The sequence below is a fragment of the Pseudomonas sp. G.S.17 genome, assembly GCF_038096165.1.
Lineage (GTDB): Bacteria > Pseudomonadota > Gammaproteobacteria > Pseudomonadales > Pseudomonadaceae > Aquipseudomonas.
The window spans coordinates 3,699,509-3,930,194 of record NZ_CP151076.1 but is presented as its reverse complement, the minus strand read 5'-3'; the positions used below and the strand labels follow the sequence as shown (position 1 = coordinate 3,930,194).

The window sequence follows — 230,686 nt, the reverse complement described above, 5'->3', positions numbered from 1 at the left end:
GCAAAAGATATTTGTCCTCAATGAGATCAAAAGTTCAGAAGCGCAGTACCTGAACCCTGCCAATGTCCAGATCCGCACCCAGTCTGTTGCTCTGGGGGCTGGCGACGACATGGATGATGGTTCAGGCGTAATCCTGCTGTTTATTACCATGAAGGGCGAGGATCCCGGCACGTTTCCGGCAACAGACGCCGACTTGGCTTATTTGATTCCCGATGACGCTGCAACTCCCTGTACGACCGCGATTCTGCTGGACAACGCATTCTTCATGCGCAAGTTCGTGGAAGAAGGCTTTCGGCTGATGACGCAATCGACGGCGCCCTGCGAAATCGAAACCACCTACACAGACCCCGACGCAGGGTTTGTTGCGAGCATGAGCCTCGTGAAGGGGACCCGCGAAGGGCCTGGAGTAACCTTTGAGCTCCCCCATATTCCCTATCTCCGTCTGCGTGGACTTGATACACCGATGGCCGAGCAAGACACCGGTGGGCAACTGGCGGGCAGCGCCAGTTTTACCCTGACCTTTGAGGGTGATGCGTTCACCATGGAGTGGACGGGGCAAAAGCCCCAGGACATCACTCTCACTACAGCAGGCGGCGTCACGCATACCTTTCCGTTGCCCGCGTTCTGGATGTGGCGCAGACGCTACGTCTTCCACATTGATGAGGCTTCCAATGACATGACATGGGTCCCCGCGTCCGAGGGTGATCAGACCTACTACAAGGTAACCCCGGGTGACTATGCAGGGATTGTGGGTGTGTCCGAACATTTTGCGGAAATCAGCAGCTATGTCGAGAATCTGTTGTGCGAGCAACTGCAAAGCTGCGTGGACGACTTTGTCTCGCCATTGAAAAATGTGGACGTGTTCCGGCTGAACAGCATCTTGTTCAGGGACCATCATTTCATGCGCTCGGTGAGCGCCTATTTGCCCGGTGACGTCATTATTTTCGGTACCACCGGCGCCGACGTCTCGGCGTTCACGCTCAGCCCTGTTGAACCGCTTTCAGGGCCGGGCGAAGGCGTGCAGTTTGCCGTTTCGCCTCCGACCACCGGCCTCGAATGGGATGTCGCGCTTGTTCCCGGCAGTGCGGGAAAACCTGGCATTTTCGACGCCAAGACGCTGATCTACACCGCACCGCAAGCCGCTGACATCGAGGGTTTCTTCAGTCGCGTGAAGGTCACTGCCAGGAAGGGCGGGTATTCGAGTTCCGCGTTGGTGACCGTGGTGGTTCGGGATATTTCCTTCAATCCGTTGGTAGTGGAGTGCGGGGCCGGGGAAAGGCGTGAGATGTCGGCTCGGAGCAGGACGCCTGGAGCGCTTGAATGGTCAATCGCCGGGCCTGAAACGGGATCGGATATTGTGCCGAGCAGCCTCCCGGAAGGCGATCACACCTACATTGCTCCTCCCAAGGTGGAGAAGCCTGCTTCTCTCTTTACGGTGGAAGAAGTGCAAGTGAAACAAGGCGCAATGATCTATTCGTCTTACGTACTGGTCATTCACCGGCTTGCCACCGGTTTTATTACTATCAAGGAAGATGCGGAGCTGGAAGAAGGGCAACTGCAACTACAGGTAGATATAGGCAACGGGCCTGTTGTGGACCTCAACTGTACATGGACGCTCAAAGGCAGCGGGAACATCGATGCTACAACCGGTCTTTATAGCGCTGATCCTGCAAGTCCACATCGCTTTTCGTTGATCACTGTGGAAGTTGAACCGCCGCCGGGTTTCCCCAGTGCCGGAGCATTCATCATTTTGCCCGTGCCCTACGTTGACTGGAAAACTATCAAGGAATTGCCCGATAACTAACCGGCTCGTGCTCACTATTAACAGGAGTGTCAATGATGCTTTCCAATTCATTAGTCAACGTGCTCGCCAGGCTTGAACAAGGAAATGTAATGTCCGGATGGGGAGCCATTCTGGCATTCAGTCGGACGGAGTTGAATCGTCTCATTAAAGAGCAATATATTCGGGGCTTTGAGGGCTTGCGGTTTTTGCTGCCCTTCAGCGAAGCGTTCCCGGTGGGTAATATTGGAGACAATAGTGAGCATGTCGAACTTCGCGGTATTGTCCTGGGTGTGCCGACACTTTCCTTTGAGTCAGCGTCGCTGAACGAAGCCGTATTAACAGTGACCATGAATATTGTCGGTGGCACGTTTACGAGCTTCAGACACCCAGCAGGCGTACCGCCAAGCGTAATGAGTTCGTTCACTATCAGCGAAGTGATGGGTTTCAATGTCAGTATGCAAGCCAGTGTCAACAGCATAGCTGGCGAAGTTGACAGCAGTGGCATCGTTACGCTGGATTTAACCCTGGGTAGCAAAGTGACTTGTAATCTGGGCAGTGTTAAGAACGTCCAGGAGCAGATCGGTGAGTATTTTCAGCGCTATTTCGCCGGCCAGCAAAACTCGCAGCGCCGCTTTGTGCTCGGGATGCTGAAACTTGATAAATACAACCCGTTGAGCCCGACAAGGTTTGCGATCCGGGTGCAACGCGCTCCCGGTGCCGATAACCGTCTGGCCGCTAACTTTGGCGACGGGGCCGTGGTCGTGTTTATCAGGCTGAAGGTACAGGATGGCGAATCCATGCCGGGTACGCCGATCGAAGGTTCCGGTTTTCCCTATCTGGTTCCCGATGACCAAGCCGGTGGCTTGCCTCAGTATTCGGCCGCCCTGATGGTTGATCAGCGACTGCGACCTCTGGTCGATGAGGAGCAGCTGGATCTTCTCAAAAGCCTGATTTTCCCCAATCAGAACAGGTTCGATGAGATCACTCGGCATGAGCCTCATGACCTTGCGATCTTTGGCAACATCAGAGAATCGCCAACCTCAGTGAACATTCAGCCTTCCACTGTGATGCTCGGCGCTGAGCAGGAGCAGGCATTCGTTGCCCGGCGTAACGACGGCTCGGTAGTTGCCAATGTGCAGTGGGCTGCAAGAAGCCCGGATTTCCCCGGTTCGCCGGGACGGATAACTTCAAGCGGGGGGGTGTACACGGCCAATGCCCAATCAACCATGTACAGCAATCGCCTGCCCATGGTGGTGACGGCAAGCTATTACGAGGATGGCGAAGTACAGAAGGCTTCGGCTTTGGTCCACGAGCGTTTCGAGAGCATGTCTGTCGCACCGCTGGTGCAGATCAGGAGTGGCACAGATCAGACCGCCATCGCCATTCGTGCAAGCACTCCGGGATCAGGACCGTTGCAATTCAGAATTCTTGAACCCGCCGCAGGCGCTCGACTGGAGCCTGTAGACGCCAATCAACAAAACTATTTCCCACCGCCAGTGGTGCAGCCCGAAGCCATTCTGGTGCAAAAAATCCAGATCAGCGCTCCGGGCGGTGAGCTGGCGATAGCGACCATCGTGTTGCTGAACAAGCCAAACTATCTGGAACTTGAGCCTTATTATGTGAGAGGACTGCGTCCACGGGAAACCATAGAGTTCAAGCAGCTGAATGACCAGATCGATCCGGCCTTGCTTGGCTGGCGCGTTCTGGGCGAGGGCGAAGTGGAGAGTGGTATTTTCACGGCGCCCGCAACCCCTACATCGATGATCAGCGTGGTGGTATGCGAATTGCCCTCGCCCGGCCCGGAATGGCCAGCTCAATATGGCTACAGCATCGTCAATCTGCAGCCGCTTGAGACCGAATACATTCCCCCCGCGCTGGCAAGATCTCCAGGAGTTCTCCATCAGCGCGCCCAATAGCCCACCAGGTGTATTGGCCCAGGGCTATGCCAACGGTTTTCAGCAGATTCCCATCGTCATTACCCTGGAAACCAAGACCATCGAAGTCGACGGCCAGCAGCTGCACGTACCGGTCAGCGATGTTGAGTTGTCAACCTTGCGCCTGGTGGAAAAGTTCAGCGATGGCCATGTCAGGTTTATCGATGATCTTCAGGAGGGAATCGAGTATGGCAGCGATTTGCCTTATGCCGCGCACACCCGCCCCAATCGATTCAGTTTGTACTCGGCAACGCTGGCAGGAAAAAATGCCCGACATGCGTTACCTGCCCCTAAAAACAACGGCACCCGCTACCGTGAACTGTATGTCCATATGGCGGTTGAGGGGAGCAAGACCTTCTATGCGGAATTTCAGGCCGATGACGGGACAACCTGGCGTTCCAATGGCGCAAACATAGGGGGGGAAGGCGAACTCACGGTGCACGGGGTTAAACCTCCGGTTCTGAATGCTGCTCACTATGAACTGGTCCGTGACCGTGCCTTCAATGGGGTGGGTAATGATGGTCCCCCTGAAAACCCGGATCCTTTCAGTTTTTACCTGGACTCGATTGATTACTGGCATTTGAGCTATATGCGTTTGGGTACTTATCCCGTGTTGTTCGCAACGTTGAAGATAGAGAGCAATACTTCCACTGTTCAGTGGGAGAGTGAGTACTGTGAAGAAACGTTTTTTAGTTATACCGGCTATGCATTTTACCCCGCCCCGTTTAGAGCCAATAACGCGCCTCCCGATGGATTATCGTTCGATATTTATTATCGGGCGCTGTTGGGCGTTTTATCTCTCGATGACGTTGATCGAGACTTTGTACTGAATAAAGAACCTTCACCGGGGCAACTGATTGTCAGTCTGCATCGGGCGCCGGATATGACGTATTGGCATGATGGAATGGCGGGAGGCGATGAGCAGAAGATGTTCAGACGTATCCTGGATCGCCCGGTTATTTTTGTCCTGCTTGATGAAGAGGGTAACCGTCACCGTGTGCAAATTGGATTTGATGCACCAACGATTGACGATAGTCGTAATCGGCTGATGCTCAATCTGCAATAGCTCAACGGAGCCAATGATGACTACTTCAAGCGTTATTCATTCCAATGCGTTCAATTTCATGAGTTTCATGATGGTCGGGGTCGATCCGCGCACGGGCCAATACACCGTGTCCGTGGACATGCCGGAACTCAAGAGCAACCGGCTCTGCGGTCCGGCCGTGCCGCTGCAGTTGCAGTTCAACCCGCTGAACGTGATCGATTCCGGCTTCGGCATGGGCTGGAACCTGAACCTGTCGCAGTTTACGCCAGAGGACCAGATGCTGGCCCTGAGCAGCGGCGAGAATTTCAAGGTCACCGGCAGCGGAGGCCAACCGGACATCAAGGAGAAAAAACTCGACACGTTCCATTTCCATGACGAGGGCAACGAGACTTACCGCGTGGTGCACAAGTCCGGGCTGGTAGAGATCCTGGTCACTGGCGGCAGCAGCAAGCAACGGGTCGCCTTGCCCCGTACGATCGGCTCGCCTTCGGGCCATGCCGTCAGCCTGACGTATGTCCCGTTCAACGGCGGCCAGTTGTTGAGTACTGTCAGCGATGCCTTCACCACGCTGCTGCGCGTTGAGCGCGATCCCGGCGGTTCGTTCGTCAAGCTGCACCTGCATCCGGACAGCGGGCCCAACGGCGGGCCGCTGGCCACTTTCGAGATGAAGCTCAATGGCGACGGCGAAGTCACCGCCATCATCCTGCCAACGCCGGAGAAAGCTTCCTGGCGTTTCAGCTACAAGCAGGTGTTTGGCCGCACCTGCCTGGTTGAAGTCCAGACCCCGGTGGGTGGGCGGGAAACCATCGAGTATTTCGATCAGGGCCACGTCTTTCCCGGCGCGCCGCGTGATCCATTGCCCCGGGTCAATCGCCACCGCAGCTACCCCGGTTTTGGGCAACCTATGATCGAGGTGAACTACAGCTACACCGACAATAACTTCCTTGGCCACAACGCCCTGCAATACTGGGACGACAATGGCGAGGACAACCTCTATAACGTCGACCATAACTATGACTATGGCTCGGTCGCCACCTTGCAAGACGGCAGCAACACCTTGCGCACGGTGACCCGCACGTTCAACCGGTTCCACCTGCTCACTGAAGAAGTCACGACGCAGCAGCACTGCGTCAAACGGGTGCTGACCGATTACCACGCCGAAGACACCAATTTCGACAACCAACCACCGCAGTTCCAGCTGCCGAAAACCGTCACCACCCGCTGGGAACTGGACAACGATGCCAACCGGTTGCGCATCGAGGTTGAAAGCACTGAGTACGATGAGTCCGGCAACCTGACCAGACAGGTCCAGGCCAATGGCATCTGCGAAACCTTCAGCTATTACCCCAAAGACGGCGCCGAGGGTTGTCCGCCGGACCCGGAGGAGTTTGTACGCAACCAGCACGAACACACGACGTATCCGGCAACATCGGACTACGGACACGCCGCCACTTTGCGCAACACCTTCACCTACCAGCTGCTGCCCCCGCTGGAGAATGCCACTGGCGTCGGCAATTGGCTGGTGCTGGCCGAAGAAACCCTGACCAGCAGCGATGACAACCATGTCGCTGCGCTGCAATACACCCAGCGCGACTATTACGACGCACCGCAAGATCCGGCGCTGCATGGTCGGCCGAAAAGCCTCAGCGAAACCCTCAACGGCAAAACCTCGATCATCGGGTTCAGCTACAGCACGCCCCTGAGCGCTTTGGCCGGGGAAACCGTGGATCAAGTTGTTGAAACTTTGACCGCGTTTGATGGCGCGGCTAAAACACGGACCCGACAACATTCGTTGCTCAACGGCGAAGTGCTGCTGGACTATGAAAACGACACCGATGTTCAGATCAGTTACGTCTATGACGTCCTGGGCCGGGTCATCGAGGAAACCGTCGCGCCCGACACCGAGTTCGCCGCGTCACGTCAATACGCCTACACCTTGACCTCGCTGGATGGGCAGCAGGCAATCCAGGAAAGGGTGGACGTCAAGGGCGTAAGGGTGCGCACCAAAGTGGATGGCCTGAACCGCGCCATTCTTGAAGAGCGTCAGGATCGGGATGGCGAAAAGCCTGAGGTCTATCGCCGCACCTACCTCGCGGGCCACGACATCTTCGGCAATATCGTCGTAGAGACCGACTGCGACTGGCTGGGCACGGAGGAATTGGCGCTGCGGCGTCTGTTCGAATTTGACGACTGGGGGCAGCAGCTGAGTGTGAGAGGGCCGGACGACGTCGTGGAGTATACGCAGACGGACCCGATCGGAACCCTGGCATCCAAAGGGCCGATCACCCGCAGTTGGCGCCAGGAACCTGAGGACCCAGAGGCGGAATACGCAATAGGCGGGGTCACCGAAACCGGGCAAACCCTGTTCGAGAAACCCGGTCGGGTTGAACGCTTCGATACACAGGGGAAAAGCCTGAGCGTGCATCAGTATTTTTATGACGGCCTGGGTCGGACCGCCAGGGAAGTCGATGCGCGCACCAACACAACGCTCTTTGCTTATGACGCCTTTGACCGGCTGATCGAAAGTACCTTGCCCGGCGGTGCCGTGGTCAAGCGCACCTATGCCGAGCACAGTGAGGATGATCTGCCGACCAGCATCAGCGTCAACGATATCGAGCTGGGCACTCAGTTATTTGACGGGGTGGGGCGTAAAACTGAATCGGTAGTCGGCGGGCGCAAGCAGGTGTTCAGCTACGACCCTGGACAGACGCAGCCCAGCAGCGTTACCACACCCAGCGACCAGCTAATCACTTACGATTACTTGCCCTCGCTGGGTGATGAGCCGTTGCACCGCTATCTCCCTGATAGCCTCACTGCGCAGTATGACTACGACAAAAAAGACGCACGACTGCTCAGTTGCGAGGAATCAGGTCAGGGTCTGGAGCGCAGCTATTTCAGCACTGGCGAACTCAAAAGCGAGACATGTCGGCAGTCCGGCGGCGATACGCGGAGCATGCACTATGTCTACAGCCTCAACGGCCGGCTGCTGCAATACACGGACGTACTGGGTCAGATCCAGAATTATCGTTACGACCGGGCCGGACGACTTGAGGGCACCGATCTGGGAGCGCTGATCTCGACGTTAAGCTATGACGCTTTGGGACGGTTAAAAGAAATCAATACCAGGGAGGGCGATCGCAGCCTGGCGACAACGCTGCACTACGATGCGCTCGGCCGCGAGATCCGGCGGGAGTTCGACCTCAATGGTATTAGCCAGAGCCTGGAGCAGGAGTACAACTCAGTCGATGCGGTGATCCAGCGCACACTGAAAGAAGGTGACACGCTGCTGCGCAACGAAACCTACGGCTATGATCCGCGCGGCCGACTGGAGCTCTATACCTGCGCTGGCAGCCAACTGCCAGTCGATCCTTACGGCCAGGCCATTACCGGGCAGGTGTTCCAGTTTGACGCACTGGACAATCTGACGTTGGTGCGCACCAACTCGGTCAATGGCAACAACCTTGCCAGCTATAGCTATGACACCCTGGACCCGACCCAGCTGCGGCGAATTACCAACAGTGACAGCGCGCGTTACCCGGCTGAAATCCTGCTGGATTATGACGCCGATGGAAACCTTATCCTCGACGAGCAACAGCGCACGCTGACGTACGACGCGCTGGGGCGGCTGATGACAGTCAGCGCACCAGATGACGGTGCCCAGAGCGATTATCACTATGACCCGTTGGACCGGGTCGCCAGAGGCGGGGCCAACGATACCGATCAGCAACGTTTTTACCGTGAGGGTGAACTTGCCAACCAGGTCGATGGGGATCTTGCCCGCACGTTCATGCGCGGCGCGGATCAGTTGTTGGCCGAGCGACACGGCGACGGCGCGGTATTGCTGGGTACCAGCCTGCAACAAACCGTCCTGAGCGAGATCTCGCCGGGGGCGCCTGCCAACGATATTGTCTACAGCGCTTATGGCCACGGCACTGGCGAAAGCCCGATTTCCACGGCCTTGGGGTTCAATGGCGAGCTCAGTGAAGGCGACACCGGATGGCAATTGCTGGGCAACGGCTACCGGGCATTCAATCCGGCCCTGATGCGCTTTCACTCCCCCGACAGTTTGAGTCCATTCGGCGAGGGCGGTTTGAACGGCTATATGTATTGCAAGGGAGATCCGGTGAACCATAGCGATCCGACGGGGCACTTCGGCCTTGGCATCCTTTCTTTGGTGTTAGCTGTAGCCGGAGCAGGCGCAATCGTTGCTGGTACGCAGGTTGAAGACCAGACTACCAAAAGTGCGTTGTATATCGTGGGCGGGATCGCGTTGTTTGGGGCCGCTGTTCTGGGGGTTGGGAGGGGAGCGACGCAGATGTTTGGGGGGCGGAAGAATCAGTACTCTGCAAAGCCTGGTTGGATGCAGCAGCAAAAATCATCCAGCGAGGGTTCTGCTGGCGGGAGTTCGGTTAATACAACAACTCTGCCACGCAAGCTTCAAACTACGACACCACCCGGGGCTAATCAGAAGCGTGTGCATTGGGGACCTGTTCCTGGCAAACCAGAATTTGTCATGCTAAAAAAAATCCCTGAAGATATTCGATCAGTTAAAAACTCTGGAAGAAAATGAGCCAGAAATTAAATAACGAAACCTCAATATAGCAACTCGAAATAACCATAATTCCAGATTGAAGTAGATGATGCGTGATCATGCCGGCTATAAAGCGGTCGGCATACTCACGCCCTGAATACCCGCAAAACCTAGTAGTTCTACTAGTGTGCCGTCTCTGAAATAAGTTTCTAACCTGAGCTATGCTTCTGTGGTCAGTCAGTGCTTGGAGTGATCACATGAACTCTCAGGACATCGTGCTCAGTGAAGACGAACAAATTGAACTGAGTCGGCGCATAAGATCAGCCACGATCAGTCAGCGCGACGGTCGTCGGGCACGGGTGATTTTGCTAGCCGCTCGAGGTTGTTCTCGTAACGAGATTGCCCAGTTGACAGGTCTCTCCGTTGTTTCAGTCACCCGCTGGTGCAAGCGCTTTCAAGAGCTGCGTCTACAAGGCCTAGTGGATCTGCCCGGACGAGGTCGCAAGCCATCCCTATCGGCCGAAGCGTTGAAACGAACACTTGAGCAGGTCACTCAGCCGCGTATCGGTCAGCCTCGCTGGAGCTGTCGAAGCATGGCGCGAGTCGCCGGCATTTCACCGGCCAGCGTCCAGCGCATATGGGCCGCCAACGATATAAAACCGCACCTGACACGTACCTTCAAACTGTCCAAAGATCCAAACTTCGAAGAGAAGTTCTGGGACGTCATCGGGCTGTATCTGGATCCGCCGGATAAGGCATTGGTGCTTTGTTGCGATGAAAAAAGCCAGGTTCAGGCTCTGGAGCGTACCCAGCCTGGACTGCCTTTGGGGATCGGTCATATCCGTACGCAATCGCACGATTATGTCCGCCATGGCACCGTCACCTTGTTCACTGCGCTGGATTATCTTCAGGGGCGCTTGATCAGTTCCATAGAGCGCCAACACCGGCATCAGGAATGGCTGGAGTTTCTCAAGAAGATCAATCGAGAAACGCCCAAACAGCTCCAATTGCATCTGATCGTGGACAACTACGCCACGCATAAACACCCGAAAGTGAAGGCATGGCTTGAGAAGCACAAGCGCTTCCACATGCACTTCACCCCGACCTCCAGCTCGTGGATGAACATGGTTGAGCGCTTCTTTCGCGATATCACGGTGTACCTGCGTGACGGCAGTTTCAGCTCGGTTCGCGAACTGGAAAGCTCGATCACCACGTTCCTAGCACTGCGAAATGCGCAGCCGACTCGCTATGTCTGGAACGCCAAGGGGGAAGATATTTTGAACAAGATACAGCGAGCCCGTGAGGCAATGGCCTCACAGGCATGAGGAGCTTTATTTTTGAGACAGCACACTAGTATCGCAGCCGCGGTTTTAGTAGTTAACTGGTCTTCAACTTACCGCTGTCGACAGGATCGAGCGGCATAAGTGTTGACCGTCACTCATGTAAGGAGAACATGACATGGCTTTCTCGGAAGCAAGACGCAGGGCGCAACAAGTGCGTGATGACTACCGCAACGCACGGGTTAAACGATTGATTGAGTCGGGCCCACTGGAAGTTCTGGCTCCGCCAGGTTTACCAGCCGGTGCGATCATTGATCCAGCGGATGGTACGTTGAACAAGGATGTTCTAACGGCTGATCTTGCCATAGACATGGCGGCATGGAGCGATTTGCCCCCGGAGGGTCGGACGTCGGTCGTCGAGGTTCAATGGGCAAGGGCTGATGACGCCAGCCTTCCCGATGATAGCTGGTACGAGGTAGTCGACACTCAGAATGTTGTTGGACCTGCCCCGGTGTTCCCACTGGCGTTGAAGGTTCCCAGCACCAGCTTGGCTCCGGACGGCAAGTATTACTTGAGGCTGGCAATGTTGCCTTACAACCTGGGGCCTACGCTTTTTTCCGATCCTGTACCGCTTATTTGCGACAGCGAAGGACCTTATCGTCACGAGACGCCGGCGGCGATGATATTGCCGGATCCTCCGGAAATAACCGATGCCTATCTGGCTGCCAACGGTGACAAGGTGATCGGTGGTATTCCTCAATATCCTGATTATCAACTTGGGGACAAGGTGGCATTTTACTGGGGCGCGTTGCCGCCCCCTGATAAGCCTGAGGATGAGGTGCCCATTGATGTGATCGCTGTTGACGGCGTCACCTGGCCGTATCCAGTGGAATTCCCCGGGGACACGATTCGCGCGGCCGGGGACGGGCCTTGTTATGCGTTGTATGTGCTGGTCGATAAAGCCACCAATGCGAGCAAGTTATCGGCTTACGCCCCGCTCAGGGTGGCCTTGGGTCCTTTACCGAGTGGTCTTCAACTTCCCAGAGTACCGCTGGCGGACGACGGTCTGGTCAGTCTGAAGGACGCCATTGCCGGGGTCGACGTAGTGATTGAAAGCTTCGTTGACTACAAAAGCAGCGATACGATTGATGTCACCTGGGGGACGACGGTTTTACCCGGCGTTCCGGTAGGCGGAGGCAGTTTTCCGATGGCGGTCAGAGTGCCGTCTGATGTCCTCAAGAATACCTTCGGCGCCGGAACTGGCCCGACAGCTACAGCCGTCAGTTATGTGGTGACTCGTGGTGGACTTGCTTCCGAAATCAAGGCGATAACCGTCCAGGTAGACTTTTCCGTCATTGGTCCGGACCCCGACCCCGATCCTTGGCCAGATCCAGTCAATGACAAGTTGCCGCTCGCGGAGGTTTACGGAGCGGTGTCAAACACACTCAATGAGCTCACCCGGGCGGATGAGGGCGAAGACGCAACGCTCAGGTTGAAACTCTATACGCCCCTGGCTGCAGAGCAGGTCATCAGTTTCTACTGGAGCGGTGTGGAAGTTCCGGAAGCGCAATACACGGTACTTGCCACCGACGTGCCTGGAGACGAAATCTCAGTGACCATTCTCTGGCCTTACATTGAGCAAGCCTTCAATCACCCTCAATTGCCCGTCCATTACCGAATCAGGGCCAACGCTGATTCTGAAAACGAGCAGCACTCCAAAGACACCTTGGTCAAGGCGGACGCCGTGACCCTCAAGGCGCCTGCAGCAGCGTATGAAGGCATCGTAACCGGCCCGGGTGGGGATAAATTCCTGAACTGCGAGTCCTTGTATGCCAACCCCGATGATCCCGTTGATGAGCCAGCGATTCGAGTCAAGGTCCCCGATTTGACTCAGCCTCCATTCAGCCTGACAGCTGGCGCCGTTATCAGCATGACGTGGCGGGTGGTAGAAGGTTATACGGGGGAAGTCCCCATAACCGAAGTTGATTTTGATGAAAACATAACGCTGGGCACCGAGTACCCTGCTACAGGTTTCACCTGGAGGATTGAGCCTTATGCCGATTACATTCTTCCTATCTACGCCGCCTCGCAGGACGGTCGGGGACGGGTAACTTACTCGTTTAATCTCAATACTGAGACAGTGACTTCCACACAGATTGAAGCATTCGTCGCGATGCATACCGGAGTGGGGCCATGCCCTATATCACCACCGCCGCGCAAAGTTTGATTCTGGACGTTGTAGCGCAGTGGATGAACTGACCGATGCTGATCCATGACAATAGCGACGGTTTGCTGCCAGGTTAATCGGCATGCCTGTTTAATGGCTTATGGATCGGTTCGAAATAAATAGCGGTTAATTTATTTCGAATTCAGGTCGTGGCAGGGTATTAGCTGTTCAAATCCTTTTTCAGTTGTGGTATTGGGGCGGTGACTGGCTGCAACTGTAGGAAAATTCAGCTAGCATTTGAGGAAATGTCCTACATTGATTTGAGAAGTTGAAGCGTAGGCTTTCGATGCTTGCAATCAGGGCTGCCCCCGCAGTGCAGCCCTTTGCTGGGTTTTTGCAAATCTCGTTCACTGAAATCAATTAAAGGTATTCGCTAATGTCAGTCATTGGGTCAATTTCCATGACGCCTCTAGCAAGAGGACTCAAACTAAGCATTTTAAGCTCGGCACTGTTAGTTGCTGATCCCGTATGGGCGCTCTTTGTTGATCGACCACTTACTATTAACGAGAACACGGTCTTGCAGGACTATCAATTGACCCGCAACGGCCAATTGACTTCCAACGGCGCCACGACTGACAAAATAACCATGGTGACGGGTGCCACGTTGGTACTCAACGGAACTACCGTGTCCAGCGATTCGATAGCGATCCGGATGAGCGGCGGTGACAGCACCATCACCGGCAGCAACATCAGCAGCTTGATTCAGGGCATGTCGGTCGGCCAGGGGAACGCGGGCGACGGCGCAATAGCTCGAGTCTACGGCAGTCAGATTTCGGGGGTGGCACGTGGGGTCGTTATCGGTCCCAAGTCAACGCTCTATCTGGAAAACAGCAATGTTTCCGGAACCGGTCCTGACGGATTCGGCATTGACCTGTTTGAAGGCAATCTCCAGGCGGTCGGATCAACCATCAGCGGCACCCGGGACGGTGTGACCTTCCTCAGCATTGCCGGTTCTGGCGCAAGCGCAAGCATGGACCTGAACGGCTCGCATGTGACAGGTCAGACCGGCTCGGCCATTGTCCTGCGCGACTCGGCCACAGCACAGATCAACGTCGCCAACGGCTCAACGCTGACGGCTGGCAACGGTACCCTGCTGGAAGTCACCAGCGGTTCCGCTGCCAACATGACGGTCGACAACAGCATGCTGACGGGTAACGTCGTGGTGGAGGGTGGCGGCACGGCCAACCTGACCCTGCAGAATCACGCCAGCCTGACAGGGCGGCTGGATAACGTTGCCAGCCTTGCGGTCAACAGCCAGGCCCAGTGGGTCATGGTCGGTGACGGCGAAGTCGGCCAGTTGGCGCTGGACGGCGGCACCATAAAATTCGGAGACCCAACGGCGTTCTACCAGCTGTCGGTGGGTTCCCTGTCGGGTAACGGCACATTTGTGATGGATGCCGATTTTGTCACCGGCCAGCATGACTTCCTCAACGTCACCGGCGCAGCCTCCGGCACCCATACGCTGTTGATCGGCAGCAGCGGCGCGGACCCGGTAGCCGAAAGCGAAATGCATGTCGTCCACATCGACAGTGGCGATGCGCAGTTCTCGCTGTTGAACGGTCCGGTTGATCTCGGCGCGTTCTCGTATGACCTGGCCCAGCGCGGCAATGACTGGTATCTGGACACCGCCACCAAAGTCATCAGCCCAGGCACTCGTTCGGTGCTGGCGCTGTTCAACACAGCCCCGACCGTCTGGTATGGCGAACTGAGCACCTTGCGCAGCCGTATGGGCGAACTGCGCATGAACGGGGGCAAGGCAGGCGGCTGGATCCGCACTTACGGCAATAAATACAACGTATCGGCGGCGTCCGGCGTGGGATACAAACAGACTCAGCAAGGTATTTCCTTTGGTGCCGATGCGCCTCTGCCAATTGGCGACGGGCAATGGCTGATCGGTTTGCTGGGCGGCTACAGCAAGTCGGATCTGGATTTGCAGCGAGGCACATCGGGGGACGTCGACAGTTACTACGTCGGTGCCTACACGACCTGGCTGGATGCTGACAGCGGCTATTACGTCGATGCCGTGCTCAAGTTCAACCGCTTCCAGAACGAATCCAAGGTTCAGCTCAGCGACGGGACTCGTACCAAAGGTGATTACAAAAACAGCGGCGTCGGCGCTTCGGTCGAAGCAGGACGGCATATCAAGCTGGACGACGGTTACTTCGTCGAACCTTACACCCAGCTTTCCGGCGTGGTGATTCAAGGCAAGGATTACGACCTGGATAACGGTCTTTCCGCCGAGGGTGACCGTACCCGTTCGTTACTGGGCAAGGTCGGCGCGACGGTAGGCCGCAATTTCGACATGGGCGACGGCAAGACCATCCAACCCTATGTGCGTGCTGCGTATGCTCACGAGTTCGCGAAGAACAACGAAGTGCAGGTCAATGACAACGTGTTCAACAACGACTTGTCCGGCTCGCGGGGCGAATTGGGTGCCGGGGTTGCCATTCAACTGGCCGAGCGGTTGCAGGCGCATGTCGATCTGGACTACAGCAACGGCGACAATATCGAGCAACCCTGGGGTGCGAATTTCGGCGTTCGTTATAGCTGGTAACCAAGGAGTGACAAGGGGCCGCGCTGGCCCTTTGTCTTGCAATGGAGACAAGCGATGTCCATTCCCTACGACCAGGACCCTGACGCGGACTTGCATAAGCCGCCAAAAGTCGAGGTTGCGCTTCCGGATATTGAGGGCGGGGAGGAAAACCTGTTACCCGTCAGCGCCACCCAGGCGGATTTGAAAGTCACGTTTGAACCGTGGCCTATCCAGAATCCCACGCCGAACCCCGAGAAAGTGGAATTGTTCTGGAACGACGCCTGGCTGACAGAAGGCCAGTGGTACTCGCCCATCAATCCTGATGATCTATTCCTGATGGTCCCGCAAAACCGGCTTGGCGAAGGATCTCATGTCATTTATTACAAGGTCACAGCTTATAACGGCGCCGTTCTTGCCTCCGAGCCGCTGACCATCACCATCGACAAGACGGCGCCGATCCTGAGCCAGACAGATGAGCGTTTGATATTCCCACGCGAGGTAGTGGACGACGGCGTAACTGCTTATTACCTGTCGATAAACGAAGACAAGGTTCTGGCTGAGGTACCCGCCTATGACAAGATAAAACCCGGCGATATCCTGACCTGGTTCTGGGATCGGGCTCCCTTCAGTCCTGAAGAAGTTGATTCAATAGAGCTGAGCCTTGATGACGTCAGCAAGCCGCTGATAATTGCCTTCGAAGGCGACATGATCCGGACTCGTGGTGACGGGGAACGCTACGCGTATTACCGAGTGCAGGATCGGGCGGGCAACACGAGCGACGATGCGCGTCCAGTGACTTTAACTGCAGCGGCAAAGCCTGTGCCGCGTGATCTTCCCTGGCCTGATGTGGACAAGGCTGTTGGTTCGGGCGAGGTCGTCAGTCTGGTGCCGGAGAATGTGACCTCGGGTGCCACGGTGATTGTCCCTGATACCTTCGTCTTGAATCCGGACGAAGTCATCTGGGTGCAATGGGCCGAGCCCGGCGCGCTGGGCGCCTTTCGAACCTCAACCCCCGCGCCTGCAAACTCCCGCCGCTACGCCGTGCCCAAGGAGCACGTGGCGCCGCATGTAGGCAAGCGACTGCCCGTTAAATACGAGGTGGTCGGCCCGAAAGGGACAGAGCCTTCGGCCGTTCGCCAGCTCGAGTTGCAAAAACTGAATATCGACAGATTGCCGATGATCCAGTGTGAAGACCGCACTGGCGGCACCTTGAGCCTGGCTTTGATTCCCGCCAGCGGTGCGCGGTTCAAGCTGGGCACCTGGACACTGATGGCGACAACCCAGCACATCACCATCGAAGTGACCGGAACGAGTGTGACGGGACAGCCGATCAAACATACCGTGTTGGACAGCCACGCAGTGACCAGTGCAGAACTGATCAGCGGGATTGGAGCGGGGAACAACGTCACTGCTCCTAAAGCATTTATGAGCCAGCTCCAGCGTGGTGCCAGATTCTCGGTCAAGGTCTATGTCAGTTTTGATCAGGGCCTAACATGGCCGACGCCCGGCGTCCCCAATTTCCCTATCAGCGATGACATCACTCTGGTGGAATGACTGGCCGTCAATCCCAGGTCAAACACGTTCGTTATCGAGTGTTTAAAGCATTCCCTCAACGTGCCCAAACAATTCCTGCACAAACCTGACCCGCGCCTCCGGCGTCTCAACCGTGCCCTCCAGCGCCAACTGCTCCAGCCGCGCTTCCACCGCTTGGGTGCGATGAGTCAGTCCGCAGTCGTTGGCGATCTGGATATTCAGGCCGGGGCGGGCGTTGAGTTCGAGGATCAGCGGGCCTTTTTCCTGATCCAGGACCATGTCCACGCCGATGTAACCCAGGCCGCACAGCTCATAGCATTCGGCGGCGAGTTTCATGAAGCCGTCCCAGTTGGGCAGCTGCACGCCGTCCACCGCATTGGTGGTATCCGGGTGTTTGGTGATGATGCTGTTCAGCCAGGTGCCTTTGAGGGTAATCCCGGTGGCGAGGTCAACACCGACGCCAATGGCGCCCTGATGCAGATTGGCCTTGCCGCCGGACTGCCGCGTCGGCAGGCGCAGCATGGCCATCACCGGATAGCCCATCAGCACGATGATGCGAATGTCCGGCACGCCTTCGTAACTGATGCTTTTGAAGATCTGGTCCGGGGTGACGCGATATTCGATCAGCGCGCGGTCCCGATGTCCGCCCAGTGAATACAGGCCGGTGAGGATGCTGGAGATCTGATGCTCGATCTCCGAATGGCTGATGATCCGCCCGGAAATTGTCCGGTAACGGTCTTCGAAACGGTCGGCAATCACCAGAATGCCATCGCCGCCCGCGCCCTGAGCCGGCTTGATCACGAAGTCGCTGCGCCCGCCGATGATCTCATCGAGCTTGTCGATTTCTTTCTCGGTGGAAATCACCCCGTACATTTCCGGCACATGAATGCCGGCCTGAATCGCCCGTTGCTTGGTGATGATCTTGTCATCGACGATGGGGTACAGGCTGCGCTTGTTGTACTTGAGCACGTAGTCGGCGTTACGCCGGTTGATGCCCATGATTCCCTTGGCTTCCAGCGCCTTCCAGGTTTTCCACCAGCCGATCATTTTTGCTCTTCCTTGAGGAAGGCCTTGAAGCGGATCAGCTCGGTCAGGCGGTAACCGCGATAGCGACCCATGGCCAGCATGAAGCCCACCAGAATCAACAGCACCGCCGGGAAGGTGAACACGAAGTAGATCAGCTCCGGCACGCTCATGATGATGTGCGCCAACGATGCTGCGAACAGCGTACCGATGGCAACTTTCATGGCATGGCCGCCGCCGCGTTCTTCCCAGGTAATCGACAGGCGTTCAATAGTCATGGTCAGAATCACCATCGGGAACAGCGCCACCGAAAGCCCGCGCTCAAGGCCCAGCTTGTGGCTGAACAGGCTGATGGCCGCGATCAGCACCACGACGAAGGTCAGCACCACGGAAAGTCGCGGCAGCATTTGCAGCTTCAGGTGTTCCAGATACGAGCGCAGCGACAGGCCCAGCGCGGTAATGATGGTGAACAGTACGATGCCAAAGCCCAGCTGGGTTTCCCGGAAGGCGAGGGCGATCAGCACCGGCGTGAAGGTGCCCAGGGTTTGCAGGCCGATCAGGTTGCGCAGGATCAGGATCACCAGCACGCCAATCGGGATCATCACCATGATCATGAAGGTCTGCTGGGTTTGCAGCGGCAAGCCGTACAGGGAATATTCGAGGAAGTCCGCGTCAGTGTTGGCATCGGTCAGCTTGGCCAGGCGGATGGCGTTCATTTCACTATTATTGAGGCTGAAGCTGACCGAGGCTTTCTTGCCGCCATCGACGGTGATCAGATTCTCGTCACCGGTCCACCACAGCAGGCGGTCCTCCGGCAAACCTTGCTCGCCGGTATCCGGGCTGAAATACAGCCAGCTCTTGCCATTGAAGCTGCGCAGCCACAGTTCCGGGCTCTGCGGCTGATCGGCCACCAACCGGATGGTGTGGACCTTTTCCAGCGGCACGTGGGCGATGGACAGCAACAGCTCGGTGACCCGCGCCTTGTTGGAACTCGATGTATCGCCCGCCAGCAGCAATTTAACGTTGTCGTCGGCGAGGTTGTTGACCCGCTTGATGGCTTCGGTGATGAACGTCTCGACGTCCGCCGAGTGCTGGCGAATCGGCGCGAGCAAGGCTTCAGCGGCGATTTTTTCCGGGCCTTCGACGACGATGCTGTCGCGGAAGATCGGACCTTTGATCTTGGCTTTCTCACCGCTGTAACGCTTGGTCAGCACCAGCCGGTAATACAGCGTCTGGTTGCCGGACACGCGCCGGGCCGACCACGTCACCTTGCGATTGCCATCGACGCGGTTGACGCTCACCCCGTAATTGTTGGAGATAAAGCTTTCATTGAGGCTGATGTAATCCCGGGCCAGCGGCGGCACGAACATCTGGATCTTGACCGGGTCTTTCGGGCTGGCGACGAACTCGACCTTGGCGTCGATGTTCCACAAGTCGTCAGTTTCGTCCTCGGTCACCGGAATGCCCAGCGCCAGAATCTGATACGCCGTGATCGCGATGCCCAGAGTCACCAGCACAGCGATCAGGATTTTCAGATGGAGTGTGAGAGAGCGCATCTATTTACTCGGTGATTTGAGCGGTGATTGCACAAGCGGGTTTGCCCGCTGCGTATTTAAGACTGGGATCGACCAGCGCATCAAAGCGTTTCAACGCCTCGGAGCCGATCAAAAGCGGATATTGGAAAGCACTTCGGTCGGTCAAGTTCACTTCGATGGTGCGTAAAGCGCCACCCATGCACACATCAAGGCTGATCACCGGGCGCGCGGTGTATTTTTTCTCGTCATCGGCATCACGGTCATCAGCGCGACGCTTGATCTTGCTGAGCCTGGCCAGCGGCTTTTCGATGGGGTGCGCATGGGCGTCATCGATGGCCAGATAAAAGCGCACCCAGCTTTCGCCATCGCGCTTGAAATGCTTGATGTCCCGAGCGCTCAGCGACGCCGTCTTGGCCCCGGTGTCCAGCTTGGCGGCCACTTGCAGGTCGATATCAGTCAGCTCGGCGTATTCGTTCAGGCCATAGACGGTTTTGTCGCCAGCGACGACGACACCTGGAAGCAAGCACAGGCAAAGGGTAAAAAGGGGCTTGAGATTCATAAATCCTGGTGCGTTGAGAACGATCCTCGGAGCCGTGCGTGCAGCGATAGTGCAGGCATGATCGTCAATCTGGAGAGGAAAATCCGCTGGCATGAGGCCACTAACAGCGGTCACGCGCGGGCGGCATTCTAGCATGAAGGGTTTTAGCCTTACTGCCCGGATTGGAAGGCAATTGCGTTGGAGGCTTGCCCGCGAGCCGGCCGTAGGAGCGACTTTAGTCGCGAAGGCGTCAATTGCCCTCCCGGCTAAAGCCGGTCCTACGCGCTTTCGCGGGCAAGCCTCGCACATAGGATCGCGCCGATTCTGAAATTGTGGGAGCGAACTTGTTCGCGAAGAGGCCGGGACAGGCTTCGAATGCCTCGCTGACTGAACCGACGTCCTCCCGGATAAATCCGGTCCTACAGGCTTTTGTGGGAGAGGAATGTCGCATCGCGGGCAAGCCTCGCTCCAACGGGAAGTCATTCTGATACACACGCATTATTAGACGATTGTCGACAATCAACTGATTTCATTTGACCGATACCTCGGATATGGCTAGTTTTAGCGCCATTGATCCATAAGGTGTCGACACTATGCTGGATACGCTTGAAATCATTGCCCCTGCGGCGGACGATTCGGAGACGCTGTCCGAGAACGTTTTTCGACGTATTCAGGCGGCTATCGTCAAGGGTGAGATCGCCCCCGGCAGCAAGATTTCCGAGCCGGAGCTGGCGCGTACGTATGGCATCAGCCGGGGTCCGCTGCGTGAGGCGATTCATCGGCTGGAAGGGCAGCGGCTATTGGTGCGCGTTCCGCATGTCGGGGCGCGGGTGGTTTCCCTTAGTCACGCCGAGCTGATCGAGCTGTACGAAATTCGCGAGTCACTTGAAGGCATGGCCTGTCGCATGGCGGCCGAGCGCATGACCAGCGAAGAAATCGATGAGCTGCGCCGGGTGCTGGATACCCATGAGCGCGATGCGGCGTTTCAGGCTGGCGTTGGCTATTACCAGCAAGAAGGCGACTTCGATTTTCATTACCGGATCATTCAGGGCAGCGGCAATCGCACCCTGACTCAGATGCTCTGCGGCGACCTCTATCAGCTGGTGCGTATGTACCGCATTCAGTTTTCCGCGACGCCCAATCGACCGCGTCAGGCGTTTGCCGAGCATCACCGCATTCTCGACGCCATCGCCGAGCGTGACGGTGAGCTGGCCGAGCTGTTGATGCGCCGGCACATCGCGGCGTCCAAACGCAATATCGAGCGCCATATGCTCGAACAAGGCGCCCAAGTGCCGGGCACCGTCCAATCCCCTATCCGAGGTGAAAAATGAATTCCAACAAAAGCACTCCCGGTCAGCGTTTTCGTGATGCCGTCGCCAGTGAAAGCCCTCTGCAGGTCGTGGGTGCGATCAACGCCAACCATGCCTTGCTGGCCAAGCGCGCCGGTTTCAAGGCGATTTACCTGTCGGGTGGCGGCGTCGCAGCGGGTTCGCTGGGCGTGCCGGACCTGGGTATTACCGGGCTGGATGATGTCTTGACCGACGTGCGGCGTATCACCGACGTCTGCGATCTGCCGTTGCTGGTGGACGTGGATACCGGCTTTGGCTCGTCGGCCTTTAATGTGGCGCGCACCGTGCGTTCGATGATCAAGTTCGGCGCGGCGGCGATTCATATCGAGGACCAGGTGGGCGCCAAGCGCTGCGGCCATCGTCCGAATAAGGAAATTGTTTCCCAGCAGGAAATGGTCGACCGCATCAAGGCGGCTGTCGATGCCCGCACCGATGACAGCTTCGTGATCATGGCGCGTACCGATGCGCTGGCGGTGGAAGGCCTGGAGTCTGCGCTGGAGCGGGCTGCCGCATGTATTGAAGCCGGCGCCGACATGGTGTTTCCGGAAGCGATTACCGAATTGGAGATGTACAAGCTGTTCGCCGCGCGGGTCAAGGCGCCGATCCTGGCCAACATCACCGAGTTCGGCGCCACGCCGCTGTTTACCGTGGACGAGCTGCGCGGCGCCGATGTGTCGCTGGTGCTCTATCCTTTGTCGGCGTTCCGCGCCATGAACAAGGCGGCTGAAAACGTTTACGGCGCGATTCGCCGCGACGGCACCCAGCAAAACGTGATCGACACCATGCAGACCCGCATGGAGCTGTATGACGCAATTGATTACCACGTCTTCGAGCAGAAGCTGGATGCGTTGTTTGCGCAGAAGAAGGGTTGATGAAATCCGTGGGAGCGAACTTGGTGGGAGCGAGCTTGCTCGCGAATGTGTCTGGGGGGATGGCCTCTTCGCGAGCAAGCTCGCTCCCACGAGTAGAGCATCCACAGTTTAAAAATTGCCAATTCCCTAACAAATTCAAAATTGGAGAGAGCAATGGCTGAAGCAAAAGTATTGAGCGGCGCTGGCCTGCGTGGTCAGGTTGCCGGACAAACTGCCTTGTCGACCGTGGGCCAGGCTGGCGCCGGTCTGACCTATCGCGGTTACGACGTACGCGAGCTGGCCGCCGAGGCGCGCTTTGAGGAAGTCGCTTACTTGTTGCTGTACGGCGAACTGCCGACTCAGGCCCAGCTGGACGAGTATCTGGCCAAGCTGCAAAAGCTGCGTGACCTGCCGCAAGCCTTGAAGGAAGTACTGGAACGGATTCCCGCCGACACCCATCCGATGGATGTGATGCGCACCGGCGCGTCGATGCTCGGCACGCTGGAACCTGAACTGAGCTTCGATCAGCAACGCGACGCCACGGATCGGCTGCTGGCCGCGTTCCCGGCGATCATGTGCTACTGGTATCGCTTCAGCCACGATGGCGAGCGTATCGACTGCGTGACCGACGAAACCTCCATCGGCGGCCACTTCCTGCATTTGCTGTTGGGCAAAACGCCCAGCGAGCTGCACGTCAAGGTGATGGACGTTTCGCTGATTCTCTACGCCGAGCACGAATTCAACGCGTCGACCTTCACCGCACGGGTCTGCGCTTCGACCTTGTCCGACCTGTATTCCTGCGTCACAGCGGCCATCGGCACCTTGCGCGGGCCTTTGCATGGCGGCGCCAATGAAGCGGCCATGGCCATGATCGAGCGTTTCAGCTCAGCTGAGGAAGCAGTCAAAGGCACCCTGGCGATGCTCGAGCGCAAAGACAAGATCATGGGTTTCGGCCACGCCATCTATAAAGAGTCGGATCCGCGGAACGAAGTGATCAAGGGCTGGGCGAAAAAACTCGCCGATGAAGCAGGGGACACGGTGCTGTATCCGGTTTCCGAAGCCATCGACAAGACCATGTGGGAACAGAAAAAGCTCTTCCCTAATGCCGACTTCTACCACGCCTCGGCGTATCACTTCATGGGCATTCCGACCAAGCTGTTCACGCCGATCTTCGTCTGCTCACGCCTGACCGGCTGGGCCGCCCACGTCTTTGAGCAACGCTCCAACAACCGCATCATCCGTCCGAGCGCCGAATACGTCGGCGTCGAACAGCGTGCGTTCATCGCTATCGATAAGCGCTGAACGTATAGCTGACTGGACTGCATTGACCGAGACAGGGGAGCCGCCGATGAGCTCCCCGTCCATCCACCGAATTTCGTGATGAGTCCCCGCGCATGAACACTGAACATCGCAAACCGCTGCCCGGCACCCGCCTGGATTACTTCGACGCCCGTGCGGCGGTCGACGCGATCGAGCCCGGCGCTTACGACACGCTGCCGTATACCTCTCGGGTGTTCGCCGAAAACCTCGTGCGTCGCTGCGATCCAGCAACGCTGGTGGCGTCCCTGACCCAGCTGATCGAACGCCGCCGCGACCTGGATTTTCCGTGGTTCCCGGCGCGGGTAGTCTGCCATGACATCCTTGGCCAGACCGCGCTGGTGGACCTGGCCGGTTTGCGCGATGCGATTGCCTTGCAAGGTGGCGATCCGGCGCTGGTCAACCCGGTGGTGCCGACCCAGCTGATCGTCGATCACTCGCTGGCGGTGGAGCACGGCGGCTTTGAGAAGGATGCCTTCGAGCGCAATCGCGCCATTGAAGACCGGCGCAACGAAGACCGTTTTCACTTCATCAACTGGACCAAAAAAGCCTTCAAGAACGTCGATGTGATCCCGCCCGGCAACGGCATCATGCACCAGATCAATCTGGAGCGAATGTCGCCGGTGGTGCATGCACTGGACGGCGTGGCGTTCCCGGATACGCTGGTCGGCACCGACAGCCATACGCCGCATGTCGACGCGCTGGGTGTGATCGCCATTGGCGTCGGCGGGCTGGAAGCCGAGAGCGTGATGCTCGGTCGCGCCTCCTGGATGCGCCTGCCGGACATCATTGGTGTCGAGCTTGTGGGCAAGCGCCAACCGGGTATTACCGCGACCGACATCGTGCTGGCGGTGACTGAATTCCTGCGCGGCGAGAAAGTGGTGTCGTCTTATCTGGAGTTCTTCGGCGACGGCGCCAACGCGCTGACCCTCGGCGACCGCGCGACCATTTCCAACATGACCCCGGAGTTTGGTGCGACGGCGGCAATGTTCTACATCGACCAGCAAACCCTGGATTACCTGACCCTGACCGGCCGCGAGCCCGAGCAGGTCAAGCTGGTGGAAACCTACGCCAGACAAACCGGTCTGTGGGCCGACAGCCTGAAAACCGCCGTCTACGAGCGCGTGCTCAAGTTCGACCTGTCCAGCGTGGTGCGCAACATCGCCGGGCCATCCAATCCCCATCGCCGGGTGCCGACTTCGGAGCTGGCGGCGCGAGGGATTTCCGGCGTGGTCGAAAACGAACCGGGCCTGATGCCGGACGGTGCGGTGATCATCGCCGCGATCACCAGTTGCACCAATACCAGCAACCCGCGCAACGTGATTGCCGCAGCCTTGCTGGCGCGCAACGCCAACGCCGCTGGCCTGAGCCGCAAGCCGTGGGTCAAGACTTCACTGGCGCCGGGTTCCAAGGCGGTTCAGTTGTATCTGGAAGAAGCCAATCTGTTGCCGGAGCTGGAAAAGCTTGGCTTTGGCATCGTCGGCTTTGCCTGCACCACCTGCAACGGCATGAGCGGCGCGCTGGACCCGAAAATCCAGCAGGAAGTCATTGATCGTGATCTGTACGCGACGGCTGTGTTATCCGGCAACCGCAACTTCGACGGACGCATTCACCCTTACGCCAAACAGGCGTTTCTGGCCTCGCCGCCACTGGTGGTCGCTTACGCCATTGCCGGCACCATCCGTTTCGATATCGAGAAGGACGTACTGGGCACCGATCTGAACGGCAAGCCGCTGACCTTGAAAGACATCTGGCCCAGCGACGAAGAAATCGACGCGGTGGTCAAAGCCAGCGTCAAGCCGGATCAGTTCCGGCAGGTCTATATCCCGATGTTCGAGATCAAGGCTGACGACGGCGAGAAAGTCGCGCCGCTGTACGATTGGCGCGCGCAAAGCACCTATATTCGTCGTCCGCCGTACTGGGAAGGCGCGCTCGCCGGGGCGCGACCGCTCAAGGGTATGCGCCCGCTGGCGGTGCTGGGTGACAACATCACCACCGATCACTTGTCGCCGTCCAACGCCATCATGCTCGACAGCGCCGCCGGTGAATACCTGGCGAAAATGGGCCTGCCGGAAGAAGACTTCAACTCTTACGCCACCCATCGCGGTGATCACCTGACCGCACAGCGAGCGACTTTCGCCAACCCGAAACTGCTCAACGAAATGGTGCAGGTCGACGGCAAGGTCAAGCAGGGTTCACTGGCGCGGGTCGAGCCGGAAGGTCAGGTCACGCGCATGTGGGAAGCCATAGAAATTTACATGGAGCGCAAGCAGCCGCTGATTATCATTGCCGGCGCCGACTACGGTCAGGGTTCGTCCCGTGACTGGGCGGCCAAAGGCGTGCGTCTGGCGGGTGTCGAGGCAATTGCCGCTGAGGGTTTCGAGCGCATTCACCGCACCAATCTGGTGGGTATGGGTGTGTTGCCGCTGGAGTTCAAGCCCGGGGTTGATCGGCATACCTTGAGCATCGACGGCAGCGAAACCTTCGACGTACTCGGCGAGCGCATTCCGCTGAGCACTATGACCCTGGTGATCAATCGCAAGAACGGCGAGCGCGTCGAGGTGCCGGTGACCTGTCGCCTGGACACCGCTGAAGAAGTCTCGATCTATGAGGCGGGCGGCGTGTTGCAGCGCTTTGCCCAGGATTTCCTGGAGTCTGCGTTGGCATGACTGTTCGCGAGCAAGCTCGCTCCCACGGGATACGGTTGAAACAGTGGGAGCGAGCTTGCTCGCGAAAGCAATGCCTGAAGCTCGCCTAATCTAAGAGGACACGTTCCATGGCTCACCCAGTGCAAATCAAAATCCCCGCCACTTATATGCGCGGCGGCACCAGCAAGGGCGTATTTTTCAAACTGCAGGATTTGCCCCTCGACGCGCAGGTCCCCGGCGCGGCCCGTGACACCTTGCTGTTGCGGGTGATTGGCAGCCCCGATCCCTATGAAAAGCAGATCGACGGCATGGGCGGCGCGACGTCCAGCACCAGCAAGACGGTGATCGTGTCGAAAAGCAGCAGGCCCGAGCACGACGTGGATTACCTGTTCGGTCAGGTTTCCATCGACAAGCCTTTCGTCGACTGGAGCGGCAATTGCGGCAATCTGTCAGCAGCGGTCGGCCCGTTTGCCATCAGCAATGGTTTACTGCAAGCCAGTCGTGTCCCGCAAAACGGTGTCGCGGTGGTGCGTATCTGGCAGGCCAATATCGGCAAGACGATCATTGCGCATGTGCCGATCACTGACGGCGCGGTGCAGGAAACCGGTGATTTCGAACTGGACGGGGTGACGTTTCCTGCCGCCGAGGTGCAGTTGGAGTTCATGGACCCGGCAGCAGACGAAGAGGGCGCGGGCGGCTCGATGTTTCCTACCGGCAATCTGGTGGATGACCTTGAGGTGCCGGGTGTCGGCACGTTCAAGGCGACCATGATCAATGCCGGGATTCCGACGATTTTCATCAATGCCAGGGATATCGGCTACACCGGCAGCGAATTGCAGGGCGATATCAACGGCGATCCCAAGGCGCTGGCGATGTTCGAGACCATCCGCGCTTACGGCGCGCTGCGCATGGGCCTGATCGAGCATCTGGATCAAGCGGCCAAGCGCCAGCACACGCCCAAGGTGGCCTTTGTTGCGGGGCCAGCGGCTTACGTGGCTTCCAGTGGCAAACCGGTGGCAGCCGAGAGCGTCGATCTGCTGGTGCGCGCCATGTCCATGGGCAAGCTGCACCACGCCATGATGGGCACGGCCGCTGTCGCCATCGGCACCGCTGCGGCGGTTCCCGGCACGTTGGTCAACCTGGCGGCTGGCGGCGTCAAGCGTGAAGCAGTGCGTTTCGGCCATCCATCCGGCACCTTGCGGGTCGGTGCTGAAGCCGTGCAAAGCAATGGCGAATGGAAGGTCACCAAGGCCATCATGAGTCGTAGTGCCCGGGTGTTGATGGAAGGCTGGGTGAGGGTGCCTGGGGTTTGAGCCACAGATGATGCACGGCCAAACTGTAGGACCGGATTGATCCGGGAAAGCATCAGTTCTGCCAGCGAAAATCCTTCGGACAAAGAGGAATTGAAATGAGCAGCAACGTTGATCTGAACAACCGCCCGGACTATGACCAGGTTCTGCAGGACATCGCCGATTATGTGCTGACCTACCGGATCGAGTCCCCGCTGGCTCTGGACACCGCGCGCAATTGCCTCATGGATACGTTGGGTTGCGGCCTGCTGGCCTTGCGTTTCCCGGAATGCACCAAGCATCTGGGCCCCATCGTCGAAGGCACCGTCGTGCCTTTTGGGGCTCGGGTTCCGGGTACGAACTTGCGCCTCGACCCGGTCAAGGCCGCCTGGGATATCGGCTGCACGATTCGCTGGCTGGATTACAACGACACCTGGCTCGCAGCGGAATGGGGGCATCCGTCGGACAACCTCGGCGCGATTCTCGCCGTGGCCGACCATCTGTCCCAGAAGCGTGTGGCAGATGGCGAAGCGCCGCTGAGCATGCGGACGGTGCTCGAGGCGATGATCATGGCCCACGAGATTCAGGGTGTGATCGCCCTGGAAAACTCCTTTAACCGCGTCGGACTGGACCACGTATTGCTGGTGAAAGTGGCGTCCACTGCCGTCGCCGCGAAACTGATGGGCGCCAGTCGCGAGCAGATGCTGGCGGCGCTGTCCCACGCTTTTGTCGATGGTCAGGCATTGCGGACTTATCGCCACGCGCCCAATGCCGGTTCGCGAAAATCCTGGGCGGCGGGCGATGCCACCAGTCGCGCAGTGCGTCTGGCGGACATCGCCATGCGCGGAGAAATGGGCATTCCGGGCGTGCTGACCGCGCCGCAGTGGGGCTTTTACGACGTGCTGTTCAGTCACACCAACAAAGACCTGGCGCTCAAGGCCGGGGATCAACGTGCCTTCAGCCTGTCCCGGCCCTACGGCACTTATGTGATGGAAAATGTGCTGTTCAAGATCAGCTTCCCCGCCGAATTCCATGCGCAAACGGCCTGTGAGGCGGCAGTCACGTTGCACCCGCTGGTACGCAATCGAATCTCCGAAATCGACCGGATTGTCGTGACCACCCATGAATCGGCGATTCGCATCATTTCCAAGGTCGGGCCGCTGGCCAACGCCGCTGATCGCGATCACTGTCTGCAGTACATGATCGCGGTCCCGCTGGTGTTTGGCACGCTGATCGCCGAGCACTATGAGGACGAATTTCATACGGCCCATCCGGTCATCGATCAACTGCGGGACAAGATGGAAATCGTCGAAGATCCACGCTACAGCCGCGAGTATCTGGAAGCGGACAAGCGCTCTATTGCCAATGCAATTCAAGTGTTTTTCAAGGACGGTTCCAGCACTGACAAGATTGAAGTCGAATACCCCATCGGCCACCGCCGACGTCGCGCCGACGGCATCCCGCTGCTGGAAGAGAAGTTCAAAAGCAACCTGGCCACCCGTTTCGCCCCACAACGCTGCGAGCAGATCCTCGCCGTGTGCAAGGATCAGGCAGGCCTGGAAGCGCTGCCGGTGCATCGGTTTGTGGATTTGTGGGTGAATCTATAGGGGCAAAGATACATAGGAGCGAGGCTTGCCCGCGAAGAGGTCGTTACATCCGACACAAGGCGGTGCCTGAAATACCGCCTTCCCGGACAAGTCCGGTCCTACCGAACCATACCCGGTCCGGCAGGAGGGGACTTGTCCCCGAAGAGGTCGGGGGTAGTTCAAGGCTTGTTATTTGAAGCGCCGCTCCACGCCTTTCTCGACCAGCACCTTGGCCGAGATTTCTTCTACCGAGAAATGCGTGGAATTGATGTTCGGGATGTTCTCGCGGCGGAACAGGTTTTCCACCTCGCGGACTTCAAACTCGCACTGGGCGTAGCTGGCGTAGCGGCTGTTGGGTTTACGTTCGTGGCGAATCGCCGTTAACCGATCTGGATCAATGGTCAGACCGAATAATTTGTTACGGTGCTCCTTGAGCGCGTTGGGCAGTTGCAGGCGCTCCATGTCGTCTTCGGTGAGCGGATAGTTGGCCGCGCGGATGCCGAATTGCATGGCCATGTACAGACAAGTCGGGGTTTTGCCGCACCGCGAGACGCCCACCAGAATGATGTCCGCCTTGTCGTAATAATGGGTGCGTGCGCCGTCGTCATTGTCCAGGGCGAAGTTCACCGCCTCGATCCGCTCCATGTAGTTGGAGTTGTGACCGATGGAGTGCGATTTGCCCACCGAGTAGGAAGAGTGTGAACTAAGCTCCTGCTCCAGCGGCGCGAGAAAGGTCGAGAAAATGTCGATCATGAAGCCGTTGGACGTCGCGAGGATTTCGCGGATGTCCTGATTGACGATGGTGTCGAAAATGATCGGGCGCACGTCGTCCTTTGCAGCGGCGGCGTTGATTTGTTGTACCATCGCCCGCGCTTTCTCGACGCTGTCGATGTAGGGCCTCGTGAACTTGTTGAACGTAATGTTCTCAAATTGCGCTAACAGGCTCTGGCCTAGAGTTTCGGCCGTGATGCCGGTGCCGTCGGAGATAAAGAAAGCGGATCGTTTCATTTGCGCCTTGGGCCTTAAGCTGGTGACGATTCTTGGATATCATAGGCGCGCATGCGGGCCTGGGTGGTCCGCATTCTCACTTATTTTCATGGCCCAGGCCACAAACGCCCGGAAGCGCAGTACACGTTACGGGTGCATGAGCTTTTCCCAACAACAAACATAGTTAGTGGAGAGATCACCTTGGTAGAGTACGTAGTTTCCCTCGAAAAGCTCGGCGTCCATGATGTGGAGCATGTGGGAGGCAAGAACGCATCCCTCGGCGAAATGATCAGCAACCTCGCAGGTGCTGGCGTTTCGGTGCCTGGTGGCTTTGCCACTACGGCTCAGGCCTACCGTGATTTCCTTGAGCTGAGTGGTCTGAACGATCAGATTCACGCAGCCCTGGATGCTCTTGATGTCGACGATGTCAACGCGTTGGCCAAGACCGGCGCGCAGATTCGTCAGTGGATCATGGACGCCGAGTTTCCCGAGAAGCTCAACGCCGAAATTCGCACTGCCTTCGCCACATTGTCGGCAGGCAATCCGAATCTGGCCGTTGCCGTGCGCTCTTCCGCCACCGCCGAAGACCTTCCCGACGCTTCGTTCGCCGGTCAGCAAGAAACCTTCCTGAATATCCGTGGCGTCGAGAACGTGATCCGCGCGGCCAAGGAAGTGTTCGCCTCGTTGTTCAACGACCGCGCCATTTCCTACCGCGTGCATCAGGGTTTTGACCACAAACTGGTGGCATTGTCCGCTGGCGTGCAGCGCATGGTCCGCTCCGAGACCGGCACCGCAGGCGTGATGTTCACCCTGGACACTGAATCGGGCTTCCGCGACGTGGTGTTCATCACCGGCGCTTACGGCCTGGGCGAGACCGTGGTGCAAGGCGCGGTCAATCCGGACGAATTCTACGTGCACAAAGGTACGCTTGAAGCCGGTCGTCCTGCGATCCTGCGCCGCAACCTGGGCAGCAAGGCAATCAAGATGATCTACGGCGAAGAAGCCTCGGCCGGCAAGTCGGTCAAGGTCATCGACGTGGATGCTGCAGACCGCGCACGTTTCTGCCTGAGCGACGAGGAAGTTTCCGAACTGGCCAAACAGGCGATGATCATCGAGAAGCACTACAAGTGCCCGATGGACATCGAATGGGCCAAGGACGGTGACGACGGCAAGCTCTACATCGTTCAGGCGCGTCCTGAAACCGTGAAGAGCCGCTCCCAGGCCAACGTCATGGAACGTTACCTGCTCAAGGAAACCGGCACCGTATTGGTAGAAGGCCGTGCCATCGGCCAGCGCATCGGTGCCGGCAAGGTCCGCATCATCAAGGACGTGTCCGAGATGGACAAGGTCCAGCCGGGCGACGTACTGGTCTCGGACATGACTGACCCGGATTGGGAACCGGTCATGAAACGCGCCAGCGCCATCGTCACCAACCGGGGCGGTCGTACCTGCCACGCGGCGATCATCGCCCGTGAACTGGGTATTCCGGCCGTGGTCGGTTGCGGCAATGCCACCCAAGTGCTGGTGGATGGCCAGGGCGTGACGGTTTCCTGCGCCGAAGGCGACACCGGTTACATCTTCGAAGGCGAGCTGGGTTTTGACATCAAGACCAACTCGGTCGATGCCATGCCGGATCTGCCGTTCAAGATCATGATGAACGTCGGCAACCCGGATCGCGCGTTCGACTTCGCCCAGCTGCCCAACGCCGGTGTCGGCCTGGCGCGTCTGGAATTCATCATCAACCGTATGATCGGCGTGCACCCCAAGGCGCTGCTCAACTACGACGGTCTGCCCCAAGACATCAAGGACAGCGTCGACAAGCGCATCGCCGGTTACAACGATCCGGTCGGCTTCTACGTCGAAAAACTGGTCGAAGGCATCAGTACCCTGGCGGCGGCGTTCACCCCGAAAAAGGTCATCGTGCGCCTCTCGGACTTCAAGTCCAACGAGTACGCGAACCTGATCGGCGGCAAATTGTACGAGCCGGAAGAGGAAAACCCGATGCTGGGTTTCCGTGGCGCCTCGCGTTACATCAGCGAGAATTTCCGCGACTGCTTCGAACTCGAATGCCGCGCGCTCAAGCGTGTCCGCGAAGAGATGGGCCTGACCAACGTGGAAATCATGGTGCCGTTCGTGCGTACCCTGGGCGAAGCGAGCCAGGTGATCGACCTGCTGGCGGAAAACGGTCTGAAACGCGGCGAAAATGGCCTGCGCATCATCATGATGTGTGAACTGCCGTCCAACGCGATTCTGGCTGAAGAGTTCCTCGAATACTTCGACGGCTTCTCCATCGGCTCCAACGACCTGACTCAGCTGACGCTGGGCCTGGACCGCGATTCCGGCGTCATTGCGCATCTGTTCGATGAACGTAATCCAGCGGTCAAGAAACTGCTGTCCAACGCAATCCAGGCCTGTAACAAGGCCGGCAAATACATCGGCATTTGCGGCCAGGGGCCGTCGGACCATCCGGATCTGGCGCGCTGGTTGATGGATCAAGGTATCGAAAGCGTCTCGTTGAACCCCGATTCCGTGCTGGAAACCTGGTTCTTCCTGGCAGAGGCTCAGGCTCCGGTCTGATCTCACTGAGTCAAGCCCCGACCTGCTGACGTGGGTCGGGGCTTTTTTATGTTCAATCAGGGCGGCAATCCAGCCGGCCTTTTAGTACCCGAGCAAAATGCAAAGCAGCAGCAGCCTTTTTCCTGTGGCCTTGATCAGCGCCGAACGACGTGGCGATCTGATCGAGGACGTTTATCGCCTGAAACCCGCCAACAGTCCTGATGCCAGCGTCGAAATCGCCTTGACCCGTCTGGGACTGGTTGCGCAACCCGATGCGCGCGGCGTGCCGGTGATCCTGTTGCACGGCAGTTTTTCCAATCGACGGTTCTGGTATTCGCCCAAAGGCATTGGCCTGGGTGCGTATCTGGCCCGCGCCGGCTTTGATGTGTGGATTCCGGAAATGCGCGGGCATGGCTTGTCCGCGCGCAATCAGGCTTATCGCTACAACCGGGTTGCCGACTATGCGCGTTACGACCTGCCGGCCATCGCTGCGTTCGTGACCGAACAGAGCGGGCAAGTCGCCCACTGGATCGGCCATTCGCTGGGCGGCACAACCCTGGCTGCGGCGTTGGGCGGTCAGTATCTCGGGCCGCACAGCGCGGCTTCGGTGGCGCTGTTCGGCAGTCAGATCAGCCGCACCTACTGGCCGCTGAAATTTCCCCCGCTGCAATGGTCCAGCCGCTTGCTGCTCAAACCCTTCGAGCACATTTCCGGTCCGCGCTTCAAACGTGGCCCGGAAGACGAGCCGATTGGCCTGGCGCTGGAAAGCTTGCGCTGGCATGGCTTGTTCGGTCGGTTCGGCGACAAGTACAGCGACTGGTGGGCGGGTCTGGCCGAAGTGGCCGTGCCTTTATTGGTGGTCGCGGCGGCGGGCGATCATCAGGACCCGGTGTGGGCCTGTCGCAAGCTTTACGAGCAGATCGGCTCGCAGCAGCGCACGTTCATCTGCCTGGGGCGTGAACAGGGTTTCTCCGAGGATTTTGGCCACGTGCAGATGCTGGTCAGCAAAGCTGCGCAGCGCGAGGTCTGGCCGCTGGTCAAGGGCTGGCTGGACGAGCGCAGCATGCCTGTACCGGAGCTGTCGCAGCAGCCGATCGCTGCAATGCATTGACCTGGATCGTTTCGCTGTCGCCTGGTTACGGCTAAGCTACGACGCAGTAGATGGATTTGCCCCTTGATGAACCTTCACTGATAGGAGTTACGTCATGCATTACCTCACTCCCGATTTGTGCGATGCCTACCCGGAACTGGTGCAGGTCGTTGAGCCGATGTTCAGCAATTTTGGCGGCCGTGATTCCTTCGGTGGCGAAATCGTCACCATCAAGTGCTTTGAAGACAATTCCCTGGTACGCGAACAGGTCGAGCAGGACGGCAAGGGCAAGGTGTTGGTCATCGATGGTGGCGGATCGCTGCGTTGCGCCTTGCTGGGCGACATGCTGGCCGAGAAGGCCGCTCGAAGCGGCTGGGAAGGCATGGTTATCTACGGCTGCATCCGCGACGTGGATGTGATCGCGCAGACCGACCTCGGCGTTCAGGCGCTGGCCAGTCACCCGAAAAAGACCGACAAGCGCGGCATCGGCGATCTCAATGTCCCGGTCACTTTTGCCGGCGTGACCTTTCGTCCGGGCGAATACGTGTACGCCGACAATAACGGCGTGATCATTTCGCCTTCTCCTCTGAAAATGCCGGAATAAGCGAAGTACGAATGTTTGACGAGCAAAACGCGCAGTGGGGGCTGGTACATGCTCTCGTATTGGATGGTAGTGGCGGGGCGCGTTTCATCGCTCGGACCGAACTGGATTGCCTACAGTTGCAGCCGCACGAGAGTGTCTGGCTGCACTGGGACCGTGGCCATCCGCAAACCCATACCTGGTTGCGCACCGCGAGCGGCTTGAGCGAGTTCGCCTGCGACCTGCTGCTCGAAGAAAACACCCGGCCACGTTTGCTGCCGCTGCCGGACGACAACCTGTTGCTGTTCCTGCGTGGGGTCAATCTCAATCCGGGGGCCGAGCCTGAAGACATGGTCTCGGTGCGGATCTTCGCCGCCGCCCAGCAGGTCATTTCCCTGCGCCTGCGTCCGCTGCGCGCCACCGACGAACTGATCGAGCAGCTGAACGAAGGCAAGGGGCCGAAAACCGCCTCCGAACTCATCCTTTATCTGGCCCAATATCTCACCGACAAAGTGCAGGCATTGGTCGGCGACCTGACTGAATCGGTCGATATAGAAGAAGAAAAGATAGATGCCGACGAGCGGTATACGCCCGATCACGGAACGTTGCTGCATATCCGTCGCCGAGCCGCTGGCTTGCGGCGTTTTCTCGCTCCGCAACGGGACATATACGCGCAACTGACCCGCAGTAAGTTCCCTTGGTTTGTCGACGACGATGCCGACTACTGGAATGAGCTCAACAACAGCCTGACCCGTTACCTCGAAGAACTGGAATTGACCCGTGAACGCGTGGGTTTGGTGCTCGAATCCGAAGATCGGCGCCTGCGCGAACGGATGAATAAAACCATGTATCGCTTCGGGATCATCACCGGTATTTTCCTGCCGATGAGCTTTCTGACCGGCTTGCTGGGGATCAACGTCGGAGGCATACCGGGGTCCGCCAGTCCTTACGGTTTTCTGGTGGCCTGTGCGTTGATAATCGCGGTCGCGTTGGGCCAATGGTGGCTGTATAGACGCCTGCGCTGGGTGTAAAAACGCAGATATTTGTCCAGGCCTGACCAAAGGCGTGTGACTCATGCAAATTTGGTCGCGTCTTTTAGTGACGTTACGTGAGGTGCCTGATGCACGATCCGTTTGAAGAATCTTTGCGCGACATGCTTAATTCGTCTTCCTCCAGCCGGGATGACGATGCGTGCCTGGGGCGAGTGTTGAAGACCGCCAACCGTCAGGTCGGCGCGGGCGTACTGTTCGGCCTTCTGGGTCGTTGGTCGCAGGCCATGATGATTGCCCTGAACAATGGTTCGGCCCACGTTTCGCCGGTGTCACGCCGCAATACACTTAAAGTAAACGCTCGCTCTGTCGATAAGGCTGATTGAACATGGAATTGGATCTCTGGACCCAGAGCCTGGTTGCTGCAATGACTGCATTGTGGACCAAAGTTGCAAATTTCATCCCGAACCTGTTTGGTGCCCTTGTTGTCGTTTTGCTGGGCTTTGTTGTTGCCAAGTTGCTTGATACCTTGCTGTCCAAGTTACTGGCCAAGCTGGGCCTGGATCGCCTGATGGGCGGCACCGGCTTGACCAAGCTGATCAGTCGCGCTGGCGTTCAAGTGCCGATCTCGACGCTGATTGGCAAGATTGTTTACTGGTTTGTATTATTGATTTTCCTGGTGTCGGCGGCCGAGTCGCTGGGTCTGGAACGGGTTTCCGCAACGCTGGATATGCTGGCGTTGTACTTGCCGAAAGTGTTCGGTGCGGCTTTGGTGTTGCTCGTGGGAGTGCTGTTGGCGCAATTGGTCAACGGCCTGGTGCGCGGAGCCGCTGAAGGTGTAGGGCTGGATTACTCGGCCGGGCTGGGAAGAGTTGCCCAGGGCCTGGTCATTATCATCAGTATTTCGGTGGCGATCAGCCAGTTGGAGGTCAAGACCGACCTCCTTAACCATGTGATCGTGATTGGTTTGATTACCGTTGGTCTGGCAGTTGCGCTGGCCATGGGCCTCGGAAGTCGCGAAATTGCAGGCCAGATACTGGCGGGAATTTATGTGCGGGAGTTGTATCAGGTAGGGCAACAAGTGCGTGTTGGCGAGGTCGAAGGCCAGATCGAAGAAATTGGCACGGTGAAAACCACCCTGCTGACCGATGAGGGAGAGTTGGTTTCATTGTCCAACCGGATCCTCCTCGAACAGCGAGTGAGCAGCCGATAGGCGGCTAACCTGCTAATGTATGCCGCCACGAATCGCCGGAATCCGGACAGTGGCGGACATTGACCCGACTGTCGGCACGACTTGTTTTGAATAAACCCCAACCGCTATCGATGCGCTACGACCCCCGCGAGCTCTCTGACGAGGAGTTGGTCGCGCGCGCGCACGTTGAGCTGTTTCACGTGACGCGGGCCTACGAAGAGTTGATGCGTCGCTATCAACGGACACTTTTTAACGTTTGTGCACGTTATTTAGGGAACGATCGCGATGCAGATGATGTCTGTCAGGAAGTGATGCTTAAGGTGTTGTATGGCTTGAAGAATTTCGAGGGCAAATCGAAATTCAAAACCTGGCTCTACAGCATCACTTACAACGAATGCATTACGCAGTACAGAAAGGAACGGCGTAAGCGTCGCTTGATGGACGCTTTGAGTCTGGATCCACTTGAGGAAGCGTCTGAAGACAAGACGCCTAAACCTGAAGAGCGGGGTGGACTCGATCGCTGGCTGGTGCATGTGAACCCGATCGATCGGGAGATTCTGGTGCTGCGATTTGTCGCAGAGTTGGAATTTCAGGAGATCGCAGACATCATGCACATGGGCTTGAGCGCAACGAAAATGCGCTACAAGCGGGCTCTTGATAAATTACGTGAGAAATTTGCGGGCGTTACCGAAACTTAACTCGGTGCAAATACCTCTAACAATCGGGCAAGTTCTGATAGACTTGCCCACGAGTTGTCCCTTATATGTGGGACTGCTTTACAATCACCAGATGGGGATTTAACGGATGAAACTGAAAAACACCTTGGGCTTGGCCATTGGTACTATTGTTGCCGCTGCATCGTTCGGCGCTCTGGCACAAGGCCAAGGCGCAGTCGAAATCGAAGGCTTCGCCAAGAAAGAAATGTACGACAGCGCCCGTGACTTCAAAAACAACGGCAACCTGTTCGGCGGCTCTGTTGGCTACTTCCTGACTGACGATGTTGAATTGCGTCTGGGCTACGACGAAGTGCACAACGTTCGTAGCGACTCGGGCAAGAACATCAAGGGTTCCGATACCGCTCTTGACGCTCTGTACCACTTCAACAATCCGGGCGACATGCTGCGCCCTTACGTCTCGGCTGGTTTCTCCGATCAGAGCATCGGTCAAGACGGCCGCGGTGGTCGTAACGGCTCCACTTTCGCCAACATCGGCGGCGGTGCCAAGCTTTACTTCACCGAAAACTTCTATGCCCGTGCAGGCGTTGAAGCTCAGTACAACATCGACCAAGGCGACACCGAGTGGGCTCCAAGCGTCGGTATCGGCGTAAACTTCGGTGGCGGTTCGAAGAAAGTTGAAGCAGCACCAGCTCCAGTAGCTGAAGTGTGCTCCGACAGCGACAACGACGGCGTGTGCGACAACGTCGACAAGTGCCCGGACACCCCAGCCAACGTAACTGTTGACGCTGATGGCTGCCCAGCAGTTGCCGAAGTGGTTCGTGTTGAGCTGGACGTGAAGTTCGATTTCGACAAATCCGTAGTCAAGCCTAACAGCTACGGCGATATCAAGAACCTCGCTGACTTCATGCAACAGTACCCATCGACTACCACCACTGTTGAAGGTCACACTGACTCCGTCGGTCCTGACGCTTACAACCAAAAACTGTCCGAGCGTCGTGCAAACGCCGTTAAACAGGTTCTGGTTAACCAGTACGGTGTTGGCGCTAGCCGCGTAAACTCGGTTGGTTATGGCGAATCCCGTCCAGTTGCTGATAACGCAACTGACGCTGGCCGCGCTGTTAACCGTCGCGTAGAAGCTGAAGTTGAAGCCCAAGCTAAGTAATTAGCCCGCTTTAAATCGCTTCAATAGAAAAGCCCGGCTTATGCCGGGCTTTTCTTTGCCCGGGATTTGACCTTCGGGCTTGAATCCTGCCAACGCCGCAGGCCGGATTTGGAGGAATAGGCAATATCCCCGTAGCAAACAGTCATCGAATTCAAGGCCGGCAGTCGTAGCATGGCCCTCTCAACCATTGATCGAGGACCTGACATGACTGCTGCAAAAACGATTTTCATCACTGGCGTCAGTAGCGGCTTCGGCCAGGCTCTGGCCACCGAAGCATTGGCTGCGGGACACCGCGTCATCGGCACGCTGCGCAACGCCGAGGCGCTGGCATCGTTCGAAGCCAGCGCCCCGGATCTGGCGCATGGCGTGCTGCTGGACGTCACCGATTTTGCCGCCATCGACGCTGCGGCCGCCAAAGCCGAAGCCGACTTTGGCCCGGTGGATGTGCTGGTCAACAACGCCGGTTATGGCCACGAAGGCATCTTCGAGGAATCGCCCATCGAAGAAATGCGCAAGCAACTGGACGTCAACGTGTTCGGTGCAGTGGCAATCACCAAGGCTTTCGTGCCTTATTTCCGGCAGCGGCGGGCCGGCCACATCATCAACATCACCTCCATGGGCGGGTTTATCACCATGCCGGGGATCTCTTACTACTGCGCGAGCAAATTCGCCGTTGAGGGCATTTCCGACGCGCTGAGTAAGGAACTCAAGCCCTTCAATGTTTTCGTCACCGCCGTCGCGCCGGGCTCGTTTCGTACCGACTGGGCGGGGCGGTCAATGCTCAGAAGCCCCCGGGCAATCGCCGATTATGATGCGTCGTTTGATCCGATTCGAAAGGCACGCGAAGATAGAAGCGGCAAGCAATTGGGCGATCCACGCAAAGGGGCGCTGGCCATTCTGCAACTGATCGCCAGCCCGACACCGCCTGCGCACCTGTTGCTCGGCAGCGATGCGCTGGAATTGGTCAGGAGCGAATTGCAGCGCAGGCTGGAGCAGATCGACGCTTGGGAATCGCTGACCCGGTCCACCGACGGCTGAATGAGGTAGTGATGAGTCAAGAGCACGATACGAAAGCGCGCATGATTCAGTTGATGGAGCGGCTGGCGCCTGATGAAGGCTACAACCTGTCGGCGCTGGATGATGTGCGCTTTTTGCGCTCCAATCGGCCTTTGACGCGCACCCCGGTGCTTTATGAACCGGGGATCGTGATTCTTTGTCAGGGTCGCAAGCGCGGCTATCTCGGCGATGAGATTTATCTTTACGATGCCCAGCATTACCTGGTGGTCTCGGTGCCGGTGCCGTTCACCATGGAAACCGACGCCAGCGCTGAAGAGCCGATGCTGGCGGTGTATCTGCGTCTGGATTTCAATCTTGCAGCGCAATTGGTGCTGCAAGTCGATGAGGGCAAAGGTGCCACTCAGGCGCAGCCCAAAGGCATGTACTCCTCGCCCATGGAGGATTCGCTCAGGCACTCCACGTTGAGCTTTCTCGAAGCCATGAGTGATCCGACCGATACGCGGATTCTGGGGGCTTCGCTGCTGCGGGAGATTTACTACCGAATCATCTGCGGCGAGCAGGGCGGCTCGTTGCGCGCGGCACTGAACAGCCCGGGACAATTCGGCAAGATCACCAAGGCGATCCAGAGGATTCATGCGTGTTATCAGGAGCCGCTGGATGTGGACAGCCTGGCGAAAGAGGCGGGCATGAGTTCGTCCAGCTTCCATTCGCACTTTCGCGCGGTCACTGATACTTCACCGATGCAGTACCTGAAATCTACGCGCCTGCATCAGGCACGGCTGTTGATGCTGCGCAGCGACATGACGGCGGCAATCGCCGGTTTCAGTGTCGGCTATGAAAGCCCGTCGCAGTTCAGCCGCGAATTCAAACGCTTCTTCGGCCTCACGCCGCACAGCGAAGTGGCGCGCATCCGGCGTAGTTACGCCTTGCCCGCACCCACATCACCGTCGATTTACGTGTCTTCACACTGACAACCGAATCAACCGGCGCTGGCCTGGGTTTGCAGCCAGTCCGTCATTTCTGCCTGATCGACAGCAGCCACCGCGCCGATCACCAGGATCGCCGGGCTTTTCAGCTGGAAGGTTGCTGCGTCGAGCTGCATGTCGGCCAGGGAGCTGTGGCATTCGCGCTGCTGCGGCAAGGAAGCATTTTCGATCATTGCCACCGGCGTTTGCGCGGCGAGGCCGCCGGCCAGCAGGCTGTCACGGATTTCCGCCAGTTTCGCCACGCCCATGTACACCACCAAGGTGGTGCCGGTCTGCGCCAGCGCCTGCCAATTCAGACTGCTGTCGTCCTGGGTATGCGCGGTGACCAGCGTCACGCCGCGACTGATGCCGCGCAACGTCAGCGAGATGCCGCACTGAGTCGCGCCGGCCAGGCCTGCAGTAATGCCATTGACCAGTTCAACCTCGACATCCCGCGCGCGCAACCAATCGGCTTCTTCGCCGCCGCGCCCGAAAATGCACGGATCGCCGCCCTTGAGGCGCACCACGCATTTGCCCTGACGCACGTAACGCAGCATCAGACGATGGATGAATGCTTGCGGAGTCGAGCGACAGCCGCCGCGTTTGCCGACCGGGATAACCCGCGCGTTCGGGCAATGTTCAAGCACGGCGGTGTTGACCAGATCGTCGATCAGCACCACATCGGCTTCCCGCAACGCCCGCACGGCCTTGAGAGTGAGTAACTCCGGATCACCGGGACCTGCGCCCACCAGCCAGACTTTTGCACTCATGCTGTTCACCCCTTAATTGATCGCGACGGCTGTCAGCAGCCGTTTGATTTCTGGCACGCAGGAGCCGCACATGCTGCCGCAGCCCAGTTGTGTCTTCAATTGACCCAAGTCCAGGCCTTGAGCGATACCGGCAACGATTGCCCCTTCACTGACGTTCATGCAGTTGCACAAAATCTTGCCGCCGCGCGTTGGCGTCGAGCCCGCGCCCGGCGGCGTGCTGAGCGGTGCCAGCAGCCAACGGCGCAAGTTGTCGTTGAGGCTGCCTTCGAGCCATTGGCTTTGCAGCCAGTGACGAGCCAGGGTTTCACCCGCCAGTCGCACGGCAGTAATCCGCCCGTTTTCGAGACGTACACGCTTGCCGATGGAGCGTTTCGGGTCGTCATAGGCCATGACCGGCCCTTCATTCAGGCCAAGAATCCGGTCGATTTCCTGCAACAGCTCGGGTTCCGGTGCGGCGGCGTTGGCCGCGTTGATCACCAACCCCGGACGTTCCCGACCGGCCAGGCCTAGGCTGACGTAATCGAAGGCTTCGCACAGTGGGCGTATTGCTGTGAGCAACGTTTGCATATCGCCTTCGATCAGGACGAAGAGCTTCCAGGGCAGGTCGATCTTGTCGATGCGGACCCCCGAATGCTTCAGCTCGGGCTGCTTGGACAGCGGATCGAATGCCGGTTGGGTCAGCAGGTTGACCCCGCCCTTGAGGAAGCGATCGCCCCAATGCATGGGCAAAAATGCCTGCCCCGAGCGCAGGCTGTCGTCGCTGCCAACCGGCACCACGATGCTGCCGCGTCGACTGGTCAGGCTCACCAGATCGCCGGGCTGCAGGCGGTGGCGATTCAGTTCGTCAGCATTGAGGCCCAGAACCGCTTCGCTGACATGGCCAAACAGACGCGCAGCCGTACCTGTGCGGCTCATGCCATGCCATTGGTCACGCAGGCGGCCCGTGTTGAGGGTCAGCGGATAGCGCGCGTCACGCAGCTCGCTGGGCGCGCGATACACGTCGGCAATAAATCTGGCGCGGCCGGACGGCGTAGGGAAAATCCCGTCCGCGTACAATCGTGGCGTGCCAAGTGTGGCGCCCTCCGGGAACGGCCATTGCTGCGGGCCGCTCTGGTCGAGGATCGCGTAGCTGATGCCGGACAGGTCCAGATCGCGGCCCCGAGTCAGGACTTTGTATTCATCGAACAGCGCTTGTGGCCGGGCAAACTCGAACAGCGCAGGCGCGTCGGGTTGCAGCCGGGCTTGCAGGCGTCGGGCGAAATCCACGGTGATCGCCCAATCCGGCCGCGCTGCGCCAGGTGCCGGAATCGCCCGGCGCACATGGGAAATACGTCGCTCGGAATTGGTCACCGTGCCTTCTTTTTCGCCCCAGCTGGCGGCGGGCAGCAGCAGGTCGGCGAAGCGCGCTGTTTCGGTGGTGCGAAAGGCTTCTTGCAGGACCACGAACGGGCAGGTGGTCAGGGCTTGCTGGACTTTATGTTGATCAGGCAAGGATTGCGCGGGGTTGGTGCAGGCGATCCACAAGGCTTTGATCTTGCCGGCCTGCACCTGCTCGAACAGTTCGATGGCGGACAGCCCCGGTGTTTCCGGCAGGCTGTCGATCCCCCAGTACTCGGCAACTTCGGCGCGATGCTCAGAGTTGGCGGCTTCCCGGTGGCCGGGCAACAGGTTGGACAGACTGCCGGTTTCCCGGCCGCCCATGGCGTTGGGCTGGCCGGTCAGGGAGAAAGGTCCGGCACCGGGCCGGCCAATTTGCCCGGTCGCCAGATGCAGATTGATCAGTGCGCTGTTTTTCGCGCTGCCGGACGTGGACTGATTCAGACCCATGCACCACAGCGACAGGAAGCTCGGCGCCTGCCCGACCCAGCGCGCGCAGGTCTGCAATTGCTCGACAGACACGCCGCACAGATCTGCCACCCGCTGCGGTGGGTAGTCGTGAACCAGCGCTTTGAGCTCGGCATAGCCTTCGGTGTGCGTGTCGATGAAGTCGCGGTCGATCCAGCCTTCCCAGAGCAGCAGATGCAGGATGCCGTGAAACAGGGCGACATCGGTTCCCGGTTGAATCGCCAGGTGCAGATCGGCCAGCTCGCAGGTGTCGGTGCGGCGGGGGTCGATGACGATGATTTTCATCTCCGGGCGGCTGCTTTTGGCGGCTTCAAGGCGCCGAAACAGGATCGGATGCGCGTAGGCCATGTTGCTGCCGACGATCAGCACGCAATCGCTGAGTTCGATGTCCTCGTAACTGCACGGCGGCGCATCCGCACCCAAGCTGCGTTTGTAGCCCACCACGGCGGAAGACATGCACAGGCGCGAATTGCTGTCGATATTGTTGGTGCCAACCAGGGCCCGAGCCAGCTTGTTGAACGCGTAATAGTCTTCAGTCAGCAGTTGACCGGAAATGTAGAAAGCCACGCTGTCCGGGCCGTGTTCGGCGATGGTTTGGGCGAACACCTCGGCGGCGTGATCCAGTGCCGTGTCCCAGTCGGTCACGCTGCGGGCCAGGGATTTGCCCAGGCGCAGTTCCGGATACAAGGCTCGGGCACTGAGATCACCGGTCAGATGCAGGCTTGAACCTTTGCTGCACAGTTTGCCGAAGTTGGCCGGATGCTGTGGATCGCCGCTGACGCCGAGGATTTTATCTTCGTCATGTTCGATCAATACACCGCAGCCCACGCCGCAATAGCAGCAGGTCGATGCGGTGATCTGAGTCAGAGATGGGGTCTGGACCTCGGTCTCGGTCAGGCGCATAACGCAACACCGCTATTTACACCGGTGGCAGCGCCCAGACTGTTTTCGCCGAACATCAAGTGATCGCGGCTGTTACCAATGCAGCGTGCTTCGCGAATCTGCCGCAGGTACCAGCCGCCATCCGCAGTGTCGCCGTACAGGCACGCGCCCACCAGCAGGTCATTCTTGATCACCAGTTTCTTGTAGCTGCCGCTGATGGGGTCGCGAAGGGTGATGCTTTCGGTGCCGTCGCCACCCATGAAGTCGCCGGCGGAAAACAGGTCGATGCCGGTGACTTTCAGTTTGGTCGAGGTCACCGAACCCTTGTAGCTGGCGAAGCCCAGTTGCGCGAGATGGTTGGCGCAGACCTTGGCTTGTTCGAACAGCGGCGCGACCAGGCCGTAGGCCGTTCCCCGGTGGCTGGCGCATTCGCCGATGGCGTAGATGCGTGGATCGAAGGTCTGCAAGGTGTCGCTGACCAGAATGCCTCGGTCACACGGGATGCCCGCCTGTTCGGCCAGCTCGATGGCAGGGCGCACGCCCGCGGCCATCACCACCAGGTCCGCAGGCACAACATCGCCGTTGGAGAACTGCACGGCCTTGACCCGACCTTCGCCATCGTCGAGCAGCGCCTTGGTTTGCTCGCCAAGACGGAATCTCAGGCCGCGCTCTTCAAGGGCGTGCTGCAGCAACTGCGCCGAGGTCTGGTCCAGCTGGCGCTCCAGCAGCCATTTGCCGATGTGTACCACCGTGACGTCCATGCCGCGTAGCTTCAGGCCGTTGGCGGCTTCAAGCCCTAACAGACCGCCGCCGATGACTACGGCATGTTTATGGGTGCGCGCGGTGTGAATCATCTGCTGCGTGTCGGCAATGTCCCGATAACCGATGACGCCATCCAGAGTGTTGCCGGGAATCGGCGGAATGAACGGTTTGGAGCCGGTGGCGATCAGCAGGCGGTCGTAATGGGCCTGAGTGCCATCGTCGGCGGTGACGATTCGTTTCGTGCGATCGATCTTCACCACGCTGCGGTTGAGCAGCAGTTTGATGTTGTTGCTCAGGTACCAGTCCAGATCGTTGAGCACGATGTCATCGAATTTCTGCTCGCCGGCCAGCACGGGCGACAGCAGGATGCGATTGTAATTGGGGTGCGGCTCGGCGCCGAACACGGTGATGTCGTACAGGTCATTGCTCAGCTTGAGCAGCTCTTCCAGAGTTCGCACCCCGGCCATGCCATTGCCGATCATCACCAGTTTGAGTTTTTTCATGTTGCCTCCGAGATCCACCATGGGCGCGCTCGACAAAATCCGTGCAAACAAAAAAGGCGTCCCGCTAGTTACCTAGCGAGGACGCCTTTGTCCGATCCCGTTATCTCGGGAAGCCCAGGCCTTCGTCGTTGAAGGTCAGGGCTAAATGTGAGTTGCTTGAGATGGGATATGCATGGGTTGTGCCAGAGTGGATTCAGACTCCGTTGGAGCGAGGCTTGACCGCGAATCGGTGTCTCTGTTGCCACTATCGTCGCCTGAATGGACGCCTTCGCGGGCAAGTCTCGCTCCAACGGGATGGCGGAGGTTCCCGCTTTGGTGCGCTTTGCACCGAAGCGGGGCGCAATGCTCAGTGGCGCAACAGCCAGATGATCAGGATCAGGTTCACCAGCAACGACACCAGCGCCAGGCTGCGCCATACCTTGAGCGGCTCGCGTTCCAGCAGTGGCCGATGCTGGACCACCGGCCGGTGTTCGGCCTGTTCCAGTTGCAGCAGCCACTGTTCCGCCGTTTCATAGCGTGAATCCGGCTCGGCGTGCAGTGCCTGTTGCAGGCTGTGATCCAGCCAGTCCGGTACATCCGGCCGATAGCGGCTGGCGGGAACCGGGGTGCCGAACCGCCGATGTTGAAACGCCTCTATTTCGCCGTACGGATAATGGCCGGTCAGGAGGTAATAGAGCGTGACGCCGACGGCGTACAAGTCCTGCTGAGGGCCGGGTTCTGCACCATTGAAAGCCTCTGGCGCAATAAAACTCGGGGTGCCGGGCAGTTCGTCAGCCGGTGCCGACAGACCGGGGCAATACGCCAGCCCGAAATCCAGCAGGCGCAATTCGCCGTCGTCATCAAGCAGCAGGTTTTCCGGCTTGATGTCGCGATGAATGATATTGCGCCGATGCAGCAAACCCACGGCGCGCAGCAGGCGTGTCGCCAGATCCTGCCAATGCGCAACGGAAACAGGACCGCTGAGCGCAAACAGCTCGGCCAGCGTGCGGCCACCGTGTTCGCGCATCAGGTAGTACAGATGCTGACGATCCGGGGCAGGATGCAGTTCGGGAAAGTAACGCCCGGCTACCCGACGCAGAAACCACTCTTCCAGCAACAGGCTTTGCCCTGCGTTGGTTTCGTCATGCCGATTGGCTGGCAGGGTTTTCAGGAGCCACCGCTGGCCGAGCGGGTCGCAGACCCGATAAAGCAATGACTGCCGCGATTCCGCCAGCAGGCTGACCACTTCGAAACCCTCGAAGCGCTGACCGGCTTTCAGCGCTGGCGGCAACGGCCATTGCTGAAGCTGGACCAGCGTATCGCCGAGATCGTCCTGGCCCAGCTTATCGATGTGGATCAGCAGGGCGCTGGCATTATCCTGACTGCCTGCCAGATGCGCGGCATTGACCAGGGTCTGCACCGCGGTGTCGAGATCGTCCTGTTCGGTGAGAATCGAGCGGATGCTGGCATCCCCCAGCGTAGCCCAGACTCCGTCACTGACCAGCAGCAACCGCTCACCTTCGCGCAGTTCGCCGTCCAGGTAATCCATGACCACGTACTGATCCAGCCCGAGTGCGCGCTTGAGCACATGCTGCATGTCTGGTTGTTCCCAGACGTGGTCGTCGCTGATGCGCTGCAATTCACCTCGGTGCCAGCGATAGGCCCGACAATCGCCGACATGGGCCAGGGTGAATCGCCGGCCGCGCAGCACCAGTGCGCTCAGCGTGGTCAGTAAGCCATTGGCCAACAACCAGCGATTCTGCGCCAGCAGCAGGCGATCCAGCGACTGGGCGATGCCCCAGGTTTCCGGCGTGGAGTAATAGTCCAGCGCCAGGGCCTGCAAGGTGGATTGCGCCGCCAGTGCGCCATCGACGCACTGGCTGACACCATCGGCAACCGCGAACAGATAACCCTTGCTGGCGGCGAGCGCCGGGACCGGCGTCACCAGGCGCAGGGCGTCCTGGTTTTCCGGTCGCGGACCGCTGGCGCTGCACTGGGCGAAACTCAGTTGCAGGCTCATTGCCTACCTCAGACGCGGGCGGCGGTAACTGCTGCCGAACCCCAAGTGGTTCTCCAGCGGCGCTTGACGTTGAGCAGGCCGAACCAGGCCAGGACGCCAAGGAGGGCGAACAACCACAGGCCGAGCTGGTAGTCGCCGGTGTTTTGCTTGATTGCACCCAGACCGGCTGCCAGCAGGAAGCCACCAATGCCGCCGGCCATGCCTATCAGGCCGGTCATGACGCCGATTTCCTTGCGGAAACGCTGTGGGACCAGCTGGAATACTGCGCCGTTACCCGCGCCCAGACCGAGCATGGCTGCGACAAACAGCGCCAGTGCCGCCCACGAGCTGGGCAGGTTGAAGCCTACGGCAGCGATGCAGATGGCGGCTACGGCGTACATGCCGGACAAGGTGCGAATCCCGCCGAACCGATCAGCAAGCGCGCCACCCAATGGACGCATCAGACTGCCACCGAAGACGCAGGCTGCGGTGTAGTAACCGGCGGTGACCGGGCTCAGGCCGTATTGATCGTTGAAATAGCCGGGCAGGGCGCTGGCCAGACCGATGAAACCGCCGAAGGTGACGCTGTAGAAGAACATGAACCACCAGCTGTCACGATCACCCAATGCCTTGAGATAGTCCGCCATGGACTTGGGTTTGGAGCGTTCTGGTGCATTGCGTGCCATCAGGCAAAAGGCAATCAGCGTCAACACCAATGGGATGACGGCAAAACCGAACACGTTACTCCAGCCGAATGCCATGGCCAGCACGGGTGCAATCAACGCGGCCAGAACCGTACCGGAATTGCCCGCACCGGCGATGCCCATGGCCTTGCCCTGATGCTCGGCCGGGTACCATTGCGAGGCCAGCGGCAGGGCGACAGCGAACGAAGCGCCCGCCATACCGAGGAACAGACCTAGAATCAGCGCCTGTTCATAACTGTGAATGCCCAGTTTCCAGGCACCGAACAGGGCGCAAATGACGATGACCTGGCCGATGATGCCAGCGGTTTTCGGCGACAGTTGATCAGCCAGCAAACCCATCACGAAGCGCAGCACTGCGCCAGCCAGAATCGGCGTTGCCACCATCAGGCCGCGTTGCTGTGTGGTCAGGTGCAAGTCGGCGGCGATCTGTACGGCCAAGGGGCCAAGCAGGTACCAGACCATGAAGCTCAGGTCGAAATACAGAAAGGCAGCGAACAGAGTCGGTTTGTGGCCGGCTTTCCAGAAACTTGTATTCATTGAACACCTCATCTGCATAAAGGAAGTCTGTCGGTTCGTGAACCGCAGCGGGCGAAGACCTGCAGGTGGAGCATCCATAACCTCGGTGGCTCCACCGGCCCCAATCACTGGGGCCAAAACGCAAAAAACGCCGCAACCCGATTCGCGTTGGCGAAAGAGGTGTGCGACGTCTTTGTCGTAAGTGGGGCAACCGCCGTTGGCTACCTGTGTGATTAGCTAAGCAAAAGCTGGGCCATCGTCAGAATCGGGTGTTAACTGACACAACAATCTGGCGCATTCAGGCGCGCTCCGTAGGAGCGAACTTGTTAGCGAGGCGATAGCTCTGCCAACACAGGGCCATTGTCTCGCCAACCAGTTGTCTCCTACAGAAAATCCATCTAAGTCAGTTAGTTATGGGGAATAAGGTGAGGCAGGAAATCACCCCAGCAGCTCGCTCATGGCGATGATCTGTTCGGCCACCTGGATCAGTTTCTGCTGCCTGCTCATGGCCTGGCGGCGCATCAGGGTGTAGGCCTCTTCCTCCTTGCAATCCTTCATTTTCATCAGCAGGCCCTTGGCCAGTTCGATGCGTTTGCGTTCGGCCAACTGCTGATCGCGTGCCTGAAGTTGGGCACGCAAGGCTTGATCGCTCTCAAATCGTGCCATGGCGACATCGAGGATAGGCTGCAGGCGCTGGGCAAGAATGCCTTCGACGATGTAAGCGCTGACCCCGGACTTGATCGCCTGGCGCATCACGTCCGGGTCGTGCTCGTCGGTGAACATCACGATAGGGCGCGGCTGGTCACGACTGACCAGCACCACCTGCTCCATGACGTCGCGGCCCGGGGATTCGGTGTCAATGAGGATTACGTCCGGGCGTACCGCTTCAACCCGCGCGGGCAAGTCGATGATCAGTCCGGACTCGTCGATGACTTCAAATCCCGCTTCGGAGAGCGCTGCTTTGAGGCGTCCGACTTTTTTTGGCGTGTCGTTGATCAACAGGATACGTAGCATGATTGCGGCCCTCAGCGACTGACAACGGCGGGGGCGGTATCGGCCAGCGCATGCAGCTTGAAGCTGCGCGCGTAGCCCGCCGGATCGCTGCCGTCCCAGACCTTGCCGTCGATCAACTGGCTGCTGCGCATGGTCGAAGCGGCGACTTCAACGCCCACTTCACCCGCCGCCTGGCGATACAACTCCAGTTGGTGAACGCTGGTGGCGACCGACAGATAGTCCGGGTCTTCGCGCAGCAGGCCCCAGCGGCGGAATTGGGTCATGAACCATATGCCATCGGATAGATAAGGCAGGTTCACTTCGCCGCCGCCATGAAAGCGCAGGGCATGGTTATCTTGCCATTGGTTGCCCAGCCCATCGCTGTATTCCCCGAGCAAACGCGGCTCGATGCAGCTGGCGGGAGCATCCAGGTAGTCTTTGCCACTGAGCAGCTGCGCGGTGCTGCGGCGGTTTTCCTGATTTTCTTCGATGAAACGGCTGGCCTCCAGAACCGCCTTGACCAGCGCGCGCGCGGTGTTGGGGTTCTGTTCGACAAACTCGCGGGTGCAACCCAGGACTTTTTCCGGGTGGTCCGGCCAGATCGCCTGGCTGGTGGCGAAGGTGAAACCCAGCTGCTGCTGCACGGCACTGGCCCCCCAGGGTTCGCCGACGCAGAAGCCGTCGATCCGCCCGGCCTGCAGGTGCGCAACCATTTGCGGCGGTGGCACGACCACGCTGGTCACGTCGTGAAGCGGATGAATGCCTTGGCTGGCCAGCCAGTAATACAACCACATCGCATGATTGCCAGTGGGGAAGGTTTGGGCGAAGGTCAGCTTTGGGCCGCTTTGGTGCGCGCGCCGGTCCAGTGCCTCAGGAGTGATCACGCCGGCATCTTGCAGCGGGCGCGACAGGTTGATGCTCTGGCCGTTCTGGTTCAGGCCCATCAACACCGCCATGTCCGTCGCGGCACCGCCGCCGATACCCAGTTGCACGGCATAGATCAGGCCGTAAAGACTGTGGGCCGCATGCAGTTCGCCGCTGACCAGTTTGTCACGCAGGCTGGCCCAGGAAGCCTGGCGTTTGAGATTGAGGGTCAGGCCATAAGGCTGGGCGAACCCCTGAGTGGCGGCCACCACCAACGATGCACTGTCGGACAACGCCATGAAGCCCAGGTCAAGGCTGTTCATCTCTGGCGCATCGCTGCCATTCACCCAGGCGAGCGGGTCGTTCGTGGAGGTATTCATAAGCGTGTCTTCCTTTCCGGAAAAGCCTGTCTCGGGAGCGTTTGTGCCTGGCCCGATGACGGGATCTTCCATAAAAAAAGCGTCGTTCAAGCCGTTGCATAAAGCAAGGACGAAAACGACGCCATTGTCTGTGCCGCGCTCCACCGTTGGAACGCGTGCTGATGACTGTTCCAAGCAAGCGATATGCCAGCCCGGGCGAGCGCTGCGACGTCATGCTGTTAAAAGCTGATCGCATGCCTCGCGCGCGCGCGCCCAGACGTCTATAATCGCCGCCCTGAATTCAGCTTCGACGAGTCGCGCCCGCCCATGTATAACCTGGCCCGCCAGTTACTGTTCAAACTTTCCCCGGAAGCCTCCCATGACCTGTCGCTGGACCTGATTGGTGCTGGCGGACGCCTGGGGCTCAACCGCTTGCTGAGCAAGACGCCTGCGCGCCTGCCGGTGACTGTCATGGGCCTGGAATTTCCCAATCCGGTCGGGCTGGCGGCAGGGCTGGACAAGAACGGCGCGGCCATCGACGGTTTCGCCCAGCTGGGTTTCGGCTTTGTCGAGATCGGCACAGTCACGCCGCGTCCGCAGCCGGGCAATCCGAAACCACGGATTTTCCGCCTGCCGCACGCCGAGGCGATCATCAATCGCATGGGCTTCAACAATCTGGGCGTCGATCATCTGATCAGCCGGGTTCAGGCGGCGAAATACACCGGTATCCTGGGCATCAATATCGGCAAGAATTTCGATACGCCGGTCGAGCGCGCCGTGGATGACTATCTGATTTGCCTGGACAAGGTCTATGCCCACGCCAGTTACGTCACGGTCAATGTCAGCTCGCCCAACACGCCGGGGCTGCGCAGCCTGCAGTTCGGCGATTCGCTCAAGCAACTGCTGGAAGCCTTGAGCATCCGTCAGCAGGCGCTGACCCAGTTGCATGGCAAGCGCGTGCCGTTGGCGATCAAGATCGCTCCGGACATGACCGATGAAGAAACCGTGCTGGTTGCCGCCGCGCTGATCGAATCCGGCATGGACGCCGTCATCGCCACCAACACCACACTCAGCCGCCAGGGCGTTGAAGGCTTGCCTCATGGCGACGAAGCGGGCGGGTTGTCAGGTGCGCCGGTACGCGAGAAGAGCACGCATACGGTGAAGATCCTCGCTGGCGAACTGGCCGGGCGTCTGCCGATCATCGCTGCGGGCGGCATCACCGAAGGCAGGCACGCGGCTGAGAAAATCGCCGCCGGTGCCAGTCTGGTGCAGATCTACTCCGGCTTTATCTATAAAGGCCCGGCGCTGATTCGCCAATCGGTGGACGCCATCGCGGCAATGCCCAAACGTCAGGCATAAAAAAAGGGGCTCCTGAGGAGCCCCTGGGCTTTCGCCCCGCGCCCGGATGGGACGCGCCTGGTTAGGTCATTTTTTCAGAGATTTGCTGGACTGGTCGGAAGTTACCTGATTACCCGACCGCGTGAAGTTCGTTGAGTCTGTGGATTCCCGCAGTGCCGGTCATACCGTCCCAGTTGTCGCCGCGTCCTTCTCGCCAACCATTTATCCACGCTTGGCGTACTGACGGTAGAGTAAAAGGGCAAAGCTCACGGGATTTTCCATGAACGCCATATTGGTATCCGCGTAAAAATGCTCTTTCCAACGGATCACGCTTAAGTCTTCTCATAGGGTGTTGCCCTCGTTTGTTGACTGTAATGTCCCTGGGACCTCGTGCTGAGGTCGGGCAGAAAATTTCTGCCGTTGGTGCCCGCTGCCGGCGTCGCGGGCTTGGTGTCGTTACCATTGCAGTAACAACCTGAGATGAGTTCTAACCAATGGATTGGGCGCTGTGAATGATCGTTTTGTCATAAGCACGTAACATTTGTGACCTCAGAGACATAAGCCCTCAGGTGTTTCAAACTTGATATTTTCTACAAGCCCGCAATGTCGAGGGTTTCGGCGCAAGCTGAGACAGGTTCTCAAGTGCGGGTGATGGCTGAATGCATTCAAAGGCTTTTCGACGAAGGGTCACGATGTGACTTTTTATTACGGCAGCTGTCATGCTGAATGGGTGCATTTGAGCCCAGTGTCTTTTGGCCATTGCGGGCTGAAGGCAGACAAACTGAATTCAAGGTAAAACTGCCGCACTGACGTCATAACCTCATGCGGTGGACCGGCACAATGTGTGTGCCACGCAGGCGTTCTCCAAGAAAGACGCTTGTTTTAAATCTGGTAGGGCAATGCGTTGCCCGCCGCTTATGGCTACGGCCCTGGAATATTCATGTCCGAACGTTACGAACTTTTCCTCACGTGCCCAAAAGGCCTCGAAGGCCTGCTGTCTGAGGAAGCCACTGCGCTTGGCCTTGAGGAGACCCGGGAACACACCTCGGCCATCCGTGGCGTCGCTACCATGGAAACCGCCTACCGGTTATGCCTGTGGTCGCGCCTGGCCAACCGTGTGCTGCTGGTGCTCAAGCGCTTCCCGATGAAAGACGCCGAAGACCTGTATCACGGCGTGCTGGATATCGACTGGCAGGACCACCTTGAAGCCGATGGTTCGCTGGCGGTGGAGTTCAGCGGTAACGGTTCGGGCATTGATAACACCCACTTTGGCGCCCTGAAGGTCAAGGACGCCATCGTCGACAAATTGCGTACGCCGGATGGCCTGCGGCCTTCGGTCGACAAGCTCAATCCCGATCTGCGCGTGCATTTGCGCCTGGATCGCGGCGAAGCCATCCTGTCCCTGGACTTGTCTGGTCACAGCCTGCACCAGCGTGGCTATCGCTTGCAGCAAGGCGCCGCCCCCCTCAAGGAAAACCTTGCAGCAGCAATCCTGATCCGTGCCGGCTGGCCGCGCATTGCCGCTGAAGGTGGCGCGCTGGCTGACCCAATGTGCGGCGTGGGCACCTTCCTGGTGGAAGCGGCCATGATGGCTGCCGACATTGCGCCCAACCTCAAGCGCGAGCGTTGGGGTTTTTCGGCATGGCTGGGGCACGTCCCGGCGCTGTGGACCAAGTTGCATGATGATGCAGTGGCTCGGGCACAGGCCGGTCTGGCCAAGCCGCCGCTGTGGATTCGCGGCTATGAAGCTGACCCGCGCCTGATCCAGCCGGGGCGTAACAACATCGAACGCGCTGGCCTGAGTGACTGGATCAAGGTCTATCAGGGCGAAGTCGCCACCTTCGAGCCGCGCCCGGACCAGAACCAGAAAGGCCTGGTGATCTGCAACCCTCCATACGGCGAGCGTCTGGGTGATGAGGCAAGCCTGCTTTATCTTTACCAGAACCTCGGTGAACGTCTGCGTCAGGCTTGCCTGAACTGGGAGGCCGCGGTATTTACCGGCGCTCCGGATCTGGGCAAACGCATGGGCATTCGCAGCCACAAGCAATACGCCTTCTGGAACGGCGCCTTGCCGTGCAAGCTGCTGTTGATCAAAGTGCTTCCTGACCAGTTTGTCACCGGCGAGCGGCGCACGGCCGAACAGCGCCAGATCGAGCGTGAACAGGTCGAGCCCGAGGACACCAGCGCGCTGGAAGCGCCGGGCAAATACGAGAAGTACAACAAGAACGGCAACCCGATCAAACCGGTTCCAGTGGTGGTCGAGCAGCCGCGCTTGAGCGAAGGCGGGCAGATGTTCGCCAACCGCTTGCAGAAGAACCTCAAGCTGTTGGGCAAATGGGTTCGTCGCGAAGGGATCGATTGCTATCGCGTCTACGATGCCGACATGCCGGAATACTCGCTGGCCATCGACCTGTACCACGACTGGGTTCACGTGCAGGAATACGCCGCGCCCAAGTCCATCGACCCGGAGAAAGCCTCGGCGCGCCTGTTCGATGCGCTGGCGGCCATTCCCCAGGCGCTGAATATCGACAAGAGCCGCGTGGTGATCAAGCGTCGCGAACGCCAGAGCGGCACCAAGCAGTACGAGCGGCAAAGTGCCCAGGGCCAGTTCCGGGAAGTCAGCGAAGGTGGCGTCAAGTTGCTGGTGAACCTCACGGATTACCTGGACACCGGCCTGTTCCTCGACCACCGCCCGATGCGTATGCGTATCCAGCGTGAAGCGGCGGGCAAGCGTTTCCTCAATCTGTATGCCTACACCGCAACGGCCAGCGTGCATGCGGCCAAGGGCGGCGCGCGCAGCACCACCAGCGTTGACCTGTCCAAGACGTATCTGGACTGGGCGCGTCGCAATCTGTCGCTGAATGGCTTCTCTGACAAGAACCGTCTGGAACAGGGTGATGTGATGGCGTGGCTGGAAGCGTGCCGTGAGGAATACGACCTGATCTTCATTGATCCGCCGACGTTCTCCAACTCCAAGCGCATGGAAGGGATCTTCGACGTGCAACGTGATCAGGTGCAGTTGCTCGATCTGGCTATGGCGCGTCTTGCACCCGGCGGCGTGCTGTATTTCTCCAACAACTTCCGCAAGTTCGTGCTCGATGAAAACCTCGGCGAGCGTTATGCCGTGGAAGAAATCACCGCCCAGACCGTGGACCCGGACTTCGCTCGCAACAGCAAGATCCACCGCGCCTGGAAAATCATGGCTCGCTAAGCGCGAGCAATGTGCATTGCGTACCCATCCATCGTACGCAATGCGATTTCAGACTAGGCAAATTAGTGGCGAATAGCTATAACAGAACCACGATCAGCATGATCCCTCACTGTGCTGGCGCCGCGAGTTTTGCGTATGCCGTCCAATCCTGTACGCCGGAAGATTCTTGGCTTTATCAGCGAGCAGGCCTCACCTTGGGTCGTTGCACTAACGGCCCTGGTTTTGGGGGCGGTGTTGACGATCATCCTCGCCCTCGCCAATTATGAACTCTACAAGCGCCAGCTGATCCAGCGCTTCGGCCTGTTGGCCAATGAGCATTTCAGTCGCATTCAGGAACGCCTGGACGGCCAGGCTTATCGCCTGGACAGCCTGCGGCGTTTCTTTGTCTTTTCCGATCAGATCAGCCGTGCCGAATTTAACGGTTTTGCTGCGCCATTGCTGACCGGCACCCAGGCCTACTCGTGGGCGCCGAGGGTCGTCGAGTCCGAGCGCGAGCCTTTCGAGCGTCAGGCGGTGACCGAAGGCTTGAACGGTTTCAGCGTGCGGGAGCTGGACGCTGCGGGCGGGCTGCAGAAAGCTGCGCAAAGGGCGGAATATTTCCCGGTACTCTTCACTCAGTCACGCAGCACATTGCCATTGCCGCTGGGTTTCGACATTGCCTCCGAACAGGTGCGCCACCAGGCGCTGGAGCGGGGACGTCAGCTGGGCACCATGGTCGCGACTCCCCGCCTGCACCTGGTGGGTCTGGAGCCCATCAACGCCACCGGGATTCTGTTGCTGTCTCCGGTGCTGGTGGGAGACGCGAGATTTTCGGCCCGGGCAGAGGATGTAACCGGCTTTGTCATGGCCGTGATCAGCCTGAGCGCCCTGATGACCGACGGCTTGCCGACCCAGGAAAACCTCGCCGTGACCCTGCGCGACCTGGCCGCGCCCGACCCGTCGGAGCCGTTGTATCAGTCGCCCACGGCGGCCGCCGAGTCTGATTTGCGGGTCAGCACGTTGTTGACTCTGGCCGATCGCAACTACCTGCTGGAGATCCGTCCAACCGCGATTTTCCTTAACAGTAATCCATCGCAGAGGGTCAACGTGATCCTGTTGGGCGGTTTGCTGAGCGTGATGCTCAGCGCGTTGCTTTACAGCCTCGTCGGCCAGCGGCAACGCGCGCTGCGTCTGGTGGACCAGCGGACCTCGGAGCTGCGCCAGCGCGAGCAGCAATTGCGCGGCACCCACGGCCAGCTGCGCAATGTGCTCAACGCCGCAACCGAGGTGGCAATCATTGCCACCGACCTGAATGGTGTGATCAGTACCTTTAATGTCGGCGCTCAGAAAATGCTCGGTTACACCCATGACGAGGTGGTGGGGCGCTTCACGCTGAGGGATTTACAGGTGACGGCGGAGCTTGAAGCGCATGCCCAGCGCCTGAGTGTCGGGTATGGCACGCAGGTTTCAGCGGGCGAAGCGCTCTTTGTCGAAGCCAGCCAGGAGAGCATCCATCAGTCTCGGGAATGGACCTTCGTGCGGCGCGACAGCAGCACATTGTCAGTCAATATGCTGGTCACGGCTGTGCGGGACGAGCAAGGTCAGTGGGTCGGCTATCTGGCGGTCTGTATTGATATCACCGAGCGCAAGCGGGTCGAGGAAGAGTTGCGCAGGTTGGCGGTAACGGATTCGCTGACCGGAGCCTTTAACCGTCGCTATTTCCAGGAACGCTTCGCGGTCGAGCTAGGCCGGGTCCAGGGTAATGGCGGAGAACTGTCGGTGATCATGCTGGATGTCGATCATTTCAAAAGGATCAATGACCAGCTTGGGCATGCCATGGGCGATTGGGCGTTGCAGGCCATTTCACAGCGCATCAGTCTGCGGCTGCGTAGCAATGATGTGTTCTGCCGGTTGGGTGGGGAAGAGTTCATGGTGCTCTGTCCTGGCACCGATGCCGTTCAGGCTTACCAACTGGCGCTCGATCTGTGGCGTGAGCTGCGCAGTCAGCCGGTCGATGGTGTTGGTGTCATTACCGCGAGTTTCGGCGTTGCTGGCTGGCGCGAAGGGGAAGGCGACGATGCGTTGTTGCTGCGCGTGGATTCGCGGGTCTACGCAGCCAAGCAGGCGGGGCGGGATCGGGTCGAGCCGGACCTGCTTTAAGACGTCAGCAAAGGGGCCTGTCTTGCGACAAGCCCCTGTTGCTTACTGCTGCTGAATCGAAACGGTGGTGTTGGCCAGCTTCGGCTGGCGGTACAACTCGACCAGCACTTCATCAAGCACTGACGATGCGCCCCATGGGCGCGGATCATTGAGGATGGCTACCACCGCCCAGGTATTGCCGTTGCTGTCGCGGCTGAAGCCGGCAATGGCGCGAACCGTGTTCAACGTACCGGTCTTGATATGCGCCTCGCCCAGCAGCGGCGTACGCTTGAGACGCTTGCGCATGGTGCCATCCATACCGGCCAGCGGCATCGAACTCATGAACTCGGCGGCATACGGGCTGCGCCATGCGGCTTGCAAAATGATCGCCATTTCACGCGCGCTGACGCGTTCTGCACGGGACAGGCCCGAACCGTTTTCCATGACCAGGTGTGGCGCGGTGATGCCTTTTTTTGCCAGCCACTGGCGGATCACCCGTTGCGCGGCCTTGGCGTCATCGCCATCGGCTTCGTTGCGATATTCTGAACCCAGGCTCAGGAACAACTGCTGCGCCATGGTGTTGTTACTGAATTTATTGATGTCGCGAATGATTTCCGTGAGGTCTGGCGAGAATGCCTTGGCCAGCAGTTTTGCGCTGCCCGGTACCACATCGACGCGGTCCTTGCCGAGGATGCTGCCGCCCAGTTCCTGCCAGATCGCGCGTACAGCGCCTGCTGCGTAGGTCGGGTGGTCGAGCAGTGACAGATAGGTCTGGGAGTTGCAGCCATCGCCCAGTTGCCCGCTGACGGTGACCACGACCGTTCCGTCCGCCTGCGGGATCGGGCTGTAACGCACTTCGCCGGCGCATTGCTTGGAGGCTACGGCCTTGACCTGATTTTCCACGCGGATGCTGGCGATTGGCGGTTCGACCGACACGAGAATCTTGCCGCCGTCGTTGCGGGTGATGAAGCGCAGGGCCTTGAGGTTGATCATCAACGAGTCGGGTTTGACAAGGAACGGCTTGTTCTTGTCGTTGCCATCATCGTCGAACACCGGCAGCTGTGGCTGCACGAAATGGCTGCGGTCCAGAACCAGATCACCGGTCACCTGCTGGACGCCATTGGCGCGCAGATCGCGCATCAGCAGCCAGAGCTTTTCCATGTTGAGCTTGGGGTCGCCGCCGCCCTTAAGGTAAAGGTTGCCGTGCAGCACACCGTTGGTCAGGGTGCCGTCGGTGAAGAACTCGGTCCTCCATTGATGGGTCGGGCCGAGCATTTCCAGCGCGGCATAGGTGGTGATCAACTTCATGGTCGACGCCGGGTTGACCGATACGTCGGCGTTGAAAACCGTCGGATTGCCGGGGCCGTTAAGCGGCAACATCACCAGTGACAAGGCATCGTCGCCCAGCTTGCTGGCTTTCAGGGCTTGCTGAACCTTGGGCGGCAGCGTGGTGTTGATCACCGCAGCCTGAGCAGGCAGTTCCAGTGGCAGCAAAAGGGCGAAAAAAAACAGAGGACGCAAAGACTTGATCATTCAATAAGACCCTACTGCAAAGAGGGGGAGAAATAAGAGGGCATGGATGGATTCCCTCGACAAAATAAAAAACAAGTAGCTGGCGCAGGCGGTTGGCGGAAAAAGTCCGTCTGGCGATCGAATAGACGGCATTATGCCCCAACCAGCGGTGACTTGTGCTCCGGCGCGAGCGTCTCGGCCGCTATTTTTTATCAGCGGCTTACCGAGGTCCCAAGGCGGCTTATCGGCAATAATGCAGTCGAGGCGCGTTAGGCGGGCAATTGGCCGCTCAAACTGCTAAAGTGCCGCCCGATATTACTTATGAGGATTGTTCAATGGCCACTAACCGTTCCCGCCGTCTGCGCAAAAAACTGTGCGTAGATGAATTCCAGGAGCTGGGTTTTGAGCTGAACCTGGACTTCAAGGAAGATCTGGACGACGAGGCGATCGATGCATTCCTCGACGCTTTCCTGACTGAAGCCATGGACGCTAATGGCCTGGACTATGTTGGCGGTGATGACTTCGGTCTGGTTTGCCTGGCCAACCGTGGCTCGGTCACCGAAGAGCAGCGTGCTGTTGTTGAAGCATGGCTGAAAGCTCGCAGCGAATTGACGGCCGTCACTGTCAGCCCGCTGATCGACGCTTGGCATCCGGAAACGCCGATCAACCCGGTAGCCTGATGTTTCGAGGAGGCAGGCCACGCGCCTGCCTCCTTGTTCTACTGCGTTTCCCTTCCGGTTGTAGATCCCCGTCTAGTTGTAAATCCCCTCGTTACCCCCATTGCGGTTGCCCGACTCCTCTGTCTGATGGAGCGCGTTGCGCAAGGCTGTCTCCAGAACACTCATCGCCGCGACCAAGGCTGCCTGGCACGCCTCAATAACCTCTATGGGTTCGACTTCGCCACAGGCATCTTCCAGCGCTTCACATCTGTCGATGACCTGAGCAGCCCGGATGATCCGCGCCGCGCCCTTGATCTTGTGTGCCATCTGACGAATATCGGCCTGATTCGCCGCTGCCTTCAGACCGGTGAGTTCCTCGCGGTCCTGTTCGCAGCTGAGCAGCAGTTGCGCCAATAGCCGCTGAACGCTATCGGGACGATCACCGGTCAACAGGCTGACGCTACCCATATCGAACACTTCGGGAGCTGATATCTCGGGGCGCTGCCGCGCGCGAGGCTGGAGCTTGTCCAGTCGCTCGTTGAGCGCCTTGAGGCTGATGGGCTTGAACAGGCAGTCGTCCATGCCCGCATCCCGACAGCGCTGCTTCTCTTCCGGTTGAGCATTTGCGGTAAAGCCCCATATCGTGCAGCGCTGGCGCCCTTCATCCTGTTCATGGTTACGGATGGCGCGAGTCAGGTCGTAGCCATTCATCACCGGCATGTTGCAGTCAGCGATCACCAGATCGAACTGTCCGGGCAACCAAAGCTCAAGGCCCTGGGCACCGTGTTCGGCAGTCGAGCAGTGATGACCGAGAAATTCGAGCTGCTGACACAGGAGCATGCAGTTGGCTGGATGATCGTCAACGATGAGAATATCCAGCGCAGTCGTTTCCCGAGGTGGTGCTTCCTTTGCCGGCGCAGCGATTTCCAGCGGCTCCAGAGTCGTCAGATCAAAAGTCATGTGGATTTGCGTGCCGCAGCCGGGCGCGCTGTTGAGGGTCAAGGTGCCGCCCATCATTTCGCACAGGTGCCGGCAGATCACCAGCCCCAGTCCGGCGCCGGTGCGTGCCTGCTGACCGGTGTTTTCCGCCTGGGCGAAAGGCTCGAACAGCCGCTGCTGATCCTCTGCACTGATGCCGATGCCGCTGTCCTGGATCAGCACATGCAGCCGCAGTTGTTGCGGGTCCGGGCTGATATCGGTCTGCAGGCTGATTTTCACCTGACCCTGCTCGGTGAATTTGATCGCGTTGCTGATGAGATTGGACAGAATCTGTTTGAAGCGCAGCGGATCGATCAGGACATCGGTGTTGATGCCGGGGTCCAGATCAAGCAACAGGCCCAGGCTCTTTTGCCGGGCAAGGCCATCGAAGACGCGAAACACCGATTCGACCAGCTGACGCAGATTTGCCCGCTCCGGACTCAGGGTCAGGCGTCCGGACTCGATGCGCGCGATATCCAGGATGTCACCGATAAGCTCCAGCAGATCCTTGGCCGAGCCGTAGGCCACCTCGATGGCCGGCCGATCCAGCTGACCCTGGTCGGCTCGACGCAGGGCCAGTTCGAGCATGCCGATCACGGCGTTCATTGGGGTGCGTATTTCATGGCTCATGGTCGCCAGAAAGGTGCTCTTGGCGCGGTTGGCGTCATCGGCCTGATCCTTGGCGGTGCGAAGCTCCTCGATCAACTGACGGCGCTCGCTGATGTCGATCCAGCCACCGATGACGCCCTGGACTTCACCCAGCGAATCACGAAACGGAAGGATCCAGTGATAGATCGTCAGGTGTCGGTCGCCGATATGCAGCGTGCGGTCGAGGATCAGTGGCGTGCTGCTGGCCATCACCCGTTTGTAGTCGGCGGCATATTCGTGGGCTTCGTCGACATCACTGAGAATGCCCTCGGTGACGGTTTTGTTGAGGATGTCCTCGCGCCGCGCCGAAAACGCTTCCAGATAGCTGTCGTTGCACATGCGCAGCAGTCCTTCGCGGTCGCGCACATAGATGGGATTCGGAGTGCCGTTGACCAGGGCGCTCATGAACTCAAATTGATCGCTGAGCGCACGCTCGGCCCGTTCGCGCTGTTTGATCTGGCGCCGCATGTAGGCATTCCAGGCCAGTGAGCCGAGCAACAACAGTCCGGCCCCGATTAGGATCTGATAGATCTGGCGCTGATAGTCGTGCCAGTTGCCTCCGGCCGGCGTATATGAGCGCCAGCGGTTGTTGATCACCGCCAGATCCTGCGGGGCGATGCTCGACAGCGCCTTGTCGAGAATGGCGCTCAGTTCAGTAGCCTTGCGCGAGGTGGCCATTGAGATCAGCGCCGGCTCATTGCCGACGGTCGCCGTCATTTGCAGGCGGTCCTCGAATACGCCGGAAGAAAGAAAATAATTGGCGATCAGCAACGAGGTGATCGCGCCTTCGACTCGACCCTGGGCAAGCATGTCCAGTGCCTGGAAAGGATTGTCCACTTCGATGGGCACGATCTCCGGGTAATTGTCCCGCAGGTAAGCCGTAAGCGGGCTGCCCACGTTGATCGCCACTCGTTTGCCGTTGAGTTGCTCAAGTCGGGGCGGATTGTCTGGCCATTTGCGCGTCACCAGAACAAATGAGTTATCGACGTAAGGACGACTGAAGCTGAACTGGTCTTCGCGCTCTTCACTGGGGATCAGCGCACCGATCATGTCGGCCTGACCCTGGCTGACCCGGTTGAGCATGTCCGACAAGCTTTGCGACCGGCTGACTTCGAAGCGCAGCCCGGTGCGCAGGCGCACCAGTTCCAGCAGGTCAGCGGTGATGCCTCGGAAGTTGCCGTTGGCATCGAAGAACGTCAGCGGTGCGTAGGATTCATTGATCACAAGGCGCACGGTGGGGTGTTGTGCGATCCAGCGCTCCTCACGCTGGGTCAACTGCAGTTTCTGATCGGTCAACATCAGATCGTCTGCCCCCCAGCGCCGGGAAATGGCGATGCGCTCATCGACACTGATGGACTTGAGGGTCTGATTGATTACGTGCAACAACGGCGTACCGTCGTTGCGTACTGCAAAGCTGAAACATTGGCTTCATGCTTGCCGAAATTGGCCATCTGCACGTTATTCAGATAGCCCTTGTTGATCAGATACTGGGTGGAAATGGTATCGCCGAGAAAGACGTCGGCCTGATTGAACGCAACGGCGTTGATTGCGCTCTGAAACGACGGGTAGGTCGTCAATGTGGCCCCCGGGTAGAGGGCCGTGACGCTGGGTTCCGGCAGATAGTGATAGACCATGCTCAGGCGCATGCCCTCAAGGCCCTGGTTCAGTGCGCGTGTCTCGCCGACGCGCGTCACCAGAACCGGCTGATCCACTGCATAAGGTGTCGAAAGCTTGAGACTGCCGTCGATTGCTTCGAAGCCGTTTGCGCTGCCGAGCAGATCGATCCTGCCTTCCTTCAGGGCAGTGATGGCCGAAGCTCTGGAATCAAAGCGCTGGACCTTGAAGGGCAGGTCCAGCGCTACGGAGATGATGCCGGCGTAGTCGGCGGTGAAGCCCTCGTACTCTCGACCTGACTGGGTCAGATCGAAAGGCGGGTAGTCAGGGGCAGAAGTGCCGAGGATCAACTCGCGCTTTTCGTGTACCCACTGCCACTGCGCCTTGTCCAGCTTGACGTCCATGTGTCCGGGACTGGAGCGACTCAGCAGGCGATAGGATTCGCCGTCAGCCGGAATCGCCTGGGCGCTCCAACTAACGCAGACACAGGTGACCAGTATCAAATAATGTTTAATGCGCGTGGACATCCGGTCCCTCACACGAGCGCGTTGCGTTTTGCCATCTCGATAAGTTCTACCAAGGTTTTAACCCTGAGCTTTTGCATCAGGCGTGTTTTGTAAGTGCTTACGGTCTTATTGCTGAGAAACATTCCCTTGGCGATTTCTTTATTTGTGCGCCCCTGAGCGAACAGCTGCAATACCATCAATTCGCGATCATTGACCAACTTGAACAGTTCGATTTCGCTGGGCTGGCCATTTTCGCCAGTCGCTTTGGTCAGCGCCTGGCTCGGGAAGTAATTGTAGCCGGATAAAACCGCTTTCACCGAGCTGAGCAGTTCACTGAGGTCTTCCTGTTTGCAGACATTGCCTGCGGCACCCGATTGCATGCACCGGATGGCGAACAGGCTGGGGGTCTGCGAAGTCAGGACCAGAATCTTCGAATGCAGACCCATGGCATTGAACCGGGCCAGCACTTCCAGGCCGTCGAGCTTGGGGATGCTGATGTCGAGGATGATCAGATCCGGCATGCATTCGCGGACCATCTGCATGGCATCCACACCGTTATCGGTTTCACCCACCACTTGGTAATTTTCGTTTTCCAGGAGCATTCGAACGGCGAGGCGAATAACCGGGTGATCGTCGATGATAAATACTGAGTTCATGATTCAATCCATACAAGCTGCGAAGAAAGCGCGCACCTTAGCTCAGATGTTCAAGCAGGCCCATGAACAGACTGCGCTGCAGGGTATATATAGGAAATGTCCTACAACAATTAAAGTATCGGAGTACGAGAACGCCCATTTTTCGTGGTGTTAGTGTTTAAATTATCAACGGCATATTGTGAGAATTCAGTTATAAAAAAGCGCGTTGTTTATTTCGGTTAGGAAATTTCCTGCAAACTAAAGGCTGTTTACCTACATCATTCATTGGTTGATTTCATCGCTATTTAGTTATCTCTCCGCTGCTGTCTCATTCGGCGCCTGGCTCGATCATGCGTCGGGGATGGGGACATCAAGCATGCGGCACAGATCCGGGCCGTGCAGGGGTTTGCTCAGGCAGCCCAATAGTGGAAGGCCGCGCTCATGTGCCATCTGTTCGAGTGTGTGCAACTGGCTGTCGCCCAGTCCGCTGAGGAGTATCGCGCGGCGGACGAAGCCTCGTTTGTGGGCCCGTTCAATCAGGTCGAACCCCTGGAAGTCCGGCAGACCCTGGTCGCAAAGCAGCAGGTCGTAGGGTTTGGGAGTGCGCGTCATGGCGTCCAGTGCCTCGGTGGCTGTCAGGACCGGGGTCAGCAGGAAATACCCCTGATTGTTGAGCAGGATCTGCGTGGCGATCAGTTGAAATGGATGATCCTCCACCAGCAGGATGCGCAAGTTGTGTTTAAACATGGGAGGAGCTTCCGGCAACGTGCTGGCGCAACGCGGATGCGGATCGAGGCGGACCGGCAGCCTTCGAACGGCATCGGCGGTGGCTATTGGACTAATGGGTGATGTGCCAGTAGTGGCAATCAAAGTGGCGGGATTATTGGGCAGTGCCAGCACCCAAGCGATAGGACCTTTCTGATATGTGCGTAGGGCATTTCCGAAGTTTCGATACGCATCCCGCGCGCTCTGGTGCGGAAATGCTGCGAGTGGATGCCATCCCGGCGTTTGGCAACGCGTGGGACGGCATCCCTTCGGTGCCTTACATGGGGCTCGAACGCCCGGTCATCTCCCTGGCCATTTCACTGGCGTAGCTGTCGGTCATCCCGGCGATGAAGTCGATCATGCGCAGGAATGATGCGTGCAGTGGCGCATGTGGGTCGGGGGCGCTGTTGCCCATCAGGTCGAGAATGCGACGATGCTTGAACGACGGCGTGCGCCCGCCGAACTGTTCCACTGCTGCGCCGCAAAACGCGTTGAGGAGAATCTCGAGGGTGGTGTAGGCGCCGATCTCGTGCAGGGTCTTGCGCTTGTCCTGGAAGATCTTCTTGCGCGCCATGTCCTTGGCATCGAGCACACAGCGCTTTGCCGGGCCATGCATGTGTTCGACCAGATCGCCACTAAGCGTGCCGGCCAGCAGCGCGTCCTGTTGCTCGACGAATGCCCGCGCGGCAGCGTTGGTCAGGTGTTCGATGGCCTTGCCGCGCAGAATGGCCAGTTTGCGCCGCCGCGAGTCGTCCGGGCCGAGCTGACGATAGGTGTCCGGCAAATCATCGCCCACCAGGCTCAGCAGCAGACCCTCGACTTCGGCATAGTCCAGCAGGTCCATCTCCAGCCCGTCTTCCAGATCGATCAGGGCATAGCAGATGTCATCGGCGGCTTCCATCAGGTACACCAACGGATGGCGCGCCCAGCGTTGTTCCTCAAGTTGCGGCAAGCCCAGTTTGTGGGCGATCTGTTCGAGGATCGGCAGCTCGCTCTGATAGCAGCCGAACTTGTGTTTTTTGTAGCCGAGGGAGTCGGCATGTCGCGCGGTCCAGGGGTATTTCAGGTACGTGCCCAGCGTTGCGTAGGTCAGGCGTGTGCCACCGTCAAACTGGTGATATTCCAGTTGGGTCAGGACCCGAAAACCCTGGGCATTGCCCTCAAAGTTGAGAAAGTCATCGCGCTCGACTGCGCTCATTGCATCCAGCCAGCCGCGCCCGGCTGCCTGATTGAACCAGTTGCGAATCGCATCCTCGCCAGAGTGGCCAAACGGCGGATTGCCGATATCGTGGGCCAGGCAGGCCGACTGGATGACCATGCCCAGGTCACCTGGGTCACACCAGTCGGGAAGGGCGCTACGCAAGGTTTCACCGACACGCATGCCCAGCGAGCGACCGACGCAGCTGACTTCCAGCGAATGGGTCAGGCGGGTATGGATATGGTCGTTGCTCGATACCGGATGCACCTGTGTCTTGCGTCCGAGGCGGCGAAACGCGCCGGAGAAGATGATCCGGTCGTGATCCTTGTGAAAAGGACTGCGCCCCAACTCTTCGGGGCTGTGCAGGGTTTTGCCAAGACGTTCGCGGTTGAGCAGGGTTTGCCAGTCCAAGGCTCGCACTCCATAGATTAAGTGCGCCTAGCTTCCCGTTTCACGACGCTGACAGCAAGCGGCTGGTGGTATTGGTTTACATTCCTGCCGCATCCACATCAATGAGCAGCAGGCGCTGACCATTATCGAAGAACTGGCCCGCAGTCAGGCAATACTGATTGCTGGTAGCGTCGCGGTAAGTGTTCGACAGGCTCAGGCGTCGTTCATGCCATCCTTCAGCCAGCAAGTGGTAGAAGTAGGGGCGCCATGACCAGTTATGCCCCAGGTATCTGGCGTCCGAGTGCCAGGCCCCGTTGCGCCATTCGAGGTTCGGCGTGAGTTGCGTTCCGTGGCGGTCACATTGATAGAAACGCAGCAGCCAGGGGTAGTCGAGCAGTTTTGGCAACTCGCTGACCGGGCTCTGGTTTTCCTCCCAGCGCTGCAGGATCGACATCAAGGTGGTCAGTTGCTGGCGCAGGCTCATCAGCCTGGCGCGCTCGGCCACTTTACGCAGCACATAACGATCCCGTAATTCGGCGAATTGCGCGACAAATGCATCCGCCCGGAAGAACTCCAGCTCGCCCTGGGCGAAGAGAAAGCCCTGCACGTAGCGCGAGCCGCACTCCAGGGCAAAATGCAGTTCCGCCTCGGTTTCAACACCTTCGGCGATGATCCAGCAGCCGGTTTTCTCGGCCATCTGCGCCAGGGCTTTGACCACGTCACTGCTCGGCCCTCCGCGCGCGGCAGCCTGGAACAGGCGCATGTCGAGCTTGAGGATGTCCGGCTGCAAGGCCAGCACGCGGTCCAGTTGCGAATAGCCTGCACCGAAATCATCAATGGCGATCCTCGCACCCGCTTCACGGTAACGGCTGACAACCTCAGCAAGGCGTTGACTATTGCCGCCCAGCTCGGTGATTTCGAACACGATTCTTTCCGGCGCAATGCCGTGCTTTTTCAGTTGTTTGAGGCTGGGCAGCGCCTGATCGGGTCTTAGGCGACTGATCCATCGGGGGGAAATGTTCAGGCTCAGGAACCAGTCATCCGGCGCTTCATGGAGCCGACTCAGCGCGTTGTCGCGGATGATTCGGTCCAGGCGCCGCAACTCGGTGCCGGGCATTCTCGGATCGGCGAACAGCGGGCCGACTGACGTCAGTCGATTATCGCTCTGACGCAAGCGGCCCAAGGCTTCAACACCAGCAATACGGCCAGTAGCGGTATCGATGAACGGCTGAAAGCAGGCAAGTGGTTGCCCATCGATCACATGGCCTCCTTAGTAGAGTTGAACGCTGGAAAAAGTTTTTGTCGCACAAACAAAAAGCGTCCACCCAAGGCAGAGCCTTGAATGGACGCTTCAGTACCTGTTGCAAGCCTGTTGCAAGAATGCAGCCAAACAGGTGCAGTCCGGGGTCAAGATGCCATCAGTGCTTGCGCGGTGGTCCCTGTAGAGCGAGGCGGATGACGGGCAGCAGGCTGACGCCCAGCTTCACGATCCGACTGAAGCCACCGCTACGACCGCTTTTGGCGCCTTTGCCGCTGAGGAAACCCAGCAGCGTCACAACACCCATACCCCAGAGCGGCGCATGCTTGATGCCCAGCGTGCCCTGCCAGTTGTGCGTCATGCCACGCATTCGCCGTAGCGGCTGCATCAGCTGAGTGGATTCCTGGCGGATCTCCTGGCGATGCATTTCCATGCGCAGGCGTATCAGGGCTTTTTGCAGTTCACGGCGAGTATGCTTTTGATGGGATTCTGGCACGCTCATGGCATCAATCGCTCACGGTCATTGGCCAACTCTTCGAGGGTCGCGTTGAATGGCGAGGACTCGTCGAATATGGCGGCTTTTAAACGCATCGCACAAAATAGCGCGGCCAGGGTGTAGAACACGCAGAGGCCGATGATGCCGGCCAGCCTATAGCTGTCCCACAGCACAATCAGCAACAAGGCCGAGAGCCCGGTCAATAACAGCAGTGCGAAAACCAGCGCAAGGCCGGCAAACAGCAGGAGGCTCAAGGTGCGAGCTTTCTGTTCCTGTAGTTCTATGCCGAACAGCTCGACGTGGCTGTGCAGCAAGCCCAGGAATGCCGCGCCCAATCGCCGTGGCGATGAGGTTTGGTCCTGTTCAGGACCGGATTCCGTTCCCAAAGCCATAGCCGTTAGCGCCTTGTCGCCAGCAGACCGATCAGGAAACCAACGCCGGCAGCGATGCCGACCGATTGCCATGGATTGGTCTGGACATAATCTTCGGTGGCCACGACTGCAGCCTGACCGCGCGCGCGCAGCGACTCTTCAGTAACTTTGAGAGTCTCACGCGCTTTCAACAAACTTTCCTGAATCTGCCCACGCAATTCGTCTGCCTGTTCGCCTGCCAGTGAGGCGGTATGGCTAAGCAGCTTTTCCGTGTCTGCGACCAGGATTTGGAAGTCGTTCAGCAAAATTTCCTGGGCATTCTGTGCTGTTTGGCGGGACATAGTGTTCTCCGTTCAGTGGCGTATGGATGTTTCGAGTCCGACGAATTGCGGAAGGTTCATTTCAATTGCAAGGTGATCCGCATGTGGCGATTGGTACAGCTTTTGCTTCTTGCTGGTGCGCCATCCGCACCATTGCGCCGACTAAGAGCACAAGGGCAGCGGAAGTGGCTAAAACCGGTATTTTCTTCCTAAAAACTCCCTGGGAAATCCTGAACCGCGCGTCAGGCATATCGATGACGCGCCAAAGCAGGTCGCGAGACTTGCGGCGGTACAGAGCTGCTGAACCACTTCAGTGCGTCATCTGATATATCGCGCTGTTTTGGTGCCTTTCCGGCTTGCAGGCCTGCCTTGATGGATAACTTACAAAGCGCCGTTGACACATTGGTCCACAGCTCCAATACCCTGTTTCTGCTGCTGGGTGCGGTCATGGTACTGGCCATGCACGCCGGTTTTGCATTCCTGGAAGTCGGCACTGTCCGACACAAAAACCAGGTCAATGCGCTGGCGAAAATCCTCAGTGACTTCGCGGTCTCGACCCTTGCCTATTTCTTTATAGGCTACTGGATCTCCTACGGCGTGAGCTTTCTGCAGCCGGCGGCAGTGCTCAGTGCCGACCACGGCTATGTGCTGGTGAAATTCTTCTTTCTGTTGACGTTCGCTGCGGCTATTCCGGCGATCATTTCCGGAGGCATCGCCGAGCGTGCACGGTTTGCGCCGCAGCTGTGTGCCACGGTGCTGATCGTGGCGTTCATCTATCCGTTCTTTGAAGGAATGGTCTGGAACGGTAATTTCGGCCTGCAACGTTGGCTGGCCTCGTCCTTTGGCGCGAGTTTCCATGATTTCGCCGGTTCTGTCGTGGTTCATGCCATGGGCGGCTGGTTGGCGCTGGCTGCGGTGTTGCTGCTCGGGCCGCGTAACGGGCGTTATCGGGAAGGGCGTCTGGTGGCTTATCCACCTTCGAGCATCCCGTTTCTGGCGCTTGGGTCGTGGATTCTGATTGTCGGCTGGTTCGGTTTCAACGTCATGAGCGCCCAGACCTTGCAAGGCGTCAGCGGGCTGGTGGCGGTCAATTCACTGATGGCCATGGTCGGCGGCACGGTCGCGGCATTGATTGTCGGGCGTAACGACCCAGGCTTTTTGCATAACGGCCCCTTGGCCGGGTTGGTGGCAATCTGCGCGGGTTCGGACCTGATGCACCCGGTGGGCGCATTGATCACCGGCGTTATCGCTGGCGCATTGTTCGTCTGGTGTTTCACCGCAGCACAGGTGCGCTGGAAAATCGACGACGTGTTGGGCGTGTGGCCGTTGCATGGTCTGTGCGGCGTCTGGGGCGGTATCGCCTGTGGCATCTTCGGCCAGACAGCATTCGGCGGGTTGGGCGGCGTGAGCTTGATCAGCCAGTTGATCGGTACCGGGCTCGGTGTGCTGGTGGCGCTGCTCGGTGGCTTCGCCGTGTACGGCGCGATCAAGCTGATCATTGGTCTGCGGCTGACCCAGGAACAGGAGTATTACGGTGCCGACCTGTCGATCCACAAGATCGGCGCAGTGAGTCAGGACTGAGACCCCATCGTCGGGAGCGAGAGCGCACACTGCCAGTGTGAAAATCTGCTGGCAGGACAGGCGGGCGTTCTGCTCTTATAGGCGTCCATGCACGCCACTGCGGGGAACACTTCACGATGAATCTCCATACCCTTACACCCTACGGTGGCATCACCGTCATGCTGCCTGCCGTATTGGTGATTACCGCGTGGCTCTGGACGACACGTTCGCACCGCTCGGCGATGTTGTGGGTCGCAACGGTGGTGGTGGCGTATTCAATTGTGATTACCAGCAAGATCCTGTTCAAGGGCTGGGGTGTGGCCATCGAAAGCCTGGGTATTTACGTATTCAGCGGCCATGCGATGAATACCTGCCTGGTGCTCATTGTTGGCTTGAGTCTGTTGGCTCGGCAGGTGCACCAGGCTTTGCGCTGGCCGGCAGCGGCGCTGGGATTGGCCTTGGGCTGGGCATTCAGCATTTTTTGTGTGGCGTCTTTCATCCATCCATTGCCGGAAGCGATTGCCGGCGCCCTGGTGGGTTCGCTCGCGGCCTTGGTGTTTCTGCTCGGGCTGGAAAATATCCGCCCCGGGCGAATCCCGTCCTCCGCACTGGTGGCCGGATTGCTCTTGATTGCCTTCAGTTCGACCACGACCAAATACACCGCCGAGTCGCTGCTGGATCGTATTTCGATGAAAATGTCCGGCGCCGACGCGGCATTCCGGGCACCGGACTGGCGTACTCCGGCCGTACCTTTGTAAACGAGCTGATTCAGCTTTTGATAGTGATGTTCACAGCTCGACGCCTATGGCTCGCGAGCCTAAAATAATCGCCCGTTTCCCCGCTTGAGGGCCTTGCCATGCCTCCGGAATGCCAGCTATTCGGTACCTTGGGTTGCCACCTATGCGAAGTCGCTGAAGCCGAGTTGTTGCCGCTGGTCGAGCATGGTTTGCTGGTTGAGCTGGTGGACATCGGCGAACACGCAAGGCTGATCGACGATTACGCTCTGCGCATTCCCGTCCTGCGGCGCGTGGATACCGGCGCAGAGCTGGACTGGCCGTTCGATGCCGAGCAGATCGTGACGTTTTTGCGCAAGTGAGCGCTGAAAGGGCAGCATGATCCGTAGGACCGGCTTTAGCCGGGAGGGCGCTCTCCCGGCTAAAGCCAGTCCTACAAGGGATTGTTGGCTTGCTTTAGTGTTGCAAGACATGAAATCGGACGACCAGACTTTGACCTGGCGGGCCAGGTTCCCTAGGCTTCGAAAACCTTTGACGGGTGAGAGCAGGAAAAAACGCAGTACACCTTTCATCTGCGCAGCGAAACGCCTGGCGTTTTTTCCTGCCATCCCCACGTCTCGAACGAACTGGAGAACTGATGAAATCTTATCTATGGCTTGGCTTGATGGGCGCGGTATCCCTTAACAGTGCTTTCGCCGAAACCCGCTCGGTACCCATGAACCTGGTCAGCGCGACCGACGCGCCTCAGCCGATCGGCGAGGTCTTCATCAGCGAAACGCCCTACGGCCTGTTATTCACGCCCAATCTGAAATCACTGCCCGCCGGAGTGCATGGCTTTCATGTGCATGCCAACGCCAGTTGCGAAGCTGCCATGAAGGACGGGGTCAAGGTTGCCGCCGAGGCTGCGGGCGGCCACTTCGATCCGGGCAAGACCGGCAAGCACCTGGGGCCTTACGCCGAAGGGCATCTGGGCGATCTTCCGGCAATCTACGTCAGCGCAGACGGCATGGCGACATACCCGGTTCTGGCGCCTCGCTTGAAAAAACTCTCCCAGGTCAAGGATCACGCACTGATGATCCATGCCGGTGCCGATAACCATGCGGATGTGCCCAAGCCTTTGGGCGGCGGGGGCGAGCGCATGGCCTGCGGGGTGATCTGATCCACGCGTCGGCACGCTGGGTTCTACGCCTGGCTTGAGCGATAATGCCGCGCCAGTCAACCAAGAGGCCGCGCATGTCCGATCCCGTTTTTTCTGCCGCCGACAGTCAGGCCAGCACGCTCTATCTGCCTCCGGGCTCATGGACAACGGTGCTGGATTGTCTGTGTGCACACTTCAAGGCCATCAGCCGCGAGCAATGGCTGGATCGCATGGCGCGCGGCCGGGTGCTGGATGCTCAGGGCGCGCCGATTGCGCCCGCTCTGGCGTACCGTGAAGGCTTGCGGATTCACTATTTTCGCGAAGTGCCCAACGAAACGCCGATCCCGGTTGTGGAGTCGATTCTGTACGCCGACGAGCATCTGGTGGTGGCGGACAAACCGCACTTTTTACCGGTGACGCCGGCCGGTGAATACGTCGAGCAAACGCTGTTGCGCCGCCTGATCCGGCGTCTGGACAATCCGGATCTGGTGCCGCTGCATCGTATTGATCGGCACACCGCAGGCCTGGTGCTGTTTTCCACCAACAAGCAGACGCGCTCGGCTTATCAGTCGCTGTTTCCCACGCGCAAGATCGACAAACGCTACGAAGCTATCGCCGCGGCCTTGCCTGGCGTGGATTTCCCCCTGCTGCACAAGACTCGACTCATCGAGGGCGAACCGTTCTTCCGCATGCAGGAAGGCCCGGGTGCCAGCAATACCGAAACCCGGATTGAAGTCTGCGAACAAAATGGTGATCTGTGGCGCTATGGGCTTTATCCGGTGACGGGCAAGAAGCATCAGTTGCGGGTGCACATGGCGGCGCTGGGGGCCGGGATCTGCAACGATCCGTTTTATCCCGAGGTCATCAAGGATGCCGTGGACGATTACACGCGACCGCTGAAACTTCTGGCGCAAGGCCTGCGTTTCATTGATCCACTGAGCGGCGAACCGCGATCGTTCGAAAGTCAGATCAAGCTGGGCTGGTAGTCAAACTGCAGGCGCAAAAAACCCGCACCAGGCGGGTTTTTCAGCATCTGGGTCACGTCGTCATCAAAGGTCTTTGACGGTACGCACTTGATCCTTGTTGACGCGGGTTTCTTTGCCGTCGAGTTGCTTGAATTCGTAGAAACCCGACTCTTCATCGTATTTAGGGGTATCGACAGCCTGGATTTCGCGGCCGTCAGTCAAGGTGATCACAGTGGGCGAGGCGCAGCCAGCGAGGGAGGCGAGGCTCAATGCGAGCAGAAAGGCAGCGGGAAGGGTCCGTTGTTTCATTACTGTGTCTCCAGAGGATTCTTTTGATTAACTGACGTTAAGACGTATGCGCCGCCAGCAAGTTCCATGAATAGTAACCCTTGCGGGCTGCACGACGTTAAACGGTGATCCGCGTCAACAGATCCGGGGTGTTGAAGTTCGCCAGACGAGGGTCGCCTGCCGCGCACTGCACGGCAACCGGTTGAAACTGCTCCATGGCCCGGCGCGGGCTTCGTTCCCCGGCCTGCCAGGCCGCTTCGAAAGCGGCGGCATGCCGGGTGGGAATCATACACAGCAACGGCTGCCAGTGTTCACCATCACGAATCATTACCGGTTGATCAGGGTGCGCAAACGCCGTTTCACGGAGCGCTTGCAGCAACTCCCCATCAATCAGCGGTACATCGCACGGCAGCACCAGCAGAAAGTCATGACGTGCCACGCTCAGCGCGGCGCGAATGCCCGCGAATGGCCCGTTAAAATCAGCGTTATTGTCCTGCACTAATTGATCAGCATAGCGTGCGTACTGTTCGATGTTGCGATTGCAGGAAATGATCAGATCGTCGGTCAATGGTCGGGTCAGGCGCTGAAGGTGCTGGATCAGCGGTTCGCCGCGCCATTCGATCAGGCCTTTGTCGCGCCCCCCCATGCGCTGGCCCTGGCCACCGGCCAGCAGCAGGATCGAGCAGGGTGGAAGAACAGCGGGACCGGACATGGCAGACTTAACCGAGGCAGTGAAAAGGAGTGCTGTGATATAACACCGGCCTGTTTCCTCGACAACTGGATTGAGCCTATGAAAGCCAAGGCTGACACACCTTTCGTGCCCTTGAACATCGCTGTGCTGACCGTCAGCGACACCCGCTCCCGCGAAACCGATACCTCCGGCCAAATGTTTGTCGACCGTCTGACCGAGGCCGGCCATAGCCTGATCGAGCGCGTCCTGCTCAAGGATGACCTGTACAAAATCCGCGCCCAGGTTGCGACGTGGATCGCCGATGATGAGGTGCAGGTCGTATTGATTACTGGCGGCACCGGCTTCACTGGCCGTGACAGCACGCCAGAAGCCGTGGGTTGCCTGCTGGACAAGCAAGTCGATGGATTTGGCGAGCTGTTCCGGCAGATTTCCGTGCCCGATATCGGCACTTCGACTATCCAGTCCCGTGCCCTGGCAGGCCTGGCCAATGGCACCCTGGTGTGCTGCCTGCCGGGCTCGACCAACGCGGTGCGCACCGGTTGGGACGGGATTCTCGCCCAGCAGCTGGATTCGCGTTTCCGCCCGTGCAACTTCGTGCCGCACCTCAAGCAGGCCGAACCCTGCGCAACGCGTGGGTAGCCGTCCATGAGCAAGCCTTTGATGCCGGTCGAAGACGCTCTCGCGCGTCTGCTGGAAATGGCCGCCGCCACGCCGATTACCGAACGTGAACGGGTGCCATTGGCCAACGCGCAGGGTCGTGTATTGGCCGTGGATCTGATCTCCACGCTGGATCTGCCGCCCTGGCCCAACAGCGCCATGGACGGTTACGCGCTGCGTCTCGCTGACTGGACGGGCGAGCCGCTGACCGTCAGTCAATGGATTTTCGCCGGCCAGGCTCCCGAACCCCTGACTCCCGGCACCTGTGCGCGGATCTTCACCGGCGCTCCGGTTCCGCAAGGTGCCGATTGTGTCGAGATGCAGGAAAACGCTGTGGTGCAGGCCGACGAGCGGGTTGCGTTTCTCGAACCGTTGCTCGACGGGCAGAACATCCGTCCTCAAGGTCAGGAAACCCGAGTTGGCGACAAGGTGCTGGCCGTCGGAACCCGTCTCGGTCCTATCGAACTGGGACTGACGGCGTCCCTCGGGCTGGCCGAAGTCGACGTGATACGTCGGGTGCGCGTGGCCGTGTTGTCCACCGGCGACGAGTTGATCGAACCGGGCCAGCCATTGGGGCCGGGGCAAATCTACAACAGCAATCGCGTGCTGTTGTGCAGCTGGCTCAAGCGTCTGGAATGTGAAGTCATCGATGCAGGGATTCTTCCGGATGACCTGGAGAAAACCCGCACGGCCCTGGCTGCGCTCAATGATGTGGACCTGATTCTTTCCACCGGTGGCGTTTCCGTCGGTGAGGCTGATTTTCTCGGCCATGCACTGCGCGAGGAGGGCGAATTGTCGCTCTGGAAACTGGCGATCAAACCCGGAAAACCGCTGACATTCGGCCATTTTCGCGGCGTACCGGTGATCGGTCTGCCGGGCAACCCCGCTTCGACCCTGGTCACCTTTGCCCTGTTGGCGCGGCCTTATCTGCTGCGTCGCCAGGGCGTGCAAGACGTCACTCCACTGCAATTCCCCGTGCCTGCGGGCTTCGCCTGGACGCGGCCGGGCCACCGTCGTGAATATTTGCGCGGGCGTCTTGAGCAAGGCCGTGCGGTGTTTTACCGCAACCAGAGTTCAGGGGTTTTGCGCAGCGCCGCCTGGGCTGATGGGTTGATCGAAGTGCTGGAAGACCGCACCTTTGCCGAAGGCGAGTGGGTCAACTTCATTCCATTGAGTGAAGTCCTGGGCTGAGATGCTGATCGCCGCTGTTCTCTGCGGAAGAAACCTCCCCAGAGAACTGCGGCGAGAGCGAGCTTGTATCAATCCTTGACCGACTCTTCCTCGCGTCGATCCGCATCAAACAATTGTTCCAGTTCCTTGCGCGCTTCCCGCGCCGTCTGCAGCACTTTGGTTGCGTCGTCATAAACCAGATGCTGTGCGGCGAGCACCTGTTCGTCATGCCGTTTGAAGCGATTGATGCGCGCGTCGGCCTGGGCCTGACTCAAGCCCAGACCGAGCAAGGTCTGGCGGCTCATTTCCAGACTGGAATAAAAGGTTTCCCGAACGGCCTGGGCGCCCACGTCGATAAGCCGATGCACATGCTGGCGGTTACGGGCCCTGGCGATGATTTTCATATTGGGGTACAGCTTGCGCACCAGTTCGGCGGTCTTGATGTTGGTGTCCGGATCGTCGGTGGCGATGACGAAAAACTCAGCCTGATCGACCTTGGCGGCACGCAGGATTTCCGGGCGCAGCGGGTCGCCATAAAACACCGGTACATTGCCGAAACTGCGGGAAAACTCGATCGATTCCACGGCGGTATCCAGCGCCACGAACGGGATATTCTGCGCTCGCAGGATACGCGCCACGATCTGGCCCATGCGGCCCATGCCGGCAATCACCACCCTAGGCGAATCGGTGTTGATGTCCCGGTACTCATCCGGCACTTCGACAGCCACGGTCTTGGGCTTGAGCCATCGGGCGATGGCCAGCAGCAACAAGGGCGTCATGGCCATCGACAAGGTGATGGTCAGTACGAGAATGTCGTAAAGCCGGGCATCAAACAGGCCTTGATCGCTGCCGATCTTGAACACCACGAAGGCGAATTCACCGCCCGCAGCAAGCACGATGCCCAGGCGCAGGGCGCTCTGTCTGCCCAAACCGCCCGCCAGGCGGCCGACCAGAAACAGCAGCGGCAGCTTGATGCACACCAGCAACAGCGTCAGCCCCAGAACGATGGCGGGTTCGCTGAGCAACAGGCTGAGGTTGGCGCCCATGCCGACGCTCATGAAAAACAGCCCCAGCAGCAAGCCCTTGAAGGGCTCGATCTGGGACTCAAGTTCGTGACGGTATTCCGAGTCGGCGAGCAGCAACCCGGCGAGGAATGCGCCCAGGGCCATGGACACTCCGACTTGATCCATCAGCCAGGCGGTGCCGATGACCACCAGCAAGGCGGTCGCCGTGGACACTTCCTGGATTTTGGTCTTGGCGACAACGCGAAATACCGGGCGCAGCAGATAGCGGCCGCCGACCACGACAATCGCGATACTGCCCAATACACGCAGGCCGTGATTCAGGCCTTCGCTGGCGCTGAGGTTGTGATCGGAGCCGGCGAGGAACGGCACCATGGCGATCAAGGGGATTGCAGCAATGTCCTGAAACAGCAGGATGGCGAAGGCCAGTCGGCCATGAGGCGCGTTGAGTTCCTTGCGTTCAGCCAGACTCTGCAAGCAAAACGCCGTCGATGACAGCGCCAGGCCAAGGCCCAGCACCACGGCGGTATTCAGCGGTTGGTCGAAAACCAGCAAGGCAATCGCGCCAATGACCACCCCGGTCAGCAACACTTGGGCCAGGCCTACGCCGAAAACCGATTTGCGCATCACCCATAAACGTTTTGGCGAAAGCTCAAGGCCGATGATGAACAGCAGCAGCACCACGCCGAGCTCGGAAATATGGCTGACGCTTTCCGGGTTGCCGATCAGCCCCAGCACTGACGGGCCGATGATGACGCCGGCGAACAGATAGCCGAGCACTGCGCCCAGTTGCAGCCGTTTGGCCAATGGAACGGTCAAAACTGCGGCGAGCAAAAACACGACTGCGGCCTGTAACAGGCTGCCTTCATGGGGCATGGTGAACTCCTTGGCATCTAGCGAAAGGTCAGCTGATCGACCTTGAATAGACCGCCATTAAACCATGTGCAGGCTACGGTTCGTTGTCTGGATGTGCTGTGACATCCGTCAAGGGAAATGGCTGGGCGATGTAACGCGACGCTCATGGGCGTAATATGGGCGCGCATTTGGCGACGAATGCCGTCCATGAAGAATTCAGGAAACTTGCAATGACCAATAAACAGCGTTTGATGTATTCCATTCTGATCGCTTTAAGCGTGCTGGCGATCATGCTGGGTCTGTCGCATTTGCAGACCATCGGTGTGATCACCGAAAAGACCTTTCAGTACATTGCAATCTTCGTCGCCATTATGGTGGTAGTCCTCAATGGCTTCATGCGGCGCAAGGTCAAACGCTAAAGGCGTGTGGGGCGGGCGCACCGATCATTCGGCTGGCTTGCCCGGCTCGTTCAGCCATTGCCAGGCGCGCGGATGCAGGCTGTAGCTTTTGTCGGCGTTGAGGTGAATGACGCCTTCGTCGCACAAGCGCTTGAGCACTTCGCGCACGCTTAGAAACGACAGCGGGATATCCAGCTTCAGTAGCTGGTTGTGAACGCCGCGCACACCCAATGCGTGCCCTTCGCCAGTGGCGGTCAGCAAGGCGTCCAGGACTTTCAGGCGGACCAGACTGGTGCGCAGGCCGAAACTTTTAAGCAGCTGTCGAATGGGCTCGTTGCCCGGACGCTCCGCATCCGCCGCAGCGGCAGGTGTCTGTGCTGCGACGGCTGATTGGCGAAGCATCGTTCGAGTAGTGGTTGCGTGACGATTAAACATGCGCAAATTCCTTTTCAGGCCCTTCTTGTGATCTATCTCCTTAATAAGACGAATGAGCGCGAGAAATCCTCAACCTGAAATGCAAAAAACTTCCTGAATGCAGATGACGTGACGCTTTGCCCCAGGCATGTCCGGCTAAATTTTCCAGGCCGGCTTCGTTTAATGGGGGCGACAAGCGGCGGCGAGCTCGCGCCTGCCGGTCAGCCAAGCCATCAGGAGTCAGAGTGATCATTTCCAAGCGGATGCCGACGATTTGCGTTTCAGGGCTGTTGTTCTGCCTGAGCTTTAATGTGCACGCCCTGGCGCCCGCCGGGCATGCCAGCGCCGAGATACGCCGCACAGCATTTGGTGTGCCGCACATACGCGCCAACGACGAGCGAGGCCTGGGCTTCGGTATCGGTTACGCCTATGCCGAGGACAATCTGTGTCTGCTGGCCAATGAAGTGGTGACGGTCAACGGCGAGCGCTCGCGCTTTTTCGGTCCGGACAAGCAGACTCTCGAACAGCGCAATAACCTGACCAGCGATGTGTTTTTCCAGGGCTTGAACAGCCCGCAGGCGGACGGCGCTTTCTGGCAGGCGCAGACGCCGCAGGTGCGTCAGTTGGTCGAGGGTTACGTCGCAGGCTACAACCGCTATCTGGCTGAAGTGCGTGACAAAAATGTCCAGGGCCAATGCCTGCAGGCGGACTGGTTGAGGCCCATCACGCCTGAGGACCTGGTCAAGCTGACCCGTCGTCTGCTGGTTGAAGGTGGCCTTGGGCAATTTGCCGAAGCAGTGGCTGGCGCGGTTCCGCCCAGTGTGGCGAAACAGGCAAGCATTGCCGGCAAGGAATTCGAGGTCGCTGAAGCCAATATGCAGAGCTTTGCCTTCGAGCGCGGCAGCAATGCGGTTGCCATCGGCAGCGAGCGTTCCGCCAACGGTCGCGGCATGCTGTTGGCCAACCCGCACTTTCCCTGGGTGGGCGGCATGCGTTTCTATCAGATGCACCTGACCATTCCCGGCAAACTTGACGTCATGGGCGCCTCGTTGCCCGGCCTGCCGCTGATCAATATCGGCTTCAGTCAACACCTGGCCTGGACCCACACGGTGGATGCGTCGAAGCATTTCACTTTGTATCGCCTCAAGCTGGACCCCAAGGATCCGACTCGTTATCTGGTGGATGGCCAATCCCGGGCCATGCTCAAGACTACAGTGAAGGTGGCGGCGACTGACAAGGACGGCAAACCTGCGCAGCAATCCCGAGATCAGTATCGTTCGGAGTTCGGCCCCATCGTGCAGTGGCCGGGCAAGCTGGACTGGAATCGCGAATATGCCTACAGCCTGCGTGATGCAAACCAGACCAATGATCGGGTATTGCAGCAGTGGTATTCGATGAATCAGGCGACCAGTCTTGCCGCCTTGCAAGCTTCGTTGCAGAAAATCCAGGGCATCCCGTGGGTCAATACGATGGCGGTGGATGATCGCGGGCAGGCGCTGTACATGAATTACGCGGTGGTGCCCAATGTCAGCGCGCAGAAGCTGGCGCAATGCAGCGACCCGGCTGCCGGGCAGGACATGATCGTGCTCGACGGTTCGCGCAGCGTGTGCGCCTGGGACAACGCGAAAGATGCCGCGCAAGCTGGCATTTTCCCGGCCTCGGCGCTGCCCAGCCTTGCGCGCAACGATTACCTGCAAAATTCCAATGACTCGGCCTGGATGACCAATCCGGCGCAGCCGTTGACCGGCTTTTCGCCACTGATCAGCCGTGATGCTGTGCCGCTTGGCATGCGTGCGCGGTTTGCCGTGGAGCGTCTGCGTGACGTACAGCAGGCGGGCAAGATCGGAATCGCCGATTTGCAGGCGATGGTCATGGATAACCGCGTCTACATGGCCGAGGCCGAGGGCGGCGCCTTGCTCGATGACGTATTGCAATTCTGCACCGGCTATTCAGGGGCGGATATGGCGACGATCAAGGCAGTCTGCACCAGCCTCGCCCAATGGGATCGCAGCGCGAACCTGGAAGCGGGCATCGGCTTCGTGCATTTCCAGAATCTCGCTAAGGCATTGCAGAAGGTGCCGAACGCTTGGCGCATTGCATTCGATCCTGCCAATCCGCTGCATACCCCGCGAGGTCTGGACATCAGCCAGCCAGCGGTAAGTGAAACGCTGCATGCTGCGCTACTGGCCTCGGCCGAGCAGCTGGAAAAGGCCGGATTGGGCAGCGACAGTCATTGGCGCGATGTTCAGGTCTCGACCGTGGGCACGCAGCAAACACCGATACATGGCGGACCGTCAGTGTTGGGCATCTACAACGCGATGACCGCGATACCGCGCAACGATGGCAAGCGCGAAGTGGTCAGCGGCAGCAGTTATCTGCAGGTTGTGACGTTTGACGAACACGGCCCTAAAGCCTTGGGGCTTTTGGCGTCATCGCAGTCCAGCAATCCTGATTCGCCCCACAGCAACGACCAGACCCGGGCATTTTCCGATAAGCGTTGGGGTGTATTGCCGTTCACCGAGCAGCAGATCGAGAAGGATCCGGAGTATCACGTGCAAGTCATCAAGGAAGGGCAGCGGTAAGGCGGGTTGGCGTCAAGCGCCTAGCCTTTGGGCATCCCGGCGGGTCGTTTGTTGATGACCGGGTTGCCTTGGGAATTGTGGGTCAGAAACACCGGCAAGACCTTGGGCAGGGACGCCAGCAGACCGGCCATGTCGTCAGTGTTGTAACTGCCGCCGAGGCGGATTGCACCCGTGGCGCTGTCCGCCAGCAGGATAGGCTGGGGCAGGTAGCGATTGATCAGCGGCAGCGCCTGATACAATGGCAGGTTGTTGAACACCAGCTTGCCACTGCGCCAGGCCAGGCTGGTGTCGTTGGCATAGGTTTCGCTGATCTGCGGCTGGAAGTCGCCGGTTTTGTAGCTGGCCTGCATACCGGGATCCAGGTGCATGCCGATACCTGGTTGTGAGGCATTGCTGGTGACCTGGACCGAGCCGTCAACCAGCATCACTTTGACCTGATCCTGATACATCCAGACATTGAAACGGGTGCCGGTCACGGTAACGCTGCCTGTGCCTGCCTTCACCACAAACGGATGCTGGCGGTCGTGGCTGACCTCAAAAAACGCTTCGCCCTTGTTCAGCGTCACGCTGCGGTGGTCTTTGTAATTGGCATAGGTCAGCTCGGTGCCCAGATTCAATTCCACGCGACTGCCATCGGCCAGGGTAATCAAACGAGTCGTGCCGTTCGCCTGGTAAGAGTCGTATGCATTGGGCAGCCACCCCTGGCTCCAACCGATATAGCCCGCCGTTGGCAACGCCAGCAGCGCAACGGCTGCCGCTGCGGCATACGCGCGCCAGCGAGGGCAGGTGCGCATCCGGGCGACATCAAGCATCGCTACGTTGCCCGATACCGGCGCAGGATTGACCGGCGTGATCTGTTCGGAGACATCCCAGATTTCCAGCACCGCCTCGTATTCGACGGCATGCAGCGGATGCGCGTGCAGCCACTGCTCGAACGCCTGGCGTTCCTGGGCGGTGCAGTCGCTGGCGTGCAGACGCATGCACCAATGCGCAGCGGCATCGGTGATGGCATCGTATTCGGCTTCGCTAAAAATGGGATCGCTCATTGGCACTCCGGTAATGCCTGCATTGTACCTCTGCGCAGGAGTCGACGAGAACAGGCATGGCGTTTGAATATCAATGTCCTACAGCTTTTTCCCGTAACAGAGCACGATTCCCATTCCCGCATAGTCCGGCGAGGCTATTTACTCGGACTGCCGAGCCGCCTAGGCTGCCTGTCGTCATCATTTTTGAAGGAGCAACGAGTGAGCCTGAGTATCGAAACGACCTTGAACCCCACAGAACAGGAATGCCTGGCGATCCTCACGCCGCTGCGTGCCTATAACGTTTCCCAGGCCGGAGATGCCGGCGCGGAAAAATTCGCGCTGCTGGTGCGCGACGAGAGCAGCAATGAAGTGCTCGGCGGGCTGTCCGGCAAATTGCTCTATCGGTGGATGTTCATCGAACTGCTGGCGGTGCCGGAACAGGCGCGCGGGCAGGGACTCGGGTCGCGCTTGATGAAAATGGCCGAGGAGCTGGCGCTGGAAAAAAATTGCGTCGGGATCTGGCTCGACACCTTCGACTTCCAGGCCCCGGAGTTCTACCGCCGTCTTGGTTTTACCGAGTTCGGAACACTGGTTGATTATCCGCCGGGTCATCAGCGATTCTTCTTCCAGAAACGTCTGGATCTCGCCGGAGCGTCCGGTTTACCTGCCTGAAGATGAGCAGTAATCTCGACGTTGGCCCTATCAATCCTGCTCTTCCAATAACGACACCGGAGCTTCAGATGTCTGCACCTCGCGACAGTCTCGACCTGCATCACGTCACGTTTACCGAACTGGCGGAGGTGTTGCGCCAGATATTCCTGCGCCACGGTACTTCGCCTGAAGTTGCCCAGGTCTTGTCGCACAACTGCGCCAGCGCCCAGCGCGATGGATCACACAGCCACGGGATATTCCGTATTCCTGGCTATCTGTCGTCACTGGCCAGCGGTTGGGTGGATGGCAAGGCGGTGCCCGTGGTCGAGGATGTAGGTGCCGCGTTCATCCGCGTTGATGCGGCCAACGGTTTTGCCCAGCCGGCCCTGGCCGCTGCACAGCCGTTGTTGATCGAGAAAGCCCGTCATGCTGGCATTGCCATTCTGGCGATCCGCAGCTCGCACCACTTCGCGGCGTTGTGGCCGGATGTCGAACCGTTTGCCACTCAAGGTCTGGTGGCCTTGAGCGTGGTGAACAGCATGACCTGCGTCGTACCGCATGGCGCACAGAAACCGTTATTCGGCACCAACCCGATAGCTTTTGCGGCGCCACGCGCTGGCGGTGATCCGCTTGTTTTCGACCTGGCCACCAGCGCCATTGCCAATGGCGATGTGCAGATCGCCGCAAGGGAAGGGCGCCAATTGCCAACCGGCATGGGCGTTGATCGAGCCGGTCAGCCGACGCAAGATCCCAAGGCGATCCTCGACGGTGGCGCGCTGCTGCCATTCGGTGGCTACAAAGGCTCGGCGTTGTCGATGATGGTTGAGCTGCTAGCCGCTGCCCTGACCGGGGGAAATTTTTCCTTCGAATTCGACTGGTCGAAACACCCTGGCGCCCAGACACCCTGGACGGGCCAGTTGTTTATCGTCATCGATCCAGACAAGGGCAGCGGGCAACATTTCGCCGAGCGCAGTGAAGAGCTGGTCAGGCAGATGCACGGCGTCGGCCAGGAACGCATGCCCGGCGACCGTCGTTATGCGGAGCGGGCCAAATCCCTGACCCAAGGCATCGCAATCTCCCGCGCTGAATGGGCGGGGCTTGAGCAACAGGCGGCCGTCTAGATCGCTGGCAACAGTCTGACGGTTCGCGCCTGGGCAACATTCAGGCGCACTAACTGGCTGTTACTCGGCATCACTTCCTCGGCCTGGCGATTTTGCCCACAAGGCATCGCCAGGGCGCTGGCACTCACCGCGGCGACCAGCAGTGCGGCAAAAAAAGTCAATGTGGTTTTCATGGGTGATGCTCCAGGGTGGCTCTTAAGCAGGAGTCCAGCTTAAGAGTCGCCGCGCCTGAGCGTTAGCCGATTGCTGCCTGGTTATTGCCTGATGCTGTAGGCCGCACGCTTGTTGGTTCTTTTGCGTTGTATCCACTATTTAATACCACCCCTAAAATAGCTTGGGATTCTATAGACAGCCTGAGCGTCCAGCACAGCGGTGAACGTGATTGGCTATCGCCGTCGGTTGGGGAGGGGATGTCTTGCAAGGTCATCTGTTGAAGCGACCGCTCGTCGTACACCTGCTTGCGTTCCGCTCGCGAGACAACTACTGTATATTCAAACAGTATATCGAGAAGAGGGGTTCGCCATGTCCTTGGAGCAATTTGAAAACGTCACCGCCGATCACTCAGTCGCAATGAGCGGTATCCATGAAATGCAGCGCGAGGATTTTCTCGCCCTGGCTAGCGCATTGCGTCAATTCAATGCTTGCCAGTCGCCGGTCTCGATGGTCATTGCCAACGCTCAGTATGGCGGCGAGCGCTATGCGAGACTGGCCAGCGAATAGTCAGCGAGGAAATCCGGTGGTGGACTTCGTTGCAGGTGAACGGGATTCGGCCTGCACATCTGTGTCGCCTCGGCGTTCCCGGTGGCTTCTTTTGCCACTGCGGATCAGCTGAAGCGCCAGCAAGGTGCCAAGAATAGAGAACACACACCAGCCCAGCAGGAAGGTCACCACTATTAGAGTCTCCGACTACTTCTGTACTTTTGCGACAAGTTGCGCATTGTACGCCGTCCTGAGAATACGTCGATCAGGTCTGTAGCGTTATATCGTCAAACACCGTATTCCCCTCGTGCTAGACCGAGATAGTGGGACTTAACCCTCTATTAAGGCAACGACCCACGCAAATGGAGAGTATGGTAATGGATGACATTTAGCTTCAGGTAAACCCTAATGAATAACCTCGGCGCACGATTGAAAGAAGAGCGGAAGTCTCTGGGGCTTTCGCAGCAGCAGTTTGCAGCCATCGGTGGCGTAGAGGCAAACGCTCAAGGGAAGTATGAAAGTGGCGAGCGAACGCCGCGTTCGGACTACCTTGCCGCGCTGGGTGTCAAGGGTGTGGACATCCTCTACCTGCTTTCCGGCCAACGTACGCCGTTGAGCGCTGAAGCACTGAATGATGCCGAACGCGAGGTCATCGTTCATTACCGCAACCTGACCCTCGTCGATCAGGACGCCATTGGTCAATTGGCGCAGTCCCTCTCTGAATGCCTGCCCGTCGTTGAGTAACCCCCGCAGCAGCCGCCCACGTGTTGCCTTTGGATATACGAAACATATATGATTCGTATATTACATTTGAGGTGAATCATGGGTCTCGTCAAAATTTCCGAGCAGATGCATGCCAATATCCGGTTGGCCAGCGCCGCACTGAGTCGTTCCATCAACGCCCAGGCCGAACACTGGATGCGCATCGGTATGCTGGCCGAATTGCACCCAACTCTGGATTACAGCCAGATCTGCCAGATGCTCATTCGTGCCGAGCACGCAGGCGGCACTGTGCTCAGCGCGCAAACCTGCGATATTTCCGATATTACCGAGCACGCAAAGGTGGCCTCGCGATGAGTGGCGCAGTCAGCATCAAGACCGAAGAAGACCTGGTTCAACTGCGTATCGCCGGAAGGCTCGCTGCCGATGTGCTTGCGATGATCGGTCCTTACGTCAAGGCGGGTGTCAGCACCGAGGCACTGGATGACATCTGCAATGAGTACATTGTCAAAGAGCTGAAGGTGATCCCGGCCAATGTCGGTTATCACGGTTTCACCAAGACAACCTGCATTTCGCCCAACGCAGTGGTCTGCCATGGGATCCCGTCAGCGTCGGATATCCTCAAGGACGGCGACATCATTAATATCGATGTTGCGGTCATCAAGGACGGATGGTTCGGCGATACCAGCCGGATGTATTTCGTGGGCGAAGTCAGCCCCCTGGCAAAGCGACTGGTGCAAACCACCTACGAAGCGACGCGGGCGGGTATTCATGCTGTCCGCCCAGGTGCCACCCTGGGCGACATTGGCAATGCCATTCAAACGGTCGCGCACCGTGAAGGCTTCAGTGTCGTCCGGGAGTATTGCGGTCACGGCATCGGCCGTAACTACCACGAAGACCCGCAGGTCCTCCATTACGGTGCGCAGGGCAAAGGCATGAAGCTCAAGCCGGGCATGGTCTTCACCATCGAGCCGATGATCAATGCCGGCAAACCGGGCACCAAGGTGCTTGCTGATGGCTGGACCGTGCTGACCCGGGATCTATCGCTCTCCGCGCAGTGGGAGCACATGGTTGCTGTGACTGACACCGGGTTTGAATTACTGACCCCATGGCCTGATGGCACCGGCGAATATCCCGCCATTTAAGCCCGCAGACAAAAAGACCCGGCCTGGCAACAGGTCGGGTCTTTTAACAAGCTGGGTCAGGCTTCGAGACTTTTCGCGGTGTTCACACCTGAAGAGCTGAGCTTGATCGGGTAATTGAGGTTGCGTCCGGATTTGCCTGCGGCATCCACGCTGCCGTCATGAATCAAACCGTTTTGCTGGAGATACTCAAGGGTATCGGCAACTGCGTGCTCCCCCCTGTAGTTGTCCAGGATTTCCTTGCCCAAGCCATTTGGATGAGCGTGGAGGAGGCGGGTCAGTACTTCTTTTTCCAGAGCTTTGTCGATTGTCATGCTTACCTCGCGTTGCTGGTTAATGAGCGCTGCTTGGTATTGGGACAGTAGCGATTCCATTTTGTTTAGATCTGCGTGCCCGGGAACGTTTTTTTCCAGTGAACGGCCGTCACACCCACGCCTTCGGCCTGAAGAATGGCGAGCCTGATCGGGCCTGCGGCGATGTTCTCGCTGACGCTCCAGACGCCGGCGTGCAGGGTTGCGAAATGCAAGGCATCGCTCTCGCACAAATGCCATGCCTGATGGTTGAAGTGGCGCGGCTCGCCGCGAAACTGGTAATGAATCTCGAAATCCGTTTGGTCAGTCATCAACGTTTCCGCCTGTGGAGGTAAGGGCTACATAATCTTAAAAAAATGGGTACTTCCGTTGTACTTGCCACAGTGAGCTGCCATTGCCCTCTGGATGTGACCATTTCATTTCAAGATCGATACAGGCGTGCAAAAAACTCCAAGCGGCCATGAATCGTACTGCGGGTCAGGTCTCCAAACGTAGTTCGTTTTTAAAATCCCAGGAGGAAAAATTACACTGATTTGTATTGATTTGAGCCTTGCTCCGATCAGCGGCCACAGGCCAGTTTTGCCTTCGATACGCTTGGATGGAAGAAATTAACTTAAGCGTTTCAGCGTCTATCCGTTTGGGTTGGCCGAAGATCTGCGTGGCCTCGAGTGATACAGTGCCGCTTCAAAATCAAACGAGGGCCTACACATGTCATTGCTGGATGATGAACAGGATATCTGGGATATGTTTGCCGCTTCGGCGCTGACCGGGCTGATCACTCGTGGTGCTATCGAGCCCGCCGATGCGGCGCAATTGGCCGCTGACTATGCGTCCCAGTTAATGATCCAACGGGCGTCGCGTATCCAGTCGGAAGAGGATGCCGCAGACAACGCCTGACCGGCGTTCCTGCACAAGCAAGAGGGCCCGACGCTGCACAGCGTCGGGCCCTTTTGTGTTTTTCAGCGCAGGTTCATGCAAGGTTCAGCCGCAGCGCTTGAGATCCACGGCGCCGACGAACTCATTGCCGTGGCCCATGACGCAGGCGACGCGCTGGTTGCGCTGCTGCTCCCAGCCCTCGACCGGGTAGGTCTTGTTCCAGGCCTGATAAAGCTGCTGGTCCTGACGCGAGAGGCGCAGGTTGTACTGCTTGCTCATGTAGAAGTAAGTCCGGGCGATCATTCCGCGTATCGACGGGCGTGGCATGACTTTCTTCGCCTTGAAATCCACTTGCGTCAGGCAGGAGCCGTACTGCCCGGTTTTGACCGGCAACCAGCCGAAGCTGAAGTTATTCCGGTCACCGTTTACCTCGCCGATGCTGGGCACCAGATTGTGCAGGTCGGCTTCGGCTTGCTGGTAGATATCATCGTTTTTCGTGCAGTTCTTGCGTCCGCCATTTTGCCAGCATTGACGCAAGTGCCCGATCTGCCACGCCGGGACAATGTGTTCCCACTCGATGCGCTTGGCGCGCGTGGCGTTCTTGCGCGGGACGTAACCGCAGCCGGCAATATCCACTGTGTTGCCGCTGTATTTGCAGCCGCAATAGAACTCGGTCGACTGGGGCGCATAAAGCCCCCAGGCGATCTTCTTGGCCTGGCTGAACGTGTGGGGCGCATCGGCGTAAGTGTTGACGGGAGCAGTGAGAAGCAGGGTGGTACACAGCAGAGTAAACAGTCGAACCCTCATGCCGTCAGTCTTCCTTCGGCACGGTCCAGAATATCTGCACGCCGCCGTCGTCCCGCCAGGCGAAGGTCACGTTGTCGTTCTCGGCGATTTCTTCGAGCATCTGATTCCACTCGTCCTCGACTTCATCCGGCAGACGAAACACCAGGGCGGCCTTGGCTTTTTGGGCGGTAGGCGAATTGATTATTTTCTGCACCCGAACACCAAGGCGTTCGTAGGAGCTGGGAGTCGCCGGAGTTGCTGAAGATTGTTTTGCCACAATAGAATTCCTGATTTGCTGTACGTGCATACAGTATTTCAGTGCGCGCTGTTTCGCAACTCTCTTGTAGGATCAAGCGGGTGATGGTGCTGACCTGGCGATATTTCCCATGGATTACCCGCAGATTCGAACCAATGCCCGTTGGATTAATCTGATTAGTTCAGCAGGCAGGTTTGCCTCGCCTGGTCGCAAACGAATCAAGGAGGGAACATGAATATCAGACATTGGGTTTTGCCTGCGGTAATAGCCGGCTGCTTCGTGCTGACCGGTTGTTCTTCGCCGACAGTCGTCACGTTGCAGAATGGCACTCAATACATCACCAAGGACGCGCCGAAGACCAAGACCAAGGATGGTTTTTATGAGTTCGAGGACATCTCTGGAAAGATGATCAAGGTGCGCGCCGATGAAGTCGCCACGGTCAAGCCGGAGGATTGAGGAGTCGCGCGTGACGGGTTGAATCAGGACCCGACACGCGATTGGTTCTATCGAGTCCTGGTGGGGTAAAGACTTTGAAGTTGCGGCCGATGTAGCTGGCAGTACTCACCCACCAGGAATCAACATGTCACTCTCGATCGGATTTCCAGCGTCTTCTCTGTTGATCAATGGTCAGACCGCCGCGGCAGCCACTACAGCCTCCCAAACCCTCATCGCGCAGACGGCTACTCAAGCTGCTGCCGATGATAAAGAGGGCGATGAAAAGGGCGATGTCAACGTCGACATGAACGAAATTGGTGCCTCCGGCAGCAGCGGCTCGGGGGGCGTCAGCGTAGCGACCGCCAATCTGCTCAAGCGTCTGGCTGAGTTGCAGCAGCAACTGGAGAAAGTCCAGCAGCAAATGCAGGCCGCCGAGAACGCCAGCTATCCGACACCTGAAGCCAAGACCACCGTCGTGATGGGCTTTCAGAGCCAGGTATCTTCCATCACCGGTGCTATCCAGCAGGTTTCTGCTCAGCTGGTAAAGGAAATGTCCAAGTCTGGCGGCATCAGCACTACCGCATAAAACCGCTGCACCGTTCTTCTGCATTCCCCGGCCGCTGCGGTATGAGCGGCCGTTTTCAGGGTTGACAAAATTTAGGCCGGTTCTCATAGTTCGTTTCTCGCAAACGTTTGCGCAGTGATGCACCCATTACTTCGTAACCTTGCCCGACACAATAATCATAAGATCGGAGTGAACCCATGAAGCTGCCCTTTGCTGGACGTCTCCTCGCTGTTGCAATGCTGACCGCCGTCACCGCTGTCATGCCCCTCACTGCTCAAATTGCCCAGGCCGCTGATAAACCAAAAGTCGCGCTGGTAATGAAATCCCTCGCCAACGAATTCTTCCTGACCATGGAAGATGGCGCCAAGGCTTATCAGAAAGAGCACTCCGGTGATTTCGACCTGATTTCCAACGGCATCAAGGATGAGTCGGACACTGCCAGTCAGATCCGTATTGTCGAGCAGATGATCAGTTCCAAGGTCAATGCGCTGGTCATTGCTCCGGCCGATTCCAAAGCGCTGGTCGCGGTGATCAAGAAGGCGCAGGACGCCGGGATCACGGTCGTCAACATCGATAACCAGCTCGACCCGGACGTGCTGAAAAGCAAAGGCATCACGGTGCCGTTTGTCGGTCCAGACAACCGCAAGGGCTCACGTCTGGTGGGCGAGTACCTGGCCAAACAGCTGACCGCTGGCGATGAGGTCGGCATTATCGAAGGTGTGTCGACCACCACTAACGCCCAGCAGCGCACAGCAGGCTTCAAGGATGCGATGGAAGCTGCGCAGATGAAGGTGGTTTCCACGCAGTCCGGCAACTGGGAAATCGGCGGGGGCAACAAGATCGCCGCAGCGATGCTCACTGAATACCCGAATTTGAAAGCGTTGCTGGCAGGTAACGACAGCATGGCGCTGGGCGTTGTTGCAGCGGTTCGTGCCGCTGGCAAGGCAGGCAAGGTCCAGGTGGTGGGCTATGACAATATCAACGCCATCAAGCCCATGCTCAAGGATGGTCGCGTACTGGCGACTGCCGATCAGTTTGCCGCCAAACAGGCTATCTTCGGCATCCAGACGGCTTTGAAGATGATCAAGGGTGAGAAAGTCGACAGCGCCAATGGCGTGATCGAGACGCCGGTTGAACTGGTCACCAAGCCGTAATCCTTGCCGAACAACTGCATCTGCCCGACCAGGGCAGGTGCATGGAGAGCTTTATGTCGGCATCCCCTCAAGCCGCTGTTCTATCCGTTACAGGCATCGGAAAAACCTACGCTCAGCCTGTGCTGGGCGACATTGATCTGACGCTGATGCGCGGCGAAGTGCTGGCCCTGACCGGTGAAAATGGCGCGGGTAAAAGCACGCTGTCGAAAATCATCGGCGGCCTGGAGGCTGCCACTACCGGGACGATGCAGTTTCAGGGCCAGGCCTATCAGCCGCAAAGTCGTACCCAGGCTGAAAAACTTGGCATCCGCATGGTGATGCAGGAACTGAATCTGCTGCCGACCCTGTCGGTGGCAGAGAATCTGTTTCTGGATAATCTGCCGCGCCGCGCGGGCTGGATCAATCGCAAGCGCCTGCGCGAAGACGCACTCAAGGCCATGGCTCAGGTGGGTCTCGAAGCCATTGATCCGGATACGCTGGTCAGTGAGCTGGGCATCGGCCATCAGCAAATGGTGGAGATCGCGCGCAACCTGATTGGCGACTGCCATGTGCTGATCCTCGATGAGCCGACAGCGATGCTCACTGCCCGCGAAGTCGAGATGTTGTTCGAGCAGATCACTCGCTTGCAGGCGCGGGGCGTGTCGATCATCTACATCTCCCATCGTCTGGAAGAGCTGGCCAGAGTCGCGCAACGCATCGCGGTTTTGCGTGACGGCAAGCTGGTCTGTGTCGAGCCGATATCGAGTTACAGCAGCGAACAGCTGGTGACCTTGATGGTGGGTCGCGAGCTGGGCGAACAGATTGATCTGGGGCCACGAAAGATTGGCGAAGTCGCGTTGACGGTCAATGGCCTGAGCCGTGCCGGCAAGGTGCGGGACGTTTCGTTCCAGGTGCGCAGCGGCGAAATTTTTGGTATCTCCGGGCTGATTGGCGCCGGTCGTACCGAGTTGTTGCGCCTGATCTACGGCGCCGATCCGGCTGACAGCGGCAGCATTGAGCTGGGCAGTCCGCCACGGGCCGTTACCATTCGCTCCCCGGTCGATGCGGTCCGGCAAGGCATCGCGCTGATTACCGAAGACCGCAAAGGCGAAGGACTGCTGCTTTCGCAATCCATTAGCGCCAACATTGCGCTGGGCAACATGGACGCCATCTCACACGGCGGGCTGGTCAACGGACGTGACGAAATGGCCCTGGCCCAACGCCAGATCGACGCCATGCGAATCCGCAGTTCAAGCCCGACTCAGTTGGTTTCGCAGCTGTCTGGCGGCAACCAGCAAAAGGTGGTTATCGGCCGTTGGCTGGAGCGCGATTGCAGCGTCATGCTGTTTGACGAGCCGACCCGGGGCATTGATGTCGGTGCCAAATTCGATATCTACGCACTGCTGGGCGAATTGACCCGACAGGGCAGGGCGCTGGTGGTGGTGTCCAGCGATTTGCGCGAGCTGATGCTGATCTGTGATCGCATCGGCGTGCTGTCTGCCGGACGTTTGATCGACACCTTCGAGCGCGATTCCTGGACCCAGGATGAACTGCTTGCCGCCGCCTTTGCCGGTTACCAGAAACGTGATGCGCTGCTCACCGAAGCCGCGCCCAGGAACGACTCATGAAAACCTCCACCACTTCCCAGGCCTTGCCGTCGCCGGGCAAGCGCAGCGGTAACTTTTTCGGCCTGGGCACCTACCTGGGCCTGGCTGGCGCTTTGCTGGCGATGATTGTCTTGTTTTCCTTGCTTAGCGATCACTTTCTGTCCTATGAGACCTTCAGCACGCTGGCCAACCAGATTCCGGACCTGATGGTGCTGGCGGTCGGCATGACATTTGTGTTGATCATCGGCGGCATCGACTTGTCGGTGGGTTCGGTGTTGGCACTGGCTGCATCGGCGGTCAGCGTGGCGATATTGGGCTGGGGCTGGAGTGTGTTTCCAGCGGCCTTGCTCGGCATGGCTTGCGCAACGCTGGCGGGGACGATCACCGGCTCGATCACGGTCGCTTGGCGCATCCCTTCCTTTATCGTATCGCTGGGCGTGCTGGAGATGGCCCGGGGCGTTGCGTATCAGATGACCAATTCGCGCACGGCCTACATTGGCGATTCGTACGCGTGGCTGTCCAACCCCATTGCGTTTGGCATTTCGCCATCGTTCATCATTGCCCTGTTGGTGATCTTCGTCGCTCAGGCCGTACTGACGCGTACCGTGTTTGGCCGTTATCTGATCGGCATCGGCACCAATGAAGAGGCGGTGCGTCTGGCGGGGATCAATCCCAAGCCGTACAAGATTCTGGTGTTTTCCCTGATGGGTCTGTTGGCCGGGGTCGCAGCGTTGTTCCAGATCTCCCGGCTTGAAGCGGCTGATCCCAACGCAGGTTCCGGCCTGGAGCTGCAAGTCATCGCTGCGGTGGTGATCGGCGGTACCAGCCTCATGGGTGGTCGCGGTTCGGTGATCAGTACGTTCTTCGGGGTGTTGATTATTTCGGTGCTGGCTGCCGGCCTGGCTCAGATCGGCGCGACTGAACCTACCAAACGCATCATTACCGGCGCGGTAATCGTAGTCGCGGTGGTGCTGGACACTTATCGCAGCAACCGCGCCCGGCGGCAGATCTGACATGGCAACCATCAAGGATGTAGCGGCGCTGGCAGGGATTTCCTACACCACGGTTTCCCATGTGCTGAACAAAACCCGACCGGTCAGCGAGCAGGTGCGGATCAAGGTGGAGGCGGCGATTGCGCAGCTGGATTACGTGCCCAGCGCCGTCGCCCGCTCGCTCAAGGCAAAAACCACGTCCACCATCGGCTTGTTGATTCCCAACGGTATCAATCCGTACTTCGCCGAACTGGCCCGGGGCATTGAGGATTACTGCGAGCGCAATGGTTTCTGCGTGATCCTGTGCAACTCCGACGACAACCCGGAAAAACAGCGGGGTTACCTTCGGGTCCTGCTGGAGAAGCGTGTCGATGGCTTGATCGTCTCCTCAGTGGGCGGCGACACCTGGCTGGCGGGCGGCCTCGCCGGTGTGCGTACGCCACTGGTGATTGTCGACCGCGAGCTGGACGGCGTCGCCGCTGACCTGGTGCGTATCGATCATGAGCTGGGCGGCTACCTGGCAACGCGGCATTTGCTCGACCTTGGTCACCGGCATATCGCCTGTATCCGAGGGCCGGCACAAACCAGCGTGGCTCAGCTGCGACTGGCCGGTTATCAGCGCGCGATGCAGGAAGCCGGGATCGAAACAGCCGGGCATTGGGTGGTGGAAAGCGACTACACCAGCCCTGGGGGTTATCAGGCTGCCGTGACTTTGCTGGAACGCGATCCACCCAGCGCCATCTTTGCCGGTAACGACATGATTGGTATCGGCGTGCTGCGCGCTGCCGCCGAGCGCAATATTCGCGTACCACGGGATCTGTCCGTGGTGGGCTTCGATGATATCCAGATGAGCCAGTTCGTGTACCCGGCGCTGACCACCGTGGGGCAGTCGATCCGGCAACTGGGCGAGACTGCGGCGCAATTGTTGTTGCGGCGCATCACCGAACCTTGCGGCGGAGACGTGCAGCAGGTGATCGTGGCGCCGAGCATTGTGGTGCGTGAATCCACCGCGCCACCCACCAACGTATTCAATGAATTACGCTGATTCGGCGTAATGACCGGGAAAAGAGTGCAGACGTCATGTCAGGAAAAGTAGTGGTAGTGGGCAGCTTGAACATGGATCTGGTGACCCGCGCTCGCCGTTTGCCCAAGGCCGGTGAAACCCTGGCGGGTGAGTCGTTCGCAACAGTGCCGGGCGGCAAGGGCGCCAACCAGGCGGTGGCCGCAGCCCGTCTCGGCGCCCGCGTCGCAATGATCGGTTGCGTGGGCGACGATGCCTACGGTGAGCAACTGCGTGCGGCGCTGCTTGCAGAGCAGATTGATTGCCAGGCGGTGACAACGATAGCTGACGTGTCGACAGGAATCGCCGCGATCGTGGTCGACGCCAGCAGCCAGAACGCAATCATCATCGTGGCAGGCGGCAATGGGCTGTTGACGCCCAAGGTCGTGACGCGCTTCGATGCGTTATTGGCAGATGCTGATGTGGTCGTCTGCCAACTCGAAGTGCCCATGGAAACCGTCTGCCATACGCTGATGCGCGCCCGGGAGCTGGGCAAGACGGTCATCCTCAATCCTGCACCGGCTGCGGCGCCGCTACCGCCGCAATGGTTTCCACTGATTGATTACCTGATTCCCAACGAAAGCGAGGCGGCGATCCTCACCGGCATAACCGTGGATTCCCTGAGTTCCGCAGAAACGGCTGCCAAGGCGTTGCTCGCGGCGGGTGCGGCCAAGGTCATCATTACCCTGGGTGAGCAGGGCTCGCTGTTCGCCAGTGCCCAAGGTGTTCGGCATTATCCGGCACCTGCAGTCGTTGCCGTGGACACCACCGCTGCCGGCGATACCTTCGTGGGCGGTTTCGCCGCTGCGTTGGCACAGGGCAGCAATGAGGACGACGCCATACGATTTGGCCAGACCGCGGCCGCGCTTTCCGTAACCCGCGCCGGGGCGCAGCCATCGATTCCAACATCCCGCGAAGTTCAGGGGTTCAAGCCCGCATGAAAAAGACACCTTTACTCAATATCGCATTGTCCCGGGCCATCGCTTCCCTGGGGCACGGCGACATCCTGATGATTGTCGACGCCGGCATGCCGGTTCCCGCAGGTGTGGAGCTGATTGACCTGGCCCTGACCCGGGGCGTGCCTGACTTCGTCAGCGTGCTCGATACCGTGCTCTCGGAAATGCAGGTTGAAAGCCATGTGCTGGCTGAAGAAATGCTCCGCGTGCAACCTCCGGCGCTGAGTGTGATTGAAGGCTTGAGCCTGGATGGGGAGCTGGGCGAGCAGCGCCTGATGAGTCATGAGGCGCTGAAGGAATTGAGTCGTACTGCCCGGGCCATCGTGCGCACGGGAGAATGTCAGCCATACAGCAATATCGCTTTGGTCGCCGGCGTGGTCTTTTGACCGGCGGCTTTTTTTGGAAAACACTAAACCGGAAACAGGGAGTTTCTCATGCAGTATCTGTATCTCATCAAACAGCTGGTTCGGAGTCTATTGCTTGTGTCTTTTCTTAGCGCAACCGCCGTTCATGCAGCCGAAAAACGTAATCTGATCATCGACACCGATCCTGGCGCCGATGATGTTGTGGCGTTACTGCTGGCGTTGGCATCTCCCGAAGAATTGAACGTGCTGGCGATAACCACGGTGGCGGGCAACGTTCGCATCGACAAGACCTCACGCAACGCCCGGCTGGCTCGGGAGTGGGCAGGGCGTGAAGAGGTGCCGGTGTATGCCGGGGCCTCCAAACCTATGGTGCGCACGCCGATCTACGCCGAGAACATCCACGGGCAGGAAGGCTTGCCCGGCGTCGCGGTGCATGAGCCCAAGCAAGGCCTGGCTCAGGGCAACGCCGTCGAGTACCTGATCGAGACCTTGACCAAGGCCAAACCCCACAGCATTACCGTGGCGATGCTCGGTCCGCAGACCAATCTGGCCCTGGCGCTGGTTCAGTCGCCTGAAATTACTCAGGGCATCAAGGAAGTCGTGGTCATGGGCGGGGCGCATTTCAACGGCGGTAACATCACACCGGTCGCGGAATTCAATCTGTTCGCCGATCCGCATGCGGCGCAGGTCGTGCTCGCCAGTGGCGTAAAGCTGACCTATCTACCGCTGGACGTCACCCACAGGATTCTCACCAGCGAACCGCGTCTGGCGCAGATCGCTGCCTTGAATAATCAGGCCGGGAAACTGGTGGGCGACATTCTCAATGAGTACGTCAAGGCGGACATGATCCATTACGGTTTGCCGGGCGGGCCGGTGCATGATGCCAGTGTGATCGCATGGTTGCTCAAGCCGGAGCTGTTCACCGGCAAACAGATCAACGTTGCGGTCGACAGCCGTGAAGGCATCGGTTTTGGTCAGACGGTGGCCGACTGGTATGACACTCTCGGACATGACAAGAATGTGTTCTGGATCGAAAACGGCGATGCGCAGGGTTTTTTCGATCTGCTGACCAGCCGGCTTGCCCGATTGAAATAAGCGCTGTATGACCAGAACGCTTGTTGGCAGGTTATGGCTGAACCGGGTAGCGGCCCAGCACCTGACCTATGAAAGCCTGGGCGCCCTCGGTGCCCAGTTCCTTGACCAGCAAATCAATGGCAATGATCGCCAGTTCTTCCGGGCTGCCCGGGCTGTGTGAACATTGTCCTTGCGGCCATTTGGCCTTGATATCCGCATCGATGGAAACGACTGCCATTACTGTCTCGTCTTCTTTGAAATTCAGAGCCGGAGCGCCGTCACTTGCTTGTGGGACGGACAACCGTGCGCGCAGTTAAACATTTTCGGCGTTTTTTGGCACTGCTACTTAGGCATGAGGTCGGGTCCGTGGCAAACTCCCGGCAAATTTACAAGGACATATACCGTGCAAATCAACCTCAACGATCCCGCCAGCCTCACCCTTGATGCGGTACGTCAGATGATCGCTTCAGGCGATGACAATGTGCACAACCAGTTGCGCGTCAGCAAAAACGGCATGGCCTGGCTTTCCACCGATTCGGTAGGCGGCGCAAATATCGAAGCATTGTTATTTCGCCTGGAAACCTGGTCTGCAGGCTCAGGCTGTGTCGGGCCTGTCGCGGCCAGTGATGCCGTGTGGGTCATGCAGATCTACACCGCCCTGAAGGATAACTGGGCCGATCCGCGCCTGGATTACGTAGACGTCTACTAATATTTAGTGACGATTTGCCTGCGCCTGTTTGAAAACCCTCGGGCACACTTCGCCTCTTTGAAGTCCTGGAACCTGCGAATCGCTTGACCTGCATAATGCAACCATCGTGTAGCCATGCTGTCGCAAGGGTTCTGGTTACGTTTATTGTCAAAGGAGGCTGTATGCCGTGGAAGTCCGCATCACTGGGTTTGGTTGTCGCTGCATCGTTGCTGGCAGGTTGCAGCAGCAATCCTGAATCAAACTCGTCCGAATCAAGTCCATCCGCGCCGGTTGCCGCAGCGGCTGGTACTCGCTGTGATGCCGCCGCTGCCCAGTTCGCCATTGGCCAGCAGGCCTCTGCCGCGTTGTTGGCTCAAGCCAAGAGCAAGGCCGGTGCGCAAGACGCGCGGTTCATTGGCCCTAACGACATGGTCACCCTGGAATACCGCTCTGACCGCGTCAATCTCAACACCGAAGCGGGCGGCAAGGTCGCTCGGGTCAACTGCGGCTGATTTCGCAGGAATTGCGCCCATAAAAAAACCCGTCTAACGAGACGGGTTTTTTTGATCGCGTGGATTACTCCGCGCGAACCTGAGCTGCTTGCATGCCCTTTTGGCCTTTCTCTGCCACGAACGAAACGGTCTGGCCTTCTTTCAGGCTTTTGAAACCGTCGCTTTCGATAGCTTTGAAGTGTACGAACAGGTCGTCACCGCCACCCTGTGGAGTGATAAAGCCGAAGCCTTTTTCATCGTTGAACCATTTGACGGTGCCGGTTTGGCGATTAGACATGGTGTATCTCCAAGAACATAATTTTTCAGTAGTACGTGCTGCTCAGGCCAACTGGGCACACCGGGCTATCATAGTCCAATTGTGGGAATATGGAGTCATTTCGGTAAGAAGATTGAGTACTAGTCGCAAATATGAACGGCATTAGGCGTTTGTAGCGTCCTGAAAACGAGGCTTGCAAGGTGCCTGGATTGCTCTCTGGCTACCCATGCACGCCACGTTCTACGCGGGGTTCAGCTGATTCGCCCGGTGTTGAACCCCTGCGCCATTGCATACTCGCCACATCGACAAAATAATTTTATTTTTTTGTCTGAACGCAGTTTTTCGCGATGACGCTCTGCAGCTTGGCAGTCAATCCCGGATCCGGCGCCTTGGTGGTGTCCTTGAGTTGAGCGATCTGCTTGTCATTGAAATTCTTGTCGACCTGGTCGGCGCCGCATTTGCAATGTGTGGCGGCCGACTTGGCATCCAGCTTCTCTCTGGCAGTCGCTTCGCATTGGGTGGTGAACGTGCTTCGGGTTTCCTTATCCATCGCCGCGTGGGCACTCATTGGAAAGGCCAGGGCAACAGGGGCGAGCAGGGCCAGAATTCGTAACAGCTTCATGACGTTCTCCTTTATAGGGACAATAGAGACTCGTGCGGGCTCTCCGATCATCTGACGGCGATCAGGGGCGCCAGTTCAGCGCGAGATGCAAATCCATTGACGCAGGCGCCTCCATGGAATTCATTTCTGCGCCCGTGCATGTCATTTCGCCCAGCTGTGTTAGGATGCGCGTCCTGTAGATTCGCTGGTCGGTGACAATTGAATGATTGTCCGACCTGAACAGGTTCATTTTTCAAGTCCAATCCAGTCATCTGGTTCGGTTCAAGGTCGCCCGAAACGGCTCCTGCCACTGTGAGGCAGGCACACCACCGGATCAATTACTGGCTCATCCCAACCCACGTGACCTTTGGTAGGGGTCACCACTAGGAGAGGAGGCGCCATGCCCACCATTACTCTTCCCGATGGCAGTCAACGTTCTTTCGATCACCCGGTTTCCGTAGCTGAGGTTGCTCTGTCAATTGGAGCAGGTCTTGCCAAGGCCACCATTGCCGGCAAGGTTGACGGTCAGCTGGTCGATGCCAGTGATCTGATCGAAAACGACGCAACGCTGCAAATCATCACGCCCAAGGATCAGGAAGGCCTGGAGATCATCCGCCATTCCTGCGCTCACCTTGTCGGCCACGCAGTCAAGCAGCTGTATCCGACCGCCAGAATGGTGATCGGCCCGGTCATCGATGACGGCTTCTATTACGATATTGCCTATGAGCGCCCGTTCACGCCTGATGACATGGCGGCGATCGAGCAGCGCATGCAGCAATTGATCGAAAAAGACTACGACGTCATCAAGAAGGTCACGCCGCGTGCCGAAGTGATCGAGGTGTTCACCGCCCGTCACGAAGACTACAAGCTGCGACTGGTCGAAGACATGCCCGAGCAACAGACCATGGGCCTGTATTACCACGAAGAATACGTCGACATGTGCCGCGGTCCGCACGTGCCGAATACTCGTTTCCTCAAATCGTTCAAGCTGACCAAGCTGTCCGGCGCCTACTGGCGCGGCGATGCGAAAAACGAGCAACTGCAACGTGTCTACGGCACTGCGTGGGCTGACAAGAAACAACTGGCTGCTTATATCCAGCGGATCGAAGAAGCCGAAAAACGCGATCACCGTAAGATCGGCAAACGCCTGGGCCTGTTTCACACCCAGGAAGAAGCGCCGGGCATGGTCTTTTGGCACCCTCAGGGCTGGACTCTGTATCAAGTGCTCGAGCAGTACATGCGCAAAGTGCAGCGCGAGAATGGCTACCTGGAGATCAAGACCCCGCAGGTGGTTGATCGCTCCCTGTGGGAGAAATCCGGGCACTGGGCCAACTACGCCGAGAACATGTTCACCACTGAGTCCGAAAACCGCGACTACGCCATTAAGCCGATGAACTGCCCATGCCACGTGCAGGTGTTCAATCAGGGCCTGAAGAGCTACCGTGAGTTGCCGCTGCGTCTGGCCGAGTTTGGTGCCTGCCACCGTAACGAGCCGTCCGGCGCGCTGCACGGCATCATGCGCGTGCGCGCCTTCACCCAGGACGATGCCCACATCTTCTGTACCGAAGAGCAGATGCAGGCAGAATCGGCAGCGTTCATCAAGCTGACCCTGGACGTGTATGCGGACTTCGGCTTCAAGGACATCGAGCTCAAGCTCTCGACTCGCCCTGAAAAGCGTGTCGGTTCCGACGATTTGTGGGATCGCGCCGAGAGCGCATTGGCCGCAGCACTGGACAGTGCGGGCCTGCCTTACGACCTGCAACCGGGTGAAGGCGCGTTCTACGGTCCGAAAATCGAATTTTCGTTGAAAGATTGTCTCGGTCGTGTGTGGCAATGCGGTACATTGCAGCTCGATTTCAACCTGCCTATCCGGTTGGGTGCCGAGTACGTCTCGGAAAACAACGATCGCAAGCATCCGGTCATGTTGCACCGTGCAATTCTCGGATCCTTCGAGCGTTTCATCGGGATTTTGATCGAGCATTACGAAGGTGCATTTCCAGCCTGGCTGGCTCCTACTCAAGCAGTGATCATGAATATCACTGACAAACAGGCAGATTTTGCCCTTGAAGTAGAAAAAACTCTGTCTGAAAGCGGGTTTCGTGCCAAGTCCGACTTGAGAAATGAAAAGATCGGCTTTAAAATCCGCGAGCATACTTTGCTCAAGGTTCCTTATCTTTTGGTTATCGGAGATCGGGAAGTCGAAATGCAAACTGTCGCTGTGCGTACACGTGAAGGTGCTGACCTTGGCTCGATGCCGGTCGCCCAATTCGCTGAGTTCCTCGCACAAGCGGTTTCCCGGCGTGGTCGCCATGATTCGGAGTAATTACTATTAAGCGTGAAATGAGACAAGATAAACGAGCTGCACCGAAGGCCCCGATCAACGAGAATATCTCGGCACGTGAGGTTCGTTTAATTGGGGCTGAGGGTGAACAGCTTGGGATTGTGTCAATTGAAGACGCGCTTCTTAAGGCTGAAGAGGCCAAACTGGATCTGGTGGAAATTTCCGCCGATGCAGTACCACCTGTCTGCAAGCTGATGGACTACGGCAAATCGATCTTCGAGAAGAAGAAACAGGTTGCCGCTGCCAAGAAAAACCAGAAGCAGATCCAGGTTAAAGAAATCAAGTTTCGTCCAGGGACGGAGGAAGGGGATTACCAGGTAAAACTGCGCAACCTGGTACGTTTCCTGAGTGATGGGGACAGGGCCAAGGTATCCTTGCGATTCCGCGGCCGTGAGATGGCCCACCAGGAGCTGGGCATGGAGCTGTTGAAGCGGGTTGAAGCTGACCTTCTCGAATACGGCGCCGTGGAGCAGCATCCTAAGATGGAAGGACGCCAGCTTATTATGGTCATCGCCCCGAAAAAGAAGAAATAACCACCAGGGCACGGCAGGCCTTGCGGTTATGTTTATCAACTGAATGCGGAGTATCCGAACATGCCAAAGATGAAGACTAAAAGTGGTGCAGCTAAGCGGTTTTTGAAAACTGCTAACGGCATCAAGCACAAACACGCTTTCAAGAGCCACATTCTGACCAAAATGTCGACTAAGCGTAAGCGTCAACTGCGCGGTAGCAGCTTGCTGCATCCGTCTGACGTTGCAAAAGTCAAGCGCATGCTGCGCCTTTGCTGATTTTTTGATCAAGAATAGAGGAAGTAACTCATGGCTCGTGTAAAGCGTGGCGTCATTGCCCGTAAGCGTCACAAAAAAATTCTGAAACTTGCTAAAGGCTACTACGGCGCGCGTTCACGCGTATTCCGTGTTGCCAAGCAAGCGGTAATCAAGGCAGGCCAATACGCCTACCGTGACCGTCGTCAGAAAAAACGTCAGTTCCGCGCTCTGTGGATCGCTCGTATCAACGCTGGTGCACGTATCAACGGTCTGTCCTACAGCCGTTTCATTGCCGGCCTGAAAAAAGCGTCCATCGAGATCGACCGTAAGGTTCTGGCTGATCTGGCAGTGAACGAAAAAGCGGCGTTTGCTGCGATTGTCGAGAAAGCTAAAGCCACCTTGGCCTAAGTCCCCGACAATCACCGGGCCCCAGCTTCTGGGGTTCGGTGTTAAACGTCATAAATAGGGGAAGAGCCTTTTAAGCTCTTCCCCTATTTCGTATCTGGAGTCTGTACATGGAAAACCTGGACGCGCTGGTCTCTCAAGCACTTGAGGCTGTGCATAGCGCCGAAGATATCAATGCCCTGGAGCAAATCCGGGTCCACTACCTTGGCAAAAAAGGTGAATTGACTCAGGTGATGAAGACCCTGGGAAGTTTGCCGGCAGAAGAGCGTCCGCAAGTCGGTGCGTTGATCAACGTTGCCAAGGAGCGTGTCACAGAGGTTCTCAATGCCCGCAAGGCGTCGTTCGAGGAGGCGGATCTTGCTGCCAGACTCGCCGCCGAGTCCATTGACGTGACCCTGCCTGGCCGCGGACAGACCTCCGGTGGTCTGCATCCCGTTACCCGTACTCTGGAACGCATCGAACAATTCTTCACCCACATTGGCTATGGCATCGCCGAAGGCCCTGAGGTGGAAGACGATTATCACAACTTCGAAGCGCTCAACATCCCAGGCCATCACCCGGCCCGTTCGATGCACGACACCTTCTATTTCAACGCAAACATGCTGTTGCGCACCCATACCTCGCCGGTTCAGGTCCGCACCATGGAAGCGCAGAAGCCGCCGATCCGCATCGTCTGCCCTGGCCGTGTGTACCGTAGCGACTCTGATATTACCCATTCGCCGATGTTCCATCAGGTCGAAGGCCTGTTGGTCGATCGCGACATCAACTTCGCTGACCTCAAAGGCACCATCGAAGAGTTCCTGCGCGTGTTCTTCGAAAAAGAGCTGGCGGTGCGTTTCCGCCCTTCGTACTTCCCGTTCACCGAGCCATCCGCTGAAGTCGATATGGAATGCGTGATGTGCAGCGGTAAAGGCTGCCGTGTCTGCAAACAGACTGGCTGGCTGGAAGTCATGGGCTGCGGCATGGTTCATCCGAACGTGCTGCGCATGTCCGGCATTGACCCGGAAGAGTTCTCGGGCTTTGCCTTCGGCATGGGCGTTGAGCGTCTGGCCATGCTGCGTTACGGCGTGAACGACTTGCGTCTGTTCTTCGATAACGACTTGCGGTTCCTTGCGCAATTTCGCTAGTCGTAACGAATCTTTAGGAGAGCAGGATGAAATTCAGTGAACAATGGTTGCGCGGCTGGGTAAGCCCGCAAGTTTCCCGCGACGAGCTGGTTGCTCGTCTGTCGATGGCTGGCCTCGAAGTCGATAGCGTCACTCAGGCTGCTGGTGAATTCAGCGGCGTGATCGTCGGCGAGGTGCTGAGCACCGAACAACACCCCGATGCTGACAAACTGCGTGTTTGCCAGGTCAGCAATGGTTCGGAAACCTTTCAGGTGGTCTGCGGCGCGCCCAACGTGCGTCCGGGCCTGAAGATTCCGTTCGCCATGATCGGCGCCGAATTGCCCGGCGACTTCAAGATCAAGAAAGCCAAGCTGCGTGGCGTTGAGTCCAACGGCATGTTGTGCTCCCAGTCCGAGTTGCAAGTGGGCGAGGGCAATGATGGCCTGATGGAGTTGCCTGCTGACGCGCCGGTTGGTGAGGATTTCCGTGTCTACCTCGAACTGGACGATGCCAGTATCGAAGTCGACCTGACCCCCAACCGTGGCGATTGCCTGTCCGTGGCCGGTCTGGCTCGTGAAGTCGGTGCGCTATACGCCGCCGAAGTCACCGTGCCGCAGGTTGTTGCTGTTGCTGTGGCTCATGATGAAGTGCGCCCGGTAGAAGTGCTGGCACCGACCGCTTGCCCGCGTTACCTGGGCCGGGTGATTCGTAACGTCGATCTGTCACGTCCGACTCCGTTGTGGATGGTTGAGCGCTTGCGTCGTTCAGACGTGCGCAGCATCGACGCGGCCGTCGATATTACCAACTACGTCATGCTCGAACTGGGTCAACCGCTGCACGCGTTCGACCTGGCTGAAATAAACGGCGGCATTCGCGTGCGCATGGCGGAAGAGGGCGAGAAGCTCGTTCTGCTGGATGGCCAGGAAGTCAGCCTGCGTGCCGACACCCTGGTCATCGCTGACCATCAGCGTGCATTGGCCATTGCTGGCGTGATGGGTGGCGAGCACAGCGGTGTTTCCGCCAAGACTCGCGACATCTTCCTTGAAAGCGCATTTTTCGATCAGATCGCAGTCGCTGGCAAAGCCCGCTCCTATGGCCTGCACACTGATGCTTCGCACCGCTACGAGCGTGGCGTGGACTGGCAGTTGGCGCGCAAGGCCATGGAACGCGCAACCGGCCTGCTGCTGGAAATCACCGGCGGTGAAGCCGGGCCGGTAATCGAAGCGGTCAGCGAGAAAGACCTGCCATCGATTGCCCCGGTAACATTGCGTGCCGACCGTATTGAACAAATGCTTGGCATGCCAATGGACTCGGCAGAAGTCGAGCGCCTGCTGACAGGATTGGGCCTGGAAATTTCATCAGAAGTCGGTGGGCAATGGCAGGTCGAAGTACCAAGCCATCGCTTCGATATCTCGCTTGAAGTCGACCTGATCGAAGAGCTGGCGCGTCTTTACGGCTACAACCGCCTGCCGGTTCGCTACCCGCAAGCGCGTCTGGCGCCGCAAGCCAAGGCCGAAGCCCGCAGCAATCTGCCTGAACTGCGTCGCCTGCTGGTGGCTCGTGGTTATCAGGAAGCAATCACTTACAGCTTCATCGATCCGAAACAATTCGAGCTGTTCAGCCCAGGCGTCGAGCCACTGTTGCTGGCCAATCCGATCTCCAACGACATGGCGGCGATGCGTGCTTCGCTGTGGCCGGGTCTGGTCAAGTCCTTGCAACATAACCTCAATCGCCAACAGGATCGGGTTCGTTTGTTCGAAAGCGGTCTGCGTTTTGTCGGTCAGCTGCAAGGTCTGAAACAAGAGCCGATGCTCGCCGGTGTGGTCTGCGGCAGCCGTCTGCCGGAAGGCTGGGCGCAGGGTCGCGACGTGGTCGACTTCTTCGACGTCAAGGCAGACGTTGAAGCGGTGCTCGGTTTTGCCGGTGCATTGGATTCGTTCACCTTCGTGCCGGGTAAACACCCAGCGTTGCACCCTGGGCAGACTGCGCGCATCGAGCGTGATGGTCGTGAAGTGGGCTATGTCGGCGCCATCCATCCTGAATTGTCGAAAACCCTCGGCCTTGATCGTCCGGTCTTTGTTTTCGAGCTGGTTCTGGCTGAAGTGGCACTCGGAAAAATGCCTAAATTCCAGGAGTTATCGCGCTTTCCTGAAGTGCGTCGTGACCTGGCATTGCTGGCAGACGAAGGCGTTGCAGCCAGCGCAGTTCTGGAGGTTATTCGTGAAAATGCAGGCGAATGGCTCACAGACCTCAGGTTATTTGACGTTTACCAAGGTAAAGGCATTGATCCGCATAGAAAAAGCCTTGCAGTCGGCTTGACCTGGCAGCATCCATCGCGCACTCTTAATGACGATGAGGTAAATGCGGCGACGCACAAAATCCTCACCTCTCTCGAGGAACGGTTAAACGCCACGTTAAGGAAGTAGCGTATGGGGGCTCTGACGAAAGCTGAGATGGCCGAACGTCTGTACGAAGAGCTGGGCCTGAATAAACGAGAAGCCAAGGAATTGGTTGAGCTGTTCTTTGAGGAAATCAGGCACGCTCTGGAAGATAACGAGCAGGTGAAATTGTCCGGATTCGGCAATTTCGACCTGCGCGATAAACGCCAGCGGCCTGGTCGAAATCCAAAGACCGGGGAAGAAATTCCGATTACGGCTCGCCGTGTGGTTACTTTCCGTCCGGGGCAGAAGTTGAAGGCCCGAGTTGAGGCTTATGCTGGAACCAAGTCATAACGACGAGCTACCGCCCATTCCAGGCAAACGTTACTTCACTATTGGTGAGGTCAGCGAGCTCTGCGCGGTAAAACCGCACGTTTTGCGCTATTGGGAGCAGGAGTTTCCTCAGCTAAACCCGGTCAAGCGCCGCGGAAACCGCAGGTATTATCAACGCGAAGACGTGCTGATGATCCGGCAGATTCGCGGTTTGCTCTATGAGCAAGGCTTTACCATCGGTGGCGCTCGCTTGCGGATGACCAACGGTGACACTGAAGACGACACCCAGCAGTACAAGCAATTGTTGCGGCAGATGATTGTCGAACTGGAAGATGTTCTGGTGGTGCTGGCTAACTAGCCATTTCCCGGATACTTCCATAATTCAAAAGCTTAGGGTATATTCCTCGAAGTTTTCGCACACAGCGAAGCTGATACACGCCTAGTCGGGGCGTAGCGCAGCCCGGTAGCGCACTTGCATGGGGTGCAAGGGGTCGAGTGTTCGAATCACTCCGTCCCGACCATATCTTTCAATGACTTAGCCCAATCTGAAAAGGTTGGGCTTTTTCATGTCTGAAAAAAAACTCCCACATTTATGTGTAAGTTGTAGTGGTCTAATGAAACCGGACTGGGGTGGTGCGTTGATGGTGGTCCTGGTACTGGTGGGTATTCTGGGCCGCGTCGAAAACATGAACCTTGAAAATCCGGTGCCGCTGCGCTGGAGCGATGCGTTTTTCTCTGGGAACAACCAGATTGCAGCGCTGGGTCTGAATCCGGTGATTTTCCTCTACGACACGGTCAAGGTCGGCCAGGCTCGTTACGACGAAGCGCAGGTGCGCGAACATTACCCGGGGATGGCCAACTATCTGGGCGTCGACAAGCCGGATGTGCAGACGCTCGACTTCGTACGGCATCAGGCGCCGCAGCCCTACAAAGTAGCGGGCGGCCGGCCACCGAGTGTGATGTTTGTCATGCTTGAGTCCCTGGGCACGAGTGCGGTCGGCGCTTACGGCAATCCGATCAACCCGACGCCGAACATTGACCGCCTCGCCAGCCAAAGCTGGTTCTTCGAACACTTTTACGTGCCAGTGACAGGCACCGCGAAAGTCGTCTGGGCGAGCATTTTCGGTGTGCCGGACGTCACCCGCCAGGAGACGGCCACGCGCAACCCGCTCATTACCCGCCAGCACACGCTGATCAATGCGTTCAGCGGCTACGAGAAGATCTACACCATTGGCGGCAATTCCGGCTGGGCGAATATGAATGCCCTGATCCGGCAAAGCATCGATGGTGTGCGTCTGTTTGAGGAGCGCGACTGGAAATCCCCGGTGGTGGATGTCTGGGGTATTTCAGATCTGGACCTGTTCAAGGAAACCGACCAGATTCTGCAAGCGCTGCCCAAGGACAAGCCGTTCTTTGCTTATGTGCCACCGTCCGTTCACGATTCCCAAAACCAACGACGGGTTTGAGGTCAAGCATCCGACCCTGGCTGAGATGCAGGCGGCGGGCTCTCGTGTCGAGCAGTACAACGCTGTGCGCCTGCTGGATTTCAACATCGGGCGCTTGACGGAGATCGTCAAAAAGGGCGGCTACTACGAGAACACCATCTTCGTTTTGTTTGGCGACCACAACACGCGTATCGCCCAAATCCCGTTCCTGGCGCCGGCTTACGAGCAACTGGGCCTGGAAAGCAACGCGGTGCCGATGGTCATCCATGCGCCCGCTTTGCTTGGGGTGCGCAATGTCAAGGAAACGGTCGGTCTGGTGGACTTGCTGCCTACGGTTGCGGGCATGGCTGGCCTTGAGTTCCGCAACAGCGGGCTTGGCCGCGACATTCAGCAGCCCGCGCCGGAAGGTGAACGTGTGGTGCCGCTGGTCTTGCGCGAAGGTACCTTCCCGCTGATCGCCGGGGTCACGCAACACTACATGGTGCAAATGCAGCATGACGGCAGTTCGCCAACGCTGCACGATCTGGCGTCACCGACGCCGCTGGATGACGTCTCCGCGCAAAACCCGAGGGAGTTCAAGCGCCTGTCCGAGCTGACGCGCGGCATGCACGAAACCTCTCGGCTGATGCTGTATCAGAACGTGCGCAAGTGAGCTTTGGAGCTTGGTGGGCCTGAGGTGGCAGGCAAGCGCTTGCAGGCTCATCCCAGTGCTCACCCTCGGCGGGGTCAGGAAATGACTTCGTCTTGACTGGGCTCATCCGCCAGTTTCAACCGATCAGCTTTACTGACGTATTTAGACTTGCCTGCCGGTGCCAGTTTGGCACTGGCCTTTTTGGCATGCGCCTTCAATAGCTGCTGGATCTTTTTGCGACGGTTCATATCTTCAGCCCGGCTTGTAAGTGCGTGAATGATGCCAGCTTATCGATAGCGAACCAAACCCCTGATGGCGCGCTCCCGACAATCGCAGCCGGGAGATCCTTCTATCTCAGCGTCTCAGAGGTCGTGGCCATCGGGCAGGTTTCCGAAGTGCTGTTCATGCTTCTTCTGCCGCTGTTCATTCAACGTTTCGGCATCAAGATCGCGCTGCTGGTGGGGATGCTGGCGTGGGCCTTGCGCTACCTGTTGTTCGCCTACGGCAACAATGCTGATCTGGTGTTCATGCTGTTCACCGGCATCGCGCTGCACGGCATTTGCTACGACTTCTTCTTCGTTTCAGGCCAGATCTACACGGATGCCAAAGCCACGGAGTGCTTCAGAAGTTCGGCTCAGGGCCTGATCACGCTGGCTACTTACGGCTTGGGCATGTTGATTGGTTTCTGGGTGGCGGGGCAGGTGACCGATCACTACGCCTTGGCGCCAGGCCACGACTGGAAAAGCATCTGGTTGTTTCTGGCAGCGTTTGCCCTGGCGATCTTTTTCTGTTTTTCGCTGGCGTTCCAGGGCCGGCAGCCGGTCGCGCAATCGACTCACTGACCCGCTACCGGGTGAGCACATCCCTGCAAGACGCCCGATACGTGATAATGCACAGTCGTTCTCATTACGTCTCGAATTCGGACCCTTCTATGGATAAGTTGCTGGCGCTGAAAATGTTCGTCGAAACCGTACGCTGTGGTGGTTATTCGTCAGCGGCGCGCAAGCTCGGCATCTCCACTTCTTCAGTGACGCGGCAGGTGGCGGCGCTGGAAAACGAGTTGGGCGCGAGCCTGCTCAACCGCACCACACGCACTACGAGCGTCACGGTAGCGGGGCAGAACTATTTCGAAAAAGCAGTGGCGATCCTCGACGCCATCGATGAAGCCGATGCTGTGGTTACCGACCGTGGCAGCGCAGTCCAGGGGCGTTTGCGGGTTAGCGTTCCGGTGGAATTCGGCCGGCGAATCATCGCTCCCCATTTGGGTAGATTGCTTGATCGTCATCCTGGCCTGGAGATCAGCCTCGCTCTGAGCGACGAGGTCACTGACCTGCTCAGCGAGCAAATCGATGTGTCAGTACGTCTCGGCTCAGCGGTCGTCAGTGATGACATCGTCGCCAAGCGGTTGGGTGATTTCCAGCGTTGGCTGGTGGCGAGTCCCGAATACCTGACGCGTGCCGGACTGCCGCGACACCCGCGTGATCTGTCGGAGCATCAGTGCCTGCGTATGGATTACCGCAGCGGACACCCCAACTGGACGTTCCAGGGCGATGAGCAAGTCATTCGCGTGAAGGTGCAGGGGCGGCTGCAAAGCAATAATGCCGACATTCTGCGCGAGGCGGCGCTGGCTGGCGGCGGCGTGGCGCTGTTGGCTGATTGGCTGGTGTGTGACGACGTTGGTGAAGGTCGACTGACCCGCGTGCTGGAGCAATACGAGGTTAACCCTGGCACTGCAAGTACCTGCATCAACGCGCTGTATCTACCCAATCATCGCGGTTCCAGTCGGATCAATGTGTTCATAGAATTTCTCAAGGAAATACTCGCTCCCTGAGCACGTATGGCGCATCCGCGTGACAGCGTTGGGCGCCGCGCGACTTGGCAGCCGTCATATTTTCGTCGGCGCATCACCTTGATTTGATCTGAAGTTAGTTGTGCAATACAACTAAATATACGTATCGTCGGAGGTGTTGCCCGTGATCCATTCCCAATCAGGCCTGATCGACCAAGTCCGTTCGGCCTCTCGTCTCATGGTGCGAGAGCTGGGCTTCATGCGCGCCACGCTGGCTGCGACGGGTTATCCGCCGTCGTCGGTACACACCATAGTGGAGATAGGGAGTCGGGAAACGCTGACTTCGAGCGAACTTGTTGAGCTTCTGGGGCTGGAAAAATCCAGCGTCAGCCGGATGGTCCGCAAGCTCATCGAAGCTGGCGAGATCGAAGAAATCCCCCACGAGGATGATGCGCGCTCCAAGAAACTACGGCTCACAGCGCAGGGCAAAAAGACCTTGCGAGCCATTGATGCGTTCGCTACCAAACAGGTAGACGCGGCCATGTCTCACCTGACGGGTGAGCAGCGGCAGACAGTGAGTGAGGGCATCGGCAACTATGCGGCTGCCTTGCAAGCGCATCGGTGCGGTACCGAGCTGGCCTCGACGCCGTTGAGCATTGCCCGAGGTTACCGTCCTGGCGTCATCGGTCGCATCGTGCAAATGCATGCCGACTACTACGCAAGCCATTCCGGTTTTGGCCAGCCGTTTGAAAGTCTGATCGCAGCGAATATGGCTGAACTGATGGGGCGTTTGCACAATCCACGCAACGAGGTTTGGGTCGCTCTGGATGGCCAGCGAATTGTCGGTTCTATCGCTATCGACGGCGAAGGAGAGGGCGGCGAAGCGATTCTGCGCTGCTTCATTCTTGATGATTCAGCGCGAGGCAAAGGCGCAGGCAAACGCTTGCTGGCCGAAGCGCTGAAGTTCTGTGACGAGCATGGCTTTTGTGCAACCAGGCTCTGGACGTTCCGGGGCCTTGATGCCGCTCGTAAACTCTATGAGGACTTCGGTTTCAAGTTAGTGCAGGAGCAAGAAGGGCATCAATGGGGCGCGCGGGTCACGGAGCAGTGTTTTGTACGATCCGGTCCTGCGTCCTGACCTTTATCTTGATTGGCGTCAAACGCCTGGAGCGCCGTGCTCTGTATCCTGCAGAGGAACTCAGGCGGCCAGGCGCACGCCGAGTGGATTGCTCGCTGTGAGTGAATCCGATTGCTGTATCGAGAGCGAAAATCCCATGCTCTATCCGCTGTTTCTCACCTTGCATCTGTTCGCCGCACTGATTTTCATTGGCACGGTGTTTTTCGAAGTCCTGTTCCTGGAAAGCATTCGCAAACAGCTGCCGGTCAAGGTCATGCTGCTGGTCGAACAGGGCATCGGTCGACGCGCCCGCGCCCTGATTCCATGGGTTCTGCTGGTGTTGTTCGGGGCCGGTCTGGGGATGGTCTGGTTGCGTTACTTGCCTGTCCTCGCCACACCAATGGCCTCATCGTTTGGCACATTGCTGATGCTGAAAATCGTCGTCGCGGTCAGCGTACTGTTGCATTTCCTGGTCGCCATGGCGCTGTTCAAAACTGGCCGGATGAAGGCTCGATTCCTGCATTTCATCCATGGCAGCCTGTTCTGCCACATGATCGTCATCGTCCTGCTGGCCAAGGGCATGTTTTATCTGACGTGGTGAGCCGATTTGCCCGCAGGTCCGTTGCGCAATCAGCACTTTACTCAGGCTTGATACAAGTCAAGGAGCATGGGCCGGCAAACCCCGACACTGGTGGTCCGCAGCCTGTCTCGGAGACCCGTCATGCTCAATTTATTTCACGATCCCGGCGCGCTTGACGCTCGGTGTGAGCAACGCGTGCTCGATCCCAACGGCCCTGTCGACGCTGAAAAATTCCACGCAGGTATCGGCTCGCTGGATTTGCTGCGCGCCTTGCGCGTCAGCCGCAAAAGGGGCCGCCCGCTGTCACTGAATGTGCAGCTGCCTGCCAGCTTGAAGTCTTCCTCTGGTTCTTCGCGCGACAGCTCCGGCGAGCAAGGTGGTATCGAACGCTATCTGCAATGTCTGGAACATGAAATCAACCTCGTCAGTTGTCACCTCGGGTCGGAACAGCAGGTCGAGGAGTTTCATCTGGGAGGCGGCACGCCGGCCGTTGCCCACTTGCGGCGGCTGATGAGCCACCTTCGTCGTCGCTTCAACTTTCTCGGCCATGAATGTGGTGACAACAGCATTGAGGTGGACGTGCACCATACCGATTGGTCGACCATGGGTGTGCTGCGTGACCTGGGGTTCAACCAGGTCAGCATCGGCGTTCCGGACATCGGTGTCGACCGTGAGATGTCAGGGGCTTGCTACCAGAATCCGGCGCCGATCCATTCGTTGGTCGATGCCGCTCGGACCTTTGGCTATCGCTCCATCAATGTCGATCTGGGCTATGGCAACGCCTGGCAAACACCCGAAAGTTTTGCGCTGAAACTGGCAACCATCATTGAACTGGAGCCGGATCGGCTGCTGGTCTTTGACTATGCCCGGCCACCTCAACGCTATCGGCTAAGGGCCGCAGACCAAACCAGGGCCGCTTGCAGCCAGGAAGACAAAGGCGCCATGCGCCGCATCTGTTTTACCCAGTTGATGGGTGCTGGTTATCACTACATCGGCCTGGGGCAGTTTGTCCGGCACGATGACGATCTGGCGATTGCTCAGGAGCGGGGCCGATTGCGACGCAATTGTGAGGGATTTACCCGACACGGGTATTGCGACCATATCGGCTTGGGTTTGGGCGCTATCAGCCAGATCGACAATTTATATACGCAAAATACCGACGATCTGCAGCGCTATCAGCAACAACTGGACAGGGATCAATTGCCAACCAGTCGTGGCTGGCGCTGTGAGGCATGAACCCCAATGCAAGTGGATTGATCATGACAAGTTCTTTTAATTTCAATCGTGCCCTGGTCGAAAAGTATGACCGTCCGGGGCCGCGCTATACCTCTTACCCGACTGCGCCGCAGTTTCATCAGGCTTTTGCCGTCGATGACTATCAACGTGCCGCCTCCGACAGCAACCTGGCGGCGGTGCCCAAGTCCCTGTCGGTCTATATCCACATACCGTTCTGCAAGAGCCTTTGTTATTACTGCGCCTGCAACAAGATCATCACCCAGAAAACCCACCGCGCCGTCGAATACCTGACCTACCTCAAGCGGGAAATCGTCATGCAGGCCGCCCTGTTCGACAGCTCGCGCAAACTCACGCAGCTGCACCTGGGCGGTGGCACGCCGACCTATCTGACCAGCGAACAGCTGGCTGACCTGATGGACTGCCTGCACCAGGCATTTGACATGGATGACAGCGACGACCATGAGTTTTCCATCGAAGTCGACCCTCGCACCATCAGCACCGAGCAGATTCAGTCATTGCGCCAGTTGGGGTTCAATCGCCTGAGCTTCGGCGTGCAGGACTTTGACCCGGATGTGCAGGCCGCGGTCAATCGCCAGCAAAGCGAAGAGCAGATTTACGCGCTGGTCGCTGCGGCGCGCCAGGCGCGATTCAAGTCGATCAGCGTCGATCTTATCTACGGTCTGCCGTTGCAGACCGTGAACAGTTTCGATGTCACCCTCGGCAAGATTATCGCGTTGCGTCCGGACCGGATTGCGGCCTACAGCTACGCCCATTTGCCGGAACTGGTACGCGCACAACGGCTGATTCGTCCGGCCGACATGCCGCCGGCGGAGCGCAAGCTGGAGTTGCTTGAGCTGACCATCCGCCGTCTGACCGAGGCCGGTTACGTCTACATCGGCATGGACCACTTCGCCTTGCCCGACGACGAGCTGGCGTTGGCCCGGGCCAATGGCACCTTGCAGCGCAATTTCCAGGGTTATTCAACCCACGCCGATTGCGATCTGATCGGCCTTGGCGTGTCTTCAATCGGCAAGGTCGGCGACAGCTACAGCCAGAGCGTCAAGGAGCTTTCACAGTATTACGCCCGGCTCGATCAAGGCTTGCTGCCGGTGCATCGGGGTTATCGATTGAGCGCCGATGATCAGCTGCGCCGCGAAGTGATCAGCGATCTGATGTGCCATGGCCGGATCGACTTCGGCAAATTTGAAGCGCTGCATGACTTCTGCTTTACCGAGTACTTTGCCGATGCTCTGGCGCAACTGGACGAGCATGTCCGCGATGGCTTGCTGCAGATTCACGACGATTCGCTGGTGCTGTTGCCCCACGGGAATCTGATGATGCGCAGCGCGGCGATGGCCTTTGACGCCTATCTTGGCGGCGAGCAGAAAGGCCGGTTTTCACGCACTGTGTGAACGCCTTCAATGCTCGCTTGACGGCGATCAAGTTTGCCGTTCACGTCACTTGCCGGGTTGTCGCAGGGGGCCGTAGCGTGTGCCTCGAACCCGCTTTTGAAACAGGAAAACCATGGACCGTAGCCAGTCTTGCGCACACAAGGTCGAACCCTTCTACCAACCGCTGAACAATGAGGAGGTGCTGTTCGAGCAAGCCTGGCGCCACGGCATGCCGGTATTGATCAAGGGTCCGACCGGATGCGGCAAGACCCGTTTCGTCCAGCACATGGCCCATCGGCTGAAACTGCCGTTGTACACCGTGGCTTGCCACGATGATCTGAGTGCTGCCGACCTGATCGGCCGCCACCTGATTGGAACCCAGGGCACCTGGTGGCAGGACGGACCGCTGACCCGCGCGGTGCGCGAGGGCGGGATTTGCTACCTCGACGAAGTGGTGGAAGCGCGCCAGGACACGGTCGTGGTGCTGCATCCATTGGCTGATGATCGTCGCGAGCTGTTTCTGGAACGCACCGGCGAAGTGCTGCAGGCGCCGCCTTCGTTCATGCTGGTGGTGTCTTACAACCCCGGTTACCAGAACCTGCTCAAAGGCATGAAACCCAGCACCCGACAACGTTTTGTGGCGATGCGTTTCGGCTATCCGCCAGCGCCCGATGAAGAGCGCATCGTCGCTCGGGAGGCTCAGGTCGACAGCGCGCTGGCGGCGCAAGTGGTCAGGCTGGGTCAGGCCCTGCGGCGGCTCGATCAGCATGATCTGGAGGAAGTTGCCTCCACGCGGTTACTGATTTTCACGGCGCGCATGATCCGCTCCGGCATGAGCCCGCGCGAGGCGTGCATGGCGTGCCTGGCCGAGCCCTTGAGCGATGATCCGCTGACTGTCGCGGCGCTGATGGATGTGGTTGATGTCCACTTCGGCTGAAACCGGCGGCGCTTCCCGTGGCCACCTGCCGGGCGACCTGGCGATGTGGTTTTTCATTCTGGCCGAGCTTTCGGTGTTCGCGATCCTGATTCTGGCGTTCGCGGTGACTCAGGTGCTCAAGCCGCAGATGTTCAGCGAGAGTCGTCTGTTGCTGAACACCTCCACCGGTCTGGCGATGACCTTGAGCCTGATCACGGCGGGGTTGTTCGCCGCGCTGGCTCAGGAACAGGTCAGACGCTCACAACCTCGCCATGGCGCGGCCTTCCTGTTGGTCGCATTGCTCGCCGCCAGCCTGTACGTGGTGCTGAAAGTCACGGAGTACCGGCACTTGCTGGCCTCGGGGCTGGGCATGGAGCACAACACCTTTTTCACCCTTTACTGGATCCTCACCGGTTTCCATTTTCTTCATGTGCTGCTCGGCATGTTCATCCTCGGCTGGCTGGCCGAACGTTGTCGTCGTGGCTTGTATGGCGCCGACAATCACAGCGGCTTCGAATCCGGCGTGCTGTATTGGCACATGGTCGATCTGATCTGGGTCGTGCTTTTTCCGCTGGTCTACGTTCTGAATTGACGGAGGTGACATGTCAGCTTCCAGGCTGTTGGTCGCCTGCTGGGCGGCGTTGGCCGCGTTGAGCGTTAGCACGGTGCTGCTGGCACAGGTGGGCGCGACGTGGCTGCTGTCGCTCGCCATCCTGTCGGTGGCGGTGGGCAAGGCCTGGCTGATCACCGAGGGCTTCATGGAACTGCGCCGCGCGCCGCGCCTCTGGCGGCGGTTGATGCTGAGCTGGGCGCTGGTGTTGGCGGTGCTTGTGGGGCTCAGTCTGTTGTAGATGCCGTCTTGGTCCTCATCGCACAACCCGTACAGACTGTGTGAAAACTACTGCAGGCTGGGCGACCTTCGGCGCTACGCACACAATACTGCGTTAAAAGCAGGCGAAAAATGCTCATTTAGAACACCTGGACTCCGCTTTTTCGCCTGTTTTTGCCTTGTCTTGTCATCGCTCGTGACGTTTTCACACAGTCTGCGTAGGACCGGCTTTAGCCGGGAGGAGGCCGGTACATTCGCAGCGGTTGCGTCGTCAGAGCTTCCGCTCTCCCGGCTAAAGCCGGTCCTACGGATCCTGTGTGCTGCCTGGCCTCAGTGGCGGCGGTCCTGCAAGGGCAATACCCGATCAAAACCATCTGACTTTCTTGATCGCCATCAAGCAGATTTCAACCCCTCGCTTCCTATCATGGACGGGTCAAGCAAAGAGGAAGCGACCATGTCAGAGACCTTCACAAAAGGCATGGCCAGGAATATCTATTTTGGGGGAAGCATCTTCTTCTTCCTGATATTCCTGGCCTTGACCTACCACACGGAACAAACCTTTCCGGAACGCAGTAATGAGGCGCTTTTAACCGAATCAGTGATACGCGGCAAAACGGTCTGGGAGCAGAACAACTGCATCGGTTGCCACACGCTGCTGGGCGAGGGCGCCTACTTCGCGCCAGAGCTGGGCAACGTATACCAGCGTCGCGGTGGGGAGGAAGGTTTCAAACCCTTCCTGCATGCCTGGATGAAAATGCAGCCGCTGGGCGTACCAGGGCGGCGGGCGATGCCGCAATTCAATTTGAGTGAGCAGGAGGTGAATGACATCGCCGAGTTCCTCAAATGGAGTTCGAAAATCAATACCAATGGCTGGCCGCCAAACAAGGAGGGCTGAGTGATGAGCATGGCTAATCCGCATCTGAAATTCGCCTCGCAAGCCGTAGCCAAACCTTACTTCGTGTTTGCCCTGATCCTGTTTCTCGGTCAGGTGCTGTTCGGTTTGATCATGGGACTGCAGTACGTGATCGGTGACTTTCTGTTCCCGATCATTCCTTTCAACGTGGCGCGGATGGTGCACACCAACCTGCTGATCGTCTGGCTGCTGTTCGGCTTCATGGGCGCCGCCTACTACCTGATTCCGGAAGAGGCGGATCGCGAGCTGCACAGTCCGCGGCTGGCGATCATTCTGTTTTGGGTATTCGCCGCCGCCGGCGTGCTGACCATCCTCGGCTATCTGCTGGTGCCGTATGCCGGGCTGGCCAGGCTGACCCACAACGAGTTGCTGCCGACCATGGGCCGGGAGTTCCTGGAGCAGCCGACGATTACCAAGATGGGCATTGTCGTGGTGTGCCTGGGCTTTCTCTACAACATCGGCATGACCCTGCTCAAAGGGCGCAAGACCACGGTCAGCATGGTGATGATGACCGGGCTGATCGGGCTGGCAGTGTTCTTCCTGTTCTCCTTCTACAACCCCGGCAACCTGGCCCGCGACAAGTTCTACTGGTGGTGGGTGGTGCATCTTTGGGTGGAAGGCGTGTGGGAGCTGATCATGGGCGCGATGCTGGCTTTCGTGCTGATCAAGATCACCGGTGTAGACCGGGAAGTCGTGGAGAAATGGCTGTACGTGATTATCGCCATGGCGCTGATCACCGGGATCATCGGCACCGGTCACCACTTCTTCTGGATTGGTGCGCCCGAGGTCTGGTTATGGGTCGGTTCGATCTTCTCCGCCATGGAACCGTTGCCCTTCTTGGCGATGGTGATATTTGCCTTCAGCACCGTGAAGAACCGGCGGCGGCAGCACCCGAATCGTGCGGCAACGCTATGGGCCAAGGGCACCACGGTGACGGCCTTCTTCGGCGCGGGCGTCTGGGGTTTTTTGCACACCCTTGCTCCCGTCAACTTCTACACCCACGGCTCGCAACTGACTGCCGCCCACGGACACCTGGCGTTCTATGGGGCTTACGCGATGATCGTCATGACCCTGATCAGCTACGCCATGCCGCGCTTGCGTGGATTGGGTGAAGCCGGCGACGAGCGCTCGCAGACGCTGGAGATCCGTGGCTTCTGGTTGATGACCCTGTCGATGGTGATGATCACGCTGTTCCTGACCGCTGCCGGTGTCGTGCAGGTCTACCTGCAACGCTGGCAGGTCGACGGGACCGCCTTGCCGTTCATGGCCACGGTCGAACACTTGCAGGTGTTGTTCTGGGCGCGTCTGGTCGCGGGCATCGGCTTCCTCGCCGGGCTGCTCTGCTACTTGTTCAGCTTCAGGCAGCGGGGTCGCGCAGCGTTGCGCGCCCCAGCGCAGGTGGTGCCTTCATGAGCCGGGATAACGGCTAGAAAAGGTCGGTCCGGCTGATACAGCGGGCCTTTTTTTTATTTCAGGAAGGACATGGAGCATGGCCTTTACCGTCGAACTGGAAGAGTGGGTGGGCAGCGTCTGGCATCGCTTCATCACCCGGCGCGCCAGCCCGGATTTCCCCGACGCACGCGTCGAGCTGGTCAATCAGCAACGTCCGCTGGCGCTGTTGTTCCGCGCCATGGGCGGTGCCAATGGCATCGGTGTCGAAGCCGCCAGCGACCGCGATCTGCTGTTGCGGCGCAACGTGCTGCAGCAGATCGCCGGCACCTGCAAACAAGTGCCTCTGGCGTGGTGTGACGAGAACAACCTGCGGCTGCCGTCGAGCCTTGCGGTGTTTCCTGAAGCTGCACTGAATGAAGAACTCTATCGCTGGCTCGCCTTGCTGGCGGCGCAGGCTGGACCGATGCGCCACTGGGGGCGGGATAACCAACGCTGGACCCAGATGCTGTTGCGGCGTTATCCGGCGTTGCGTGCTCGCTATACACGATTGGTCGATGCCCACCTGCAATTACGCCCGGCCCCGGCAACCCTGAACCGCAGTGAAGCGGCACTGGAACGCGCGTTATGTCAGGCCTTGCGCGAGCCCGGCAGCGTCGAGCATTTTCCGCGCAGTGAACGGGCCGCCTGGCCGCTGCCGTTGTGGTTGTACCCAGCGCAGCATCTCGCCAGCCCGCTGGCCGCCGATCTGGGCTATGAATCCGAAGAATTTCTGACGACCCCTCCCGGCGAGCAGCAAGGCGGGCGCAAACGCGCCAAGCGCATTGATGACAGCTCTCGGGACGGCGGCCTGTTGGTGATACGGCTGGAGAGCCTGTTCAGCTGGACCGAGCACGTGGACCTGGATCGCTGGTCGGACGACAGCGAAGATCCGGACGCCGCCAGGGTCGCCGACGACCTGGATGAACTGACCCTGTCGCGCACGCGCCTGCGCAAGGGCGGCGGCCTGAAGCTGCACCTGGATCTGCCGCCCGCCGATGTCGACGATATTCCCTTGGGCGAAGGCATCAAGTTGCCGGAGTGGGACTATCGCAAACAGCAGATGCAGGACGCCTTCGTCAATCTGCAAATGATGGTGCCCCGTGACTGTGAGGCGCAGCCGCTGCCGTCACGGTTGAAGGCCTCGGCTCACCGCCTGCGGCGTCAGTTCGAGCACTTGCGCAATGACCGCCAGTGGTTACGCCAGCAACCCCAGGGCGCGGAACTGGACATGCAGGCCTGGCTGGATTTTCACGTGGAGCGCGAGCATGGGCAGTGCGCCGAGCGCGGTCTGTTCATGGAGCAACGCCAGACCCGCCGCGACCTGGCGTGTCTGTTGCTGGCCGATGTGTCGATGTCCACCGATGCGCACCTCAACGATGAGCATCGCGTCATCGACGTCATCCGCGACAGCCTGCTGCTGTTTGGCGAAACCCTGTCGGGGCTGGGCGATGACTTCGCCCTGTACGGGTTTTCCTCGCTGCGACGCCAGCAGGTCCGTATGCAGGAACTCAAGTCATTCACCCAGCGTTATGACGACAACACCCGGGGTCGTATTCAAGGGCTCAAGCCGGGTTATTACACGCGCATGGGCGCTGCGATCCGCCAGGCCACGCAGTTGCTGGGCAGCAGCAAGCGGCGCAGCAAACTGTTGTTGCTGCTGACCGATGGCAAACCCAATGACCTGGATTTGTATGAGGGACGCTACGGGGTTGAAGACACTCGCGAAGCAGTGCTGGAGGCGCGGCGCCAAGGGCTGACGCCATTCTGTATCACCATCGATCGTGAGGCGGGGGACTATCTGCCGTACATGTTTGGTGCCAATGGCTACATCTTGATCAGCCAGCCTGAGCAATTGCCGCTGCGCCTGCCGCAGTTGTATCGCCAGCTGACCCAGCCGTGAGTCTGGGTTTGCCAGCGCAGTATCAACTGATGCCGCGCGGCAGCCAGAAAAACATCACCACGCAAAAGATCGTCAAACCGATGCAGAACCACTTGAACCGGCGCAGTCGACGCTCTGCGGCATGCTCGGCCATCACAGGCAGCGGCATGCCGCATTGGCAGCACTCGGTGTGCCGGGGTGGATTGGCGCGTTGGCAGTACAGGCAGACAGGCATGGTATTCACTCGAACTGTTCCAGGCGCAGACGATCAAGAATGGCGATCTGGCGACCGTCCTGAGTAATGATCTTTTCATCGATCAGGCGCCGAATGATCCGCGAAAACGTTTCCGGCTGGATCGACAGGTGCCCGGCAATCAGTTGCTTGGCCATCGGCAGCTCGAATTGGCTCTGAACCGGTTGCGCGCGCACCAGTTGCGTCAGCAGGTATCGCACGACCCGGTGGGTGGCGTTTTTCAACGACAGAGTTTCGATCTCATTGACCCGCTGGTGCAAACGAACGCAGAGCTTGCCGAGCAGCGCAAAGGTCAGCCGACTGTTGCTTTGAAGCAGGCGCATGTAAGTGCTGTTGGATAACCGGTAGAGCTGAGTGGGACAGACCGCCTCTGCCGAGGCCACATAGTTGGGGGTGTCCATCAACATCATGGCTTCGGCGAAGGTGTGCCGTTCGCCGATGACTTCAAACACCTTTTCCTGTCCATCGGGGGTCAGGCGGTAGATTTTCACCGCCCCGGCAATCACGAAGTAAAACGAGTCGGCCGGCTCGCCCTGACGAAACAGCGGTTCGCCTTTATCGATGCTCAGCAATTGGCTGGCACTCATCAATTCATCCAGCTGTTCTTCGTTCAACGGCTCAAACAAATGATGACTGCGCAGAATCTGGTGGTGGACGCGATGTAACACCATGGAAACTCATCCTGAAGGTTGAGAAAAGGGCGGCTATCCAGTCAGACGAGGCCCAGAGAAAGCCTGCTGGCCAGGGCCAGGACTGAGGTCAGCACCACAAACCAGGCCAGAGGCTGGATGACTTTTTTCATGACGACTCCGGGTAATCGAGAAGGATCAAGGTTTCAAAAGGTTGCCCATGCTCAGCAAGACGCGGGCCATGCGCCAAAGGCCTTGTTCAGGGGAGGGCGTAGAGGTGTGATGTCAAAATGACCATAGCTTAAGGGTCTTTATGACCATCGAAGAGTCATAAAGACCGTGGTCGGGCAGCCGCGCCGAGCCGGGAAGCCCACGCTGGCGCGGATTCGCTTCGGGGGCACGGCCCTTGCACTCTTGATTTGTGACAACGACGTTTGATCCGCGATACCCGATGATCGAACTGCGTATTTTCCTCGACGCTTGCAGCTAAGTGTCAGGTAGGCAACGAGGTAGAGGAGTGGCTTTATGCAAGTGCTTGAGCGCCGTAAAGCGATGGCGATTCCGCCGCTGTTACGGCTGGCCTTCCGGCCATTTTTCCTCGCGGGCTGCCTGTTGGCGGTGCTGGCCATACCGCTATGGCTGGTGGCGTTCGGCGGTGCGATTTCCGACTGGCAACCCTCAGGCGGCTGGCTGGGCTGGCATCGGCATGAATTGTTGTTCGGTTTTGGTCTGGCGATCATCGCCGGTTTCCTGCTGACCGCCGTGCAGACCTGGACCGGGCGTCCGGGTATCAGCGGGACACCGTTGGCGGCGCTGGCGTTGCTGTGGCTGTGCGCGCGAGTGGCCTGGCTGGTCAATGCGCCATGGCCGTTGCTCGCGCTGCTGGAATTGTCGTTCCCGCTGGCGGTGGCGTTGCTCATGGGCTTCACCCTGTGGAAGGTGCGGCAGAAGCGTAACTACCCGATTGTGATGGTGTTGCTGCTGTTGGCAGCGGCTGACGGACTGTCCCTGTACGGGCTGCTCGAAGGTCATGAAGGCTGGCAGCGCCAGGGCGTACTGACCGGGATCTGGCTGGTGGCGGCGATGATGGGGCTGATCGGCGGGCGGGTCATTCCGTTCTTCACCCAGCGCGGCCTCGGCCGAGTCGAGGGCGTCGCCGCGTGGCCGTGGCTGGATCGGCTGCTCTTGGCGGGCTCTGCGCTGCTGGCGCTGTCATATGCCGCAGGACCTGCCTTGTATCCGAATATCTGGGTGGGCCTGTTGTTCACGGTGTTAGCGGCAGGGCATCTGGTGCGCCTGGTTCGCTGGCATGATCGGGCACTTTGGCGCGTGCCATTATTGTGGTCGTTGCACCTGGCTTATGGCTGGTTGGCTGCGGCTTGCCTGGGCATGGCGTTGTGGCATTTTGGGCTGCCGATCAATCCGAGTCTGGCGGTGCATTGCCTGACGATCGGTGCGATGGGCGGCCTGGTGTTGGCGATGATCGCGCGGGTCACTTTAGGTCATACCGGCCGCGCACTGGAGCCACCGTCCGGGATGACCCTGGCGTTCATCCTGCTCAACCTGGCGTGTCTGAGCCGGGTCGTGTTGATCCTGTTCTTCCCCTTGCCGGCGCTATGGTTGGCGGGTCTGTGCTGGGCGCTGGCGTTTGCCCTGTACGCCTGGCGTTACGGGCCGATGCTGCTGCGAACCCGCGTTGACGGTCATCCGGGATGAGTCAGTGAACCTGAGGAGGTTGCAGTGATGTATCCCTTTTTATTGGTGACGCACTTGCTGGCAGCGATTGCCTTCATCGGCACGCTGTTTTTCGAGGTGGTGATCTGGCACCGGGCCCGCCAGCAACTGATGGACACGGCACAGACCACGGCGGATCAGGCGATTGCAGTGCGCTCGCGCAAGGTCCTGCATGGCGTGGTGTTGCTGTTGTATGGCGCTGGTCTCGGCCTGGCGTGGCAGTACCGGGGTGCATTAAGTCAGCCACTGGCCAGCAGTTTCGGCACCTTGCTGAGCCTGAAGATCCTGTTGGCCTTGAGCATCATTGGTCACTACTTGTTGCTGGCCTATTGGTTGACCCACGCGCGACTCACCATTACCCGCGCCAGCTGGATTCGCCGCAGCATCCTCGGGCACATGGTGCTGATCGTGATTCTCGCCAAGGCCATGTTCTATTGGCACCCTTGAACTGCAAAACCGGCCCGGCGGCTGCGGCTCAAGTAACAACGCGCGCGTCGCTTGAATGCCAAGTGTTGATGGTGATCAAGGTGGTAACGCGCAGGGCTTTGCACACTGCATGAAACCTTCTGGAGATCACCGTCATGCCCCTTTCCCTGGCTGAGATGCGCCGCAGTTATACCCTTAATGGTCTGCAGGACGACGCTGTGCTGGACGATCCGCTGACGCTGTTCCGGCAATGGATGCAGCAGGCGCGCGACACCGAGTGCGCGCCGATCGAGGCCAACAGCATGATGTTGGCGACGGTTGACAGCGAGGGCAATCCGCATTGCCGGGTCCTGCTGCTCAAGGGCTTGAGCGACGAAGGCTTTACGTTTTTCGGCAATTACCAGAGCGACAAGGGCCGGCAACTGGCGGGTAACCCGAATGCCGCCATGACGTTTTTCTGGCCGGGGCTGGAGCGTCAGGTTCGTATCGAAGGCCAGGTGTCCAAACTCCAGGCGCAGCTCTCGGATGCGTACTTCGAGTCGCGCTCGGAGGCCAGCCGGCTGGGTGCCTGGGCTTCACCGCAGAGCCAGCCGCTTGCCAATCGGGCAGCGCTTGAGTCGCTGATGGCAGCCACCATTACGCGTTTCGTTGACCAGCCTGTGCCGCGACCCGAGCATTGGGGCGGCTATTGCCTGCACCCACAGCGCCTGGAGTTCTGGCAGGGGCGTGCCGACCGCTTGCATGACCGCATCGATTATCGCTTGCAGAACGGTGTGTGGTTTCGCAACCGCCTGGCGCCTTGAGCCCGGTCGAGGTACCTCCATGGAGGAATAGGCCACACCGCGATTCCGGTTCAGGCTTGAGCCTATGCTCATCTACGGGAGGCTTTGAAATGGCCCATCTGGCGCAACGCACGTTTGAACCCCTGAACATCGCCGTGTTGACGATCAGCGATACGCGCATCTTCGAGACCGACACCTCGGGACAGACACTCACCGATCTGCTGCAAACGGCCGGGCATGTCTTGATTGATCGTGACCTGGTCACAGATGACATCTATCAGATTCGCGCAACCGTTTCCCGGTGGATCGCCGATCCCAAAGTGCAGGTCGTACTGATGACCGGCGGCACCGGTTTCACCGCCCGCGATAACACGCCGCAAGCGGTCCTGCCGTTGCTGGATAAACACGTGGAAGGCTTTGGCGAGCTGTTCCGTCAGGTCTCCCTGGCGGAAATCGGCATGTCCAGCTTGCAGTCGCGGGCATTGGCCGGGATGAGCAATGGCGTCCTGGTGTGCTGCGTCCCGGGTTCACCGGGGGCCTGCCGGACAGCCTGGAACATGATCCTCCTGGAACAACTGGACAGCCGCACCGGCCCATGCAATTTCGCCCCGCATTTGAAAGCGCAAACCGAACGGGGCATCGACGCCTGTGAGACACGTTCATGACCGGCCCGGTGTGTGACTGGGGTCACTTGATGCCGGTGGACGAGGCCATTGACCGTCTGCTGGATCAGGCGCCGCCACCGCCTTTGTCGCACAGGATTCCTCTGGATCAAGCCATGGGCCGGGTTCTGGCGGCGGACATTCATTGCCCGGTGAACCTGCCGGCCTGGGACAACAGTGCCATGGATGGTTATGCCCTCAGGGCGGCTGACCTGCCAGCGGAGGGTGGTTATTTGCCGATTGGCGGGCGAATTGCGGCGGGGGATCCGGCCGATTCGCCCTTACTGGCGCAGCAGGCGGTGCAGATATTCACCGGTGCGCCATTGCCGCCGGGCGCCGACACCGTCGTTCCGCAGGAACGCTGTCGGGTCGAGGGTGCGCGGGTCTGGTTCCCGTCCGTGAAGGCTGGCGATCATGTGCGCAACAAGGGCGAGGAAGTTCGTCGAGGCGACCTGTTACTCAACACCGGGAAGCGTCTGCGCGCACAGGAACTGGGGTTGCTGGCTGGCGCCGGCGTGGCGCGAGTCGAGGTTTATCGACCGTTGCAGGTGTGCTTGCTCAGCAGCGGCAATGAGCTGCGTGAGCCGGGCGATCATCTGGCTCCGGGGCAGATTTACAACAGCAATCGCTACTGCCTGGCTGCGTTGTTGCGCGGCTGGGGCGTCGAGGTACACGACTATGGCGTCATGGCCGATGAGTTGGCGGCCAGCCGCCATGCCCTGACGCTGGCGTCTTCGGAATGCGACGTGCTGCTGAGTTCCGGTGGCGTATCGGTCGGCGAGGAAGATCATCTCAAGCAGGCAATTGAAGAACTGGGCAGCGTGGATTTCTGGCGCCTGGCCATTCAGCCCGGCAAACCACTGGCCTTTGGCAAAGTGATCGGCAAACCCTGGATCGGCATGCCGGGAAATCCATCGGCGGCGCTGATTACCGCGTTGGTCGTCGTGCGTCCATTCCTGCTCAGGGCCCAGGGCGTGACTGACGTGCTGCCGAGGCCATTGGCTGTGCCAGCCGGTTTCGATTGGTTGCAACGTAACAAGCGTCGGCAGTACTTGCGGGCCAGATTGACGCCCGGCGCTGACGGTCGGTTGAGCGTGGAGCTGCACCCTCAGCAAAGCTCGGCGATGTTGACGGCGGCCTGCTGGGCCGACGGGTTGGCGGTCATCGAGTGCGAGCAGCAAGTGCTCAAGCACGACAACGTGATGTTCCTGTCCTTCGCCGACCTGATGCAGTAACGGCAATTGATTACCGTCAAGGTCGTGGCTGCCGGTCTGGCTAGACTGGCAGCGCCTTTTCGAACGATGCATTACGGCATCGGGCGATGGTCGAGACGCGTTTTTTCATGAGGATTACCCATGCAACTGGTCTGCCCGGCAGGGAGCCTGCCTGCGCTTAAAGCGGCGGTGCGCCAAGGTGCCGATGCCGTTTACGTCGGCTTTCGCGATGACACCAACGCCCGGCATTTTGCGGGGCTGAACATGGACGACAAACAGTTCGACGCCGCCGTCGCTCACATCCGCCAGCATCAACGCAAACTCTACGTCGCCGTCAACACTTACCCGCAACCCAAGGGCTGGGAGCGCTGGCAGCGGGCGGTCGATCGTGCCGCCGATTTTGGCGTGGATGCACTGATCGCCGCAGATCCCGGAGTACTCAACTACGCCAGTCAACGTCATCCGCAACTGGCGTTGCACCTCTCGGTTCAGGGCTCGGCGACGCACGCCGCTGCATTAGAGTTCTATGCGCAGCGCTACGGCATTCGTCGCGCGGTGCTGCCGCGGGTGCTGTCATTGGCGCAGGTCCGTCAGGTTGCCGCCAGCAGCCCGGTACCCATCGAAGTGTTCGGTTTTGGCAGTCTGTGCATCATGGCTGAAGGGCGTTGCCACCTGTCCTCCTACATTACCGGCGAGTCGCCGAACCTGTGCGGTGTCTGTTCGCCCGCCAAGGCGGTGCGCTGGAGCGAGGACGCCCAAGGTTTGAGCGCGCGCCTGAGCGAAGTGCTGATCGATCGCTACACCCCTGACGAACCGGCCGGTTACCCGACCTTGTGCAAAGGCCGCTTCCTGGTCGACGGCAAGCGCTTTCATGCGCTGGAGGAACCCACCAGCCTCGACACCCTGGACTTGCTGCCGGAGTTAGCGGCCATCGGTGTCGAAGCGGTAAAAATCGAGGGTCGCCAACGCAGTCCGGCCTATGTCGAACAAGTCACCCGCGTCTGGCGGGCGGCACTGGATGCCCATCGCGGTGCGCCGGGCAATTTTCGGGTCAAGGAAGAATGGCGTCAGGTGCTGGCCGGCTTGTCCGAAGGCAGCCAGACCACCCTGGGTGCTTATCATCGATCATGGCAATGAGGGACGGAACATGAAGCTCAGCCTTGGACCGGTCCTGTTTTACTGGGACAAAGAACAACTCAGCCACTTTTACGCCGAGATGTCGGCGTTGCCCCTGGATGTGATTTATCTGGGGGAAACCGTGTGTTCGAAACGCCGGGCGTTTTCCCTGGATCAATGGCTCGGACTGGGACGCGAGTTGCAGGCATGCAGCCAGGCGCAGTTGGTGATTTCCAGCCTGACGCTGATCGAAGCAGCTTCCGAGCTTTCCAGCCTGCGTCGGCTCTGCGACAACGGCCAGTTGCTGGTCGAGGCCAACGACATGGGCGCGGTGCAGTTCCTGGCCGAGCGCAAGTTGCCGTTCGTGGGCGGTCCGGCTCTGAATTTGTACAACGGTCACGCGCTGGTGCAACTGCTGGACAGCGGCATGACTCGTTGGGTGCCGCCCGTGGAGTGTTCGGCGGCGCTGATTGCTGACGTGCTCGATCAGGTTCGCGAACTGGGCCGTGAGGTGCCGGAGGTGGAAATCTTCGCCTATGGGCATTTGCCGCTGGCGTATTCCGCACGCTGCTTCACTGCCCGGGCGGAAAACCGACCCAAGGATGATTGCCAGTTTTGCTGCATCAACTACCCCGACGGCCTGGCATTGACCAGTCAGGAAGGGCAATCGTTGTTCACCCTCAACGGTATTCAAACGATGTCGGCCGAGGTGGCCAATCTTCTGGCTGACTATTCCGGGCTCGTGGCCTGCGGGGCCGACATGTTGCGTTTGAGCCCGCGTGCCCAGGGCATGGCCGAGGTCATCGGCGCCTATCAGCGGGTCCGCTCGGGCGAGACACCTCCGCTGTTCGTCGAAGGGTGCAATGGTTACTGGCATGGCCAGGCCGGCATGCTGCGCGTCGAGGAGGTCGGCCTGTGCTGAACCGAAAAAAATGGCTGTTGAAGGGTGCCGACCGCTTGCTGCCGCTGGTGCGTCGCGTGCCGTTTGCCATGCAGCGCCTGGCGTTGCAACAGGCATTGAATCGCTGTCTCGCCGAGCCGTTGCGCGATGGGGAGTTCGAAGTGTTGCGTGGGCGTTGGCTGTGCCTGCGAATTCCGGATCTGGGGTTGTCCTGGTACCTGACCCTGAGCCGCGAGGGCCTGCGGATCGCCGAGCACGCCCCGGCAGACGTGACCATCAGCGGCAACTGGCGCGAGTTTTTGCTTTTGGCCAGCCGTCAGGAAGATCCGGATACGCTGTTCTTTCGCAGACGGTTGGTCATCGAGGGGGATACCGAGTTGGGGCTGACGTTGAAGAATCTGATCGATAGTCTTGATCCTGATGTGTTGCCGGTGTGGCTGTGGCGCAATCTGGAGCGGGCGGGGAAGGGGTTGGCGGCCTGATGGTTGGCTTTTATTTTTGGTCGGGGACATATCCGTTGCTGCGGTGATGGCGGCTTGGGGTTTTGATCAATTGCCGAAGCGGCGTTGATCCTGTGCGGACCATATTCCACCTGTGGGAGCGAGCTTGCTCGCGAAAAACGAATGGACACCGGGTTTACCCAGACAGCACGCGTCATCGTTGACGTCCTTCGCGAGCAAGCTCGCTCCCACAAGGAGGCCAGCGATCACGGCGTAGATCTGTGTCGCCGCCACGAACGCCTCGCGAATAAATTCGCTCCTACAGTTGAGATACCGTCCACACAGATTCAACGCCGCTTTTGCTCTGTTTTTGATCTTGATCTTGAGCGCCCCGTCAAACCACGCTGGCCGGAATTCGATGTTGATGTGGAGGGTAAACCGGCAGGACGCCGGTTTAGCCGCACTGGGCCAGGGATGGCCCTTTGCGGCGACCCTCCGAATCAATGTCGGATTACGGGCATGCCGAGCCAAAGCGCCGGCACGTGGCCGCCGACGCCTGCGATGCAGGACATTTCCGCAAGACCGCTGCGGTCCAGGCGCACGGCCAGGTTGTTGGCCAATTGAGCAACGTTGGAGCAGCCGGAGCAGGAGTAAACCAAAGGCAGGGTTGAAGGGGGCATTGACGCTCTCCATTGTTGGGCTCTACCAGTGTGCAAGGCCGTTGACATTGCGCATTGATTGCCGTCAATTCCGCTTACTGGAACGCCGCCAGCTCCTGTTCTTCTGCGAGGATGCTGATATTGCGGCGCTCCATCGCAATCAGGCCGCACTCCACCAGACGATGCAAGATCCGCGAAAAGGTTTCCGGTTGAATGCCCAGCTTCGACGCCACCAGGCGTTTGGACACCTGCAAGACAATCAGGCCGGTGACCGGGTGGCGCTCCTGGAGCAGATAATTGATGACCCGCCGGCTCGCACTGGTCATGGTCAGGGTGTCGATATCCCGCAGGCGCAGATGCAAGTGAATGCTCATGCTTGCCAGGATGGACAGGCAGACTTTCGGCTGATCCTCCAGGGCGTTGCGGTAATGGTGACCGTCGATGCTGACCAGTACGCTGTCCTTCAACGCCGTGGCGCTGACCGGGTAAAGCCGGGCCTGGCTGAACAGCAAGGCTTCGGCAAAGGTCTGGCCGGGCTGGATGATCTCCACCAGGTTCTCCTGGCCTTCGCCGGTGAGCCGATACAACTTGATCTGACCGCTGACCAGCAGGAAGAAACGCTTGGCCGGATCGCCCTGGCGCATGAGTGTGCTGTGACAACTCAGGCGCTTGAGCATCGCCAGGCTGCAAACTTCCTCGAAGACTTTGTCCGGCAATTGGCTGAACAAGTGGTGACTGCGCAACGTTGAAATGATGGAAGGGTGGGTCAGCATGGGATACCTCCGCTGACAGTCATAGTAGAGGCCGCGGGCTGGATGACCTATGCCTCCGCAGACCTACCTCCAAGGAGGGATATCCGTCAGCCGGCGCTGCGCAGATGCTCCATGGCCCACACCGCCGCCTCGACCCGCGAGCGCAAGCCGAGTTTGTGCAGCAGGTTCTTGACGTGAACCTTGACCGTTCCTTCGGTGATGCCCAGCTTGTGTCCGATGACCTTGTTGCTGAAACCGCTGGCGATGGTTTTCAACACTTGCCGCTCGCGCTCGGTCAGTTCCACCACGGCCTGGCGTGGCGGTGAGCGCAGCGCCTGGGCCATGACTCGGGTCAGGCCGGGGCTGATGACGAGGGCGCCGTTCAGGGCATCGCGGATGTACGGGATCAACAGTTCCGGTTCCATGTCCTTGAGCAGATAGCCGTCGGCATCCAGGCGCAGGGCGTCGCGAATATCGTCTTCGGCGTCCGACACCGTGAACAGCAATACCTTGCCGGTGTAGGACATGGCCCGTAACCGGCGCAGGGTTTCAATGCCATTCATCTGCGGCATGTTGTTATCGAGCAGGACCAGATCCGGTTGCAGCGGCTCGATCAGGCTCAGTGCCTCTTCGCCGTTGCCAGCTTCGCCGACGATCTTGAAATCATCTTCGAGTTCGAGCATCTGGCGGATGCCGTGACGCATCATCGGATGATCGTCTACCAGCAGGATGGTGTGTTGTCGGGGTGAGGTCATGTGACGCTACCTTCTGTGTGCTGTCCGAGAAACTCCGGGTGGAATTCCAGCTGGACGCAGGTGCCTTGCGGCGTCCTGGAAACTATCTGCAGCTGGCCGCGCAGGCTGCGAGCCCGTTCATCCATGATGTTCAGGCCGTGATGTTCGCGCTGGTCAACGTTGCCGCTGAAGCCTCGTCCGTCGTCTTCGATGGAGAGCCTGACGGTTTCGCCGACCTGGCGCAGTTGCAGCCAGGCGTTTTGTGCATGGGCGTGGCGCAGGCAGTTTGAAAGCGCCTCGCGGGTGATCTGCAAGATGTGGATCTGTTCGCTGGCCGAGAGCTGGAAGGCCAGCGCGTCGACGTGCAGGTGCACCTGAAATTCGCCGCGCCGGGAGAACTCTTCGGCGGTGTCCTTGAGCTCTTGCACCAGCCCGGCGTCGTTGATCTGCAAGCGGAAGGTGGTCAGCAGTTCGCGCAACTGGCGGTAGGCATTGTTCAGGCCCTCGCGCAATTCGGCAGTGACGGTTGCCAGGGTTTCCACCGGTTCGCCACGGCGTATCAGGGTCTGCATGCGGCTGACTTGCAGCTTCATGTAGGACAGGGCCTGGGCCAGTGAATCGTGGAGCTCGCGGGCAATGATCGTGCGTTCGTCGAGCAACAGCAGACGATGATCCTGTTCCCGTTGGCGTTTGAGCGAAAGTGAGGTGCCGATGAGATTGGCCAGGGCCTGGATCAGTTGGGTTTCCCAGGCTTTTGTGGGGTGGCCATCGACAAAGTGGGCCTTGAGCTCGCCCAGTTCGCTGCCCTGATTGCTGATGCTGAAGGTTTGCGGCTTCGCTTCGTGGTGTTTCTGGCACGTGGCGCAATCGGTGCTGGCGCAGACTTCGCGGATGTTCGCGCCGTGCAGGGCGAGCAACTGCTTGGCAGGTGCCTGCGACTGGCCTTGCAGGCACAGTGACAGGCGCAAGCCGGGCAGGCGTTGCTGAAAGCGCCGGATCAGGTCATCCAGCCCTTCGGCATTGGCCAGGCGGGTGGCCAGGTTGCGGCTGCTTTGATACAGCAACTCCAGGGCGGCATTGGCCTGTTGCAGGTTCACGGTCTTTTGCTGGACCTGGCTCTCCAGGGTGCGATGGGATTCTTCGATGGTCCCGGCCATGGCATTGAAACTCATGGCCAACTGGCCCAGTTCGTCCTGGGACTGATGGTTGACCCGTACCTGAAAGTCGCCGCGACGAAAGCGCTGAGTGGCATCCACCAATTCCTTGAGTGGGGTGACCACGCCGTACTGCAATTCGTAGAGTCCGAGCAGCAGGACAATCAGGGTGGTGAACAAGGCCAGGCCTTGAATGACCTGTTGCCAGCTTTGTTTTTCTTCGCTTTGGCGCTGCAACAGGCTGACGAACTGGTTCAGTTGTTCAACGAACGGCGGGGCAATGGCCTGAAAAGAGCTTGCATCGCCACGTTCAAGGGCCGGGCGAAGATCCTCGTTCCAGCGTTGCTGGATTTGCCCGTAACTGATTTGCAGATCGGTGCTCGGGCCATCTTCCAGAACAGCCTTGAGGGACTGGCTGTAGAGGCGGGTTTGCAGGCTGTCGGTGATGGCAGCGATTTCTGCCGGGGCTACACCCGCGGCCAGCTTCCAGGTCAGGTGGTAAGTCTCCATGCGCACCGAGCCTGCGGTGTTGATCGCCGCCGCGTCGCCCTGGCTGAACCAGGCGATCAGTCCGGCGCTCAACGAACTGGCGAGGGCGAGCACGGCGATCAGGATTACCGCCAGCCCGGCGCGAGCCGGCAGGGAGCTGCGCAACCAGCGCATCATCAGCGCCGATCCGGCAAGAAATCAGAAAAACAGAGCATGTGCAGCACCAGAGTGGGGGTTTGCCGCCGATCCCGGGCGCGCTACCTCTAAAGAGTTGTCGACTGATCCTTGTCAGCTAAAACCTTGGAAGAAACCCCTGGAACGGTGATAAACCGCCGGTTTCAGGGTTCTCCGGAACTACCTCCTTAGAGGTAGACCGCGCAAGCATAGGCTTAAGGCCGCTTTGGCTTCGTTGACATGGATCATGTTTTTGCGGGGTTGCTCTCTCTAGTCTGCCGCCATGGCTAACTGACTGGAGAGCATTGTGAACCCACCGCGTGTAAGACAAGGCTTGGTGCTGGGCATGAGCACACTGGCCTTCACTGTGTGTTTTATGGTCTGGATGATGTTCGCGGTGCTCGGGGTACCGATCAAGGAACTGCTCCAGCTTAACGAAACCCAATTTGGCCTACTGGCTGCGACCCCGGTGCTGACCGGCTCCCTGGTGCGTCTGCCGCTGGGTCTGCTGACCGACCGTTTTGGCGGGCGCAGCGTGTTCTTCCTGTTGATGCTGTCCTGCGTCGCGCCGCTGTACCTGATCAGCTACGCCACCGCCTACTGGCAATTCCTGGTGCTGGGCTTGTTCGTCGGCCTGGCCGGTGGTTCGTTTTCGGTGGGGATCGCCTACGTCGCCAAATGGTTCGACAAGGAGAATCAGGGCTTCGCTATGGGCATCTTCGGCGCGGGCAACGCGGGCGCTGCGGTGACCAAATTTCTCGCCCCGGCATTGATTGCTGGCGGCAGCTGGCAGCTGGTGCCGAAAGTCTTCAGCGCAATCCTGTTCATTACCGCGCTGCTGTTCTGGTTTCTCAGCGCTGAAAACAAGGACCACCGCATTGCTTGCGGCGCCAGCTTGCGCGAGCAATTGAGTTCGCTGAAAGATCCGGCGGTGTGGCGCTACTGCCAGTACTACTCGATCGTCTTCGGCGGTTACGTCGCCCTCGCGTTGTGGATGACCAAGTACTACGTGCAGGAATACGGTTTCAGTCTGCAAAGCGCGGCGCTGCTGGCGGCCTGTTTTTCCCTGCCCGGTGGTGTGCTGCGCGCCGTTGGCGGCTGGATGTCGGATCGCTGGGGCGCGCAAAGCGTGACCTGGTGGGTGTTGTGGGTCAGCTGGATCTGCCTGTTCCTGCTTTCCTACCCGCAGACTCAATTGCAAGTGCAGACCATCAACGGCCCGATTGATTTCCACATCGGCCTCACTCCGGCGCTGTTCACCATGCTGCTGTTCGTCATGGGCATCGCCTTCGCGTTCGGCAAGGCTTCGGTCTTCAAATACATCGCCAACGACTACCCGAAAAACATGGGCGCCGTGTCCGGCATCGTCGGCCTCGCGGGTGGCCTGGGCGGTTTCGTCCTGCCGATCCTGTTCGGCGCCCTGGTGGACCTCACCGGCGTGCGCTCTTCCTGCTTCATGTTGATGTACGGCGTGGTCTGGGTCTCCCTCACCTGGATGTACTTCAGCGAAATACGCAAGCGTCCGCTGCTCGGCAAACAGCCGCCAGTGACCTCGTCCCCGTTTTCCAGCATTGCCCAAGGAGAAGAACATGTCCGTTCTGCAAAAGCCTGACAAAGGCCCGGTCATTCATGACTGGCGCCCCGAGGACCCTGCGTTCTGGGGAAGTAGCGGCAAACAGACTGCCACCCGCAACCTGTGGATTTCCATCCCTGCGCTGTTGCTGGCCTTTGCCGTGTGGATGGTCTGGAGCACGGTGATCGTGCGCTTGAACGCCATCGGCTTCAGCTTCACCACCGATCAACTGTTCTGGCTCGCGGCGTTGCCGGGTTTGTCCGGTGCGACCTTGCGCGTCTTCTATTCGTTCATGGTGCCGATCTTCGGTGGTCGGCGCTGGACCGCCGTGAGCACTGCGTCGCTGCTGTTGCCGTCGATCTGGATGGGCTTCGCGGTGCAGGATCCAAGCACCTCGTACAGCGTGTTCGTCCTGATTGCCTTGCTCTGCGGTTTCGGCGGCGGCAATTTCGCTTCGAGCATGTCCAACATCAGCTTCTTTTATCCCAAGTCCCAGCAGGGCACAGCGCTAGGCCTCAACGCCGGGCTGGGCAACCTGGGCGTCTCGGTGATGCAGTTCTGTGTGCCGCTGGTGATTACCTTCGGCGTGTTCGGCTTCATGGGCGGCAATGCTCAAGTGCTGCCGGACGGCAGCCAGTTGTGGCTGCAGAACGCCGGGTTCATCTGGGTGCCATTCATTGTTCTGGTGACCGTGCTGGCCTGGTTCGGCATGAATGACCTGTCCAGCGCCCGCGCTTCATTCAGCGAGCAGGCGGTGATCTTCAAGCGCAAGCACAACTGGTTGATGTGCTGGCTGTACCTGGCGACCTTCGGCTCGTTCATCGGCTTTTCCGCAGCGTTTCCATTGCTGATCAAAACCTCGTTCCCGGATGTCATTGCCTTGAAATTCGCTTTCCTCGGCCCGTTGGTTGGCGCGCTGGTGCGTCCGTTGGGCGGCTGGCTGGCGGACAAGCTCGGCGGCGCGAAAGTGACCTTGTGGAACTTCGTCGCGATGATCGCGATGGTCTTCGGCGTCATGCACTTCCTGCCGCAGAACGGCGCGGGCGGCAGCTTCTACGGCTTCCTTGGCATGTTCATGCTGCTGTTCATCACCACCGGCATCGGCAACGGCTCCACCTTCCGCATGATCCCGGTGATCTTCCGCACCCAGCATGAAAAAGCCGCTGCCGGAAAATCGCCCGCCGTGCGCGAACAGGCACTCAAGGATGCCGGCAAAGAGTCGGCAGCGGTCCTGGGCTTCAGTTCGGCCATGGGCGCCTTCGGTGCGTTCTTCATCCCCAAATCCTTTGGCACCTCCATGGCCCAGACCGGCGGCCCGGAGATGGCCTTCTACATGTTTGTCGGCTTCTACCTGAGCTGCATCGTCGTGACCTGGTGGTGGTACGCCCGCAAAGGCGCGGCGACACCCTGCTGAGACGACCCGAAATCCAACCATTGCGTGGGCGGGGCACAGAACCCCGCAGCAAGCCTGAGAGGACTACACCGTGAGTCATTTACTCGATCAACTGCGGTTTTTCAATCGCAAGCAAAACGAATTTTCCGACGGTCATGGAGAGACCCGCAAAGAGTCTCGTGACTGGGAGAACGTCTACCGTTCCCGCTGGCAGTACGACAAGATCGTGCGTTCCACCCACGGGGTGAACTGCACCGGATCCTGCTCGTGGAAAATCTACGTCAAGAACGGCCTGATTACCTGGGAAACCCAGCAGACCGACTACCCGCGCACCCGCAACGATCTGCCCAACCATGAACCCCGTGGCTGCCCGCGTGGCGCCAGTTACAGCTGGTACATCTATAGCGCCAACCGCCTCAAGTACCCGAAAATCCGCAAGCCGTTGCTCAAACTGTGGCGCGACGCCCGCCAGACCATGGCGCCGGTTGAAGCCTGGGCCAGCATCGTCGAGGACAAGGTCAAGGCCGACTCCTATAAAAGCAAGCGCGGCATGGGTGGTTTCATTCGCTCCAACTGGGAGGAAGTCAACGAGATCATTGCCGCAGCCAACGTCTACACCATCAAGCAATACGGCCCGGACCGGATCGTCGGTTTCTCGCCGATCCCGGCCATGTCGATGGTCAGCTACGCGGCGGGTTCGCGTTACCTGTCGCTGATCGGCGGCGCATGCCTGAGCTTCTACGACTGGTACTGCGACTTGCCACCGGCCTCGCCGATGGTCTGGGGCGAGCAGACCGACGTGCCGGAATCGGCCGACTGGTACAACTCCAACTACATCATTGCCTGGGGTTCCAATGTTCCGCAGACCCGCACCCCGGATGCACACTTCTTTACCGAAGTCCGCTACAAGGGGACCAAGACGGTGGCGATCACTCCGGACTATTCGGAAGTCGCCAAGCTCACCGACCTGTGGCTGAACCCTAAGCAAGGCACCGATGCGGCGCTGGCCCAGGCGTTCAACCATGTGATCTTCAAAGAATTCCACCTGGACAAACCGAGCGTCTATTTCACTGACTACGCCAAGCGCTTCACCGATTTGCCGGTGCTGGTGCTGCTCAAGCAGATGGTCGACAAGGCGCCGGGCGCCGGGTATCAGCCGGACCGCTTCCTGCGCGCCAGTGACCTGACCGACAACCTCGGCCAGGAAAACAACCCGGAATGGAAAACCATTGCCCTGGATGTCAGCGGTGAACTGGTTTCTCCTCAAGGTTCCATCGGCTATCGCTGGGGCGAGAAGGGCAAGTGGAACATCCTCCCGCGTGAAGGCGGCGAAGGCCGTGAGATCGACCTGAAGCTTAGCCTGATCGGCGATGACGTTGCCGAAGTAGCGTTCCCGTATTTCGCTGGTGAGTCCCACGAGCACTTCCAGCACGTGGCGGGCGATGCCGTGCAATACCGCCGCGTGCCGGTGCATAACGTGGTGCTGGCCGACGGCAGCGTGGCCAAGGTCGCCACGGTGTTCGACTTGTCTGCGGCCAACCTGGCGATCGATCGTGGCCTGGGCGGCGACAACGTTGCCAAGGATTACAACGACGCCTCGGTGCCTGGCACCCCGGCGTGGCAGGAACAGATCACTGGCGTGAGCCGTGAGAAAGCCATCCAGATTGCCCGTGAGTTTGCCGATAACGCCGACAAGACCAAGGGTCGCTCGATGATCATCGTCGGCGCGGCGATGAACCACTGGTACCACATGGACATGAACTACCGCGGGCTGATCAATATGCTCATGCTCTGCGGGTGTGTTGGCCAGACCGGTGGCGGTTGGGCGCATTACGTCGGCCAGGAAAAACTCCGTCCGCAATGCGGCTGGCTGCCTTTGGCCTTCGGCCTGGACTGGAACCGTCCGCCGCGCCAGATGAACGGCACCAGCTTCTTCTACGCCCACAGCTCGCAGTGGCGTCACGAGAAGATGAGCATGCACGATGTACTCTCGCCATTGGCTGATAAGTCGCAGTTCCCGGAACATGCCCTGGATTACAACATCCGCGCCGAACGCGCCGGTTGGTTGCCCAGCGCGCCGCAACTCAACACCAACCCGCTGCATATATGCCGCGACGCTGCCGCCGCCGGCATGGACCCCAAGGACTACGTGGTCAAGTCGCTGCAGGATGGTTCGCTGCGCTTCGCCTGCGAACAGCCGGACAGCCCGGTGAACTTCCCGCGCAACATGTTCATCTGGCGCTCCAACTTGCTGGGCTCCTCGGGCAAGGGCCACGAGTACATGCTCAAGTACCTGCTCGGCACCAAGAACGGAGTGATGAACGAAGACATCGGCCAGGTCGGCGATTGCAAGCCCGAAGAAGCGGAATGGGTGGACGAGGGCGCCATCGGCAAGCTCGATCTGGTCACCACGCTGGACTTCCGCATGTCCTCGACCTGCGTCTATTCCGACATCGTCTTGCCGACTGCGACCTGGTACGAAAAAGACGACATGAACACCTCGGACATGCACCCCTTCATTCACCCGTTGTCGGCTGCCATCGACCCGGCATGGGAATCGCGTTCCGACTGGGAAATCTACAAAGGCATCGCCAAGGCGTTTTCCAGCATGTCCGAAGGGCATCTTGGGGTCGAAAAGGATCTGGTGACCATTCCACTGATGCACGACAGCGTTGGCGAACTGGCCCAACCCTTTGGCGGTACCGACTGGAAAAGTGCCGGTGTGGCACCGGAGCCGGGCAAGAACGCGCCGAACCTGCATGTGGTCGAGCGTGATTATCCAAACATCTACAAACAGTTCACCTCGCTGGGCCCGATGCTGGAAAAACATGGCAACGGCGGCAAGGGCATCAACTGGAACACCGAAGATGAAGTGAAATTCCTCGGTGAGCTCAATCACCACGAAGGCGATGCCGGTATCAGCCACGGTCGGCCGAAAATCGACACAGCCATCGATGCGGCGGAAGTGATTCTGTCCCTGGCACCGGAAACCAATGGTCAGGTTGCCGTGAAGGCCTGGGCTGCGCTGTCGGAATTCACCGGCATCGACCACAGCCACCTGGCGCTGTCCAAGGCCCACGAGGCGATTCGTTTCCGCGATATTCAGGCTCAGCCGCGCAAGATCATCTCCAGCCCGACCTGGTCGGGGCTCGAGGACGATCACGTCAGCTACAACGCCGGCTACACCAACGTTCACGAAGGGATCCCGTGGCGCACCATCACCGGTCGCCAGCAGTTCTACCAGGATCACCCGTGGATGCAGGCGTTTGGCGAGCAGTTGATGAGTTATCGCCCGCCCGTCAACACCCGCACCATTGAAGGGGTGAAAGGCAAGCGCAGCAACGGCGAGATCGAAATCGTCCTGAACTGGATCACCCCGCACCAGAAATGGGGCATCCACAGCACCTACAGCGACAACTTGCTGATGCTGACCCTCAGCCGTGGCGGACCGATTGTCTGGCTCTCGGAAAACGACGCAAAACGCGCCGGTATCGAGGACAACGACTGGATCGAGTGCTTCAACATCAACGGTGCGCTGACCGCCCGGGCGGTGGTCAGTCAGCGGGTCAAGGACGGCATGGTGATGATGTATCACGCGCAGGAACGGATCGTGAACGTGCCCGGCTCGGAAACCACCAAGACCCGTGGCGGCCACCACAACTCGGTTACCCGGGTTGTGCTCAAGCCAACGCACATGATCGGTGGCTACGCCCAGCAAGCTTACGGTTTCAACTATTACGGCACGGTCGGTTGCAACCGCGATGAATTCGTCGTGGTGCGCAAGATGGCCAAAGTCGACTGGCTCGATGGTTCAAGTGGCGATGATTTGCCACGTCCCCTGCCGACCGATATCGAGGAGAACTGAGATGAAAATTCGCTCACAGATCGGCATGGTTCTGAACCTGGACAAATGCATCGGTTGCCACACCTGTTCGATCACCTGCAAAAACGTCTGGACCAGTCGTGAAGGCATGGAATACGCCTGGTTCAACAACGTCGAATCGAAACCCGGGATCGGCTACCCGAAAGAATGGGAAAACCAGGACAAGTGGAAGGGCGGCTGGATCCGCAACGCCAATGGCACGATCAACCCGCGCATTGGTGGCAAATTCCGGGTGTTGGCGAACATTTTCGCCAACCCTGACCTGCCGAGCCTCGACGATTACTACGAGCCGTTCGACTTCGACTATCAACACCTGCACACCGCGCCGCTGGGCGAGCACCAGCCAACGGCCCGTCCGCGTTCGCTGATCTCCGGCAAGCGCATGGAGAAAATCGAGTGGGGCCCGAACTGGGAAGAAATCCTCGGTACTGAATTCGCCAAGCGTCGCAAGGACAAGAACTTCGACAAGATTCAGGCTGACATTTACGGCGAGTACGAAAACACGTTCATGATGTATCTGCCGCGCCTGTGCGAGCACTGCCTCAACCCGACGTGCGCCGCCTCGTGCCCGAGCGGCGCGATCTACAAGCGTGAAGAAGACGGCATCGTCCTGATTGACCAGGAAAAATGCCGTGGCTGGCGCATGTGCATCAGCGGCTGCCCGTACAAGAAGATCTATTTCAACTGGAAAAGCGGCAAATCCGAGAAATGCATCTTCTGCTACCCGCGTATCGAAGCCGGGATGCCGACGGTCTGCGCCGAAACCTGTGTCGGCCGGATCCGTTACCTCGGTGTGCTGCTGTATGACGCCGACCGCATCAGCGAGGTGGCGAGCACCGCCAATGAGCAGGATCTGTACGAGAAACAACTGGAGATCTTCCTCGATCCAAACGACCCGGCGGTGATCCGTCAGGCGCTGGCCGACGGCGTGCCACAGTCGGTGATCGACTCGGCACAACGCTCGCCAGTCTACAAAATGGCCGTGGACTGGAAGCTCGCACTGCCGTTGCACCCGGAATACCGCACCTTGCCGATGGTCTGGTACGTGCCGCCGCTGTCGCCGATTCAAAACGCGGCCACCGCTGGCACTGTGGGCATGAACGGGGTGATTCCGGATGTCGACAGCCTGCGTATCCCACTCAAGTACCTGGCCAACCTGCTGACGGCGGGCGATGAAAAACCGGTGAAGCGTGCGCTGAAACGCTTGCTGGCGATGCGCGCCTATAAACGTTCCCAGCAGGTGGACGGCGTGCAGGACCTGCAAGTACTGGCGGATGTCGGCCTGAGCGTGGAACAGGTCGAGGAAATGTACCGCTACCTGGCGATCGCCAACTATGAAGACCGCTTTGTGGTACCGAGCGCACACCGTGAAGACGCCATGAGCGACGCCTTCGCCGAGCGCTCCGGTTGCGGCTTCAGTTTCGGCAGCGGCTGCAGCGGCAGTTCCGACACCAATATGTTCGGCGCCAAGAAGGCCAATCGTCGCGACATCCTGAAAACCGTCCAGTTGTGGGAGGAGTAAGCATGCAAATTCTCAAAGTGATTTCGCTGTTGCTCGACTATCCGACCGAGACGCTGACAGGCGGTCGCGATGAGCTGGAACAGGCGATTATCCAGTCCCGGGAAATCAGCCCCAAGCAGCGCGGTGCGTTGTTCGACTTGCTGGAGCTGATTTGCGGCAATGACCTGATGGATGGCCAGGAGCATTACGGTGCGCTGTTCGGCCGGGGGCGTTCGCTTTCGTTGCTGTTGTTCGAGCACGTGCACGGCGAATCCCGCGACCGTGGCCAGGCCATGGTCGACATGATGGCGCAATACGAAGCCGCCGGTTTTGCCATCGGCGTCAAAGAACTTCCCGACTATATCCCGCTGTATCTGGAGTTCCTTTCCACCCGCGAAGATATCGAGGCCCGCGAGGGCCTGGCGGATGTCTCGCACTTGCTGGCCTTGCTCGCGGCGCGTCTGGAAGAGCGTGAAAGCGCTTACGCCAGTTGCTTCCGCGCGCTGCTGCAAATTGCCGGCGCCGAACCTCATCAAGCGGTGGCCGACCTGCGCGCGCAAGTCGCCGCAGAGCCTCGCGACGACTCCCTCGAAGCCCTCGACAAAATCTGGGAAGAGGAGGCCGTGGACTTTCTCCAGGCCGAACAGCAGGACCGTTGCAGTTCGCTGCCAAGCGCTCCGGGCAAAGCTCGCGAAGAAAGTGCGGTGCCGCTGCACTGGGTGGATTTTCAGCATGATGGGTTGGCCGCCGCGCCAGCCAAGGAAGTGGACAATGTCTAAATGGGATCTGTTGTTGTTCGGGGTTTACCCCTATGTGGCCCTGGCGGTTTGCCTGATCGGCAGCTGGGCACGCTTCGATCTGTCGCAGTACACCTGGCGGGCGGGCTCCAGCCAGATGCTCAACCAGAGCGGCATGCGCGTGGCGAGCAACCTGTTTCACGTGGGTGTGTTGTTCGTGCTGGCCGGACACTTCGTCGGCCTGCTGACCCCGGCGTCGGTTTATCACCATCTGATCAGCACTGAGAACAAGCAGTTGCTGGCGATGGTCTCTGGCGGGTTCTTCGGCCTGCTGTGCCTGATCGGTCTGCTGATGCTGGTCAAACGGCGCCTGAGCGATCCTCGGGTCCGCGCCACGTCCAGCCCTTCGGACATCCTGATTCTGCTGGTGCTGCTGGCGCAATTGCTCCTCGGCCTGCTGACCATCGTTGCCTCCACAGCGCATATGGATGGTTCGGTCATGGTGATGCTCGCCGACTGGGCACAGAACACCGTGCTGTTACGGCCGATGGAAGCGGCGGCGTCCATTGCGCCGGTCGGGCTGACTTACAAGCTGCATGTGTTTCTCGGTTTGACCTTGTTCGTGCTGTTCCCCTTCACCCGTCTCGTACACATGATCAGTGCACCGATCTGGTACCTGGGACGTCGTTATCAAATCGTTCGGCAGAAGATCTGAGGAGACAATCATGTCAGGTGGATGTGGATGTGGCGGCGGTAATGGGGGCAGCGGTGGCTGCGGTTCTTCAAAAAAAGCGGAAGTGGTTCTCGACATCGCGCCAGCCGCAGCGGTGCAGTTTGAAGCCCTGCCGCTTGAGCAGGCGGCCGATGACGCTCCGGCGCAGTTGATCGCCAGCAGCGAACAGGAATGGCCGATCATCAGCGTCAACGAGGTGCCGATCACCTCGGAGGCAATGGCGCAGGAGCTGCAATACCACCCGGCGCAAAGCCGCGAGGAGGCGGTTTATCACGCCGCCCGGGCCCTGGTGATTCGTGAGCTGTTGCAGCAACGCATTGCCGAGCTCGGCGTGTCGATGGAGATCGGCGCGGGTGAGAACGAAGAAGAGGCAGCCACGCGCTTGTTGCTCGAGCGTGAGGTGCATGTGCCTCAGTGTGACGAGGAAACCAGTCTTCGCTACTACGAAAACAATCGCGGGCGTTTTCACAGCGCGCCATTGCTGGCGGTGCGACACATCCTGCTGGAGTGTGCGCCGGACGATGCCGAGGCCCGTGCCCTGGCCCATGATCAAGCCGAAGTCCTGCTCCAGCGGCTGGAAGAGTTTCCCGGTAGTTTCGCCGAGCTGGCCGTGAGTTATTCGGCCTGCCCGTCGAAGGCTCAGGGCGGTTCGTTGGGGCAGATCAGCAAAGGCCAGACCGTGCCCGAACTGGAGCGTCAGTTGTTCACCCTGGCGCCGGGGCTGGCGAGCAAGCCACTGGAAAGCCGTTATGGCTGGCATGTGATCAGTATCGACCAGCGTATCGAAGGCATGCCATTGCCTTATGAGGTGGTATCCACGGCGATCCGCACGCAGTTGCAGCAAGGCGTCTGGCAAAAAGCCCTGGTGCAATACCTGCAAACCCTGATTGGCGCGGCGGATATTCGTGGCATCCACTTGCAGGGTGCCGATTCACCGCTGGTGCAGTGAGCCTCGAGGCAAACCGGGAGATGTGATGAACGCTGTAATGCAGGATGGTTTTGGCCGCCAGATCGACTATCTGCGGATGTCGGTAACGGACCGTTGTGATTTTCGCTGTGTGTATTGCATGGCGAAAAACATGACCTTCCTGCCGCGTCAGCAGGTGCTGACGCTGGAAGAATTGCAGCGCCTCGCAACGCTGTTCGTCGGCCTGGGCGTACGCAAAATTCGCCTCACTGGCGGCGAACCGCTGATTCGTCCCGGCATTGTCGACCTGTGTCGCAACATCGCGGCGCTGCCTGGGCTGCGTGAACTGGTGATGACCAGCAACGGCTCGCAACTGGGCCGTCTGGCGCGACCGCTGGTGGACGCGGGGGTCAAGCGGATGAACATCAGCCTCGATAGCCTGAACGGGGAGAAGTTTCGCGCGATCACCCGCAACGGCGATCTGGATCAAGTGCTCAGTGGCATCGAAGCGGCGCGCAGCGCGGGGTTCGAACGCATCAAACTCAACTGTGTGGTGATGAAGGGGCGCAACTTCGATGAAGTCCTGGGCCTGGTGCAGTACGCCATCGATCAACACATCGACATCAGTTTCATCGAAGAAATGCCCTTGGGCGACGTGGGTCGTTCACGGGGCGAGTCGTTCTGCTCCAGCGACGAAGTGCGGGCGCTGATCGGCAGTCGTCATCGCTTGCTCGACAGCACCGAAAACAGCGGCGGCCCGGCGCGCTACGTGCGTCTGGAGCGCCATCCCGATACCCGGATCGGTTTCATATCGCCCAACAGTCACAACTTTTGTGGTAGCTGCAACCGGGTGCGAATGACCGTTGAAGGCAAGCTTTTACTCTGTCTGGGCCAGGACGATGCCCTGGATTTACGCGGCCTGCTGCGGCGTTATCCGCTGGATGATCAACCTCTGATCGACGCGGTCCACAAAGCCCTGCGGGGCAAGCCGTTGCGTCACGATTTCAGCCCCGAAGGGGAGGTGCAAATCGTGCGGTTCATGAACATGAGCGGGGGTTGACGCGCCCGGAAAAGCCACTGCGGGGGATTCTATGTTTGCCTGCAAGCGTAGCGCTGATCTCGGTTCCGTTGGAGCGTGGCGGTCACCTGTAGGAATTCATTGGCTAATGCAATGTCGCAAACAACGAAAACCGCGAGGCAAGCTCACTCAATCAGGTCGGCTTTCAGGCCGCCTCGCTTTTCGAAAGTGATCCGCCGTCAGGCCGGAACCTTAAATAGCCGTTACCGCAACAACTGAATGTACGCATGACTCCGGTGGGAGCGAGATTGCTAGCGATAGCGGTCTGTCAGTCAACTCTGATGTTAGATGTGATGGCCTCTTCGCGAGCAAGCTCGCTCCCACCATGAAAGGTTTTTCAGGCCGCCTTCAGGCGGTTTTTTTGCCGGAAAATCTTGATATTGATCAATTGCAGATCAGCCCTTTGTCCGTAGTCTTTACTGCATATTGTGTTTTTAAATTTATAAATATCTATATGTAGTGTCTGGAGGACGAATGCAGAGCACGCTGATCTCACTGGGGTCGAACCGTTTGCACAAGCGCGATGGCAATCTGGTCGCCTTCGATGCGGACAAAATCCGTCAGGCGTTGATCGCCGCTGGCAAGGCAACCGGGGAGTTTGCCGAGCTTGAAGCCGAAGCCTTGCTCCATGCCGTGTTGGCCCGCCTGGAAGGGCTGCCCAGGCTGCATGTCGAACAAATCCAGGATCGGGTGGAAAGGGTCTTGATGGACGCCGGTTTTTTCCTCGCGATGCGTGCCTACATCGTCTATCGCGAACAGCACGGACGTCTGCGCCGCGACCGCCGCACCCTGGTCGAAGTCGCGACCTCGATGAACGAATACCTGGATCGCGAAGACTGGCGGGTCCAGGCCAACGCCAATCAGGGCTACTCCCTGGGCGGGCTGGTGCTGAACGTATCGGGCAAGGTTACCGCCAATTACTGGCTGGACGAGGTGTACAGCGAGGCCATTGGTCAGGCGCACCGCGAGGCGGATCTGCACGTGCACGATCTGGATATGCTCGCCGGTTATTGCGCGGGCTGGTCGCTGCGAACTCTGCTGCACGAAGGGCTCAACGGTGTGCCGGGGCGGGTCGAAGCCGGGCCACCGAAGCACCTGAGCAGTGCCCTGGGGCAGATGGTGAATTTCCTCGGCACGCTACAGAATGAATGGGCCGGCGCTCAGGCGTTCAGCTCGTTCGATACCTATCTGGCGCCCTACGTGCGCAAGGACCAGCTGAGTTATCCAGAGGTGCGCCAGGCGATCCAGGAGTTCATCTACAACCTCAATGTGCCGTCGCGCTGGGGCACTCAGACGCCGTTCACCAACCTGACGTTTGACTGGGTATGCCCGCAGGATCTGCGCGAGCAGATCCCCATCATCGGCGGTGAGGAAATGCCATTTGCCTATGGCGACCTGCAAGTCGAAATGGATGTGCTCAACCGCGCCTATATCGAGGTGATGCAGGCTGGCGACGCGAAAGGGCGTGTGTTCACCTTTCCGATCCCGACCTACAACATCACCCATGACTTTCCCTGGGACAGCGAAAACGCTGACCGCCTGTTCGAGATGACGGCGCGTTACGGCTTGCCGTATTTCCAGAACTTCCTCAATTCGGATTTGCAACCCAATCAGGTGCGCTCGATGTGCTGCCGGTTGCAGCTGGATGTGCGCGAGCTGCTCAAGCGCGGCGGCGGTTTGTTCGGCTCGGCGGAACAGACCGGCTCGCTCGGCGTGGTGACCATCAACTGTGCGCGTCTGGGCTATGTGTTCAAAGGCGATACCAGCGGGTTACTCAAGCGTCTGGACACGCTGATGGAACTGGCGATGGAGAGCCTGGAGGTCAAGCGCAAGGTGATCCAGCACCATATGGACGCCGGTTTGTACCCGTACACCAAGCGGTATCTGGGCACCTTGCGCAATCATTTTTCCACCATCGGGCTCAATGGCCTGCATGAAATGCTGCGCAATTTCACCGGCGACGAGGAGGGCATGCACACCGAACATGGCCGCAAATTCGCCCTGAATCTGCTGGACCATGTGCGCGCCACGTTGCTGCGCTTTCAGGAAGAAACCGGCCACATGTACAACCTGGAAGCGACGCCCGCCGAGGGCACGACCTACCGTTTTGCCAAGGAAGACCTCAAGCGCTACCCCGACATTCTTCAGGCCGGGAGCACGGCGGCGCCGTATTACACCAACTCCTCGCAACTGCCGGTGGGCTACACCGACGACCCCTTCGAGGCCCTGGAACTTCAGGATGAACTGCAATGCAAATACACCGGCGGCACCGTCCTGCATCTGTATATGGCCGAGCGGATTTCCTCCACCGAAGCCTGCAAGCAACTGGTGCGCAAAGCCCTGGGGCGCTTCCGCCTGCCTTACCTGACCGTGACCCCGACATTCTCGATCTGCCCGGTGCACGGCTACCTCGATGGTGAGCATGAGTTTTGCCCAAAATGCGACGAAGTGCTGCTGCTCAAAGAACAGAAAGCCGGCCTCGTTCACTGATTTCGATCCACTCAACCGCAAGGAGCTTCACCATGACTGCATCGCAAACACTGCCCCAGGCGCAACGTCAACGCTGCGAAGTCTGGACCCGGGTGATGGGCTATCACCGCCCGGTATCGGCGTTCAATCCGGGCAAACAATCCGAGCACCGCGAGCGGGTGCATTTCACTGAAAGCGCGGCGCTGGCCGGGCGCAAATGAGTCGAATGCTGCGGGTCGGGGGCATGGTGCCCCTGACCACTATCGACTATCCGGGACAGCTGGCCTGCGTATTGTTTTGCCAGGGTTGCGCCTGGCGTTGTCGTTACTGCCATAACCCGCAGTTAATCCCGCCGCGCGGCGCGGACGAAGTGGAGTGGCGCCAGGTACTGGGCTTTTTGCAGCGTCGGCAGGGCCTGCTGGATGCCGTGGTCTTCAGCGGCGGTGAGCCGACCCTGCAAGACAGTTTGCCCGACGCCATGGCCGAAGTGCGGGCGATGGGTTTTCGCGTTGGCCTGCACAGCGCCGGGATCAAGCCGGCGGCGTTCGCCAAGGCACTGACCGGCGCTGATTGGGTCGGCTTCGATGTCAAGGCGCTGCCCGAGGATTGTCAGGCCATCACTCGGGTCGCAGGGAGTGGCACGGCCAATTGGCGCAGCCTCGAACATCTGCTGGACAGTGGCGTCGACTATGAATGCCGCACCACCGTGCATTGGCATCTGTTCAAACCCGAACGGCTGTTGATCCTGGCGCGGCGCTTGAACGAACTCGGCGTCAAACACTTTGCCGTGCAATTGGTTCGCACCGAACGAATGTGCGACCCGCTGTTGCCGAGCGTTTCGGCACAAGCCTTGCTGCCCGATCTTTGGGGAGCGATGCGCGAGCTGTTTCCAGCCTTCGTGTTACGGGAATAACCGAGGCTGCTGATCAGTGTTCACCAGTGACACCCACCATGATTTTCAAATGCGCTGCCTATCGGGCAGGTATCAAACGGGGAGCATTTGATATGGCTAAATTATCTACGGCACAACGTATCGTCATCGGTTTTGCAATTGCGCCGCTGGCCCTGATGGGCATGGCGTTTTACGCGTTGCACGATCTGGCAACTCTCAAGGAACAGGCGGTGGTCATCGTCAAACAGGACTGGCCGAAAATCGAGCCGATCCTGGTCATTGCCACCGGCGTGCGCGATAACGCCAGAAACACCCGGGATTTGCTGATCGATAAAGACAACCAGCAAGTGCAGCAGTCCATCGACACCACCAAAAAACGCATCACTCAGGCGCTCGAAACCCTTGAGCCGCTGTTCTATCTGCCCGAAGGCAAAGTTACTTATGCCGCGCTGAAAAAGAACCGCGAAGCCTATGTCGCGGCGTTCACCCAGGTGCAGGTATTGATCAGGCAAGGGGCATTCGACGACGCCATGACCCAGCTCAAACAAAAAGTCGTGCCGGCCGAATTGCAGGTCTACAAGAGCCTGGACGAGCTGATGGCGCTGCAAGGGAAAATATTCGCCGACCGTGAACAGGCGGCGCAGGAACTCTACAGCGATGCCCGGCGCAACATGCTCGGCCTGTTTTTGTTCTGCCTGGCGCTGGTTGTCGCCGCCGCCGTTGCCGTGACGCGCAGTGTGACCCGGCCACTGGGCGGCGAGCCGGACGATGCGGCGCGGGTCTTGAGCCAGATCGCCCAAGGCGACCTGACGACGCCGGTGCCGGTGAGTTCAAGTGTCGACGGCAGCGTGATGATGAACATGCACCAGATGCAGCAAAGCCTGAATGCCATGGTCAAGCACATCGCGACTTCGGTTGACCAGGTGGCCAGCTCCTCGGAAGAATTGAGTGCGGTCAGCAGCCAGACCAGCAGCAACCTGCAATTGCAGGGGCTGGAGATTGAGCAAGCGGCGGCAGCGGTGAACCAGATGACGGCGGCGGTGGACGAGGTGGCGCGCAATGCGGTCAGCACCTCCGAAGCTTCGCGGCAGTCCGAGCAAACCGCGCAGCGCGGCCGCGAGCAGGTTCAGGAAACCGTGGTTTCCATGGGTGAACTCTCCAACGGCGTGGCCGATACGTCACAGCGCATCGAGCAACTGGCCGGCCGGGTGCAGGACATCAGCAAGGTGTTGGAGGTGATTCGCAGCATTGCCGATCAAACCAATTTGCTGGCGCTCAACGCGGCGATTGAAGCCGCGCGGGCCGGCGATGCCGGGCGCGGTTTTGCCGTGGTCGCCGATGAAGTGCGTGCCCTGGCGCATCGCACCCAGGAGTCCACGCAGGAAATCGAGCAGATGATTGGCAATATTCGTCAGGATACCGGCCATGCAAAGCAACCGGACACTGGTGCGAGCGGCCCTTGAAGTGGCGCAACGCTCGGGCGACGCTCTGGATGAAATCACTCGGTCGATCTCGCAGATCAATGAGCGCAACATGATGATTGCCAGCGCCACGGAGGAACAGGCGTTGGTCGCGCGTGAGGTGGATCGCAACCTGATGGGTATTCGCAACTTGTCTGAGCAGGTCTTGCTGGGGGCGCGACATACGCAAACCGCCGGCCTCGATCTGGCGCATATGGCCGGGGCGCTGCACCAGACAGTGGCGCGCTTCAAGGTCTAGTTCAACTTGAGTGTGGCCGGCCTGGGGGTTGGATCAGGGCGCTGAGTTGCTCAGGCCCAACCCCAGAATTGCAACCACCAGCCCAATCCAATCATGCCGTTGGCGAGTAACAGGCAAACGCCGCCGGACAGGTGCCGCGCCAGGCCAATGCTTTCGCGGTTCAGGCGTTTGCAGCCCAACAGCAGGCTCCAACCCATCGCCGCCATCAACAGGCAGGCCCGGGCCGGTTGGACCCACTCCAGCAGCAGCCCTTCATAGCGCAGCAATTTCACGGTTGTGGCCGACAGCCCGAGAAATAATCCTGCACCACCCAGGGGCGTGAGCGTCAACGCCATGGGCCAATACAGTGCAGGGTCCTTCGCCAGGCGCGCCGTCACCCGCAGCAGGATCAGCAATGCGGTGCCGAGGAGCAGCGAACTCAGGCTCAGATAAACCACAATGCTGAAACCGTCCAGCCAGCTGAAGCTGTCATTGAGCTGCGGGTAATGGGTGAGCAACCACCACGGCGCGTCATCCTGCAACGCCCAGAACTGATCGTGTTCGACCAGCCATTGGGCGAGGGTTTGTTTGAGAGCGATGAACCAAGGGCTGACTGTCCACTGAAACGCACCCATGGCCAGGCCGATCACGCCAAACAGCAGTAACCGAGACTCCCAGCGCGACAGCGTTTGCGCCGTCGCGTGAAGAATCTCCTGGTTGCTGGAACGAGCGATCAGTTGGACCGCGCCGCGTTGCCCGCTGCAGCGTCCGCAGGCGTGGCAATCACTGGCGCCCCGCAGGCGGCGAATATCCAGCAGCGGCGCGCAGTTGGGCGGCGGCAGGCGTGGCGCGGCGTTTTCCATCCAGCGCTGTTCATCGACCTGAAAATGCACGGGTGCCAGGCGGGCGAGCAGGGCGAAGACCCCGCTGACCGGGCACAGGTAACGGCACCAGACCCGTTTGCCCCGGGCAAACAGCAGGCCGACGCCGACCGCCGCGACGGTCGAGCCGCCAAGAATCAATAACGCTGCCTGGGCGTAGTCATAAACGCTGATCAACTGGCCATAAAGGGTGGTCAGGCAGAACGCCAGAGTCGGCCAGCCGCCCCAGCGCAACCAGCGCGGCACGCCCAGACCTTTACCGTACTGGCTGGCCCATTCACTCAGGGAACCTTCCGGACAGAGAACGCCGCACCAGAGCCGCCCGAACAACACCATCGACAGCAGCACGAACGGCCACCAGAGCCCCCAGAACAAAAACTGCGCGAACAAAGTCAGGTTGTCGAGCATCCGCGCCTGGCTGTCCGGCAGCGGCAACAGGGCGGGGATCACCAACAGCAGCGCATAAAAAACTACGACGACCCACTGCACGGCGCGAATGAGGCGCGCGTGGCGGCGCATGCCGTCCCCCACGCGCTGCAACCATCGATTGCCCCAGCTCAGGTCGGGCATGGCAGGTTTTCCGCAGTGCGTTGCCGTAGCCAGCCGCCGACGACCAGCCAGTAACCGACCCACACCAGCAATGTCATGCCACTGGGGGTTGCCCGATAACCGGCAAAACTGGCAAGAAAACTCCCCAATCCATGGCTGTCGCTCAACAGTGCGCTGCTGTCCCAAAGCGCCTCGCCAACGAGGCTATAAACCCACTCCGGCACATCCAGGGCCAACAATTGGCCGTTGATGCGCTCGCTGGCGCTGACCAGCAGTGCCGCGCCAAGCATCAGCAGGATGATTTCGCTGATTGCAAAGAAGCGCTGCCAGGAAATGAAGCGGCGACTGCTGTGCAACAGGCCGATGGTGAGCGCCGACAGCACCAGTCCGAATGCGCCACCGACGGCGAACAAGGCCAGCTCCGGGCCGCGCAAACGTGCGCCGGCACCGTAGAGGAATACCACGGTCTCGCTGCCTTCGCGGCTGACGGCGAGCATCGCCAACACTAACAGGCCAAGGCCGCCGCGACGGGCCAGATGGCTGTCGGCGTGGCGTCGCAAATCATGTTTGAGCGTGCGCCCATGGCGATGCATCCAGCCCACCATTTGTACCATCAGCAGACTGGCAATCAGCGCCAGTGCGGCCTGGAACCATTCACTGGCCGAGCCGCTCATGGCCTCACCGGCAAACAGAATCAGCACCGCGAGCAGGCCCGAGAGCAGCAGCCCCAGCATCACACCGCCCCACAGGAATTTGACCAGCCGATTGCCCTGGTCTTGCTGGCTGGCCCAGGCCTGGAGAATGCCGATCACCAGCAGCGCCTCGACGCTTTCGCGCCAGACGATGAACATTGATTGATTCATGGAAACTCCGTGCATGGACGGGTTATCTGGCGAGGATGCCGCCCTCGGGCAGTTGCGGATTGAACTCGTCGAAAAAGGGATAGTGGCCGGGCCTGAGCGGGTGAATGACGACGAAGGTGGTGACACCCGGCGACAGTACTTTTTCAACCCGCAACGGCGTGCTCTCGAACTCGGCCGGCCCTTGACCCTCGTTTCTCAGGACGATCTTGAAACGCTGCCCGGCCGGTACCTCCAGCAAGGCGGGAGTGAAGTGGCCATCGCGCAGGATCAGTTCGTAGGTCGGTAGTTCGGCATGGACGGTCAACGGCGCAACGGCTCCGGCGAGCATCAGCCAGGCAAGCGGCAGGCGCTTCATTCAATAGCCGCCTTTTTTACCAATCCCGGCATAGATGAATTCGTAGTGCAGTTCGCAGCGTTCGAACCAGGGCGCTACACCGGTTTCCTTGTCGGTATGACGTCCGAGGGAACCGTGCCCGGCCGGTGGCAGGACGGTGAAGGTCAGTTGATATTTGCCTGGCCCCAGCAGCTTCATGTTGTCGCCGTAGTGCGGGCCGTCATTGGCGACCATGGCATGGAAGTCGCCCTTGAGTTCTTCCGGGTTGCCGGCTTTTTTCAAGTTGAACGAGACATTGAGGTAAGGCACGAAACTGCCTTCCTGAAAGCCCTGCCGATTGTCGGCAGTGGCCCGAATGTCGGCCTCCAGATGGACATCGGAATCGGCCGTGGCACGCATCATGCCAGCCGGTGCCATCTCGATCGGTTGCAGATACACCGCCCCGACCTCCAGCCCCTGACACAGCTGTGGTTCCCCAATCGGGTATTCCTTTGCGTGAGCCAAGGGTGCAAGCAGGAGCAGGGCGAGTGAGAGGTGGGTACGCATGATGTCTTCCTGAGCACTGACGAGTAGGAACCCGAGTCTAGGAAGCTTTGCTGCGAATAATAATGATTGTTATCAAGTTTCGTGCAATTAAACCGCTGGCTCTTCACGCTGGCGAAATCGCTGGGCGCGTTCGACGCTGTGGTTCATCTGTGCGGCCGCGTGAACGGTCAACGGATGTTGGGTAAAACCGGGTCGGGGGGAAATGTACTCGGCCATTTCCCGGGCCACGGCGAGCTGGCGTTCCGAACCTTCGGCCAGCAGCGCGACGACCAGGTTTTCCAGGGCAATGACCCGGACACGCAAGTGCACCAGTTCGGCGTGGGTCAACGCAGGCGGGGCAGTAAACGCATCGCCATCGATGGACTGGGGGGCGTTTTGATCGTCCCATGTCGACAGGGGTGGATGCTCGGCTGTCTCAGCATTCGGGAAGGGATTTTTATTGAGCATGAGCGACGTCTCCAGGTCTGTTCAGCAGTTGCAAGCTTAGCCCCAGGATCGCAATGGGGCGAGGCGAGTCACTTGCTGTCGATATCTTGATATCCATCAAGGCTGACGCTGCTTCCAGGCTGTAGGTTGGAAGTACGCCTCTCAATAAACGGAGAACGGCATGGCCAAGAACTTTCCCGCCAACCCCCCGCACCCCGAACGGATCTGTTGGGGATGCGACCAGTATTGTCCGGCCAAGTCCCTCGCGTGTGGAAATGGCTCCGACCGGACCATGCACCCCGCCGAGCTGTTCGGTGAAGATTGGGACGTGCCCGGCGACTGGGGTTTAGACAAACTCATAGTCAGCGACAAGGCCACGGATAAAGGGGTGTAGCGGGTAGGCTTCATCCAGCAGCGAAATTTAAAGGGGGCGCCTGACCGCTGCGTGACAGGCGCTTAAACCCCAAGCCCAAACCTGAAGTTGCCGAACTTCCAGTCCGGCGAACTCTTCTGGTAGCAGCCTGGCTGGTTGGCCGGTGTTGCGTCGCAGGATATTTTCCCGACTTTGCTGGAACCCTGGCCTTCGCCGGTACCGCGTTCGCTGTATACAGCGCAGCCACCCAGCATCGGCAACGCCAATGCCAGGGCAAGTATCAGATGCTTCATATGTCCTTCCTTAAACATAAACGGTGTTGGCCATTAGAGCATATCTGGCTACTTGCGCCGGGTATTGGTGGTTGAGTTGAACTGCGCGATGGCTAATTCAGCAAGCCGCGTTGCGCCAGATTTTTCATCAGTGCACCGACGCCGAACGTCCAGGGTGGTGCTTGATGGCTGCCCGTCACGCGATTGTGCAGGGTGCCCAATGACGCGGATGAAATGCTTACCAGATCCCCTTCCTTGTGGGTGAAACCCTGGCCGGGTGAATCTCGGTCATCGGTTGGAGCGAACAGTGTGCCGAGGAACAGCACGAAGCCGTCCGGGTACTGGTGGTTGGTATTGAGGGTCTGCGCGGCGAGATCTGCCGGATCACGGCTGATCTGACTCATGGAACTGCTGCCGTTGAGCACGTAGTCGTCGTTGCCTTCGACCCGCAGGGCCACTTCACAGCGCCGCACATCGTCAAGGCTGAAATGTTCGTCGAACAGGCGAATGAACGGCCCCAATGCGCAGGAAGCGTTGTTGTCCTTGGCCTTGCTCAGCAGTAACGCGCTGCGGCCTTCGACGTCGCGCAGGTTGACGTCGTTGCCCAGGGTCGCGCCGTGAATGCGACCTCGGCTATCCACGGCCAGCACCACTTCCGGTTCCGGGTTGTTCCAGCTCGACTCGGGATGAATTCCGATGGCGCTGCCGCTGCCCACGGCCGCCAGCAGCGGCGCCTTGGTGAAGATTTCAGCGTCCGGGCCGATGCCGACTTCCAGATACTGCGACCACATTTTCTGCTCGATCAGGACCTGCTTGAGACGCGACGCCTCCGGGGAACCGGGACGCAGGTCACGCAGGTTGTCGCCGATCACGTTCTGCACCAGGCCACGGATCTGCTCGGCACGCTGCGCGTCGCCGCCGGCTTTCTCTTCGATGACCCGTTCGATCATGCTGGCGGCGAACGTCACGCCGGCGGCCTTGATGACTTGCAGGTCCGCCGGTGCCAACAGGCTGGGCTTCGACGGATCGCGCAGCTCGCCGCTGTTGGCCAGCAGCGCTTCTATCGTGCCCAGCGAGGTGCCAATGGCGTCGCGTACCGCCTGCAGCGGAGCTTCGTTGTCCAGCAGTTGGCTCAAGGTCGGGAAGCGTGCAGTGCAGTCGATGACTTCACCGTCACGCAGCACCACCACGGCCGGACCGCCGAGCTCGCCCGGCAGCCACACGCGACCGACCAGCGTCGCGCGTTGCCAGTCGTCGGGCAGGGTGTTTCCAATCGTCAATTGCAGCGCTTGCATAAGGCTGATCCTTGGGGTCAGTGGGAGTGGCGTGGGGTGCCGTTTTCCGGGATAACGCGCCAGTAAAGCGTGGCCGGTTCCAGGCAGCCGCCGGTGGACAGCTGGCCGACCAGTTGCCGGTAGAGTTCCTGCCAAGGGGTTTGCGAAGGGGCGAGGGCGGGCAGCGGTTCCTGGCGGCGGACGTCCAGTTCGGCGTCGTCCACCAATAGATTGACGCTGCGCGCGTTGAGGTCGACGCGCAGCCGGTCACCGGTGCGCAGCAGCGAAAGGCCGCCGCCCACAGCGGATTCCGGAGACATGTTGAGAATCGACGGGCTGGCGGAAGTGCCGCTCTGGCGACCGTCACCCAGGCACGGCAGCGAGTCGATACCGGCCTTGATCAGCGCGGACGGCGGCGCCATGTTCACCACCTCGGCGCTGCCGGGATAACCCACGGTGCCGCAGCCGCGAATCACCAGGATGCAGCGCTCATCAATGTCCAGAGTTGGGTCGTTGATCCGAGCCTGATAGTCTTCAGGCCCTTCGAACACAATGGCCCGCGCTTCGAAGCAGTTGGGTTGCAACGGGTCGCTCAGATAGGTGCTGCGGAACGCTTCGCCCACCACCGACATCTTCATGATGGCGCTGTCGAAAAAATTGCCGCTCAGGACGATGAAACCAGCGCGGTGCTTGAGCGGGTTTTCCCAGGTACGGATGACGTCGCGGTCGCCGGTTACCGCGTCTGCAACGATCTCGCCCATGGTTCGGCCACTCACCGATTGGCAATCCCGGTGCAGACGGCCGACCTTGTCCAGTTCATGCATCACCGCCGGTACGCCGCCCGCGCGGTGGAAGCCTTCACCGAGGTATTCGCCAGCGGGCATGCAATTGACCAGTAGCGGCACGTCTTCACCGACCCGCTGCCAGTCTTCCAGCGACAGGTCGATGCCGCTGTGGCGGGCGATGGCGATCAGGTGCGGCGGACAGTTGGTGGATGCGCCCAAAGCGGAGGCGACGGCGATGGCATTTTCAAAGGCCGCGTGGGTCATGATCTGCGACGGCCGCACGTCTTCGCGAACCAGATCGACGATGCGCAAACCCGTGGCATAGGCCATCTGCCCGCGCTCACGGTAAGGGGCAGGAATGCTCGCACAGCCGGGCAGCGACATGCCGAGCGCTTCAGCCAACGCATTCATCGACAAGGCCGTGCCCATGGTGTTGCAGTGGCCAACCGAGGGCGACGACGCGGTGGTCAGGGTCATGAAACCCTCGTAGTCGATTTCGCCCGCGCTGAGCAGATTGCGCGCATGCCACAGCACCGTGCCTGAACCAATGCGCTGACCCTTGTGCCAGCCGTCGAGCATCGGCCCGCCGGACAGCACGATGGACGGCAGATCGGTGGTCGCCGCGGCCATCAGGCAGGCGGGCGTGGTTTTGTCACAACCGGTGGTGAGCACTACGCCATCGAGGGGATAGCCGTGCAGCACTTCCACCAGTCCCAGGTACGCGAGGTTGCGGTCCAGTGCTGCGGTGGGGCGGCGCGACTGCTCGGCAATCGGGTGCACGGGGAATTCCATCGGGATGCCGCCGGCATCGCGAATGCCGTCCTTGACCCGTTTGGCCAGTTCAATGTGATGGCGGTTGCAGGGTGTCAGGTCGCTGCCGGTCTGGGCGATGCCAATGATCGGCCGCCCCGATTGCAATTCGGCGCGGGTCAGGCCCTGGTTCATGTAGCGTTCCACATACAACGCGGTGAGATCGGCGTGAGCAGGATCGTCAAACCACTGCTGACTGCGCAGGCGGCGTGGGGTTGAATCGGTCATGGCAGGCTCCAGCAAGTTATTCAGGCAATGGGTTGTGGCGGCGTAACTGACGGATCAGTCCGGCGTGATCAAGCTCGCCGTCACCGGCCTCGACCATCGCCTGGAACAGTCCGTCGACCAGATTGGCCACGGGCAGCGTCAGGCCCAGCGTGCGGGCCTGGGCGAGGGCGGTGTGCGTGTCCTTGAGTTGCCATTTGGCAGCGCCGCCGGGGGTGAAGTCGTTGTCGAGCATGCGTTGGCCATGCTGGCGCCAGATCGGCGAGTCGACGAAACCGCCGAGCAGCGCTTCATGGACTTTCGCCGGATCGGCCCCGCCGCGTTCAGCCAGCAGCAGCCCTTCGGCGACCGTGGCGATGGTGCTGGCGACGATCAACTGGTTGACCAGCTTGGACAGCTGGCCAGTCCCGGCCGGACCGACATGCACCGGACGACCCATGGCCGCCAGTACCGCGCGGCCCTGTTCGAAAGCCGCTGCGTCGCCGCCGACCATGATTGCCAGGCTGGCTTCACGGGCGCCGCGTTCGCCGCCGGAGACCGGTGCGTCGAGGTAGCGCAGCCCTTGCGCAGCACACAAGCGGGCGTGTTCGACGGCGGTTTCCACAGGGATCGAACTCATCACGATCACCAGCGCACCTTCGGCCAGCGCCCGCGCGGCGCCGTCTTCGCCAAACAGAATCTGGTCACAGGTCGGGCCGTCGCTGAGCATGCAGACCAGCACCAGCGCGCCGTCTGCTGCCTGCGCAGCGGTCTCGAAAACGCTTGCGCCGTGGGCCGCGAGTTCCGCAGCCTTGGCGGCCGAGCGGTTCCAGATCCGTACCGGATAACCGGCCTGCAGCAGGTTACGGACCATGGGTTTGCCCATGATGCCGGTGCCGATGAAGGCCACGGTTTCAAGGCTCATGCCTTGTCTCCCAAGGCGTCAGTCGGCGCGCCTTTCGTGTCAATCAGTGGCGTCGGATTGCGCGGCATCAACACCATGCCCAAGCCTCCCGCTCCGACCAGCGCGGCAATGATCAAGAAGCCCGGCGTGTAGCTGCCGGTCATGTTGAACAGGTACCCGGTCAGATAGGGACCGGTGAAACCGCTGAGGTTACCGATGGAGTTGATCAGGCCAATCCCGGCTGCGGCGCCGACGCCGGTCAGCACTTGTCCGGGCACGGCCCAGAACACGTTGATTGCGCTGTACACGCCCATGGCCAGCAGGATGAAGCCGATGACGATGATCCACGGCTGGTTGATCAACAGCGCCAGGGCAATGGACGCAGCGGCGAGCATCGCAGCGCCGCCCGCATGCCAGTGACGTTCCTGCAAACGGTCGGAGCGGCGGCTCCACCAGATCATCGCTACGGCAGCGACGGCATACGGAACAGCGGTGATCAGGCCGTTCTGCATCAGGCCGATCTCCAGCCCGAACGAGGCGCGGAACGACGCCAGCACGGTCGGCAGAAAGAAGTTCATGGCGTTGGAGCCCGAGGTGATGCCGAAGTACACCAGCGCCAGCATCCACACTTGACGACTGGCCAGTGCCTTGCGAATCATCTGGCCCTTGGTCGGTTGTACGCCCACCACCAACGGTTTGTTGCGCTCTTCCTGTTCGAGGGTCTTGATCAACCAGTTACGCTGCTCGGCGGTGAGCCAATGGGCATCGGCAGGGCGGTCGGTGAGGTAGAAAAAGCACACCACACCGAGGATCAGTGCCGGGACCGCTTCGACGATGTACATCAAGCGCCAGCCGACGAAACCCCAGGTATCGCCCAGTTGCATCAGGCCCACCGACAGCGGCGCGCCGACGATCTGCGCAATGGGAACGCCCAGGTAAAACGAGGCGATCATCCGCGCGCGGTAACGCGCCGGGAACCACAGCGACAGCAGGTAAATCACGCCGGGGAAGAAGCCCGCTTCGGCGATGCCGAGCAGTACGCGCAAGGTGATGAAGTGCCCGGCGGTCTGCAGGAAACCCATGGCCCCGGCAATAATCCCCCAGGTCACCATGATCCGCGCGATCCACACCCGGGCGCCGTAGCGGTGCAGCAAAATATTGCTCGGCACTTCGAACATGAAATAGCCGAGGAAGAAAATCCCCGCGCCCAGCCCGTAAATGGTCTGGCTGATGCCGATGTCCTCGTTCATGCGCAATGCCGCAAAGCCGACATTGTTGCGGTCCAGGAAGGCCACCACGAACAGCAGGACAAGGAAGGGAATCAGGCGCCGGGTCACGCGCTTGATGGTTTGTTTTTCGATGTCCGAGACATCGGGATGTGGTGTGATCATGTCGCACTGCCTCATTATTTTTGTTGTTATCGATAGGGGAAGCGTGGCTCGTCAGTCACCGCTAGCCAGCGGCGGTGTCCTCGATATGCGCGCGGATGATGGCGTCGAAATCGGCGTCGGCGTTAAAGCCCAGGGCGCGGGCGCGGGGGGCATCGACCTTGCTGGGCCAGCCCTCGACGATGCGCTGAATGGTGGCGTCCGGTTCCCAGCGAATCAGCTTGACCACCTCGGCACCGGCCACGCGTTGCAAGGCCGCAACCATGTCGGCGACAGTGGTGGTCACGCCGGGCAGGGGAATGATGCGTTCATCGCCCAAGGTCTCGGGCGACAGCAGCATGGCGTGCAACATCGCTTCGATGACCCGGCGTGGCGAGGTGAGATAAACCTGAGTGTCCGGACGCACCGGGCAGACGGCGGTTTGCCCCACCAGTGGCTCGCGAATGATCGAACTGAAGAAGGTCGAGGCTGCCTTGTTCGGCTTGCCGGGGCGCACGGCGACAGTGGGCAGGCGCAATACGCGGCCGTCGACAAAGCCCTTGCGGGCATAATCGGCGACCAACAATTCGCCCACCGCTTTTTGCATGCCATAAGACGATTTCGGCGTCAGCACCGTGTCGTCGTTGACGACCTCCGGCAGCTTGCCACCGAATACAGCAAAGCCGCTGGCGTAGACAAATCTCGGGGTTTTGCCTTGTTGGCGCAGGGTTTCCAGCAGCGTCATCAAACCGTGCAGATTGACCTGCATGCCCAGATCGAAATCAGCCTCGGCAGCCGAACTGACCACCGCTGCCAGATGCCACACCAGATCCACACCATCGGTGACCCGCGCCACCACATCGGGGTCGGCAATGTCTCCCGTCACCAGTTCGATGCGCGGGTCGTTGGGCACACCTTCGCCGGCAAAGGCGTCGAACAGTACGATGCGCTCAATGACCTGTGGGGCCTGGCCTTCGAACGTCAGGCTGCGCAGGGCCAGCAAACGCTCGGCCAGTTGTTTGCCGATAAACCCCGTGCCGCCGGTGATGAGGATCCGCATGTGTCACTCCTTTTTATTGTTGAGGGCGGTAAAAAATTGTGGGAGCGACCGGGGTGGCGATCCACCTTGCTCGCGATTCGATTTATCAGGCAAAGCATGTGCTGACTGACCTGACGCCTTCGCGAGCAAGCTCGCTCCCACAGAACCAGAGAACCAGGTCAGTCAGCCTGCACCGTACGTTGGCGCTGTTCGCCGAGACCGGCGATGCCCAGGCGCATTTCCTGGCCTGCGCGCAGGAACACGGGTTCGGGTTTCACGCCAAGACCCACGCCCGGTGGTGTGCCGGTGGAAATGATGTCCCCCGGTTGCAATGACATGCAGCGGCTGAGGTAGGCAATCAACGCAGGAATCTGGAACACCAGGGTGCGGGTATTACCGTTCTGATAACGATGGCCATCGACTTCCAGCCAGAGATCCAGCTGATGCGGGTCGGTGATTTCGTCGCGGGTCACCAGCCATGGACCGATAGGGCCGAAGGTGTCGAAACCCTTGCCTTTGTCCCAGGTGCCGCCGCGTTCAAGCTGCCATTCACGCTCGGACACGTCGTTGATGACGCAGTAGCCCGCCACGTGTTCCATGGCGTTGCTTTCGTCGATGTAGCGACCGCCCTTGCCGATCACCACACCCAACTCGACTTCCCAGTCGGTCTTGGTCGAGCCGCGCGGGATCTGCACGTCATCGTTCGGGCCGTTGATGGCGCTGGTCCATTTATTGAAAATCACCGGTTCGCTGGGCACTGGCATGTTCGACTCTGCCGCGTGATCGGCGTAGTTGAGGCCGATGCAAATGAACTTGCCCACCTGGCCGACACAAGCACCAATGCGTGGCGAACCGCTCACCAAAGGCAGGCTTGCCACGTCGAGCTTGCTCAGCGCTTCCAGGCTGGAAGGTTCCAGAGCCTTGCCGGACAAATCAGCAATGTGTGCCGACAAATCGCGGATCTGTCCTTGAGCGTCCAGCAGGCCGGGTTTTTCCTGGCCTTTCTCGCCATAGCGCAGCAGTTTCATAGAGAAAATCCTGAGTGGAGTTGAAAAAAGAGGGTCAGACGCTCATGCCACCGTCGATGACATGCACGCCGCCGGTAGTGTAGGCACTGGCGTCGCTGGCCAGATACAGGGCCAGGCGGGCGATTTCTTCGGCGGTGCCGATGCGGCCCATGGGTTGGCGATCAACAAACGCCTGATAGACCTCCGCTTCCGAACGCCCTTGGGCGCGCGCCTGTTCAGCAATACGTTGGCGCAGGGAAGGCGAGTCGACCGTGCCGGGGCAGATGGCGTTGCAGCGAATGCCTTTGCTGACGTAATCGGTGGCCACTGATTTGGTCAGGCCGATCACCGCGGCTTTGCTGGCGGTGTAGGCGAAACGGTTGGGAACGCCTTTCACGCTGGAAGCCACCGAGGCCATGTTGACGATGCTGCCGCCGCCGGCCGCGAGCATGCCGGGCAGGAACGCGCGAATCATCCGGTACATGGCGGTTACGTTGAGGTCGAAGGAGAATTGCCAGGCCTGTTCGTCGCAGTCGAGCAACGCGCCGCTGTGCACGTAGCCCGCACAGTTGAACAACACGTCCAGCGTGCCGACCTGTTGGGCGATGGCGTCGATGGCCGAGGGCTGGGTCACGTCCAGTTGCAGAACCTGGATGCCGGGGATGTCCTGCAACGCTTCAATGTGCAGGTCAGTGGCGATCACCTGGGCGCCAGCCTCCTGGAAAGCCAGGACCGAAGCACGGCCGATCCCTTGTGCCGCAGCGGTAATCAAAACGCGTTTATTGGCGAGGTTCATGGTGGATGTCCATTGTTGTTATTAAATACGCCGGACATAACCCTAGGGCGACTTGCCGATAATCTCCAATGAGATATTCTCAATGCTTAATAACTGGAGGTTATCGAATGGCGGACGTCGGCTTCAAACAGCTGTGCAATTGGCTGAGGTTCCGCCATCTGGTGTTGATCGATACCCTGGCCCGTACGCAGAACATGCACGCCACGGCGCTGGCGATGAATATCAGCCAGCCGGCGGTCAGCAAAATGCTGCGTGAGGTCGAGAAACAACTGGGCTTTGACTTGTTCCAGCGTCTGCCGCGCAGCATGTCGCCCACCGATTTGGGCAGCCATGTCGCCCGTTACGCGCAGATCGCCCTGAACGATGCCGAGCATTTCGTGGGCCAGGTCAATCATCTGCGTCAGGGTGGGCACGGTCTGCTGAAGATCGGCACCATTTTTGCGCCCACTTCGGTGGCGCTGCCCGCAGCGATTGTCGGCATCAAACAACGCTGGCCGCTGCTCGCGCTGGATGTCCTGGAAGGCACCAGCGCCAATCTGTTGAGCATGCTCGAACACAAGCAACTGGATCTGGTCATCGCCCGGTTCACGCTGGACAGCCATCGCAAGTTGTTCGACTTCCAGGCGCTGGCGCCGGAGCCGCTGTGCCTGGTCACTGGCAGCCAGCATCCGTTGGCCGGTGCGCGGGAATTGCCCCTGGCCGAACTCGGCAGCTGGCCGTGGATCGTTTATCCGGCCGGCACGCCCATGCGCGCCCGGTTGGAACGCGCCTTTGCCGAAGCGGGCATGCAGACCCCGGAAAATACCGTGGAGACCAGTTCAATGCAGACCACGCTGCAATTGCTGCAAACCGCACCCATGGTGGCGATGCTCGCCGAATCCATGGTCGGGCCGGACATGCAGGCCGGTCGCCTGACTCGCCTGGCGCTGCCGTTTCCTCTGGTGCTGGCGGACTACGGGATCATTACCCGGCGCAACGAGACGCCCGGCTGGTCCGCCCAGGCCTTCATCGAAGAGCTGCTGGCGGGGGCAGATGCCCTGCGCAGCGCACGCCAGACACCTTGATAACCATTGGTTATCGTTTGATTGAATCTCGTCATTGGGCAGCTGGCAATCGGCCTACTAGAGTGACCGACGCTCCACCTCGACGGTAGGGGCGTCAACCGCTCAGCAGAGGCGCGCATGAGAACAATAAAAAGCTACAAGACGCTGACGATTCTGTTCCTGTTTCTGATTGGTGTAGTCAACTATCTGGACCGCAGTGCGCTGTCCATCGCCAATACCTCCATCCAGAAAGACCTGGCCATCAGCCCGATGCAGATGGGCATCATGCTCTCGGCCTTTTCCGTCGCCTACGCATTCTCGCAGTTGCCCCTTGGTGCCTTGATCGACCGTCTGGGCAGCAAGCTGGCGCTGGGTGGTTCGCTGATTGTCTGGTCGATTGCCCAGGCCGCGTTCGGCCTGTTCAGCAGTTATGGGCACCTGGTGGGCTTGCGGGTGTTGCTGGGGATTGGCGAAGCGCCGGTGTTTCCGTCAGCGGCCAAGGCACTGTCGGAGTGGTTCGACACCAAGGAACGCGGCACGGCGACCGGCTGGGTCTGGTCCTCGACCTGCATCGGGCCGTGTCTTGCACCGCCGTTGCTGACATTGTTCATGGTCCATCTGGGCTGGCGGGGCATGTTCGTGCTCACCGGCATCATCGGTCTGATACTGGCCGCCTGCTGGTTTGCCTTCTACAAGAGCAAGGCGCAGTACATGGCCGAGACCGGGCGCGCCGAGCCCGTGCCCGCGCAGGTCAAGCAAAGTACCGGGCCGAAAGTGCGCTGGACCGCGCTGTTCAAGGACCGCAACACCTGGGGCGCTTTCCTCGGTTTCATGGGCGTGATCTACATGATCTGGCTCAACCTGACCTGGTTGCCCGGCTACTTCGAACGCGAGCACGGCCTGGACTTGTACCGCACCGCCTGGGTGGTATCGCTGGCGTATCTGTTCGGCGCGTTGGGCACCATCGTTGCCGGCAAGGTATGCGACAAGCTGGTTGCCCGGGGCATGAAAGTGCTCGCCAGCCGCAAGCTGATGGTGATCATGGGGTTGCTCGGTGGTGCGCTGTTTACCTTGATCGTGGCGTTCACCACCAACGTGGTGGCCTGCGTGGTGCTGCTCTGCCTGACGATGTTTTTCATCAATATTTCCAGCGCCACGGCGTGGATGATCGTCAACACCATCGTGCCTTCGGAGCGGGTTGCATCGTTCGGCTCGATCCAGAATTTCGGCGGCTATCTGGCGGGTTCTATCGCGCCGATTCTCACCGGCTTCACCGTGCAGCAGAGCGGCTCGTTCTCCTCGGCGTTCGTCATCAGTGCAGTGGTTGCGGCGTGCTCGGCGGTGGCGTACTTCACGCTGCTCAAGGAACCCGCGGCGAAACCGGCACCATTGGCGACTGTCGGGGGTGTGCATTCGGTGGGCTGAGTTTCAGGTATCACGCAACAGGTCGTTGGCGTTGAGCAGTTCGTAGGCGATTTCCGGGTGCTTTTCCAGCCCCCGGCGAATCGCGGCCGGGATTGATTGCCGGGTCTTGCGGCACAGGCCCGGCCGTTCACTTAACGTAATGCCAATGCCGCGCATGGTGCGAACTTCATTGAAACCGGGCTCTATGTCCACGCGCACGCCCAACTGCTCATAAATCCGGCCCTGCAAGCGTTGCAGGTCGGCAAGGCTCTGCAGGTTTTCCAACCGCTCCAGCAGGCGCTTTTCTTCGCTGCGATTCAGAAACAGCACGCGCAAGTCGGCCCCCGGAGTTTCCAGCAGCGAGTCACGCCCGCAATCGCAGGCGCCGGGCGGGCAGGGTTGGCGAATCGGCAGAGGCGTCGTCATGAGAGCAATCATAAGGGGCCTGGATCGAATTTGCCCATGGGCTTGTGCGCATGATGAAGCTGCAATCATGCGCCTGACTTGCCAACTGCAGCCTGAATCCCGAAGAATGCCGCTTCACTGACCGTTCAAGGCTGTTTTGATGATCCATATCCGCCCCATGACTGCCGAAGACTTTGCGCACTTCTGGCCCACTTTTCACGCCGTGGCCAGCGGGCAAGAGACTTACGCCTATGACCCCGATACGACCCGGGAGCAGGCGTTGCAGCTCTGGCTGGAGCTGCCTTTGCACACCTTCGTCGCCGAAGAAAATGGCGAGTTGCTCGGCAGTTACTACCTCAAGGCCAACGCCGCCGGCCCCGGCAAGCATGTCTGCAACTGCGGTTACATGGTCAGCGAAGCCGCCCGTGGCAAGGGCGTCGCGCGCCTGATGTGCGAACACTCCCAGCGCGTTGCAGCCGACGCAGGCTTTTTGGCCATGCAGTTCAATTCAGTGGTGTCGAGCAATGAGGTGGCGGTCGCGCTCTGGCAAAAACTTGGCTTCGACGTAGTCGGTCGCTTGCCGCGCGCCTATCGTCACGCACGCTTGGGGCTGGTCGATTGTCTGGTGATGTTCAAGTGGCTGGCGGACGAGCCATCCCCCGAGCAGCCTGTTACTCCGAAGCTGATCGGGCGCAAGAATATCGAGTCGGTGGTGTCACGGCCGCGGCGTAGCAAACCGTAAAACACATAGCCATCTAACTTATGAGGAGTCGCGAAGCCTAACCGCCTTTGGCCGTAGGCAAACTGGCGATCTGCCGTGACTGGCAATTCAGGTACGCCGAGGATTTCAGCCAGCGTTGGTCGGGGTACCAGGCGAACATGAATTGGCCATCCTTGAGTTTGTCGATCACCTGACGCGCCACTTGCGGGCGCACGGCGGGGCAGCCTTGGCTGCGTCCGATCCGGCCCTGCCGTTCGCTCCACAACGGGTTCACATAGTCGGCGGCATGGATCACGATGTCTCGATCACGGGCGTGATCATTGAAACCCGGTTCAAGACCGTCCATGCGCAGTGAATAACCGTGGCTGCCTTCATAGCTTTCCTGGGTGCGGAACAATCCCAGGCTGGACTGATAGCTGCCCATGCGATTGGAAAACTGCGTGGCAAAGTTCTCACCGGATTTTTGCCCGTGGGCCACCAGGTCACGCAGCACCAATGTCCGTTTGCTGAGGTCAAAGATCCACAGCCGACGAGCGGTGGAGGGCTGGGAATAGTCAATAACCGCCAGATGTTTGGCTTGTCGGTCACCACTGCTGACTGCGCATTGCACCGCATTCAGGGCACTTTTCAGTACCGTGGGGTTGAGATCCGGGGCGGCGTGGGTGAGCTTGCTGTAAAGAATCTGATTGCTGGTGCCAGCGGCGAGGGCTGGACCGCAGGTTGCGCATAGGGTAATAGCTGCCAGACAGAGTCGGCGCATGAAGGTCAGCATGTGCAGGGAGTCCTCGCCAGTGAGCGGCTTCTGATTCCTGTTGGTATTCCGTCAAATCGACGGCCATGGATTGGAGTGAAGTAGTTGGTCAAAAAGCGTGCATATTACTTGAGCATTTGCCTGCTCGCTGCGCCATTGGTCGCGACTGCCCAGGAAGGGCTCGTTGAACCGCAAAGCCCGGTGCAATTGGCGCTCACGCAAATGGCCGTGCAATGCCCGGTCTTGGCTTCGCGTCTGGACATACCGGCGCTCAGTCTTTTGCAGGCCTTTTATCAGCAGCAGGGCTACTTGCCGGTCTGGTCCGTTCAGGGGCGCCTGTCGCTATTGGAGTCGGAGCTTCGGCAACTGGCGGACGACGGTCTCAACCCGACTGATTACACCAAACCGGCCGATCTGGTTCCAGTTGACTCGGTCTGCGCCGACCTCAATACCAGCCAGCATTATTTGCAAGCCTTGCAGGACCTGCGTTACGGCCGGTTGCTGCAAGCGCGTTTCGAGCCAATCTGGCGTTCCCGGGAAGTCTCGCTTGATCGCACCTCACCCGTGTTGGCCATTGCTGGCCCCGGTTTGCAGGACATGGCCGACGCGTTTCGCCTGGCGCGTCCGACGCTGGAGCAGTACCAGAATCTGCGCCGGGTCTATGCCCAGCAGCGGCAACTGGCGTTGCTCAACTGGAAGCCCTTCGACAGCGGCCCCTTGCTGCGTCCCGACATGCAGGATGCACGAATCCCTCAACTGGCCCAGCGGTTGTTCAGCGAAGGCTACCTGAGCAGCCCGTTTTCCGGCCCGGATAACGCCTATAGCCCGGCGTTGGTGAATGCGGTGAAAAGCTTTCAGCTCAACCATTCGCTGCAAGCCGATGGCGTCCTCGGCCAGGGAACCGTCAATGAGTTGAACGTCAGCCCTGCGATGCGCCGCGAACAGCTGCGGATCAACCTGGAACGCTTTCGCTGGCTTGCCCAGGATCTGGAACCCGACAGCGTGCTGGTCAACGTTGCGGCGGCGCAACTGAGCGTCTACAAGGGCGGTGTGTCGGTCTGGCAGACCCGCACCCAGGTCGGCCGTGCCGAGCGGCAGACCCCGCTGCTCAAGTCCATGGTCACTCGCTTGACGCTCAACCCGACCTGGACGATTCCACCCACTATTCTGCGCGAAGACAAATTGCCGGAAATCCGCCGCGATCATGGCTTCCTGCTCAAACACAATCTGCAAGTGCTGGACCTCGCCGGCAATCCACTGACAGCTGAAGACATCGATTGGGACAATCCGGGCAATATCCTGTTGCGCCAGGATGCCGGGCCGAAAAACCCGCTTGGCAGAATCGTCATCCGTTTTCCCAACCCTTATTCCGTGTACCTGCACGACACGCCCAGCCAGGCGCTGTTCAGCAAAGGCCCCCGGGCCTTCAGTTCCGGCTGCGTACGGGTCGAGCAGCCACTGCGCCTGCGCGACATGCTGCTGAGCCCGGCGGATCGAGAGCGTACCGAGGTGCTGCTGACCACCGGCATTACTCACGAATTCAGGCTGACTAAACCCGTGCCGATTTTGCTCACTTACTGGACCGCCCAGGTCGATAGCCAAGGTCATCTGCTGTATGTCCCGGATGTCTATGGCCGCGACCCGGCATTGGCGACAGCGATGGTGGCTCATCCCTGAGCCGCCTTCGGTCAGCGTCCGCCAACCACCATGTCGCTGAACGGCGCGACGTACGCCTGCAAGGTCACCAGTCCACCGACCAGAATCGCCAGCACGATGGAGTGGAAGAACACGTAGCGCAGGATTTCCCCTTCATGGCCGTACCAGCGGGTCGCGGTGGAGGCGACGACGATGGACTGCGCATCGACCATCTTGCCCATCACGCCGCCGGAACTGTTGGCAGCCGCCATCAACACCGGGCTGAGCCCCAGTTGTTCCGCAGTGACCCGTTGCAAGCCGCCGAACAGCACGTTCGAGGCTGTATCCGAGCCAGTCAGGGCAACCCCGAGCTAGCCCAGCAGCGTGCCGAACATGGGGTAAAAGATCCCGGTAGCGGCGAAGGCCAGGCCCATGGTCGCATCCAGTCCTGAATACCGCGTCAGGAATCCCAGAGCGAGCATCGCCACAATGGTGATCAGCGAATAGCGCACCACCCAGATGGTTCGCAGGTAATGTCTGACCAGTTGCGGGATGGAATAACCCATCAGCAGTCCACCGAGAATCGCCGCCAGCAGGATGCCGCTGCCGGTGCTGGTGAACCAATTGAATTTGTATACCGCTTCCTCGGTTTTAGGCTGCGGCACCACCGGCGGGACTTTTTCGACTTGCTGATGCAGGGTGCCGAAGGTCACGGCAGGCGAGAAGAACGGATTGGCCTCGCGCACCGGTTTGCCTTGGGGGTCGAGCATGACCGCGCCGGTTTGCACGTTCATCGCCTGGCGAGTATCGAACATCGACTTGAAACTTTGCGTGCCCCAGGCGAAGACAAACACCGTGAGAATGATCCACGGCATCCAGGCGCGCATCACTGCCGGCCTGGCATCGGTGGCAAAGGTGGCGGTAGGTTTTTCATCCGGATCTTCGTCGACGCGCGAATTGTCCACGCGTCCCGACAAGGCGGCCGAGGTATGGATCGTGGCCGGTTTCCAGATCCTGAGAAAACCGGTCAGGCAGGCCATGGAAATCAATGCTGCGATCACATCCACCAGCATCGGCCCATGGTAATTGGAGACGACGAACTGCGGTACGGCAAAGCTGACGCCCGCGACCAGGATCGCCGGCCAGATTTCCAGCATCTTGCGCCAGCCGGCAAACGCCCAGATCAGCCAGAACGGCACCAGTACCGAGAAAAACGGCAGCTGGCGGCCGACCATCATCGACAGTTCCATCTCATCCAGCCCGGTCACCTTGGCCAGCGTGATGATCGGCGTGCCCAAGGCGCCGAAGGCCACTGGCGCGGTATTGGCAATCAGCGCCAGACCCGACGCCGCAAGAGGCGAAAACCCCAGGCCGATCAGGATTGCGCCGGTCACTGCCACAGGCGTCCCGAAACCGGCAGCCCCTTCGAAGAATGCACCAAAGCAGAAGGCGATCAACAGCAATTGCAGGCGTCGATCATCGGTGATGCGTGCCAGGGAGTCTTGCAGCACCTTGAACGAGCCGTTTTCGGTGGTCAGGCGATGCAAAAAGATGATGTTGAGCACAATCCAGCCAATGGGGAGCAAGCCGTTGGCGGCGCCGAACAGCGCCGCGGAACCTGCCATGGTGGCGGGCATACCAAACGCGAAGATCGCGATCAACAGGGCCGAAGCCAGGGCCAGCAATGCCGCAATGTGGGCCTTGATATGAAAGAACGCCAACGCTGCAAGCATCACCACCACCGGCACGGCGGCCATGATGGTGGAGAGCACCGGGTTACTGAACGGATCGTAGACTTGCTGCCAGACCATGTTCCACCTCTGCTTTTTATTGTTGGATATGCAGGCCTCTGCGCCCGGGGGATGGGTTTAGAGGTAGGTGGCTTGCAGTATAGGCGGCATTATCCGGCTGTCGTGGTGGACGTCAGGAAGCACGCATTGCCCTGATACAGCAGGTGCCCGGGGAATTGCGGATTATCGAACTGGCAATGTTGCTCCCGCATGCCCAGGTATCTGCAGGTAATCGGATAACCCCGATAAGTCATCTCGCGACAACTTGGCAAGTATAAGTTGTTAGCTGGCTAATAACTTATCGTTGGCGTCAATTCTTAACTTTTTCCAACCACTTAAGTTCACCCATTACCCGCCGATAGTCAGCATAGAGTTCAATGGTTTTTGCTATCGCTGAGGGTACGTCATGTTCAATAAACTTCTAAAAAACGAACTGGCGGCCAGGACGGCCGAGGTTGTGGAGTTCAAAGGACTGATTGCGGCACTTGAACGTTCGATGGCGGTGGTGGAGTTCGATCTGACCGGTAAAGTGCTTCGCGCCAACGACAACTTTCTGAAGACCATGGGCTATCGCGAGGATGAGTTGCTGAGCAAGTCCCACCAGGACTTTTGTTCGCCGAACCTGACGCGCAGCCGGGAATACAGCGAGTTCTGGGCGCAACTCAGGGCCGGCAAGTTTGTTTCGGGTACCTTTCAGCGCGTCACTGGCAAGGGGCAGAACATTTGGCTTGAGGCCAGCTACAACCCGGTAACGGATGAACGGGGCAAGGTGTTGAAGGTGGTCAAGTACGCGCTGGACGTCACCGCCAAGATGAGTCAGGAAGCTGAAACCCGCAGCAAGCTGGCCGCCCTTGATCGGGCCATGGCGGTCGTGGAGTTTGATCTGAGCGGCAATGTTCTGGTCGCCAATGACAATTTCCTGAAAGTGATGGGTTATGGCGCGGCTGAACTCAAGGGCAAGCAACACCGGCTATTCTGCGAGCCAAGTCTGGTCAATAGCGCCGAGTACACTGACTTCTGGCGCCGACTGAATGCGGGTGAGTTTTTCAGCGGGCAATTCAAGCGACTGGCGAAGAATGGTCGCGTGGTCTGGCTGGAAGCTTCTTACAATCCAGTGTATGACGCTGACGGCAAACTCTACAAAATCGTCAAGTTTGCCAGCGACATCAGTGATCGGGTCGAAAAGTTCGAGGCCGATTCCCGTGGCGCATCACGCGCTTACCATATTTCCGCCGAGACGGAAAAAGTCGCCGAGCACGGCGCCGAAGTCATTCAGCAAACCGCTCGGGAAATGCGCCAGATAGCCGACAATATCGGCGCTTCGGCCCGACTGGTTGGCCAACTGGGTGCACGCTCCGAGCAGATCACGGCAATCGTCAACACCATTCGCGGCATCGCTGACCAGACCAACCTGCTGGCCCTCAACGCCGCCATCGAGGCCGCGCGGGCTGGAGATCAGGGCAGGGGGTTTGCGGTGGTGGCCGATGAAGTCCGGCAACTGGCCGGGCGCACCAGCCGCTCGACGGCGGAGATTGCCGAGATGATCGGCATGATCCTGACGGAAACCCGCGATGCGGTCGCCAGCATGGACGCCACTCAGGAAGGTGCGCAACGCGGCGTCAGCCTCGCGGATCAGGCCGGGACGGTGATCCTGCAAATCCGCACCGGGACCAGCGATGCCGTGCAAGCAGTCAGCATGTTCGCCTCCAGTCATGACTGATCAGATGCTGTCCCAGGCAAAGACTGAGCTCGAGCATTGAACAGCAGGCTGTCTGTGAATGAATGGCTTATCTACGGATAAGCCTTGTGTTCGGATGATCGGCGGCGTTGCCTTCGACCATCCATCTGGACCCCAATCAAGAGCGGTGAATTTTCCAAACGGCCAGTACTCCTTCTTACAACGACTAAAAGAAGCGCTTTCGCGTGAGGCTCTGCGCGTGAGCATGTCTTGCTTGTATCAGGAACTGCCAGGAAGTATTTATGACCTCTCTTCAAATGCCGACAGAGACTGCTTTCTCTCAGCCTCATCGAACTGCGCAAAGTTATTACAAGGCGACCTATGACGCGCTGATGCACAGTCCGATGTTGCAGGATGATCCTCAGGCGGCGGCTTTTCTACGCCAACAGCTGCAACTTGCCGACATGCAGCCCTGCAATCTGCCCGCCCAGCCTGAACACCTTGAGCAGTGGATAGCGGAAGGTGTGGGTAAAGTCGCCGAGCAATATTCGACGTATCTGGACCAGCGTCGCGCCGGATCGCCGCGCCGGTTTTTTACCAGCAAGGCCCACGCGATGTATTTTCTGCAACATGTCGCGCCGACCAAACGGGTCGATGGGGCATGGCTGTACGGGTTGCTGCCGCATTGGGCCGATTACCGGTTTCATGGGTTGATCCGCACCTATCTCGAAGAACTGGGCGATGGCGATGCCGCGCTGAACCACGTTTCGCTGTATCAGAAGCTTCTGGCAGACCTGGAATGCGATTTAAGCGACGGGCTCGATGACGAAGCTTATCTGCAAGGGGCCATTCAGTTGGCGCTGGGCAACCAGGCCGGGCAATTTCTGCCGGAAGTGATCGGCTACAACCTGGGCTATGAGCAACTGCCGCTGCACTTGCTGATCACCTCGTTCGAGCTGAACGAACTGGGTATCGATCCGTACTATTTCACGCTGCACATCACCATCGACAACGCCAGCACCGGCCACGCTCGCAAGGCGGCGCAAAGCGTCCTGGCCTTGTTGCCCATGGGCGAGCAGCGCGACGATTTCTATCAGCGCATTGCCAACGGCTATCGACTCAACGAGCTGGGGCCTGGCACCACAGCCGTGATCCAGGCGTTTGATCTGGAGCAGGAATTGATCGCATTGCTGGAGCGCAAGCGCACCTTTGGCCAGCACATGCATTCGGACTATTGCCGCCTGGATGGCAAGACCGTCAACCAGTGGCTGGCGGAGCCGGACCGGATGGGTGAGTTTCTTGCCGTGCTGGAAAATCGCGGCTGGATCAAACGCCATCAGGATCCGACCGAAAGTCGCTTTTGGCAGCTGATCGATGGCGCCGGTGCGGCCATGTTCGGCGTATTCAATGCCTATGAAAAACAGGTGTTGCATGACTGGATCGCGGGCGACTGGTCAGCCACGGCGGCGCAGGCGTCTTCCAGCAAGCGGACTCCGGATGCATTTCGGGCACGCTTCAGGTCAGCGCCGCGCAACGATGGTCTGCGCACGGCCGACCAGCACACGCGGCTCGAAGATGTCGATCCCGATGTCAGCGGTTTGCTGGCCGATCTGAACAACGCCACGGCGGCGCAGAAGATGCAGGTGCTAATCGAGCGTATGTCGCCCGCCAGACACGCAACTCCCGCAGGACTGTTCGCGACCAAACGCTATGTCGAAGCCATGGCTGAGCGTCTGACGGGAGAGCGAGGATGAATGCCAATCAGGCTTTTGCGATGGATACGTCGGACGTCCGGCTCCAGCGCTCTTCCCATGGCGCGCTGGTGAAACTCGGGCAAAGCCTCGTTGCCGGGGGTTACCGCTTTATCACGCCTACGCCGCTGACCCACCAACGGGTCAACGCGCGCCCAGGCAATCAGCTGGCGTCCTCGCTGCGGGATGTGTTCGGTTGGAGCCGGCCGTTTCCGGAAACGTTGTTGCCGGCCGACGAACTGAACGAGTTGCTGGCTGCCGGTATTGTTGCCGCCCACGCGCGCGGCTTCATCAGTCGCGTCAGGTGGTCGAGCCTGGGGGATTTGTCGCTGGCGCATTCGGCGTTTCCGACCACGGACGAGGACTCGGTGTTCTTCGGCCCGGATACCTACCGTTTCGCGCAGTCGATTCGCGACCAGTTGAGCAGGACTTTCACGCCGATCAAGCGCGCTGTCGACATCGGCTGCGGCAGCGGTGCGGGCGCGCTGGTAATCGCCAGCGCCCAGCCCCACGCCCGAGTGTTTGCCGTGGACATCAATCCCAAGGCGCTGCACTTTGCCCAGGTCAATGCCCAGGTGGCCGGGATCGACAACGTTGAATGCCTGGAAAGTGACATCCTGCGCGGCGTAGACGGCGAGTTCGATCTGATTGTCGCCAACCCGCCCTACATGAAGGACGCGCGCCAGCGAGCTTACCGCCACGGTGGCGATGCGCTAGGTGCTGACCTGTCGGTGCGAATCCTGCGCGAGTCGTTGCAACGGCTTTCGGTGGGTGGCGCGCTGGTGCTGTACAGCGGCGTGGCAATGGTCGACGGCGTGGACCCGTTTCTGGCTGCGGTGGCAAATGATATTGCCGGTCCAGCGTGGGCCTGGACCTATCGGGAGATTGATCCGGATGTCTTCGGCGAAGAATTGCTCGAGGATGGCTATCAGGACGTGGAGCGGATTGCGGCGGTGGAGTTGGTGGTGCGCCGCGTCTGATCAATTGATGGTTTGATCTGAAGCCCGGTCGCACGACCGGGCTTTTGCGTTTCAGGACGGTCAGGCGATGCTGTAACCGTCAAACGCCTTCTGCTGCTGCAAGGCGGTAATGATATTTTTGCGCGTCACCGGCAACTCGTTGCCTTCGTTATCGACGAAGGTTTCGCTTTCCAGTTCCGCCTCGTCGCCTTCACCAACAAAGCTGAAGCCGAGGAATTCGAAGGCTTCACGGTCGACGTTCGGCCGGGAGCGCGGCGTACGCATCGGCAGGCTGACGCTGATGCCATCCTTGCTGATGGAAAACACTTCGACGTCCTTCTTGGCCCGGGCGACCTTGCTTTTGCCGGTACCAGGATTGCTGATGGCCTGATGGGTCTGGTTCAGCACTTTAAGCGCCAGGCTATAGACCAATTCCTGAAACGCCGGGTCATCCTTGTAGCTGAACAGGATGCGGCTGATAGAGAACCGCGTGCTCAAATCCGCCAGGGCCGCGCTGTCGGACGCCTCGGCGTCCTTGAGCTGCTTGAGTTCGCCCATCAACTCGTAGGCCTGGTCGTCGTCAAGATTGTCCTGAGCCTGGCGAATGGCGGCGCGCAGCTGACGAATCTGATCGCTTTCCTTGGCGCTCTGGAAGGTATCAAGCACCATTTCGCTGACGATCTTGGCCTGAGGCACATGCTGGGAAAGGCTGATGGCATCTTCGTAAGCGAGCTTGGCGCAGGTCACGGCGTGTTCTGTATGGGAATCAGGCATTGAATTTCACTATTTCGTTAACCGGGTTTGAGGCGCGAAAGGCACTGAGCTTTTCGGGGCGCCTAATCTAGTGGACGGGGGCGCTGTTGTCACGAGCCAATAGCCCGGAGGTTGATTGATGGCCGTCATCCAGGACCAAGGCGGCATATTCAGGGTCGATTTACATTTTTATCCGGTCACCGGCGATCCTTGGCTTGTTTTCTTGCGCCGTCCTGTTGATCATTCCGCTCACGGCTATTTAGTAAAGAGATTAAGTGACATGAGTATGGGACTGACTGAAGAAGACATGCGCCGGGCGCTGGGCCTTGATGAGCCAGCCAAACCCGCCGAGCAACCTGAGCCGGTCATCGAGTTCGACCTCGAACCGACCGTTGCGCCGGAACCTGAACCCGAGTTCATCATCGCGCCGCCTCAGCCCGAGGTTAAGCCTGAAGCCCCTCGTCCGAAGGCCAAGCGCGTATCACCCGCACTTCGGGTCACCATGCGCTGCACCAAAGTCTTCGAAGGCGAGGAGACAATGTTCGTCTACGACGCCAAGACCCTGAGTACCTTCGATGCCGAGCAGGAAGCGAAGAAGGCAGCGGCCAAGGAGAAATTCAAGTATTTCGAAGTGATATCGGTCAAGCGTGTGGAGTGAGGGTGATAACCCTGCAGGACCGGATTTATCCGGGAAGGGGCCACCGCTCACGCCGTAAATCTGTGTCGCCGCTACGAACGCCTCGCGAATAAATTCGCTCCTACAGTTGAGATACGGTCCACACAGATTCAAGGCCGCTTTGGCTTTTGCTCTGTTTTTGATTTTGATCTTAAGCGCCCCGTCAAACCACGCTGGCCGAAATTCGATGTTGATTTGGAGGGTAAACCGGCAGGACGCCGGTTTAGCCGCACTGGGCCAGGGATGGCCCTTTGCGGCGGCCCTCCACATCAATGTCGGATTACGGGCATGCCGAGCCAAAGCGAGGGACCGAGTGGTGGGGCAAGAGCGCTTTGGTTACTTTCGCGCTTTTCGAAAGTGACGCGCCGTCAGGGCGCAACCCTAAGTAGCCGTTACCGCAGCAATGGATATGTACGCATGCCTCCTGTGGGAGCGAGCTTGCTCGCGAAGGCAATATTTCACGCCCAGATGGTGCGCCGGACACCAGGTGGTCTTCGCGAGCAAGCTCGCTCCCACAAATACCGCGTTGCTGCACATAGCCTCAGGATTCCACCGGCGCGTAATACCCGCCCACCGCTGGCGGCTGAATCAGCGTCGCGGTTTTTCCCGGCGTCATCGGTTCTTTGGTATCGCCGGAAATCATTCCCACCACTTCGCCACTTTCCAGCAACGCCCAGGCCGCGACCCGGTGGATGTAAAGCTTGCCGGAATGGCCGTCCTTGTGAATAAAGTTCCAGCCGGAGCAGGGGGTGATTTGCATGATTTTTGCTGTCACGAGAATGCCCTCTCGATTGAGTACAGATCGAGACTAGCAGGTGTTTGAGCAAGAGGAGTGGAGCGAACCGGTCGGGATTTTCCGCAGCTGCCGGTGTGATGCGCCGCAACCGTTGGTCGTCTAGCTTGCGGTCCCCAAAAAACAATGAGCGCACTCATGCAAAAGCTGTTGAACGAGATACTCGATGAAGTACGGCCGCTGATCGGTCAGGGCAAAGTCGCCAACTACATCCCGGCCTTGGGTGATGTTGTTCCGGATCAGTTGGGTATCGCGGTCTACAGCAATGATGGCGAACTGCACCATGCCGGGGATGCCACGACGCGCTTCTCGATCCAGAGTATTTCCAAAGTGTTCAGCCTGGTGCAGGCCATCGGCCACTCGGGCGAAGACATCTGGCAACGGTTGGGCCATGAGCCGTCCGGTCAGCCGTTCAATTCCCTGGTGCAGCTGGAATTCGAGCGGGGCAGGCCGCGCAACCCGTTCATCAACGCGGGGGCTCTGGTGATCTGCGACATCAACCAGGGGCGCTTCGCCGCGCCGTCGCTGTCATTGCGCGACTTCGTGCGGCGGCTATGCGGCAACCCGGAGGTGATCTCCGATTCGAAAGTCGCCGAATCCGAATACCAGCACCGCTCGCGCAATGCCGCAGCAGCGTATTTGATGAAGTCGTTCGACAACTTCCATAACGACGTGGAAGACGTGCTGCGCAGCTATTTTCACCACTGTGCGATGAGCATGAGTTGCGTCGATCTGGCGCGGGCCTTTGGCTTTCTCGCCAACCAGGGATTTTGCGTACACAGCGGTCAGCAGATTCTTACCGCTCGGCAGACCAAGCAACTCAATTCGATCATGGCCACCAGCGGCTTGTACGACGAAGCGGGCAACTTCGCCTACCGGGTCGGCCTGCCGGGCAAGAGCGGCGTCGGCGGCGGTATCGTGGCGGTTGTGCCGGGCCGGTTTTCGGTGTGCGTCTGGTCGCCGGAACTCAACTCGGCGGGCAATTCCCTGGCTGGCATGGCGGCGCTGGAGAAACTCAGCGAGCGCATTGAGTGGTCGGTGTTCTGATCAATGCGCAGGTCGATCCAGAGATCCGTTTTATACCTGTGCACAGATCAGATCCAGTGTTGTCCCTTGCAGTGACGTCCACAAGACACATTAAGGTCATTCAGTTAGCCGGGTTGTTGATCTGAGCCCAATTGCACCTTGGCTAGCTTGGCGGCTTTCTGAACATCTATCAGCTGTAGCCATTCGCTCAACAGCGCATCAAGATCTTCCCGATCGGCTTGGTCGCCGAATACGTCCCTCCAGCTGATGAGCCGTTCGGCTTGCGCCTTGAGACGTTTGCGAGCGCGCTTAAGCTCTTTTTCTTCGCTGAGCGAAAGTGCAACTATTCGCCCACGGGCGTCATTGAATAGCGCTTGCAGTTCCAATTGGCTAACGCCCTTGAAGCGCGGATCGGCGCTGCTGCGTACCTGAGAGTAAAACTCAGTAAAAGTGCGTGGCACCCAGACGTTGATTTGTGCCTCGATATCTCTGATCTGTTCGTTGAGCTGTTCGGTTTCTTTCGTGCTGAACAACTTTCCGTTGCGCTCGGTCACACTGACGCGCCACCGCAATAAATTAGCAAGTGCGGCGCGGCTATAGCCGCTGTTACTTGAGTGTTCGCTTGCGGACATTACTGTGCCAGTGAAGGTCCTGCGCTCCGGCATGTCTCCCAGCAACTGAATCTCTGCGGCATACAGAGCGCAGGTTTGTTTTTCAATGCTCGCGCAGCCCGGCTGCCAGAGCAGCGTTGCTTCACTGCCTGCGCCCGGTTTACGCGGCATGAAGTGTCGTTGTTCACCGTGATGTTCGAAGTCCGCGCCCTTCATGTTCACTAATCCACCGGCCAGCATTCCCCAGCTCCATAGGCTTGTTCCTTTGCTGGCGACCAGCATCACCGTTGCCCCCAAGGCAGATTTCCATTCAGCATCCATCCAAGTAAATGGAACTCCGGGAACCGGGTCGTTGTGATTGACAATCCGGTGATGTGTGAGGTCCTTCGCTTCTCGCACGAATACCGCGTCTCCAGCGCGGGGCGCGCCGAAGGTGTAGAGCTGGACATCATCTGAATACGTTCTGCGTATCCATTCAGCTACCAGTAACGCGATAGCTCCGCCGAGACTGTGCCCAGTTATCAGGAAAGTTTGTTTATTCTTGTAGAAAGCGTCTATATATCTCCTCAGATATTTTTTTGTCGATGTGAAGGCTGTATGGAATCCCCGATGAGCATTGCCTAACCCATCTTCGTGCTCTGTTTGGCGGGCATCCAGATCGCGACCGATATCGGCAAATTCCTGAGTGCCTCGTAGTGAGATTAAAATGACTTGATCGCTATGAGTAATATACGCTTGGGTGTCTGTGGCGTTAGTCAGGAAGTGGGCAGACTCGGGAAAGGTCCAGCCATCGAGCCTTTCAGTAACATAGCGATCAGGGTTGTAGGGCAGGACCTCCAGGCGTTTAGAATAAGGAACTTCCTCACATAACAAATGGTAGGGCGTGGCATCATTAAACAGAGTTGGTTTTTTGAGTTGGCCCAGATGCTGTTCCAGTACATTGCCAATCGAGCCAGGATTCTCGTAGGGTGGGATGCCAGGTTCCTGCTCGTCTGTCCGTTGGTAATGGAACGGCGCATAAGACAACGTGCTCATTAGCGCCAGATGGTAGTTGTTCAACGCACTGAAGGTCTTGTCCCGGGAAAAAAGCCGACGCCAGGCGCGCAGTGCCTTAACTTCAAGAACATGGTGCATATTGGGACACAAGGGCAAGCCTGGTTGGTCGTTTTTTCCAAGCTCATGAAACATGCGCTTGAACTCACTCGATCTTGCTTCAGGCGGTCGATGTTCGGACAGTATTGAATCGGGTAAATGCGCCGCATGCCATTTGCTGACAAAATCCCGAACTTGTACATGGAAGTAGATAGCATTTTCGTGTTTTGCACATATCTGTGCCGGACTCATATCGTCTGGTCTGCGGTGCGCGCTGGGTGTATGTTCTGCGGCGATTTGTAGTGCGGTTAAAGGTATCGGAAATTTTTCTCGTGTAGCCAAGTACGAATACCACGGGTCCACAATAATCTGCGCAGGCGCAGAAAGATCCAGCAATAGCGGACCTTTGTAGAAGTCATCGATCTTAGCGAAACCGGTACTATCGGTTGTCCCGGTATAGGCTTGGCCTTGTCCATCATAAGCCGTGTAGCTTAAGCCCGCATAGGGTTCGCCATTACCTTGCTCGTCAACCAGGCGGAAGCTGGCCCAATGGCCACGTAATGGGCAACTTTCTTGCAGTCTGGGACCTTCAATGGGCATGCGAATTTACTCCGTGCAGTTGGGATAAACAGTGCAGGTTTTTCCGTTTATTTTAAAAGTCTTGAAACTTATAGGTTCCCGGCACCATCGCCAGTCACCCTGATGGGCGCAGGGCTTCCATCCAACTGGAAACTTTATCCAGGTATTGCGCTCTGAGGGCCTTTCCTCTGGGCTGACATCAATGTCGAGCATGATGGTTTTATTGTTTATCTGATCAAGTGCAATATAGGCGCCGGTGCCGCCGCAGTCCAAAAGCTTCTCGATTTCGTCAGGGCGTGAGCGCGCGACACTTTGCTGGAAAGACCAACGGCACTTTCCGTTCATTTTATATGTGCCATTTTCGTCAAAAGCGACGGTTTTACTGGTGGGGTGACGAAAAAAATATAGTGCCCCGTCAGCATAAGAGCTTTGCCAGTTCTGTTGGCCGTGGCGGCCTCGGATTGCCAGTCTGAGATCCAGGAGCTTCATTGCGCATGACTTTTTTGTATGATTCAGCGGGATGTCAAAACTGAATGCTTGCGGCTCACTCTTGAAGTCTGCCGAGTATTCGTAGGCATAACGCCGGGTAATAGTTTTGTCCGGGTCAAGGGTTTGCGCTTGACAACTGGCAGTATCCGGTTTCAGTGCGGTATAGAATGCAATGGCATCGATGCCGAATTCTGCTGGGAGGTTTCCTTTTAAGGTGAAGCTATCTCCAGATTTATTCATGGAGTTTATTATCTCATCGCAGCCGGTCAGGGCCGCAGTGGCGAAAATGAGCATCGGTAGTTTATATGTGTAATTCATGTTTATAGTTGTATTGTTTTGGCAGGGGTGGGTTTGCTTTTAGGGGAAATAAACGCTAGCGCCTTATGATATGTTAGAAGCTGAAGGAGACGCCGCAGGTACGTATCATCCATAAAGTCACACGCCTATGATGTAGGCTGAAGTTTTTATATGTGTAGGATATTTCGTTTAAGTGCGGGTTGTGGTGATTCGATGAGGTTTGACAGTGCTCAGGAGTCGCATTTTTGCTGTCCTCACGCAGGGTATACCGGCTCTCTTATAATATTCCCGAGCATTCCCGCTCTGGCGCTGGTCTACTGGGTTCACGTCAGCCAATGCTCCGGCTGACGGCATCCTTACTGAAGCGCCAGGGAAAGCATGTACCTGAATCGATCATTCCTGTTTTATATCGAATCGCCATGCAAGCGTGCCAATCCGCTGCTTGCATTGGCCGCCGCGCTGTTGCTCAGCGCCTGCGGCACCCAACTCAGCCAGGAAGGGCCCGAGCTGACGCCCGGACAAATCCGTGCGCAAATTTTGCGCCTGATGCCGGCCAAGGTTCCTGAGCGCGAGGCCTGGGCGGCGGATATCCAGGCCGCGTTTACCGCGCAAGATATCGCACCGACGACCCAGAATTTATGTTCGGTACTGGCCGTGGCCGAGCAGGAGTCAACCTTTCAGGTGGATCCGCCGGTGCCGGGGCTGGGCAAGATCGCGCGCACCGAGATCGACCGCCGCGCTGCTCGCCTGCACATTCCCGGCGTGCTGATTCGTACGGCCTTGCAGATTCGTTCGCCTGACGGTAAATCCTACGCCGCGCGGCTGGATGCAGCGCGCACCGAGAAACAGCTCAGCGCCATTTTCGATGACTTCATCGGCATGGTGCCCATGGGGCAAACCTTGTTCGGCAATTTCAACCCGGTTCACACCGGCGGGCCGATGCAAGTGAGCATCGCTTTCGCCGAAAAGCAGGCGAAAAGCTATCCGTATCCGGTGGCCGGGACGATTCGTCAGGAGGTGTTCAGCCGGCGCGGGGGCATGTACTTCGGCATCGCCCATTTATTGGGTTACCCGGCCAACTATCCGGCACCGCTGTATCGTTTTGCCGACTTCAATGCCGGTTGGTACGCGAGTCGCAACGCGGCGTTTCAGAGTGCGGTGAGTCAGGCGACGGGAATCAAGCTGGCGCTGGATGGCGACTTGATCCGCTACGACTCGACGTCACCCAGCTCCACGGAACTGGCCATACGTGCGTTGAGCAAGCGTCTGGACATGAACAACTCGGCGATCTTCAGTCAGCTCAAGCAGGGCGATACGCTGGAGTTCGAAGACACCAAACTGTATGAGCGGGTATTTGCGCTGGCCGACGCTGCTGCGGGTAAATCACTGCCTCGGGCGATCCTGCCGGGCATCACGCTGCAAAGTCCGAAGATTACGCGCAATCTCACCACGGCCTGGTTTGCCCAGCGAGTCGATGATCGGCGCGAGCGGTGTATGCAAAAGGTTGCAACGGGGGCTGGAGGCTAGGGCAGCTCTTCCCATTTGACCAGTTTGAGTTGGGCGCGCTCGGCGTGTTGCCGCAGGGCTTCAAGCTCGGTTCGCATGTTGGAAAGATTATGCTGCACGCCAATTCGTGCATGCAGGCAGGCGTAAAACCAGGCATCGGAGTCACTCATCGTCGAATCGGGTTGAATGAAGACCCTTCGTTCCCCCCGGAAAACGTATCGAATCTCAAAATGTCGGCCGCTCGCCATAACCATGCTATCTCTGTTGTGATAGCGCTATGACATTGGTGGCATACAGCCAGTTCCCTTGGCGTTCTTTTTTCAGCCCAAAGGTCGCCGGATCAAGGGTTGAGCTTGTCCAGAGTCGATGGGTCCGGCACGCCATCGAAGAACGTATCCAGCACATTCTGGAAGATGCGTCGCTCGGGATCTGCCACGGCGAACAGGGTCATGCTGGAATGCAGCTTCATGTCATCTGGCGAGCCGAAAATCTGCCGCGCGGTCCATTGCACCTGAGGTTCGATGATGTGCGCGCAGAGTTCCAGGCGCGGCCCCAATAGCGGATGTTGCAGGTAGGCCTGTGCTTCTTCAAGGCAGGTGATGGCGTAATATCTGGCCGTCTCGCTACGCCCCAGCCCGCTGATCTGCGGGAAGACGAACCACATCCAGTGGCTCCTCTTTCTGCCTTCGCGCAATTCAGCCAGCGCTTGCTCGAAAACGGGTGCCTGTGCGTCGACGAAGCGTTGCAGATTGTAAAAGTCGTGCATGGCACACCTTCCAGCAGATAGAAATTTATCGAGTGTGGTAGTCGGCGACGGCCTTATGATGTGCCAGTTTAGCCGCTGAACCTCTGCGCTGCGCCGGGTTCGATAGACGTTCATCCCATCGTTTTGTCCGAGAGTTTTCCCGCGCATGCCTGTTGTCAGCCGTTTCGCCGCATTTTTCGATCAGGCACGCCGTGCGCTGGGATTGGTCTGGACCACTTCCCGGGGCTTGTCGCTGGGGCTGGTGGTCGCCACCTTGCTGGCGGGCGTACTGCCAGCGCTGGCTGCTTTTTTGGGGCAGCGCATCGTTGATGCGGTGGTCGCCGCCATGCAACTGCATGCCGACACCGGCAACGCGCCGCTCTGGCCGGTGTTGCGTTATGTGCTGATGGAGGCAGGTGTGTTGGGCTTGCTGGCCGGCACTCAGCGGGCCTTGTCGGTCCAGCAGTCGTTGTTGCGTGTGCAACTGGGGCAGCAGGTCAATACGTTGATTCTGGAGAAGGCGCAAACCCTGTCACTCAGCCAGTTCGAGGACTCGGAGTTTTACGACAAGCTGGTGCGGGTGCGCCGCGAAGCCTCGACCCGACCGCTGGCATTGGTGACCAAATCCCTGGGGCTGACCCAGAACCTGATTTCCCTGATCAGCTTTGCGGTGTTGCTGGTGCATTTTTCGCCCTGGGCGCTGCTGATTCTGGTGTTGGGCGCGTTGCCGGTATTTTTCGCCGAAGCGCATTTTTCCGGCGATGCCTTCCGCTTGTTTACTCGCCGCGCCCCGGAAAGCCGCCAGCAGAACTACATCGAAACGCTGCTTTCCCATGAGACCTATATCAAAGAGGTCAAGCTGTTCGGCTTCGGTCCTTTGTTGCTGCAGCGTTATCGCGACACGTTCGCGCGGTTGTATGCCGAAGACCGCCGCTTGACCTTGCGCCGCGACGGTTGGGGCTTTCTGTTGGGGCTGCTCGGCACTGCGGCGTTTTATCTCGCTTATGCGTGGGTAGTAGTGGACGCGGTGCATGGCCTGATCACGCTGGGCCAGATGACCATGTATCTGGTGCTGTTCAAGCAAGGACAAGGCGCGGTGAGCAGCAGCCTGAGCGCCATCAGCGGACTTTACGAGGACGGCCTTTATCTGGCCGATCTGTATGAATACCTCGGGCAACCCGTCGCCGTGGAAGTCGGCGGCGTGACCGAAGGTACGTTGCCTGGCGATGGCCTGCGTTTTGAAAGCGTGAGCTTTACTTATCCGGGTTCCAGCCATACGACCCTGGAAAACATCGACCTGCATCTGGCGCCGGGTCGCAGCGTTGCGCTGGTGGGCGAAAACGGCTCCGGCAAGACCACGCTGATCAAGCTGTTGACCCGTCTGTATCGACCGAATCAAGGGCGCATTCTGCTCGACGGCAGCGATCTCAACGACTGGAACGAAGACGCGCTGCGGCGGCGTATCGGCGTGATCTTCCAGGATTACATTCGCTACCAGTTCATCGTTGGCGAGAATCTTGGCGTCGGCGATATCGACGCCTTCAGCGAAGAACAGCGCTGGCGCGATGCCGCCAGCCAGGGCATGGCAGCAGAGTTCATCGAGCGGCTGGACAAGGGCTACGCAACGCAACTGGGCCGCTGGTTTGCCGGTGGTCAGGAACTGTCCGGCGGCCAATGGCAGAAAATCGCCCTGTCACGCGCCTACATGCGCCGCAACGCCGACATCCTGATCCTCGACGAACCCACCGCTGCCCTGGATGCCGGCGCTGAAGCGGCAGTGTTCGAGCATTTCCGCGAGTACGCCAAGGGCCGCATGACCCTGCTGATTTCCCATCGCTTTTCCAGTGTGCGAAATGCAGATCACATCGTCGTGCTGGACCAGGGCCGGGTCCTGGAACGCGGCGACCACGCCAGCCTGGTGGCTGCGGGCGGGCGTTATGCCACGCTGTTTGATTTGCAGGCGCGTGGGTATCGCTGAGGGGGGCGATTCCCGCGCCAGCCACGATCTGAAGCAGTCATTGACGCAATGACTGACCCAGATCATGGTCAGGGTCGGACAGCTGCTGCTATACAGCAGGATGCATTGATCGCCGCGTTGCGCTGCAGCGGCGGTCAGGTTTGCTCAGGTTTCCGTGGCCTCAGTGTCTGAACTGTCACGAGTGAGCGATATCCCTAATGTCCGTTTTGATGGAAGGAGTGATATCCGTGAAAGCTCTCGTCTACCAGGGGCCAGGTGAAAAATCCTGGGTCGATAAAACCGATCCTGTCATTGAAAAGCCCACTGACGCGGTGGTGCGCATCCTGCACACCACGATTTGTGGCACTGACTTGCATATCCTCAAGGGCGACGTACCTGCTGTGACGCAGGGGCGAACCCTCGGGCATGAAGGCGTAGGCGTGATCGAGGAAGTCGGTTCCGCCGTACGCAATTTCAAAAAGGGCGATCACGTGCTGATCTCCTGTGTCACCTCCTGCGGCAGCTGCCCCAACTGCAAGCGTCAGCTTTATTCCCATTGCGCCGATGGTGGCTGGATTCTCGGCCACTTGATCGATGGTACCCAGGCTGAACAGGTGCGCATCCCTCACGCGGACAACAGCCTGTACCCGATTCCCCCAGGTGCCGATGAACAGGCGCTGGTGATGTTGAGCGATATCCTGCCCACCGGTTTCGAAATCGGTGTGCTGTCGGGCAAGGTCAAGCCCGGCGATGCGGTGGTCATTGTCGGTGCCGGTCCGATCGGCATGGCGGCGCTGCTGACGGCACAGTTTTACTCGCCCGGCATGGTGATCATGGTCGATGTCGATGCCAACCGTCTGGAGGTGGCCATGCAGTTTGGCGCGACCCATGCGCTCAATCCCGGCCAGGACGATGTGGTCGCCCGGATCTTCGAACTGACCGATGGCATCGGCGCCGACGTCGCCATCGAAGCCGTGGGCATCCCCGCGTCGTTTGATACCTGTCAGCAAATCATTGCCCCGGGCGGACATATCGCCAACGTGGGCGTGCATGGCAAGAGTGTCGAGTTGCATCTGGAAAAACTCTGGATCCAGAACATCAATATCTCCACGGGGCTGGTCAATACCAACACCACGCCGATGCTGATGAAGACCGTCCAGGCCGGGAAGATCGAGCCCGGCAAACTCATCACGCACCGCTTCAAACTGGAAGACATCCTTCAAGCCTACGAGGTCTTCGGCAACGCCGCCAAGGAGAAGGCCATCAAGGTGGTGTTGTCTTCATAAACCGGTGTTCAACCCGCCGGTCCACGGACCTTCTTCGTCCATCGAGCACTGCCAGCGGGATGCTCCACATCCGCTGGGCAGTGCTGTCCTGTTCGTCGCCCGCCATCGGACCAATCCGGCCCAATCGGGCTGAGCCGTCTACGCTGCACCTTTGCCATGGCATTCGAAGCCTTTACAACGATCCTCTGGAGCCGTCATGTATACCTTCAATCCACTGCTCTCCAGCGCTGACCAAGCGCCCGCGTCAACCACCCTCAACGCTTCCCCCGACAGTACCGGCCCGCTGAGCGACGAGTTGCTGCAGCGAATGCATCGCTACTGGAATGCCGCCAATTACCTGTGCGTCGGCCAGATCTACCTCAAGGCCAACGCCCTGTTGCGCGAGCCGTTGACGGCCCGGCACATCAAGCCCCGTCTGCTGGGGCATTGGGGTACTTCCGCCGGGCAGAACTTTATCTACGTGCACTTGAACCGGCTGATCAGTGAACAGCATGTCGAGGTGGTGTACATCTCCGGTCCCGGTCACGGCGGGCCGACCCTCAACGCGTGCGCCTGGCTGGAAGGCACTTACAGCGACGTGCATGCCGAGATCACCCCGGACGCCAACGGCATGCTGCGTTTCTTTCGCAGCTTCTCCACGCCAGGCGGGATTCCCAGCCATTGCGGGCCGCATACGCCCAATTCCTTGCATGAAGGCGGCGAGCTTGGCTATTCGCTGGTCCACGCGTTTGGTGCGGCTTTCGATAACCCGGATCTGCTGGTGGCGTGCGTGATCGGTGACGGCGAGGCTGAGACCTGCCCGCTGGAAGGCAGCTGGAAAAGCATTCGCTTCCTCAACCCGCTGCGCGACGGCGCGGTGTTGCCGATCCTGCACCTCAACGGCTACAAGATTTCCGGCCCGACGGTTGAGGCGCGTACCGACGACGTGGATTTGATCGCCTTGTATAGAGGGCGCGGCTACGAGCCGATCATCGTCGCCGGGGACGATTTGCCGGGTATGCATCAGCGTTTTGCCGCGGCACTGGACAGTTGCTATGGCGATATCCGTGACATCCAGCAACGTGCCCGACAGTACGGCGACGTGGCCCGCGCGCGCTGGCCGATGATCATCCTGCGCAGCCCCAAAGGCTGGACCGGCCCGAAAGTCGTGGATGATCTGCCGGTCGAGGGCACCTTTCGCGCGCATCAGGTGCCGCTGGCCAATGTGATTCAGAACCCGGCGCACCTGGTTCAGCTGGAAGCCTGGATGCGCAGCTATTCGCCGCAGACGCTGTTTGACGAGGAGGGCGCGCTGGTCCCGGAACTCAAGGCGCTGAATCCGCCGCTTGCGCTGCGCATGGGCGCGGTGCCCCACGTCAACGGCGGGCGGGTGCTGACCGCGCTGGACTTGCCGGATTTTGCCAACTACGGCCTGGAAGTGCCCGGCCCCGGCCAGGTGATCGCCGAAGCGCCGCGCAAACTCGGGGAATACCTGCGCGACGTGATTCGCGCCAATCCGGACAACTTCCGCGTATTCGGGCCTGATGAAACCAATTCCAATCGACTCAACGCGGTCTTCGAAGCCACCAACCGGACCGCTGCCGGGCCGCTGCTGAGCATCGATGAACACATTGCCACTGACGGCCGGGTTATGGAGGTTCTCAGCGAGCATTTGTGCGAAGGCTGGCTGGAAGGCTATCTGCTGACCGGCCGCCATGGCATGTGGTCGACCTATGAAGCCTTCGCCCAGGTGGTGGATTCCATGGTCACCCAGCACGCCAAATGGTTGCAGCAAAGCCGGGAGTTTCCATGGCGCCGGCCGCTGGCTTCGCTCAACGTGCTGCTCACCAGCCACGCCTGGCGTAATGACCACAACGGTTTCAGTCACCAGTCCACCGGTTTTGTCGATAACGTCCTGCAACGCCGTTCGGATGTGGTGCGGATCTACTATCCGCCGGATTCTAACTGCCTGGTCAACGTGTTCGATCACTGCCTGCGCAGTCGCAATTACGTCAACGTGGTGACCTGCGGCAAGCAGCCGGACTTTCAGTGGCTGGATTTCCAGGCCGCGCTCAAGCATTGCTCCCAGGGCGCCTCGATCTGGAAGTTTGCCAGCAACGACGACGGCGAGCCGGATGTGGTGCTGGGTTGCGCCGGGGACGTGCCGACCACCGAAGCCGTCGCCGCCGCCTGGTTACTGCAAAAGCATGTGCCAGGCATTCGCGTGCGTCTGGTCAACGTGGTTGATCTGGGCACGCTGAGCAGTCCGCAACAGCGGCCGCATGGCATGGATCACGTGTCCTTCGAGGCGCTGTTCACCCGGGAAGCGCCGGTAATGTTCGCCTTCCACGGCTCGACCTGGGTGATCCATTCCATGGTCCATGGCCGGGCCAACGAAGCGCGTTTTCATGTGCGCGGCTTTTCCGATCAAGGCACTACCACTACGCCATTCGACATGGTGGTGCTCAACAACATGAGCCGTTATCAACTGGCGCTGGATGCGCTGAGCCATGTACCGCGCCTGCGGCTGCAAAGCCAGGATGCGATCAGCTATCTCGAAGGCCAGCTGCGCGCTCATCACGCCTACATTCGCGAGCATTTCGAGGACTTGCCGGAGATCCGCAACTGGCGCTGGACCGACGACTTCAGCGAGTCCGACAGCCCGCCGCCGTTGGCCAAAGGGCATACCCGGGGGCAAACCTTCACTGACGCTTGATCCGGAGGATATTCAATGCCGCACAGCACCTGGCACGATCCGAGCTTCGAAACGCTTCGCCAATTGGCTTTCGACCAGTCCATCCGTTGGTCAAGTCTGAACGATGACATCTGGCGCAGCCTGGACAACGCGTTATGGGAGCTGACCCATAATCCGTGCCTGGTGCTCAACGCAGTGTCCTCGCAGCGTATTGCCGTGCTGCTTGCGGAAAATCACTTCCATGGACGGGTCGCGCACATTGCCCGCGCGCATGCAGAGATATTGGCCCGGCCTTCCTGGTTCGACGATCACAAACAGGCCAGTCATCTGGGCTGCGTGGCGTACTTTTCCATGGAATACATGCTCAGCGAGGCGTTGCCGATTTATTCCGGCGGGCTAGGCAATGTGGCGGGGGATCAACTCAAGGCTGCGAGCGATCTGGGGGTGCCGGTGGTGGCGGTGGGCATGCTCTGGCAGCACGGATATTTTCGTCAGGAAATCGGCCCGGATGGAGCGCAACAACCGCTGTATCCAGTCAATGACACTCGGCAACTGCCGGTCGAACCGCTGTTGCGTCCTGATGGCAGCCTGTTGCGCCTGGCCTTCGAGTTGCCCGGTCTGACGGTATGGCTGCGGGGTTGGCGGGCGACAGTGGGCGGTAATCGATTGCTGCTGCTGGACAGCAATGACCCGGCCAATCCACCGCCGGTGCGCCTGATCACCAGCCAGCTGTATGGCGGCGATCTGGAGATGCGCCTGCGTCAGGAGATCGTTCTTGGCATTGGTGGCTGGCGCTTGCTGGAGGCTGCCGGCTACGTGCCGGACGTCCTGCATTTGAACGATGGGCATGCCGCGTTCGCGGTACTGGAGCGGGTACGCAGTTACATGCAGGCGCAACGCGTCAGTTTCAGCGTAGCCTTGACGGCCACCCGTGCCGGTAATCTGTTCACCACGCATACGCCTGTCAAGGCCGGTTTTGACTGCTTCCCCGCGCAACTCATCGACAAATATCTGGAGCGTTATATCCAGCAGGAGCTGGACCAGCCTGTTTCGGCGATCCTTGCCCTGGGACGTCAAAACGCCGACGACGCACTGGAACCGTTCAATATGGCCTACCTGGCTGCGCGTTGTTGTGGCGCGATCAATGGGGTCAGCAAACTTCATGGCGTCACCAGCCGGAATATCTTTCAGAACCTGTTTCCACGCTGGCCTACCCCTGCGGTGCCCATCGGCCATGTCACCAACGGCGTGCATCATCCCACCTGGATTTCCCGTGAGTCGGAAGAATACTGGCAAGCCCTGCATGGTGAAATGCTGCCTTGGCGGGGCTTCAGCGAGCCCCGTGTCGCTGAATTTTTCAAGCAGGTCGATGACGCCCAACTCTGGGGCTTTCGCGGCCGGGCGCGCAGCTGGCTGATCCAGTTTGTGCGTACGCATCTGGCCCGTAGCGCAGCGGTGCACAGTGCATCGCTGGCGGTGATCGAGTCCATCGGCAAGCTGTTCGATCCCGATGTTCTGACCCTGGGTTTTGCCCGACGCTTCGCCAGCTACAAACGCCCCAATCTGCTGCTGCAAGACCCGGATCGACTGTTGCGTATTCTCAATCATCCCAGCCGTCCGGTGCAGTTGCTGATTGCAGGCAAGGCGCATCCCGCCGATCAGCAGGGTCAGCAGTTGATCGTTGCCTGGCAGGCATTCATCGCCCGGCCGGACGTGCAGGGCCGGGTGGCGTTTCTTGATGACTATGACATGCGAGTGGCGCGTAATCTGGTGCAGGGGGTCGACGTGTGGGTCAACACGCCGCGCCGTCCGTGGGAGGCCAGCGGCACCAGCGGCATGAAAATCCTGGCCAATGGCGGACTGAATCTTTCGCAACTGGATGGCTGGTGGGCCGAGGCTTGCTCCGATGAAGTGGGCTGGGGCATCGGTGACGGTGCCGAGCACGATGAAACCCATGACATTGTCGATGCGACGCAGCTCTATGAAGTGCTGGAACAGCAGGTTGTTCCGGCGTTTTATGAGCGTGACATGCAGGGGTTGCCCAGGGAATGGATCAGGCGTATGCGCGCCAGCATGGGCAGCCTGGCAACGCACTATTCAGCCGATCGGGCCGTGCGGGAATACACCGAGCGTTATTACCTGCCGGCCGCCATTGCCTACCGGGCGCGTTCGGCCCTGGACAGTCGGCTTGCCATTCAGCTCAATGATGGCTGTGAACACATGCACCGGCGTTGGTCGGGGATTCGCTTCCTGGAACAACAGGTGTCGCGTCAGCCCGGACGTTACCGGGTGACCTTGCAAATGGACCTGGCGGGGCTCTCGCCGGTTTTTCTGCGGGTGCAGCTGTATGCCGAAGGCATCAATGGCGCCCCGGCCAAGGCCTGGGATTTGCGCGTCGATCCTGCTGGAAGGCGCGATGGTTTGTACACCTACAGCGTAGAAGTCCCCGATGATCGCCCGGAGCAGGCGTACACCGCACGGGTGATCGCAGATGCCTCGGCGGGGTTGAATGTGCCTTTGGAAATGGGGTTGATCGCCTGGCAACGCTAACAAATCGGCAAGGCTGGCGAATCCCTGGCAGTACCGGGTGTCTACTTCATGCCGCCACCTGTGCAGTGGTCTTGCACATCCACAGGGCTTCGAACGCAACGAGCGTTGCGTCCTGCGGCGTCGCGGCTCGAATTTATCTGCCAGGAGAATCGCTATGCGCGCTGCAACAATTGCCGGCTTCATGCTGGCCGCTGTTTTGCCTTGTGGGGCGATGGCTGACACGCCGGGTTACGGCAAACAGCTGGAAGGCTTCAAATACCCTTATGCGCTGAGTAAATTCGAATTCCAGTCCCAGGGTAAAAGTCTGGAAATGGGCTACATGGATGTCGCGGCCAAGGGCAAGGCCAACGGTCACACCGTGGTGCTCATGCACGGCAAGAATTTTTGCGGCGCGACCTGGGAAGGCAGCATCAAGGCGCTGAGCGAGGCGGGCTATCGCGTGGTGGCGCCGGACCAGATCGGTTTCTGTACGTCAAGCAAACCTGAGCATTACCAGTACAGCTTCCAGCAATTGTCGACCAATACCCACGCGTTGCTGGCAAAACTGGGCATCGACAAAGCGGCGGTGGTGGGCCATTCCACCGGCGGGATGCTCGCCACGCGTTATGCGTTGATGTACCCGCAGCAGACCGAGAAGCTGGTGCTGGTCAATCCGATTGGCCTGGAAGACTGGAAAGCGCTGGGCGTGCCGTATCGCAGCGTCGATCAATGGTATGAGCGTGAACTGAAGCTCAGCGCCGACGGCATTCGCAAGTACGAACAGAGCACCTATTACGCCGGGCGCTGGAAACCTGAATTCGACAAGTGGGTGGACATGCTCGCGGGCCTGAACAAAGGTCCGGGTCATGAAGCGGTGGCGTGGAACTCGGCGCTGATCTACGACATGATTTTCACCCAGCCGGTGTTCTATGAATTCGCCAAACTTCAGGTGCCAACGCTGTTGATGATCGGTGACGCCGACACCACGGCCATTGGTAGCGATATTGCCCCACCTGAGGTGAAGGCAAAAATCGGTCATTACAAAGTGCTGGGCAAACAGGTTGCGCAAATGATCCCCGGTGCAAAACTGCTGGAATTCCCCGGCATGGGCCACGCGCCGCAGATGGAAGAACCGGCGCAGTTCAACAAGGCGCTGATTGCGGATCTGGATGGTAAGCCCTGATTGCGGCAAACACCGTCAGGTAGGACCGGACTTGTCCGGGAAGAGGTCGGCACAGACATCCGGTTGGGGGAGGCGGATTGCAGTTGCCCAATCGGACGCCATCGGGGACGAGTCCCCTCCTACGGGGTTTCGGCCCGCGCTATTCCGATTCAGTCAACCGATACGCCTCCAGCGCGACTACCCATTCTTCATTGGTTGGCTCGACCACCACCTTGACCTTACTGGCGGGCGTTGAGATGACCGGCGCGTTGGCCTGGTTGGCGGTTTCATCCAGTTCGACGCCCAGATAGTGCAGCCCTGCACACATGCGTGAGCGAATCGCGGCGTTGTGTTCGCCGATGCCGGCGGTGAACACCAGCATCTCCAGGCCGCCCAATGCTGCTACCAGCGCCCCGGCTTCGTGAATGAAGCGGCGCAGGTACAGCGCAAGCGCCATGGCTGCGCGAGGTTCATCGGCCTCGACGGCGAGCAGCGCGCGCGGGTCGCTGGAAATGCCGGAAACCCCCAGCAGTCCTGACTCGTGATACAGAATGTGGCTGACCTTTTCCAGGCTGAGCTTCCAGATTTCCATGAGGAAAATCACCGCGCCGGGGTCCATGGCGCCGCTGCGGGTGCCCATCATCAGGCCGTCCAGCGCGGAAAAGCCCATGGTGGTGGCGACGCTTTTCAGATCGCGCATGCCGCACAGGCTGGCACCGCTGCCCAGATGCGCAACCAGCGTCCGGCCACGGGCCTGATCCCCATAGCGCTCGGCGAGGGCAATGGATTGGTAGCAATAGGAAAGCCCGTGAAACCCGTAGCGGCGCAGGCCGTTTTCCCACGCCGACCAAGGCAGCGGCAGGATCTTTTCGACATCCGGCAAGGTCTGGTGGAAGGCGGTATCGAAACAGACCACTTGCGTCAGATCCGGGCGGGTTTGCAGCAAGGTTTCGATGGCTTCCAGGGCAAAGGGTTGATGCAGTGGCGCCAGCGGAATGTAGCTTTTCAGATCGGCCAGCACTTGCGCGTCGATCAATACCGGGTTGGCGTATTTGATCCCGCCGTGCACCACCCGATGGGCAATGGCGCGCAGGGTTCGGCCGCCCAACTGCGCCATGACCCGCTGGCGAATATGCCCCAGCGCATCGTGATACGGCTGATCCTTGTCCAGCTCCAATGGCTGGTCTTGGCTGCCGTTCTCACTGATCACCGGATCTGGCCCGGTGATGCCCTCGACCTTGCCGCCCCACAGCGGGGTGCGAGCGAGCTGGCCAGCGGCGGCATCGAACAGGGCAAACTTGATGCTCGACGAACCGGCATTGAGGACCAGAATCACAGCATTGCTGTCGGGATTGTTCATGGCGGCGTTACCCGATAGTGATGGGCGACCAGCACGGCAATGGCGCATGAGGCGATGCGCGCTTCCCGTGAATCTGCGCGGCTGGTGAGGACAATCGGGACCTTGGCGCCGAGGACGATACCCGCGCTGGCCGCACCGCCCAGGTACTCCAGCTGCTTGGCGAGCATATTGCCGCTTTCCAGATCCGGCACCACCAGAATGTCCGCCTTGCCGGACACCGGCGAGTGGATGCCCTTGATCCGCGCTGCCGCCTGGGAGATGGCATTGTCGAACGCCAGCGGCCCGTCGAGCACCGCGCCGGTAATCTGACCGCGATCCGCCATCTTGCACAGCGCAGCGGCATCGAGGGTTGCCGGCATGTTGGCGTTGACGGTTTCCACGGCGGCAAGGATCGCCACATGGGGATTACTGACGCCCAGGATGTGCGCCAGGTCGATGGCATTGCGCACGATGTCCACCTTGTCGGCCAGCGCCGGGACGATGTTGATTGCCGCATCGGTGATGATGAATGGCCGGGGATAGAAGGGCGTCTGCATCACGAAACAGTGGGTGATACGGCGTTTGGTGCGCAGCTGCGCGACCGATGGCACCACCGCGGACATCAATTCGTCGGTGTGCAGGCTGCCTTTCATCAAGGCCTCGACCTGGCCATCGCGAGCCATTTCGGCACCTCGCACGGCGGCGGCGTGGCTGTGGGGTACGTCTTCGATGGTGAGGCCCGCAAGGTCGTGATTGCCCTTGGCGGCCAGGGCGTGCAGCTTGTCGCGTGGGCCGATCAAAACCGGCTCGATCAAGCCGGCATCCCGGGCATCGAGCGCGGCCTCGAAACTCACTTCGTCGCACGGATGCACCACCGCGACGCGAATCGGCTCGAGCGTCTGGCAGGCTTCCAGCAGGCGATTCAGGCCGTCGGCACTGTGCCGCAGCTCAATACCCGGCAGGCTGACTCGATGCACGTCGATGTGCTCACCGGCCGCATGCACCAGGGATTCGCCTTCAAGGACCACGACACCTTCCTGATTGATGCCGCTGCAGGCCAGCGTCAACAAATGCCGCGCTTCATCCCGTGCCGTCACAGTGACCGAAACGGTCAGAGTATCGCCGATGCGCACCGGGGCGAGAAACTTCAGGGTTTGCCCCAGCGACACCGAACCGGGCCCCGGCAGTTGCGTGCCAATCAACGCTGAAATCAACGCGCCGCCCCACATGCCGTGGGCGAAAACCGTGTTGAAGTGGGTGGTCGCGGCAAAATCCGGATCGACATACAACGGGTTCACATCGCCCGAGACCAGGGCGAACAGCTGAATATCCTGAGCGGTGAGGGTGCGCTGCAAGGAGGCTGACTCGCCGAGCAAAATCTCGTCGAAGGCGCGGTTCTGGATGCGTTGCAGATCGTTGGTCGGGATGGGCATGGAGCTGGTCATGGGCGTTGATCCTGAGAGTGCGTCGGCATGGAGGTGATGACGTTCAAGCGGGCATTGCGCGTGACTTGCCCTTGGGGCCGGTTTCAATAAGGAATATCGCCAGGACAATGGCCAGCACGATGCCGCCCAGCAGCCAGGCACCGGCTTGCTGGAATACCGGCAAGGTCAGCGGATTACCCGCCGCCAGGCGTGCCAGCAGATAACCGAACACCGGCGTGAGCAAGGCACTGAAGGTGAACACCAGAAAGTTGATGGCGCCGGTGGCGCTGCCTTTGACGTTGTCCGGGTTGACCTCTTTGATGATCGAATAAGGGATCATCGCCGCCCCCGAGCCAATACCCAACAGCAGGCCAAACAGGTACGGCGGTACAAGACCTGCGGGCAAATAGACGATGGCCGCGCTGGCGATCAGCATCAGCAGCGCGCCGCCGATCAACACCGGTTTGCGTCGACCGAGATGGTCGGAAATATAGCCCAGTAACGGGCAACCGATAACCCAGCCCAGCGGGATCATGCTGCTGCGATTCACCGCTTCGGTGTAGCCCACCGCCAGACCGTCGCGCAGGAACGGCACGCCCCAGATCATGTCGCCGATGGTGGTCGGCAGGAACAACAGCCCGGCAGTAAAACCGCACAAATATGACTGCGGATTGCTCAGGACTTTTTTGTACGGGGCGAACACCGATCCCAACGAGTTTGTGCCGTCGGCGGGGCGTGGATCGTGGCCTTTGGGCGTCATGCACAGCACCAGAATGCCGATGAGCAACAGGCAACCGGCGGCGATAAACCAGAACTGCTGCCAGGCAATCGTGCCGTGAATGATCGGTGCCACGGCAAACTGCCCGGCAAAACCACCGAGCATGCCGAAACACTGAGTGAAGCCGACTGCGGTTGCCAGATAACGCGGCGGAAAACCGTGGGTTGCCAGGTACACCGCGCCGATGAAGGCGCATGCCGAGCCCGCGCCCTGAAACAGCCGACCGACTTGCGCAATCTGCAGCTCGCCCAACCCGAACAATGCCGCACCAATGGCGACCAGCAGAATGCCCGCGGGGATCACGTACTTGGCGCCCAGCCGATCCAGCGCGGCACCGGCAATGATCGAGAAGATCGAATAGGTGTAGTAATAAAGCCCGACCAAAGCGCTGACGGCCACCACATCGCGGCCAAACGCCGAGGTCAGTTCCGGCATCATCACGCCGGGGGCCGACCGCAGTGCGTATTGCACAAAGTAAAACAAGGCGCAAAACAGCCAGGCGACGACGAAACCGATATGCAGACGCTCGGATTTAACCGGCAGAGTTCCTGATAGAGCAGGGGGCATTGCATTGGCCTTGAGCGCGGAAGGAAGCCGCTAGCCTACGCTTTTCTCGTGACCGACATCTTGCGAAGGGTCAATGGATGGCGATGTCCCCCGGCGTAAGTTTCAATTCTTATTGAACCTGGATAAGTAGCCGACTTTATACATCATCTGAACATGCCTCTTCGTCGACGGGTTGGCGGTCGGCTGGATGATTAACGCCGTTACTGATCGGGACCTGGCCCAGGTCATAAGGATTGACACCTTCCAGGCAGCCAACGTTATAACCGTATTGGTCCGGATTGGAGCGACGTTGATGATGGGTATAAATCCCGCAATTACCGCAGAAGTAATGTTGCGCGGTGCGGGTATTGAACTGGTATAACTTCAGCTGACTTTGGCCCTGGACGATATGGATAGCCTCCTGCGGCACGGTCGCGACTATTGCGCCGCGGCGGCGGCACATCGAGCAATCGCAGCGGCGGGGGTCGACGACACCATCAGGCAGGTCAAGCTCCAGAACCACCGCGCCGCAGTGGCAAGAGGCGCGATGTCTGGGCAGGATTGGAGTCGGACCGATTTTCTTGATCATGACTGTTGCTCCCGTTGCGTTGGAAAGTGGACAGGGTAGTCGCTGAGGAGCAATCCCGTCCAATCACCAGACCAAGAGCCAACCGATCACCGCGCTGGCCGTAACCACCAGCCACGGCGGCAGCTTCCAGTACATCAAAGCCACCAAGGCCAGCAGCGCCAGGGCGATATCCTGTAGACCAAGGATGGCGCCGGTCCATACCGGGTGATACAGCGCGGCCAGCAACAGGCCCACCACAGCGGCATTGATGCCGCTGAGCGCGGTCTGCATCCGCCGATTGCGTTGCAGTGCGCCCCAGAACGGCAGCGCGCCGAATACCAGAAAAAAAGCCGGCGCAAAGATGGCCAGCAGACAAATCAGGCCACCGCCGAAACCCGACGGCTGACCCTGCAGCGACGCCCCGAGAAACGCGGCAAAGGTGAACAGCGGGCCCGGCATCGCCTGGGCTGCGCCGTAGCCAGCCAGAAACGCCTGGTTGTCGACCCAACCGGTCGGCACCACCTCCGCCTGCAAGAGAGGCAAGACCACATGCCCGCCGCCGAACACCAGTGAGCCTGCCCGGTAGAAGGCATCCACCAATGCCAGCGTTCGCCAGGGCAGCAGTTCAGCCATTAGCGGCAAGCCCGCGAGCAGTAGGCCGAACAGCATCAGCCAGAGCAATCCGGCACGGCGGCTGATGCGCACCTCAAACGGCTGATGATTGCTCACCTCGGCGGGTTTGAGCAGCAGCAAGCCAGCGATCCCGGCAAGAACGATCACGCTGATCTGCGTCCAGATACCGGGCAGCAGCAGGGCGCCCGCAGCGGCGAGGAGCATCAACAGGATGCGCGGCGTATCCGGGCACAGCGTGCGGCCCATGCTCCACACCGCTTGTGCGACTACCGCGACGGCGACCACTTTCAGGCCGTGCAAGGCGCCGGGCGAAACAGTATCACCGAGGCCGGACAAACCCATGGCAAACAGCATCAGCGCGATAGCCGAAGGCAGGGTGAATCCTGTCCAGGCGGCCAGTGCGCCAACATAACCACCACGGGACATTCCCAGCGCAATCCCCACCTGACTGCTCGCCGGCCCCGGCAAGAACTGACAGAGAGCAACCAGATCCGCATAGCTGCGCTCGGACAGCCATTGCCGACGGGTGACGAATTCTGCGCGAAAATAGCCGAGGTGGGCGATGGGGCCACCAAAAGAAGTGAGCCCCAGACGCAGGAAAATCAGAAAAATCTGCAGGGAGGTTTGCATGGGCTGTTGCAAATTGGGCATGGGCGGTTCTGGCGATAGTCCTGAGAACTCAGTTTTCAGGACCTGAGCCGTGGTGAGCCGAAGCTTACGCGTGATCCGGCTTTTTTTCGATGAGGCGCGCTGGCAGCATGCGCTTGAGGGTGTTGTCGCCAATCCAGTAATGGTGAAACAGGCCGGCTGCGGCGTGCAGCCCGATCAGCCAATAACCGGCATTGCCCAGCAGTTCGTGCCACTCCTTCATCTGCTGCGCCATGGTTGGGTCGATACTGATCGGAGCCGGCAGCATGAAGCCGAAATACGGCACAGGTTTGCCCTGAGCACTCAGCATCAACCAGGCGAAAACTGGCGTGGCGATCATCAGGCCATACAGTGCCAGATGCATCAAATGTGACAGCCCAATTTGCCAGCGTGGCGGGCGCGGTGCAATGGCCGGGGCCGGCATGATGCGTCCCAGCAGGCGGATCCAGACCATGACGAAGATAGCCAGACCGAATAAGGCGTGCAGGCCGAGCGAAAGACTCCTGGCAGCACTGCCTCGGGGCATCAGACCTTTGAGCTCGATGCAGGCGTAAACACCGACAAATAGAAACAGCATCAGCCAGTGCATCGCAATCGAAAGCTTTGCATAGCGTTGTGGCACGTTGGTTGAGTTCATGTGGGACCTCGTGATGGCAAGTTCGATAGCAGCTCGGGTGATTCTGCCGGTCCTGGCTTAAGGCAGTCTGAAGAGACGTTGAAGTTCAGAAATATCGCCGCTCGCTCACCTTCAGATTCCGTTAAGAATCGCCGTCGATACTCCACCCACTTACTCAAGGGGGGAGCGCCTTATGTCAGGTTTCGACTGGAACATTCATTTGCCACTGCGGTTCGGCACTGCCGGTACACCCGGTCTGGAACTGACGCGTTCGCTGTCCGGCGATGCGTCGCGCCAGGATCTGGAAGCCTTCATTCATGAGTGTTTCCACCAGGCTTATGGCGCCCGGATCAGCCACTTCATGCCTGAACTGTTCGGCCTGAGTGACCGCAACAGCAGTCTTTGTGCAGTGGCCGGGGTACGCCGGGCCGCTACGGGTCCGTTGTTCCTTGAGCATTATCTGGATGAGCAGATCGAGCAGCTTGTTTTTGCGCGTGCAGGGCGTCCGGTGGATCGTGAGGGCATCGTCGAAGTCGGCAATCTGGCCGCCAGCAACCTGGGCAGCGCGCGACTGAGCATCATTACCGTGACCTGGTTGTTAGCCATGGGTGGCTTTGAATGGGTGGCCTTCACCGGCAATTCCAGTCTGGTCAACAGTTTCAACCGGCTGGGTTTGCGCCCGGTCACACTGTGTGCGGCGGACCCGCTACGGCTGGGCGACGATCGTCATGCGTGGGGTACCTATTACGAAACGCAACCCAGCGTGCATGTCGGCGATATCCGGGCGGGCTTCATCCACCTGAGCAAGATGGGGTTGTTCGAACGATTCGGCTTGCCCCTGACACTGGAGCAAACCTGCAATGTCGCCTGAGCTGAACGCGTTCAAGACCCGTCTGCGTAACTACGCCTCAACGCAACCGGAGACGGTGGCGCTGTGGGGTGACGACCTGCGGCTGGACTACGCCGCCCTGTATACCGAAGTCGAGTTTCGCCAACAATTGTTGCGCGCCTCGGAGGTCAAGACCATTGGCCTGGCCCTGGACAACGGCCCGCAGGCATTGCTTTGGGATTTGGCGGTCCTTTTTGAAGGTTTGACCTGCGTCACGCTGCCGTCGTTTTTCAGTGCAGGGCAACGTTTGCATTGCCTGCAGCAAAGTCAGGTCGGACTGGTGATCGCCGATGAAGCATTGGCGCCTGAATTGACTGACGCCGGGTACAAACCCTCAGGGGAATTCTGGTTTCATGTTCAACCGCAGACCAATGCCATGCCCCAAGGCACGGCGAAACTCACGTTCACCTCCGGCACCACCGGCACGCCGAAAGGCGTGTGCCTGAGTGCCGAGAGTGTGCTGGCGGTCGCCAGGCAGCTGCATGAGGCGAGCCGCGACGCTGCGCCTTCGCACCATCTGGCCATCCTTCCCCTGGCGATACTGCTGGAAAACATAGGTTGCTATGCGGCGCTGTATGCCGGCGCGACCCTGAGCCTGCCCAGCCAGACAAGCCTGGGCATCCAGGGCGCCAGCGGCGTCGACGTGCCACGCATGCTCGAATGCCTGCAGCGGCGCCGCCCTGAAAGCCTGATTCTGGTTCCGCAGCTGTTGCTGATGCTGGTCAGCGCGTGCGAGATGGGGGCTTTCGATGCGTCAATGCTGCGCTTTGCAGCTGTTGGCGGGGCAAGGGTCAGCAGTGAATTGTTAGTGCGGGCGCAACGTGTCGGCCTGGCGGTTTTTGAAGGGTATGGTCTTTCCGAATGCGCCTCTGTCGTGGCCTTGAATCAGCCCGGCGCACAACGTCTGGGTAGCGTTGGCAAACCATTGCCCCATGTTCAGGTGCGTCTGGCCGAAGACGGCGAGGTGCTGATCGGCGGATCGCCCATGCTGGGTTATCTCGGCGACCCAACCCCTGCACCAACGTGGTGGCCCAGCGGTGACCTGGGCGAGTTCGACGCCGAGGGATATCTCTATCTCAAGGGCCGCAAGAAACATCAATTCGTGACCAGTTTTGGCCGCAACGTCAATCCGGAATGGGTCGAGGCCGAACTGACCCAAAACAACCGGATCGCCCAGGCGTTCGTGTATGGCGAGGCGTCGCCGCGCAATCATGCGCTGCTCTGGCCCATCAGTGCGGACTGCACCGACGGGCAGCTTGCCGAGGCGGTCGAGCGCGCCAATCAAGCATTGCCCGATTACGCCAGGGTTCACGACTGGACCCGGCTCGAACAGCCATTCAGCACCGCCAACGGCATGGCTACCGCCAATGGCCGTCCGCGCCGGGAAGCCATTCTCGGACGTTACGGGCATTTATTTTCTGCATCGATTAAAAGCGAGGAATCCCCATCATGAGTTTTTTCGACACGCTCCAGCATGCGACCCGTCAGGAACGCGACACGTTGTTCAACCTGCCGCTTATTCGCAAGGCCCTGACGGGCGACGTCAGCCTGGAAAGCTACCGGGCGTTTCTCACCCAGGCCTATTACCACGTGCGGCACACCGTACCGCTGATGATGGCCTGTGGTGCGCGCTTGCCCCAGCGTCTGGAATGGCTGCGTGCCGCAGTATGTGAATACATCGACGACGAGTACGGGCACGAAAAATGGATTCTCAATGACATCGCGGCGTGCGGTGGCAACGCCGATGCTGTCAGCGCCGGCCAGCCGCAATTGCCCATCGAACTGATGGTTGCGTACCTCTACGACCTGATAGCCCGGGACAATCCGGTCGGCCTGTTCGGCATGGTCAACGTGTTGGAAGGCACCAGCATCGCGCTGGCGACACATGCTGCCGGCAGCATCCGTGACCAGCTGCAGCTGCCGGAAACGGCTTTCAGCTACCTCAGTTCCCACGGCAGCCTGGATATCGAGCACATGCAAACCTATCGCCGACTGATGGACCAACTAGACGACCCGGCTGATCAGGCTGCTGTCATCCATGCCTCAAAAGTCGTCTACCGCCTTTACACCGACATGTTCCGTGAGCTGCCGGGCGCAGAGGTCGCAGAACCTTTGAAGGATGCAGCGCATGCGTCTCTCTGAAGCCAAGGTCGTCCTGACGGGTGCCAGCGGCGGCATCGGACTTGCGATTGCCGAGGCGCTGTGTGCCAGCGGCTGCGAAGTGCTTGCGGTTTCCCGGCACAAGGAACCTTTGCTGCCACTGCTGGAGCAATACCCCCATTTGCTGTGTTGGATCGAGGCGGATCTGACCACGGAGGAGGGACGCCAGCACGTGGTGACGTCGGCGCGGACGCTGCACGGCGTCAACCTGCTCATCAATGCGGCGGGGACCAACCATTTCGCCATGCTTGAACAGTTGGATGAAAGCGCGATCAGCTCGATGCTGGCCGTTAATGTGCATGCGCCGATACGCCTGACTCAGCTGCTGCTGCCGCTGCTCAACAAAGCCAGCATCGCCACGGTGGTCAACGTGGGATCGACATACGGGTCAATTGGCTATGCCGGCTATGCCACTTATTGCGCCAGCAAGTTCGCTTTGCGCGGGTTTACCGAGGCATTGCGCCGAGAGTTGGCAGACACACGGATCAGCGTGCTTTACGTCGCCCCTCGTGCCACCCGGACATCAATGAACAGCGGTGCTGCGCAGGCCTTGAACGATGCGCTCAACGCCAATGTCGATGATCCCCGCCAGGTCGCCCAGGCAGTGGTGCATGCCATCGCCGGCGACCGTCGCGAACTGTATCTGGGCTGGCCGGAGCGGTTTTTCATCGGCCTCAACAGCATCCTGCCCAGCCTCGTCGACCGAGGTCTGCGCAAGCATCTACCACTGATTCGACGCCTCAGTCACGTTCCTGCCAACGAGAAAACCAAACCATGAAAACGATTATCATCGGGCTTGCTTGCGGGTTGCTGAGTCTGCCGCTGTGGGCACTGGACGCTCCCGACCAGCAACGTCTGGCCGCCATCCAGCAGGAATGGGCGCATGTGCAATACGAAGTTCCCGCGCCACAGCGACCCGACGCTTTCGAAAAGCTTGCCGCGCAAACATCATCCTTTGTGCAAGCGCGCCCCCAGGCGGCCGAAGCCTGGATCTGGTCGGGTATCGTCACCAGCAGTTGGGCGGGAGCCCAGGGTGGTCTGGGTGCGCTGAGCAAGGTCAAGCAAGCCAAGGCTGATCTGGAAAAAGCGCTGTCTCTGGACCCCAAGGCGCTGCAAGGATCAGCCTACATCAGCCTGGCAGCACTTTATGATCGGGTACCGGGATGGCCTCTCGGGTTTGGCGATGCCGACAAGGCCGGGCAATTGCTGGAGCAGGGCCTGAAGCTCAATCCGGACGGTATCGATCCGTTGTATTTTTGGGGTGACCATTTGTACCGACAAGGCCACTATGCTCAGGCCAGGGATGAGCTCAACAGAGCGCTACAGGCCGCGCCACGTCCTGGCCGGGAAAAGGCCGATGCTGGCCGACGTCAGGAAATAGGGCAGTTGCTGGCCGATGTCGAAAAGAAACTTAAATAAAACGGAGCCTCCATGCGTTTGCTGCTCATTGAAGACGATGTCGCGTTGGGGGAGGGGATTCATCAGGCATTGAGCCGTGAAGGCTACACCGTCGATTGGCTCAAGGATGGCGCTAGCGCCCTGCATTCACTGCTCAGCGAAAGCTTTGACCTGGCGATCCTTGATCTGGGCCTGCCGAAACTCGACGGGCTGGAAGTCCTGCGACGTCTGCGACAGAGCGGCTCAGGCCTGCCGGTGCTGATCCTCACCGCGCGTGATGCCACTGAAGACCGTATCGCCGGACTTGATGTCGGCGCTGACGATTACTTGATCAAACCCTTTGACCTGTCTGAGCTGAAGGCGCGTTTGCGGGCGTTGTTGCGGCGCAGCGCGGGCAGGGCGCGGGCGTTGATCGAACACGCGGGCATTACGCTGGACCCCGGCACTCAACAGGTCACCTATCACGATCAGGCGGTATTGCTGACTCCCAAGGAATACCAGTTGCTGCATGAATTGCTGTCACCGCCAGGCCGGGTGCTGACTCGCGATCGTCTGATACAGCTGTTGTATGGCTGGAACGAAGAGGCCGAGAGCAACACGCTGGAAGTGCATATCCATCACCTGCGCAAAAAGTTCTCCAGCGATCTGATCCGCACCATTCGCGGCGTTGGCTACCTGGTGGAGGAGCAGCGTTGAACTCGATACGGCGGCGTACCCTGACGCTGATCATTGGCTTGCTTTTGGTGGGTTTGCTGATCCTGAGCGTGTTCAACGTGCATGACAGCAACCATGAGATTGCCGAGGTGTACGACGCGCAGTTGGCTCAGAACGCACGGCTGTTGCAGGGCGTGATGAGGATGCCTCTGGCCCGCACCGAACAAAGTCAGCTGTATCAAGCCTTCAATACGGCGCTGGGACAGGCTGAACCCAGAGTTGATGGCCATCCTTACGAAAGCAAGATTGCCTTTCAGGTGTGGGACCACGGTGGCAAGTTGCTGGTGCATACCGCCAGCGCACCGACCTTCGTTCAAGTGCCGCAGAAAGCGGGCTTCAGCGATGTGACGGATCTGACCGGTCACGGCTGGCGTGCCTTCGTTCTCGACGATAGCCAGAACGGCATGCGTATCTGGGTTGGCGAGCGGGACGATGTGCGCACCGATCTGGTCCACCGGATTGTGCGGCACACCCTGGGCCCGAATCTGATCGGCAGTCTGTTGCTGGTCGCGGTGATCTGGCTGGCGATTGGCTGGGGACTCAAACCTCTGGCTGATCTGGCCAAGACCCTGCGCGCTCGCAACCCAGGGTCGCTTGAGCCACTGCGACTGGCACCGCTGCCCAGTGAGCTGGAGCCGATGCAGGCGGCATTGAACCGATTGCTCGGCCAGATCCAGGACGTCTTGCACCGCGAACGCCGTTTTATCGCCGACGCCGCCCACGAAATGCGTACCCCGCTGGCGGTGCTCAGGGTCCATGCGCAAAACGTTCTGGAAGCGCGCAACGAGGAGCAGCGTCAAGAATCCCTGGGTTATCTGATCATCGGTGTGGATCGCACCACCCGACTGGTGAATCAACTGTTGACCATTGCACGCCTGGAACCACAAGCCAGCGTTACGCCCATGGCGTCCATCGATCTGGTCGAGGCAGTACGCGAGAGCCTGGTGCAATTGACTCACTGGGTGCTGAGTCGAGGACTTGAGTTGTCATTCGATTGCAGTGAAGAGTCACATTTCGTCCAGACCGATCCAGGATTGATCAACATCGCGCTGCATAACCTGGTGACCAACGCGGTGAACTTTTCACCCGAGGGCGGCCAGGTCAGGATTGGCTTGAGCTTCGATGACCGGACGTTTTCGCTCAGCGTCGAGGATCAAGGTCCCGGCATCGATGAAGCGGAGCGTGAACGTTTGTTCGAGCGCTTCTACAGTCGGGGTAACGATCAGGGCGTTGGTCTGGGGCTGACCATCGTGCAAACCATTGCCCAGCGTTTGGGCGGGCAGATCCGCCTGGAAAACCTGCCGGCAGGAGGCTTGCGCGCGGTGTTCCAGGCCCCGGCCAATTGATCAACGCTTCTGCAACCAGCCCAGGAAGCTGCCTTTTTTGATCGCCGCCGGTTTTTCGGTCAATAGCGACTGGCTGCTGTGTTGGCGAACCGCCTGGAGCTTTTTCAAGGCGTTCCTGATTTGCCCTTCCTGCTCCATGGTCTCGCGAGCTACTGCCTTGTCGATGCGGTAGACCACGCATGAGGTGAGCGCGGTGAAGCGTGCCTCGGACGGCGTATCGTTGAGCACGCCTTGTTCGCCCATCACTTCGCTGGGTCCCATGCGTCCGGCCTCAATGTAATTGCGGCCATCGGATACCGTTGCCGAGACGACGCCGGTGGCGATCACCAACAGGCTGTCAGTCACTTCGTTTTCTTCCAGAATCACCTGTCCGGCGGCGTATTCCCGTGATGACATGTTCTGCGCCAGATGGTTTTTCTCTTCGCTGTTCAATCCGCGCAACACCTTGACCTCATCCAGCAGCATGCGCGCCCGGGATGCCGGTTCAACCGTCACGTCCGATTGCCAGGCAATGCCCGCCGCTTCCAGATGACGATAGGCCAGGTCGAACAGCAGGTTGCGCACATCGGCCTTTTTATCCAGATTCTTGATGTAGCCGGTGAGGGTGTATTCGATGGTGGTCGGGCTGGCCTCCTTGACTGTGGCGCGGGCCTTGGGGAAGGGCAACAGAGCGCTGCTGCCCTGCAAGGCGCGGTCCAGTGCATCCAGCACGCGACGCGGTCGGATATGCGGCGAAACCATGATGTTGATCGACACGCCAAACATATCCTTGGGACGGCTGAGGTTGACGATCTTGGCCTTGGCCGCCACCGAATTGGGGATAACGGCAGTGCTGCCGGTGCCGGTCAGCAGATGCGTGGCGCGCCAATCGATGTCGACGACCTTGCCTTCGACGCCGTCGATGCTGATCGAATCGTCTACTTGATAGGGTTTGGTGGTGTTGAGGACGATGCCGGAAAACACATCGCTCAAGGTGCTTTGCAGGGCGAGGCCGACGATGATCGCCATGGCGCCGGAAGTGGCGAGCAAGCCTTTGACCGGCAATTGCAGCACGTAACCTGCGGCGGCAACGATGCCGATCAGGAAAATCACTGCGCCGATCACTTCCTGCAACAAACGCCCGCTGTGCCCGATGCGCTGCATCAGCAACAGGCCGAGTACTTCGGTCAGGGTTCGCGAGGCGAAAATCCACCAGATGATTTCCAGCGCAGTCGCTGCCAGATGCCGGGCGCTGTCGTCTTCCCACGGCGCGGTATCCAGCGGGCTCAAGCCGGCGCTGATGATCACCACGCTGTACAACAGGAACAAGCCCAGGCGCGCGGCGACTTTCGGTAAGCGGTGCTGATACGGCACCGCGTGCCAGCTCACCAGATCAGCGAGGATCAGGAGGACGCTGCACGCCAGCGGATAGGTTTGAATGAAGGCGAGCATGGGCGAATTCCTTGGCGTGAGAGATGACCGTGATGGCCAGATTAATGCTGTGCAGGAGTGTGATAAAGCTGGTAGAACGTGTTTGACTGTCAACCGGTGAGCGACAATGAACCCTTTTGAAGACATGCGCATCTTTACCCAGGTAATGGAGTCCGGGAGTTTCACGGCGGCCGCCGATCAATTGGGACTGTCCAAACAGTTCGTCAGTCGGCGCCTGATGCAGCTCGAGGAGCGTCTCGGCGTGCGCCTGCTCAATCGCTCCACGCGGCGCCTGGACGTCACGCCGCTGGGGCAGGCGTATTACGACTCTGCGCTGCGGCTGCTGGCGGATGTGGAGCAGGCCGAACAAAGCATCGCCGGGCAGAACAACCAGCCGCGCGGCACCATTCGCCTGACCGCGCCGTTGTCCTTTGCCATTGAGCATTTGGGCCGCTTGCTGCCGGTTTTTCTCCAACGCTACCCGGAGGTTTCGGTAGAGGTGGACCTCAGCGACCGCTCCGTGGACTTGCTGGGCGAAGGCTACGACCTGGCGTTGCGCATCGGCGTGCTGGAGGATTCGACCCTGATCGGTCGGCATATCGCACATATCGAACGTGTGTATTGCTGCAGCCCGGATTACCTTGAGCTGCGCGGCGAACCGACTGAACCTGAAGCGTTGAAGGGCCATGACTGCCTGCCTTATGGTCATAGCCGTCAGGTGCAATGGCGCTTCGAACGTCAGGGAAAACCTGTCGCCGTAAGCCTGTGCGGGCGAATGCGCGCCAACAATGGTGAGCTGCTGCGTGATGCCGCGATTGCCGGACTGGGCATCACTTATCTGCCGCTGTTCATTGTCGGCGCGGCGCTGGAAGAGGGGCGGCTGGTCCGGGTTCTGGATGCGTTCCGCACGCCGCCGCTGGCCTTGTCAGCGGTGTATCCGCAGCATCGCCAAGGCGCCCGGCCGGTGCAGGCGCTGATCGATTTTCTCAAGGAAGCGCTGACGGAGTGTCCGGGGTTGAGTCGCTGAAGGATAGTTGTAGGCGCGAATTCATTCGCGAAGAGGCCGGGGCCGACTCCGACTGTTTCATTGACTTCACCGCCGCCCTCCCGGATAAATCCGGTCCTACAGGATCGCGCCGATTTCGAAAATTGTGGGAGCGAACTTGTTCGCGAAGAGGCCGGGGCCGACTCCGACTGTTTCATTGACTGCACCGACGCCCTCCCGGATGAATCCGGTCCTACAGGAACGCGCCGATTTCGCAATCGTAGGAGCGAATTCATTCGCGAGGAGGCCGGGGCAGGCTCCAATTATCCCGCTGACCGCACCGACGCCCTCCCGGATGAATCCGGTCCCACAGGATGCCCGTGTTCAGCCGTTGGGTGTAATTCAGGATTATGTCCGTCGCTATGCGCTGCAACAGAAAAGCCAGCACAAGCGTTCAATCCGTCACCCTGACGTGCCTCGCATCATGCGGATCCATTCCAGTCCGTTATGCTTGAGAGGTACTCATGCGTCTGTCCACTTCACCCCTCCTGCGGGGGCTTGCGCTGATCCTTGCATCGACCCTGGCGTCAACTTCCGGACTGGCGCTTGCCCAGCCACCAGTGCAACAGAAGACCCAAGTGCCGGGTTATCACCGTCTTGCGGTGGGCGATTACGAGGTGACGGCGCTGTTTGACGGCTACAACGATCTGTCGCCGGACTTGCTCAAGGGCCTGAGCCCAGGGCAGATTCGCGCGCTGCTGGCGCGTCGCTCCATTGATACCCCCGGCGTGCAGACGGCATTCAACGCGTTCCTGATCAATACCGGCAAACACCTGATCCTGGTCGATACCGGCGCAGGGGCGTGCATCGGCCAGACTGCAGGATTCCTGTCGGAGAACATCAAGGCGGCAGGGTATGAACCGGCGCAGGTGGACACGATCCTGCTGACTCACCTGCATCTGGATCATGTGTGCGGTCTGGTGGATGCTCAGCAGAAGCCGGTTTTCGCCAATGCGACGGTCTATGCGGCCAAACCCGAGGCGGATTACTGGCTCGATCCGAATGCGATGGCTCGCGTTCCGGAAAAAGCCCGGGAGTTTTTCAAGATCGCCCAGCAATCAACCGCGCCCTACATAGCGGTTGGCCGCTTCAAGACCTTCAAGCCAGGCGAGTCGCCGGTGCCTGAAGTGCAAACAGCGCTTGAAGCAGGGCACACGCCAGGCAGCACCACGTATCTGTTCAGCTCCGCAGGGCAAAGCATCCTGTTCATGGGCGATCTGGTGCATAACCTGGCCGTGCAGTTCGATCATCCGGAAGTGACCATCGGCTTTGACGTCAATGCCCGGCAAGCCAGGGCCAGTCGCGAGCAGGTGTTCAGCTCGGCAGCGGCCAAGGGCATCTGGGTAGCGGCGGCGCATCTGCCATTTCCAGGCATTGGCCATATCGCCGCCATCGACAAGCATTTCCAGTGGGTGCCGATCGAATACGGTCCTTACCAGCGCGCTGCGCACGTGCCGTTGATCAAATAAGCGTTTATCCCGGACGCTCGCGGCCTTACTGGTTTGGCGTTACAGTAGGCCGCTGCGATTAACCGATGGATAAAGAACGCTGTGAACGCCCCCGCGATTGCTCATCTGAACGGCGAAAAATTCACTGCCACTCGGGTGGTTCAAGCACGTCCCGATCCCGACAAAATCATTGATATTCCTTGCGTCGATGCCTTTTCGATCATCGTTCAGCTGGAGGATTTCGCCGAGCACCGTTTGTGGCGCGGGCGACGTTTGAGTTATTCCGGCGGTTATCGACAAGGCAGCGTGTCCCTGCCGTTCATGGGCGATGAGCTGCGCTGCCAGCATCGCGCGTCGTATGACAATCTGCGCTTCAACATTCCCCGCCAAACCCTGGATGAGTATCAGGCGGAGAACCGTGGGCGAAAGATCGACGGGTTCCGTTACGAGCAGGGCGCTCAGGACCCGGTGTTGTACCACCTGGCTCAAGCCATGTTGCCGGCGTTGCAACGTCCGGAAATGGCCAATCAATTGTTCATCGATCACATCCTGTTGGCGATGTGCGCGCATTCGATTCAGCACTACGGGCGAATTGCCTCGACTGCTGGCAAATTCACCACCACGCTGACCCCTCGTCAGGAGCGGCTGGCCAAGGAAATGATTGCCGGCAACCTGGGCAATGATCTGTCTGTGGAGCATATTGCCCAGGAATGCGCCTTGTCCCGCAGTCACTTTTCCCGGGCGTTCAAGCAAGCGACCGGTGTTGCCCCGCACACTTGGTTGCTGCAGATGCGTGTCGAAAAGGCCAAGGAATTGCTCCAGGCGCAACCGCAGTTGCCGTTAGCGGCGATCGCCAGGCAATGCGGCTTTTCTGATCAGCCGCATCTGACGCGGGTATTCAGCCGTCTGGTGGGGACCAGCCCCAGCGTCTGGCGCGGTCGGCAGCGCGGAGCCATCGTTTTATTGAGCTGAGGCTCGGGTCACGCGGCGATTTTTTCCCGGCGCCCGGTCAGCAAAAACACCCCCAGTGCAATCAGCGGCAATCCAGCGCCGAGCAGCGCTACACCGTGCCAGCCGGCTTGTTCATAAAGACTGCTGGCCACCGCCGAACCAACGGCGCCGCCGATAAAGATGCTGGTCATATACAGCGCATTCAAGCGGCCACGGCTGGCGGGGTCCAGCGCGTAGACAGCGCGCTGGCCGAGCACCATATTCAGCTGCACCGCGAAATCCAGCAGCACGCCGGTAACCGCCAGGCCAATGACGGTGTAGCCGGGCAGCGTCAGGCCAATCAGCAGCGCAATCGGTGCCAGCGTCAGAGCCAGCAGTGAAGCGCGCTGGGTATGCCCGGCATCGGCCAGTCGACCGGCAATTGGCGCGGCGATGGCACCAATGGCGCCCACCAGGGCAAACAGGGCGATCTGGGTTTGTGACAAGCCGAAGTGGCGCGAAAGCTCGATGGGCGCGGCAGTCCAGAACAGACTGAATGCGGCGAACAGCAGGCCTTGATACAGCGAACGCTGACGCAACACCGAATGCCTGCGCAGCAATGTGATCAATGAGCCAAGCAGTTGGCCGTAGCTCGCCTTGTGATCGGGAGCACGTTGCGGGATGGTCAAAGCCAGCAAGACAATGATCGCCAGCATGACCACCGAAGCGCTGATGAATACCGCACGCCAGCCAAAGTGATCGGCGATCAGGCTGGAAATCGGACGCGCCAGCAGAATGCCCAGTAACAGGCCGCCCATGATATTGCCGACGACCTGACCACGGGTTTCTTCCGGGGCCAGATGCGCGGCCAGCGGGATCAGCATCTGCACCGACACCGAGCTGAAACCGATCAGCAACGAAATCATCAGGAAACCGTTGGGGTGCTGGCTCATGCTGGCGGCGAACAGACTGCCGGTGGCAATGACGGCGGTGCCGATCATCAGCTTGCGGTTTTCCAGCAGGTCGGCCAGCGGCACCAGAAAGAGCAGCCCCAAGGCGTAACCGATCTGGGTCAGGGACACGATCAGGCTGGCGCGGTGGGCTGATAAACCGACGTCCGGTGCAATGAGTTCGACGATGGGTTGCGCGTAATAGATATTGGCAACGATGGCCCCGCAGCAAAACGCGAACAACAGCACCAGGCCGCGGGTCAGGGTGTGCTGCGAGGCATGCAGCGGTGTAACGCTCGATTGGGTCATGCACGTTAGCTCATGTCTGTGATGAGGGCAGTTCCGCCTGGAACCGATATGGAACGCACCTTAGGCGAACGCATCGGGTTGGAGAATCCGTCGCCTGCGCAACAGAGCATTGCATAAAGCGCACTCCGGGCGGTGCAACGGTTGGTTTGCCGCGCTGGCGGATATAAAAAGCGTTTGTGGCGCATGGCTAGTACTTTAAGTTAAACCGCTATTTAATTGTATTATTGTGCGCAGTTCAAACTTTGTGATATTCGGGTATTTTCCTGGACTATCCCTATAGATAATATCGGGCGTTGGATTTACCGGGTTATATAGGGTTTACCGTCAGTGATGAATGCCATTTGATAGCGATCGATCCCCAGGGCACTGCCGTGTTGCGGCAGAAAATCACCGCCACCCTAAGGACAGCGTGAATAGAATGATTAGTCTCGGTCAAGCCCATGTATCTCTGGAACTAAGAGAAGTATTCAAGTGCGGAACGCCGTTGCGTATCGGTGCGCGGGCGTTCGATATCCTGGAGCTGTTGATCAATCGTCCCGGCCGTCTGGTGACCAAGGACGAGATTCTGCAAAAAGTCTGGCCCGAAACCGTTGTCGAAGAAAACAATCTGCAGGTTCACATCTCTGCCCTGCGCAAGGCGCTGGGAACCGACCGCGACCTGATTCGCACTATTCCGGGTCGCGGCTACATGCTGATCAGCGGCGATGAGGATCAGACGCATAATGCTCGGGCCGGTGCGGGCATGGGTGAAAGTGTCCTGACCAGCCCGTTTGGCTGTCCGATGCTGCGCAAGAGCGATTTGCCCCAAGACGTCGCGCTGATTGGTCGGGTAACGGCCCTTGACGATGCGTGTCAGGCCCTGGAAAGCGCTTGGTTGCTGACCCTGACCGGATCGGGTGGCATCGGCAAGACGTCGCTGGCAGTGGCAGTTGCTCATCGGCTGTCCCGGACGCAATCGGTGCCGGTGTATTTTGTCGCGCTGGGGCAACTCAATTGCTCCGAGCGGGTTATCGACGCTGTGGCCTGTGCGTTGGATGTCGGTGGCGTTCAGGGGCAATCGACGCTCGACGCGGTGGTCGGCCGCCTCAACGAGGCAGAGGCTATGCTGGTCCTCGACAACTGCGAGCATTTGATCGAGGCCGTGGCGAGCTTGTGCGCGCATCTTGCCCAGCGCTGCCCGACCCTGAAAATCCTCGCCACCAGCCGTGAAGCCTTGCGTATCAATGGCGAACGCAGCATGAACGTCGCGCCCCTCGATGTACCGGAGCCGGGCGTCAGTAGAGCGCACATCCTGTGCAGCGATGCCGCACAGCTGTTTCTGACCCGATTGCGTGCGCTGGATTCCTGCTTCCCAAGCGATGACAGCGACGGCCTTGACGACCAGAGCGTCGAGTTGATTGCCCAGGTCTGCCGCACCCTTGACGGCATCCCGTTGGCCCTGGAAATGGCGGCTACCCGGGCGTCGGCCCTGGGGCTTTATGAACTTTTCGCCAGCCTGCGGGACGACCTGCACCTGTTGGCCGGTGGTTTACGCAGCGCGCCGGAGCGCCATCAAACCCTGCTGGCTTCGGTGGATTGGAGCTACCGCCTGCTCACCCATGATGAACGTCAGGTGCTGGGGCGGATCACTCTGCTTGACGGGCGGTTCACCCTGGATCAGGCTTGCGAGGTCGCGCAGTCGCTGGATATTTCCAGAGCGCAGGTCATGGACGCGATTGTCGGTCTGGCGCTCAAATCCCTGCTGGCCGTGCTGACCGAAGGACCGTTCAAGTTCTACCGCCTGTTGGGCGCAACCCGGATCTGCCTGGTGCAAAGGCTCAAACAGGCACCGGGTACGGCAACGTCAACGCGCTCGGCAGGGCAGTGCATCGAACTGCTGGCGTTCAGCGCACCGCCGGCTTCACTGAGCACCTTGCGCGCGACCCGAGTGGAGCAGGAAGTGGACCATTTTCACCGTAACCACCAACGCGTCCTAGCGACCAGCCAGTAGCACCCAGCTCCCGGATTACTGTTTATGCCTGCGACATCCATGGTTTATGTGGTCGACGATGAGAGCTCGATTCGTGCTTCTCTGACCCGACTCTTGAGCTCGGCCGACCTCAGCGCCCAGTGCTTTGCGACGGCTCACGAGTTTCTGGAGCAGGCGTTCGCCGAACAACCCACCTGTCTGTTGCTGGACGTCAATATTGCCGCCGCCAGTGGTTTTGACGTGCAGGATGAACTGCTGCGCCGCGGGCTTCGTTTCCCCATCATCTTCATGACCGGGTTCGGCACCATTCCCATGTCGGTCAAAGCCATCAAGGCCGGCGCCCACGAATTTCTGACCAAACCCTTCGAACCGGATCAATTGCTTGAAGTGGTCCGCCAGGCGCTCGAACACGATGAGCGCGGGCTGATCGAGCGGGTTCAGGTCGAGAGCATCCGCAGCCGTTTTGAAACCCTGACGCCCCGCGAGCGAGAGGTAATGGCCCAACTGGTGACAGGCAAGATGAACAAGCAGGTTGCCCACGAGTTGGGCACCAGTGAAATAACAGCCAAAGTTCATAAACGGCACATAATGACAAAAATGAATGCACGAACTCTAATTGACCTAGTCAAGATGTGGGAGCAAGTAGCTCCCGTGAATTGATTAAAACAGCACAATTATACATAGAGACAATCCCCCTCTTTGAATCAAGGGCGTATTCTCCTCTAATTACTTTTCCTGTCATGAAGTTCAGCCTATGATCCTCATCTGCGTTGTTGATGACGACGCTTCCGTGCGAAATGGCCTTGGTAATCTTCTCAAGTCTTTGGGTTATCGCACTGTGGGCTTTGCTTCGGGGGAAGAGTTCCTGGCTTCATCCGCAAGCGACGAAGCGCACTGCGTATTGCTCGATCTCAAGATGAAAGGCATGCAAGGGTTGGAAGTGCTTGAGCGATTGAAAACTGCGCGCAAGACCGTCGGGGTTTGCTGCATGTCCGCACATGACGATGAAGTCATCGTGCGCCGCACGCGCGAGGCGGGCGCCCTGGGTTTCCTGCACAAGCCATTTTCCGAGGAAGCGTTGCTTGAATCGATAAAGCAGGCACTTGAGAAGCCAGGTTAAGCAGGTAAGGACCCGTTATGAGTGGCATCAGAGCAGAGCCGACGTTGAGTATGCGGGGCCTCCCTGACCAGCAACCGGAAGGTTTCAGCCTGCAGTGGCTGGCGCTGCTTTCCTGGGAACTGCTGTATGCCGACGGCGAGATCGATCATTACCGGGTGCATGTGCCTGGTTGTTCACCCACCTGGCTGATTGCACGCTGCTCGGCCCGACTGGTCGAAAGTGGCTTTCGTCGCATCGAACATGAATTCTCGATCGCCCCCCGGCTTGATCCCGGCTGGGCCTTGATGCCGCTGGCGGTCCTGCACACGCCGGACGGCCCGCTGCTGGTCGCCAACGATCCAGGTGGCAAATCCCTGCACGAAGTGGCGGACGGAAGCCTGTCGATCAGCCTGTTTCTGCGCCTGGCCATTGGCGCCGCACATGCCCTGAGTCAGGCTCACGGCAACGGTTTGCTGCACCGTGATATCAAGCCCAGCAATTTCATTCAGGGTGACGACGGTTTTGTGCGCCTGACCGGATTTGGCGTGACGGTCGAGCGCCAGCCTGGCGGCCCGCACAGCGTCTCGGACTCGATCTGCGGCACGCTGGCGTATATGTCGCCGGAACAGGCGCGGCGAGTGGATCGTCAGGCCGATGAACGCAGCGATCTGTATTCCCTGGGTATGACCTTCTATGAATGGCTGACCGGCCAGTTGCCATTTGAAGCCAGCGACGCGGTGGAGTGGGTGTATTGCCACGTGGCGAGGCAGCCGCCGTCGCCGCGCCAATTTCGCGATTACATTCCCATGCCGTTGGCCCAGCTGATTCTCAAGCTGATCGCCAAGAACCCCGCCGACCGTTATCAAACTGCCTTCAGGCTGGAAATGGATTTGCGCGAATGTCTGGCCCAATGGAGCGAGTTTCAGCACATCGCCGCATTCGAACCGGCCCTGCAGCGTGATTTACCCCAAGGCCACGAGCGCAGGGGATTGATTGCCCGCTGCGAAGAGTTGCAGGCGCTGCATGCCGTATTTTCGCGGGTCAGTCATACCGGCGGCTGTGAAATGGTGCTGCTCTCGGGTTCTTCGGGCACCGGCAAAACCACCCTGGTCCGCCAGCTCCAGCAGGATCTGGCGTTGAATCGGGTGCTGTTTGCCTCAGGGAAATTCGATCAGGCTCAATACAACGCCCCTTATGCCTCGCTGGCCCAGGCCCTGCGTTCCTTGATCATGCGGGTGGTCGGCGAGAGCGCCGACGAGCTGGAACGCTGGCGCGAGCAATTATTGGCTGCGCTTGGTGGTCACGGCCGGTTGATCGCCAATCTTGTCCCGGAAATCGAATTGATCCTCGGACCACAGGCGCCCTTGGCCGATCTTCCCGCCAATGAAACCCAGAACCTGTTCAACCTGGTCCTGCATCGCTTCCTGAACAGCTTCGCCAGCCCGCAACGCCCGCTGATCCTGTTCTTCGATGACCTGCAATGGCTGGACGATGCGACGCTGGCCTTTATCGCTTCGTTCAGCGCCGGTCACTATCGAAACATTCTGTTGGTGGGTGCCTATCGCGACGTCGAAGTCCCGCAAACGCTAATGTTCTCGGACTTCCTTGCGGCCTTGCGCGAGAGTCCGACGCACTTGACCGAAATCAAGGTGCCGACCCTGTGCCTTGACGACGTTTGCCAGTGGGTCGCGCTGGCACTGGAATGTGAACCCGCCGAAAGCATGCTGCTGGCCAGGGTGATTCATGCAAAAACCAGCGGCAATCCGTTCTTCATCGGCCAGTTGCTGCGCAGCCTGTTCGACGAGCAGCTGATTGTCATGGACCGCAGAAAATCGGGCTGGATCTGGAATCTGGATGCCATCGATAGCCATCGCTGCGCTGATAACGTGATTGACCTGATGGTGGCGCGAATGGCTCGTTTGCCGTCCCAGACCCGTACGTTGCTGGGGCAGATGGCGTGTATCGGACCGTCCGTCGACATCCGGACGCTGACGCGAATCAGCGGCACTGTAGAGAAGTCTTTACGCCGCCACCTGGCGACCGCTGTGCAGGCCGGGCTGTTGACCGAGAGCCGCCATGGCTTTGCCTTTTATCACGATCGTGTCCAGGAATCAGCGTACCGCCTGACGCCGCCTGCGGTGCGGCCGGCCGAACATGCGCGAATCGCCCGGATTCTCCTCGCGGACTTGCACGGGGAAGGGCGCGCCGACCAGATTTTCGAAATTGCCTCGCACTTGCAGCGGGTGCGGCCCGACGAGCCGGACGCCACCGAGGTCGAGCTGTTCAGCGACCTATTGTTGCGCGCTGCGCGGCAGGCAATGAAGGCTGCGGCGATTCAGTCGGCGCTGGGTTACCTGGCGACGGTCAGGTCGTTGACCCAGTTGCAACGCTGGCAGCAACACGCCGCGATCAGCTACGAGGCCGGTCTGCTTCAGGCGCAGTGCCTGATTCTCGATGCGCAGTTCGAGCCGGCAAGCCGGGTGCTCGCCGAGTTGCTGGAGCACATCGATTCGGTGGTGCCGCGCGCGGCGATCTACATGCTCAAGGTCGAGTTGCAGGTCCTCTCGTCCTGCTACCGCGACGCCATCATTACGGCGCTGGAAGGGCTACGGATGTTCGGCATCCAGATTGCCCCGCAGATCGAACGCGAGGAAATCGAACAGCGTTATCAGCTCCTGTTGCAAACCGTCGGAAACCGGTCAATCGCATCGCTGATCGAGCTGCCGGTGATGCAGGACGCGTCATTCGAGGCCGCCGTGGGCATGCTCGCCAGCATGATCGCTCCGGCATCCTTTACCGATCAGGATGTGCTGTTCGTCGTCGCTTGCGAAATGGTGCAGCTTTCCCTCGACTACGGAATCTGTGCTGCATCCGCATCGGGATTCGCCTGGTTTGGTGTGGTGCTTGCGCAGCGACAAGGGCTTTATCAGGAAGGCGCGCAGTACGCGCAACTGGCACACGAGCTGGTCAAGCGCCACGGCTATGACGGTGCCGAAAGCATGGTGCTGGTTGCGCTTGATCAGGTCAGCGTCTGGACTCAGCCGCTGAGCCATTGTCTGGATTACGCGCGTGGCGCATTTGCCAGCAGTCACACCGCCGGCAATCTCAGCATGAGTTGTTATGCCTGCAACCACATCGTCTCCGACCTGCTGGTCATGGGTGAATACCTGGAGCGCGTGCAGGAGGAAGTCGACAATGGCCTGGAGTTCTCTCGTCGTGCGCGCTTTCGCGACGTGGAAGCCGCGTTGCAGACTCAGGCGCGATTTGTCGCGGCATTACGCGTGGGGCCAGTCGCGGGGTCGGCGTCCAGCGCGACTCAGGATTGCGCCGGTCGCGACAGTGCCATGACGCCGGTAGCGTTCTGGTGGTGGCTTTTCGAGGGTATTTCCAACTATCTGTACCGCGATTTCACCGGCGCAACGCACTGCCTGGAACAAGCCGAAGCGTTGGCCTGGTCGACGCCGGCGCATGTGCATCTGCTCGAATTGCATTTTTTCAGCGCCCTCAACCTCGCCAGCGGGCGTGACCGGACGCTGGATTCTGCCCGGATTCTGACGGCCATGGCGTCTCATCTGGACAAGCTCAACCAATGGGCGGCGCTCAATCCGCAAATATTCCGCGACAAGGCGTTACTGGTCGAAGCGGAAATGGCCCGGGTGGCCGGGGATACGCTCAACGCGCTGGACCTGTATGAGCTGTCGATTACCGCAGCGGCCAACGCCGGTTTCGTGCATGTGCAGGCGTTGGGCCATGAACTCGCCGCCGAATTCCATCACAGCCGTGGATTGTTCACCTCGGCACGCAGCCATATGCGCAGTGCCCGGGATTGCTATCAGCGCTGGGGCGCGCATGGCAAGGTCGCCCATCTCGAAGCCCGTGCCGGTTTTCTGCGCGAGCAAGCTTCGTTGTCTCGTCCTTCGATCAGTATTTCCGGCGGGCAAGACACGCTGGATCTGGTCTCGGTCATGAAGGCGTCTCAAGCCTTGTCCGAGGAAATCGTCCTGGACCGGCTGATCGGTACGCTGCTGACCAACACCATCATTCATGCTGGCGCACAGCAGGCGCTGTTGCTGCTGGTCAAACAGGATCAGCCGCAGATTTGTGCACGAGGCCGGGCGCAGGACAATGGCATCGAGATCGATCTGACGGTGTCAGTGCCGTCGGCGCAGCATTTGCCGTTGTCTCTGCTGTACACCGTCATGCGTACCCGGCAATCAGTGGTGCTGGACGATGCCATGCAAGCCAGTGACTTCGTCGATGATCCTTATTTTCAACAGCGCCAGGCGCGCTCGGTGTTGTGCCTGCCTCTGGTCAAGCAGGGCCAGGTTATCGGCGTGCTTTATCTGGAAAACAACCTTGCGCCGGGGGTATTCACCTCCAATCGCACCACGGTCCTGGAACTGCTGGCCGGGCAGGCGGCGATCTCTCTGGAAACCGCCCGGCTGTACGCTGAACTGGTGGAAGAAAACACCCGGCGACGGGCGATCGAGTCGGCCTTGCGCACCAGTCAGGCTTCCCTGGCGCTGGGCCAGCGCATTGGTCATTCCGGGAGTTTTCGCTGGGACGCGGGCAGGGATGAGTCCGTCTGGTCCGATCAGTTGTTTGCGGTCTGGGGCCTGTCGGTTGCGGCGACGCCGCCTTCACTGCACGAGCTGGAGCGCGTCGTGCATCCCGAGGACTTGAGCGCGTTTTCCGCGATGCTCAGCCGCGCAGTAAGCACCAGCAGCGCCTTCCAGCATGAGTTTCGTCTGGTGATGCCGGACGGCAGCATCCGCCACCTGGAATTACTCGGCGAGCCGGACATTGACGATAAAGATGTCTTTGTCGGTGTCGCCAGCGATATCACTGAGCGACGCACCACCGAAGCAGCGCTGCGCCACGCGCGAGCGGAATTGGCCACCGTGTCCCAGGCGACGATCATGGGCGAATTGGCAGCGTCCATTGCCCATGAAATCAATCAACCGCTGGCGTCCATCATCACCAATGCCAGCGCCAGTGTGCGCTGGCTCAAGCGCGACCAGCCGGTGGTTGCCGAAGCCCTCGCGGGGCTGGGCGACATCGTCAATGACAGCAAGCGCGCGGCCGACATCGTGCGTGCTTTGCAATCACTGGCCCGACAGACGCCGTCCACCCGACAGCCGTTGCAAATCAACGAAGTCATCCGCCGGGTCGTGCAGCTGACCGCCAGTGAAATCGAGCACCGGCAAGTGCTGCTGATCCGGCACAGCAGCGGGCCGCAGCTGAGCATCGAAGGTGACGCGGTGCAGCTGCAACAGGTGATTCTCAACTTGATCATGAACGCGATGGAGGCCATGAGCGAAGTCCATGACGGCCCGCGTCGGCTGTCGATCAGTTGCGATACGGTGGGCAGTGACTATGTGGTGGTCAGCGTTCAGGACAATGGGGCCGGAATCAACGAGGCGAATCTCGAGCGCGTGTTCGACGCCTTTTACACGACCAAGGAAAAAGGCATGGGCATGGGCCTGGCAATCTGTAAATCCATTATCGAATCCCACGACGGCGGGCTTTATGCGTTTGCCGGACGCGGCAGGGGAACGGTTTTTGTGTTTACCCTGCCGGTGTAGGATGTTGTCCGAACAATTATCAATTTCGTGGGAGCGAGGCCTACAGTCGAGCATGTGTTCAGGTCCACCACCTCACAATCCGTGGGAGCGAGCTTGCTCGCGAAAAGGTCGGTAAACCCGACACATCTGCGGCGTCTGTGGGTTGCCCCCAAACGTAGAATCTCCAACGGGCCGTCGTCAATCCAATGTTGAGGGCTATTCAAACGGCCAGCGCGTTTCCAGCAGCAGGGTGCAGAAATTGGCTCGCTTGTACTGTTTATCGAGGCGTTCGAGAACATCGGCGTTTACGGTGCCAAAGGCGGTATGCGGACGATGCTTGAGGCCCGCTGCCATAGCATTGAGCAACCTGGCGTTGAAGCCCGGTTCGCGGGGGAAGTGCTGCAGAATTTGCTTCAGTTCCGCAGAGCTTATCGCGCTGCGATGTCGGCCATACAGGTCGGTATCCACACCGGCAGCGATCAGCGCGACCAGGTGGGATTTATGCTCCGGAATGCCCGGAGTGCTGTGCAGGGCAATGGCGTCCCAGACTTCCTGGGCATCGTCATTGGAGCAGCCGAAACCCTTGAGAAATTCCCGTGCCGCAGTGGCGCCATCGATTTCGAAGCGGTTTTGCGAACGTCGATAACGTGCTGTCAGGCCCACGCGGTGGAACAGTGCGCCGACATAAAGTAACTCTTCATCGAACGGGACCTGGCGCTGCTCGCCGATCAAGGTGGCGAACAGGAATACCCGTTTCGAGTGGTTGAGCATCAGCGTTGAGTGCGCATCGCGGATCAGTTCGACAGCCGCCTGGGCCATTGGGCTGTCCGGCAAGCGAATGCTGGCGATGTCATTGTTATTGTCGTCCCTCACGTGCATACCTCACGATCGTCCGTCTCACGGACCTGTGACCCGTCGCGGCGACGGGTCAAGGTCGCGGGTTCAGCGGGCCTGGGCGAAGTCCAGCAAATCCTGATTCAGCTGATCCTTGTGGGTGAAGTACACCGCGTGAGGTGCGCCTGGGTAGATTTTGAGTTCCGCGCCCTTGACCAGTGCTGCTGCGGCCTTGCCGGTCACGTCGATGTTGACCACGGCGTCGCCATCACCATGGATGACCAGCGTTGGCACGTCGAAACGCGCCAGGTCGGAACGGAAATCCGTTTCGGAAAACGCTGCCACGCAATCCAGAGTGCCTTTCAAGCCGCCTTGCAGCGCCATGAACTGGGTCCAGTCCAGCATGGGTTTGCCGACAGTCGAGCCCGGCTGGTCGGCACCGGTGAAGATCGGTCCGAACGCGTCGAGGAAGCCTGCGCGGTCATTGAGCAACCCGGCGCGGATGCCGTCGAAGATCGCCGGGTCCATACCTTCGGGATGGTCTTCGCGACGAATCATCAGCGGGGTGACCGCGCTGACGAGTACCGCTTTGGCGATGCGCCGGGTGCCGTGGCGGCCGATGTAACGCGCCACTTCGCCGCCGCCCATGGAGAAACCCACCAGCACGATGTCAGTCAGATCCAGCGTTGTGATCAGCGCGTGCAAATCATCAGCGAAGGTATCGTAGTCATAACCCTGCCACGGCTGGCTGGAACGCCCGAAGCCGCGACGGTCGTGGGCGATCACCCGAAAGCCGTTCGCAGCCAGGAAGTTCATCTGGTATTCCCACATGTCGGCGTTCAGCGGCCAGCCATGACTGAGGATAATCGGCTGGCCGGTGCCCCAGTCCTTGTAATAAAGCTGCGTGCCGTCGGCGGTGGTGATCGTGGGCATGGGTTTCTCCTGAGAGTCGAGAACAAAATGAGAAGGCCAACAGTAGGCCGCCCGTTCGCTCAAGTCCTTGGCGCCCACCTGAAATGTTCTTAACCGAATGGCTGCTGATCACCCCATAACAAAGCATCGTAGCCCGCTTCAGAACGATTAATGTCCGGAGAAGGACTTTAAGGACTGCCAACTCCAGACTCGGAACCTGACCAACCCCTTTTGCTCAGGAGAGTCTGAAATGAATACCGTCAGCCCATCGCCCTTACGCCAGATCGAATCTCCTGTCGCCGCCCAGGCCCCATCGCCGCAAACGCTGGCGCGGCTGTCGTCTGCCCTGGATGAGCTGATCAAGTCATGGTCGCGCAACGAGGCAGACGCCCGGCGCATCAGCTTGCTTGAGTCGGCTGAACCGACGTCCTCCGGCATCGAGCCGCTGGCTTACCAATTGATCTGCTCGTTATTGCCGGCGTTGCGCAATCGGCAGGGGGAGGTCGAGGATTCGGTGGATCGGGCCATGCTGGTGCTGTGTTCGCATCTGTCCACGCACTTCGAGAAGCCAGTGACTCACGAGGCTCTTCAGAGCGAAAAAGCGCCTTGCGAAAAAATCGCCTTGTCGCCCTGGCAGGAGCGGCGCGCCAAGGAAATGATGGCCAGTCATATGGATCGCGGCCTGTCCATCGCCCAGATCGCCAGCGAGTGCTCGTTGTCGCGCAGCCATTTCTCCCGGGCCTTCAAGAAAAATACCGGCGTCTCGCCCCGCGACTGGTTCTTGCAGATGCGTCTGGACAAGGCCAAGCGGCTGCTCACTGAAACGCAGCTGACCATTTCCCGGATCAGCCTGGATTGTGGCTTTGCCGATCAATCACACTTCACCCGGGTGTTCACCCGCGTAATCGGCCTGACACCGTTCAGCTGGCGCCGGTCACTGCCGGTCGCCAGCCGTCGCGCGGGCTGATTACTTAAGCAGATCCAGCGGGTATTCAACCACCAGATACAACCGATCGATATCGTCACCTGCCTGAGCGGTATTGCCTCGGTGAGACACATGGGAAATGTCCAGCGACAGGTCTTTGGCGGGGCCCGATTGCACCACGTATTTCAGGTCGATATCGCGTTCCCAGTGACGGCCGCCCTTGCCCTGCATCGGCACGTAGCGATCAATGTCGGAGTCGAACGGATTGTAGGCGCCGCTTTGCTGGGCCTTGGTCCCGTCGATCTGCCGACCGGTGACATAGCGGGTCATGAACTTGAGGCCCGGAACACCGAGCGTTGCGAAGTTCAGGTCGTAGCGCAGCTGATAAGACTGCTCGTGCGCGCCATTGAAGTCGGCATATTTGATCGAGTTGGCCAGATAAATCGAATCGCCGCCGACGAAGTCGAACGGTGTGTCGCCGTCAATCTTCTGATAACCGAGGGTGAGCGCCTGACTGCCCAGCCGATACTTGGCCGACAAACTGTACGCCGTATTGTTGATCGAGCCTGCCTCGGCGTTGCCGGTGTCCAGTGTTCGGTACAGGTTGCTGTCAAGCAGCACCGAGCTATCTGCGGACAGTTGCCGGGTAAAGTGCAGGTTGCCGTAATACTGCCGCCAGGTGTCCGAGAGCTGCGACGCATACAGCGAACCGCCCAGCGGACCGTCGCCCGACAGCTCGATCCCGGCCAGGCTGATGCTGGCGTTGCGCGTACTTGCGCCGTATCCGTCGAAATCGCCGTGAGTCGTCGAGGCATCCTGATTCTTGAACGCCGTGAAGTGCCCGGCCACCAGTCTGACGCCCTGAATCTCCTGGCTGTCGAGGAAGAATCCGGTAGCGTATTCCGGCTGCAAACGCTTGTCGGCCGTATCGAACACCGGCGTTTCGACTTCCATTTCGCCGAACTTCAAGGTGGTCTGCGAATACTTGAGCTTGAGCGCAGCGCCCGCGCTGGAATAGTCATCTTCGGCGCGGCCCTGGCTGTCCAGCGGCAGCAACCCGGTGCCGGAGCGCCCGCGCCCGCTGTCCAGCTTCAAGCCATAGAAGCCGTGGGCATCAATGCCAACGCCGACCTCGCCCTGGGTAAAGCCGGATTTGAGATTGGCAATAAAACCTTGTGCCCACTCCTGCTTGTAGTTCTTCTGCTCATGGCCGGTGCGGTAATCGTTGTGCAGGAAGAAATTTCGCGATAACAGATTGAGGGTCGAGTCCTCAAGAAAGCCATGTTGCTCTTCGGCATGGACAGCCAGAGCCTGACCTGACGTCAGCAGCGCCAGGGAAGTCAGCAGGGTAAATCGGTTGCGCATATTCATGCCCTTTTGAGTGAAGCGACTACGCTGAACCGAATCTCCGGCAAGCGCGGCTCAATCTGACAGGAACGGGCTGGCATGAATTGACGGGCTGTGCGCAAAATTGTCTGCGGGTGCTAGAGCTGAGGCTCGCCTCATCATTCTGTAGGACCGGCTTTAGCCGGGAGGACGTTCTCCCGGCTAAAGCCGGTCCTACAGATCACGTTGTATTTATGCGAATCAAAAGCACACCCGTACAAGGCAAGCCCCCATCGGCAGTGCTTACTTGAGCAGCAGATAAGCCCGGCTGCCTTTTCATTTTCTTCGTTCTGGACCCAATTCATGAATCGCAACGACCTGCGCCGTGTCGACCTCAACTTGCTGGTGATCTTTGAAGCCTTGATGTTCGAGCGCAACCTGACCCGGGTCGCGGAGAAACTGTTCATGGGGCAGCCGGCGGTGAGCGCGGCGTTGGGGCGGCTGCGGGATCTGTTCGATGATCCGCTGCTGTTGCGCAATGGCCGGGGCATGGAACCGACCGCACGGGCCTTGGACATCCTCAAGGAAATCCAGCCGGCACTGGACACCATTTCCGGAGCCGTCAGCCGAGCCAAGGATTTCGACCCGTCGACCAGTACCGAGGTGTTTCGCATCGGGCTGTCCGATGACGCCGAGTTTGGTTTGCTGCCGCCGCTATTGACGCAGCTTCGCGAGGAGGCGCCGGGCATCATCGTGGTGGTGCGACGGGCCAACTATCTATTGCTGCCAGCCTTGTTGGCGTCCGGAGAAATCTCGGTGGGCGTCAGCTACACCACGGACCTGCCAGCCAATGCCAAGCGCAAGAAACTCCGCGATATCGGCTGCAAAGTGCTGCGTGGCGATTCCCGGCCGGGGCCGTTGACCCTCGACGAATATTGCGCACGGCCCCATGCGATGGTGTCGTTCTCGGGCGACCTGAGCGGCAATATCGATCTGGATCTGGCCAAGGTCGGGCGGGCACGCAAGGTGGTGCTGGCAGTCCCGCAATTCAACGGCTTGCGGGCCTTGCTGGCGGGTACCGAGCTGATCGCTACCGTTCCTGACTACGCGGCCTGCGCGCTGGTTGAGGGCTGCGCGTTGCGCGCTGACGACCCGCCGTTTCCGATCAACGAGGCCGAGCTGTCGATGGTCTGGAGCGGGGTGCACGATAACGATCCGGCCGAACGTTGGCTGCGCGCGCGGATCAACCAGTTCATGTCCCAGGCGCTGGACGTCGCGCCCTAGCCGTCGAAGCTGTTCGGCAAAGAAAGCACAAGCATTCAATTTTCAACGCGTCCCGATGGGCACTATCAAATTCAGAGTTGGCCAGTACACGCGAATCGTGGTCTGGCCATTCCCCCATTTGCTGGTGGCGCCATGAACAATTCGACACTGGAAAAAAACGCTCAGGATATCGGTCTGCTGTTCCTGCGGATCAGCGCCGCCGCGTTCCTCTTGATCGTCCATGGGCTGCCCAAGCTGCTCAACTTCCAGGCGCAGCTGTCGCTGATCGAAGATCCCTTCCACATGGGCGCAAGCCTGACCTTGATCCTGGCGATCTTCGCTGAAGTGGTGTGCCCGATTTTCATCGCCGCCGGGTTGTTCGTGCGCCTGTCGTGCCTGCCCATCATCGTCGTGCTGCTGGTGGCCTTGGTGGTCGTCCATCCGCAATGGAGCCTGGAAGAAGGGCAGTTCGGCTGGCTGCTGCTGATCATCTTTACTACTGTGTTTATGGCCGGGCCGGGACGGCTGGCACTCAACGCACGTTTTAGCGGAGCGGTACGTTATGTCTGATGCACCTTCACTTTTTACCGCCGAGGCGGCTGTGGTCAGCCAGCCAGTGTTCAACGAAGTGGTCACTCTGGTCATCAAGCACCGGATCAAGGCCGGGCTTGAGGCCGATTATGAAGCCTGGCTGCGGCGCATCGTGTCGATTGCCGGCAGCTATCCGGGTCATCTCGGCGTGGATGTCATCCGCAGCAAGGCCGACGGTCTGCAGCTGTTTACCTGCGTGCTGCGTTTTCACTCCACCGACGCCATGCAGAGCTGGCTGGATTCCGACGAACGCAGCCGGTTGGTGCCAGAAGCCCAGCCGATGCTCGCCGACGGCGATCACACCGAGGTCAATCCGCACAACGAATTCTGGTTCACACCTTCCACGGAAACGTCGAAATCGCCGCCGCCACGCTGGAAGCAGGCGTGCGTGACCTTCCTGGTGATCTGCCCGCTGACCTTGCTCATTCCGCTGATCTGGCATCCGGTTTTTACCTTGAGCCCGTTTCTCGCCAACTACGTCGTGAGCACCGCGCTGGTCACCGTGACCATCGTCCTGCTGGTGGTCTACCTCTTGATGCCCGCAGCAACGCGCCTGTTTGCGCCATGGCTGAATGCTGCTCCGGAAAACAAACCCGTGGAGTAACGCCATGAGTGACGACAAAACCGATCTGGAACGACGCCGCTTCGTCGCCAAGGGCACGCTGCTCAGTGCTGCAGCCGCACTGTTTCCCTCTTTGCCTTTTGCCGGTTATGCCGGCGCCTCTCAATCCTCTGTCGAAGGAACCGCTATGAACGTCGAGCTGATTCTGTACAACGGACAATTCCATACCGTCGACCGTGAAAAGCCAACCGCCAGTGCGGTGGCCATCAGCGGCGGCCGTTTCGTCGCCGTGGGCAGCGAAGCGGAAGTGATGGCGCTGCGCGGCAGCGCGACGCAGGTGATCGATCTGCAAAAACGCACGGTGATCCCTGGCCTCAACGACTCGCACTTGCACCTGATCCGTGGCGGGCTGAACTACAACCTCGAACTGCGCTGGGAAGGCGTGCCGTCGTTGGCCGATGCCTTGCGCATGCTCAAGGATCAGGCCGACCGCACGCCAACGCCGCAATGGGTGCGTGTGGTGGGCGGCTGGAACGAATTCCAGTTCGCCGAAAAACGCATGCCGACCCTGGAAGAACTCAACCAGGCGGCGCCGGATACACCGGTATTCGTGCTGCATCTTTATGACCGCGCCTTGCTCAACCGTGCCGCGCTGCGCGTTGCCGGCTACACCCGCAACACACCGAACCCGCCGGGTGGCGAGATCGTGCGTGATTCCAACGGCGATCCAACCGGCATGCTGGTGGCCAAGCCTAACGCGATGATCCTCTACTCGACCCTGGCGAAAGGGCCGAAGCTGCCGCTGGAATATCAGGTCAACTCGACGCGTCAGTTCATGCGCGAACTCAATCGCCTGGGCGTGACCAGCGCCATTGATGCAGGCGGTGGTTTCCAGAACTACCCCGATGACTACGCCGTCATCGAAGAACTCGCCAAAGAAAAGCAGCTGACCGTCCGCATCGCCTACAACCTGTTCACCCAGAAGCCGAAAGAAGAACTGACCGACTTCAAGAACTGGACCAACACCGTTCAGCTGCATCAGGGCGACGATTTCCTGCGCCATAACGGCGCCGGGGAAATGCTGGCCTTCTCCGCAGCCGACTTTGAGGACTTCCTTGAGCCACGGCCGGATTTGCCGGCTGGCATGGAACAGGACCTGGAACCTGTGGTGCGCCATCTGGTGGAGCATCGCTGGCCGTTCCGCCTGCATGCCACTTACGACGAATCCATCACGCGCATGCTCGACGTATTCGAGAAGGTCAATCGCGACATTCCGTTCAACGGTCTGCCGTGGTTCTTCGACCACTGCGAAACCATCACGCCGAAGAACATCGAACGCGTGCGAGCCTTGGGTGGCGGTATCGCGATTCAGGACCGGATGGCCTTCCAGGGCGAATACTTCGTCGAGCGTTACGGGGCCAAGGCTGCCGAATACACGCCGCCGATCAAGCGCATGTTGGCCGAAGGCGTACCCGTCGGCGCCGGCACCGACGCCACTCGGGTGTCGAGCTACAACCCGTGGACTTCCCTGTACTGGATGGTCAGCGGCCGCACGGTTGGTGGGCTGGAGCTGTATCCGGAAGGCCTGTCTCGTGACATCGCCCTGGAACTATTCACCCACGGCAGCGCCTGGTTTTCGTCCGAGCAGGGCAAGAAGGGCATGATCAAAGTTGGTCAGCTGGCCGATCTGGTGGCCTTGTCGGCGGACTATTTCAGCGTCGACGAGGAATCCATCAAGTGGATCGAGTCGGTGCTGACCGTAGTGGACGGCAAAGTGGTGTACGGCAGCGGCGATTTCGAAAAACTCGCACCGCCCAGCGTACCCGTACTGCCCGACTGGTCGCCGGTGGTCAAAGTTCCTGGCCACTGGCGCCAGAACTCGCCGATGCTGGCCCAGGTTCACCAGTGCGCGGGCCCGTGCACCGTGCATTCCCACAGCCACGAACGCGCTCGCATGTCCAGCGTACCGGTCAGCGACTTCCAGGGTTTCTGGGGCGCGTTTGGCTGTTCGTGTTTCGCATTCTGATTACCCAGACGACCGTAAATCTCAAAGGAGTCAACCATGAGCACCCCCTACAAGCGCCTCAACAAAGACGACGCAGTTGTTCTGCTGGTGGATCACCAGACGGGCCTGATTTCCCTGGTTCAGGATTTCCAGCCTAACGAGTTCAAGAACAACGTGCTGGCCCTCGCCGACGTCGCCAAGTTCTTCAAACTGCCGACCATCCTGACCACCAGCTTCGAAAACGGTCCGAACGGCCCGATGGTTCCAGAACTCAAGGAACTGTTCCCGGACGCGCCGTACATCCCGCGCCCAGGCCAGATCAATGCCTGGGACAACGAAGATTTCGTCAAGGCGGTAAAAGCCACCGGCCGCAAGCAACTGATCATCGCCGGCGTTGTAACCGACGTCTGCGTGACCTTCCCAACCTTGTCGGCGCTGGCTGAAGGGTTCGAAGTGTTCGTCGTGACTGACGCTTCCGGCACCTTCAACGAAACCGTGCAGCAAGCCTCGTGGGCACGCATGACCGCCGCTGGCGCCCAGCTGGTCAACTGGTTCTCGGTCGCCTGCGAGCTGCAAGTCGACTGGCGCAACGACATGGAAGGCCTGGCCAACCTGCTGTCGCCACGCATCCCGAACTATCGCAACCTGATGAACAGCTACTCGGCACTCACTGCCAAGTAATTGCCTGACCCGACGGCGCCGCTCCTTCGAGAGCGGCGCCGTTTTTTTGTGCCGACGAGATCATCCGTTGGAGCGAGACTTGCCCGCGAAGGCGGCAGGTCAGTCGCCACATGTAGCGACTGGTAAAACCATTCGCGGGCAAGCCTCGCTCCAACGGGGTCGTGTTCCATTCCGGAAGATCGCCTCGCGAATAAATTCGCTCCTACAGTGAAATGCGATTTCGCAGACACCGCCAAACGCGCGTCGGGAGGCTGAGTGGAGGTGTCGTGGTGGGGTGCGCTCGGCATGGATGCCGAGCGAGCGCCGTTGCGCCAGGGATGGCGCGTCGGCGCGTCGCCCCATCACGGCACCGGAAGGAGGGAACCGCCGCGAAGCGGGGGCCGGACGTCAGCGCAAAATGGTTTCCCCCCTTTGCCGAAACAAAGGGGGTCGACCGTCAGGGCGAAACCGATCTACGCAGCGCCGCCGCTGCCATTGGTGCCACCCGGTTCAACAGGCGACGCAAGCAGGGCCGGCGCCTCGCTCCTACGCAGTCGCGTCCCGGCTTGGTGTCTGCTTTGCCGACACGCGTTTACCTTTGATCAACGCCAGTCCCAGGTCGGCAATCAACGCGACTGCGATAGCTCCGGCGGCGATGGCAAACAACATCACGTGATGCCCGCCATTGCCATTGAAGACCACCGAATAACCGTAGCCCGCCAGCGCCTGGAAGGTGGCGAACGATACCGTCGCGCGGCTCCAGGCGACTTGTTGCTTTTCATGACCCGGCACCAGTTCGTGAATGCGGGCCAAGGCCAGCGGGACGATGCCCGGCGGAAACGAACCAATGATCACGGCGAGCAACACCAGCAGCGGATAAGAGTGGGTCATGCACAACCCTTCGACGGCGAGCGCCTGAACCAGCAATACCAGGCGAATCGAGTTCCGCGCGCCGAGATGATCGGCGAGGAAGCCATAAATGACCGGCCCGAGGATCGCGCCAACGCCATACATCACCCAGATCAATGCACCGATGTGCGCACTGGCGCCCTGGCCTCGGGTCACGTAATCCACCAGAAACACCATGGCCGGTACAAGGCCTACCGCCATCAACGCGTATTGGCCGAACAGCAGATAAACCGCCGGGTCCAGTGGCGCTGGTTTGCCGGGTTGAACATCCTGCACCGCAGCCGCATTGACCGCCGCAGTGGCACTCGCCGAAGGCCAGCCGAACCAGCTGACGGCGGTCAGCAGCAAGGACACCAGCCCAAGGCCGATCCACGCATCGCGCAGACCCAGCGACAACAGGAACGGCACCAGCGTCCCGGAGCCCGCGATGCCCAGGCCGACGCCGAGGAAGATCGCACCGCTGGCCAGGCCTTTTCGCGCGGCCGGAACATGGGGAATCACTGTCGCCGCCACCAGCACCATGATTGCGCCGCCCGCGATACCGGATAACAGGCGCCAGCTGAAGAACCAGGTGATCGACAGGGGAAAGGCGCAAGCGAAGAACGAAGCGGTCGCCAGCAGCATCATCAGCCGCAGGCTATGGCCGTTGGACAGGCGGGCGGCGATGGGGCGCCCGGCGAGTGCGCCGATCAGGTAGCCGATCAGGTTCGCGGCGCTCAGGTAGATCACGTCGGACGCGGAGAACCAGTGCGCGCCGATCAGCGACGGAATCAGCGGGGTGTAGGCGAAACGCGCCAGGCCGATGCTGACCAGGCTGGCACACAGCCCGGCGAGAATGTGCAGCCAGACGTTATTACGCCGGGGTGAAGCGGAATCAGTGGTCGAGAGCATGATGGAATTTCCCGCAAATCAGGTGAAAGCACCAAAAGTGCTTGGCTGAGGCCATGGTAACGATGATTATTGATGCAGACTTGCAGTGATTTCTCATG

Annotated in this window: 200 protein-coding genes, 1 tRNA gene and 7 pseudogenes (1 of these 208 only partly in view); 133 read left to right on the top strand and 75 right to left on the bottom strand. The window is 59.3% G+C overall.

The window, feature by feature from the left end; all coding sequences use genetic code 11:
• From AABC73_RS18520 to AABC73_RS18485, 8 genes are all read left to right on the top strand, one after another.
• On the top strand, positions 1-1,804 hold the 3' portion of the coding sequence (locus AABC73_RS18520) for a hypothetical protein (protein WP_341520421.1). Its footprint begins 554 nt before the window's first position; only the last 1,804 of its 2,358 coding nucleotides appear in the window; its start codon lies off the left edge, out of view; the stop codon is at positions 1,802-1,804.
• Positions 1,805-1,836: 32 nt separating this feature from the next.
• Entirely contained in the window at positions 1,837-3,699 is a 1,863-nt protein-coding gene (locus AABC73_RS18515; RefSeq protein ID WP_341520420.1) for a hypothetical protein, read from the top strand.
• 13 nt (positions 3,700-3,712) lie between these two features.
• Positions 3,713-4,783, top strand: coding sequence for a hypothetical protein (locus tag AABC73_RS18510; protein ID WP_341520419.1), 1,071 nt, complete (start codon positions 3,713-3,715; stop codon positions 4,781-4,783).
• Positions 4,784-4,799: 16 nt separating this feature from the next.
• Positions 4,800-9,332: an RHS repeat-associated core domain-containing protein gene (locus tag AABC73_RS18505; protein WP_341520418.1), complete on the top strand. Its 4,533-nt coding sequence runs from the start codon at positions 4,800-4,802 to the stop codon at positions 9,330-9,332.
• Between the two features lie 218 nt (positions 9,333-9,550).
• Entirely contained in the window at positions 9,551-10,618 is a 1,068-nt protein-coding gene (locus tag AABC73_RS18500) for an IS630 family transposase (protein ID WP_034136202.1), read from the top strand.
• Positions 10,619-10,751: 133 nt separating this feature from the next.
• Positions 10,752-12,800, top strand: coding sequence for a hypothetical protein (locus AABC73_RS18495; RefSeq protein WP_341520417.1), 2,049 nt, complete (start codon positions 10,752-10,754; stop codon positions 12,798-12,800).
• A gap of 376 nt (positions 12,801-13,176) precedes the next feature.
• Positions 13,177-15,354 carry an autotransporter outer membrane beta-barrel domain-containing protein gene (locus AABC73_RS18490; RefSeq protein WP_341520416.1) on the top strand — a complete coding sequence of 726 codons (2,178 nt, stop codon included), beginning with the start codon at positions 13,177-13,179 and terminating at the stop codon, positions 15,352-15,354.
• Positions 15,355-15,408: 54 nt separating this feature from the next.
• Positions 15,409-16,887 (top strand): hypothetical protein, encoded by a 1,479-nt coding sequence (locus AABC73_RS18485; RefSeq protein WP_341520415.1) that lies wholly within the window; start codon positions 15,409-15,411, stop codon positions 16,885-16,887.
• Positions 16,888-16,929: 42 nt separating this feature from the next.
• On the opposite strand, the gene AABC73_RS18480 is transcribed toward AABC73_RS18485, so the two are convergent.
• Genes AABC73_RS18480 through AABC73_RS18470 form a run of 3 tightly spaced genes read right to left on the bottom strand, consistent with a single transcriptional unit; the run spans position 16,930 to position 19,983 of the window.
• Positions 16,930-17,910 (bottom strand): alpha-L-glutamate ligase-like protein, encoded by a 981-nt coding sequence (locus AABC73_RS18480; RefSeq protein ID WP_341524277.1) that lies wholly within the window; start codon positions 17,908-17,910, stop codon positions 16,930-16,932.
• Positions 17,910-19,445 carry an inactive transglutaminase family protein gene (locus AABC73_RS18475; protein WP_341520414.1) on the bottom strand — a complete coding sequence of 512 codons (1,536 nt, stop codon included), beginning with the start codon at positions 19,443-19,445 and terminating at the stop codon, positions 17,910-17,912. Before AABC73_RS18475 ends, AABC73_RS18480 begins: the two co-directional genes overlap by 1 nt.
• A gap of 4 nt (positions 19,446-19,449) precedes the next feature.
• Entirely contained in the window at positions 19,450-19,983 is a 534-nt protein-coding gene (locus AABC73_RS18470; protein ID WP_341520413.1) for an ATP-dependent zinc protease, read from the bottom strand.
• Positions 19,984-20,555: 572 nt separating this feature from the next.
• On the opposite strand from AABC73_RS18470, the gene AABC73_RS18465 reads away from it, so the two are divergent.
• From AABC73_RS18465 to prpD, 6 genes are all read left to right on the top strand, one after another.
• Positions 20,556-21,293, top strand: coding sequence for a GntR family transcriptional regulator (locus AABC73_RS18465; protein ID WP_341520412.1), 738 nt, complete (start codon positions 20,556-20,558; stop codon positions 21,291-21,293).
• Positions 21,290-22,183, top strand: coding sequence for a methylisocitrate lyase (prpB, locus tag AABC73_RS18460; protein ID WP_341520411.1), 894 nt, complete (start codon positions 21,290-21,292; stop codon positions 22,181-22,183). Before AABC73_RS18465 ends, prpB begins: the two co-directional genes overlap by 4 nt.
• 153 nt (positions 22,184-22,336) lie before the next feature.
• Entirely contained in the window at positions 22,337-23,464 is a 1,128-nt protein-coding gene (gene prpC, locus AABC73_RS18455) for a 2-methylcitrate synthase (RefSeq protein ID WP_341520410.1), read from the top strand.
• Between the two features lie 92 nt (positions 23,465-23,556).
• Complete coding sequence (acnD, locus tag AABC73_RS18450) at positions 23,557-26,148, top strand: Fe/S-dependent 2-methylisocitrate dehydratase AcnD (protein ID WP_341520409.1); 2,592 nt, start codon at positions 23,557-23,559, stop codon at positions 26,146-26,148.
• A 107-nt stretch (positions 26,149-26,255) separates the two neighbouring features.
• Complete coding sequence (gene prpF / locus AABC73_RS18445) at positions 26,256-27,440, top strand: 2-methylaconitate cis-trans isomerase PrpF (protein WP_341520408.1); 1,185 nt, start codon at positions 26,256-26,258, stop codon at positions 27,438-27,440.
• Positions 27,441-27,535: 95 nt separating this feature from the next.
• On the top strand, positions 27,536-29,023 hold the full coding sequence (gene prpD / locus AABC73_RS18440; RefSeq protein WP_341520407.1) for a 2-methylcitrate dehydratase: 1,488 nt from the start codon (positions 27,536-27,538) through the stop codon (positions 29,021-29,023).
• Between the two features lie 168 nt (positions 29,024-29,191).
• Here prpD and AABC73_RS18435 read toward each other — a convergent pair whose 3' ends face one another.
• Positions 29,192-30,010, bottom strand: coding sequence for a pyruvate, water dikinase regulatory protein (locus AABC73_RS18435; protein WP_331149162.1), 819 nt, complete (start codon positions 30,008-30,010; stop codon positions 29,192-29,194).
• A 180-nt stretch (positions 30,011-30,190) separates the two neighbouring features.
• Here AABC73_RS18435 and ppsA point away from each other — a divergent pair, with 180 nt between their 5' ends.
• From ppsA to AABC73_RS18385, 10 genes are all read left to right on the top strand, one after another.
• A complete protein-coding gene (gene ppsA, locus AABC73_RS18430) occupies positions 30,191-32,566 on the top strand; it encodes a phosphoenolpyruvate synthase (protein ID WP_341520406.1) in 2,376 nt (791 codons plus the stop codon).
• A gap of 97 nt (positions 32,567-32,663) precedes the next feature.
• The gene (locus tag AABC73_RS18425; RefSeq protein WP_341520405.1) at positions 32,664-33,656 is read left to right on the top strand and encodes an alpha/beta fold hydrolase; all 993 of its coding nucleotides are present in this window, start codon (positions 32,664-32,666) and stop codon (positions 33,654-33,656) included.
• A 94-nt stretch (positions 33,657-33,750) separates the two neighbouring features.
• Positions 33,751-34,239 carry a ribonuclease E activity regulator RraA gene (gene rraA, locus AABC73_RS18420; RefSeq protein ID WP_341520404.1) on the top strand — a complete coding sequence of 163 codons (489 nt, stop codon included), beginning with the start codon at positions 33,751-33,753 and terminating at the stop codon, positions 34,237-34,239.
• 11 nt (positions 34,240-34,250) lie between these two features.
• The gene (locus AABC73_RS18415) at positions 34,251-35,246 is read left to right on the top strand and encodes a zinc transporter ZntB (protein ID WP_020290167.1); all 996 of its coding nucleotides are present in this window, start codon (positions 34,251-34,253) and stop codon (positions 35,244-35,246) included.
• A gap of 89 nt (positions 35,247-35,335) precedes the next feature.
• Positions 35,336-35,590 (top strand): CrfX protein, encoded by a 255-nt coding sequence (locus tag AABC73_RS18410; RefSeq protein WP_341520403.1) that lies wholly within the window; start codon positions 35,336-35,338, stop codon positions 35,588-35,590.
• A gap of 2 nt (positions 35,591-35,592) precedes the next feature.
• The gene (locus tag AABC73_RS18405; RefSeq protein WP_331149167.1) at positions 35,593-36,417 is read left to right on the top strand and encodes a mechanosensitive ion channel domain-containing protein; all 825 of its coding nucleotides are present in this window, start codon (positions 35,593-35,595) and stop codon (positions 36,415-36,417) included.
• Between the two features lie 86 nt (positions 36,418-36,503).
• The gene (gene sigX / locus AABC73_RS18400) at positions 36,504-37,094 is read left to right on the top strand and encodes an RNA polymerase sigma factor SigX (RefSeq protein ID WP_331149168.1); all 591 of its coding nucleotides are present in this window, start codon (positions 36,504-36,506) and stop codon (positions 37,092-37,094) included.
• Between the two features lie 106 nt (positions 37,095-37,200).
• The gene (locus AABC73_RS18395) at positions 37,201-38,235 is read left to right on the top strand and encodes an OmpA family protein (RefSeq protein WP_331150329.1); all 1,035 of its coding nucleotides are present in this window, start codon (positions 37,201-37,203) and stop codon (positions 38,233-38,235) included.
• Positions 38,236-38,439: 204 nt separating this feature from the next.
• Complete coding sequence (locus tag AABC73_RS18390) at positions 38,440-39,273, top strand: oxidoreductase (protein ID WP_341520402.1); 834 nt, start codon at positions 38,440-38,442, stop codon at positions 39,271-39,273.
• 11 nt (positions 39,274-39,284) lie between these two features.
• Complete coding sequence (locus tag AABC73_RS18385) at positions 39,285-40,223, top strand: AraC family transcriptional regulator (protein WP_341520401.1); 939 nt, start codon at positions 39,285-39,287, stop codon at positions 40,221-40,223.
• A gap of 8 nt (positions 40,224-40,231) precedes the next feature.
• On the opposite strand, the gene cobA is transcribed toward AABC73_RS18385, so the two are convergent.
• The 7 genes and pseudogenes from cobA to AABC73_RS18350 form a co-directional block, all read right to left on the bottom strand.
• Positions 40,232-40,987 (bottom strand): uroporphyrinogen-III C-methyltransferase, encoded by a 756-nt coding sequence (gene cobA / locus AABC73_RS18380; RefSeq protein WP_341520400.1) that lies wholly within the window; start codon positions 40,985-40,987, stop codon positions 40,232-40,234.
• Positions 40,988-40,999: 12 nt separating this feature from the next.
• Complete coding sequence (locus tag AABC73_RS18375; protein ID WP_341520399.1) at positions 41,000-43,735, bottom strand: molybdopterin-dependent oxidoreductase; 2,736 nt, start codon at positions 43,733-43,735, stop codon at positions 41,000-41,002.
• Positions 43,736-43,767: 32 nt separating this feature from the next.
• Positions 43,768-44,979: pseudogene (locus tag AABC73_RS18370) on the bottom strand (FAD-dependent oxidoreductase); the annotation flags it as partial.
• Positions 44,980-45,325: 346 nt separating this feature from the next.
• The gene (locus AABC73_RS18365; protein ID WP_341520398.1) at positions 45,326-46,978 is read right to left on the bottom strand and encodes a bifunctional protein-serine/threonine kinase/phosphatase; all 1,653 of its coding nucleotides are present in this window, start codon (positions 46,976-46,978) and stop codon (positions 45,326-45,328) included.
• Positions 46,979-46,986: 8 nt separating this feature from the next.
• The gene (locus AABC73_RS18360) at positions 46,987-48,198 is read right to left on the bottom strand and encodes a nitrate/nitrite transporter (RefSeq protein WP_341520397.1); all 1,212 of its coding nucleotides are present in this window, start codon (positions 48,196-48,198) and stop codon (positions 46,987-46,989) included.
• 417 nt (positions 48,199-48,615) lie between these two features.
• A complete protein-coding gene (locus tag AABC73_RS18355; protein WP_020290156.1) occupies positions 48,616-49,191 on the bottom strand; it encodes an ANTAR domain-containing protein in 576 nt (191 codons plus the stop codon).
• Between the two features lie 11 nt (positions 49,192-49,202).
• Positions 49,203-50,414: a CmpA/NrtA family ABC transporter substrate-binding protein gene (locus tag AABC73_RS18350; protein WP_341520396.1), complete on the bottom strand. Its 1,212-nt coding sequence runs from the start codon at positions 50,412-50,414 to the stop codon at positions 49,203-49,205.
• A gap of 306 nt (positions 50,415-50,720) precedes the next feature.
• Between AABC73_RS18350 and AABC73_RS18345 the strand changes: the two genes are divergently transcribed.
• Positions 50,721-51,752: a quinone-dependent dihydroorotate dehydrogenase gene (locus AABC73_RS18345; RefSeq protein ID WP_341520395.1), complete on the top strand. Its 1,032-nt coding sequence runs from the start codon at positions 50,721-50,723 to the stop codon at positions 51,750-51,752.
• A 109-nt stretch (positions 51,753-51,861) separates the two neighbouring features.
• Here the strand turns inward: AABC73_RS18345 and AABC73_RS18340 are convergent, their stop codons facing one another.
• Positions 51,862-52,077, bottom strand: a complete 216-nt coding sequence (locus tag AABC73_RS18340; RefSeq protein ID WP_002553055.1) for a ribosome modulation factor — start codon at positions 52,075-52,077, stop codon at positions 51,862-51,864.
• A 594-nt stretch (positions 52,078-52,671) separates the two neighbouring features.
• On the opposite strand from AABC73_RS18340, the gene rlmKL reads away from it, so the two are divergent.
• Together rlmKL and AABC73_RS18330 are read left to right on the top strand one after the other, a co-directional pair.
• Entirely contained in the window at positions 52,672-54,942 is a 2,271-nt protein-coding gene (rlmKL, locus tag AABC73_RS18335) for a bifunctional 23S rRNA (guanine(2069)-N(7))-methyltransferase RlmK/23S rRNA (guanine(2445)-N(2))-methyltransferase RlmL (protein WP_341520394.1), read from the top strand.
• Between the two features lie 135 nt (positions 54,943-55,077).
• The gene (locus tag AABC73_RS18330; RefSeq protein WP_341520393.1) at positions 55,078-57,081 is read left to right on the top strand and encodes a diguanylate cyclase; all 2,004 of its coding nucleotides are present in this window, start codon (positions 55,078-55,080) and stop codon (positions 57,079-57,081) included.
• 42 nt (positions 57,082-57,123) lie between these two features.
• Here AABC73_RS18330 and dacB read toward each other — a convergent pair whose 3' ends face one another.
• The gene (gene dacB, locus AABC73_RS18325; protein WP_341520392.1) at positions 57,124-58,593 is read right to left on the bottom strand and encodes a D-alanyl-D-alanine carboxypeptidase/D-alanyl-D-alanine-endopeptidase; all 1,470 of its coding nucleotides are present in this window, start codon (positions 58,591-58,593) and stop codon (positions 57,124-57,126) included.
• 314 nt (positions 58,594-58,907) lie between these two features.
• On the opposite strand from dacB, the gene AABC73_RS18320 reads away from it, so the two are divergent.
• Positions 58,908-59,252 (top strand): YggL family protein, encoded by a 345-nt coding sequence (locus AABC73_RS18320; protein WP_341520391.1) that lies wholly within the window; start codon positions 58,908-58,910, stop codon positions 59,250-59,252.
• Between the two features lie 72 nt (positions 59,253-59,324).
• Here AABC73_RS18320 and AABC73_RS18315 read toward each other — a convergent pair.
• From AABC73_RS18315 to AABC73_RS18280, 8 genes and pseudogenes are all read right to left on the bottom strand, one after another.
• A pseudogene (locus AABC73_RS18315) lies at positions 59,325-62,998 on the bottom strand (transporter substrate-binding domain-containing protein).
• An 8-nt stretch (positions 62,999-63,006) separates the two neighbouring features.
• A complete protein-coding gene (locus AABC73_RS18310) occupies positions 63,007-63,633 on the bottom strand; it encodes a response regulator transcription factor (protein WP_341520390.1) in 627 nt (208 codons plus the stop codon).
• Positions 63,634-63,960: 327 nt separating this feature from the next.
• On the bottom strand, positions 63,961-64,359 hold the full coding sequence (locus tag AABC73_RS18305) for a response regulator (RefSeq protein ID WP_341520389.1): 399 nt from the start codon (positions 64,357-64,359) through the stop codon (positions 63,961-63,963).
• Positions 64,360-64,654: 295 nt separating this feature from the next.
• Positions 64,655-65,986, bottom strand: a complete 1,332-nt coding sequence (locus AABC73_RS18300; RefSeq protein WP_341520388.1) for a deoxyguanosinetriphosphate triphosphohydrolase — start codon at positions 65,984-65,986, stop codon at positions 64,655-64,657.
• Positions 65,987-66,062: 76 nt separating this feature from the next.
• A complete protein-coding gene (locus AABC73_RS18295; RefSeq protein ID WP_341520387.1) occupies positions 66,063-67,226 on the bottom strand; it encodes an EAL domain-containing protein in 1,164 nt (387 codons plus the stop codon).
• A 157-nt stretch (positions 67,227-67,383) separates the two neighbouring features.
• Complete coding sequence (locus tag AABC73_RS18290) at positions 67,384-67,725, bottom strand: hypothetical protein (RefSeq protein WP_341520386.1); 342 nt, start codon at positions 67,723-67,725, stop codon at positions 67,384-67,386.
• Positions 67,722-68,111: a phage holin family protein gene (locus tag AABC73_RS18285; protein WP_020290144.1), complete on the bottom strand. Its 390-nt coding sequence runs from the start codon at positions 68,109-68,111 to the stop codon at positions 67,722-67,724. The genes AABC73_RS18290 and AABC73_RS18285 overlap by 4 nt, the downstream gene beginning before the upstream one ends.
• Before the next feature lie 5 nt (positions 68,112-68,116).
• The gene (locus AABC73_RS18280; RefSeq protein ID WP_341520385.1) at positions 68,117-68,431 is read right to left on the bottom strand and encodes a YqjD family protein; all 315 of its coding nucleotides are present in this window, start codon (positions 68,429-68,431) and stop codon (positions 68,117-68,119) included.
• 351 nt (positions 68,432-68,782) lie between these two features.
• On the opposite strand from AABC73_RS18280, the gene AABC73_RS18275 reads away from it, so the two are divergent.
• From AABC73_RS18275 to AABC73_RS18255, 5 genes are all read left to right on the top strand, one after another.
• Positions 68,783-69,991: an ammonium transporter gene (locus AABC73_RS18275; RefSeq protein WP_341520384.1), complete on the top strand. Its 1,209-nt coding sequence runs from the start codon at positions 68,783-68,785 to the stop codon at positions 69,989-69,991.
• A 116-nt stretch (positions 69,992-70,107) separates the two neighbouring features.
• Positions 70,108-70,728, top strand: coding sequence for a hypothetical protein (locus AABC73_RS18270; protein ID WP_341520383.1), 621 nt, complete (start codon positions 70,108-70,110; stop codon positions 70,726-70,728).
• Positions 70,729-70,826: 98 nt separating this feature from the next.
• A complete protein-coding gene (locus AABC73_RS18265; protein ID WP_341520382.1) occupies positions 70,827-71,066 on the top strand; it encodes a glutaredoxin family protein in 240 nt (79 codons plus the stop codon).
• A gap of 275 nt (positions 71,067-71,341) precedes the next feature.
• Complete coding sequence (sodC, locus tag AABC73_RS18260; RefSeq protein ID WP_341520381.1) at positions 71,342-71,863, top strand: superoxide dismutase [Cu-Zn] SodC; 522 nt, start codon at positions 71,342-71,344, stop codon at positions 71,861-71,863.
• 74 nt (positions 71,864-71,937) lie between these two features.
• Positions 71,938-72,828, top strand: coding sequence for a pseudouridine synthase (locus AABC73_RS18255; RefSeq protein ID WP_341520380.1), 891 nt, complete (start codon positions 71,938-71,940; stop codon positions 72,826-72,828).
• 63 nt (positions 72,829-72,891) lie between these two features.
• Here AABC73_RS18255 and AABC73_RS18250 read toward each other — a convergent pair whose 3' ends face one another.
• Positions 72,892-73,116 (bottom strand): YgdI/YgdR family lipoprotein, encoded by a 225-nt coding sequence (locus AABC73_RS18250; protein WP_020290137.1) that lies wholly within the window; start codon positions 73,114-73,116, stop codon positions 72,892-72,894.
• Positions 73,117-73,213: 97 nt separating this feature from the next.
• Entirely contained in the window at positions 73,214-73,807 is a 594-nt protein-coding gene (gene mobA / locus AABC73_RS18245; RefSeq protein WP_341520379.1) for a molybdenum cofactor guanylyltransferase MobA, read from the bottom strand.
• 78 nt (positions 73,808-73,885) lie between these two features.
• Here mobA and moaB (AABC73_RS18240) point away from each other — a divergent pair, with 78 nt between their 5' ends.
• The gene (moaB, locus tag AABC73_RS18240; protein ID WP_065832978.1) at positions 73,886-74,425 is read left to right on the top strand and encodes a molybdenum cofactor biosynthesis protein B; all 540 of its coding nucleotides are present in this window, start codon (positions 73,886-73,888) and stop codon (positions 74,423-74,425) included.
• A 6-nt stretch (positions 74,426-74,431) separates the two neighbouring features.
• Positions 74,432-75,634, top strand: a complete 1,203-nt coding sequence (gene glp, locus AABC73_RS18235) for a gephyrin-like molybdotransferase Glp (RefSeq protein WP_341520378.1) — start codon at positions 74,432-74,434, stop codon at positions 75,632-75,634.
• Positions 75,635-75,702: 68 nt separating this feature from the next.
• On the opposite strand, the gene AABC73_RS18230 is transcribed toward glp (AABC73_RS18235), so the two are convergent.
• Positions 75,703-77,511, bottom strand: coding sequence for a monovalent cation:proton antiporter-2 (CPA2) family protein (locus AABC73_RS18230; protein WP_341520377.1), 1,809 nt, complete (start codon positions 77,509-77,511; stop codon positions 75,703-75,705).
• 209 nt (positions 77,512-77,720) lie between these two features.
• On the opposite strand from AABC73_RS18230, the gene AABC73_RS18225 reads away from it, so the two are divergent.
• The gene (locus AABC73_RS18225) at positions 77,721-77,909 is read left to right on the top strand and encodes a hypothetical protein (protein WP_020290132.1); all 189 of its coding nucleotides are present in this window, start codon (positions 77,721-77,723) and stop codon (positions 77,907-77,909) included.
• Positions 77,910-77,933: 24 nt separating this feature from the next.
• On the opposite strand, the gene AABC73_RS18220 is transcribed toward AABC73_RS18225, so the two are convergent.
• On the bottom strand, positions 77,934-78,323 hold the full coding sequence (locus tag AABC73_RS18220) for a Fe2+/Zn2+ uptake regulation protein (protein WP_341520376.1): 390 nt from the start codon (positions 78,321-78,323) through the stop codon (positions 77,934-77,936).
• Positions 78,324-78,547: 224 nt separating this feature from the next.
• On the opposite strand from AABC73_RS18220, the gene AABC73_RS18215 reads away from it, so the two are divergent.
• Positions 78,548-80,884, top strand: coding sequence for an acylase (locus tag AABC73_RS18215; RefSeq protein WP_341520375.1), 2,337 nt, complete (start codon positions 78,548-78,550; stop codon positions 80,882-80,884).
• A 20-nt stretch (positions 80,885-80,904) separates the two neighbouring features.
• On the opposite strand, the gene AABC73_RS18210 is transcribed toward AABC73_RS18215, so the two are convergent.
• On the bottom strand, positions 80,905-81,930 hold the full coding sequence (locus AABC73_RS18210) for a FecR family protein (protein ID WP_341520374.1): 1,026 nt from the start codon (positions 81,928-81,930) through the stop codon (positions 80,905-80,907).
• Between the two features lie 198 nt (positions 81,931-82,128).
• Between AABC73_RS18210 and AABC73_RS18205 the strand changes: the two genes are divergently transcribed.
• Together AABC73_RS18205 and AABC73_RS18200 are read left to right on the top strand one after the other, a co-directional pair.
• Positions 82,129-82,581 carry a GNAT family N-acetyltransferase gene (locus AABC73_RS18205; protein WP_341520373.1) on the top strand — a complete coding sequence of 151 codons (453 nt, stop codon included), beginning with the start codon at positions 82,129-82,131 and terminating at the stop codon, positions 82,579-82,581.
• 68 nt (positions 82,582-82,649) lie between these two features.
• On the top strand, positions 82,650-83,681 hold the full coding sequence (locus AABC73_RS18200; RefSeq protein ID WP_341520372.1) for an Ldh family oxidoreductase: 1,032 nt from the start codon (positions 82,650-82,652) through the stop codon (positions 83,679-83,681).
• Here AABC73_RS18200 and AABC73_RS18195 read toward each other — a convergent pair.
• Positions 83,678-83,854: a hypothetical protein gene (locus AABC73_RS18195; protein WP_341520371.1), complete on the bottom strand. Its 177-nt coding sequence runs from the start codon at positions 83,852-83,854 to the stop codon at positions 83,678-83,680. The genes AABC73_RS18200 and AABC73_RS18195 overlap by 4 nt on opposite strands.
• A 349-nt stretch (positions 83,855-84,203) precedes the next feature.
• On the opposite strand from AABC73_RS18195, the gene AABC73_RS18190 reads away from it, so the two are divergent.
• From AABC73_RS18190 to map, 4 genes are all read left to right on the top strand, one after another.
• Positions 84,204-84,401 carry a hypothetical protein gene (locus tag AABC73_RS18190; protein ID WP_341520370.1) on the top strand — a complete coding sequence of 66 codons (198 nt, stop codon included), beginning with the start codon at positions 84,204-84,206 and terminating at the stop codon, positions 84,399-84,401.
• Positions 84,402-84,788: 387 nt separating this feature from the next.
• Positions 84,789-85,124 carry a helix-turn-helix transcriptional regulator gene (locus AABC73_RS18185; protein WP_341520369.1) on the top strand — a complete coding sequence of 112 codons (336 nt, stop codon included), beginning with the start codon at positions 84,789-84,791 and terminating at the stop codon, positions 85,122-85,124.
• A 78-nt stretch (positions 85,125-85,202) separates the two neighbouring features.
• Entirely contained in the window at positions 85,203-85,457 is a 255-nt protein-coding gene (locus AABC73_RS18180) for a ParD-like family protein (protein WP_341520368.1), read from the top strand.
• Positions 85,454-86,245, top strand: a complete 792-nt coding sequence (gene map, locus AABC73_RS18175) for a type I methionyl aminopeptidase (protein ID WP_341520367.1) — start codon at positions 85,454-85,456, stop codon at positions 86,243-86,245. Before AABC73_RS18180 ends, map begins: the two co-directional genes overlap by 4 nt.
• 56 nt (positions 86,246-86,301) lie before the next feature.
• On the opposite strand, the gene AABC73_RS18170 is transcribed toward map, so the two are convergent.
• Together AABC73_RS18170 and AABC73_RS18165 are read right to left on the bottom strand one after the other, a co-directional pair.
• Positions 86,302-86,556, bottom strand: a complete 255-nt coding sequence (locus tag AABC73_RS18170; RefSeq protein WP_341520366.1) for a hypothetical protein — start codon at positions 86,554-86,556, stop codon at positions 86,302-86,304.
• 65 nt (positions 86,557-86,621) lie between these two features.
• The gene (locus tag AABC73_RS18165; RefSeq protein ID WP_341520365.1) at positions 86,622-86,864 is read right to left on the bottom strand and encodes a DUF6555 family protein; all 243 of its coding nucleotides are present in this window, start codon (positions 86,862-86,864) and stop codon (positions 86,622-86,624) included.
• A 397-nt stretch (positions 86,865-87,261) separates the two neighbouring features.
• On the opposite strand from AABC73_RS18165, the gene AABC73_RS18160 reads away from it, so the two are divergent.
• Positions 87,262-87,450, top strand: coding sequence for a hypothetical protein (locus AABC73_RS18160; protein ID WP_065832991.1), 189 nt, complete (start codon positions 87,262-87,264; stop codon positions 87,448-87,450).
• A gap of 84 nt (positions 87,451-87,534) precedes the next feature.
• On the opposite strand, the gene AABC73_RS18155 is transcribed toward AABC73_RS18160, so the two are convergent.
• The gene (locus AABC73_RS18155) at positions 87,535-88,236 is read right to left on the bottom strand and encodes an endonuclease I family protein (RefSeq protein ID WP_341520364.1); all 702 of its coding nucleotides are present in this window, start codon (positions 88,234-88,236) and stop codon (positions 87,535-87,537) included.
• 4 nt (positions 88,237-88,240) lie between these two features.
• On the bottom strand, positions 88,241-88,492 hold the full coding sequence (locus AABC73_RS18150) for a DUF1654 domain-containing protein (RefSeq protein ID WP_341520363.1): 252 nt from the start codon (positions 88,490-88,492) through the stop codon (positions 88,241-88,243).
• A gap of 210 nt (positions 88,493-88,702) precedes the next feature.
• Between AABC73_RS18150 and AABC73_RS18145 the strand changes: the two genes are divergently transcribed.
• From AABC73_RS18145 to AABC73_RS18105, 9 genes are all read left to right on the top strand, one after another.
• A complete protein-coding gene (locus AABC73_RS18145) occupies positions 88,703-88,927 on the top strand; it encodes a YgdI/YgdR family lipoprotein (protein WP_341520362.1) in 225 nt (74 codons plus the stop codon).
• 124 nt (positions 88,928-89,051) lie between these two features.
• The gene (locus AABC73_RS18140; protein WP_341520361.1) at positions 89,052-89,492 is read left to right on the top strand and encodes a hypothetical protein; all 441 of its coding nucleotides are present in this window, start codon (positions 89,052-89,054) and stop codon (positions 89,490-89,492) included.
• A 176-nt stretch (positions 89,493-89,668) separates the two neighbouring features.
• Positions 89,669-90,625, top strand: a complete 957-nt coding sequence (locus AABC73_RS18135) for a sugar ABC transporter substrate-binding protein (protein ID WP_341520360.1) — start codon at positions 89,669-89,671, stop codon at positions 90,623-90,625.
• A 53-nt stretch (positions 90,626-90,678) separates the two neighbouring features.
• Complete coding sequence (locus tag AABC73_RS18130; RefSeq protein WP_341520359.1) at positions 90,679-92,232, top strand: sugar ABC transporter ATP-binding protein; 1,554 nt, start codon at positions 90,679-90,681, stop codon at positions 92,230-92,232.
• Positions 92,229-93,224, top strand: a complete 996-nt coding sequence (locus AABC73_RS18125; RefSeq protein ID WP_341520358.1) for an ABC transporter permease — start codon at positions 92,229-92,231, stop codon at positions 93,222-93,224. Before AABC73_RS18130 ends, AABC73_RS18125 begins: the two co-directional genes overlap by 4 nt.
• A 1-nt stretch (position 93,225) precedes the next feature.
• On the top strand, positions 93,226-94,248 hold the full coding sequence (locus tag AABC73_RS18120) for a LacI family DNA-binding transcriptional regulator (RefSeq protein ID WP_341520357.1): 1,023 nt from the start codon (positions 93,226-93,228) through the stop codon (positions 94,246-94,248).
• Between the two features lie 35 nt (positions 94,249-94,283).
• Entirely contained in the window at positions 94,284-95,204 is a 921-nt protein-coding gene (rbsK, locus tag AABC73_RS18115; RefSeq protein ID WP_341520356.1) for a ribokinase, read from the top strand.
• Complete coding sequence (gene rbsD / locus AABC73_RS18110) at positions 95,201-95,605, top strand: D-ribose pyranase (RefSeq protein ID WP_341520355.1); 405 nt, start codon at positions 95,201-95,203, stop codon at positions 95,603-95,605. Before rbsK ends, rbsD begins: the two co-directional genes overlap by 4 nt.
• 48 nt (positions 95,606-95,653) lie before the next feature.
• A complete protein-coding gene (locus AABC73_RS18105) occupies positions 95,654-96,679 on the top strand; it encodes a nucleoside hydrolase (RefSeq protein WP_341520354.1) in 1,026 nt (341 codons plus the stop codon).
• A 31-nt stretch (positions 96,680-96,710) separates the two neighbouring features.
• Here the strand turns inward: AABC73_RS18105 and AABC73_RS18100 are convergent, their stop codons facing one another.
• Positions 96,711-96,896 carry a hypothetical protein gene (locus AABC73_RS18100; RefSeq protein ID WP_065833003.1) on the bottom strand — a complete coding sequence of 62 codons (186 nt, stop codon included), beginning with the start codon at positions 96,894-96,896 and terminating at the stop codon, positions 96,711-96,713.
• Positions 96,897-97,061: 165 nt separating this feature from the next.
• Here AABC73_RS18100 and AABC73_RS18095 point away from each other — a divergent pair, with 165 nt between their 5' ends.
• Together AABC73_RS18095 and AABC73_RS18090 are read left to right on the top strand one after the other, a co-directional pair.
• Positions 97,062-97,367, top strand: coding sequence for a hypothetical protein (locus AABC73_RS18095; protein ID WP_341520353.1), 306 nt, complete (start codon positions 97,062-97,064; stop codon positions 97,365-97,367).
• A 161-nt stretch (positions 97,368-97,528) separates the two neighbouring features.
• Entirely contained in the window at positions 97,529-97,858 is a 330-nt protein-coding gene (locus AABC73_RS18090) for an I78 family peptidase inhibitor (protein WP_065833005.1), read from the top strand.
• Between the two features lie 64 nt (positions 97,859-97,922).
• Here the strand turns inward: AABC73_RS18090 and AABC73_RS18085 are convergent, their stop codons facing one another.
• Positions 97,923-98,135: a cold-shock protein gene (locus AABC73_RS18085; protein WP_007905882.1), complete on the bottom strand. Its 213-nt coding sequence runs from the start codon at positions 98,133-98,135 to the stop codon at positions 97,923-97,925.
• A gap of 295 nt (positions 98,136-98,430) precedes the next feature.
• Positions 98,431-98,736, bottom strand: a complete 306-nt coding sequence (locus tag AABC73_RS18080; protein ID WP_341520352.1) for a hypothetical protein — start codon at positions 98,734-98,736, stop codon at positions 98,431-98,433.
• Between the two features lie 379 nt (positions 98,737-99,115).
• Between AABC73_RS18080 and thrS the strand changes: the two genes are divergently transcribed.
• The 10 genes and pseudogenes from thrS to AABC73_RS18030 form a co-directional block, all read left to right on the top strand.
• Entirely contained in the window at positions 99,116-101,038 is a 1,923-nt protein-coding gene (thrS, locus tag AABC73_RS18075) for a threonine--tRNA ligase (protein WP_341520351.1), read from the top strand.
• A complete protein-coding gene (gene infC, locus AABC73_RS18070; RefSeq protein WP_170826312.1) occupies positions 101,038-101,589 on the top strand; it encodes a translation initiation factor IF-3 in 552 nt (183 codons plus the stop codon). Before thrS ends, infC begins: the two co-directional genes overlap by 1 nt.
• Positions 101,590-101,649: 60 nt before the next feature.
• A complete protein-coding gene (gene rpmI, locus AABC73_RS18065) occupies positions 101,650-101,844 on the top strand; it encodes a 50S ribosomal protein L35 (protein ID WP_003442181.1) in 195 nt (64 codons plus the stop codon).
• A gap of 30 nt (positions 101,845-101,874) precedes the next feature.
• On the top strand, positions 101,875-102,231 hold the full coding sequence (gene rplT, locus AABC73_RS18060; RefSeq protein WP_007905879.1) for a 50S ribosomal protein L20: 357 nt from the start codon (positions 101,875-101,877) through the stop codon (positions 102,229-102,231).
• Positions 102,232-102,338: 107 nt separating this feature from the next.
• A complete protein-coding gene (pheS, locus tag AABC73_RS18055; RefSeq protein ID WP_020290099.1) occupies positions 102,339-103,355 on the top strand; it encodes a phenylalanine--tRNA ligase subunit alpha in 1,017 nt (338 codons plus the stop codon).
• A 26-nt stretch (positions 103,356-103,381) separates the two neighbouring features.
• On the top strand, positions 103,382-105,760 hold the full coding sequence (gene pheT / locus AABC73_RS18050; RefSeq protein ID WP_341520350.1) for a phenylalanine--tRNA ligase subunit beta: 2,379 nt from the start codon (positions 103,382-103,384) through the stop codon (positions 105,758-105,760).
• 3 nt (positions 105,761-105,763) lie between these two features.
• Positions 105,764-106,066 (top strand): integration host factor subunit alpha, encoded by a 303-nt coding sequence (ihfA, locus tag AABC73_RS18045; RefSeq protein WP_002553164.1) that lies wholly within the window; start codon positions 105,764-105,766, stop codon positions 106,064-106,066.
• Positions 106,047-106,403 (top strand): MerR family transcriptional regulator, encoded by a 357-nt coding sequence (locus AABC73_RS18040; RefSeq protein WP_341520349.1) that lies wholly within the window; start codon positions 106,047-106,049, stop codon positions 106,401-106,403. The genes ihfA and AABC73_RS18040 overlap by 20 nt, the downstream gene beginning before the upstream one ends.
• A gap of 86 nt (positions 106,404-106,489) precedes the next feature.
• Positions 106,490-106,566 (top strand) — tRNA-Pro (locus tag AABC73_RS18035).
• 138 nt (positions 106,567-106,704) lie between these two features.
• Positions 106,705-108,142 (top strand): annotated as a pseudogene (locus AABC73_RS18030) (LTA synthase family protein); the annotation flags it as partial.
• Between the two features lie 74 nt (positions 108,143-108,216).
• Here AABC73_RS18030 and AABC73_RS18025 read toward each other — a convergent pair.
• Positions 108,217-108,369, bottom strand: coding sequence for a DUF2986 domain-containing protein (locus tag AABC73_RS18025; protein ID WP_341520348.1), 153 nt, complete (start codon positions 108,367-108,369; stop codon positions 108,217-108,219).
• Positions 108,370-108,393: 24 nt separating this feature from the next.
• Between AABC73_RS18025 and AABC73_RS18020 the strand changes: the two genes are divergently transcribed.
• From AABC73_RS18020 to AABC73_RS17965, 12 genes and pseudogenes are all read left to right on the top strand, one after another.
• Positions 108,394-108,963: an MFS transporter gene (locus AABC73_RS18020; protein WP_341520347.1), complete on the top strand. Its 570-nt coding sequence runs from the start codon at positions 108,394-108,396 to the stop codon at positions 108,961-108,963.
• An 89-nt stretch (positions 108,964-109,052) separates the two neighbouring features.
• Positions 109,053-109,952: a LysR family transcriptional regulator gene (locus AABC73_RS18015; RefSeq protein ID WP_341520346.1), complete on the top strand. Its 900-nt coding sequence runs from the start codon at positions 109,053-109,055 to the stop codon at positions 109,950-109,952.
• Between the two features lie 196 nt (positions 109,953-110,148).
• The gene (locus tag AABC73_RS18010) at positions 110,149-111,048 is read left to right on the top strand and encodes a helix-turn-helix domain-containing GNAT family N-acetyltransferase (protein ID WP_341524276.1); all 900 of its coding nucleotides are present in this window, start codon (positions 110,149-110,151) and stop codon (positions 111,046-111,048) included.
• A gap of 136 nt (positions 111,049-111,184) precedes the next feature.
• On the top strand, positions 111,185-111,628 hold the full coding sequence (locus tag AABC73_RS18005; RefSeq protein WP_341524275.1) for a hypothetical protein: 444 nt from the start codon (positions 111,185-111,187) through the stop codon (positions 111,626-111,628).
• Between the two features lie 120 nt (positions 111,629-111,748).
• Positions 111,749-112,840, top strand: a pseudogene (locus AABC73_RS18000) (coproporphyrinogen III oxidase); the annotation flags it as partial.
• A gap of 26 nt (positions 112,841-112,866) precedes the next feature.
• Complete coding sequence (gene hemN / locus AABC73_RS17995; RefSeq protein WP_341520345.1) at positions 112,867-114,255, top strand: oxygen-independent coproporphyrinogen III oxidase; 1,389 nt, start codon at positions 112,867-112,869, stop codon at positions 114,253-114,255.
• Between the two features lie 112 nt (positions 114,256-114,367).
• Positions 114,368-115,171 carry a CbbQ/NirQ/NorQ/GpvN family protein gene (locus AABC73_RS17990; RefSeq protein WP_341520344.1) on the top strand — a complete coding sequence of 268 codons (804 nt, stop codon included), beginning with the start codon at positions 114,368-114,370 and terminating at the stop codon, positions 115,169-115,171.
• A complete protein-coding gene (locus tag AABC73_RS17985; protein ID WP_341520343.1) occupies positions 115,155-115,742 on the top strand; it encodes a cytochrome c oxidase subunit 3 in 588 nt (195 codons plus the stop codon). Before AABC73_RS17990 ends, AABC73_RS17985 begins: the two co-directional genes overlap by 17 nt.
• A 10-nt stretch (positions 115,743-115,752) precedes the next feature.
• Positions 115,753-116,001, top strand: a complete 249-nt coding sequence (locus AABC73_RS17980; RefSeq protein ID WP_341520342.1) for a cytochrome C oxidase subunit IV family protein — start codon at positions 115,753-115,755, stop codon at positions 115,999-116,001.
• Positions 116,002-116,433: 432 nt separating this feature from the next.
• Positions 116,434-116,874, top strand: coding sequence for a cytochrome c (locus AABC73_RS17975; RefSeq protein WP_020292662.1), 441 nt, complete (start codon positions 116,434-116,436; stop codon positions 116,872-116,874).
• Positions 116,875-116,877: 3 nt separating this feature from the next.
• A complete protein-coding gene (locus AABC73_RS17970) occupies positions 116,878-118,305 on the top strand; it encodes a cbb3-type cytochrome c oxidase subunit I (RefSeq protein ID WP_341520341.1) in 1,428 nt (475 codons plus the stop codon).
• Positions 118,306-118,381: 76 nt separating this feature from the next.
• Positions 118,382-120,223, top strand: a complete 1,842-nt coding sequence (locus AABC73_RS17965) for a VWA domain-containing protein (protein WP_341520340.1) — start codon at positions 118,382-118,384, stop codon at positions 120,221-120,223.
• Positions 120,224-120,245: 22 nt separating this feature from the next.
• Here the strand turns inward: AABC73_RS17965 and AABC73_RS17960 are convergent, their stop codons facing one another.
• Complete coding sequence (locus AABC73_RS17960) at positions 120,246-120,446, bottom strand: protein DnrP (RefSeq protein WP_341520339.1); 201 nt, start codon at positions 120,444-120,446, stop codon at positions 120,246-120,248.
• A complete protein-coding gene (locus tag AABC73_RS17955) occupies positions 120,443-121,126 on the bottom strand; it encodes a Crp/Fnr family transcriptional regulator (RefSeq protein WP_020292658.1) in 684 nt (227 codons plus the stop codon). Before AABC73_RS17955 ends, AABC73_RS17960 begins: the two co-directional genes overlap by 4 nt.
• Before the next feature lie 483 nt (positions 121,127-121,609).
• Here AABC73_RS17955 and AABC73_RS17950 point away from each other — a divergent pair, with 483 nt between their 5' ends.
• The 8 genes from AABC73_RS17950 to AABC73_RS17915 all read left to right on the top strand — a co-directional run bounded on the left by AABC73_RS17950 (position 121,610) and on the right by AABC73_RS17915 (position 128,401).
• Positions 121,610-122,800, top strand: a complete 1,191-nt coding sequence (locus AABC73_RS17950) for an NnrS family protein (RefSeq protein WP_341520338.1) — start codon at positions 121,610-121,612, stop codon at positions 122,798-122,800.
• 27 nt (positions 122,801-122,827) lie between these two features.
• Positions 122,828-123,265, top strand: coding sequence for a hypothetical protein (locus AABC73_RS17945; protein WP_341520337.1), 438 nt, complete (start codon positions 122,828-122,830; stop codon positions 123,263-123,265).
• 134 nt (positions 123,266-123,399) lie between these two features.
• Complete coding sequence (gene pdxH / locus AABC73_RS17940) at positions 123,400-124,047, top strand: pyridoxamine 5'-phosphate oxidase (RefSeq protein ID WP_341520336.1); 648 nt, start codon at positions 123,400-123,402, stop codon at positions 124,045-124,047.
• 89 nt (positions 124,048-124,136) lie between these two features.
• Positions 124,137-124,691, top strand: a complete 555-nt coding sequence (moaB, locus tag AABC73_RS17935) for a molybdenum cofactor biosynthesis protein B (protein ID WP_341520335.1) — start codon at positions 124,137-124,139, stop codon at positions 124,689-124,691.
• Positions 124,688-125,923, top strand: a complete 1,236-nt coding sequence (gene glp, locus AABC73_RS17930; RefSeq protein WP_341520334.1) for a gephyrin-like molybdotransferase Glp — start codon at positions 124,688-124,690, stop codon at positions 125,921-125,923. The genes moaB (AABC73_RS17935) and glp (AABC73_RS17930) overlap by 4 nt, the downstream gene beginning before the upstream one ends.
• 120 nt (positions 125,924-126,043) lie before the next feature.
• Positions 126,044-127,039, top strand: coding sequence for a peptidase U32 family protein (locus tag AABC73_RS17925; RefSeq protein WP_331148941.1), 996 nt, complete (start codon positions 126,044-126,046; stop codon positions 127,037-127,039).
• Positions 127,040-127,049: 10 nt separating this feature from the next.
• The gene (locus tag AABC73_RS17920; RefSeq protein WP_341520333.1) at positions 127,050-127,940 is read left to right on the top strand and encodes a U32 family peptidase; all 891 of its coding nucleotides are present in this window, start codon (positions 127,050-127,052) and stop codon (positions 127,938-127,940) included.
• A complete protein-coding gene (locus tag AABC73_RS17915) occupies positions 127,934-128,401 on the top strand; it encodes an SCP2 sterol-binding domain-containing protein (protein WP_341520332.1) in 468 nt (155 codons plus the stop codon). Before AABC73_RS17920 ends, AABC73_RS17915 begins: the two co-directional genes overlap by 7 nt.
• Before the next feature lie 488 nt (positions 128,402-128,889).
• On the opposite strand, the pseudogene AABC73_RS17910 reads toward AABC73_RS17915, so the two are convergent.
• The 4 genes and pseudogenes from AABC73_RS17910 to AABC73_RS17895 all read right to left on the bottom strand — a co-directional run.
• A pseudogene (locus tag AABC73_RS17910) lies at positions 128,890-129,039 on the bottom strand (putative zinc-binding protein); the annotation flags it as partial.
• A 74-nt stretch (positions 129,040-129,113) separates the two neighbouring features.
• The gene (locus tag AABC73_RS17905; protein ID WP_341520331.1) at positions 129,114-129,791 is read right to left on the bottom strand and encodes a Crp/Fnr family transcriptional regulator; all 678 of its coding nucleotides are present in this window, start codon (positions 129,789-129,791) and stop codon (positions 129,114-129,116) included.
• Positions 129,792-129,877: 86 nt separating this feature from the next.
• A complete protein-coding gene (gene narL / locus AABC73_RS17900; protein ID WP_341520330.1) occupies positions 129,878-130,525 on the bottom strand; it encodes a two-component system response regulator NarL in 648 nt (215 codons plus the stop codon).
• A complete protein-coding gene (locus AABC73_RS17895) occupies positions 130,522-132,324 on the bottom strand; it encodes a HAMP domain-containing protein (protein ID WP_341520329.1) in 1,803 nt (600 codons plus the stop codon). The genes narL and AABC73_RS17895 overlap by 4 nt, the downstream gene beginning before the upstream one ends.
• A 304-nt stretch (positions 132,325-132,628) precedes the next feature.
• Between AABC73_RS17895 and AABC73_RS17890 the strand changes: the two genes are divergently transcribed.
• The 12 genes and pseudogenes from AABC73_RS17890 (at position 132,629) to AABC73_RS17835 (ending at position 149,206) form a co-directional block, all read left to right on the top strand.
• Positions 132,629-133,933 carry a nitrate/nitrite transporter gene (locus AABC73_RS17890; RefSeq protein ID WP_341520328.1) on the top strand — a complete coding sequence of 435 codons (1,305 nt, stop codon included), beginning with the start codon at positions 132,629-132,631 and terminating at the stop codon, positions 133,931-133,933.
• Positions 133,911-135,308: a NarK family nitrate/nitrite MFS transporter gene (locus AABC73_RS17885; protein WP_341520327.1), complete on the top strand. Its 1,398-nt coding sequence runs from the start codon at positions 133,911-133,913 to the stop codon at positions 135,306-135,308. Before AABC73_RS17890 ends, AABC73_RS17885 begins: the two co-directional genes overlap by 23 nt.
• A gap of 70 nt (positions 135,309-135,378) precedes the next feature.
• The gene (locus tag AABC73_RS17880) at positions 135,379-139,152 is read left to right on the top strand and encodes a nitrate reductase subunit alpha (RefSeq protein ID WP_341520326.1); all 3,774 of its coding nucleotides are present in this window, start codon (positions 135,379-135,381) and stop codon (positions 139,150-139,152) included.
• 1 nt (position 139,153) lies between these two features.
• A complete protein-coding gene (narH, locus tag AABC73_RS17875; protein ID WP_020291114.1) occupies positions 139,154-140,692 on the top strand; it encodes a nitrate reductase subunit beta in 1,539 nt (512 codons plus the stop codon).
• Positions 140,693-140,694: 2 nt separating this feature from the next.
• Positions 140,695-141,450, top strand: coding sequence for a nitrate reductase molybdenum cofactor assembly chaperone (narJ, locus tag AABC73_RS17870; RefSeq protein ID WP_341520325.1), 756 nt, complete (start codon positions 140,695-140,697; stop codon positions 141,448-141,450).
• Positions 141,443-142,123, top strand: coding sequence for a respiratory nitrate reductase subunit gamma (gene narI / locus AABC73_RS17865; RefSeq protein ID WP_331148784.1), 681 nt, complete (start codon positions 141,443-141,445; stop codon positions 142,121-142,123). Before narJ ends, narI begins: the two co-directional genes overlap by 8 nt.
• 10 nt (positions 142,124-142,133) lie before the next feature.
• Entirely contained in the window at positions 142,134-143,090 is a 957-nt protein-coding gene (locus AABC73_RS17860; RefSeq protein ID WP_341520324.1) for a peptidylprolyl isomerase, read from the top strand.
• Positions 143,091-143,115: 25 nt separating this feature from the next.
• Positions 143,116-144,108: a GTP 3',8-cyclase MoaA gene (gene moaA / locus AABC73_RS17855; RefSeq protein WP_341520323.1), complete on the top strand. Its 993-nt coding sequence runs from the start codon at positions 143,116-143,118 to the stop codon at positions 144,106-144,108.
• A 492-nt stretch (positions 144,109-144,600) separates the two neighbouring features.
• The gene (locus AABC73_RS17850; RefSeq protein WP_341520322.1) at positions 144,601-146,616 is read left to right on the top strand and encodes a ribonucleoside triphosphate reductase; all 2,016 of its coding nucleotides are present in this window, start codon (positions 144,601-144,603) and stop codon (positions 146,614-146,616) included.
• 32 nt (positions 146,617-146,648) lie between these two features.
• Positions 146,649-146,816: an anaerobic ribonucleoside-triphosphate reductase gene (gene nrdD / locus AABC73_RS17845; protein WP_341520321.1), complete on the top strand. Its 168-nt coding sequence runs from the start codon at positions 146,649-146,651 to the stop codon at positions 146,814-146,816.
• A complete protein-coding gene (locus AABC73_RS17840) occupies positions 146,813-147,508 on the top strand; it encodes an anaerobic ribonucleoside-triphosphate reductase activating protein (RefSeq protein ID WP_341520320.1) in 696 nt (231 codons plus the stop codon). Before nrdD ends, AABC73_RS17840 begins: the two co-directional genes overlap by 4 nt.
• Before the next feature lie 92 nt (positions 147,509-147,600).
• Positions 147,601-149,206 (top strand): annotated as a pseudogene (locus AABC73_RS17835) (methyl-accepting chemotaxis protein).
• Positions 149,207-149,256: 50 nt separating this feature from the next.
• Here AABC73_RS17835 and AABC73_RS17830 read toward each other — a convergent pair.
• From AABC73_RS17830 to AABC73_RS17810, 5 genes are all read right to left on the bottom strand, one after another.
• The gene (locus AABC73_RS17830) at positions 149,257-150,636 is read right to left on the bottom strand and encodes a 4Fe-4S binding protein (protein ID WP_341520319.1); all 1,380 of its coding nucleotides are present in this window, start codon (positions 150,634-150,636) and stop codon (positions 149,257-149,259) included.
• A complete protein-coding gene (locus AABC73_RS17825; protein ID WP_341520318.1) occupies positions 150,624-151,478 on the bottom strand; it encodes an FTR1 family protein in 855 nt (284 codons plus the stop codon). The genes AABC73_RS17830 and AABC73_RS17825 overlap by 13 nt, the downstream gene beginning before the upstream one ends.
• A 22-nt stretch (positions 151,479-151,500) precedes the next feature.
• Positions 151,501-151,833 carry a cupredoxin domain-containing protein gene (locus tag AABC73_RS17820; RefSeq protein WP_341520317.1) on the bottom strand — a complete coding sequence of 111 codons (333 nt, stop codon included), beginning with the start codon at positions 151,831-151,833 and terminating at the stop codon, positions 151,501-151,503.
• Positions 151,834-152,358, bottom strand: coding sequence for an iron transporter (locus AABC73_RS17815; RefSeq protein WP_341520316.1), 525 nt, complete (start codon positions 152,356-152,358; stop codon positions 151,834-151,836).
• Between the two features lie 87 nt (positions 152,359-152,445).
• Entirely contained in the window at positions 152,446-152,805 is a 360-nt protein-coding gene (locus tag AABC73_RS17810; protein ID WP_341520315.1) for a hypothetical protein, read from the bottom strand.
• A 160-nt stretch (positions 152,806-152,965) separates the two neighbouring features.
• Between AABC73_RS17810 and AABC73_RS17805 the strand changes: the two genes are divergently transcribed.
• Positions 152,966-153,178, top strand: coding sequence for a DUF3079 domain-containing protein (locus tag AABC73_RS17805; protein WP_341520314.1), 213 nt, complete (start codon positions 152,966-152,968; stop codon positions 153,176-153,178).
• A gap of 62 nt (positions 153,179-153,240) precedes the next feature.
• Here AABC73_RS17805 and AABC73_RS17800 read toward each other — a convergent pair whose 3' ends face one another.
• The 8 genes from AABC73_RS17800 to AABC73_RS17765 form a co-directional block, all read right to left on the bottom strand.
• Positions 153,241-153,450 (bottom strand): hypothetical protein, encoded by a 210-nt coding sequence (locus AABC73_RS17800; protein ID WP_331148796.1) that lies wholly within the window; start codon positions 153,448-153,450, stop codon positions 153,241-153,243.
• A 92-nt stretch (positions 153,451-153,542) separates the two neighbouring features.
• Positions 153,543-154,724: a fumarylacetoacetate hydrolase family protein gene (locus AABC73_RS17795; protein ID WP_341520313.1), complete on the bottom strand. Its 1,182-nt coding sequence runs from the start codon at positions 154,722-154,724 to the stop codon at positions 153,543-153,545.
• 17 nt (positions 154,725-154,741) lie between these two features.
• On the bottom strand, positions 154,742-156,526 hold the full coding sequence (locus AABC73_RS17790; protein ID WP_341520312.1) for an IlvD/Edd family dehydratase: 1,785 nt from the start codon (positions 156,524-156,526) through the stop codon (positions 154,742-154,744).
• 16 nt (positions 156,527-156,542) lie between these two features.
• A complete protein-coding gene (locus tag AABC73_RS17785; protein ID WP_341520311.1) occupies positions 156,543-157,427 on the bottom strand; it encodes an NAD(P)-dependent oxidoreductase in 885 nt (294 codons plus the stop codon).
• A complete protein-coding gene (locus AABC73_RS17780; RefSeq protein ID WP_341520310.1) occupies positions 157,424-158,797 on the bottom strand; it encodes an MFS transporter in 1,374 nt (457 codons plus the stop codon). Before AABC73_RS17780 ends, AABC73_RS17785 begins: the two co-directional genes overlap by 4 nt.
• Positions 158,798-158,858: 61 nt before the next feature.
• A complete protein-coding gene (gene denD / locus AABC73_RS17775) occupies positions 158,859-159,833 on the bottom strand; it encodes a D-erythronate dehydrogenase (protein WP_341520309.1) in 975 nt (324 codons plus the stop codon).
• A gap of 158 nt (positions 159,834-159,991) precedes the next feature.
• Entirely contained in the window at positions 159,992-160,840 is an 849-nt protein-coding gene (locus tag AABC73_RS17770; RefSeq protein ID WP_341520308.1) for an ureidoglycolate lyase, read from the bottom strand.
• Between the two features lie 34 nt (positions 160,841-160,874).
• Positions 160,875-161,615, bottom strand: coding sequence for an SDR family oxidoreductase (locus AABC73_RS17765; RefSeq protein ID WP_065833112.1), 741 nt, complete (start codon positions 161,613-161,615; stop codon positions 160,875-160,877).
• A 107-nt stretch (positions 161,616-161,722) separates the two neighbouring features.
• On the opposite strand from AABC73_RS17765, the gene AABC73_RS17760 reads away from it, so the two are divergent.
• Both AABC73_RS17760 and AABC73_RS17755 read left to right on the top strand, forming a co-directional pair.
• On the top strand, positions 161,723-162,679 hold the full coding sequence (locus tag AABC73_RS17760) for a LysR family transcriptional regulator (protein WP_341520307.1): 957 nt from the start codon (positions 161,723-161,725) through the stop codon (positions 162,677-162,679).
• Between the two features lie 117 nt (positions 162,680-162,796).
• Entirely contained in the window at positions 162,797-164,083 is a 1,287-nt protein-coding gene (locus tag AABC73_RS17755) for an MFS transporter (RefSeq protein ID WP_341520306.1), read from the top strand.
• Positions 164,084-164,086: 3 nt separating this feature from the next.
• Here the strand turns inward: AABC73_RS17755 and AABC73_RS17750 are convergent, their stop codons facing one another.
• Positions 164,087-164,488 carry a hypothetical protein gene (locus AABC73_RS17750; RefSeq protein ID WP_341520305.1) on the bottom strand — a complete coding sequence of 134 codons (402 nt, stop codon included), beginning with the start codon at positions 164,486-164,488 and terminating at the stop codon, positions 164,087-164,089.
• Between the two features lie 139 nt (positions 164,489-164,627).
• Between AABC73_RS17750 and AABC73_RS17745 the strand changes: the two genes are divergently transcribed.
• Entirely contained in the window at positions 164,628-165,209 is a 582-nt protein-coding gene (locus AABC73_RS17745; protein WP_341520304.1) for a GNAT family N-acetyltransferase, read from the top strand.
• 37 nt (positions 165,210-165,246) lie between these two features.
• On the opposite strand, the gene AABC73_RS17740 is transcribed toward AABC73_RS17745, so the two are convergent.
• A complete protein-coding gene (locus tag AABC73_RS17740; RefSeq protein ID WP_341520303.1) occupies positions 165,247-165,960 on the bottom strand; it encodes a murein L,D-transpeptidase catalytic domain family protein in 714 nt (237 codons plus the stop codon).
• Positions 165,961-166,044: 84 nt separating this feature from the next.
• Between AABC73_RS17740 and AABC73_RS17735 the strand changes: the two genes are divergently transcribed.
• Complete coding sequence (locus tag AABC73_RS17735) at positions 166,045-167,616, top strand: L,D-transpeptidase family protein (RefSeq protein WP_341520302.1); 1,572 nt, start codon at positions 166,045-166,047, stop codon at positions 167,614-167,616.
• 11 nt (positions 167,617-167,627) lie between these two features.
• Here the strand turns inward: AABC73_RS17735 and AABC73_RS17730 are convergent.
• A pseudogene (locus AABC73_RS17730) lies at positions 167,628-169,385 on the bottom strand (L-lactate permease).
• 385 nt (positions 169,386-169,770) lie between these two features.
• Here AABC73_RS17730 and AABC73_RS17725 point away from each other — a divergent pair.
• The 3 genes from AABC73_RS17725 (at position 169,771) to AABC73_RS17715 (ending at position 173,773) form a co-directional block, all read left to right on the top strand.
• Positions 169,771-171,084: a methyl-accepting chemotaxis protein gene (locus tag AABC73_RS17725; RefSeq protein ID WP_341520301.1), complete on the top strand. Its 1,314-nt coding sequence runs from the start codon at positions 169,771-169,773 to the stop codon at positions 171,082-171,084.
• 260 nt (positions 171,085-171,344) lie between these two features.
• A complete protein-coding gene (locus tag AABC73_RS17720; protein WP_341520300.1) occupies positions 171,345-172,796 on the top strand; it encodes an iron-containing redox enzyme family protein in 1,452 nt (483 codons plus the stop codon).
• A gap of 20 nt (positions 172,797-172,816) precedes the next feature.
• Positions 172,817-173,773, top strand: coding sequence for a class I SAM-dependent methyltransferase (locus AABC73_RS17715; protein ID WP_341524274.1), 957 nt, complete (start codon positions 172,817-172,819; stop codon positions 173,771-173,773).
• Between the two features lie 60 nt (positions 173,774-173,833).
• Here AABC73_RS17715 and AABC73_RS17710 read toward each other — a convergent pair whose 3' ends face one another.
• Positions 173,834-174,526, bottom strand: a complete 693-nt coding sequence (locus AABC73_RS17710) for a hypothetical protein (RefSeq protein WP_341520299.1) — start codon at positions 174,524-174,526, stop codon at positions 173,834-173,836.
• A 118-nt stretch (positions 174,527-174,644) separates the two neighbouring features.
• On the opposite strand from AABC73_RS17710, the gene AABC73_RS17705 reads away from it, so the two are divergent.
• Positions 174,645-175,163: a hypothetical protein gene (locus tag AABC73_RS17705; RefSeq protein WP_341520298.1), complete on the top strand. Its 519-nt coding sequence runs from the start codon at positions 174,645-174,647 to the stop codon at positions 175,161-175,163.
• Between the two features lie 559 nt (positions 175,164-175,722).
• Here the strand turns inward: AABC73_RS17705 and AABC73_RS17700 are convergent.
• Positions 175,723-175,941, bottom strand: a complete 219-nt coding sequence (locus AABC73_RS17700; RefSeq protein ID WP_341520297.1) for a hypothetical protein — start codon at positions 175,939-175,941, stop codon at positions 175,723-175,725.
• Between the two features lie 171 nt (positions 175,942-176,112).
• On the opposite strand from AABC73_RS17700, the gene glsB reads away from it, so the two are divergent.
• Positions 176,113-177,021 (top strand): glutaminase B, encoded by a 909-nt coding sequence (glsB, locus tag AABC73_RS17695; protein WP_341520296.1) that lies wholly within the window; start codon positions 176,113-176,115, stop codon positions 177,019-177,021.
• A 104-nt stretch (positions 177,022-177,125) separates the two neighbouring features.
• Here glsB and AABC73_RS17690 read toward each other — a convergent pair whose 3' ends face one another.
• Together AABC73_RS17690 and AABC73_RS17685 are read right to left on the bottom strand one after the other, a co-directional pair.
• Positions 177,126-179,303, bottom strand: coding sequence for a lipase family protein (locus tag AABC73_RS17690; protein WP_341520295.1), 2,178 nt, complete (start codon positions 179,301-179,303; stop codon positions 177,126-177,128).
• Positions 179,304-179,309: 6 nt separating this feature from the next.
• Positions 179,310-180,089, bottom strand: coding sequence for a hypothetical protein (locus AABC73_RS17685; RefSeq protein WP_341520294.1), 780 nt, complete (start codon positions 180,087-180,089; stop codon positions 179,310-179,312).
• Between the two features lie 357 nt (positions 180,090-180,446).
• Between AABC73_RS17685 and AABC73_RS17680 the strand changes: the two genes are divergently transcribed.
• Positions 180,447-181,595 carry a DUF1615 domain-containing protein gene (locus AABC73_RS17680; protein ID WP_341520293.1) on the top strand — a complete coding sequence of 383 codons (1,149 nt, stop codon included), beginning with the start codon at positions 180,447-180,449 and terminating at the stop codon, positions 181,593-181,595.
• Here the strand turns inward: AABC73_RS17680 and AABC73_RS17675 are convergent.
• The gene (locus AABC73_RS17675; RefSeq protein WP_341524273.1) at positions 181,592-181,822 is read right to left on the bottom strand and encodes a DUF6555 family protein; all 231 of its coding nucleotides are present in this window, start codon (positions 181,820-181,822) and stop codon (positions 181,592-181,594) included. The genes AABC73_RS17680 and AABC73_RS17675 overlap by 4 nt on opposite strands.
• A gap of 92 nt (positions 181,823-181,914) precedes the next feature.
• Positions 181,915-182,340 carry a DUF1810 domain-containing protein gene (locus AABC73_RS17670; RefSeq protein WP_341520292.1) on the bottom strand — a complete coding sequence of 142 codons (426 nt, stop codon included), beginning with the start codon at positions 182,338-182,340 and terminating at the stop codon, positions 181,915-181,917.
• Positions 182,341-182,485: 145 nt separating this feature from the next.
• Here AABC73_RS17670 and AABC73_RS17665 point away from each other — a divergent pair, with 145 nt between their 5' ends.
• The 5 genes from AABC73_RS17665 (at position 182,486) to AABC73_RS17645 (ending at position 191,948) form a co-directional block, all read left to right on the top strand.
• Complete coding sequence (locus tag AABC73_RS17665; protein ID WP_341520291.1) at positions 182,486-184,297, top strand: ABC transporter ATP-binding protein; 1,812 nt, start codon at positions 182,486-182,488, stop codon at positions 184,295-184,297.
• A gap of 227 nt (positions 184,298-184,524) precedes the next feature.
• On the top strand, positions 184,525-185,562 hold the full coding sequence (locus AABC73_RS17660) for a zinc-dependent alcohol dehydrogenase family protein (protein WP_341520290.1): 1,038 nt from the start codon (positions 184,525-184,527) through the stop codon (positions 185,560-185,562).
• Positions 185,563-185,758: 196 nt separating this feature from the next.
• Complete coding sequence (locus tag AABC73_RS17655) at positions 185,759-188,257, top strand: phosphoketolase family protein (protein ID WP_341520289.1); 2,499 nt, start codon at positions 185,759-185,761, stop codon at positions 188,255-188,257.
• Between the two features lie 15 nt (positions 188,258-188,272).
• Positions 188,273-190,786, top strand: a complete 2,514-nt coding sequence (glgP, locus tag AABC73_RS17650) for an alpha-glucan family phosphorylase (RefSeq protein WP_341520288.1) — start codon at positions 188,273-188,275, stop codon at positions 190,784-190,786.
• Positions 190,787-190,940: 154 nt separating this feature from the next.
• Positions 190,941-191,948, top strand: coding sequence for an alpha/beta hydrolase (locus AABC73_RS17645; protein ID WP_341520287.1), 1,008 nt, complete (start codon positions 190,941-190,943; stop codon positions 191,946-191,948).
• A 139-nt stretch (positions 191,949-192,087) separates the two neighbouring features.
• On the opposite strand, the gene AABC73_RS17640 is transcribed toward AABC73_RS17645, so the two are convergent.
• The 6 genes from AABC73_RS17640 to AABC73_RS17615 all read right to left on the bottom strand — a co-directional run bounded on the left by AABC73_RS17640 (position 192,088) and on the right by AABC73_RS17615 (position 198,500).
• A complete protein-coding gene (locus AABC73_RS17640) occupies positions 192,088-193,287 on the bottom strand; it encodes an acetate/propionate family kinase (RefSeq protein WP_341520286.1) in 1,200 nt (399 codons plus the stop codon).
• Positions 193,284-194,711 (bottom strand): bifunctional enoyl-CoA hydratase/phosphate acetyltransferase, encoded by a 1,428-nt coding sequence (locus tag AABC73_RS17635; protein ID WP_341520285.1) that lies wholly within the window; start codon positions 194,709-194,711, stop codon positions 193,284-193,286. The genes AABC73_RS17640 and AABC73_RS17635 overlap by 4 nt, the downstream gene beginning before the upstream one ends.
• A gap of 43 nt (positions 194,712-194,754) precedes the next feature.
• Positions 194,755-196,035: an MFS transporter gene (locus AABC73_RS17630; RefSeq protein ID WP_341520284.1), complete on the bottom strand. Its 1,281-nt coding sequence runs from the start codon at positions 196,033-196,035 to the stop codon at positions 194,755-194,757.
• A gap of 136 nt (positions 196,036-196,171) precedes the next feature.
• Complete coding sequence (locus AABC73_RS17625; RefSeq protein WP_341520283.1) at positions 196,172-196,603, bottom strand: GFA family protein; 432 nt, start codon at positions 196,601-196,603, stop codon at positions 196,172-196,174.
• A 63-nt stretch (positions 196,604-196,666) separates the two neighbouring features.
• A complete protein-coding gene (gene chrA / locus AABC73_RS17620; protein WP_341520282.1) occupies positions 196,667-197,866 on the bottom strand; it encodes a chromate efflux transporter in 1,200 nt (399 codons plus the stop codon).
• Between the two features lie 64 nt (positions 197,867-197,930).
• Complete coding sequence (locus AABC73_RS17615) at positions 197,931-198,500, bottom strand: cytochrome b (protein ID WP_341520281.1); 570 nt, start codon at positions 198,498-198,500, stop codon at positions 197,931-197,933.
• A 172-nt stretch (positions 198,501-198,672) separates the two neighbouring features.
• On the opposite strand from AABC73_RS17615, the gene AABC73_RS17610 reads away from it, so the two are divergent.
• The 7 genes from AABC73_RS17610 to AABC73_RS17580 are packed head-to-tail and all read left to right on the top strand — an operon-like array spanning position 198,673 to position 204,986.
• A complete protein-coding gene (locus AABC73_RS17610; RefSeq protein ID WP_341520280.1) occupies positions 198,673-199,350 on the top strand; it encodes a thermostable hemolysin in 678 nt (225 codons plus the stop codon).
• On the top strand, positions 199,340-200,821 hold the full coding sequence (locus tag AABC73_RS17605; RefSeq protein WP_341520279.1) for an AMP-binding protein: 1,482 nt from the start codon (positions 199,340-199,342) through the stop codon (positions 200,819-200,821). The genes AABC73_RS17610 and AABC73_RS17605 overlap by 11 nt, the downstream gene beginning before the upstream one ends.
• Positions 200,818-201,510: an iron-containing redox enzyme family protein gene (locus AABC73_RS17600; protein WP_341520278.1), complete on the top strand. Its 693-nt coding sequence runs from the start codon at positions 200,818-200,820 to the stop codon at positions 201,508-201,510. Before AABC73_RS17605 ends, AABC73_RS17600 begins: the two co-directional genes overlap by 4 nt.
• Positions 201,497-202,306, top strand: a complete 810-nt coding sequence (locus tag AABC73_RS17595; protein ID WP_341520277.1) for an SDR family oxidoreductase — start codon at positions 201,497-201,499, stop codon at positions 202,304-202,306. The genes AABC73_RS17600 and AABC73_RS17595 overlap by 14 nt, the downstream gene beginning before the upstream one ends.
• Positions 202,303-202,947 carry a tetratricopeptide repeat protein gene (locus tag AABC73_RS17590; protein ID WP_065833183.1) on the top strand — a complete coding sequence of 215 codons (645 nt, stop codon included), beginning with the start codon at positions 202,303-202,305 and terminating at the stop codon, positions 202,945-202,947. Before AABC73_RS17595 ends, AABC73_RS17590 begins: the two co-directional genes overlap by 4 nt.
• A gap of 12 nt (positions 202,948-202,959) precedes the next feature.
• Entirely contained in the window at positions 202,960-203,622 is a 663-nt protein-coding gene (locus tag AABC73_RS17585; RefSeq protein ID WP_341520276.1) for a response regulator, read from the top strand.
• Entirely contained in the window at positions 203,619-204,986 is a 1,368-nt protein-coding gene (locus tag AABC73_RS17580; RefSeq protein WP_341520275.1) for an ATP-binding protein, read from the top strand. The genes AABC73_RS17585 and AABC73_RS17580 overlap by 4 nt, the downstream gene beginning before the upstream one ends.
• On the opposite strand, the gene AABC73_RS17575 is transcribed toward AABC73_RS17580, so the two are convergent.
• On the bottom strand, positions 204,987-206,417 hold the full coding sequence (locus tag AABC73_RS17575) for a mechanosensitive ion channel family protein (RefSeq protein ID WP_341520274.1): 1,431 nt from the start codon (positions 206,415-206,417) through the stop codon (positions 204,987-204,989).
• Positions 206,418-206,523: 106 nt separating this feature from the next.
• Here AABC73_RS17575 and AABC73_RS17570 point away from each other — a divergent pair, with 106 nt between their 5' ends.
• The 3 genes from AABC73_RS17570 (at position 206,524) to AABC73_RS17560 (ending at position 209,861) form a co-directional block, all read left to right on the top strand.
• Positions 206,524-207,423 (top strand): LysR family transcriptional regulator, encoded by a 900-nt coding sequence (locus AABC73_RS17570; RefSeq protein ID WP_341520273.1) that lies wholly within the window; start codon positions 206,524-206,526, stop codon positions 207,421-207,423.
• 482 nt (positions 207,424-207,905) lie between these two features.
• Entirely contained in the window at positions 207,906-208,910 is a 1,005-nt protein-coding gene (locus AABC73_RS17565; RefSeq protein WP_341520272.1) for an MBL fold metallo-hydrolase, read from the top strand.
• Positions 208,911-208,991: 81 nt separating this feature from the next.
• Complete coding sequence (locus tag AABC73_RS17560; RefSeq protein WP_341520271.1) at positions 208,992-209,861, top strand: AraC family transcriptional regulator; 870 nt, start codon at positions 208,992-208,994, stop codon at positions 209,859-209,861.
• An 8-nt stretch (positions 209,862-209,869) separates the two neighbouring features.
• Here AABC73_RS17560 and AABC73_RS17555 read toward each other — a convergent pair whose 3' ends face one another.
• Positions 209,870-211,078, bottom strand: a complete 1,209-nt coding sequence (locus AABC73_RS17555; RefSeq protein WP_341520270.1) for an MFS transporter — start codon at positions 211,076-211,078, stop codon at positions 209,870-209,872.
• A gap of 418 nt (positions 211,079-211,496) precedes the next feature.
• On the opposite strand from AABC73_RS17555, the gene AABC73_RS17550 reads away from it, so the two are divergent.
• The 4 genes from AABC73_RS17550 to AABC73_RS17535 all read left to right on the top strand — a co-directional run bounded on the left by AABC73_RS17550 (position 211,497) and on the right by AABC73_RS17535 (position 219,731).
• The gene (locus AABC73_RS17550; protein WP_341520269.1) at positions 211,497-213,068 is read left to right on the top strand and encodes a winged helix-turn-helix domain-containing protein; all 1,572 of its coding nucleotides are present in this window, start codon (positions 211,497-211,499) and stop codon (positions 213,066-213,068) included.
• Between the two features lie 39 nt (positions 213,069-213,107).
• Positions 213,108-213,707, top strand: a complete 600-nt coding sequence (locus AABC73_RS17545; RefSeq protein WP_341520268.1) for a response regulator — start codon at positions 213,108-213,110, stop codon at positions 213,705-213,707.
• Between the two features lie 94 nt (positions 213,708-213,801).
• Positions 213,802-214,167 carry a response regulator gene (locus AABC73_RS17540; protein ID WP_341520267.1) on the top strand — a complete coding sequence of 122 codons (366 nt, stop codon included), beginning with the start codon at positions 213,802-213,804 and terminating at the stop codon, positions 214,165-214,167.
• A 17-nt stretch (positions 214,168-214,184) separates the two neighbouring features.
• Complete coding sequence (locus AABC73_RS17535) at positions 214,185-219,731, top strand: AAA family ATPase (RefSeq protein WP_341520266.1); 5,547 nt, start codon at positions 214,185-214,187, stop codon at positions 219,729-219,731.
• 195 nt (positions 219,732-219,926) lie between these two features.
• Here AABC73_RS17535 and AABC73_RS17530 read toward each other — a convergent pair whose 3' ends face one another.
• Both AABC73_RS17530 and AABC73_RS17525 read right to left on the bottom strand, forming a co-directional pair.
• The gene (locus AABC73_RS17530) at positions 219,927-220,589 is read right to left on the bottom strand and encodes an HD domain-containing protein (RefSeq protein ID WP_341520265.1); all 663 of its coding nucleotides are present in this window, start codon (positions 220,587-220,589) and stop codon (positions 219,927-219,929) included.
• Positions 220,590-220,652: 63 nt separating this feature from the next.
• Entirely contained in the window at positions 220,653-221,477 is an 825-nt protein-coding gene (locus AABC73_RS17525; protein WP_341520264.1) for an alpha/beta hydrolase, read from the bottom strand.
• Positions 221,478-221,706: 229 nt separating this feature from the next.
• Here AABC73_RS17525 and AABC73_RS17520 point away from each other — a divergent pair, with 229 nt between their 5' ends.
• Positions 221,707-222,423: an AraC family transcriptional regulator gene (locus AABC73_RS17520; RefSeq protein WP_341520263.1), complete on the top strand. Its 717-nt coding sequence runs from the start codon at positions 221,707-221,709 to the stop codon at positions 222,421-222,423.
• Here the strand turns inward: AABC73_RS17520 and AABC73_RS17515 are convergent, their stop codons facing one another.
• Entirely contained in the window at positions 222,424-223,746 is a 1,323-nt protein-coding gene (locus AABC73_RS17515; protein WP_341520262.1) for an OprD family porin, read from the bottom strand.
• Between the two features lie 324 nt (positions 223,747-224,070).
• Between AABC73_RS17515 and AABC73_RS17510 the strand changes: the two genes are divergently transcribed.
• The 5 genes from AABC73_RS17510 to ycaC all read left to right on the top strand — a co-directional run bounded on the left by AABC73_RS17510 (position 224,071) and on the right by ycaC (position 228,809).
• Positions 224,071-224,991, top strand: a complete 921-nt coding sequence (locus tag AABC73_RS17510) for a LysR substrate-binding domain-containing protein (RefSeq protein ID WP_341520261.1) — start codon at positions 224,071-224,073, stop codon at positions 224,989-224,991.
• Between the two features lie 132 nt (positions 224,992-225,123).
• Positions 225,124-225,540: a DoxX family protein gene (locus AABC73_RS17505; protein WP_341520260.1), complete on the top strand. Its 417-nt coding sequence runs from the start codon at positions 225,124-225,126 to the stop codon at positions 225,538-225,540.
• Positions 225,533-226,165: an antibiotic biosynthesis monooxygenase gene (locus tag AABC73_RS17500; protein WP_341520259.1), complete on the top strand. Its 633-nt coding sequence runs from the start codon at positions 225,533-225,535 to the stop codon at positions 226,163-226,165. Before AABC73_RS17505 ends, AABC73_RS17500 begins: the two co-directional genes overlap by 8 nt.
• 145 nt (positions 226,166-226,310) lie before the next feature.
• Positions 226,311-228,149 carry an amidohydrolase gene (locus AABC73_RS17495; protein ID WP_341524272.1) on the top strand — a complete coding sequence of 613 codons (1,839 nt, stop codon included), beginning with the start codon at positions 226,311-226,313 and terminating at the stop codon, positions 228,147-228,149.
• Between the two features lie 36 nt (positions 228,150-228,185).
• Complete coding sequence (gene ycaC / locus AABC73_RS17490) at positions 228,186-228,809, top strand: isochorismate family cysteine hydrolase YcaC (protein WP_065833200.1); 624 nt, start codon at positions 228,186-228,188, stop codon at positions 228,807-228,809.
• A 525-nt stretch (positions 228,810-229,334) separates the two neighbouring features.
• Here ycaC and AABC73_RS17485 read toward each other — a convergent pair.
• The gene (locus AABC73_RS17485) at positions 229,335-230,588 is read right to left on the bottom strand and encodes a YbfB/YjiJ family MFS transporter (RefSeq protein WP_341520258.1); all 1,254 of its coding nucleotides are present in this window, start codon (positions 230,586-230,588) and stop codon (positions 229,335-229,337) included.
• Positions 230,589-230,686: the final 98 nt, after the last annotated feature.

Coding starts and splice junctions, on each gene's coding strand:
- AABC73_RS18515 (WP_341520420.1), top strand. CDS start 1,837: ATGATGCTTTCCAATTCATTAGTCAACGTGCTCGCCAGGCTTGAACAA.
- AABC73_RS18505 (WP_341520418.1), top strand. CDS start 4,800: ATGACTACTTCAAGCGTTATTCATTCCAATGCGTTCAATTTCATGAGT.
- AABC73_RS18500 (WP_034136202.1), top strand. CDS start 9,551: ATGAACTCTCAGGACATCGTGCTCAGTGAAGACGAACAAATTGAACTG.
- AABC73_RS18495 (WP_341520417.1), top strand. CDS start 10,752: ATGGCTTTCTCGGAAGCAAGACGCAGGGCGCAACAAGTGCGTGATGAC.
- AABC73_RS18490 (WP_341520416.1), top strand. CDS start 13,177: ATGTCAGTCATTGGGTCAATTTCCATGACGCCTCTAGCAAGAGGACTC.
- AABC73_RS18485 (WP_341520415.1), top strand. CDS start 15,409: ATGTCCATTCCCTACGACCAGGACCCTGACGCGGACTTGCATAAGCCG.
- AABC73_RS18475 (WP_341520414.1), bottom strand. CDS start 19,445: ATGCGCTCTCTCACACTCCATCTGAAAATCCTGATCGCTGTGCTGGTG.
- AABC73_RS18470 (WP_341520413.1), bottom strand. CDS start 19,983: ATGAATCTCAAGCCCCTTTTTACCCTTTGCCTGTGCTTGCTTCCAGGT.
- AABC73_RS18465 (WP_341520412.1), top strand. CDS start 20,556: ATGCTGGATACGCTTGAAATCATTGCCCCTGCGGCGGACGATTCGGAG.
- prpB (WP_341520411.1), top strand. CDS start 21,290: ATGAATTCCAACAAAAGCACTCCCGGTCAGCGTTTTCGTGATGCCGTC.
- prpC (WP_341520410.1), top strand. CDS start 22,337: ATGGCTGAAGCAAAAGTATTGAGCGGCGCTGGCCTGCGTGGTCAGGTT.
- acnD (WP_341520409.1), top strand. CDS start 23,557: ATGAACACTGAACATCGCAAACCGCTGCCCGGCACCCGCCTGGATTAC.
- prpF (WP_341520408.1), top strand. CDS start 26,256: ATGGCTCACCCAGTGCAAATCAAAATCCCCGCCACTTATATGCGCGGC.
- prpD (WP_341520407.1), top strand. CDS start 27,536: ATGAGCAGCAACGTTGATCTGAACAACCGCCCGGACTATGACCAGGTT.
- AABC73_RS18435 (WP_331149162.1), bottom strand. CDS start 30,010: ATGAAACGATCCGCTTTCTTTATCTCCGACGGCACCGGCATCACGGCC.
- AABC73_RS18425 (WP_341520405.1), top strand. CDS start 32,664: ATGCAAAGCAGCAGCAGCCTTTTTCCTGTGGCCTTGATCAGCGCCGAA.
- rraA (WP_341520404.1), top strand. CDS start 33,751: ATGCATTACCTCACTCCCGATTTGTGCGATGCCTACCCGGAACTGGTG.
- AABC73_RS18415 (WP_020290167.1), top strand. CDS start 34,251: ATGTTTGACGAGCAAAACGCGCAGTGGGGGCTGGTACATGCTCTCGTA.
- AABC73_RS18410 (WP_341520403.1), top strand. CDS start 35,336: ATGCACGATCCGTTTGAAGAATCTTTGCGCGACATGCTTAATTCGTCT.
- AABC73_RS18405 (WP_331149167.1), top strand. CDS start 35,593: ATGGAATTGGATCTCTGGACCCAGAGCCTGGTTGCTGCAATGACTGCA.
- AABC73_RS18395 (WP_331150329.1), top strand. CDS start 37,201: ATGAAACTGAAAAACACCTTGGGCTTGGCCATTGGTACTATTGTTGCC.
- AABC73_RS18390 (WP_341520402.1), top strand. CDS start 38,440: ATGACTGCTGCAAAAACGATTTTCATCACTGGCGTCAGTAGCGGCTTC.
- AABC73_RS18385 (WP_341520401.1), top strand. CDS start 39,285: ATGAGTCAAGAGCACGATACGAAAGCGCGCATGATTCAGTTGATGGAG.
- cobA (WP_341520400.1), bottom strand. CDS start 40,987: ATGAGTGCAAAAGTCTGGCTGGTGGGCGCAGGTCCCGGTGATCCGGAG.
- AABC73_RS18375 (WP_341520399.1), bottom strand. CDS start 43,735: ATGCGCCTGACCGAGACCGAGGTCCAGACCCCATCTCTGACTCAGATC.
- AABC73_RS18365 (WP_341520398.1), bottom strand. CDS start 46,978: ATGAGCCTGCAACTGAGTTTCGCCCAGTGCAGCGCCAGCGGTCCGCGA.
- AABC73_RS18360 (WP_341520397.1), bottom strand. CDS start 48,198: ATGAATACAAGTTTCTGGAAAGCCGGCCACAAACCGACTCTGTTCGCT.
- AABC73_RS18355 (WP_020290156.1), bottom strand. CDS start 49,191: ATGCTACGTATCCTGTTGATCAACGACACGCCAAAAAAAGTCGGACGC.
- AABC73_RS18350 (WP_341520396.1), bottom strand. CDS start 50,414: ATGAATACCTCCACGAACGACCCGCTCGCCTGGGTGAATGGCAGCGAT.
- AABC73_RS18345 (WP_341520395.1), top strand. CDS start 50,721: ATGTATAACCTGGCCCGCCAGTTACTGTTCAAACTTTCCCCGGAAGCC.
- AABC73_RS18340 (WP_002553055.1), bottom strand. CDS start 52,077: ATGAGAAGACTTAAGCGTGATCCGTTGGAAAGAGCATTTTTACGCGGA.
- rlmKL (WP_341520394.1), top strand. CDS start 52,672: ATGTCCGAACGTTACGAACTTTTCCTCACGTGCCCAAAAGGCCTCGAA.
- AABC73_RS18330 (WP_341520393.1), top strand. CDS start 55,078: ATGCCGTCCAATCCTGTACGCCGGAAGATTCTTGGCTTTATCAGCGAG.
- dacB (WP_341520392.1), bottom strand. CDS start 58,593: ATGATCAAGTCTTTGCGTCCTCTGTTTTTTTTCGCCCTTTTGCTGCCA.
- AABC73_RS18320 (WP_341520391.1), top strand. CDS start 58,908: ATGGCCACTAACCGTTCCCGCCGTCTGCGCAAAAAACTGTGCGTAGAT.
- AABC73_RS18310 (WP_341520390.1), bottom strand. CDS start 63,633: ATGAACTCAGTATTTATCATCGACGATCACCCGGTTATTCGCCTCGCC.
- AABC73_RS18305 (WP_341520389.1), bottom strand. CDS start 64,359: ATGTTTAAACACAACTTGCGCATCCTGCTGGTGGAGGATCATCCATTT.
- AABC73_RS18290 (WP_341520386.1), bottom strand. CDS start 67,725: ATGAGCGTGCCAGAATCCCATCAAAAGCATACTCGCCGTGAACTGCAA.
- AABC73_RS18285 (WP_020290144.1), bottom strand. CDS start 68,111: ATGGCTTTGGGAACGGAATCCGGTCCTGAACAGGACCAAACCTCATCG.
- AABC73_RS18280 (WP_341520385.1), bottom strand. CDS start 68,431: ATGTCCCGCCAAACAGCACAGAATGCCCAGGAAATTTTGCTGAACGAC.
- AABC73_RS18275 (WP_341520384.1), top strand. CDS start 68,783: ATGGATAACTTACAAAGCGCCGTTGACACATTGGTCCACAGCTCCAAT.
- AABC73_RS18270 (WP_341520383.1), top strand. CDS start 70,108: ATGAATCTCCATACCCTTACACCCTACGGTGGCATCACCGTCATGCTG.
- AABC73_RS18265 (WP_341520382.1), top strand. CDS start 70,827: ATGCCTCCGGAATGCCAGCTATTCGGTACCTTGGGTTGCCACCTATGC.
- sodC (WP_341520381.1), top strand. CDS start 71,342: ATGAAATCTTATCTATGGCTTGGCTTGATGGGCGCGGTATCCCTTAAC.
- AABC73_RS18255 (WP_341520380.1), top strand. CDS start 71,938: ATGTCCGATCCCGTTTTTTCTGCCGCCGACAGTCAGGCCAGCACGCTC.
- AABC73_RS18250 (WP_020290137.1), bottom strand. CDS start 73,116: ATGAAACAACGGACCCTTCCCGCTGCCTTTCTGCTCGCATTGAGCCTC.
- mobA (WP_341520379.1), bottom strand. CDS start 73,807: ATGTCCGGTCCCGCTGTTCTTCCACCCTGCTCGATCCTGCTGCTGGCC.
- moaB (WP_065832978.1), top strand. CDS start 73,886: ATGAAAGCCAAGGCTGACACACCTTTCGTGCCCTTGAACATCGCTGTG.
- glp (WP_341520378.1), top strand. CDS start 74,432: ATGAGCAAGCCTTTGATGCCGGTCGAAGACGCTCTCGCGCGTCTGCTG.
- AABC73_RS18230 (WP_341520377.1), bottom strand. CDS start 77,511: ATGCCCCATGAAGGCAGCCTGTTACAGGCCGCAGTCGTGTTTTTGCTC.
- AABC73_RS18225 (WP_020290132.1), top strand. CDS start 77,721: ATGACCAATAAACAGCGTTTGATGTATTCCATTCTGATCGCTTTAAGC.
- AABC73_RS18220 (WP_341520376.1), bottom strand. CDS start 78,323: ATGTTTAATCGTCACGCAACCACTACTCGAACGATGCTTCGCCAATCA.
- AABC73_RS18210 (WP_341520374.1), bottom strand. CDS start 81,930: ATGAGCGATCCCATTTTTAGCGAAGCCGAATACGATGCCATCACCGAT.
- AABC73_RS18200 (WP_341520372.1), top strand. CDS start 82,650: ATGTCTGCACCTCGCGACAGTCTCGACCTGCATCACGTCACGTTTACC.
- AABC73_RS18195 (WP_341520371.1), bottom strand. CDS start 83,854: ATGAAAACCACATTGACTTTTTTTGCCGCACTGCTGGTCGCCGCGGTG.
- AABC73_RS18190 (WP_341520370.1), top strand. CDS start 84,204: ATGTCCTTGGAGCAATTTGAAAACGTCACCGCCGATCACTCAGTCGCA.
- AABC73_RS18185 (WP_341520369.1), top strand. CDS start 84,789: ATGAATAACCTCGGCGCACGATTGAAAGAAGAGCGGAAGTCTCTGGGG.
- AABC73_RS18180 (WP_341520368.1), top strand. CDS start 85,203: ATGGGTCTCGTCAAAATTTCCGAGCAGATGCATGCCAATATCCGGTTG.
- map (WP_341520367.1), top strand. CDS start 85,454: ATGAGTGGCGCAGTCAGCATCAAGACCGAAGAAGACCTGGTTCAACTG.
- AABC73_RS18170 (WP_341520366.1), bottom strand. CDS start 86,556: ATGACAATCGACAAAGCTCTGGAAAAAGAAGTACTGACCCGCCTCCTC.
- AABC73_RS18165 (WP_341520365.1), bottom strand. CDS start 86,864: ATGACTGACCAAACGGATTTCGAGATTCATTACCAGTTTCGCGGCGAG.
- AABC73_RS18160 (WP_065832991.1), top strand. CDS start 87,262: ATGTCATTGCTGGATGATGAACAGGATATCTGGGATATGTTTGCCGCT.
- AABC73_RS18155 (WP_341520364.1), bottom strand. CDS start 88,236: ATGAGGGTTCGACTGTTTACTCTGCTGTGTACCACCCTGCTTCTCACT.
- AABC73_RS18145 (WP_341520362.1), top strand. CDS start 88,703: ATGAATATCAGACATTGGGTTTTGCCTGCGGTAATAGCCGGCTGCTTC.
- AABC73_RS18140 (WP_341520361.1), top strand. CDS start 89,052: ATGTCACTCTCGATCGGATTTCCAGCGTCTTCTCTGTTGATCAATGGT.
- AABC73_RS18135 (WP_341520360.1), top strand. CDS start 89,669: ATGAAGCTGCCCTTTGCTGGACGTCTCCTCGCTGTTGCAATGCTGACC.
- AABC73_RS18130 (WP_341520359.1), top strand. CDS start 90,679: ATGTCGGCATCCCCTCAAGCCGCTGTTCTATCCGTTACAGGCATCGGA.
- AABC73_RS18125 (WP_341520358.1), top strand. CDS start 92,229: ATGAAAACCTCCACCACTTCCCAGGCCTTGCCGTCGCCGGGCAAGCGC.
- AABC73_RS18120 (WP_341520357.1), top strand. CDS start 93,226: ATGGCAACCATCAAGGATGTAGCGGCGCTGGCAGGGATTTCCTACACC.
- rbsK (WP_341520356.1), top strand. CDS start 94,284: ATGTCAGGAAAAGTAGTGGTAGTGGGCAGCTTGAACATGGATCTGGTG.
- rbsD (WP_341520355.1), top strand. CDS start 95,201: ATGAAAAAGACACCTTTACTCAATATCGCATTGTCCCGGGCCATCGCT.
- AABC73_RS18105 (WP_341520354.1), top strand. CDS start 95,654: ATGCAGTATCTGTATCTCATCAAACAGCTGGTTCGGAGTCTATTGCTT.
- AABC73_RS18100 (WP_065833003.1), bottom strand. CDS start 96,896: ATGGCAGTCGTTTCCATCGATGCGGATATCAAGGCCAAATGGCCGCAA.
- AABC73_RS18090 (WP_065833005.1), top strand. CDS start 97,529: ATGCCGTGGAAGTCCGCATCACTGGGTTTGGTTGTCGCTGCATCGTTG.
- AABC73_RS18085 (WP_007905882.1), bottom strand. CDS start 98,135: ATGTCTAATCGCCAAACCGGCACCGTCAAATGGTTCAACGATGAAAAA.
- AABC73_RS18080 (WP_341520352.1), bottom strand. CDS start 98,736: ATGAAGCTGTTACGAATTCTGGCCCTGCTCGCCCCTGTTGCCCTGGCC.
- thrS (WP_341520351.1), top strand. CDS start 99,116: ATGCCCACCATTACTCTTCCCGATGGCAGTCAACGTTCTTTCGATCAC.
- rpmI (WP_003442181.1), top strand. CDS start 101,650: ATGCCAAAGATGAAGACTAAAAGTGGTGCAGCTAAGCGGTTTTTGAAA.
- rplT (WP_007905879.1), top strand. CDS start 101,875: ATGGCTCGTGTAAAGCGTGGCGTCATTGCCCGTAAGCGTCACAAAAAA.
- pheS (WP_020290099.1), top strand. CDS start 102,339: ATGGAAAACCTGGACGCGCTGGTCTCTCAAGCACTTGAGGCTGTGCAT.
- pheT (WP_341520350.1), top strand. CDS start 103,382: ATGAAATTCAGTGAACAATGGTTGCGCGGCTGGGTAAGCCCGCAAGTT.
- ihfA (WP_002553164.1), top strand. CDS start 105,764: ATGGGGGCTCTGACGAAAGCTGAGATGGCCGAACGTCTGTACGAAGAG.
- AABC73_RS18040 (WP_341520349.1), top strand. CDS start 106,047: ATGCTGGAACCAAGTCATAACGACGAGCTACCGCCCATTCCAGGCAAA.
- AABC73_RS18025 (WP_341520348.1), bottom strand. CDS start 108,369: ATGAACCGTCGCAAAAAGATCCAGCAGCTATTGAAGGCGCATGCCAAA.
- AABC73_RS18015 (WP_341520346.1), top strand. CDS start 109,053: ATGGATAAGTTGCTGGCGCTGAAAATGTTCGTCGAAACCGTACGCTGT.
- AABC73_RS18010 (WP_341524276.1), top strand. CDS start 110,149: ATGGTGCGAGAGCTGGGCTTCATGCGCGCCACGCTGGCTGCGACGGGT.
- AABC73_RS18005 (WP_341524275.1), top strand. CDS start 111,185: ATGCTCTATCCGCTGTTTCTCACCTTGCATCTGTTCGCCGCACTGATT.
- hemN (WP_341520345.1), top strand. CDS start 112,867: ATGACAAGTTCTTTTAATTTCAATCGTGCCCTGGTCGAAAAGTATGAC.
- AABC73_RS17990 (WP_341520344.1), top strand. CDS start 114,368: ATGGACCGTAGCCAGTCTTGCGCACACAAGGTCGAACCCTTCTACCAA.
- AABC73_RS17985 (WP_341520343.1), top strand. CDS start 115,155: ATGTCCACTTCGGCTGAAACCGGCGGCGCTTCCCGTGGCCACCTGCCG.
- AABC73_RS17980 (WP_341520342.1), top strand. CDS start 115,753: ATGTCAGCTTCCAGGCTGTTGGTCGCCTGCTGGGCGGCGTTGGCCGCG.
- AABC73_RS17975 (WP_020292662.1), top strand. CDS start 116,434: ATGTCAGAGACCTTCACAAAAGGCATGGCCAGGAATATCTATTTTGGG.
- AABC73_RS17970 (WP_341520341.1), top strand. CDS start 116,878: ATGAGCATGGCTAATCCGCATCTGAAATTCGCCTCGCAAGCCGTAGCC.
- AABC73_RS17965 (WP_341520340.1), top strand. CDS start 118,382: ATGGCCTTTACCGTCGAACTGGAAGAGTGGGTGGGCAGCGTCTGGCAT.
- AABC73_RS17955 (WP_020292658.1), bottom strand. CDS start 121,126: ATGGTGTTACATCGCGTCCACCACCAGATTCTGCGCAGTCATCATTTG.
- AABC73_RS17950 (WP_341520338.1), top strand. CDS start 121,610: ATGCAAGTGCTTGAGCGCCGTAAAGCGATGGCGATTCCGCCGCTGTTA.
- AABC73_RS17945 (WP_341520337.1), top strand. CDS start 122,828: ATGTATCCCTTTTTATTGGTGACGCACTTGCTGGCAGCGATTGCCTTC.
- pdxH (WP_341520336.1), top strand. CDS start 123,400: ATGCCCCTTTCCCTGGCTGAGATGCGCCGCAGTTATACCCTTAATGGT.
- moaB (WP_341520335.1), top strand. CDS start 124,137: ATGGCCCATCTGGCGCAACGCACGTTTGAACCCCTGAACATCGCCGTG.
- glp (WP_341520334.1), top strand. CDS start 124,688: ATGACCGGCCCGGTGTGTGACTGGGGTCACTTGATGCCGGTGGACGAG.
- AABC73_RS17925 (WP_331148941.1), top strand. CDS start 126,044: ATGCAACTGGTCTGCCCGGCAGGGAGCCTGCCTGCGCTTAAAGCGGCG.
- AABC73_RS17920 (WP_341520333.1), top strand. CDS start 127,050: ATGAAGCTCAGCCTTGGACCGGTCCTGTTTTACTGGGACAAAGAACAA.
- AABC73_RS17905 (WP_341520331.1), bottom strand. CDS start 129,791: ATGCTGACCCACCCTTCCATCATTTCAACGTTGCGCAGTCACCACTTG.
- narL (WP_341520330.1), bottom strand. CDS start 130,525: ATGACCTCACCCCGACAACACACCATCCTGCTGGTAGACGATCATCCG.
- AABC73_RS17895 (WP_341520329.1), bottom strand. CDS start 132,324: ATGATGCGCTGGTTGCGCAGCTCCCTGCCGGCTCGCGCCGGGCTGGCG.
- AABC73_RS17885 (WP_341520327.1), top strand. CDS start 133,911: ATGTCCGTTCTGCAAAAGCCTGACAAAGGCCCGGTCATTCATGACTGG.
- narH (WP_020291114.1), top strand. CDS start 139,154: ATGAAAATTCGCTCACAGATCGGCATGGTTCTGAACCTGGACAAATGC.
- narJ (WP_341520325.1), top strand. CDS start 140,695: ATGCAAATTCTCAAAGTGATTTCGCTGTTGCTCGACTATCCGACCGAG.
- narI (WP_331148784.1), top strand. CDS start 141,443: ATGTCTAAATGGGATCTGTTGTTGTTCGGGGTTTACCCCTATGTGGCC.
- AABC73_RS17860 (WP_341520324.1), top strand. CDS start 142,134: ATGTCAGGTGGATGTGGATGTGGCGGCGGTAATGGGGGCAGCGGTGGC.
- moaA (WP_341520323.1), top strand. CDS start 143,116: ATGAACGCTGTAATGCAGGATGGTTTTGGCCGCCAGATCGACTATCTG.
- AABC73_RS17850 (WP_341520322.1), top strand. CDS start 144,601: ATGCAGAGCACGCTGATCTCACTGGGGTCGAACCGTTTGCACAAGCGC.
- nrdD (WP_341520321.1), top strand. CDS start 146,649: ATGACTGCATCGCAAACACTGCCCCAGGCGCAACGTCAACGCTGCGAA.
- AABC73_RS17840 (WP_341520320.1), top strand. CDS start 146,813: ATGAGTCGAATGCTGCGGGTCGGGGGCATGGTGCCCCTGACCACTATC.
- AABC73_RS17830 (WP_341520319.1), bottom strand. CDS start 150,636: ATGCCCGACCTGAGCTGGGGCAATCGATGGTTGCAGCGCGTGGGGGAC.
- AABC73_RS17825 (WP_341520318.1), bottom strand. CDS start 151,478: ATGAATCAATCAATGTTCATCGTCTGGCGCGAAAGCGTCGAGGCGCTG.
- AABC73_RS17820 (WP_341520317.1), bottom strand. CDS start 151,833: ATGAAGCGCCTGCCGCTTGCCTGGCTGATGCTCGCCGGAGCCGTTGCG.
- AABC73_RS17815 (WP_341520316.1), bottom strand. CDS start 152,358: ATGCGTACCCACCTCTCACTCGCCCTGCTCCTGCTTGCACCCTTGGCT.
- AABC73_RS17810 (WP_341520315.1), bottom strand. CDS start 152,805: ATGCTCAATAAAAATCCCTTCCCGAATGCTGAGACAGCCGAGCATCCA.
- AABC73_RS17805 (WP_341520314.1), top strand. CDS start 152,966: ATGGCCAAGAACTTTCCCGCCAACCCCCCGCACCCCGAACGGATCTGT.
- AABC73_RS17800 (WP_331148796.1), bottom strand. CDS start 153,450: ATGAAGCATCTGATACTTGCCCTGGCATTGGCGTTGCCGATGCTGGGT.
- AABC73_RS17795 (WP_341520313.1), bottom strand. CDS start 154,724: ATGCAAGCGCTGCAATTGACGATTGGAAACACCCTGCCCGACGACTGG.
- AABC73_RS17790 (WP_341520312.1), bottom strand. CDS start 156,526: ATGACCGATTCAACCCCACGCCGCCTGCGCAGTCAGCAGTGGTTTGAC.
- AABC73_RS17785 (WP_341520311.1), bottom strand. CDS start 157,427: ATGAGCCTTGAAACCGTGGCCTTCATCGGCACCGGCATCATGGGCAAA.
- AABC73_RS17780 (WP_341520310.1), bottom strand. CDS start 158,797: ATGATCACACCACATCCCGATGTCTCGGACATCGAAAAACAAACCATC.
- denD (WP_341520309.1), bottom strand. CDS start 159,833: ATGCGGATCCTCATCACCGGCGGCACGGGGTTTATCGGCAAACAACTG.
- AABC73_RS17770 (WP_341520308.1), bottom strand. CDS start 160,840: ATGAAACTGCTGCGCTATGGCGAGAAAGGCCAGGAAAAACCCGGCCTG.
- AABC73_RS17765 (WP_065833112.1), bottom strand. CDS start 161,615: ATGAACCTCGCCAATAAACGCGTTTTGATTACCGCTGCGGCACAAGGG.
- AABC73_RS17760 (WP_341520307.1), top strand. CDS start 161,723: ATGGCGGACGTCGGCTTCAAACAGCTGTGCAATTGGCTGAGGTTCCGC.
- AABC73_RS17755 (WP_341520306.1), top strand. CDS start 162,797: ATGAGAACAATAAAAAGCTACAAGACGCTGACGATTCTGTTCCTGTTT.
- AABC73_RS17750 (WP_341520305.1), bottom strand. CDS start 164,488: ATGACGACGCCTCTGCCGATTCGCCAACCCTGCCCGCCCGGCGCCTGC.
- AABC73_RS17745 (WP_341520304.1), top strand. CDS start 164,628: ATGATCCATATCCGCCCCATGACTGCCGAAGACTTTGCGCACTTCTGG.
- AABC73_RS17740 (WP_341520303.1), bottom strand. CDS start 165,960: ATGCTGACCTTCATGCGCCGACTCTGTCTGGCAGCTATTACCCTATGC.
- AABC73_RS17725 (WP_341520301.1), top strand. CDS start 169,771: ATGTTCAATAAACTTCTAAAAAACGAACTGGCGGCCAGGACGGCCGAG.
- AABC73_RS17720 (WP_341520300.1), top strand. CDS start 171,345: ATGACCTCTCTTCAAATGCCGACAGAGACTGCTTTCTCTCAGCCTCAT.
- AABC73_RS17715 (WP_341524274.1), top strand. CDS start 172,817: ATGGATACGTCGGACGTCCGGCTCCAGCGCTCTTCCCATGGCGCGCTG.
- AABC73_RS17710 (WP_341520299.1), bottom strand. CDS start 174,526: ATGCCTGATTCCCATACAGAACACGCCGTGACCTGCGCCAAGCTCGCT.
- AABC73_RS17705 (WP_341520298.1), top strand. CDS start 174,645: ATGGCCGTCATCCAGGACCAAGGCGGCATATTCAGGGTCGATTTACAT.
- AABC73_RS17700 (WP_341520297.1), bottom strand. CDS start 175,941: ATGCAAATCACCCCCTGCTCCGGCTGGAACTTTATTCACAAGGACGGC.
- glsB (WP_341520296.1), top strand. CDS start 176,113: ATGCAAAAGCTGTTGAACGAGATACTCGATGAAGTACGGCCGCTGATC.
- AABC73_RS17690 (WP_341520295.1), bottom strand. CDS start 179,303: ATGCCCATTGAAGGTCCCAGACTGCAAGAAAGTTGCCCATTACGTGGC.
- AABC73_RS17685 (WP_341520294.1), bottom strand. CDS start 180,089: ATGAATTACACATATAAACTACCGATGCTCATTTTCGCCACTGCGGCC.
- AABC73_RS17680 (WP_341520293.1), top strand. CDS start 180,447: ATGTACCTGAATCGATCATTCCTGTTTTATATCGAATCGCCATGCAAG.
- AABC73_RS17675 (WP_341524273.1), bottom strand. CDS start 181,822: ATGGCGAGCGGCCGACATTTTGAGATTCGATACGTTTTCCGGGGGGAA.
- AABC73_RS17670 (WP_341520292.1), bottom strand. CDS start 182,340: ATGCACGACTTTTACAATCTGCAACGCTTCGTCGACGCACAGGCACCC.
- AABC73_RS17665 (WP_341520291.1), top strand. CDS start 182,486: ATGCCTGTTGTCAGCCGTTTCGCCGCATTTTTCGATCAGGCACGCCGT.
- AABC73_RS17655 (WP_341520289.1), top strand. CDS start 185,759: ATGTATACCTTCAATCCACTGCTCTCCAGCGCTGACCAAGCGCCCGCG.
- glgP (WP_341520288.1), top strand. CDS start 188,273: ATGCCGCACAGCACCTGGCACGATCCGAGCTTCGAAACGCTTCGCCAA.
- AABC73_RS17645 (WP_341520287.1), top strand. CDS start 190,941: ATGCGCGCTGCAACAATTGCCGGCTTCATGCTGGCCGCTGTTTTGCCT.
- AABC73_RS17640 (WP_341520286.1), bottom strand. CDS start 193,287: ATGAACAATCCCGACAGCAATGCTGTGATTCTGGTCCTCAATGCCGGT.
- AABC73_RS17635 (WP_341520285.1), bottom strand. CDS start 194,711: ATGACCAGCTCCATGCCCATCCCGACCAACGATCTGCAACGCATCCAG.
- AABC73_RS17630 (WP_341520284.1), bottom strand. CDS start 196,035: ATGCCCCCTGCTCTATCAGGAACTCTGCCGGTTAAATCCGAGCGTCTG.
- AABC73_RS17625 (WP_341520283.1), bottom strand. CDS start 196,603: ATGATCAAGAAAATCGGTCCGACTCCAATCCTGCCCAGACATCGCGCC.
- chrA (WP_341520282.1), bottom strand. CDS start 197,866: ATGCCCAATTTGCAACAGCCCATGCAAACCTCCCTGCAGATTTTTCTG.
- AABC73_RS17615 (WP_341520281.1), bottom strand. CDS start 198,500: ATGAACTCAACCAACGTGCCACAACGCTATGCAAAGCTTTCGATTGCG.
- AABC73_RS17610 (WP_341520280.1), top strand. CDS start 198,673: ATGTCAGGTTTCGACTGGAACATTCATTTGCCACTGCGGTTCGGCACT.
- AABC73_RS17605 (WP_341520279.1), top strand. CDS start 199,340: ATGTCGCCTGAGCTGAACGCGTTCAAGACCCGTCTGCGTAACTACGCC.
- AABC73_RS17600 (WP_341520278.1), top strand. CDS start 200,818: ATGAGTTTTTTCGACACGCTCCAGCATGCGACCCGTCAGGAACGCGAC.
- AABC73_RS17595 (WP_341520277.1), top strand. CDS start 201,497: ATGCGTCTCTCTGAAGCCAAGGTCGTCCTGACGGGTGCCAGCGGCGGC.
- AABC73_RS17590 (WP_065833183.1), top strand. CDS start 202,303: ATGAAAACGATTATCATCGGGCTTGCTTGCGGGTTGCTGAGTCTGCCG.
- AABC73_RS17585 (WP_341520276.1), top strand. CDS start 202,960: ATGCGTTTGCTGCTCATTGAAGACGATGTCGCGTTGGGGGAGGGGATT.
- AABC73_RS17575 (WP_341520274.1), bottom strand. CDS start 206,417: ATGCTCGCCTTCATTCAAACCTATCCGCTGGCGTGCAGCGTCCTCCTG.
- AABC73_RS17570 (WP_341520273.1), top strand. CDS start 206,524: ATGAACCCTTTTGAAGACATGCGCATCTTTACCCAGGTAATGGAGTCC.
- AABC73_RS17565 (WP_341520272.1), top strand. CDS start 207,906: ATGCGTCTGTCCACTTCACCCCTCCTGCGGGGGCTTGCGCTGATCCTT.
- AABC73_RS17555 (WP_341520270.1), bottom strand. CDS start 211,078: ATGACCCAATCGAGCGTTACACCGCTGCATGCCTCGCAGCACACCCTG.
- AABC73_RS17550 (WP_341520269.1), top strand. CDS start 211,497: ATGATTAGTCTCGGTCAAGCCCATGTATCTCTGGAACTAAGAGAAGTA.
- AABC73_RS17545 (WP_341520268.1), top strand. CDS start 213,108: ATGGTTTATGTGGTCGACGATGAGAGCTCGATTCGTGCTTCTCTGACC.
- AABC73_RS17540 (WP_341520267.1), top strand. CDS start 213,802: ATGATCCTCATCTGCGTTGTTGATGACGACGCTTCCGTGCGAAATGGC.
- AABC73_RS17535 (WP_341520266.1), top strand. CDS start 214,185: ATGAGTGGCATCAGAGCAGAGCCGACGTTGAGTATGCGGGGCCTCCCT.
- AABC73_RS17530 (WP_341520265.1), bottom strand. CDS start 220,589: ATGCACGTGAGGGACGACAATAACAATGACATCGCCAGCATTCGCTTG.
- AABC73_RS17525 (WP_341520264.1), bottom strand. CDS start 221,477: ATGCCCACGATCACCACCGCCGACGGCACGCAGCTTTATTACAAGGAC.
- AABC73_RS17520 (WP_341520263.1), top strand. CDS start 221,707: ATGAATACCGTCAGCCCATCGCCCTTACGCCAGATCGAATCTCCTGTC.
- AABC73_RS17515 (WP_341520262.1), bottom strand. CDS start 223,746: ATGCGCAACCGATTTACCCTGCTGACTTCCCTGGCGCTGCTGACGTCA.
- AABC73_RS17510 (WP_341520261.1), top strand. CDS start 224,071: ATGAATCGCAACGACCTGCGCCGTGTCGACCTCAACTTGCTGGTGATC.
- AABC73_RS17505 (WP_341520260.1), top strand. CDS start 225,124: ATGAACAATTCGACACTGGAAAAAAACGCTCAGGATATCGGTCTGCTG.
- AABC73_RS17500 (WP_341520259.1), top strand. CDS start 225,533: ATGTCTGATGCACCTTCACTTTTTACCGCCGAGGCGGCTGTGGTCAGC.
- AABC73_RS17495 (WP_341524272.1), top strand. CDS start 226,311: ATGAACGTCGAGCTGATTCTGTACAACGGACAATTCCATACCGTCGAC.
- ycaC (WP_065833200.1), top strand. CDS start 228,186: ATGAGCACCCCCTACAAGCGCCTCAACAAAGACGACGCAGTTGTTCTG.
- AABC73_RS17485 (WP_341520258.1), bottom strand. CDS start 230,588: ATGCTCTCGACCACTGATTCCGCTTCACCCCGGCGTAATAACGTCTGG.